Origin of the sequence: Kluyvera sp. STS39-E (assembly GCF_040932435.1) — a bacterium.
In the GTDB taxonomy this organism is placed as follows: Bacteria; Pseudomonadota; Gammaproteobacteria; order Enterobacterales; family Enterobacteriaceae; genus Kluyvera.
In genome coordinates this window covers 288358-519043 of sequence record NZ_JBFQGA010000002.1, presented here as the reverse complement: position 1 = coordinate 519043, position 230686 = coordinate 288358, and the positions used below count along the sequence as shown (strand labels likewise).

Sequence of the window (230686 nt, the reverse complement as noted above, 5' to 3'; positions counted from 1 at the left end):
GTAACTACAAAGTCCGTATCAACAACGCGACTGGCGCTGGCGATATCAATGACTACAAAGGTAAAGAACTTATCTATGTCAACGATGCGAACAGCGATGCGACCTTCAGTGCTGCCAACCGTGCTGACTTGGGTGCATACACCTATCAGGCCGAACAAAAAGGTAACACCGTTGTTCTGCAACAGATGGAGTTGACCGACTACGCCAACATGGCGCTGAGCATCCCATCTGCGAACACCAATATTTGGAACCTGCAGCAAGATACCCTGAACACCCGTCTGAACACCGCTCGTCACGGCTTTGACGATAACGGCGGCGCATGGGTGAGCTACTTTGGCGGTAGCTTCAATGGCGATAACGACACGATCAGCTACGATCAAGACGTTAACGGTATTATGGTCGGTCTCGATTCCAAAATTGATGGTAACAACGCGAAATGGATCGTCGGTGCTGCAGCGGCCTTTGCAAAAGGTGATATGAGCGACCGTACCGGTCAGGTTGATCAGGATAGCCAGTCTGCTTACGTTTATTCCTCTGCGCGCTTTGCCAACAATGTCTTCTTCGACAGCAACTTGAGCTACACGCGCTTCAACAACGATCTGTCAGCAAGCATGAGCGACGGTAGATATGTTGATGGCAACACGACTGCCGATGCATGGGGTTTTGGTCTGAAACTGGGCTATGATTGGAAAGTCAATAATGCCGGTTATGTTACACCGTACGGCAGCATTTCTGGCCTGTTCCAATCTGGCGATAACTATCGCCTGAGCAACGATATGAAAGTTGGCTCTCAGGATTATGACAGCCTGCGTTATGAATTGGGCTTTGATGCTGGTTACACCTTCAACTACGGTGACCAAGCTATGACGCCTTACTTCAAACTGGCTTACGTCTATGACGATTCCAACAATGATTCCGAACTCAATGGCGATAGCATTGATAACGGTGTTGAAGGGTCTGCTGTACGTGTAGGTGTAGGCAGCCAGTTCAGCTTCACCAAGAACTTCAGCGCTTACACCGGTGTGAACTACCTCGGTGGCGGCGATGTTGATCAAGATTGGGCGGCTAACGCTGGTGTGAAATACACCTGGTAATCACTCTGGATATAGGGAGGGATTCCTCCCTATGTTGTTTATTTCTCAATGCTCGTCATCATGACGAGCATTTTTTGCATGGATTGCATAAATGCCTCATTTGAGTAAACCGCTCAGCGAGTTTTTTACTCTTGATAAAAAACTATCCCAACAAGGAACGCGGTTTAGTCTGTTAGCCGGTGAAACGTTCCATATTCCTTACTGTGCACTTAATAATGCCACGATTATTTTTCAGCAGGGCTCAGTCACGCTTTACCGTAAAAATAGCCCCATTATGTACGGTATCGTGCAAAGCCCGGTGATTTTCGGCCTTGCAGCGGCAGTGAATAAAATTAATAACGAATACGTGTTGATTGCAGAAACTGACTGCATGGGGTATTTCCTACCAGCAAGAGAAACGTTGGTCTATATCGAACGCTATCAACTCTGGCGGGAGGCATTCTATTGGATGACCTGGCAGACCCGAATACTGGAGCAGCGTGACAATCAGTTGATTGGCACCAACCACTATCACCAAATTCGCGCAACGCTATTAATGATGATGTCTTGGGATAGTGACTTTCGGATGCGTATTGGTGTGTTGAATTATATTCAGCAAAGAACCAATATTTCACGCTCGGTCATTGCTGAAATTCTGTCCGCATTACGAAAAGGCGACTACATAAAGATGGAAAAAGGCAAACTCGTTGGCATCACGCGTTTGCCTAATGATTATTAGGAGGCTGGAATAACGGCGGCTTTATTGCCGCTGAGTTCCGTCACGAGATCGTTAATCCCGTCGCTCATGTTGACGAAGCGTGTGAGCGGTGAGCGGGTGATCACCACAAATGCGCCAACATTAGATTGTGGGATCATTGCCATATAGGTAATAAAGCCACCACCACCACCGGTTTTTTGAATAATTCCCGGGCGGCCATTTTTCGGCGCCATATACACCCAACCTAAACCTAGAGCATCCGCGCGGCCAGGGACATCCATACCGATAACGCGAGTCAGTTGGCTGCGCTTGTAGACCAGCGTTTGCATCCGGTCAGCTTGGGTGCTGCGATGGTAGAAGTCAGAAGAGAGATACTGCTGCATCCAGCGCATCATATCGCCGGGCGTGGAGTACACACCGCCGCTGCCCATCGCGGCCAGCGTATTATTACATGGGCTCGCGCCTTTCTCGGCTACCATCAAACGGCCACACTGATCCGGAGACGGTGTGAACGTGGTGTCTTTCATCCCCAACGGGCGGGCGATTTGTTCTTCAAACAGCTGTGGGTAGGGTTTGCCAGCAGCATTGCCCAACGCGTCTGCAAGCAGGTCGAACGCTAGGTTGGAGTAACTGGCCTGTGAACCTGGAGCGGCATGCAGCTTAGCTGTTGCCAGATAGCTCCAGCGCTGTGACTGCGTCGGCCAGACGAATACAGGACGATGCGCCGCACCGCCTGGCTGCTCGCGCGGCAGGGCGCTGGTATGGGTCGCCAGATTCACCAGTGTAATCGGTGTGCCGTTGTAAGACGGTACGCTCGAACCTGCCGGCGCATACTTACTCAGCGGATCGTTAAGCTTCACTACGCCCTGATCGAGCAATTTAACCAACATTTCACTGGTCATCAATTTGCTGAGTGAGGCGATACGGATAACCGAATCGAGCTGCGGGTGAACATTGTTGCCGGGACGGGTCTCGCCGAAGCTGCGGAAAACCCGCTGGTTACCATCGATGACCACAAGGGCCATGCCGGTTGCGCCGCTGCCGTAATAGATGTGGTTGGCATAGCGGTCAGCGATATCGGACGCAAACGCAGGGGTGGTAATAGGCTGTGCAGCCTGCACCGAGGTCAATGACGCCACGCAGAGCGCGGCAGAAAAAAGCAGACTACGTTTCAACGGAGGCATCCATGAATTGAAATGGGGAAGTAACGCGTATTTATACTAAAAATACAACGAATCGGCACCTAGTGCTGCGCCATTAAACGCTATGATAGCGAGAAAAACGTAACCGGGCGTAAATACGGGAATTATTCATCAGCCTGATGACACGCTTTTGTGATCCAGCGCGTATGATAGATACGGTGGCAGCAAAGCGAACTCTGCCATTTTTTCTCGGTCTCATTATCCAGAAACATTGCCTAATACCTCTTTACGGTAAAAATTCACCGTAGCGGTATTCTGTTGTCACAGCATAAAGCAAAACCATAAGAAGTTAGTTAGCAGGAGAGCACTATGTTTAAGTCTTTTTTCCCAAAGCCGGGGCCATTTTTTCTCTCGGTGTTTATTTGGGCGCTTGTCGCTGTCGTTTTCTGGCAGGCTGGAGGTGGAAGCTGGCTGTTGCGGGTCACCGGGGCAAGTCAGAATATTCCCATCAGTGCCGCCCGTTTTTGGTCGCTGAACTATCTGGTTTTTTATGCTTATTACTTGATATGCGTCGCGCTGTTTGCCGGGTATTGGTTTGTTCGCAGCCCGCATCGCTGGCAATACTGGTCAATTCTGGGCACCGCCCTTATCATCTTCGTGACCTGGTTTATGGTGGAAGTGGGCGTGGCGATTAACGCCTGGTATGCCCCGTTCTACGATCTGATCCAGACCGCACTCTCCTCGCCAAACAAAGTCTCGATAAATCAGTTCTATCAGGAAATCGGTATTTTCCTCGGCATTGCATTGATTGCCGTTGTCATTGGCGTGCTGAATAATTTCTTCGTCAGTCACTATGTCTTCCGCTGGCGTACGGCAATGAACGAACACTACACCGCAAACTGGCAGCATCTGCGCCATATCGAAGGTGCCGCACAGCGTGTGCAGGAAGACACCATGCGCTTTGCTTCCACTCTTGAAGATATGGGCACCAGCTTCATCAACGCCATCATGACCCTGATTGCCTTCTTGCCTGTACTGGTCACGCTCTCGGCACACGTGCCGAATCTGCCTATTATCGGGCATGTTCCATACGGTCTGGTGATTGCTGCTATCGTCTGGTCGCTGATGGGGACCGGGATGCTGGCGGTGGTGGGGATTAAACTACCTGGACTAAACTTCAAAAATCAACGCGTTGAAGCCGCTTATCGTAAAGAACTAGTTTATGGCGAAGACGACGCGAACCGCGCCACACCGCCGACGCTGCGTGAACTCTTCAGCGCGGTGCGCCAGAACTATTTCCGTCTGTACTTCCATTACATGTACTTCAATATTGCCCGTATTTTGTACCTGCAGGTGGATAACGTTTTCGGCTTGTTCCTGCTGTTCCCATCGATTGTTGCCGGTACTATTACGCTTGGTCTGATGACGCAAATAACCAACGTTTTCGGTCAGGTGCGCGGTTCATTCCAGTACTTAATTAGCTCCTGGACGACGCTGGTGGAACTGATGTCCATCTACAAACGTCTACGCAGTTTCGAGCGTGAACTGGATAATAAAGATCTGCAAGATGAGGTCGTGCAGCCGCAGAGCTAAGCGACAGGCATACATTTTCTATAAGGACACTTCATGGCGATTGCCGTAAGCCGTTACCGTGCTTTACCCCTAACATTGTTGGCTGGCGCATTGCTCAGCGCCTGTACCAGCCAACAGGCCCCGCAGATGAAAGCGGGGGAGAAGCCGGTGGATGTGGCAAGCGTGGTTCGGCAAAAGATGTCCGCCAGCGTGAAGGACAGGGATGCTTGGGCGCAATCGCTGGCGAAAACGTTTGAAAGCCAGAAGCTGGCGCCGACTGAGGACAATATCTGTTCGGTGCTGGCGGTGGCGCAGCAGGAGTCGAACTATCAGGCCGACCCGGCAGTACCGGGTTTAAATAAAATTGCCTGGCAAGAGATAGACCGTCGCGCCGAGAAGATGCACATCCCCGTTTTTTTGGTTCATACCGCGTTGAAAATCAATTCACCAAACGGCAAAAGCTACAGCGAGCGTTTGGATAGCGTGAAAACGGAGAAGCAGCTGAGTGCGATTTTTGATGACTTTATCGGCATGGTGCCGATGGGCCAGAAGCTGTTTGGTTCTCTTAATCCGGTACATACCGGTGGCCCGATGCAGGTCAGTATTGCCTTTGCCGAGCAGCATCAAAATAACTATCCGTGGAAAATGGACGGCACTGTGCGCCAAGAAGTGTTCACATTGCGTGGTGGGTTGTGGTTTGGTACGTATCATCTGCTGAACTATCCGGCCAACTATACTGCGCCGATTTATCGCTTCGCCGACTTTAACGCCGGCTGGTACGCCAGTCGCAACGCCGCGTTCCAATATGCGGTGAGCAAAGCGACCGGCGTGAAGCTGGCCTTGGATGGTGATGTTGTGCTCTACGGAAGTGATGAACCGGGCAGCACTGAACTGGCGGTCAGGAAGCTGGCGAACAAACTTTCGCTTAGCAACACTGAGATCCATAACCAGTTGCGCCAAGGCGACAGCCAGTCGTTTGAAACCACGGCGGTATATAAAGGGATTTATCAGATTGCTGAGCAGAAGGCGGGTAAACCGCTGGCCAAAGAGATGCTGCCAGGGATTATGTTAGAAAGCCCGAAAATCACCCGCAAACTCACCACGGCGTGGTTTGCTAAGCGGGTTGATGAACGCAGGGCTAAGTGTATGGCTATCAATTAATCATGGTGGCGCAGGCGGCGCACCAGCAATCCCACGCCAAGGATCGCGCAGCCTGCAACCACAGGGACGATACCAAATAGCGTACTCACGCCTAAGCCAATTTCAACACGCGGGCGACCGCTGTCCTGCATTTGCATTAAATGTTCATAAATCCCCGGTACATGTGCGACCAGAGATAACAACTGTGCACCTACCGAAAAGCACAGCAGGACGAAAAGTGCGTAAGCGAGGTTGCCAGAGGTGGAGGGTGCCCCCTTTTTCCCGCTGAATATGCGTTTTGAGAAAGTGAAATCTGTCATTGATACCCCCAGATGACGTTAATGCCGACGATTTCGTACTACACAGCGAGTGTGGCAGCAGAAGGGGATTGTCAATATCGGATTTATGGTAAATTTTGAGCAGGAATAATCCTAGTTTTACGCGTCTAATGGTCCAATCTGCACGCTAATCTGCAATCAACCCTGCGCTATCTAAGGCTTTTCTAATTGTTGTGCGCCCCACAGACGCCGTCGATGGTTTATGGCATCATCTTTTTTTTCTCCTGGAGTCGCTATGAACCTGCCTGCAAAAATTCGCCGCGATTGGCACTATTACGCGTTCGCGATTGGTCTGATTTTTATTCTTAATGGGATTGTCGGTCTGCTTGGGTTTGAAGCCAAAGGCTGGCAAACCTATGCGGTGGGGATGGTGACTTGGGTCATCAGCTTCTGGCTGGCGGGGTTTATTATTCGTCGTCGGGAAGAGTAAAACTTTGCACGATGTGCCCGGCGTCGTTATGTGACGCCGGGCCAAGGCAAACTTAATCGTTCATTGATGTTTTCAGCGCTTTATCAGCCTGATGGCGCTCCAGCGCCAGCTCAATCAGCCGGGTAATCAGCGAGGTATAATCCAGACCGCTGGCCTGCCACAGTTTTGGATACATGCTGATGTTGGTAAAACCAGGCAGCGTATTGATTTCATTAATCACGACTTCGTTATCGGCGGTTAGGAACACATCAACGCGCGCCATGCCGCTGCAGCCTAATGCCTGGTAAGCATCAATGGCGACTTGGCGGATCTTGTCGTTCACGTCGGCGGCAATCGCCGCAGGCACAACCACTTTTGCCCCATTGTTATCGATGTATTTGGTGTCGTAGGCGTAAAATTCGCTGTTCAGCACGATTTCGCCACAGGTGCTGGCCTGCGGGAAGTCATTGCCCAACACCGCACATTCAATTTCACGGCCTTTAATCCCTTGTTCTACCACGACTTTATGGTCAAATTCGAAGGCCAGGGCTACCGCTTTCTGGTATTGCGCGGCATCGTTCACTTTGCTGACGCCAACGGAAGAACCCTGATTGGCCGGTTTGACGAACAGCGGTACGCCGAGCTTGGCTTTGATCTCATCAAAGGTGAAGTTGTCGCGGTTGCGGCGTGTAAGGGTAACAAACGGCGCTATAGCAAGCCCGGCGTCACGCAGCAGGCGCTTGGTCACGTCTTTATCCATACAGGCGGCGGAGCCTAATACGTCAGAGCCGACGAACGGCAGATTCGCCATGCGCAGCATCCCCTGCAGGGAACCATCTTCACCAAGCGTGCCGTGGACAATCGGGAAAATAACGTCAATGGCGTCTAGCGGTTTGCCGCTTGCGGCATCGATCATCTGGTGGTCTTCTTTACCTGGAATGTGAGCCAATGTCGTATCTGAAGGACGCAAGGCGATATGAGCAGGGTCCTCGGCGTTTAACAGATAGTTCTGTGCATCGCTAATATGCCATTGCCCCTGCTTATCGATACCTAACAGCACCACGTCGAAGCGCGTTTTATCAATGGCTTCTACGATATTTTTCGCCGACTGTAAGGAGACTTCGTGCTCCGCTGATTTACCACCAAAAACAATGCCCACCCGCAACTTCGCCATCTCTCATTCCATCCGTTCTAAAACGCAAAACACATAACATACCACGGGCACTGTAGGGCATCTGCCTTTTCCATCCCGTAAGGCGCGAATAATCCATACAGTGTAAGTATAACTCACTGTGATACAGGTATTTTGTCGTGATATCTGTCACATAAATGGCTTAAGTGGACAATAAAATCCTGAAATAATCGATTAAGCATCTCTGACAATACTGCGCGAAGGGCAACTTGCTAACCTGTGTACTTGTCTTCGCAAACTGAATACGTGTATTGATGGAATCCTGGAAGGTTAACCTTATTTCCGTTTGGCTTGGCTGCTTCTTTACCGGCCTAGCGATTAGCCAAATTTTGCCGTTTTTACCGCTGTATGTCGCACAGTTGGGGGTGACGTCACATGAGTCGCTTTCCATGTGGTCCGGGCTAACCTTCAGCGTGACCTTCCTCGTGTCAGCCATTGTCTCACCGATGTGGGGCAGCCTTGCCGATCGTAAGGGCCGCAAGTTGATGCTGCTGCGCGCGTCACTTGGGATGGCGATTGCCATTTTGCTCCAGGCTTTTGCCACCAACGTCTGGCAGTTGTTTATTCTGCGCGCCGTGATGGGGTTAACGTCGGGTTATATTCCCAATGCGATGGCGCTGGTGGCTTCACAGGTGCCGCGTGAACGCAGCGGTTGGGCACTCAGCACGCTTTCCACGGCGCAAATTACCGGGGTAATTGGTGGGCCGCTGCTGGGCGGTTTTCTCGCCGACCACGTGGGTCTACGAATGGTCTTTTATATCACCGCGTTCCTGCTGCTGGTGAGCTTCTTAGTGACCCTCTTTTTGATCAAAGAAGGGCCTCGCCCGCAGTTCAATAAAGGCGAGAAATTAAGCGGAAAGGCGGTTTTTGCCTCGCTGCCGTACCCGGGGCTGGTGATAAGCCTGTTTGCCACCACGATGGTTATTCAGCTTTGTAATGGTTCCATCAGCCCGATTCTGGCGCTGTTTATTAAATCGATGTCCCCGGATAGCGGTAATATCGCGTTTCTAAGCGGCATGATAGCGGCCGTCCCAGGCGTATCGGCGCTCATTTCAGCACCGCGGTTGGGCAAACTGGGCGATCGTATTGGCACCGAGCGTATTTTATTAGCCACGTTGATTTTTGCCGTGGTGCTCTTTTTTGCCATGTCATTTGTCACCACGCCGCTACAGCTCGGCATTCTGCGCTTTATTCTCGGTTTTGCCGACGGCGCAATGCTGCCTGCGGTACAGACGCTGCTATTGAAATATATTAGCGAGCGCGTCACCGGACGCATTTTTGGCTATAACCAGTCATTTATGTACCTAGGGAATGTCGTAGGGCCGTTAATTGGCGCGTCGGTCTCGGCAATGGCTGGATTCCGTTGGGTCTTTATTGTCACCGCGGTGATTGTCTTGATTAATCTATGGCAATTAGCACTGATGCTGCGTCGGACCCAGCCGGTACGCCAGTAATATCCTCACCGTGAGGGAATAAACGCAGGCGCATTTTATTCCCTCATTGCCGGCATTATTATCCATAAGAAAAAGCTATATTATGTGAGCAAAACGTTTCGCTGGCTTTTCTTGCGATAATTCCATGATATCCATAAGGATTATATTTTTACCTGTTTCTCTTGCAGAATTGTCTGGATGTTGCAATTCTATTCTTCGTCGCTACAGGGGAATAGAACCGTATGTTTTAACGGTTTATTTATTTTTCAGGACCTATGTCCTGCCCATCACCGTCATAAAAGGAAAATGCGCGATGAAAAATTTCATTGCAGAACTGCTGGTGAAGCTGGCTGAAAAGGAAGATGAAGCCAACGCGTTACGCGTTCAGGTCGATGCGCTGGAAGTGGTGGTTACCACGCTTTTACAGCATATGCAGCAGGGCCATTCTTCGTCGCTAGATAGTGCAATAACGGCAACTTTGAATAAGCTGCAATCCTCAGAACAGATTGCCAGTGATAATAGCGAGTTATTATATAATCATGTGAAACGGTTATTTCTATCCCCCAAAATTTAGTAGGTATTACGTTTTGGGGCGCTGTCATTAAACTGTCACGCTCTTTTCTTACAGTCTCCGTGTTTCATCTTTTAAGTATTTGTACATGGAGAAATTAACGTGAAATACAGTGCAATCTTTGCCGCATTATTACCTCTGTTATGTTTACCTGCCGCATATGCAGATACTTCAACCACCGTTCTCGATAACCGTGCCGCGCAAGGGGATATCACCCAGCCGGGCGGTGCTCGCCGTTTATCTGCCGATCAAACGGATGCCATTCGCGCCTCGTTAAATAATAAAAAAGCAAAAAACGTAATTTTGCTGATTGGCGATGGGATGGGGGATTCGGAAATTACCGCCGCACGTAACTACGCCGAAGGCGCGGGCGGTTATTTCAAAGGCATTGATGCGCTGCCCCTGACCGGACAGTACACGCACTATGCGCTGAATAAAAAAACCGGCAAGCCTGACTATGTTACCGATTCAGCGGCATCGGCAACGGCCTGGAGCACCGGGGTGAAAACCTATAACGGCGCACTGGGCGTCGATATTCATGAAAAAGATCACCAAACTATTCTTGAACTGGCAAAATCCGCAGGGCTTGCCACCGGCAATGTCTCAACTGCCGAACTGCAGGACGCGACGCCAGCGGCTCTTATCTCCCACGTCACCTCACGTAAATGCTACGGCCCGAGTGTGACCGCCGAAAAATGTCCGACCAACGCCTTGGACAAAGGCGGCAAAGGTTCGATCACCGAACAGTTGCTCAATGCACGTGCTGACGTGACGCTGGGCGGTGGGGCTAAAACGTTTGCTGAAACCGCGACCGCCGGCGAATGGCAGGGCAAAACTCTGCGTGAGCAGGCGCAGGTGCGCGGCTATCAACTGGTAAGTGATGCGACGTCGCTTGCATCGATTACCCAGGCAAATCAGGATAAGCCGCTGCTGGGTCTGTTCTCTGATGGCAATATGCCAGTGCGCTGGGAAGGGCCGAAAGCCACTTATCACGGCAATATTGATAAAGAGGCCGTCACCTGTACGCCAAATCCAAAGCGTGATTCCAGTGTGCCGACGCTTGCGCAAATGACCGATAAAGCCATTTCGCTTTTGAGCAGCAATGAGAAGGGCTTCTTCCTGCAGGTGGAAGGGGCGTCTATTGATAAACAGGACCACGCGGCAAACCCATGCGGCCAGATTGGTGAGACGGTCGACCTCGATGAAGCCGTTCAAAAAGCGCTAGAGTTTGCTAAAAAAGATGGCAATACCTTGGTTATCGTCACTGCCGACCACGCGCACTCAAGCCAGATTATCCCGCCTGATACCAAGGCTCCAGGCCTGACACAGGCGCTGAACACCAAAGATGGTGCGGTGATGGCGATGAGCTATGGCAACTCGGAAGAAGAGTCTATGGAACACACCGGCACCCAGTTGCGCATTGCGGCCTATGGTCCGCACGCGGCGAACGTGGCGGGGTTGACTGACCAGACCGATCTTTACTACACCATGAAAGCGGCTCTCGGGCTGTAATCATCTGCCACCCGGCGGCAATTTTTTGCCGCCGGGCTGGTAAATTCCCTGCCAGCGACCAGACTTAGCGTGATCACTAACAAAAGGATGGTGTCATGAAAGCAACAATAATGGTGACTCTGCTGTGTAGTCTGTTTGCGGCAACAGCAGCTTCTGCAGCAACCACGACGGCCGCGGAGAAAACCCTCACTCCGCAACAACAGCGTATGAGCAGCTGTAATCAGCAGGCGACGGCAAAAACCCTGAAAGGGGATGAGCGCAAAACCTACATGAGTACCTGTCTGAAAGGCGCAGGTGCAGGGGCTGAAGGCAAAACGCTAACGCCTCAACAGCAGAAGATGAAGGACTGTAACGCACAGGCGGCGCAGAAGACCTTAAAGGGCGACGAGCGCAAAACCTTTATGAGTACCTGTTTGAAGAAAAGTTAACGTAACTTTTGTGGCAAGCGAGTCTGGCCCGACAACGATTGCCGGGCCATCACGTTTATGACTTACTCATTTTCTCTGATTTTTCCATGCATTTTGCCATCGCTTCGATGACGGCGGAACGGAAGCCTTTCTCTTCCAGAACCCGCACGGCTTCAATCGTGGTGCCGCCAGGCGAGCAGACCATATCTTTCAATTCCCCCGGATGTTTACCGGTTTCCAGCACCATTTTTGCTGAGCCCATGACCGCCTGTGCGGCAAATTTATAGGCCTGTGCGCGCGGCATTCCGCCCAGCACGGCGGCATCAGCCATGGCTTCGATAAACATGAAAACATAAGCCGGTGCAGAACCGCTGACGCCGACCACCGGATGGATCATCGGTTCGGCAATCTCTTCGGCGGCGCCAAAGCAGCGGAAAATATTCAACACATCGGCAATGTCTTCTGGTGTGACCAACGCGTTTGGCGTGACTGAGGTCATCCCCGCGTTGACCAGTGAAGGTGTGTTTGGCATGGCGCGTACAATTTTACGGTCGTGTCCCAGCGCGCGTGCCAGTTGCTCAAGGGTGACGCCAGCGGCAATGGAGACGACCAGTGAATCTTTATTGAGGCTGGAAGCGATTTCGCTCAGCACCTTCACCATAATGCCCGGCTTCACTGCGCCGAAGACGATATCGGAAATTTGGGCAACTTCCTGTGCGCTTTGCGAAGCGTTAATGCCAAACTCATCGCGCAATGCGGCGACTTTGTCCGGCGATGGGGTATAAACCCAAATCTGTCCTGGAAGTACCTGCCCGCTGGCAATCAGGCCGCCAAGGATGGCTTTTCCCATATTACCGCAGCCAATGAAGCCAATTTTCTTCTCCATCATGTTTCTCCCTCAGTCTGTTTTTTTTGTAGTGTACTGTTATAGGTTATTCCCGGCGATGGGTAACGTACTTTTACGACTTTATTACCTTACCGTATAATCGCCCGTTAATGTTGAGTAAGGCTGGAATCATTATGACCATATGGGTAGATGCAGACGCATGTCCTAACGTGATTAAAGAAGTGCTGTACCGCGCAGCAGAGCGCACGCAAATTGAGCTCGTGCTGGTGGCAAACCAGTATTTGCGCGTTCCGCCATCGCGCTTTATCCGCGCCACCATTGTGCCGCAGGGTTTTGACGTGGCAGATAATGAAATCGTCCGCCTTTGCCAGCCCGGCGATCTGGTGGTGACCGCGGATATTCCGCTGGCGGCAGAGGTACTGGAAAAGGGCGGTGCGGCGCTGAATCCCCGCGGTGAACGCTATAGCCATGCCACCATTCGCGAACGCTTAACTCTGCGTGACTTTATGGAAACCATGCGTTCCAGCGGTATTCAAACCGGTGGCCCGAGCGCGCTTTCTCAGCGCGATCGCCAGCAGTTTGCCGCTGAACTGGATAAATGGCTGCTGGCGGCAAAACGCGGCCGGTAGGATTTCTGTCATAAGAATGTGCTACCTTTGCCGCGTCATCCGGCTTGTCAAAACAAGCCACTTTCATGTACTGTTAGCGAAACATTACGTGGCATCTTTTTTTTACGCTCTAACATCCGATTTCATCTGCTTAAGATGGTAAATCACGGTTTAAAGTAACTCTCATTGTAATTATAAGTTTACACTTACTTGTGTACTAGTTTGGTGGTATTATTTACGCTTCATATGCACATCCCGCAAATTTGCGTCATCAAGGGGAATTCCAGGTTATGACACAGCCTATTTTTCTTATCGGAGCCAGGGGCTGCGGAAAAACAACAATAGGCCAAGCGCTGACCCATGCCTGCAATTTCCAGTTTGTTGATACCGACTTAGTTTTGCAGCAGCGTTCAGGTATGAGCGTGGCGGATATCGTTGCCGCAGAAGGCTGGCCGGGATTCCGTGCGCGTGAAACGCAGACCCTTATCTCGGTTACTCAGCCGGGTACAGTGGTGGCGACGGGTGGCGGGATTATCCTTGCTGCTGAAAACCGCGAGTTTATGCGCCAGCACGGCGTGGTGATTTATCTGAACGCGCCGGTGCCGGTTTTGGCGAGCCGTTTGGAAGCGTTTCCTGAAGCCGAACAGCGGCCAACGCTTACCGGCAAGCCTATCAGTGAAGAGGTTGCGGACGTACTGGCCCAGCGCGATGCGCTCTACCGCGAAACGGCGCACTACGTTGTTGATGCGTCCTCTTCGCCAGACCAGGTTGTGGCGCTGATCCTAGATGCCCTGCACTTGGTCGTGGCTAGCTAGTCAGTCTCACCTTTTTCGACACATCCCCCTCATCTTCTGTTTTCTACGGTCGATATAGCCATTTTTAATTTATGGTTATATCGGGCGCAAATCACATTTATCACTTATCATTAATGTTATAGAAAAGTTAAAATCAATCCAGATCAGGAGAGTACTGGAAATAACTGGAATCTTTACATTTCAGCATCGGGATCAACTGCTACGCTTCTGAGCGGTGTTTTTCATCCATCCAGGTGGCTATTGGTAAAGTGAGCAATTGTGAAGCAGAGGGCAGATAACATGAGTGCAACGATGGCGATTCTTACGATTGGGGTAGTGCCCATTAGTGAAGTGTTGCCGCTTTTGACCGAGCACATCAAGGAAGATCAAATCACCCATATTTCGCTACTGGGGAAGATGAGTCGCGCAGACGTTATGGAAGAGTATGGGCCTGAGGTCGGTGAAGAGCGCCTGCTAGTTTTATTAAACGACAATCAATTTGTCGAAATTTCTCGCCGCAAAGTCGAGCACAGTCTGCAGGCGGTGATTGAAGTACTGGATAATCAATCCTACGACGTCATTCTGTTACTGAACACATTTAAATTGCGCAGTATGACGGCGCGCAACGCGATACTGTTAGAGCCACAGCGCATTATTCCACCATTGCTCGCTTCTATCGTTGAGGGCCACCAGGTCGGCGTGCTGGTCCCGCTGGAAGCGATTCTCGATGCCCAGCAGGAAAAATGGCAGATGCTGCCGACCCTACCGTATTACGCGCTGGCTAATCCCGTCCGCGACAGTGACCAGCATCTGATTTCCGCAGGCAGTTCGCTGCTGGAAAGAGGCGCAGATGTGCTCGTTCTTGACTCGCTGAGCTACCACCAGCGTCATCGTGACCTGCTACAAAAGGCGCTAGATGTCCCGGTTCTTTTGTCGAACGTGTTGGTCGCCCAGTTGGCGGCAGAATTATTATGTTAAGCGTATGAATTTGCGTGACAGGCTTCTGTTCGCAACCCTATATTGTTTTTTTACGTTAAGACAATAAGGGCCTGTTTATGCTTCAAAGCAACGAGTACTTCGAAGGGAAAGTAAAATCCATTGGCTTTACCAGCAGCAGCACGGGTCGTGCTAGCGTGGGGGTGATGTTGGAAGGTGAATATACCTTTGGCACCGCACAGCCGGAAGAAATGACCATAATTAGCGGTGCACTAAACGTTCTGTTACCGGGCGCTCTCGAATGGAAAGTCTATAACGCAGGGGAAGTCTTCAACGTCCCAGGCCACAGCGAATTTAATCTTGAAGTTGCAGAGCCAACGTCGTATCTGTGCCGCTATCTGTAATTTTAACCCTTCCTGCTAAGGCAGGAAGGGTACTAGGCTTAGCGCTGAGCTTCGCCGCCTAACCCTTCGACCAGACTCTTAATCAACGCCGCCAGTTCGCCGGTCATCAAAATAAAGTCCGCGTCAAAACGCTGAGCATAATCGTCACGATCGATATCTTCGTTCTGATCGCGCAGTTCATCGCAGAACTTCAGGCGCTTGATGGAACCGTCATCGCACATTACGAACTGAATTCGCTGCTGCCAGTCGAGCGCTAGCTTGGTCACCAGCTTACCGGCTTCGATATGCACGGCAATCTCGTCGCACACCAGATCTTGTTTCTTGGCACGGATAACCCCGCCATCTTCGAGAATCGCCTTAAGCTCTGCTTCGTCGAGAAGCTGGAAGCTTTGCGCGGCCGTACCGGAACGCACCCACTCAGTGAGCGTCAGCTCGATCGGATTTTCCAACGTCAGCGGCACCACCGGCAAAGACCCGAGGCTTTTACGCAGCAGCGCCAGCGTATCTTCCGCTTTTTTGGCGCTAGCGCAGTCAACCATGATGAGTTCGTTGACGGTATCAATCCACATCATCGTCTGGCTGAAACGGCTGAATGCACGTGGCAGCAGGGAGTGCAGCACTTCATCCTTCAGGGAGTCTTTCTCTGTTTTCTTCAGCTTACGACCCTGATCGGCTTCCAGTTTTTGGATCTTCGCTTCCAGCGCCTGTTTAATCACCGGAGAGGGCAGGATCTTCTCTTCTTTACGCGCACAGATAATGATCTGTCCGTTGACGGAGTGCGTCAGCGCGTCGCTGTGTGAGCCCATCGGCGGTACCCAGCCGGTTTTTGCCATATCCTGACTGCCGCATGGGGTGAAGGTCATCTCAGCGAGCTGCTTTTCCATCTCTTCCGCGCGCAAAGAGATGTCGCGGCTAAGACGATAAACCATTAAATTTTTGAACCACAGCATGATAATTTCCACGGTGTTATCGTTATATCAGCGGGCAATGATAACGAATTGTCTACGGGCTTGCATTGTTTTAAACAGGAGCAATGAATGCGAATTGGGATCGATTTAGGTGGCACGAAAACGGAAGTTATTGCGTTAAGCGACCAGGGCGAACAGCTGTATCGTCATCGCCTACCAACGCCGCGCGACTACCAACAAACCATTGAGAATATTGCGCATCTTGTGGCTTTAGCAGAAGAAGCTACTGGGCAAATTGGCACGGTTGGTATGGGGATCCCCGGCTCGATTTCACCCTATACCGGGGTGGTTAAAAACGCCAATTCCACTTGGCTTAACGGCCAACCGTTCGATAAAGATCTGAGTCGACGCCTGAATCGAGAAGTTCGTCTGGCGAACGACGCGAACTGTCTGGCGGTCTCGGAAGCGATAGACGGCGCGGCGGCAGGGGCACAAACGGTGTTTGCGGTGATTATCGGTACCGGCTGCGGTTCGGGTATCGCGATTAACGGGCGCGCGCATATTGGCGGCAACGGTACGGCGGGCGAGTGGGGGCATAATCCGCTGCCGTGGATGAATGATGACGAACTGCGCTACCGGGCTGAAGTGCCGTGTTACTGCGGTAAACAAGGCTGCATTGAGACCTTTATCTCCGGTACTGGTTTTGCCACGGATTATCATCGACTCAGCGGTAACCCGCTGAAAGGCAGTGACATTATGCAACGGGTTGCCGAAGGCGATGTGCTGGCGGAGCAGGCGCTGGAGCGTTATGAGCAGCGGCTAGCGAAATCGCTGGCGCACGTTGTGAACATTCTGGACCCTGATGTCATCGTGATGGGCGGCGGAATGAGCAACGTTGAGCGTCTCTACCAGACGGTTCCTGCGCTGATAAAGCCTTGGGTGTTCGGCGGTGAGTGCGAGACGCCGATTCGTAAAGCGCTGCATGGCGACTCCAGCGGCGTACGCGGAGCTGCGTGGTTGTGGCCGCTTTAAATCTCTAGCGTCTCCCCCGCGAACCTGCGGGGGAATGCCGTTAAACCACTCGTACGCCTGCCGGCATCAAGCGTTCTGGGGTCAGCAGCACGCTTTCGCTGGCATCTTCGGTTTCCGCGCACAACAGCATACATTCCGATGTTTCACCACGCATTTTGGCCTTCGCCAAATTGCACAGTACGACCACCGTTTTCCCCAGAAGCTCATCTTCGCGATAATAGGGCACGAGGCTGGTGACCGTTTGCAACGTACGCTCACCCACGTCGACCTGCACAATGTACAGTTTATCGGCGTTTTCATGCCGCTTTACGCAAATGATCTTCCCTGTGCGCATTTCAAGCTTGGCGAAATCGCCATAGGCCACGGTATCCATTTTCTCACCCTCAAGTAAAAGTTTAGTAAAATATAGCGATATTTTATCAAAGAGCACGATAGCATTGATGAAATTGCTATCCCCATCACTGTTTTAGGCTTCGGCAAACGCGCGTGAAGGGGAGGGAGAGATCGCGAATATTTACTTAAAACAGATGCATGTCCCTTCGCTTGCTTTACAATGTCAGAGCAAACATAGGGCAGCGTCCGATAAGGGAAAAGATGGCTACATTAAAAGACATTGCGGTTGAGGCGGGCGTTTCGCTGGCGACGGTTTCACGCGTACTTAACGACGATCCCACCTTAAATGTGAAAGAAGAGACCAAGCGTCGAATTCTCGAAATTGCCGAAAAGCTGGAATATAAAAGCAGCAGCTCGCGCAAAGCGCTGGTCCATAACGTGGCGCAGCACCATATCTTGGCCCTTTACAGCTACCAGCAGGATCTGGAAATCAACGATCCTTACTACCTCGCCATCCGTCACGGTATTGAAATGCAGTGCGAGAAGCTGGGCGTCGAATTAACCAACTGCTACCTCAGCCACGCGCTGCCCGATGTGAAAAAAATCACTGGGGCGCTGATTATTGGGCAACCGTCTAGCGAGACGCGTGAAGCGGTCAGTGCCTTGACCGACAATATCTGTTTCATTGATTTCCATGAACCGGGTAGCCAGTACGACGCCGTTGATATCGATCTGGTGCGCATTGCCAAAGAGGTTATTGACTTCTTTATCGACCAAGGCGTTTCCCGTATTGGCTTTATAGGCGGCGAAGACCGGCCTGGTAAAGCGGATATCCGCGAAGTGGCTTTCGTTGAATATGGCCGCCTGAAAGGCGTGGTGTCTGGCGACGATATCTGGCGTGGCGGCTTCTCAAGCTCGTCTGGCTACGAACTGGCGAAGACGATGCTGGCGAAAGCGGACCATCCTTCTGCGCTCTTTGTGGCCTCTGACTCCATTGCTATCGGCGTGCTGCGTGCTATCCACGAACGTGGGTTGTCGATTCCGGGGGATATCTCGCTTATCAGCGTCAATGATATCCCGACCGCGCGATTTACCTTCCCGCCGCTTTCCACCGTCCGTATTCATTCGGAAATGATGGGCAGCCAAGGCGTTAACCTGTTGTTGGAAAAGGCCCGCGACGGTCGCGCGCTGCCGCTAAACGTCTTTGTCCCAAGCGTCCTCAAGCTGCGCGGCACCACCCGCTAGTCTCCTTCTTTTGCCGGATGCCCGAAAGGGCATCCGGCAAAAGAACCTCACCGTTCGCCATTTTCCCCTTACGCGCTCATTTTGTGATCGAGTTAAAGTAAATCACCCCTGCTCGTTTATTTTAGTAAAAGTTTTACTAAAATAAAATGCATTAACTTAGACCGTTCAGGGAGGCGATATGAATCGCTGGGAAAATCTTCAACTCACGCACGAAAACAGATTGCCGCCGAGAGCCTATTTTTTCTCTTATGACTCACAGGCGCAGGCTCGTTCGTTTGTTCGCGAAAACAGTAGCCGCTTTATGTCCCTCAGCGGGCAGTGGAATTTTCACTATTTCTCCAATCCGCTATTAGTACCAGAGTCCTTCACCTCTGAGTTTATCGACGGCTGGGGCTCCATCACCGTTCCCGCCATGTGGCAGATGGAAGGCCACGGTCAGTTGCAGTACACCGATGAAGGTTTCCCATTCCCGATTGATGTCCCTTTTGTCCCAACCGATAACCCAACCGGTGCATACCAGCGCTGCTTTACCCTCGGCGAAGGCTGGCAGGGCAAACAGACCTTGATCAAATTTGATGGCGTCGAAACCTACTTCGAGGTCTACGTTAACGGTCAGTACATTGGTTTTAGTAAAGGTAGCCGCTTGGCGGCTGAGTTTGATATCAGTGCCGCGGTGAAAACCGGTGAGAACCTGCTGTCGGTTCGCGTGATGCAGTGGGCTGACTCTACCTACATTGAAGATCAGGACATGTGGTGGACGGCGGGCATTTTCCGCGATGTGTATCTGGCGGGCAAAAATCTGCTGCATGTGCAGGACTTCACGCTGCGTACCGACTTCAACGATGACTATCGTGATGCGACGCTATCTTGCCAGGTTGAACTGGAAAACCTAGCAGCACAGGCGGCAGGCGGCACGCTGGAATACACTTTGTTTGATGGTGAAACCGTATTGCACCAGGGCAAGAGTGCGCACCTAACGGTTGGCACACGGCTGACGACCGACTTCGCCATCGACGTTAAAGCGCCTCAGCAGTGGTCGGCGGAAAATCCCTATCTGTATCATCTGCTGCTGACGTTGAAAAACGCCAACGGTGAAGTGGTCGAAATCATCCCGCATCGCGTGGGTTTCCGCGATATCAAAGTGCGCGACGGGCTGTTTTATATCAATAACCACTACGTCATGCTGCACGGCGTTAACCGCCACGACAACGATCATCTAAAAGGTCGTGCCGTTGGTATGGATCGGGTGGAAAAAGATCTGCAGTTGATGAAGCAGTACAACATCAACTCTGTGCGTACCGCCCACTATCCGAACGATCCGCGTTTTTATGAGCTGTGCGATATCTACGGTCTGTTTGTGATGGCTGAAACTGACGTGGAATCCCACGGTTTTGCCAACGTTGGCAACCTGAGCCGTATCACTGACGATCCGCTGTGGGAACATATTTACGTTGAGCGCATTGTGCGCCACGTTCACGCACAGAAAAACCATCCGTCGATTGTTATCTGGTCGCTGGGCAACGAGTCCGGCTACGGCTGCAATATTCGCGCGATGTACCACGCGACCAAGGCGCTGGACGATACCCGCCTCGTTCACTACGAAGAAGACCGCGACGCCGAGGTCGTGGATATTATTTCCACCATGTACACCCGTGTGCCGCTGATGAATGAGTTTGGCGAGTATCCTCATGCCAAGCCGCGCATCATCTGTGAGTATGCCCACGCGATGGGCAATGGTCCGGGCGGTTTGACCGAATACCAAAACGTTTTTTATCAGCATGACAGCATTCAGGGTCACTACGTCTGGGAATGGTGCGACCATGGTATTCAGGCCACCGATGAAAACGGCACGGTGTATTACAAATACGGCGGCGACTACGGCGACTATCCGAATAACTACAACTTCTGCCTCGATGGGCTGATCTTCTCCGATCAAACGCCGGGACCGGGCCTGCATGAGTACAAGCAGGTGATAGCACCAGTGAAAGTGCAGGCGCGAGATCTGACTCGCGGCCTGCTGCGCGTTGACAACAAACTGTGGTTCTCCAATCTCGACGACTATACCTTGTGCGTGGAAGTGCGCGCCGAAGGGGAGACACTCTCCACTCAGCGGCTGAAGGTTGAAGGGCTGGCCGCTAACAGCGGTCGTGACGTGGAGATTTCGCTGCCACAACTCGATGAGCGCGAAGCCTTCGTCAACATCACCATCACCAAAGATTCTCGCACGCTGTACAGCGAAGCCAACCACGCTATCGCGCTGTATCAGTTGCCGCTTAAAGGCAATACCGCCATTAAAACGCCGCGTCTGAACGACTGCGCAACGCCGCTCGATATTACCGATGAACGGCTGAGCTATACCGTCTGCGGGCATAATTTCCACGCGGTGTTCTCGAAGCTGAGCGGCAAGCTGACCGAATGGCAGGTCAACGGGGTGGAACAAGTAACCCGCGAACCGCGGATTAATTTCTTCAAGCCGATGATTGATAACCATAAACAGGAGTTTGAAGGGCTGTGGCAACCGGCGCATTTGCCAATCATGCAGGAACATCTGCGCGAATTTAGCGCGGAAATGCACGGCGATACCGTGGTTGTCACCACCCGAACCATTATTGCGCCGCCGGTATTCGATTTTGGCATGCGCTGCACCTATCGCTGGCAGGTGACCCCGCAGGGCCACATTAACGTTGAGCTACAGGGCGAACGATACGGCGACTATCCGCATATCGTGCCGTGTATTGGCTTTATGCTTGGTATCAACGGCCAGTTTGAGCAGGTGGACTACTACGGACGTGGGCCTGGCGAAAACTACGCCGATAGCCAGCAGAGCAACATCATCGACCAGTGGCACACCACCGTGGACGACATGTTTGTGAACTATCCGTTCCCGCAAAACAACGGCAACCGTCAACATGTGCGCTGGGCTTCGTTCACCGACCGCCACGGCAGCGGGCTGCTGGTGGTGCCGCATCAACCGCTTAACGTCAGCGCCTGGCACTACACGGCGGAAAATCTTCATGCCGCGCAGCACTGCCATGAGCTACAACGCAGCGAAGATATCACGCTGAATATCGACGCCCAATTGCTGGGTCTGGGCTCCAACTCATGGGGCAGCGAAGTGCTGGATAGCTGGCGCGTATGGCTCAATGCCTTCAACTACGGATTTACGCTTACGCCGTTGGACGGCGGGCGCAGCGCCTCGCAGACGCTGGCGAACCATGAATATGGCGCTGATTTCTTTTCTCCCGTTTCACACAGCGAGGCTGAACAATGAGAGTTCTCGAGAATTTAGAACAGTTTAAGCAGATTTATCACAGCGGGCGGAAATGGCAGCGCTGCGTGGAAGCTATCGACAATATCGACAACATCCTTCCGGGCGTCGCGCACTCGATTGGTGATTCGCTCTCTTATCGGCTGGCGACAGAGAGTTCAACCGATGCGCTGTTTGTCGGCAACCGCCGCTATTTTGAGGTGCATTACTACCTGCAAGGGCAGCAAAAGATTGAGTTTGCGCCAAAAGAGCAGCTGCAAACCGTGGCCTGCTATCGCGATGAAACGGACCGCGAATATCTCAAGGGAATAGGGGAAACCGTGGATGTCCACGAAGGGCAAATGGTGATTTGTGATACCGACGAAGCCTACCGTTTTATCTGCGATGAACGGGTAAAAAAAGTGGTGCTCAGAGTCACGATTGAGGATGGATATTTCCTCAATAAGTAATCACCAGCGGCATTTGCACCAGGCCCAGCGGCGTTGTCCGCTGGGCTAAACCTGTATCTACCCCTACCGGGGATGTGATTTTCGGAGGACGTATGTCCGATTCTATTCGTGCCAAAATTGGTAAGTTTGCCCTGCTGTCGATGGCGTTTACCGCCGTGTTTAACGTGCGAAATATTGTTAATAACAACATTGAGCTGGGCCTGAGTTCGGCACCCATCTTCTTGTTCGCGACGGTGGTTTACTTTATCCCGTTCGTTTTTATCATCGCGGAATTCGTCTCGGCGAATAAACATTCTGAGTCCGGCATGTATGCTTGGCTTAAGCAGCCTTTGGGAACCCGTGCGGCGTACCTGGGTTCGTTTTTATACTGGTTTGTGAACCTGTTCTTCTTCCTGTCACTGCTGCCAAACGTGGTGGCCTACGCTTCCTACGCCATCATGGGCTACGCGATCCCGTTCTCACCGATGGTGACGTCGATGATTTCTATCGTGCTGTTTGCGATGGCGACGCATATCTCCACCAAAGGCGCGACCTGGCTGGGGAAAATTTCAGAGTGCGTGGCCTATGGTGTTTTTGCGCTGTTTGCTATCTACGTGGTGGGGGCGCTGACTGCACTGGGCTCCGGGCACGTGCCGGCACAGCCGATAACGCTTTCGGCCATGGCACCGACCATCAACTGGGCAACGCTGGGGATTATGTGCTGGATCTTCCAGGCCGCGGGTGGTGCGGAAACGGTAGCGGCTTATCTCAATGATACAAAAGGCGGCCAAAAATCGTTTATTAAGGTCATCATCACCGCCGGTGTGCTGATTGGTGGGATGTACGCGCTCGGCTCGCTGCTGGTTAACGTTTTTGTTGCCCGTGAAAATCTCACCTACGCGGCAGGGATGGTGGAAATCTTTACCGGTCTTGGCGCGTATTTCCATATCTCTGAGGCCCTGATGGGGCGCTTCGTCGGCATTATTCTGTTTATCGCCATCTTCGGCAGCATGATGATGTGGACGGCGGCACCGGTCAAAATTCACTTCTCGGAAATTCCAGAAGGGATTTATGGCAAGAAAACGACCGAACTGAACGCCCACGGCGTGCCGGTTCGCGCGGCGTGGTGGCAGTTCGTCTTCGTCTTACTGATGCTTATCGTCAACGGATTTGGCTCAGCCAGCGTGCAGCAGATGATGAACACCGCCATCAACCTGACGGCGGGCACGGCGATGCTGCCGCCGCTGTTTATTATGGCCGCTTACTTTGTCTTCCGCTGGAAGCATGACGATACCCCGCGTGAATTCCGCATGGGCTCGCGAAAAGTGGGCATGAGCGTGGTGTCTATGCTGATTGTCATTTTCATGGTCAGCATGACGGCGTCAGCATTCCCGGCGGGAGTTGATTTGGTCAATGCCTTCTTTGTTAACGTCTTTATGACGGCCGTATTCTCTGGGCTTGCCTGGTGGTGGATCAGCCGCTTTGAGAAAAAGCAGCAAAAGCGTCGCCAACTGCCCGTGGACAGCGAGCCTAAAACCGTGAAGTAACCCTGAAAACCCGCAGGCATGATCCAGTCTGCGGGTTTTTTACACGTTGTCGATGACGTAGTTCTCAACCATTTTCGTGATCAAGTTAAAGCTAATCGATCTTCTTGCTTTGTTTTACTAAAAATTTTACTAAAATAAATACTGATAATTAACGACCTCTATCCTACAAACAACGCAGCCCTTTTTATCGTCAACGGAGGGACGCTGCGTGGAGATGTGTTATGTCTGATACTAAACGTAATACCATCGGTAAATTTGGCCTGCTGTCGCTGACGTTTGCCGCCGTTTACAGTTTTAATAATGTTATCAATAACAATATCGAACTTGGTTTGGCTTCGGCGCCCATGTTTTTTCTGGCCACGCTGCTGTATTTCATTCCTTTCTGCCTGATTATCGCTGAATTTGTTTCACTGAATAAAAACTCTGAGGCCGGGGTATACGCCTGGGTGAAAAGCTCGTTAGGTGGACGCTGGGCGTTCATTACTGCTTATACATATTGGTTCGTTAATCTTTTCTTTTTTACCTCTTTGCTGCCGCGCGTGATTGCCTATGCTTCGTACGCGTTCCTCGGCTATGAGTATATTCTGACACCGGTCGCCACCACGGTATTAAGCATGGCGCTTTTTGCTCTCTCAACGTGGGTATCAACCAATGGCGCAAAAATGCTGGGGCCAATCACCTCCGTGACCTCATCATTAATGCTGCTGCTGACGCTTTCGTATATTTTACTGTCGGGAAGTGCGCTGGTGGGCGGTATTCAACCGGCCGATCCAATTAGCGTTGATGCTATGATCCCAAACTTTAACTGGGCGTTCCTCGGTATTACTACGTGGATCTTTATGGCGGCAGGTGGCGCGGAGTCGGTGGCGGTGTACGTGAATGACGTCAAAGGCGGCTCTAAATCGTTTGTGAAGGTGATAATCCTAGCCGGTATTTTTATCGGCGTGTTGTACTCCATATCTTCGGTATTAATTAACGTCTTTGTCAGCAGCAAAGAGCTGAAATTTACCGGCGGTTCGGTGCAGGTGTTCCACGGCATGGCGGTCTACTTTGGCCTGCCGGAAATCCTGATTAACCGCTTTGTAGGCCTGGTCTCCTTTACCGCCATGTTCGGTTCTCTGCTTATGTGGACGGCGACGCCGGTTAAAATCTTTTTCTCGGAAATCCCGAGCGGAATTTTTGGTAAAAAGACCGTTGAACTGAACAAAAATGGCGTTCCCGCCCGTGCAGCGTGGATCCAATTCCTGATCGTGATCCCGTTGATGATTATTCCGATGCTGGGTTCTAGCACCGTTCAAGATTTAATGAATACCATTATTAATATGACTGCCGCAGCATCCATGCTGCCACCGCTGTTTATCATGCTGGCGTATCTGAATTTGCGCCGTAAATATGATCATTTGCCGCGAGATTTTAAAATGGGGTCGCAGCGAACGGGCATGGCGATTGTATCGATGTTGATTGTCATATTTACGATTGGATTTATTGCTTCAACTTTCCCAACCGGCGGTAATATTCTGACGATTATTTTTTATAACGTTGGTGGGATTGTTATATTACTTGGTTTTGCCTGGTGGAAATACAGCAAATATCTAAAAGGATTGACAGCGGAAGAAAAAATTATAGAAGCAACGCCGGTGGCTCATTCTTCATAAAACATTAATTAATCATTATCAATACCTCTGAAAATACAATGAAAAAAATAAATTACCTTTACGGGGCACTCGTTGTCCTAGCCTGTTGTCGCCCGGCATTTGCTGAAGAGGCGGCTAAACCGGCTCAGCACGATGATATGAAAACGCCGCCAATGGGTGCCACCTCATATCGCTTTTACGGCGAATTAGGCGTTGGCGGATATATGGATTTAGAAAATGAGGATAAGCACAAATACAGTGATGGCACCTATATTGAAGGCGGGCTTGAAATAAAACACGGGCAGTGGTTTGGCTTGATTTATGGCGAAGGGTGGACGGTGCAGGCCGATCATCAGGGCAACGCCTGGGTGCCGGATCATAGCTGGGGCGGTTTTGAGGGGGGGATCAATCGTCTGTACGGCGGTTACAAAACCGATGACAGCACGGAGGTGATGCTCAGCGTACGCCAGGATTCCTCGCTCGACGATCTGCAATGGTGGGGCGATTTCACGCCGGATCTCGGCTACGTCATCCCTAACACGCGTGATATTCAGTATGCGCTCAAGGTGCAAAACTTGGCCGGTCCTTTCCGCTATAGCGTCACCGCTACGCCGGCGGGGCACCACAACGAGAGCAAGGCGTGGCTGCACTTCGGTAAGTATGACCGTTATGACGACAAGTATACCTACCCGGCAATGGTCAACGGCTATGTGCAGTATGACATCGTCGAAAATGTCACCTGGATGAATGGGATGGAAGTGACCGACGGAACCGGCGAGCTTTTTTTAACCGGGGTCCTGATGCCTAACTTCGGTGCGCGCGCCTGGCACCACACCGGGCGGGCGAAAGGGCTGGATGAACCGGGAACCGAAACCGGCTTTATGGCCAGCGCGATGTATGAAGCCTTTAACGGATTTTATCTCTCAACCGCCTACAGTTACGCCAAACATCGCCCGGATCACGCCGCCGATGAAACCACCGCATTTATGCAGTTTGGTATCTGGTTTGAATATGGCGATGGGCGATTTGCCACGGCGGCAGACAGTCGTTTCTACATGAAAACCGCCTCCGGCGACCCGAGCGACAAAATTTTCCTGATGCAGTATTTCTATTGGTAAGAAGGGACATCAAACACATGAATATGACTTCCCCGCTGGCTCCGCTGGCCTGTGCGCTGCTGCTGAGTTTTTCTGCCCACGCCACGGTGACCGCCGACGCCTTTAAAAACGTGGTCAATCGTACCGGCGCGCCGCAGTACATGCACGATTATGACTATGACGATCATCAGCGCTTTAATCCCTTCTTCGACCTCGGCGCGTGGCATGGTCATCTGCTGCCTGATGGCCCGGAAACGATGGGCGGCTTTCCCGGTCCGGCGTTGTTGACCGAAGAATACATTAATTTTATGGCCACCAACTTTGACCGACTGACGGTATATCAAAACGGCAAAAAGCTGGCCTTTACCATGCAGGCTTATAGCCTGCCCGGTGCGCTGGTGCAAAAGCTGTCGGCCCCCGGCGTCGAAATTGAGATGACGCTGCGCTTTGCCAGCGCGCATACCTCGCTGGTGGAGACCAAAATCACCAGTAATACACCGCTGACGTTGAAATGGGACGGCGAACTGCTGGAAAAACTGGAGGCCAAAGAGGGCAAACCGCTGTCGACGAAAACCATCGATGCCGCCTATCCCGGCTACCAGCGACGTATCCACGCCACGCCGGATGGCCTAACGGTGACTTTTGGCAAAGTGCGTGACGACTCTGCACTGATGACCTCCGGTGAGTCGCAGTATCAGGTGCACCGTACGCTGAAGACGACGACTGAAATTGCAGGCCATCGTTTCACCAGCACCGCGCAGATCCCCGGCTCGACCACGCTTTACACCACCTATTCACACCTGCTGACCACCGAACAGGTGCGTCATGAGAAAGCGCAAATCCGAGATATTCTGGCGCGTCCCGCCTATTATCTGACCGCGTCGGCACAGCGCTGGAATGATTATCTGCAAAAAGGGCTGACCAACCCAGACGCCACGCCACAGCAGACCCGGGTGGCGGTCAAGGCTATTGAAACGCTAAACGGTAACTGGCGCGCGCCGGGCGGCGCGGTGCAGCACAATACGGTGACGCCGTCGGTCACCGGACGCTGGTTCTCTGGCAACCAGACTTGGCCGTGGGATACTTGGAAGCAGGCGTATGCGATGGCGCACTTTAACCCGGAGATCGCCAAAGAAAATATCCGCGCCGTTTTCTCCTGGCAGGTTAAAGCTGACGATAAGGTACGCCCACAGGATGCCGGATTTGTGCCGGATCTTATCGCTTGGAATCTCAGCCCTGAACGCGGCGGCGATGGTAGCAACTGGAACGAGCGCAACACCAAGCCGAGTCTGGCCGCTTGGTCGGTGATGGAAGTCTACCGTGTGACCAAGGATAAAGTCTGGCTGCAAGAGATGTATCCCAAACTGGTGGCCTACCACGACTGGTGGCTGCGCAATCGCGATCATAATGGCAACGGTGTGCCGGAATACGGTGCGACGCGTGATAAAGCGCATAACACCGCCAGCGGCGAGATGCTGTTTACGCTAAAGAAAGGGGACCAAGAGTCGCAGCTTTCGGGTCTTAAAACCTACGATAAAATCACCCATGATGGCGACTACGACAGCCTTGAGATTCCCGCGCAGGTAGCGGCTTCCTGGGAGTCCGGGCGTGATGATGCGGCGGTATTCGGTTTTATCGACAAAGAACAGTTGGATAAATATGTCGCCAACGGCGGCAAACGCAGCGACTGGACGGTGAAATTTGCCGAAAACCGCGACCCTGACGGGCAGCTGTTAGGCTACTCGCTGCTGCAAGAGTCGGTAGACCAGGCCAGCTATATGTACAGCGATAACCATTATCTGGCTGAAATGGCGGCGATTCTGGGTAAAGCGGACGAGGCAAAGCGTTATCAAGCGCTGGCACAGAAACTGGCGGACTACATCAATACCTGCATGTTTGATCCGCAAACTAAGTTCTATTACGACATCCGCATAGAGGATAAACCGCTGGCTAACGGCTGTGCCGGTAAACCTATCGTCGAACGCGGTAAGGGGCCAGAGGGCTGGTCGCCGCTGTTTAACGGTGCGGCGACCCAGGCGCATGCGGACGATGTGGTCTCAGTGATGCTGGATCCGAAGGAGTTTAATACCTTCGTGCCGCTGGGAACTGCCGCGTTAACCAACCCGGCATTCGGCGCGGATATTTACTGGCGCGGTCGCGTGTGGGTTGACCAGCTGTGGTTTGGTTTAAAAGGGATGGAGCGCTACGGCCATCGCGAAGAGGCGATGAAGTTGGCGGATGCATTCTTTAAACATGCCAAAGGATTAACCACCGATGGCCCGATTCAGGAGAACTACAACCCGCTGACCGGCGCGCAGCAGGGCGCACCAAACTTCTCTTGGAGTGCCGCGCATTTATATATGTTATACAACGAGTTTTTCCGTAAACCGTAGCAGAGTTGCCGGATGGGGCGAGGCCTCATCCGGCGTGCCGTTACTCAACGGCAAAGGCTTTATCCAGTCGGCTATAGCCCAGTCCGTTTATCTTCTTGACCTTAATCTGCACCGGAATGCGCTCTTTCATGGCCTCGACGTGGCTAATCACGCCGATGATTTTGCCGCTGGCGTTCAGGGTATCCAGCGCGTCGAGCGCCGTATCTAACGTTTCGCTATCCAGCGTGCCGAAACCTTCATCGAGGAACAGTGAATCGATGCGCGTTTTATGGCTCACCAGATCGGACAGCGCCAGCGCCAGCGAGAGGCTAACAAGGAAGCTTTCGCCGCCGGAAAGCGTGCGGGTATCTCGCACCGCATCGGCCTGCCAGGTGTCTACCACTTCCAGCTCTAGGGCGTCGCTGGCTTTACGTTGCAGCAGATAGCGACCGTGTAGGCGGCTAAGCTGCTCGTTAGCCAGCCATACCAGATTATCCAGCGTTAGCCCCTGGGCGAATTTACGGAATTTATCGCCCTCTTTCGAACCGATGAGCGCATTGAGGTGCGCCCAGTCTTCAAGCGTGGCGTTGGCCCTTTCAATATCGATAAACAGCGACTGCTGCTGCTGTCGATTATCCTCGTCCTGCTTCAGCTGTTGGCGAATCTCGCCCTGGCGTTGGCTATTTTCGCGTAGCTGCTGGGCGAGCAGCTGCAGCTGTGCCTGCACATCGACAAGTGTCAGCTCAGGCGTGAGCGTTTCCGGGCGCAGCGTTAGATGCTTTTGCATCGCTTCCTGCACCTGGGCGGCCAGCGTTTGGCGCTGCTGATGCTGCGTTTCCAACGTCTGTTTGAGCTGTTCCAGACGCTGGCGCTCGTCGGCATCCAGCAGTGCGGAGAGGAAATCTTCTCGGCTGTTGAAGTGAGAGTCGGCAAGCGCTTGGTCAAAGAGCTGCTCCGCCTGTTGCAAGCGTTGATTTTCTTGTGTTTCTTGCTGCTGCAGCGTGTGCAGCTGGCTTTCCAGCGACACGCAGTCGTGGTGTACCTGCTGCCAACCATCAAGGCTAGCGTTGCTGCCATCATCAGGATTTTGTGCCGGTGGCAGCGTCTCCAGTAGCGGCTGAATGTGTGCCAGCTGCTGCTGGGTTTCCTGACTCTCTTTTTGCTGCTGCTGCCAGGCTTGGGTTTGCGCTTCGCGCTCGGCAAGCCAAGCGGTTTCTTCTCCCGCGGCTGGCTGCGTCAAACCTAATGCCACAATAGCCTGGGTTAGCGCAGTCTCGCGCTGCTCCTGCTCTTCATCAAGGCGGGTATTCTGCGCTTGGAGCTCGCGGATTTGTCCTTCAAGAGCTAATCGCTGGCTGTGCTGGTAGCGCAGCTGTTCGGCGTCGTCCTGCTCGGCAAGCCAGCGGCTGATATCGTCGGCGGGTTGCAGCGAGATGGCTAAACGCTGGGTTACGTCCTGCCATTGCAATGTAAGTGCTTGCTCCTGCTCAGAAAGCGATATTAGCTCGCTATCCTCTTTCTGCTGCTGCTTTTGTAGCGCTTCCTGCTGACCGCGCAGGGTGGCGCCATCTTCCGCCAGCCGGGCCACTTCTTTTTCCAGTGCATCGCGACGGGATTTGTTGGCATCGGGAACCAGTGCCTGATATTCCGCGAGTGCCGGGTGGCTGGTGGAGCCGCACAGTGGGCACGGTGTGTCGGGCTGCAAACGCGCACGTTCCGCTTCTAGCCGGACGATGGTGGCTTCCAGCTCGCAAATCGCTTTCACATCGACAAACTGCTGTTTTTTATCTTTATAGACTTGGCGTAGCTGCGTTAGGTCAGCGGTGAGTTTCTCTAACTGCTGCTGGCGCTGTTGCTTGGCGTCAATGAGCTGCTGTCGACGGGTTTGCAGTGGCACAAAGCGGCTGTGCAGGCTATTAAGCAACTGGCGCTGCGGACGCGTTGCCGCGTGGTGAGCAATTTTCTCCGCGACTTCATCCGGGGTGAGCGTCAGCGTGGACGGCGGCAGTTGGGCAAGCTGCCTTTCCTGTTCATGCAGGCGCTGCAATTGTGTTTGCCGCTGGGCGCGATCGCGAGTTTGCTGGGCAAAGGCGCTGCGCCAGCCGGTCAGTTCACCTTGCCAACGCTGAATGTGCTCATGTTCCTGTAGCCATTGCTGGCGCTGAGCCTGCACCTGCAACAGCGACGTGGCTTGGCGCTCGGCGGTGAAGCGAATGCGGTCGCGCAGCGCGCAGGCATCATGTAAGCGAGTATTCACTTGCAAGATGAGCTGGTGCGTTTTGGTCACCGTCGCCGCCTGCTCCTGCATTTGCGTCCAGCGCGGACGCAGCGCTTCGGCAGGATGTGCGCGATTAAGCGCGGCCAATTGCGGCTGCGCGGCATCCAGCGCCTGTTTTGCTAGGGCCAGCGCCTGCTGGTTGGTTTGTGCATCCTGCGTCAGTTCTGCGTGACGTGCCAACCATTGCTGATGCGCAGCAGCGGTAGTTTGCTGCTGCTGCCACTGTTTTTCTTCAGAAGTAAGCGCCTGCAAACTTTGTGACAACGTCTGTTGCTGCTCTTCGCTCAATAGCACCACGCCGCTGGCTTTGGCTTGGAGCGTGTCTAATTCGCTGCGTGCCTGTTTATGTTTTTCAAATACCTGTGCGGAAATCTGGCCGTAAATCTCGGTGCCGGTTAACTCTTCTAGAAGCTCGGCGCGCTCTTTTGGCCTGGCGTTAAGAAAGGCGGCGAACTGCCCCTGCGAGAGCAGCATTGAGCGGGTGAAGCGGCCGTAGTCCAGCCCGCTAAGGGAGGCCGTCATCTCCAGTTTATCTTTCACTTTGTCGGCCAATATCTGCCCGTCAGCGCAGCGAGCTAGCTCAACGCGCGGTGCCTGTAGATTCCCGTCCGGCTGGTTGCGGGCGCGGTTCTGGCTCCAAAAGGCGCGATAAGCCACGCCCTGGACCTCGAACTCAACTTCCGCCAGACACTCGGCGGTGTCGCGGGTCATTAGATCGTTTTGCGACTGGGAGACGGTGTTGAGGCGCGGCGTTTCGTGGTACAGCGCCAAGCAAATCGCATCCAACAGCGTGGTTTTGCCCGCGCCGGTTGGGCCGGTGATGGCAAACAAGCCGTTGCTGACGAACGGCTCTTGGGTAAAGTCGATTTTCCACTCGCCTTTTAGCGAATTGAGATTTTTCAGGCGCAGGCTGAGAATTTTCATGGCTGTTGCTCCTCGCCAAGGCCGTTGAGCGTTTCATTAAATAGCGTTTGTAAGCGTTGCTGCTCTGGCTCTTCCAGCGTTTCCAGCGCTAGACGGCGGTGGAACACCTCCTCAACGCTCAGTTCGCTCAGGGTTTCGCGCGCTTGATTTGCCAGAATGCGCTGTCGCTGTTCCCGGCTGCGGCGAACCAGCAGCACCTCGACCGGCAGGTCGTCGGTAATGACTTGAATTTTGCGCTGGATATCGTGCAGGTACTCGTCGCTGGTTATCTCAATATCGACCCATGTCGCGGGCTGGGCATCGGCAAGCCGCCATTCGGCTAACTGCGCACTGATGCTGCCGAAATCACCTTTAATCACCGCCAGCGGCTGGGTTACCGGCACGACAAGCGGCGTTACCTCATTGAGCGCGCCGTTATTGAAGGTGACCAAATTAACGCTTTTGCTCTTGCCGGTTTCATCAAAACTTAAGGCGATTGGCGAGCCGCTGTAACGGATATGTTCGCTGCCGCCGATTTTCTGCGCCCGGTGAATGTGCCCCAGCGCGATGTAGTCGGCGGGCGGGAAGTTTTGCGCCGGAAACGCATCCAGTGTGCCAATATAGATGTCGCGTACCGCGTCACTTTTGCTGGCGCCGACGGTGGTCAGGTGGCCACTGGCGATAATCGGCAGCGCACGGTCGGCGCGCAGTTCACTCGCCTGCTGGTATTGTTGCTGATAGTAGTCGGTGATGCTTTCCAGCACCTGACGCTGTTTCTCGCTGCCGGAAAGCCCCGCTTGGCTGGTGATGATGTCGCGCGGACGTAAAAATGGCACCGGGCAGAATACCGCACCGGGCGTGCCGTCGCGCTGATTTAAGATAAAAGGCGCGTGGCCTGCGCTGGCAATGACCGTGGTATTGAGAAACGAGAGAATATCGCGTGACTCGTTAAGCGTCGCTACGGAGTCATGGTTGCCCGCCAGCACGACCAGATGGCAGCCGGTTTGCTGCAGATTCACCACAAATCGGTTGTACAGCTCGCGCGCATAGCTCGGCGGCGAGCCGGTATCGAAGATATCGCCCGCCACGATAATGGCGTCGACCTGTTCCGCTTCGGCGGTGGTCAACAACCATTGGAGAAAGGCGTCATGTTCGGCGGCCCGGCTTTTGCTGTAGAAATTCTGGCCAAGGTGCCAGTCCGACGTGTGGATAATGCGCATAGCGGTTCCGTGAAAGGTGGCGTAAAGTTGATTATAAACATCCACCTACGTGAAGGTCTATGTAGGCGTTTTCGTTGTGTCATAAAAGGTAAAGCACGATCATCAAACGGTCATGTTTATCATAAAACTGTAATAAATCTGACGCATAATGACGCCGTATATAATACTGATGTCTAAAAACAGGGCAAATAATGGCAAGACGTATTCTGGTCGTTGAAGATGAAGCGCCGATCCGCGAGATGGTGTGTTTTGTGCTGGAACAAAATGGTTTTCAGCCGGTGGAAGCGGAAGACTACGATAGCGCTATCAGTAAACTGAATGAACCTTGGCCCGATCTTATTTTGCTCGACTGGATGTTACCGGGTGGGTCTGGGCTGCAATTTATTAAGCATATCAAACGTGAAGCGCTTACGCGTGACATTCCGGTGATGATGCTTACGGCGCGTGGTGAAGAAGAAGATCGCGTGCGCGGCCTGGAAACAGGCGCAGATGATTACATTACCAAGCCGTTTTCGCCAAAAGAGCTGGTGGCGCGAATTAAAGCCGTAATGCGCCGTATTTCACCGATGGCGGTGGAAGAGGTGATTGAAATGCAGGGGTTGAGCCTTGACCCTACCTCACACCGGGTGATGACCGGTGAAAACCCGCTGGACATGGGGCCTACCGAATTTAAACTGCTGCACTTCTTCATGACGCACCCGGAGCGAGTCTACAGCCGCGAGCAGCTGCTGAACCACGTGTGGGGAACCAATGTTTATGTTGAAGATCGTACCGTTGACGTGCATATTCGTCGTCTACGCAAAGCGCTGGAACACAGTGGTCATGACCGCATGGTGCAAACCGTACGCGGGACGGGTTATCGTTTTTCCGCCCGTTTTTAATTTTTGACAGGAGTGTGACCCGTGCTGGAACGGCTGTCATGGAAAAGGCTGGCCCTGGAGCTGCTGTTATGCTGCCTCCCGGCCGTGGTACTGGGGCTGGTGTTTGGGTATCTGCCGTGGTTTTTACTGGCGGCAGTGACCGGGCTACTGGTCTGGCATTTCTGGAATTTACTGCGCCTTTCTTGGTGGCTGTGGGTCGACAGAAGTATGACTCCGCCGCCGGGGCGAGGTAGCTGGGAGCCCTTGCTGTATGGGCTAAACCAGATGCAGTTGCGTAATAAAAAACGCCGTCGCGAGCTGGGTAATTTGATTAAGCGCTTTCGCAGCGGCGCGGAATCTCTGCCGGATGCGGTGGTGCTGACCACGGAAGAAGGGGCCATTTTCTGGTGTAATGGCCTAGCCCAGCAGCTGCTGGGACTTCGCTGGCCCGATGATAGTGGGCAAAATATTTTAAACCTGCTGCGTTACCCCGAATTTACCCAACACCTTAAAAAACGTGATTTCCTAAAACCGCTGCACCTCGTGCTTAACAGCGGACGTCATCTTGAAATTCGTGTGATGCCCTATACCGATCGTCAGCTGCTGATGGTGGCGCGTGATGTGACGCAGATGCACCAGTTAGAAGGCGCGCGGCGTAACTTTTTCGCCAACGTCAGTCATGAGCTGCGCACGCCGTTGACCGTGTTGCAGGGATATCTGGAGATGATGCAGGAACAGGTGCTGGAAGGGGCGGTCCGCGAAAAAGCGCTGCATACGATGGGCGAGCAAACGCAGCGTATGGCCGGGCTGGTGAAACAGCTACTGACGCTGTCAAAAATTGAGGCGTCGCCGGTGCTGTTGCTGAACGAAAGAATTGATGTTCCGCTGATGCTGCGCGTCGTCGAACGTGAGGCGCAAACCCTGAGCCAGCATCAACATCAGTTGCGCTTTGAGGTGGATGAGTCGCTGAAGGTGCTGGGCAATGAAGAACAGTTGCGTAGCGCGATGTCGAACTTGGTTTACAACGCGGTGAATCATACGCCGGAGGGCACGCTGATTACCGTTCGTTGGCAGCGAGTGCCGCACGGTGCGTTATTTAGCGTCGAAGATAATGGACCGGGGGTTGCGCCTGAACATCTGCCAAGGCTGACCGAGCGTTTCTATCGCGTCGATAAGGCGCGTTCAAGGCAAACCGGGGGCAGTGGGCTGGGTCTGGCCATCGTCAAACATGCGGTGAGTCATCATGACAGCCGTCTGGATATCACCAGTACATTAGGCAAGGGATCGTGCTTTAGCTTCGTGTTGCCCGAGCGGTTAATCGCCAAAGATAACGGTTGAAAAATGCCCGGTGGCGCGGAGCTTATCGGGCCTACGGTATTTTGTAGGCCTTATCGCTCCGCGTCATCGGGCAGTGCAAACACCCCAACTTTTACCTCGGGCGCCGGTTTATCACTAGAGAATCGGAAGTTCCGATTTTGCCAGCATGCTATTAATATCAATATCGGCAGAAGAGCCGTTTTCAACGCTGATAGTCATCGTTGAGCCGCTGTTTTGTATCTGCCCATCGGTATTAATTTCAATCAGCCTATTGCCCGCTCCGTCGTCCGTGACCCGAATGTAAGATGCCAGGTCAGAGTCTGCAACGTCGCCCGGTAGATCGCTTGGATCGATGCGTTCGCCTTCGTCGGCGTGGAAGTCTTTAATGACATCGTTCCCATCATCGCTGGTCCGTTTACTTTACAGTCAACTTTTTGCTGCCTGATTAACGAACGTTTGGCTATTTTTTATTCGAATTATTAGCCGGGTGTCTTTCTTAAATCCAGTTAATAAGTCTGGTTGTTAATTAACAATCAATATAATCATCTGGTTTTGCGATCCCGTGTTGCTTTAAAACGTTATAAGCGTTTAAATTGGCCCCCATGCAGTCGTAAACAGACTGCTAATTCGCGGTAAATCAAAAAACTATTCTTCTCTATACCGCGATGGGAGCATATCCCGCTGAGTTTGTTGCCGGTTCCCCTGCTTCATTCCACAGGTATCGGCGCGATAAATTTATGTTTTACAACACCACATCCACAGGCAGTAGTTACATATGACCCATCAATTGAAATCGCGTGACATCATCGCTCTGGGCTTTATGACCTTTGCGTTGTTTGTTGGCGCAGGCAACATCATTTTCCCTCCTATGGTTGGCTTGCAGGCCGGTCCTCACGTCTGGACTGCGGCTATTGGCTTTTTGATTACCGCCGTGGGTCTGCCGGTGCTGACCGTAGTCGCGCTGGCGAAAGTTGGCGGTGGCGTTGACAGCTTGAGCACGCCGATTGGCAAAGTGGCTGGCGTGCTGCTGGCGACCGTCTGTTACCTTGCCGTGGGCCCGCTGTTTGCGACGCCGCGTACGGCGACCGTGTCGTTTGAAATCGGTATTGCACCGTTGACCGGTAACGGTGAACTGCCGCTGTTTATCTATAGCGTTATCTATTTTGCGCTGGTTATCTTGGTTTCTCTCTATCCGGGTAAACTGCTGGATACCGTCGGTAACTTCCTAGCTCCGCTGAAAATTCTGGCGCTGATTGTGCTGTCCGTTGCCGCGGTTATCTGGCCGGCAGGTCCTATCAGCCACGCGATGGAGGCCTATGAAACTGCCGCCTTCTCCAACGGATTCGTTAACGGCTATCTGACCATGGATACGCTGGGCGCGATGGTGTTCGGTATTGTTATCGTAAACGCTGCGCGTTCTCGTGGCGTAACCGAAGCGCGTTTGCTGACTCGCTACACGATTTGGGCCGGTCTGATGGCAGGCGTGGGCCTGACGCTGCTGTATCTGGCGCTGTTCCGTCTGGGTTCTGATAGTGCGACGCTGGTTGACCAAAACGCCAATGGTGCCGCGATTCTGCACGCTTACGTTCAGCACACCTTCGGCGGTGCAGGCAGCTTGATGCTGGCGGCGCTTATCTTCATCGCCTGTTTGGTGACCGCGGTTGGCCTGACCTGTGCTTGTGCCGAGTTTTTCGCGCAGTACCTGCCGTTCTCCTACCGCACGCTGGTCTTTGCCTTGGGTCTGTTCTCCATGGCGGTGTCGAATCTGGGGCTGAGCCACCTGATTCAAATCTCCATTCCGGTACTGACGGCCATCTACCCGCCGTGTATCGCACTGGTGGTGCTCAGTTTTACCCGCAACTGGTGGCATAATTCCAGCCGCGTTATTGCACCACCGATGTTTATCAGCCTTGTTTTTGGTATCCTTGACGGTATCAAGGCTTCTGCATTCGCCGATCTGCTGCCTAGTTGGACCGCTCGCTTGCCAATGGCGGAGCAGGGTCTAGCATGGTTGATGCCGACGGTTGTGATGACGGTTCTGGCAGTTGTCTGGGATCGCATGGCAGGACGCCAGGTAACATCAAGCGCACATTAATTCACGCTGCGCTTTAACGGTGTTTAACCACGGAATGTGATGTTCCGTGGTTTTTTATTTTGGGTACTTTAACCTAAGTCCTTCAGGCCGCGGGCGTTCGCGGGCGGGGACGATGGGTCTGACATGGCACTGGAAACGATGGAAAAAAACAAGCTAAAGCGTGGGCTAAGCGCCCGACACATTCGCTTTATGGCCCTAGGTTCGGCAATTGGTACTGGGCTATTTTACGGCTCTGCTGACGCAATCAAAATGGCCGGGCCAAGCGTCCTGCTGGCTTATATTATCGGTGGCGTTGCCGCTTATATCATTATGCGTGCGCTGGGCGAAATGTCCGTGCATAACCCGTCCGCAAGCTCCTTTTCTCGCTATGCTCAAGAAAACTTGGGGCCGTTGGCGGGCTATATCACCGGCTGGACCTACTGTTTTGAAATCCTGATTGTCGCCATCGCCGATGTGACCGCCTTCGGTATTTACATGGGCATTTGGTTCCCCACGGTGCCGCACTGGATATGGGTGCTGAGCGTCGTGCTGCTTATCTGCGCCATCAACCTGATGAGCGTCAAGGTGTTCGGTGAACTGGAATTCTGGTTCTCCTTTTTCAAAGTGGCCACCATTATCGTCATGATCGTTGCCGGTTTCGGCATCATTATTTGGGGGATAGGCAACGGCGGACAGCCTACCGGCATTCATAACCTGTGGACCAACGGCGGCTTCTTTAGCAACGGCTGGCTCGGGATGGTGATGTCGCTACAGATGGTGATGTTCGCCTACGGCGGGATTGAAATTATCGGCATTACCGCCGGTGAAGCCAAAAACCCGCAGGAGTCTATTCCACGCGCGATAAACTCCGTGCCGGTGCGTATTCTGGTGTTCTACGTCGGTACGCTGTTTGTCATTATGTCTATCTACCCGTGGAACCAGGTCGGGACCGATGGCAGCCCATTCGTGTTGACCTTCCAACATCTGGGAATCACCTTTGCGGCCAGCATCCTGAACTTCGTGGTGCTGACGGCCTCGCTTTCGGCAATTAATGCCGATGTGTTTGGCGTTGGTCGCATGCTGCACGGCATGGCCGAGCAGGGAAGTGCGCCGAAGTTCTTCGCCAAAACCTCGCGTCGCGGCATTCCATGGGTGACGGTTACGGTGATGACCGTTGCGCTGCTGTTCGCGGTGTACCTCAACTACATCATGCCAGAAAACGTGTTCTTGGTGATTGCTTCGCTGGCTACCTTCGCCACGGTGTGGGTATGGATTATGATCCTGCTCTCCCAGGTTGCATTCCGTCGCCGCCTGTCGGTCGATGAAGTGAAAGCGTTGAAATTTAAAGTCCCGGGCGGCGTGGCTACCACCATCGTTGGTTTGGTGTTCCTGGTGTTTATCATCGCCCTGATTGGCTACCACCCGGAAACTCGCATCTCTTTGTATGTGGGCTTCGCGTGGATACTGCTGCTGCTGGTGGGATGGATGTTTAAAAAGCGCTACAGCCGTTAATTTCCGATCTGTATCCTGAAAACCCGGCTTTAACGCCGGGTTTTTTTATGCCTAAAATCTGCGCCCCCATCCTCCTCCCTATAAAAAACGGTAAAAGATGAGTAGGGTAAAATCGGCGTATGGCAAGGTGGGCACATTTTGATGATGGGGAAAATGATGTTAAACGCCTGGCACCTGCCTGTTGCTCCCTTTATAAAACAGCAGCAGGATAAACTGATAATCACGCTTTGGCTGCGCGGCGATGACCTGCCGCGACGGGTCACCCTGCGTGCGGAAGTCGATAACGAAGAGATGGCGCTGCCGATGCGCCGGAGCAGCAAATCTCCGGCTCCCGACGTTGTGCAGTGGCGTGGGGAAATAACGCTGCATGAAGGACAACCGCGTCGGCGCTATGGCTTTAAGCTGCTGTGGGATGACCGCCAACTGTGGTTTGCGCCGAAGGGTTTTAGCGCCATTCCTCCGGCGAAACTTGCGCTTTTTGCCTACGACAGCCCGGACGCTGGCCCGCAGTGGGTCGCCGATCAGGTTTTCTATCAGATTTTCCCCGACCGTTTTGCCCGTAGCCCATCGCGTAGCGAGCAGCAGGATAAGATCTATCACCACCACGCGGCTGGTCACGATATTGTCCTGCGTGAATGGGATGAGCCGCTGACCGCCAACGCGGGCGGTTCAACCTTCTACGGCGGCGATCTTGACGGTATTAGTGCGAGACTGCCGTATCTCAAAACGCTGGGCGTCACGGCGCTGTACCTCAATCCGGTGTTCACGGCCCCGAGCGTGCACAAATACGATACCGAAGATTATCGACAGGTCGACCCGCAGTTTGGCGGCAATGACGCGCTGCTGCGCCTGCGCCACAATACCCAGCGAGAAGGGATGCGGCTGGTGCTGGACGGCGTGTTTAACCACAGCGGCGACACGCACGCTTGGTTTGACCGCCATAATCGCGGTCATGAAGGGGCTTGCCATTACCCGGACTCGCCGTGGCGCGATCGCTACAGTTTCTCCGAGGACGGAAAAGCGCTGGACTGGTTAGGCTATGCTAGCCTGCCAAAGCTCGACTTTCGCTCCGATGCGCTGGTGAATGAGATCTATGCCGGAGAGGACAGCATTGTCCGTCACTGGCTAAAAGCGCCGTGGAACATGGACGGCTGGCGGCTTGACGTGGTGCATATGCTGGGTGAAGCGGGTGGGGCGAAGAATAACCTCAAGCACGTCTCCGGTATCACCCAAGCCGCGAAAGAAACTCGTCCGGATGCCTATGTGCTGGGCGAACATTTTGGCGATGCCCGCCAGTGGCTACAACAGGATGCGGAAGACGCGGCGATGAATTATCGTGGCTTTACCTTCCCGCTGTGGGGTTTTCTCGCCAACACCGATATCTCTTACGATCCGCAGAAAATCGACGCGCAAACCTGCATTGCGTGGATGGAGGACTACCGCGCCGGCCTGTCGCACCAACAGCAGCTACGGATGTTTAACCAGCTTGATAGCCACGACACCGCGCGCTTTAAGTCTCTGCTGGGTAAAGATGTGGCGCGCCTGCCGCTGGCGGTTGTTTGGCTGTTTAGCTGGCCCGGTGTGCCGTGTATTTACTACGGTGATGAAGTGGGGCTCGATGGTGACAACGATCCTTTCTGCCGTAAGCCGTTCCCGTGGGACGAAAAACAGCAGGATGGCGAGCTACTGGCGCTTTATCAACGCCTCGCCGACTTGCGTAAAGCAACGCCTGCGCTGCGTCACGGAGGCTGTGAAGTGCTGTACGCGGAAGGTGATGTGGTGGTGTTCCTGCGCGTGCTTGGCGCAGAGCGTGTGATGGTGGCGATTAACCGTCGCGCCGCCTGTGAAGTGGTGTTGCCGGACTCGCCGTTGCTGAACGCGCAATGGCAGCGCAAAGAAGGCATGGGACAGATGGCGGACGATGTCCTCGCGCTGCCCGCGATTTCCGCCACGGTGTGGGTTGGTCACTGATAAAGATGGGCGATATCCGCGCTGGCAAGCAGCTTTTCCCGCCACCAGCGCTGTGCTAGCCCATCCTGACCGTTGCGCCAGGCCATGTAGGCGACATCTTTTTGACGAAATGAGATAACGTTTTTCTCCACCAGCTCGCCCGTGGCTAGCCACGGGCTGGCAATATGCCGGGGGAGAAAACCGCAGCCGATCCCTGCGCGCAGCAGCATGACCTTGCTTTGGAAATCATCCACCCGCATCTGCGGCTGCTCATCCATCAGGTTTGTCTGCAGCGGATGGCATAACTTGGCGCTGTCGCTAATCACCACCGCCCGATGTAGGCATAGCTGTTCGTTGGTCAGGTCTTCTTGCACGGCTGCCAACGGATGTTTGGGGGAAACGACAAAAACGTTTTCCAGTGTTCCCAGCATGCGGTATGACCAAGCGGCGGAAGTGGGTGGCTCGTTAATAGCCCCCAAAATGATGTCTGCGCCGTTGTGAGTCAATTCCTCCCACGAACCCGCCAGCGTGTGGTGGGTGAAGTTAAGGCGGGTTTGCATATTTAGCGCGTAAAACGCCTCAATGCATGGCAACAGCGCAGAAAAAGGGAAGGAGTCATCAAGCGCAATCGCCAACTCTTTTTCCCAACCTGAGCTCAGCTGCACCGCCTGTTTTTCCAGATCTTTTGCCGCATTTAACAGTAAACGCCCCTTTTCCAGCATCATTCGCCCGGTATCGGTGAATTTTGCCCGATGTCCCGAGCGGTCAAGCAGTTCGATATTGAGGTCATTTTCCAGCTTTTGAATCATGTAGCTGAGCGCTGCGGGGGTCTTAAACAGCGATTCGGCCGCTGCGGCAAAAGAGCCGTGTTTATCGAGTGCGTCGAGAATAAGTAGAACGTCCAAGTTGATGCGCATAGGCTTAAATATCCAGAAAAATTAACCCCCACGTTGTACCGAATGCCCAAAAACAATGCCAGTGAATAAATTAGATATAACCGATGCATTTTTTTGATGCTGTATGCGGTAAGTCCTACAAGGGGAATATTATTGTCACAGGATAGTAAGTTTTCTTTAATAACTCGTTAGAAATTTCCCGCTATACTCAATTGGCTTTCTGATTCAGGATCCTGCTGCTGACGGCAGTTTAAGACCGTTACCTTTTAACTTATTGATTAAGAAGGTGTGTTATGTCTATTCGGGAACTGATTGATCCTCAAAACTCTGCACTTATTTTTATTGACCATCAGCCACAGATGTCATTTGGCGTAGCAAATATTGATCGCCAGACCCTCAAAAATAATACCGTAGCCTTAGCTAAGGCTGGGAAAATATTTAATGTTCCGGTGATCTACACCTCTGTAGAAACCAAAAGTTTCAGTGGTTATATTTGGCCAGAATTATTAGCGGTTCACCCTGACGTGAAGCCGATTGAACGCACCTCAATGAACTCCTGGGAAGACGCTGCGTTTGTGAAAGCGGTAAAAGCGACCGGGCGTAAAAAACTGATTATCTCTGCCCTGTGGACCGAAGTTTGCCTGACCTTCCCAGCGCTGATGGCGTTGGAAGAAGGCTTTGAAGTTTACGTGGTGACTGACACTTCCGGCGGCACTTCTGTCGATGCTCACGAACGTTCTATTGACCGTATGGTACAAGCCGGTGCGGTTCCGGTGACCTGGCAGCAGGTTCTGTTGGAGTACCAGCGTGACTGGTCCCGCAAAGAGACCTACGACGCGGTTATGGATCTCGTACGTGAACACAGCGGCGCTTACGGTATGGGCGTGGATTACGCTTACACCATGGTGCACGGCGCCCCTGAACGTAAAGCCTAAGGCTAAGATGCTGGCGGGTTAGCCCGCCAGCTTGCGACAGCAAGGAACCCACCGCTATGACGCAAAAGCATGTCACGCTAGTCATTACCCACATCATCAAACCAGAACACATTGCGCTATATGAAGCTTGGCTAGGCGAGATTATGCCTGTAGCTGCCAGCTATCCCGGCCACCTAGGGGCGAACGTGATTCGCCCGGTTGATGGGCAGACGGCGTGGAACATTATTATCCGCTTCGACACCCTTGAGCATCTCTACGCCTGGACGCAGTCCGATGTGCGGCAAAAACTGGTGGATGAAATAGCGCCGCTGCTGGCGGAGGGCGACCATACCGAAGTGCGCACTGAAGCCGCCTTTTGGTTCACCCCTCCCGCAGCCAACGTGCGTCAGCCGAAGCGTTGGAAACAGTTCCTGATAACCCTGCTGGTAATTTTCCCCAGTACCAATCTGGTCCCCGCCATTACCGGTGCACTACTGCCGTCGATGAAGGGAACCCTGTCGCTGCATTTTATTAATGATGCCTGTGTGGTCGCGCTGGTGGTCTGGTTCTGGATGCCCATCGTGACCCGCCTGTTTGCCGGTTGGCTGAAAAAAGCCTAAACCGGCGCAAGGAGAATGTCATGTCACAAACAGCCACACTGATTTTAACCCAGGGGCAGGTCCATACGCTGGATGCTAAGCAGCCGCGCGCCGACGCGGTGGCTATCGCGAACGGCAAGATCTTAGCCGTCGGCACTGACGCGCAGATGATGTCCTACGCCGGTGAAGGCACGCAAATTATCGATCTGCACGGTCATACGGTGATCCCTGGGCTTAATGACTCACACCTGCACCTTATCCGTGGCGGGTTGAACTACAACTTAGAACTGCGCTGGGAAGGCGTGCCGTCGTTGGCCGATGCGCTGCGTATGCTCAAAGATCAGGCCGACAGAACGCCATCGCCACAGTGGGTTCGCGTCGTGGGCGGTTGGAGCGAGTTCCAGTTTGCCGAACGCCGTATGCCGACGCTGGAAGAACTGAATGAGGCAGCACCGGATACGCCTGTATTTGTTCTGCATCTCTACGATCGCGCATTGCTTAACCGCGCTGCGCTGAAAGCCGTGGGCTACACCAAAGAGACACCGGCACCGGCGGGCGGCGAAATCGTGCGTGACAACAACGGCAACCCTACCGGGATGCTGATTGCCAAACCGAATGCGATGATCCTCTACGCTACGCTGGCGAAGGGACCCAAACTGCCGTTGGAGATGCAGGTAAACTCCACCCGTCAGTTTATGCGCGAGCTAAACCGTCTGGGGCTGACTAGCGCCATCGACGCTGGCGGCGGCTTCCAAAACTATCCGGATGATTACGAAGTTATCGAACAGCTGCATGCCAAAAAACAGATGACGCTACGTATCGCGTATAACCTGTTTACTCAGCGTCCGAAGCAGGAACTGGATGATTTCGAACGCTGGACCGATATGCTTAAACCGGGGCAGGGGACTGATTTCTATCGCGCTAATGGCGCAGGTGAGATGCTGGTCTTTTCCGCCGCTGACTTCGAAGACTTCCTCCAGCCCCGTCCAGACCTGCCGCCAGGAATGGAAGACGAGCTGGAGCGCGTGGTGCGCCATCTGGTTGAGCATCGCTGGCCGTTCCGCCTGCACGCGACCTATGATGAGTCTATCAGCCGGATGCTGGACGTGTTCGAGAAGGTGAATCGCGACATTCCGTTTAACGGTCTGCATTGGTTCTTTGACCACGCGGAAACCATCACTGAGCGCAACATCGAACGCGTGAAGGCGCTGGGTGGCGGTATTGCGGTACAACACCGTATGGCCTTCCAAGGTGAATATTTTGTCGATCGCTACGGCAAAGATGCGGTGAAACACACGCCGCCGGTGGCAAAAATGCTGGAGCTGGATGTTCCGGTGGGCCTTGGCACCGATGCAACCCGCGTGGCGAGCTACAATCCGTGGACGGCGCTGTACTGGCTGGTTTCCGGGCGTACCGTTGGTGGGATGGCGATGTACGACGATGAAAATCGTCTACCCCGCGACGTGGCGCTCGAACTGTGGACTGCAGGCAGCGCTTGGTTCTCCAGCGAGCAGGGCAAAAAAGGGCGCATCGAAAAGGATCAGTTAGCTGACCTCGTGGTGCTGTCGAAAGACTACTTCAACGTGCCGGAAGAAGAGATTAAAGGTATTGAGTCGGTGATGACCATCGTCGATGGCAAAGTGGTATATGCGGCTGGGCACTTCACGCCGCTGGCACCGCCAGCCATTCCAGTCGTACCTGATTGGTCGCCGGTGGTGAAAGTCCCGGGCCATTATCGTTCTGCCCCTCCAGGCACGGAACATGTGGGAGCGATGGTGCAGATGCACCAGTGCTGTGGCAGCTGCGGGGTGCACGGACATCAGCACGATCTGGCACGCAAATCGGGCGTTCCGGTTTCTGACGATCGGGCATTCTGGGGCGCGCTGGGCTGTTCGTGCTTCTCGTTCTAGTGCGGCATTAAACGTTTTATCCGGCCTACATACGTCAGGTAGGCCTGATAAGCGCAGCGCCATCAGGCATCATGAGACATAGCCAAATAACGGCAACAAAAAAGGCTCGCATAATGCGAGCCTTTTTTTGACGAAACGTTAGCCGATTACAGGCTAGAAACGTTTTCGCTCAGGTACTTAGCAACGCCGTCTGGAGACGCGTTCATGCCTTCTTTCCCTTTTTCCCACTGCGCCGGGCACACTTCGCCGTGCTGCTCGTGGAACTGCAGCGCATCAACCATACGCAGCATTTCGTCGATGTTACGGCCCAGCGGCAGGTCGTTAACCACCTGGTGGCGAACAACGCCGTTAGCGTCGATCAGGAAGGAGCCGCGCAGGGCAACGCCTTCGTCTGGGTGTTCGATACCGTAAGCTTTCTGAATTTCACGCTTAACGTCAGCAACCATTGCGTATTTCACTGCACCGATGCCGCCTTTGTCGACAGGGGTGTTACGCCATGCGTTGTGGACGAATTCGGAGTCAAAAGATACGCCAACCACTTCAACACCGCGCTTCTGGAACTCTTCGTAACGTTTATCGAAGGCAATCAGTTCGGATGGGCAGACGAAGGTGAAGTCCATCGGCCAGAAGAACAGAACGGTGGCTTTACCCTGGGTGTGCTGTTTGAAATTAAATTTCTCAACGATTTCACCGTTGCCCAGTACCGCAGCAGCGGTGAAGTCAGGCGCTTGACGAGTAACCAGAACCATGGGGTTCTCCTTTGAATTTATAGGGTTAATGTAACGCAACGCGGGCAAGTATAGGTGGAGTTCGCGGATTACACAAAAAGACTTTGACGATTAATTAGAAAGGTTTTGACTATTAATATTTTGGATTTTCCAAAGGATCAAGCATAGCCGTTCCGTGGCGCGATGCAAGCGTTACAGCGTCTTGTTTTTCGCCCGCAGCATCATCTGCGGATAAAACTGCCAGAAGCGTGTCTCCAACTCGTCATAGTGCCTATCAAGGTCATACCAAGAATCCCGCAGGGCATCGAGCTTCGGACGGCGGCTGGCCATGCCGTTTAACACACGCTGGATAAAATCCATTTCGCGGTAGCGCTCCAGCCAGCGCTCTGACCACAGATGTTCGTTTAAGACAATAAAGCGCTCGGGAGCCAAGGGTAGAACGGTGCTCACCTGTGTACGGGCGTAGTGGACGAATTCCGGCAGCGCGATATCCGGGGAAATTTGCGCCCAGTGGCGGGATAAGAAATGGTCCCACATCACGTCCAGAGTAATGGGCGCGACCCGGCGGGTTTCAGGGCGAAACCACTCTCGTGCTTCTTTGACCTGCGGCAGGTTGTCGGTCATCACATCAATACGCCGGTGCATATGAATGCCGTCAACGACGGCTGCCGGATAGTCCTGCTGCGGATTGCCGCGAACAAAATCAGCCAGCAGGTTCCCTGACAGCGAGCTATCGGCAAGGTGTGCGAGGTGCAGGTGAGCGAGAAAATTCATCGTTTGTTCTTTATCCAGAGGGGTAAGGGTTGCAGGGAAGACGCCCCGGCACTAGACTACCCGCCTCATTATTAAGCCCAGAGTTACCGTCATGCGCGTTGCCGATTTTTCATTTGAACTACCCGAATCCCTGATTGCCCACTATCCGCAAGCCGAGCGCAGCAGCTGTCGTTTGCTGTCACTGGATGGGCCGACAGGCGCGCTGACGCACGGTACTTTCACCGATTTGCTCGATAAGCTCAACCCTGGTGATCTGCTGGTCTTTAACAATACCCGCGTGATCCCAGCGCGTCTGTTTGGCCGTAAAGCCAGCGGCGGCAAGATTGAAGTGCTGGTCGAGCGTATGCTGGATGATAAACGTATTTTGGCACATATTCGCGCTTCCAAAGCGCCGAAGCCAGGTGCCGAGCTGCTGCTGGGCGATGATGAAAGCATTAAAGCGACGATGGTTGCCCGCCATGATGCGTTGTTCGAAGTTGAGTTTGACGACGAACGCAGCGTGCTGGATATCCTTAACGCAATCGGCCACATGCCGCTGCCGCCGTATATTGACCGTCCGGACGAAGACGCTGACCGCGAGCTGTATCAGACCGTGTATAGCGAAAAACCGGGTGCCGTTGCTGCACCAACTGCTGGCCTGCACTTTGACGAGCCGCTGCTGGCCAAGCTTCGCGAAAAGGGCATCGAAATGGCGTTCGTCACGCTGCACGTAGGCGCAGGCACATTCCAACCGGTGCGCGTTGACAGTATTGAAGACCACATCATGCACTCTGAATATGCGGAAGTGCCGCAGGATGTGGTTGACGCGGTGCTGGCGGCGAAAGCGCGCGGTAATCGAGTGATTGCGGTAGGCACCACCTCCGTGCGTTCGCTGGAAAGTGCAGCACAGGCGGCAAAAGAGGAACTGATTGCGCCGTTCTTCGGCGACACGCAAATCTTTATTTTCCCAGGCTATCAATATCAGGTTATTGATGCGCTGGTGACCAACTTCCACCTGCCAGAATCGACGCTGATTATGCTGGTATCGGCGTTTGCTGGTTATAAAAACACCATGAACGCCTATCATGAAGCGGTAAAAGCGGAATATCGCTTTTTTAGTTACGGTGATGCCATGTTTATCACGTACAATCCGCAGGCTATTTCTGAGCGTGTCGGGGAATAAGTTTCCGGCATGAGTGTTTTAACGTCGGACTGTTTTTCTGACGCAGGAGTGAAAATGAAATTTGAACTGGACACCACAGACGGTCGCGCCCGCCGCGGCCGCCTGGTTTTTGATCGTGGCGTAGTAGAAACGCCGGCCTTTATGCCGGTGGGAACCTACGGCACCGTGAAAGGCATGACGCCGGAAGAAGTTGAAGCAACCGGCGCACAGATTATTCTCGGCAACACCTTCCACCTGTGGCTGCGCCCGGGCCAGGAAATAATGAAGCTGCACGGCGACCTGCATGATTTCATGCAGTGGAAAGGCCCAATCCTCACCGATTCCGGCGGTTTCCAAGTCTTCAGCTTGGGTGATATCCGTAAAATCACCGAACAGGGCGTGCACTTCCGTAACCCTATCAACGGCGACCCGATTTTCCTCGATCCAGAAAAATCAATGGAGATTCAATACGATCTCGGTTCTGACATCGTGATGATCTTCGATGAATGTACGCCGTACCCGGCGGACTGGGATTACGCCAAGCGCTCGATGGAGATGTCTTTGCGTTGGGCCAAGCGTAGCCGTGACCGTTTTGATGGTTTAGGCAACAAAAATGCGCTATTTGGCATCATCCAAGGCAGCGTTTACGAAGATTTACGTGATATCTCCGTGAAAGGTCTGGTGGACATTGGCTTTGATGGCTACGCTGTCGGCGGTTTGGCGGTAGGTGAGCCTAAGGAAGATATGCACCGTATTCTGGAGCATGTTTGCCCGCAAATCCCAGCCGACAAACCTCGCTACCTGATGGGCGTTGGTAAACCAGAGGACCTGGTTGAAGGCGTTCGTCGCGGTATCGATATGTTTGACTGCGTCATGCCGACGCGCAACGCCCGTAATGGTCATCTGTTTGTGACCGACGGCGTGGTAAAAATCCGCAATGCGAAACATAAAAGCGACACCAGCACGCTCGATGCAGAGTGTGATTGCTACACTTGTCGCAATTATTCACGTGCGTACTTGCATCATCTTGACCGTTGCAACGAAATACTGGGCGCGCGCCTCAATACCATTCATAACCTTCGTTATTATCAGCGTTTAATGGCTGGTTTACGCAAGGCTATTGAAGAGGGTAAATTAGAGAGCTTCGTGACCGATTTTTACCAACGCCAGGGGCGTACGGTTCCACCTTTGAACGTTGATTAATTTTAATAATGAGGGAATTTGAATGAGCTTTTTTATTTCTGATGCGGTAGCAGCAACCGGGGCTCCGTCACAGGGCAGCCCGATGTCTCTGATCCTGATGCTGGTTGTGTTTGGTCTGATCTTCTACTTCATGATCCTGCGCCCACAGCAAAAGCGTACCAAAGAACACAAAAACCTGATGAGCTCTATTGCTAAAGGCGATGAAGTTCTGACGAACGGTGGCCTGGTTGGTCGTGTGACTAAAGTAGCAGAAACTGGCTACATCTCTATCGCACTGAACGACACCACTGAAGTGGTTATCAAACGTGACTTCGTAGCTGCCGTTCTGCCGAAAGGCACCATGAAGGCGCTGTAATATTCCGTTTTCCCAAAGGGAACTGCCGTGTTAAACCGTTATCCTTTGTGGAAGTATGTCATGTTGATCGTCGTGATTGTCGGCGGTCTCCTGTATGCGCTTCCCAACCTGTATGGTGAGGATCCGGCTGTTCAAATCACTGGCGTGCGCGGCGTCGCCGCCAGTGAGCAAACGCTGATCCAGGTCCAGAAAACGTTACAAGAAGAAAAAATTACCGCTAAGTCTGTGGCACTGGAAGAGGGCGCTATTCTTGCGCGCTTCGACACCACCGACATCCAGCTGCGCGCGCGTGAAGCGTTGATGAGCGTGCTGGGTGACAAATATGTCGTGGCGCTTAACCTTGCTCCGGCAACTCCGCGCTGGTTGGCTGCGATTCACGCAGAGCCAATGAAGCTCGGTCTTGATCTGCGTGGTGGCGTTCACTTCCTGATGGAAGTGGACATGGATACCGCGCTTGGCAAGCTCCAGGAACAAAATATCGATAGCCTGCGCAGCGACTTGCGTGAAAAAGGCATTCCTTATACTACCGTTCGTAAAGAAGACAACTACGGTCTGAGCATCACTTTCCGTGATGGCAACGCCCGTGATGAAGCGATCTCCTATCTCAGCAAGCGTCACCAAGATCTGGTGATTTCAAGCCAAGGTAGCACCGGACTGCGTGCGGTGATGACCGATGCGCGTCTGAGCGAAGCTCGTGAGTATGCGGTACAGCAGAACATCAACATTCTGCGTAACCGTGTTAACCAACTGGGTGTGGCAGAACCGGTAGTTCAACGCCAGGGCGCTGACCGTATCGTGGTCGAACTGCCTGGTATTCAGGACACCGCGCGTGCTAAAGAAATTCTGGGCGCGACAGCGACGCTGGAATTCCGTCTGGTCAACAGCAACGTCGATCAGGCTGCTGCTGCGTCTGGCCGTGTTCCGGGCGATTCAGAAGTGAAGAATACGCGTGAAGGCCAGCCAGTTGTGCTGTACAAGCGTGTGATTCTGACCGGTGACCATATCACCGACTCCACTTCCAGCCAGGATGAATACAACCAACCGCAGGTTAACATCTCGCTGGATAGCGCAGGTGGCAACATTATGTCTAACTTCACCAAGGACAACATCGGTAAACCGATGGCGACCCTGTTCGTGGAGTATAAAGACAGCGGTAAGAAAGACGCTAACGGCCGTGCCGTGCTGGTGAAACAAGAAGAGGTGATTAACATCGCCAATATCCAGTCCCGACTGGGTAACAGCTTCCGTATCACCGGTATTGGCAACCCTAACGAAGCACGTCAGCTTTCGCTGCTGCTGCGTGCGGGTGCGCTGATTGCGCCAATTCAGATTGTTGAAGAACGTACCATCGGCCCAACGCTGGGTATGCAGAACATCAAGCAGGGCCTGGAAGCGTGTCTGGCCGGTCTGGTGGTCTCTATCCTGTTCATGCTCTTCTTCTATAAGAAGTTTGGTCTGATTGCGACAAGCGCACTGCTGGCGAACTTAGTACTGATCGTCGGTATCATGTCATTGCTGCCGGGCGCGACGTTGAGTATGCCGGGGATTGCGGGGATTGTGTTAACCCTTGCCGTCGCGGTCGATGCTAACGTGCTAATCAACGAACGTATCAAAGAAGAGTTGAGTAACGGGCGTTCAGTCCAGCAGGCGATCAACGAAGGCTATGCCGGCGCGTTCAGTTCCATCTTCGATGCGAACATTACTACGCTGATTAAAGTCCTGATCCTGTATGCCGTCGGCACCGGGGCAATTAAAGGGTTCGCGATTACTACCGGTATCGGTGTGGCGACGTCGATGTTTACCGCGATTGTCGGTACGCGTGCCATCGTAAACCTGCTGTATGGCGGCAAGCGCGTCAAAAAGCTGTCAATCTGAGGAGTGCGATGTGGCACAGGAATATACTGTTGAACAATTGAATCACGGCCGTAAAGTCTATGACTTTATGCGCTGGGACTACTGGGCTTTCGGCATCTCTGGTTTCCTGCTGATTGCGGCCATCATAGTGATGGGCGTACGCGGCTTTAACTGGGGTCTCGATTTCACCGGTGGTACCGTGATTGAGATTACGCTGGAAAAACCGGCGGATATGGATGTGATGCGTGATGCGCTGGAGAAAGCGGGCTTCGTTGAGCCGCTGCTGCAGAACTTCGGCAGCAGCCATGACATCATGGTGCGTATGCCGCCGACCGAAGGCGCAGATGGCGGCCAGGTGCTGGGTAGCAAGGTGCTGAGCGTCATTAACGAAGCCACCAACCAGAACGCCGCCGTGAAGCGTATTGAGTTCGTGGGGCCAAGTGTAGGTGCCGATCTGGCGCAGACTGGTGCGATGGCGCTGATGGTAGCGCTACTGTCCATCTTGGTGTACGTCGGTTTCCGCTTTGAGTGGCGACTGGCTGCGGGTGTCGTTATCTCGCTTGCGCACGACGTTATCATCACCGTGGGCATCTTGTCGTTGTTCCATATCGAGATTGACCTGACGATCGTTGCATCGTTGATGTCGGTCATCGGTTACTCGCTCAACGACAGCATCGTGGTATCTGACCGTATTCGTGAAAACTTCCGCAAAATCCGTCGCGGTTCGCCTTACGAAATCTTTAACGTGTCGTTGACCCAGACGCTGCACCGTACGTTGATTACGTCCGGTACGACGTTAGTGGTTATTCTGATGCTGTACCTCTTCGGTGGTCCAGTACTGGAAGGCTTCTCACTGACGATGCTTATCGGTGTTTCCATCGGTACGGCTTCATCTATCTACGTGGCATCGGCGCTGGCGCTGAAGCTGGGTATGAAACGTGAGCACATGCTGCAGCAGAAAGTTGAGAAAGAAGGGGCGGATCAGCCGTCTATTCTGCCTTAAGCGAGCGTTAATACGTTATTGAAAAAAGCCGTGACACCCAAACCGTGTTGCGGCTTTTTTATTGCATCTTATTATTCTAAATAAGTCTGATTATTGCTTTGTGAGGAGTCATTATGGCCATCATCCCCAAAAACTATGTACGGCTGGAAAGCGGCTATCGCGAAAAAGCGCTCAAATTATTCCCATGGGTATGCGGCCGCTGTTCGCGTGAATTCGTTTACTCCAACCTGCGTGAGTTGACGGTTCACCATATGGATCACGACCATACGAACAACCCGGAAGACGGCAGTAACTGGGAGCTTCTGTGTCTCTATTGCCACGATCATGAACACTCGAAGTACACCGAGGCGGATCAGTACGGCTCAACGGTGGTTGCGGGTGAAGATGCGCAAAAAGATGTTGGTGAAGCGACCTATAACCCGTTTGCCGATCTGAAGTCGATGCTGAATAAAAAGAAATAAGCTTAACGCTGTATCGATGTTGCATAAGCGCTGGAATCCCGATCGCAAGGTTGGGATTTTTTTGTTTTAACGTCATGTGGAAACAGGTTAGCCGAGTAGAATCAGCGGCAAGCCGGGATACCCCGGTGAGGCGCAGTGTTGCGGGGGCTTGATCCCCGGTGGCCTTGTTGCTGGAAAGAGAAAACCCCCGCTCATTGTTCGGTATTCACCGGCAACATAACGGGGGCAATCCTATCTCTAGACAAGTTGAGGATAGCCGCGAACCGTTGCCATTGCAACCAAGGCGGCGACATGACGTTCACTGAAGTTTGCATTTTTTTCTGGCACGATCTGGCCGCACCTACGCTGGTCGGTATTGCGACAGGTCTGTTTTTAGGCTGGTGGCATAGCAGGAAATAATGTGGGGGTGGGCGTGATGCGCTACCGCGTGGCAGCATGCGCCCGAAACGGGCCAGAGGGAAACCTCTGGCCTTTTTTGCGAGCAGAACTTAGAAGTTGTAACCCACAACCAAGTAACCACCCCAACCGGTCGATTTCGCGCTGAAATCACCTTCGCCCCAGTTCAGGGTATCGCCGCCTTTCCACTGGCCGCCGTTATGGAAGTAACGTGCGACAACGGAGTAGTGCCAGTGATCGTAGTTCAGCGCCAGGATGTGGCTGGAAGCGATGGAGTTGCTGGTACGGTTCGGTTCGTCGCCCAGATCTGAACCCCAGTCGAAGTTGGTGAAACCGATGTAGCTCAGTTTACCGCCCCACAGGTCGGAAATCGGTACAAAGTATTTCACTTTGAAGCGGTAGCCGTCCCACTCGTTTTCGTTTGCTGCACCGTAGTTCTGCCACTGGTACTTCGCGTACACGTTCATGGACAGGCTCATCGGCAGACCGGTATCGATATCGGTACCCAGACCCATGTACCAGGTGCTCTGGCGGCTGGCCTTGTTGTCGCCCATATCGTAGATATAGTTGTTAGCGATATACCATTCTTTGAATGGACCAAAGCTCAGGTCTGCACCTGTCAACTTGTCGATAGAGAAGCGCGGTTCGATTTCCATGAACATAGGGGAACCGTCAGACCAGATACCAGTATCGTTGCCGTTACCCCAGTCGAAGGTTTTAGGAATATCGATGTAGCCATAGAAATCTAACCAATCTTTCTTGGCAAATGCTTCATATTCCAGATAAACATCGTTGTTCAGTTTTGGAGAGAAACGTGTGTGGTAGCTGCCAACGACGTTGACGCTCTGGTGCCACCAGTCGGAAACGTACTGCGGCTGGGAGTCCCCAGCAGCATTAGCAGTGAAAGAAGCGGAAAGCGCCAGCGCCGCACCGGCTGCAAATAATGTTTTTTTCATGTTTATGCCACTAGTAAAGAAATTCGAAAGAAGGTGATTTTTATCACCGAAGTTTATCTAAATGTTTCGTGTTTCTAGGTGCCTATTATATGAATCCTTGCTCACGAAAATCAGTCGCACTTCACACATTTTTCAAATGCGTAATCGATTGCGTTCACGTTTGCGTAGATTAGACGCGGGGATTGTACTGATGGAGTGAATTATTGCAAATATTTACACACAGAAAATGACGGGATTAGAGGTGCAGGCGTCGACGCGCTCGATAGGTGCCGACGCCAAAAGAGGCTTACTGCGCGTTGGCGGGTTGAACGTCGTGAATGCGCACAAATCCCAACTGGTCTGGGGTGACACCATTAAGCTGCAGCGGAATATCCACATCGCTCGGCGCCAGAACGCTGGCTGGGGCGGAGAAGAGCTGATTCTGCACGTTCACCTCCTGATACTGTTCCGTGGTGCCCTGAATCTGCCCCCACTCAACGGTACCAGTAAAAGCCGGAAGCGGATCGTTAGACTCACCCTGAATACGCAAGGTCGCCACCGTGCCCTGTGCGTTGGCCGCCACGTTGTGCAGCGACATACGCAGCGTGCCAATCTGACTATTCAGGCGGGCGGCGGTGTTGGCACCAGGTAACAGATAAACGCCACGGGTTGATTTCGCGTTCAACGCATTTTGCTGAGTGATCTTCACGGTTTCTTTATTAAGCTGCGTCATCTCTGCGCTGAGCGTGCTGATGTTTTGGTGCATCTGCCGCACTTCCGACTGTTGGGCGCAGGCGGTCAGGCTGACGAAGCTTCCAAGTAGGGCGATTCTTAGGTAACGTCTTGTCATTATGTCTGTTTCCTTCTCTTCGGGATAACGCAATGGTAGCGTGCAATATGGCATCTGGCATCGATCCTTTGTCTCAAAAAGCGCTGTTCCTTTGTTGTCCCGGCAGTTCAGGGTAAAATAGATTCCACTAACCCTCACCGTCAGGACGTCGTATGCACTGCCCATTTTGTTTCGCCGTAGACACTAAAGTGATTGACTCCCGCCTTGTGGGAGAAGGTTCCTCCGTTCGCCGTCGTCGACAATGCCTCGTCTGTAATGAGCGTTTTACCACCTTCGAAGTGGCTGAACTGGTGATGCCGCGTATCGTAAAAAGCAACGACGTGCGTGAACCGTTCAATGAAGACAAGCTGCGCAGCGGAATGCTCAGAGCGCTGGAAAAGCGTCCAGTCAGTTCTGATGATGTCGAAATGGCCATTAATCACATCAAATCACACCTGCGCGCTACCGGTGAGCGCGAAGTGCCGAGCAAACTGCTGGGTAATTTGGTGATGGAACAGCTGAAAAAACTCGATAAAGTGGCCTACATCCGCTTTGCCTCGGTGTACCGCAGCTTTGAAGATATCAAAGAGTTTGGCGAAGAGATCGCCCGCCTACAGGACTAAGCTATGCACGATGAAATGTATATGGCGCGCGCCCTGAAACTGGCTGCGCGTGGACGATTCACCACTCATCCGAACCCTCGCGTTGGCTGCGTGATTGTCAATCAGGGTGAAATCGTTGGCGAAGGTTTTCACTACCGCGCTGGCGAACCGCATGCTGAAGTTCATGCGTTGCGCATGGCGGGTGATAAAGCCAAAGGTGCGACGGCCTACGTGACGCTCGAACCGTGCAGCCATCATGGGCGCACGCCGCCGTGCTGCGACGCGTTGATTGCCGCTGGTGTATCGCGCGTGGTTGCAGCGATGCAGGACCCTAATCCGCAGGTTGCGGGGCGTGGCCTGTACCGTTTGCAGCAGGCGGGAATTGAAGTCAGTCACGGGCTCATGATGAGCGAAGCGGAAGCCCTGAATAAAGGTTTCCTGAAACGGATGCGCACCGGTTTCCCCTACATCACCCTCAAAATGGGCGCGTCGTTAGATGGGCGCACCGCGATGGCGAGCGGAGAAAGCCAGTGGATTACCTCGCCGCAGGCGCGTCGTGACGTACAGCGTTTGCGCGCGGAAAACCATGCCATTTTAACCTCCAGTGCGACGGTGCTTGCTGACGATCCGGCGCTGACGGTGCGCTGGGAAGAGCTCAGCGCAGAGACCCAAGCGCTCTATCCGCAGGAAAATCTGCGTCAGCCGCTGCGTATTGTTATCGACAGCCATAATCGCGTGACGCCGGAGCACCGTATTGTGCAGCAGCCCGGTGAAACGCTGTTTGCGCGCACCAAAGACGATATCCGCGTTTGGCCGGAAGGCGTACAGACGCTGAAAGTGCCGGAGCACAACGGGCATCTCGATCTGGTGCTGCTGATGATGCAACTGGGCAAGCAGCAAATTAACAGCATCTGGGTCGAGGCGGGGCCAACGCTTGCAGGCGCGCTGATTCAGGCGGGACTGGTCGACGAGCTTATCGTTTACATCGCGCCTAAACTCTTGGGAAGCGAGGCACGTGGATTATGTGTGCTGCCGGGGCTTGAGAAACTGGCCGATGCCCCCCATTTCAAATTCAACGAGATACGTCAGGTAGGCACCGATGTGTGCCTGCATTTAACGACTGCGTGAGGCTTTCTGATTTATAGGAAGCAGCGCACAGAATATTATGATAAAATCCGCCCCCCTGCGGGGCAAATGAACCCAAAGGAAGAGTAGTATGAACATTATTGAAGCTAACGTTGCTACCCCGGACGCTCGCGTCGCCATCACCATCGCGCGTTTCAACAACTTTATCAATGACAGCCTGCTGGAAGGTGCTATCGACGCCCTGAAACGTATTGGTCAGGTTAAAGATGAAAACATCACCGTTGTTTGGGTTCCAGGCGCGTATGAACTGCCGCTGGCGGCGGACGCACTGGCAAAAACCGGTAAATACGATGCGGTGATTGCGCTGGGTACGGTTATCCGTGGCGGTACTGCTCACTTCGAATATGTTGCTGGCGGGGCAAGCAATGGCCTGGCGCACGTCGCTCAGGACAGCGGAATCCCGGTAGCCTTTGGTGTTCTGACCACCGAAAGTATTGAACAAGCCATCGAACGCGCTGGCACAAAAGCCGGTAACAAAGGTGCAGAAGCTGCACTGACCGCGCTTGAAATGATTAATGTATTGAAAGCCATCAAGGCCTGATTTTTGTAAGGGGAAATCCGTGAAACCTGCTGCTCGTCGCCGCGCCCGTGAGTGTGCCGTCCAGGCGCTCTATTCCTGGCAGTTGTCCCAGAACGACATCTCTGATGTTGAATACCAGTTCTTGGCTGAACAAGACGTTAAAGATGTTGACGTTCTGTACTTCCGTGAGCTGCTGTCCGGGGTGGCGACTAACAGCGCGTACCTCGATGGATTAATGAAGCCATACCTGTCCCGTCTGCTCGAAGAGCTGGGTCAGGTGGAGAAGGCCGTGCTGCGCATCGCGCTGTTCGAGCTGTCGAAGCGTGATGATGTGCCGTACAAAGTGGCCATCAACGAAGCTATCGAACTGGCAAAAACCTTCGGTGCTGAAGACAGCCACAAGTTTGTCAACGGTGTGTTGGATAAAGCCGCTCCTGCTATTCGTCCCCGCAAAAAGTAATCTGTAGGCCGGTGAGAGGGTGGTTGATACCGCTTTCCCCGGCCTTTTTTTATCCTTCTTCTGAGGCATAACGTATGGCATGCGGCGAATTTTCCCTGATTGCCCGTTATTTTGACCGGGTGCGAAACGCCCGTCTTGATGTCGAAACCGGAATCGGTGACGACTGCGCATTGCTCAATATTCCTGAAAAACAAACCTTGGCAATCAGCACCGACACGCTGGTCGCGGGTAATCATTTCCTTCCTGATATCGACCCGGCCGATTTGGCCTACAAGGCGCTGGCAGTTAACGTCAGCGATCTTGCAGCAATGGGTGCCGATCCTGCGTGGTTAACGCTGGCTCTAACCCTGCCTTCGGTTGATGAAAACTGGCTGGCGGCGTTCAGCGACAGTCTGTTTGAACAGCTAAACTACTACGATATGCAGCTGATTGGCGGCGACACCACCAAAGGTCCGTTGGCGATGACATTGAGTATCCATGGCTATGTTCCGATGGGGCGCGCGCTGAAGCGCTCAGGTGCGAAGCCGGGCGACTGGATCTACGTCACCGGTACGCCGGGTGACAGTGCCGCTGGGTTGGCCGTTCTGCTCAATCAACTCACCGTTGATGTGCCGGAAGATGTCGCTTATCTGCGCCAGCGTCATCTGCGCCCGACGCCGCGTATTTTGCAAGGGCAGGCGCTGCGTGACCTTGCGAGCTCGGCGATTGATATCTCAGACGGGCTGATTTCTGACCTTGGACATATCCTCAAGGCCAGCGGCGTTGGTGCACGTGTGGAACTGAATACGTTACCGTATTCCGACGTTATGCGGCGCCATGTGGCGCCAGAGCAAGCCTGTCGCTGGGCGCTTTCCGGCGGTGAAGATTATGAGCTCTGCTTTACCGTACCGGAGCTTAATCGCGGTGCGCTGGAAGTGGCATTAGGTCAGCTTGGTACGCCATTCACCTGCGTGGGGCAAATTAGCGCTGACGTAGAAGGACTGAATTTTACACAGGATGGAAAGGCGGTCACGCTGGACTGGAAGGGGTACGATCATTTTGGCTAAGAACGATATCGCAAAGAGCCGTCTGAATTTACGCAATCCTTGGCATTTGTTGGCGACGGGGTTCGGCAGCGGGTTAAGCCCCATTGTTCCTGGCACAATGGGGTCACTGGCCTCTATCCCATTCTGGTATCTGCTGACCTTTTTACCGCTCCAGCTTTATTCGCTGGTGGTGATGTTCGGTATCTGTATTGGCGTTTATATCTGCCGCCGCACGGCGCGTGACATGCAAACGCACGACCACGGCAGCATCGTGTGGGATGAGTTTATCGGCATGTGGATAACCCTGATGGCTATCCCGGTTATCAGCTGGCAGTGGGTGCTGGCTGGGTTTGTGGTGTTCCGCATTCTGGATATGTGGAAACCGTGGCCGATCCGTTGGTTTGACCGTAATATCCACGGCGGGATGGGGATTATGGTTGATGACATTGTCGCTGGGGTGATTTCAGCGGGGATATTGTACGTCGTAGGACATCATATTCTGTGAGGGTATAACCCTCATCCCGGCCCTCTCCCTAGAAGGGAGAGGGAGAAAACCAGCTCGGAACCATTTCTCCGACCATGGATGAGAAGAAGCAAACCAGCTCGGAACGGTTCCCTCGCCCCTTCGGGGAGAGGGCTAGGGTGAGGGGAAAACCGCACCCTACTTAAACCCCACCACCGGATGCGGCTGATACGGCGTTTCCAGTTCGGCTATCTGCTCCGGTTTCAGGGTAATATCGACCGCATTCAACAGCTCATCGAGCTGCTCCTCCCGCGACGTGCCAATAATCGGCGCAGCAATCCCAGGTTTACTCAGTAACCACGCCAGCGCCGTTTGCGCTCGCGTTGCGCCGATATCTTCCGCCACGTGGGTCAGCCGGTCGGCGATTTGTGCATCATTCTCTTCCGTTGACTGATACAGGGTGTTGCCAAATTCATCGGAAACCAGTCGGGCGGTGGTTTCGCCCCATGGGCGCGTCAGACGTCCACGCGCCAGCGGACTCCACGGGATCACCGCGACGCCTTCCTGCGCACACAGCGGCAGCATTTCACGCTCTTCTTCCCGATAAATAAGATTGTAGTGATCCTGCATGGTGACAAACGGCGCCCAGCCGTTGGCTTTTTGCAGCGCCAAGGCGTGAGCGAATTGGCGGGCATGCATTGAAGAGGCGCCGATGAAACGAGCCTTGCCCGATTTCACCACTTCATCAAGTGCGGCCAGCGTCTCTTCAATCGGCGTACGGTAGTCCCAGCGGTGGATTTGCAGCAGATCGACGTACTCCATTCCCAGGCGGCGCAGGCTGTCGTCAATGGAGCGGAGGATTTGCGTGCGGGAAAGGCCTTCTTCTAGGTCGCCAACCTGGTGGTAGACCTTAGTGGCGACGACGACGTCGTCACGGCGGGCGAAGTCACGCAGCGCGCGGCCGACAATCTCTTCGCTGCTGCCATCGGAGTAGCTGTTGGCGGTGTCGAAAAAGTTGATGCCGCCTTCCAGTGCCCGCTGAATAATGGGGCGACTGCTGTCTTCCGGCAGCGTCCAGGCGTGTTTACCCCGTTCCGGCTCGCCGAAGGTCATACAGCCCAGGCAAAGGCGGGAAACCCGGAGGTCGGTTTGTCCTAAGAGATGGTATTGCATGATTTAGCTCCTGCTAACGGGAAACGAGTTCCTTTAAGCATAGCAGGAGCGAGAGGAGGGTTATGCCAACCAGGCCGCGATCTTCGCCTCAATACCCGTCGCATTCAAACCGAGGTCGGCATAGGCTTCTTCCTGCGTCCCTTGTGGAATGAAGAAATCAGGCAGGCCAATGTTGAGTACCGGCACCGGTTTACGGTGTGCCATTAGCACTTCGTTCACGCCGCTGCCCGCGCCGCCCATAATGGCGTTTTCTTCCAGCGTCACCAGTGAGTCGTGGCGGGCCGCCAGCTCAAGGATCAGACTTTCATCCAGCGGTTTCACAAAGCGCATATCAACCAGCGTCGCGTTGAGTTTTTCGGCAACGATCTCAGCCTGTGCTAACAGCGTACCAAAGTTGAGGATGGCCAGCTTTTCGCCTTCACGCTTGACGAGACCTTTACCCAGCGGCAGTTTTTCCAGCGGTTTAAGCTCGGCACCTGTGCCGCTCCCGCGCGGATAGCGCACCGCGCTTGGACCTTCACCGTAGTGATAGCCGGTATATAGCATTTGGCGACATTCGTTCTCATCGCTTGGCGTCATGATAACCAGATCTGGAATACAGCGCAGATAGGAGAGATCGAACGCCCCTTGGTGCGTCTGCCCATCGGCACCCACGATACCTGCGCGGTCGATAGCAAACAGCACCGGCAGCTTCTGGATAGCCACGTCGTGGATCACCTGATCGTAAGCGCGCTGTAAGAAGGTGGAGTAGATAGCGACAATCGGCTTATAGCCGCCAATCGCCAGACCCGCAGCAAAGGTCACCGCATGCTGTTCGGCGATGGCCACGTCAAAATATTGGTCCGGGTATTTCTTTGAAAACTCGACCATGCCGGAGCCTTCGCGCATGGCGGGCGTAACCGCCATCAGCTTCGCATCTTTGGCGGCGGTTTCGCATAGCCAGTCGCCGAAGATTTTTGAGTACGACGGCAGGCCGCCGCTGCTTTTCGGCAGTTTCCCGCTGGTGTGATCAAACTTCGGCACCGCGTGGAAGGTGATGGGATCTTTCTCGGCGGGCTCATAGCCACGGCCTTTTTTGGTCATAATGTGCAGGAACTGCGGGCCTTTTAGGTCGCGCATATTCTTCAGCGTATTGACCAGCCCCAGCACGTCGTGACCGTCGACCGGCCCGATGTAGTTAAAGCCGAGTTCTTCGAACAGGGTGCCTGGCACCACCATTCCTTTAATATGTTCTTCGGTACGTTTGAGCAGCTCTTTAATCGGCGGCACGCCAGAGAAGACCTTCTTACCACCTTCGCGTAAAGAGGAGTACAGCTTGCCGGAAAGTAGCTGCGCCAGATGGTTATTCAGCGCGCCAACGTTCTCGGAAATCGACATTTCATTGTCGTTCAGCACCACCAGCATATCGGGCTTGATATCACCTGCGTGGTTCATCGCTTCAAACGCCATGCCTGCCGTGATTGCGCCATCGCCAATCACGCACACGGTACGACGCTGTTTGTTCTCTTTCCCGGCGGCAACCGCGATGCCGATCCCGGCGGAAATTGACGTCGAGGAGTGCCCGACGCTCAGCACATCGTATTCGCTTTCACCGCGCCACGGGAACGGATGTAAACCGCCTTTCTGCCGAATAGTGCCGATTTTATCGCGACGTCCGGTCAGAATTTTATGCGGATAGGCCTGATGGCCGACGTCCCAGATAAGCTGGTCGAACGGCGTGTTATAGACGTAGTGCAGCGCAACGGTCAGCTCCACCGTGCCAAGCCCGGAGGCGAAGTGTCCGCTGGAGCGGCTCACGCTGTCGAGCAGGTAACGGCGTAGCTCGTCGCACAGCTTCGGCAGGCTCTCTTTTGGCAGCAGGCGCAATTCCTGGGTGGAATCGACCAGCGCCAGGGTCGGGTATTTGGCAATATCAAAACTCATCGGAGACTCATTTATTGTTTATTTGTCGCGCAGGATGATGTAGTTCGCTAGCGCTTCCAGTGCTGTGGTATCCAGTGACTGCGCCGCCAGCTCGTTCAATGATTGGTGGGCATCGGCAATGAGGTCACTGGCTTTTTTCCGGGCTTGCTCAAGGCCCAGTAATGCAGGATAGGTGCTCTTACCGAGTTGCTGATCGGCACCCTGACGTTTTCCGAGGGTCGCAGTATCGCCGACCACATCCAGAATGTCATCCTGAACCTGGAAAGCCAGACCGATGCTTTCGGCGTACTTATCCAGCAACGGCAGCGCACGGCGGCCTTGTTCCCCGGCGCTAAGTGCGCCAAGACGCACGGCGGAGCGGATTAATGCACCGGTTTTATGACGGTGAATACGCTCCAGCATTTCCAGATTAACCTGTTGGCCTTCAGCCTCCAGATCCAGTGCCTGACCGCCGCACATCCCAGCAACGCCGCTGGCGCTTGCCAGTTCTGACAGCATCGCGAGGCGGTCGCGGTCAGAGACTTCCGTCATTGGCGCATCACTGAGTATAGAAAACGCCAGCGTTTGCAGCGCGTCACCAGCAAGAATTGCGCTCGCCTCGCCAAACTTAATGTGGCAGGTCGGCTGGCCGCGACGTAAATCATCATCGTCCATTGCCGGCAGATCGTCGTGCATCAGCGAATAGGCGTGGATACACTCGACGGCGGCGGCTGGGGCATCCAGCGTTACCGTGCTCACACCAAACATCTTTCCGGTGGCGTACACCAAGAACGGGCGCAGACGTTTACCGCCCAATAGTGCGCCGTACTGCATGGCGTTAACTAGCGGAGTGTTCTGAAACGGCAGCGGGGCGATAAAACGGCGCAGCGCGTCGTTTGCCTGTTCTACGCAGGCATTGAGCTGTTGCGGGAAATCCATTTAATCAGCGTCCGGAGTGAAAGGCGTTAATGGGGCATCTTCGTTATCGGCCAGCAGGATCTGCACGCGCTGTTCTGCCTGCTGCAGCTTGGTCTGCCCTTGACGTGCCAGCTGCACGCCGCGTTCGAATTCGTTCAGCGCTTCTTCCAGTGGAAGGGAGCCGCTTTCGAGACGGTTAACAATCTGCTCCAGCTCGGTTAAAGCGGTTTCAAAACTGGCCGGGGCTTCATTTTTCTTTGGCATAGTGAATGTTTGGCTCTTGTTATGTCGCGACTGCGTCTATGGTAACGGAGTCTGGGCGTGAAGCAAATAACACGCAATGGTCAACGCGATGGTGATATACTTGCGCGCCTGGATGCAGCCTTTGGTTAAAGGGGTTGCTGTATTTTTTCCATAACAAGCCATCAAGGCTTGCTCAAGAACCATTGCCGCCATGAAGTTTATCATTAAATTGTTCCCTGAAATCACCATCAAAAGCCAATCTGTGCGTTTGCGCTTTATTAAAATTCTCACCGGGAACATTCGTAACGTCCTAAAGAACTACGAAGAAACGCTCGCCATTGTACGCCACTGGGATCACATTGAAGTTCGCGCGAAAGACGAAAGCCAGCGCCTGGACATTCGCGATGCGCTGACGCGCATTCCTGGGATCCACCATATTCTGGACGTGGAAGACGTACCTTTCACCTCCCTGCATGACATCTTTGAAAAAGCGCTGGAGCAGTATCGCTCTGAAGTTGAAGGTAAAACCTTCTGCGTGCGCGTAAAGCGTCGTGGCAAGCATGAATTCACCTCGATTGAAGCCGAGCGCTATGTTGGCGGCGGGTTAAATCAACACATTGAATCTGCGCGCGTTAAGCTGACCAAGCCGGACGTGACCGTCAATCTGGAAATCGAAAACGATCGCCTGCTGCTGGTTAAAGGCCGCTATGAAGGCATCGGCGGTTATCCGATTGGTACCCAAGAAGATGTGCTGTCGCTCATTTCTGGCGGCTTCGACTCCGGCGTGTCTAGTTACATGCTGATGCGTCGCGGCTGTCGTGTGCACTACTGCTTCTTCAACCTTGGTGGTGCGGCGCACGAAATCGGTGTTCGTCAGGTGGCGCATTATCTGTGGAACCGCTTTGGCCGTTCGCATCGCGTACGCTTTGTGGCGATAAACTTCGAACCGGTGGTTGGTGAGATCCTGGAAAAAGTGGACGACGGTCAGATGGGTGTCGTGCTCAAGCGCATGATGGTCCGCGCGGCGTCGCAGGTTGCTGAACGCTACGGCGTACAGGCGTTGGTCACCGGCGAAGCGCTGGGCCAAGTTTCCAGTCAGACCCTGACCAACTTGCGCCTTATCGACAACGTCTCCGATACGCTGATCCTGCGCCCGCTTATCTCTCACGATAAAGAGCACATCATCGATATGGCGCGTGCCATCGGCACCGAAGATTTCGCCCGTACCATGCCGGAATACTGCGGCGTGATTTCAAAAAGCCCAACCGTGAAAGCGGTGAAGGCGAAGATTGAAGCGGAAGAAGCCAACTTCGATTTCAGCATCCTCGACAAAGTGGTGGCGGAAGCCAACAACGTGGATATTCGCGAGATTGCCCAGCAGACGTCGCAGGACGTGGTGGAAGTGGAAACTGTCACCGGTTTTAGCGAAAACGATGTGATCTTGGATATTCGTTCCGTTGACGAGCAGGAAGATAAGCCGCTGAAAGTGGAAGGCGTGGAGGTGGTTTCTCTGCCGTTCTACAAGTTGAGCACCAAGTTTGGTGACCTCGATCAGAGCAAAACCTGGCTGCTGTGGTGTGAACGTGGTGTGATGAGCCGTCTGCAGGCGCTGTATCTGCGCGAGCAGGGCTTTACAAACGTCAAGGTTTACCGCCCATAATAAACAGCAAAACCGGCTCAATGAGCCGGTTTTTAGTATTTTCGCCCTCTCCCAAAAGGGGCGAAGGTACTGTTCGGAGCTTTACTCGTAGTAATTATAAATCCCCGCCGCTATCACCAGCGACGACGCAACCTCATACGCCTTCTCACGGCCGACCAGTAAATCAATCAGCTTTAGCGCAAAATCAATCGACGTCCCTGGCCCTTGGCTGGTGAGCAGATTCACCCGCGGGTCCCAGACCACGCGTTTATCGACCCACTGTTCTTCGGGGATGGAATCCTTCAGCGCCGGGTAACCGGTCATATTACCCATTGGAAAAATATCGTGCGGCACCAGCACCGTTCCCGTTGCGGCGCAGATAGTCGCCACAATGCGTCCGGAAAGGTGAAACTGGCGTACGGTCTCGACCAACAGAGGGCTATCGCGGAAGCATTCCGCACCCTGTAAACCGCCCGGTAGAACAATCGCGTCGAAGTCGCCATCTGCGACTTGCACCAGCGGAGCGTCCGCCAGTAGCTTCACGCCGCGAGAGCAAACAATCACCAGTTCACCATCGCTGGCTACGCTGGCTGTGGTCACCTTAACTCCGCCACGGACCAGCAGGTCGATGGTTGTCACCGCTTCGGTTTCTTCACTCCCAGGGGCGAGACAAACCAGCGCCGTTGCGCTCATACGCGTTCTCCTTACGTTTAATCAGGTCGTACAGCCGGGCGTTTTCTGGAACATGGCTACCGTGTGCCCGCGCCCGCTTAAGTAAATAGCCGGTAATGTAATCAATTTCCGTGTGGCGCATCGCCCGTACGTCCTGCAGCATCGACGAGATATTGGCTGCCGTCATATCGACCACCTGCCAGACGTAATACAGCAAATCCTCCGGGCTTGAGTGGTGTCCTTCGCGCTGCATTACGCCCGCGACTTCGTTGCAGATAAGCTCAACTTCCTGGGCGTGGTCGCGAAGCCCGCCGTTGGGGCAGTCGTACAACGCGGTCAGCGGGTTGATAACGCAGTTTACCGCCAGCTTCTTCCAACTAGCAGAGCCCATATCGTTATGCCATGCCACATCTGGCAGCACGGTATGCAGCGTATCCGCAAGCCCGCTAAAGGTATGCGCTTGGGAATTACCGGGGCCGATACGGGTGGTGCCGTTGGCCACGTGGATAATCAGGTTCGCGTCGCGCCGTGCCGCCTGAGTAGTCATCCCTAGCAGCAGCGGCTGCTTAAGCGACGTCAGCTCTTCAGCAATCCCCATTCCGTTGTGGATTAACAAAATAGGTGTGGTTACGGGGAGATGTTCCGCCAGATGCTTTACCGCTGTGGAAATCTGCCAAGCTTTTAAGGTCACCAGCAGCAGGTCGCTTTGGGCTAAGAAATCCGGGTCGTTCGCGGTCAGCAGTTCGTTGAACACCTTCCCATCAAGCTCCTGGAGATTGACGTTGCACCACGGGGCTGGCACACGCAGCCAGCCCTGAACTTCGTGACCTTGCCGCAGCAGCGCGGTCATCCATAATTGTCCAAGGGCGCCGCATCCTAGCACAGTAATCTTCATGATTTCTCCTCACCTGCCGTGGATTGAGTGGAATGACACTAGTATAGCGTCGACCGGGTTCCGGCAGTCACTGGGATAACAGTTTGTGTTATCTGATGTTGCGGGTATTATGCATCGCATCAAAAAGAGAGGGAGAATAAAATATGCCATCTTTCGATATTGTTTCTGAAGTTGACCTTCAGGAAGCGAAGAATGCCGTAGACAATGCGACCCGTGAAGTCGAAACTCGCTTCGATTTCCGTGGCGTGGAAGCGACGATTACACTGAACGAAAAAGACTCGACCATCAAAGTGCTGAGCGAGTCAGATTTCCAGGTCAACCAACTGCTGGATATCCTGCGTGCCAAGCTTCTCAAGCGCGGTATTGAAGGTAACTCCATCGAAGTTCCAGAAGAGTTTGTCCACAGCGGCAAAACCTGGTTCGTTGAAGGGAAGCTGAAAACCGGCATTGAAAGCACGGTACAGAAGAAAATCGTCAAGCTGATTAAAGACAGCAAGCTGAAAGTGCAGGCGCAAATTCAGGGCGATGAAATCCGCGTAACCGGGAAATCTCGTGACGATCTGCAGGGCGTCATGGCACTGGTACGTGGCGGCGATTTAGGCCAGCCTTTCCAGTTCAAAAACTTCCGCGATTAAGCGAAAAGGCCCGGTAGCATAAGCTTACCGGGCCTTTTTTCAGGCGCTGACCGCCTGTTCAATTTCAAATCGGTTCGTCACTTTACTGTCGATTTTGACGTAGACGCTGCGCTCTGAAGCTACAATAAACACCTCACTCACCCCGTCTTTCGCTTCAAGTCGCTGTTTTAGCACATCGTTAATCTCAACCCCTTCTGGGATCTCAACGCGCAGGCTACTCACGTAGCGTGGCTCTTTCATGGTGCTGGCAACCAGCAGCCAGATCATCGCCAGTAACGCCCCTGCTAGGAACACGGTCTGGGAGTCAAACAACCCGTCGACCCAACCGCCCAGCGCGCCGCCAATGGCCACGCCGATAAATTGGCTGGTGGAGTAAATCCCCATGGCTGTACCTTTATAGCCCGCCGGAGACTCTTTGCTGATAAGCGATGGCAGCAGCGCTTCCATCAGGTTAAAGGCAAGGAAGAACAGCTGCACGCCGATAACCAGCTCCCAGAAGTGCGGGCCGGAACCCCACAACACGATTTCTGCAATCACCAGCAGCGCCACGCAGGTGATAAACACCCGCTTCATCCGACGCTTCACTTCGGCATAAATGATAAAAGGCAGCACGGAAATGAAAGATATCAGCATAGTGACCAGATAAATCTTCCAGTGCTCGGCGGCAGGGAAACCAGCGGCTTCAAGCTGGCCGGGCAGCGCGACGAAGGTGGACATCAGCAAAATATGCAGGCACATAATGCCGAAATTCAGCTTCAGCAGACGCGGCTCGACCAGAACTTTGCTAAAGCAGCCTTTCACCATCCCGGACTCACGGTTTAGGACGTGGTTTTTGCTATCCGGCACTACCCACAAGGTCAGAGCGATGCCGATGGTCGCAAGCCCAGCAATCATCCAGAACAGGGCGTGCAGACCCAGTTTATGGGTGATGATTGGGCCTAGCACCATGGCGATGGCAAAGGTGACGCCGAAGCTAACGCCGATAAACGCCATCGCTTTAGTGCGGTTTTGTTCGCGAGTGAGATCGGATAGCAGCGCCATCACCGCGGCTGCAATGGCGCCGGAGCCTTGCAGCGCGCGGCCAAGAATGATGCCCCAGATGGAATCAGAGAGTGCGGCAATAATGCTACCGATGACAAAGATAACGAGCCCACCCACGATAAGTGGCTTACGGCCGACGCGATCGGAAAGCAGGCCAAATGGGATCTGGAAAACGGCCTGGGCTAGGCCGTAGATGCCAATCGCCAAACCAATCAGCGCTTCGCTGGCCCCTTGTAAAGCCATACCGTACGTGGTCAGAACCGGTAGGACCATAAACATGCCAAGCATACGCAGCGAGAAAACAGTCCCTAAACCCCAGGTTGCGCGTAACTCGCCCGGCGTCATTTTAAAATCGTTCATTTCCACCTCAAAATAAAAGCTGGGAGTAGTGTAGTGCGAGGAAGGAGTAGGGTAAACAAACGCTTAATGAGCAAATATTACATTACTGAATCATTTGTGCGAAACAGACGCGTAATCCAATAATTTGGTGAATATATCCTGCTAGAGCCGCAATAAAAAACCCCGCCGAAGCAGGGTTTTATTATCACACCGTATGTCTTACCAGACGTAGGTCAGCAGGTTTTGCGAGTTCGGCACCATGAAGTCGACGGACATCATCACCGACAGCGCGGTAATGGCGATGATAGAGAAACCGAACAGCTTGCGCGCCCAGACTTTATCATCTTCCACTTTGTAACCACGCAGGGCCATGCCCAGCCACCAGACGCTTACCGCTGCGGCAACGATCAGGTATTTATACCCGGCGTAACCGCCTAGCGTTAGCATCAACGTGGCAATAGCAAAGGCCACGATGTACAGCGTGATGTGGTTTTTTGCCACCGAAATCCCTTTCACCACAGGCAAAACCGGGATGTTCGCTGCCTGATAATCCTTAAAGCGGAAAATCGCGATAGCGTAGGAGTGGGGCATCTGCCACAGGCTGAAGATCGCCAGCAGGATCAGTGCGCCGCTGTCAAAGGTACCCGCTACGGCACAGTAGCCAATCACCGGTGGCGCAGCACCGGAGAGAGAACCAATCAGCGTGCCGTAAACGGAGTGGCGCTTCATGTACAGGCTATAAACGCCAACATAAACCACAAACCCCATCACCCCAAGCCAGCAGGCGAGGGGATTGGCGCCGAACCACAGCAGCATGAAGCCAGCGAGACCCAGCAAAGTGGCGTAGACCAGTGACGTTTTTGGCGCAATCAGTCCCTTAACCAGCACTCGGTTCTTCGTTCGTTCCATCTTACGGTCGATGTCACGATCGATGTAGTTGTTGAAAACACAACCCGAGGCGACCACCAGAGACACACCGATGAGCGTCCAGGCGAACAGCGGGTAATCGATGTGGCCTTTGGAGGCCAGCAGGAAACCGCCGATCACGGAGATCAGGTTGCCAAAAATGATGCCAGGCTTCGTAACTTGCAGGTATCGCTTAAACATACTCGCCGCTCTTAGTGAACCATCATGTTGTAGTTCAGGTTCCACATAATCCAGATAGAACCGACTACGACGATGGCAATGATTATCACGGTAAAGACAAACGCGGTCAGGTTCCAGCCTTCGTCAGACTTACTGTTCATATGCAGGAAGTACACAAGGTGTACCAGAATCTGCACCACAGCTGTGACCAAGATAGTCCCCAGAATTACCGCATGCGACGCGCTGCCGGACATCACCATCCAGAACGGAATGACCGTCAGGATGATAGACAGGATAAATCCTGTCATGTAGGACTTCACGCTGCCGTGGGATGCGCCGCTGTGATCGTTAGAATGACTCATTACATTGCCCCCATCAGGTAAACAACGGAGAACACACAAATCCATACCACGTCCAGGAAGTGCCAGAATAGGCTCAGGCACAGGATACGAGTACGGTTAGTGCTGGTCAGGCCGCGACGGGATACCTGCACCATCAGCACTGCCATCCAGATAAGACCGGAAGTCACGTGCAGACCGTGGGTACCCACCAGTGCGAAGAACGCTGACAGGAAGCCGCTGCGATCAGGGCCCATACCTTCAACAATCAGGTGATGGAATTCATAGATTTCCATCGCGATGAACCCTGCCCCGAAGAGGAAGGTCAGCGCCAGCCAGGAAACAACCTGGTTCTTGTTGTTTTTGTACATGGCGATAGCCGCCATGCCATAGGTGATGGAGCTGAACAGCAGCAGTGCGGTTTCAACCATAACGAACGGCAGTTCGAAAATATCTTTGCCGGTTGGGCCGCCCGCCGTGCCGTTCACCAGAACAGCATAGGTGGCGAACAGCGTGGCGAAGATAATGCAGTCGCTCATCAGGTAGATCCAGAAGCCGAAGATCTTCATCGGCCCTGTATCGTGATGCCCATGTTCATGCGCGTGGGCGTTATGCGCCAGAGTATCAGTTGCCATTTTTCAGCCCTGCCTTAGAAATCTCATCGAAATGCTGATTTTCCAGTTTTTCGACTTCCGCCACCGGCACGTAGTAATCCACGTCCTCGTCAAAGCTTTTGATAATCCAGGTAATCACGATGCCTGCAAAGCTTGCAATCGCCAGCCACCAGATATGCCAGATCATGGCAAAACCAAAGATGGTTGCGAAGGCGGCAATCACGATGCCCGCGCCGCTGTTTTTCGGCATATGAATTTCTTCATACTGCGCTGGCTGTTTGTACGCTTCGCCTTTTTCTTTCATTTCCCAGAATGCATCGCGTTCGTGAATCTGCGGCACAATGGCAAAGTTATAGAACGGAGGTGGGGAAGAGGTTGCCCACTCCAGCGTACGGCCACCCCACGGGTCACCGGTCAGATCGCGGTTTTGCTCGCGGTCGCGGATAGACACGTAGAACTGAATCAGCTGGCACAGAATACCGCAGGCAATCAGCGCCGCACCGCATGCTGCAACAACCAGCATTGGGTGGAACTGCGGGTCAATCTGCTGGCTCAGACGACGGGTCATACCCATGAAGCCCAGCACGTACAGTGGCATAAATGCTACGAAGAAGCCGATGATCCACAGCCAGAATGCGCGTTTGCCCCAAGTTTCGTTCAGGGTGAAGCCAAAGGCTTTCGGCCACCAGTAGGTCAGACCTGCGAAGCAACCGAATACCACGCCGCCGATGATGACGTTATGGAAGTGTGCAATCAGGAACAGGCTGTTGTGCAGCACGAAGTCAGCACCTGGAACTGCCAGCAGAACGCCGGTCATACCGCCGACCGAGAAGGTCACGATAAAGCCGATGGTCCACAGCATCGCGGAGTTAAAGACGATGCGGCCTTGGTACATGGTGAACAGCCAGTTGAAGATCTTCACCCCGGTAGGGATGGCGATAATCATCGTGGTAATACCGAAGAAGGCGTTTACGTTCGCGCCTGCACCCATGGTGAAGAAGTGGTGCAGCCAAACGATGAACGACAGGATGGTAATACACACGGTTGCCCACACCAGCGAGGTGTAGCCAAACAGGCGTTTACGCGAGAAGGTTGCCGCCACTTCGGAGAACACGCCGAAGACAGGCAGTACCAGAATGTACACTTCCGGGTGACCCCAGGCCCAAATCAGGTTGATGTACATCATCATGTTGCCGCCCATATCGTTGGTAAAGAAATGGGTGCCCAGATAGCGATCCAGGGTCAGCAGCGCGACGGTAACAGTCAGAATTGGGAAGGAGGCGATAATCAGGATGTTGGCGCACAGAGATGCCCAGGTAAATACCGGCATCTTGAACATCGTCATACCTGGTGCACGCATCTTGATGATGGTCACGAAGAAGTTAATACCGGTCAAGGTCGTACCGATACCGGAGAGCTGCAATGCCCAAATCCAGTAATCGACGCCTACGCCCGGGCTGTACTCAATTCCCGACAGCGGCGGATAGGCCAGCCAACCGGTCTGCGCGAACTCACCAACGCCCAGCGACAGGTTGACCAGAATCACGCCCACAACGGTGAACCAGAAGCTCAGGTTGTTCAGGAATGGGAATGCCACGTCGCGCGCACCGATCTGCAACGGAACCACGAGGTTCATCAGACCGATAACGAACGGCATCGCCACGAAGAAGATCATGATAACGCCGTGGGCGGTAAAGATCTGGTCGTAGTGATGAGGTGGCAGGAAACCTGCTTCCCCGGCGGAGGCCAGCACCTGCTGGCTACGCATCATGACGGCATCGGCAAAGCCACGCAGCAGCATGACGATAGCAACGATGACATACATGATGCCAAGACGTTTGTGGTCAACCGAGGTCAGCCACTCATTCCATAGGTAGGACCACTTACCGAAGTAAGTGATCAAGGCGAGTAACGCCGCACCACCGATGATAATGGCAGCTACCGTAACCATGACAATAGGTTCATGGTACGGCACTGCATCCAGTGTCAATTTTCCGAACATCGTATTCTTCCTCGGCCCCTTAGTGAGCGGATTCCGCGTGGCTCATGTCCATGCCTTCCATTCCTTCGTGCGATGCGTGTTCGCCTTCCGGTTTAGCCATGTTCATGCTCTTGCCGTGATCCATGAATTTGCTCGTCACTTCTTTGAACAAATCAGGTTTCACGCTGGAGAAGTACTCCACCTTGTTGTATTCGCTTGGTGCAGCCACTTTCTCAAATGTCGCCATGTCATCCATGGTGTTCTGAGATTGTTTCGCTTTAGCGACCCAACTGTCGAATGCAGCTCTGTCCGGCGTAGCAATAGCTTTGAACTTCATACCTGAGAAGCCTGGGCCGCTGTAGCTTGCAGAGATGCCGTCGTAGGTACCCGCTTCATTCGCGATCAGATGCAGGTTGGTCTGCATACCGGCCATTGCGTAAATCTGGCTGCCCAGACGTGGGATGAAGAAGGAGTTCATCACGGAGTTCGAGGTCACTTTGAACTGCACCGGAACGTTCGCCGGGAAGGCGATTTCGTTAACGGTAGCAATGCCCTGTTCCGGATAAATGAAGAACCATTTCCAGTCCATCGAAACCACTTCGATAACGATAGGTTTCTCGTCATGAACCAGCGGTTTGCTCGGTTCTAAAGAGTGGGTAGTTTTCCAGGTGAGTACGGCGAGGAACACGATGATAAGAATTGGCACTGTCCAGACCACAGCTTCAACTTTGTTGGAGTGCGACCAGTTAGGGCTATACTTTGCATCTTTATTGCTTGCACGGTACTTCCAGGCAAAACCGACTGCCATTAAGACGGCGGGAATCACGACGATCATCATCAGGCCAAAAGCCGTCAGTATCAGCGAACGCTGCTCCAGTCCAATCTGTCCTTTGGGGTCAAGTAGCGCAGAATCGCAGCCGCTGAGTAATACAGTGCCGGCGATTAATGACAACCATCCCAAGTTTTTATTGTATTTCCTGAGTCTCATGTAACGACCTCAATTCCACGGGGTGTTGGTGGCGTTTAAAGTGTGGGGTCATTTTACGGGAAGGTTACATTACTGTAAACATCATTGGTGCTCTGTCAGTTATGTGTTACCGGGTTCTGCCGTGCCTGTCACAGATGTTGCCAAATATGTCTATTTTTCAGGCTAAAAGCCCGAATGGCGGGCGTTATAACGAAAGGGCGTGTGGCGAAGGGGTTAGGAGGGCAATTGGTATAACCATTGTCAAAAATATACAAATAATTAACAATTAATCATCAAATAATAGACAATTTAAAAACGAAAAATTAATTGCCATTGTGCTGAATCGGTTAATGAAATAAAGCATAGCCTAAGCGTTCCAATAATTTCCAGAATTCTAAAGCGCACAAAAGCACAAATATTTTTTTTAATATACGCAACGCGAGTTATTATTACGTATCGTGATTACAGCGTATTCGTCGTGCTTTTTACGTAATCAATGGAACTGGGTCTTACGCAGTGCCAGATAATCCAGTAAACAGCCAAACACGATCCCTGCAAAGGCTACCAAAACGCCTGCTTCCAGTACGAGTCCGGACCAGCTTAGCGCAACGAAATCGAGTGCGGAACCGATGAGCATCAGCAGCCAGATCCCCAACAGCACGACGCCCGCCAGCAGTAACCGCAGCGCAAAGCGATAGCCGCCGCTGTAAGTGCTACGCGGCATGAATTGCTCGGTTTGCTGGGTATATTCCAGTGTTCGACGACAGACCAAAAGCAGCAAAATACCGGGAACCGCCGCCACGACCGAGAACAGATAGAACGTTGGCCAGCCATGAGCTTCAACAAACCAGCCGGCAATAGGCCCAACGTACACACGGCCGACGGCAGAAAGCGCCGACAACAGGGCAAACTGGGTGGCGGAGAATGACTTGTTGCACAAGGTCATCAGCAGTGCGACAAACGCCGCCGTACCCATACCACCGCAAAGGTTTTCGAAGAAAACCGCCGTCGCCATCGAATAAATATGTTTATCGGTGACCGACAGCATCCAGTAACCAGCGTTTGATACGCCCTGTAAAATGCCGAAGATCAGCAGCGCGCGGAACAGCGTCAGGCGTTGCATCAGCACGCCACCATACAGCGCACCGAGAATGGTGGCGAAAAGGCCGAGAGTTTTATTGACCATCCCGACCTGGCCCGCGTCAAAACCGACGCCGCGAATCAAAAAGGTGGTGGTCAGGCTCATGGCGAACGCGTCGCCAAGCTTATACATCACAATCAGCAGCAGGATCAGCCACGCGTTATTGCGACCGAAGAAATCTTTCAGTGGGGCCACTACCGCCTGTTCGAGGCTTTTTGGCACCGGGATAACTTCGCTCGGTTCCGGCGCCAGCAGGGTGGCGATAATACACGGCACCAGCAGCGCGGCCATCAGCCAATACATGCCCTGCCAGCCGAGCCATTTATCAGCCAGCCACAGCGCTAAACCGCCGGAAACCAGCATCCCCAAGCGATAGCCCAGCACGCTGATCGCCGCGCCAGCGCCGCGCTCTTCGGTCGGCAGAACGTCGGTTTTCCAAGCATCAAACACGATATCCTGCGAAGCCGAGCAGAAGGCGATAACCACCGCCAGCGCCGCCATCCAGCGCAACTGCGAGGTCGGTTCGAGAAAGCCCATCGCCGCAATGGCAATCAGCAATAAACATTGGGTTGTCAGCAGCCAGCCGCGACGTCGCCCTAAAAACGGCGGCGTGTAGCGGTCCATAACCGGTGACCACAGAAACTTAAAGACGTAGGCCTGGCCGACAAGCGAGAAGAAACCGATAGTTTTGAGATCGATGTTTTCAACGGTCATCCACGCCTGCAGCGTCCCAGAGGTGAGGGCAAGCGGTAAACCAGAGGCAAAACCAAGAATCAGCAGAATGGCTGATTTTGGTTGCTGAAAAATTCGCAGATAGTGACTAGACATAGACATTAACGTTCAGACCCGGCCGAAGCCGGGTCTGAGACGAGATTTAGCGAGCGTTCTGCTTGATAAAGTCGTGGATAGTGGTGTCTTGTGCCATATCGGCAATGGTATCACCCAAGACGCTATCAACGGTGTCGGAGATATTCTTGTTGGAAGCTTGGAAAGCGCCTTCAACGGAATAGTTCGAACGGTAGTTTTTGGTCATCTTGTTACCGTTGGCGGCGGTCGCAATGATGGCGATGTCCGCTTTGGTAGAGATGTTGTAACGGACGTTACCTTGGGAAACGTCCGCGTACAGTTGGCTTACGATAATCTGCAGATTAGCCGCACCGTTAGGGCCAATCATGTAACCACGTGCAGCCATCTGTTTTTCCAACACTTCTTGCATCAGGAAGCGCAGGTCACGGGAAGCGGTAAGGGTAACCAGCTGATTATTGCGGGTCACTTTTGCCAGTGCTTGATCCTGACGCTGGTCGGCGCCGTTAATGCTGACGGTGACGCCCATCAGGCTTGGATCCTGCTGTGGCAGAGCAATTTTAGGCGACACGTCAACGGTGGTCGGGGGCGTTACGCATCCTGACAACATAAACAGTGCAACCAAAGGGAAGAGGATTTTTTTTAACATGTTAGGGGTCTCAAAACGCATTGTTTACTGAAAATCCCCGCCATCATAACATTGCCAACGGCGAGGGGAAGTAGGCAATGCATGTAATTTCATCGTGTTGATGTTTTTCTCACCATGCTTACAAAGAGCAGGGGTAATTCAGATGAAAACGGATTGTAAAAGACGTTAACTTCATCTACTTGACAAATAAAATGGCGCGAACGCTAATTTTTTGTTGCCTTTGTGTAATGGAGTCAGTAAAAGCGGCTAACATTTAAAGGGATAGGCGGCATCTTAACGTTGTCGGAGGAGTAATATCATGATGATGCGTGAACAAATCGAAGATAAATTAAGGGCAGCGTTTGACCCCGTTTTTCTGGAAGTCGTAGATGAAAGCTACCGCCACAACGTTCCGGCAGGCTCAGAGAGCCACTTTAAGGTTGTGCTGGTGAGCGACAAATTTACAGGGGAGCGTTTCCTAAACCGTCACCGGATGATCTACGGCACCCTCACAGAGGAGTTTGCGTCTACCGTACATGCCCTAGCGCTGCACACTTACACGCGAAAAGAGTGGGAAGGTTTGCAAGATACCGTCATTACCTCGCCGCCATGCCGCGGCGCGGGGACCATCGCGTAGAAAAGGCATTTGCAACGTGGAACTTTTCCAGTATGTTGCGTACAGATTATGAGAAAACGGCCTGCGGGCCGTTTTGTTTTGTCTGAATTTTGAGCGATAAAAACAGTATTCAGACCAAAATTAGCCGGGAATTGTGAAAAATGCCGCAGCAACGCGTGATAACCGTTCTCGACTCATAAAAGTGATGCCGCTATAATGCTGCGTCTTATTTTTCGGAATGTCTTCGGGATGATTCTGGCTACAGGGATTGTGTTTCTGATTTAAAGATAACGTCCCAGTACTGCAACGCATGATTCAGAGTTGACCGAGCACTGTGATTTTTTTGAGGTAACAAGATGCAAGTTTCAGTTGAAACCACTCAGGGCCTTGGCCGCCGTGTAACGATTACTATCGCTGCTGACAGCATCGAGACCGCTGTAAAAAGCGAGCTGGTCAACGTCGCGAAAAAAGTACGCATTGACGGTTTCCGTAAAGGTAAAGTACCGATGAATGTTGTTGCTCAGCGTTATGGCGCTTCCGTGCGTCAGGACGTGCTGGGCGACCTGATGAGCCGCAACTTCGTTGATGCGATCATCAAAGAGAAGATCAATCCAGCTGGCGCGCCGAACTACGTTCCGGGCGAATACAAGCAGGGTGAAGACTTCACCTACGCAGTAGAATTCGAAGTGTACCCAGAAGTTGAATTGAAAGGTCTGGACGCTATCGAAGTTGAAAAACCAGTTGTTGAAGTGACCGAAGCCGACGTTGACGGCATGCTGGACACCCTGCGTAAGCAGCAGGCAACTTGGAAAGACAAAGACGGCGCTGTTGACGCTGAAGACCGTGTTACCGTTGACTTCTCTGGCTCCGTAGACGGCGAAGAATTCGAAGGCGGCAAAGCGACTGATTTCGTACTGGCAATGGGTCAGGGTCGTATGATCCCAGGCTTTGAAGACGGTATCAAAGGTCACAAAGCAGGCGAAGAATTCACTATCGACGTGACCTTCCCAGAAGAATACCATGCTGAAAACCTGAAAGGTAAAGCGGCTAAATTCGTTATCAACCTGAAAAAAGTTGAAGAGCGTGAACTGCCTGAACTGACTGCTGAATTCATCAAACGTTTCGGCGTGGAAGATGGCTCCGTAGAAGGTCTGCGTGCTGAAGTACGTAAAAACATGGATCGCGAACTGAAAGGCGCGGTACGTAACCGTGTTAAAACTCAGGCAATCGAAGGTCTGGTTCAGGCTAACGAAATCGACGTTCCTGCTGCCCTGATTGACAGCGAAATCGACGTATTGCGCCGTCAGGCTGCACAGCGTTTCGGTGGCAACCAGCAGCAAGCGATGGAACTGCCACGCGAGCTGTTCGAAGAGCAGGCTAAACGCCGCGTTGTTGTTGGCCTGCTGCTGGGCGAAGTGATTCGTACCCACGAGCTGAAAGCTGACGAAGCACGCGTTGCTACCCTGATCGAAGAAATGGCTTCTGCCTACGAAGATCCGAAAGAAGTTATTGAATTCTACAGCAAAAACAAAGAGCTGATGGAAAACATGCGCAGTGTCGCTCTGGAAGAACAGGCTGTTGAAGCGGTTCTGGAAAAAGCGAAAGTGACTGAAAAAGCAACTTCCTTCAACGAACTGATGAACCAGCAGGCGTAATTTCGCTTTCCGGTCCACGGTTTTGAGAAAACCCGTTGCCTTCTGGTGACGGGTTTTTTTTTATCACAGCGATAACTGTAGCCTGCGTGATAAAAGCCCTTTTCAGTGTTAGCGTTACAACAAAATATTGTTATGCTTGAAATAGGGTAAGATCGTACCCATTACTGGGGGAACGAATCACTCGCCACATCTCTATAATCAGAATGCTGTGGCTATATTATTTTTTATCCAGGAGACGGAAATGTCATACAGTGGCGAACGAGATAACTTAGCACCCCACATGGCCCTGGTGCCGATGGTCATTGAGCAGACCTCACGTGGCGAACGTTCTTTTGATATCTACTCCCGTCTGCTGAAAGAGCGCGTTATCTTTCTGACCGGCCAAGTGGAAGACCACATGGCGAACCTGATTGTGGCGCAAATGCTGTTTCTGGAAGCAGAAAACCCGGAAAAAGATATTTACCTGTACATTAACTCGCCAGGCGGCGTGATTACTGCAGGGATGTCTATTTATGACACCATGCAGTTCATTAAGCCGAATGTTAGTACTATTTGTATGGGACAAGCGTGCTCAATGGGCGCGTTCCTGCTGACCGCAGGCGCAAAAGGCAAGCGCTTCTGCTTGCCGAACTCCCGCGTGATGATTCACCAGCCCCTGGGAGGCTATCAAGGTCAGGCGACGGATATCGAAATCCACGCGCGTGAAATCTTGAAAGTGAAAGGGCGCATGAATGAGCTTATGGCGCACCATACCGGCAAGTCTCTGGAACAGATTGAAACCGACACCGAGCGTGATCGTTTCCTGTCTGCCTCTGAAGCGGTTGAGTATGGTTTGGTTGACTCTATCCTGAGTCAGCGTAACTAATGTCATAACGGCACGTGCCGCAGCAGGGTATATACTCTAGAAGCGGCATTATGTTCGCGCTTAAGAATGGCATTTGCGTCGTCATCAGCGGCACAAAGAACTTAAAAAGAGGTTTTGACTCATGACAGATAAACGCAAAGATGGATCGGGCAAACTGTTGTACTGCTCTTTTTGCGGCAAAAGCCAGCACGAAGTGCGTAAGCTCATCGCCGGCCCATCCGTGTATATCTGCGACGAATGTGTCGACTTATGTAACGACATCATTCGCGAAGAGATTAAAGAGGTAGCGCCGCATCGTGAACGCAGCGCGCTGCCAACGCCACACGAAATTCGTCACCATCTTGATGATTATGTTATCGGTCAGGAACAGGCGAAAAAAGTGCTGGCGGTTGCGGTTTACAACCACTACAAACGTCTGCGTAACGGCGACACCAGCAACGGCGTCGAGCTTGGCAAAAGTAACATTCTGCTGATCGGCCCAACCGGTTCCGGTAAAACCCTGCTGGCAGAAACGCTGGCTCGCCTGCTGGACGTTCCGTTCACCATGGCGGATGCCACCACGCTGACCGAAGCTGGTTATGTGGGTGAAGACGTTGAAAACATTATTCAGAAACTGCTGCAGAAGTGCGACTACGACGTACAGAAAGCACAGCGCGGTATTGTTTACATCGATGAAATCGACAAAATCTCGCGTAAATCTGACAACCCGTCAATCACGCGTGACGTATCCGGTGAAGGCGTACAGCAGGCTCTGCTGAAGCTGATTGAAGGCACCGTGGCTGCCGTTCCGCCTCAGGGTGGACGTAAACATCCACAGCAGGAATTCCTGCAGGTTGATACTTCGAAGATCCTCTTTATCTGTGGCGGCGCATTTGCTGGTCTGGATAAAGTAATCGGCAACCGCGTTGAAACCGGTTCGGGTATTGGCTTTGCTGCGACGGTTAAATCCAAAACGGATAAAGCCAGCGAAGGTGAGTTACTGATGCAGGTAGAACCAGAAGATCTGATCAAATTTGGTCTGATCCCTGAGTTCATTGGCCGTCTGCCGGTTGTTGCTACGCTGACAGAGCTTAGTGAAGAAGCGTTGATTCAGATCCTCAAAGAGCCGAAAAACGCCCTGACCAAGCAGTATCAGGCGCTGTTTAACTTGGAAGGCGTTGATCTGGAATTCCGTGATGAAGCGTTGGATGCTATCGCTAAGAAAGCGATGAGCCGTAAAACCGGTGCTCGTGGCCTGCGTTCTATCGTTGAAGCAGCGCTGCTCGAAACCATGTACGATCTGCCTTCAATGGAAGACGTCGAAAAAGTGGTTATCGATGAGTCGGTCATTGCCGGTCAAAGCGAACCGCTGCTGATTTACGGCAAGCCGGAAGCGCAACAGGCATCTGGCGAATAATTCACCAGTTCATACAATCGGTTAATTAAAAAGGGGGGATTTTATCTCCCCTTTTATTTTTCCTGATTCATAGCGTTGAATGTGTGGAATACATCCCCATATACTGGTTACATGTTAATGGTTGTGTGAAGCACAGTCGCATGACCAGCTTACCTGGCGGACACTAAACTAAGAGAGAGCTCTATGAATCCTGAGCGTTCTGAACGCATTGAAATCCCCGTATTGCCGCTGCGCGATGTGGTGGTTTATCCGCACATGGTCATTCCCTTATTCGTAGGGCGGGAAAAATCTATTCGTTGTCTGGAAGCGGCCATGGATCATGATAAAAAAATCATGCTGGTCGCGCAGAAAGACGCATCAACGGATGAGCCGGGTGTAAACGATCTTTTCACCGTCGGGACCGTGGCCTCTATTTTACAAATGCTGAAACTGCCAGACGGTACGGTAAAAGTACTGGTTGAAGGTTTACAGCGTGCGCGCATCTCCACGCTTTCCGATAACGGTGAGCACTTCTCGGCGAAAGCGGAGTACTTGGAGTCGCCGGCGATTGAAGAGCGCGAGCAGGAAGTCCTGGTGCGCACGGCAATCGGTCAGTTTGAAGGCTATATCAAGCTGAACAAAAAAATCCCACCAGAAGTGCTGACGTCGCTTAACAGCATTGACGATCCTGCACGCCTGGCGGACACCATCGCCGCGCACATGCCGCTGAAGCTGGCAGATAAACAGTCCGTTCTCGAGATGTCTGACATCAACGAGCGCCTGGAATATCTGATGGCGATGATGGAATCTGAAATCGATCTGCTGCAGGTTGAGAAGCGCATTCGCAACCGTGTCAAAAAGCAGATGGAGAAATCTCAGCGTGAGTACTATCTGAACGAGCAAATGAAAGCGATTCAGAAAGAACTCGGCGAGATGGACGAAGTGCCGGACGAAAACGAAGCGTTGAAGCGTAAAATCGACGCGGCGAAAATGCCGAAAGAGGCAAAAGAGAAAACCGAAGCCGAACTGCAGAAGCTGAAAATGATGTCACCGATGTCAGCGGAAGCGACCGTGGTTCGTGGTTATATCGACTGGATGGTGCAGGTGCCGTGGAATACGCGCAGCAAGGTCAAAAAAGACCTTCGCCAAGCGCAAGAAATCCTCGATACCGACCACTACGGCCTCGAACGCGTCAAAGACCGCATCCTTGAGTATCTCGCGGTCCAAAGCCGTGTGAACAAGCTCAAAGGGCCAATTCTGTGCCTGGTAGGGCCTCCTGGTGTGGGTAAAACCTCTCTGGGGCAGTCCATCGCGCAGGCTACCGGACGCAAATATGTCCGTATGGCGTTGGGCGGCGTGCGTGATGAAGCGGAAATCCGTGGTCACCGTCGCACGTACATCGGCTCTATGCCGGGCAAACTGATCCAGAAAATGGCGAAAGTGGGCGTTAAAAACCCGCTGTTCCTGCTCGATGAGATCGACAAAATGTCTTCGGACATGCGTGGTGATCCGGCCTCTGCTCTGCTGGAAGTTCTTGATCCAGAACAGAACGTGGCGTTCAGCGATCACTATCTGGAAGTGGATTACGATCTCAGCGACGTGATGTTTGTTGCGACATCTAACTCCATGAACATTCCGGCACCATTGCTGGACCGTATGGAAGTGATTCGTCTGTCTGGTTACACCGAAGACGAAAAACTGAATATCGCCAAACGTCACCTGCTGCCAAAGCAGATTGAACGTAATGCCCTGAAAAAAGGTGAGCTGACGGTAGACGATAGTGCGATTGTCGGCATCATCCGTTATTACACCCGTGAAGCGGGTGTACGTAGCTTGGAACGTGAAATCTCGAAACTGTGCCGTAAAGCGGTTAAACAGCTGCTGCTGGATAAAGAGCTCAAGCACATTGATATTAACGGTGACAACCTGCACGACTATCTCGGCATTCAGCGCTTCGACTACGGTCGTGCGGATGAAGAAAACCGCGTAGGTCAGGTAACCGGCCTTGCGTGGACGGAAGTGGGTGGCGATCTGCTGACCATCGAAACCGCCTGCGTACCGGGTAAAGGTAAGCTGACCTATACCGGCTCTCTGGGTGAAGTCATGCAGGAATCCATTCAGGCTGCGCTGACCGTGGTGCGTGCGCGTGCGGAAAAACTGGGTATTAACCCGGACTTCTACGAAAAACGCGACATCCACGTTCACGTACCGGAAGGGGCAACGCCGAAAGACGGTCCAAGTGCCGGTATCGCAATGTGTACTGCGCTGGTTTCATGCCTGACCGGTAACCCGGTTCGTGCAGACGTGGCAATGACGGGTGAAATTACCCTGCGTGGTCTGGTTCTGCCAATCGGTGGTCTGAAGGAAAAACTGCTCGCGGCACACCGTGGCGGCATTAAGACTGTTCTGATTCCGGATGAAAACAAACGCGATCTGGAAGAGATTCCCGACAACGTTCTGGCCGATCTTGAGATCCATCCAGTGAAACGCATCGAGGAAGTTCTGGCTCTGGCGCTGCAAAATGAACCGTCTGGAATTCAGGTTGTAAGCGCAAAATAGTGACTTCGCGCAAAGAGCGTTAATAAAAACTAGGCTGGCAAGCGTAAACACACTTGCCAGCCTTTTTTTGTCTCGCTAATTTAGACGGCTGGCAGGTGTGTCGTCGACAACGGGTGTTGTAAGGGCATGGTAGTCCTGATATAACTGCTCCGCAATCGCGCCGCGAAGGATTCCGGTGCGATATAAATAATAAAGAGAGGAAGAGAACAGTGAACAAATCTCAACTGATTGACAAAATTGCTGCTGGCGCGGATATCTCCAAAGCTGCAGCTGGACGTGCGTTAGATGCTTTAATTGCTTCTGTTACTGAATCTCTGCAAGCTGGGGATGACGTTGCACTGGTAGGTTTTGGTACCTTTGCTGTCAAAGAGCGTGCTGCCCGTACTGGCCGCAACCCTCAGACCGGTAAAGAGATCACTATCGCTGCTGCTAAAGTTCCGGCATTCCGTGCAGGTAAAGCACTGAAAGACGCGGTAAACTGATCCCTTTCCCGCTACGGGAATGTGGCAAAGTACAAGGGCGCATCGACTGATGTGCCTTTTTTTATGTCTTTGTGTGACGTTTTAACAGTTTATATGCGGTGTTTGCTGACAACCGCCCTGGTTTCTTGTCAAAATACACCCTCACGCGCAGCAGCCATCACATGCTATGCTGCACGAGGTATTTGTCACCTACAGCGGAGTGTTGTTACACCATGATGGACAATTTACGCACGGCAGCCAACAGCGTCGTGATCAAAGTCATTTTCGGGCTCATTATCGTGTCGTTCATTTTGACCGGCGTGAGTGGTTACCTGATCGGCGGTAACAATAATTTTGCCGCAAAAGTGAATGGCCAAGAAATCGGCCGCGGACAGTTTGAAAATGCCGTTGCTAGCGAGCGTAACCGCATGCAGCAGCAGCTTGGTGACCAGTTCTCTGAACTGGCGGCCAATGAAAACTACATCAAAACAATGCGTCAGCAGGTCTTAAACCGCCTGATCGACGAAGCGCTGCTTGACCAGTATTCAAAAGACCTCGGTCTTGGCATTAGCGATGAGCAGGTGCGTAAAGCCATTTTCGCCACCCCTGCGTTCCAGGTTGACGGCAAATTTGATAATACCCGCTACACCGCGCTGGTGAATCAAATGGGCATGACGCCAGATCAGTACGCTGCAGCCCTGCGCAACCAGCTCACCACTCAACAGCTGATTAACGCAGTTGCCGGCACCGACTTTATGCTGCCAGGTGAAACCGAGCAGCTGGCGGAACTGGTTTCCCAGCAGCGTCTGGTTCGTGAAGCGACCATTGACGTTAACGCACTGGCGGCCAAGCAGCAGGTCAGCGACGCTGAAATCAACAGCTACTACGAGCAAAACAAAGGTCAGTTCGTGTCGCCTGAGCAGTTCCGCGTAAGCTACATCAAGCTGGATGCCGCATCGATGACGCAAAACGTCTCCGATGAAGAGATTCAGGCGTACTACGATCAGCATCAGGATCAGTTCACTCAGCCTCAGCGTAACCGTTACAGCGTTATCCAAACCAAAACGGAAGCCGAGGCCAAAGCGGTACTCGACGCGCTGAACAAAGGCGGCGACTTTGCGGCCCTGGCGAAAGAGAAATCGGCTGACATTATTTCTGCGCGCAACGGCGGCGACATGGGCTGGCTGGAAGAGGCCACAACCCCTGACGAATTGAAAAATGCGGGCCTGAAAGAAAAAGGCCAGCTGTCCGGCGTGATTAAATCCTCCGTTGGTTTCCTGGTTGCTCGTCTTGATGACGTGCAAGCGGCTCAGGTCAAACCGCTGGCTGACGTGCGTAACGATATCGCCAATAAAGTGAAGCAGGAAAAATCTCTCGACGCGTATTACGCGCTGCAGCAGAAAGTGAGCGACGCGGCGAGCAACGAGAACGACTCGTTGGCGGGCGCTGAGCAAGCGGCTGGCGTGAAAGCGGTAGAGACCGGCTGGTTTGACCACAGCAACCTGCCTGCTGAACTGAACTTTAAACCGGTATCCGACGCTATCTTTAACGGCGGCTTGGTTGGCGAAAACGGTATGCCGGGTAGCAACTCCGATATCATTACCGTTGATGGCGACCGTGCCTTCATCCTGCGCGTGAGCGAACACAAAGCCGAAGCGGTAAAACCATTGGCTGAAGTCAAAGCGCAGGTGACCGATATCGTAAAACACAACAAAGCAGAACAGCAGGCCAAACTGGATGCGGAAAAACTGCTGGTTGCGTTGAAAGATGGCAAAGGTGACGACGCGATGAAAGCAGCTGGCCTGAGCTTTAGCGCCAGCAAAACGTTGAGCCGTGCCGGTCAGGATCCACTGAGCCAGGCTGCGTTCTCACTGCCTCTGCCGCAGAAAGACAAACCAAGCTTCGGTATCGGCAACGATATGCAAGGCAACGTGGTTCTGCTGGCGCTGGACGAAGTGAAAGCAGGTGAAATGCCGGAAGCGCAGAAGAAAGCGATGGTGCAGGGTATTACCCAGAACAATGCGCAGATTTCTTTCGAAGCGATGATGAACAACCTGCGTAAGTCGGCGAAAATTAAGCTTGGCGATATCATCGACCAGCAGCAGTAATCGGAATCCGACTCGCATAATTTTGTAATGCGATGTACACCTCAAAGGCCGCTTTCGCGGCCTTTTCCACATTTAAAATCTGCCTTTTGAATGCCCTCTCGTCTGTCGTTATGGTTGCCTTGTTACCAACCAACAAGGAGAAGTCAGAATGAAATATGGGATAAAAATGTGCGCCGTAGCCGTTGTTATGGCTTGTGCTGGGATGAGTTTTAGCGTCCAGGCGGCGCCAGCTGCGGTAAAAAACCAGATAACCCAGACTAAAGCTAGTGATGCATCAGGCGAGCAGGCTAAGGCATCTGTGAACCACGACGCCCGCGCGGATGAAGTGACTCGGGTTAGCATCAATACGGCGTCGGCAGAGGCTCTGGCTAGGGCAATGAACGGTGTCGGGCTGAAAAAAGCGCAGGCGATTGTTAGCTATCGTGAAGAATATGGGCCTTTCAAAACGATCGACGATCTCGAACAGGTCCCAGGAATGGGGCATTCACTGGTTGAGAGAAATCTCGACCATCTCACGCTTTAATTCATCCAGAGTAGTTGCACTCGCCTGAAAATTTGCCAGACTAAAGAGGTCATACCAGTGGTATGACCTCTGACTCAACTCATAATACATACACAACATCATTCGAGCTGTATCAAGGCGGCAGATGAGCTATTACCCAAGAGCGTACATAAGAGCGTGACTGGGACGAGTGAATGCAGCCAACGCAGAGGCAGTTTGAAGGATAAAGTGGATAAAATAATAAGGCTATGGCGCTATGCAGACACAAATCAAAGTTCGTGGGTATCACCTGGATGTTTATCAACACGTCAATAACGCTCGCTATCTAGAGTTTCTCGAAGAGGCTCGTTGGGACGGGCTCGAGAGTAGTGCGGGCTTCCAGTGGATGAGTGCGAACCATATCGCCTTCGTGGTGGTGAATATCAACATTAACTATCGACGTCCGGCGGTGCTGGGCGACCTGCTGACCGTCACTAGCAAAGTAGAGCAACTTAATGGCAAAAGCGGTGTGCTAAGCCAAGTCGTGACGCTGGAACCAGAAGGTCAGGTGGTGGCGGATGCACAAATCACTTTCGTTTGTATCGACTTGAAGACGCAAAAAGCGTTGGCTCTGGAGGGGGAATTACGCGAGCACTTGGAGGCGATGGTCGAATAAACCAAATGTAGGCCGGATAAGGCAACGCCGCCATCCGGCACTGTGCCAGAAATTGCCTGATGGCACTGCGCTTATCAGGCCTACACGCTGGGCTGCTTGATGGCGCTGCGCCTATCAGGCCTACAAATACTTCCCCTGAATGCAGAGCTGCTCAAATTCACGGGCAACCACCCGTAGGACGGATAAGGCAACGCCGCCATCCGGCAATTCACTAGGCCTGTTGCTGAATTGACTACTTCAGCCCGGTTTTTTGCTTCATTGACGCCATCACACCGGGCTTATCTGCCAGATAATGGTTTAGCCCGTTTGCCCGCAGGCTACAGGCCGCACAATGACCACAACCGTCGCCTTTAATGCCGTTGTAACAGGTCAGCGTTTCGCTGCGCACCAGTTCTAGCTTTTCCCAGTAGTCCGCCAGCGCCCAAGTCTGCGCTTTATCCAACCACATCAGCGGCGTCTCAAAGCGAATATCCTTCGCCATCCCCAAGCTTACCGCATGATTTAGCGCCTTCACGAACTCATCGCGACAATCCGGGTAACCGGAGAAATCGGTTTCGCAAACGCCCGTGATCACCGCTTCGGCCTTCACCTGATAGGCGTAGATAGCCGTCAGCGTCAAAAACAGAATATTACGTCCCGGCACGAAGGTATTGGGGATCCCGTTGGCCTCTGGCTCATAATCGGGAACCGGGATGCTATCGCGGGTCAGGCTGCTGACCGCCAGTTCGTTTAATAAGGTAACATCCAGCACTTTATGGGCGCGCGCACCGAGGGAAATCGCCAGTTCGCGGGCAACGTCAATCTCTGCGCGATGGCGCTGGCCATAATCAAACGTGACGCAGTGAACTTCATCGTATTGATGCAGCGCCTGCACTAGGCATGTAGTGGAGTCTTGTCCACCGCTAAAGACGACAACGGCACGTTTCATGGCTTTTCCTGTCAGTGATTCTGAAAGCCGCTATGTTAACGCCTGTGCGCCACGGCGACCAGCTTCTTCACCGGGTATCCGGCGGCAGCCAGGCTTCAGAGAAATCAAACCATCCGCGGGCATTCAGACGAATGCCGTTCACGCCCGGCGGCGCGCTGACCTGATATTGATAGTTAAACAAAGGCGTCACGATGGCGTCGCGCATCAGACGAGTAAAAATGTGCTTTAGCGCAGCAATGCGCTGTGCATCGTCCGGCTGTGTTTGTGCTTCATCCAGCAAATGTTGAACGAGATACGCTTGTTCGTCGGTAAACAGGGCAGGCCATAGCGCATCACAGCGTAACCATTGTTCCAGAGCGTATTCAGGCATTTCACCAATCAGTCGGTCGCCCATAAACAAATCGGCCTGTGGCAGGTCGGTACAACCATTCCAGCTTTTGGCATCGTAAAAAATCACCGTCAGCTCGCAGCCTCGCTGAGCTAAGGCGGTTTTTAACTGCTCTGCCATGGTGTGTAACTCAACGGGAAGATGGTAGATCAGGGTCAACTGGGGTGGCAGGGCGACATCTGGGTCATCATGCGCAAGCGGAATGGCCCAGCCGGGCAGCATCTCTTCGCTAGGCGTTATCAGGTTTTCGCCTAAAGGCAGGCTTTGCAGCAATCCTGAACGATGGATAAGTGAAATCACCCGCTGTGCTTGCGCCATGCTAAGGCGCGGGCTTTGGCGTAGCGCCAGATAGCAAAACCCTAGGCTAATGCTATGACTCACCAGTCTTAATTTTCCGAGTTCTTCTGGCTTACCGATGGCTATCTGCACCGGGTGCTGACAGCTGGTGCCTAAACCCTGCTCAAAAAGCTGAGGCGTTATCCAATATTCGATAGCCTGGAGCAGCGGATGGCCCAGATGGTAGCGGGAGTGGCTTTCAATTCTTACCAATTCGGGCTCGAATATTTTGTACATAAAAGGGCCGGTGCCCTGCTGTGGTTCATCAGGGTGCGCCAGCACGCTACAGTAGCTGGCCAGCCGATGCGCCAGCCAATAATCTGGGCGATGTAGCCTGAAGGTCAGACACTGTGGATGGGTCTGCCGAATGTCTTTGACGCTGGAAAACAGTCTTGCCAGCTCTGGGAGATCCAGCAGCATCAACAGTCGTCTGCGCAGTTGGTCGGTCTCCACCGCGTCACCGCTGTGCCAATGAAGCGTTGAGCGAATATAAAACTGCCAGCACAGGCCATCTTCAGAAACCGACCAATGGTGCGCCAGATCGCCGCGCGGTTGTAGCGCATCATGATCAAAACGGGTCAGCCCGCAGTAAATCTGTCCGGCTAAATGCTGTTCGGCGCGCCCGGCAAGGAAACCCGGCTGTAGCGGTTCGAGAGGGCGGTAATAGGGGATACGTAGCGTTGGCGTATTGTTTTGCCACTGACCGCCAAGGAACGGATGCAGCAGCGCCCGCAGCTCCACCGGCGCAATCTGCGCAAGTTCCAGCGCGTTGTGCTGTTGGCCGCGTTCCAAGGCTGTTTCCATCATCTCGTTGCGCAGCGCTTCGGGCGTGGTGTGAAATGCCAAAATTCCACGCTTGCCTCGCCCGGACTGTGCCTTCCAACTCAGCCAGCCGGCTTCTTGTGCCTGGCGTAGTAGCGTACGCATATGTCGCTCGCTGCAAAAGCAGCGCGCCGCCAGTTCGGCGATAGCCACCTGCTGCATCTCTCCCTGTGAGGGCTGCCACAGGCGCTGAAACTGATTTAAACGATTTAACAGACGCATATAAACCCGGAACAATAAAAGTTAACTATTCAGTATTACTTCCGTATATCCCAGCAGATACTGGGTGGCAAGAGAGAGCGATCACAGGCGGGATAAATAATGGCAAGACTGGCAGCATTTGATATGGATGGCACCCTTTTGATGCCTGACCATCGATTGGGCGACAAGACTATCGCGGTACTGAAGCGGTTGCGCGAACGCGAAATCACGCTCACTTTTGCTACCGGCCGCCACGTGCTGGAGATGCGCCCGCTGATTGACACGCTGTCGCTGAACGCTTTTCTCATTACTGGCAACGGCACGCGTATTCACTCGCTGCAGGGCGAAATGATGCATCGCAGCGATCTGCCGCCGGATGTCGCCGAAGAGGTGCTGCACAGCCATTGGGATACCCAGGCCAGCATGCATGTCTTTAACGATAGCGGTTGGTTTACCGGCCGCGATATCCCCGAAATGCTCCAAGCTCATGTCTATAGCGGATTCCACTATCAGCTTCGCGATCTTCGCCGCATGCCGGCGCATCAGGTGACGAAAGTCTGTTTCTGCGGCGATCACGACGATCTCTGTCGTCTGCGCATCCAGTTGACCGAAGCCTTAGATAAACGTGCGCATATCTGTTTTTCGGCAGTGGACTGTCTAGAAGTATTGCCGGTCGGGAGCAATAAAGGCGCGGCGCTGACGGTTCTGGGCGAACATCTGGGCGTCGGCATGGACGAGTGCATGGCCTTTGGTGACGCGATGAACGACCGCGAAATGCTTGGGCTAGTAGGCCGTGGGGTGATTATGGGTAACGCTATGGGGCAACTCAAGGCCGCGCTGCCCCACCTGCCGGTTATCGGAAACTGCAATAACCAAGCTGTTTCCCACTATTTAACGCATTGGCTGGATACACCCAATCTTCCATATTCCCCCGAATAGAGAGACCTTCCAGCAAGCCAGGCATCCTATAATGCCTGGCTTTTTTTATTGTCCGAGCAATTGTTGAATCTGCTGATGCCACGGCATCACGTCGCCGATATTTTTCGCCACCCACTGTGGATTGTAATAGGTGTCGAGATAGCGCTCGCCGCTGTCGCACAGCAGCGTCACAATGGAGCCGCTTTTACCCTCGGCACGCATCTGTGATGCCAGTTGGAGCGCGCCCCACATATTGGTACCGGTAGACGCACCCACTTTACGGCCAAGCTGAGTTTCCAGCCACTGGGCGGTAGCGACGCTTGCGGCATCTGGGACACGCAGCATGCTATCGACTACATCCGGAATAAACGACGGTTCGACGCGCGGACGGCCAATCCCTTCTATTTTGCTGCCAACAGATCCACGCAGACTGGCATCGCGATGCTGCCAATAGTCCATAAATACCGAGTTCTCAGGATCGACGACCATCAGTTGAGTTTCATAGCCCTGACAGCGGATATAGCGGCCAATGGTCGCTGAAGTTCCGCCAGTACCGGCGCTCATCACCACCCATGCCGGAACCGGATGAGGTTCATGTGACATCTGGCGGAAAATACTGTCGGCGATATTGTTATTACCGCGCCAGTCGGTAGCGCGCTCGGCGTAGGTGAACTGATCCATATAGTGACCGTTCAGGTCTCGGGCCAGTTTTTCTGACGCGGCGTAAATCTCACAGGCGCTTTCCACGAAGTGGCAGCGTCCGCCGTAAAACTCAATTTGTTCAATCTTGCGTTTCGCGGTGCACGAAGGCATCACCGCGATAAACGGCAATCCCAGCAGGCGCGCGAAATACGCCTCGGAAACCGCCGTGGAGCCGGAGGAGGATTCAATAATGGTGGTGCCTTCTTTGATCCAACCGTTGCATAAGCCGTAGAGGAACAATGAACGGGCCAGACGGTGTTTCAGGCTACCGGTAGGATGGGTGCTTTCATCTTTCAGATACAGCTGAATGCCGGGAAAGGCAGGTAGCGCCAGACGAATCAAATGCGTATCGGCGCTACGTTGATAATCGGCGTTAATTTCGCTAATCGCGTGTTTGACCCAGGTGCTATTCATTGTGATTTTCCGTTTGTCATTTTGTGCCCAGCATAGCGAAAAGCACAGAAAAAATTGTTGCCATCTGACCTTTAAAATACAATGAGAGTAGAAAAGTTTTCTCCCGGTGACGCCCATGCTAGATAAAATTGACCGAAAGCTGCTCTCCCTGCTGCAAAATGACTGCACGCTCTCTTTGCAGGCGCTGGCCGATGCCGTTAATCTGACCACCACACCTTGCTGGAAACGGCTAAAGCGTCTTGAAGACGATGGTGTATTAATCGGGCGCGTCGCGCTGCTGGATGCAGAAAAACTGGGGCTGGGGCTGACGGCCTTTGTGCTGATTAAAACGCAGCACCACAGCAGCGACTGGTACAGTCTCTTTGTCAGCGAAGTGACGCAAATGCCGGAAGTTCTCGGGTTTTGGCGAATGGCCGGGGAATATGACTACCTGATGCGCGTTCAGGTTGCTGATATGAAACGCTACGATGATTTTTATAAAAGCTTGGTGAATCGCGTTCCTGGACTGTCGGACGTCACCTCAAGCTTTGCGATGGAACAGATTAAATCCACCACCGCTCTCCCCATCGGATAACACTTTATCTCTGGAATTTTACCGCGTGCGATTATTTGCTCAACTAAGCTGGTACTTCCGCCGGGAATGGCGTCGCTATCTCGGCGCAGTTTCCCTGCTCATTATTATTGCCATCCTGCAGCTTATCCCACCGAAAGTGGTGGGTATTGTTGTCGATGGCGTGTCGCAACACCACTTCACGGCCGGAAAGCTCATGATGTGGGTCGGAACCATGGTGTTGATTGCTATCGTGGTTTACCTGCTGCGCTACGTCTGGCGCGTGCTGCTGTTTGGTGCGTCCTATCAGTTGGCCGTTGAACTGCGGGAAGATTTCTACCGTCAGCTTAGCCGCCAACATCCTGAATTTTATCTCCGTCACCGTACCGGCGACCTGATGGCGCGCGCGACCAACGACGTCGATCGCGTGGTATTTGCCGCCGGTGAAGGGGTGCTGACGCTGGTGGATTCACTGGTCATGGGCTGTGCGGTGCTGATTGTCATGTCTACGCAGATTAGCTGGCAGCTTACGCTGCTGGCACTGGTGCCGATGCCGATCATGGCACTGGTCATTCATCGCTATGGCAACCTGCTGCATGAACGCTTTAAGCTGGCGCAGGCGGCGTTCTCCAGCCTAAACGACCGTACCCAAGAGAGTCTGACCAGCATTCGCATGATCAAAGCCTTTGGCCTTGAGGATCGGCAGTCCGCGCAGTTTGCTGCTGATGCCGCTGACACCGGGATCAAGAACATGCGCGTGGCGCGTATTGATGCCCGTTTCGATCCGACTATCTATATCGCGGTCGGCATGGCGAACCTGCTGGCGATTGCCGGCGGCAGTTGGATGGTGATGCAGGATGAATTAACGCTCGGTGAGTTAACCAGCTTTATGATGTATTTAGGGCTGATGATTTGGCCGATGCTGGCGCTGGCATGGATGTTTAACATCGTTGAACGCGGCAGCGCTGCCTATAGCCGTATTCGCACGCTGCTGGCGGAAGCACCGGTGGTTAATGACGGCACCGAAACGGTACCGGAAGGGCGCGGCACGCTTGAGCTGGCTATTCGCCGTTTTAGCTATCCGCAGACCGATAAACCAATGCTCAGCGACGTGGATGTCACTTTGAAACCCGGCCATATGCTCGGTATCTGTGGGCCAACCGGTTCGGGAAAATCAACCATCCTCTCGCTTATCCAGCGTCATTTTGACGTCGATGAGGGCGATATTCGCTTCCACAATATCCCGCTGCGCCAGCTGCAGCTGGATGCGTGGCGTAGCCGTCTGGCGGTGGTAAGCCAGACGCCGTTCCTGTTTTCTGACACGGTTGCCAGCAATATTGCGCTGGGCTGCCCGAGCGCAACGCAAGAAGAGATCGAGCAGGCGGCTCGTCTGGCCTGCGTTCACGACGACATTCTGCGCTTGCCGCAGGGATACGATACGGAAGTTGGCGAGCGCGGCGTGATGCTCTCCGGCGGGCAAAAACAACGTATCTCGATTGCTCGTGCGCTGCTGCTCAATGCGGAAATATTAATTCTCGACGATGCTCTGTCGGCGGTCGATGGTCGAACCGAGCATCAAATCCTGCACAACCTGCGCCAGTGGGGCGAAGGGCGTACGCTGATTATTAGTGCTCACCGTCTGTCGGCGTTGCTCGACGCGAGCGAAATTATTGTGATGCAGCATGGACACATCGCCCAACGTGGTCAGCATGAACAGTTATCCGCGCAGTCGGGCTGGTATCGCGATATGTACCGCTACCAGCAGCTTGAAGCCGCGCTAAATGATGCGCCGGAAGAAGAAAAAACGGAGGCGGCTAATGCGTAGTTTTGGGCAACTGTGGCCAACTTTAAAGCGCCTGCTGGCCTACGGTTCTCCGTGGCGCAAGCCGCTGTCGATCGCGGTATTGATGCTGTGGATAGCGGCGGCGGCGGAAGTGAGCGGGCCGCTACTGATAAGTTATTTCATTGACAATATGGTCGCGAAAGATGTGCTGCCGTGGGGCAAAGTCGCCGGTCTGGCGGCGGCCTATATCGGCCTACAGCTTTTGGCTGCCGGTTTGCACTACAGCCAATCACTACTGTTTAACCGTGCAGCGGTTGGCGTGGTGCAACAGTTGCGTATTGATGTGATGGATGCCGCCCTGCGTCAGCCGCTGTCTGAGTTTGATACCCAGCCGGTAGGGCAGTTGATTTCCCGGGTGACCAACGACACGGAAGTGATCCGCGATCTCTACGTCACGGTGGTGGCGACGGTGCTGCGCAGTGCGGCGCTGATTGGCGCGATGCTGGTGGCTATGTTTAGCCTCGATTGGCGGATGGCGCTAGTGGCGCTGGCTATCTTCCCGGCGGTGATGACGGTGATGATTATCTATCAGCGTTACAGCACGCCTATTGTGCGTCGTGTTCGCGCTTATCTGGCGGATATTAACGACGGTTTTAACGAAGTGATCAACGGCATGAGCGTTATCCAGCAGTTCCGTCAGCAGGTGCGCTTTGGTGAGCGCATCGGTGATGTGAGCCGTTCACACTATCTGGCGCGCATGCAGACGCTGCGTCTTGATGGCTTCCTGCTGCGTCCGCTACTGAGTTTGTTCTCTACGCTGGTGCTGTGCGGTCTGCTGATGCTGTTTGGTTTCAGCGCCACAGGTTCGATTGAAGTCGGCGTGCTGTATGCATTTATTAGTTACCTTGGCCGCCTCAACGAACCGCTGATTGAACTGACTACCCAACAGTCGATGCTGCAACAGGCTGTGGTCGCCGGTGAACGCGTGTTTGAGCTGATGGACCGACCGCGTCAACAGTATGGTCACGACATTAAACCGCTTGCCAGCGGCGATATCGATATCGACAACGTGTCGTTTGCCTACCGCGACGACAAACTGGTGCTGCAAAATATCTCGCTGTCGATTCCGGCGCGCAGCTTTGTGGCTCTGGTTGGGCATACCGGCAGCGGCAAAAGCACGCTGGCGAGCCTATTGATGGGCTACTACCCGCCAAATTCGGGCGAAATTCGTCTTGGCGGTCGTCCGTTGGCAACGCTTAGCCACCAGGTGCTGCGTGAGGGCATCGCCGTGGTGCAACAGGACCCCGTGGTGCTGGCCGACTCTTTCTTTGCCAACATCACCTTGGGGCGCGATATCAGCGAAGAACAGGTTTGGCAGGTGCTGGAAACGGTGCAACTGGCGGAGATGGTGCGGAGCATGAGCGATGGCCTGTACACCCATCTTGGCGAACAAGGTAACAATTTGTCCGTGGGGCAGAAGCAACTGCTGGCGCTGGCCCGCGTGCTGGTTGATACCCCGCAGGTGCTGATTCTGGACGAAGCGACGGCCAATATCGACTCCGGCACGGAGCGAGCCATTCAACACGCGCTGGCTGCCGTACGACAGCACACTACGCTGGTGGTTATCGCACACCGCCTGTCGACCATCGTTGAGGCAGATACCATTATGGTGCTTCATCGTGGACAAGCGGTAGAGCAGGGTTCTCACCAGCAACTGCTTGAAGCGAAAGGTCGTTACTGGCAGATGTATCAGCTGCAGCTGGCGGGCGAGGAACTTGCTGCCAGTGCTCAGGAAGATGCATTGACCGCCTAATGCACCAGCGTCAGGCATTTTTCTAACACAATGACGTCGTAATACGCATCATGCACTCGCATGGTGCGTTTTTCTTTTTTATCCCGCCATCCTACTGACGCAACCCCTGATTTTACCGCTAGACGCCGTGATTTTCATTTCTGGCACGCCCCTTGCTTTATCTCTTTCGTGTTCGCAGCCATTACCGAATTCTGACTGGAGGGGATCTATGAAGCTGGTTACCGTCGTAATCAAACCATTCAAACTTGAAGACGTTCGTGAAGCGTTGTCTTCAATTGGCATTCAGGGCTTAACGGTGACAGAAGTGAAAGGCTTCGGTCGTCAGAAAGGTCATGCTGAGCTGTACCGTGGCGCGGAATACAGCGTCAACTTCCTACCAAAAGTAAAAATTGATGTGGCGATCGCCGACGATCAACTCGATGAAGTTGTCGACGTGATCAGCAAAGCCGCTTACACCGGAAAAATTGGCGACGGTAAGATTTTTGTCGCTGAACTGCAGCGCGTTATCCGTATTCGTACCGGCGAAGCCGACGAAGCGGCGCTGTAATTCCCAGCCTGCACAGAGATAGGGTGAGAGATGATGAAAAAAACAATGGTAAAAACAGGGTTGAGCGCACTGGCGCTGTTGCCGGGTCTGGCGATGGCGGCACCGGCGGTGGTGGATAAAGCGGATAACGCTTTTATGATGCTGTGTACCGCACTGGTGCTGTTTATGACCATTCCGGGCATTGCGCTGTTCTACGGCGGCCTGATTCGCGGTAAAAACGTCCTGTCTATGCTGACGCAGGTGGCGGTGACGTTCGCGCTGGTTTGCGTGCTGTGGGTGGTTTATGGCTACTCGCTGGCCTTCGGTACCGGCGGCAGCTTCTTCGGCAGCTTCGACTGGCTGATGCTGAAAAATATTAAGATTACTGACCTGATGGGCTCCTTCTATCAGTACATCCATGTCGCGTTCCAAGGCTCCTTCGCCTGTATCACCGTGGGGCTGATTGTTGGTGCGCTGGCGGAGCGTATTCGCTTCTCTGCGGTGCTTATCTTCGTGGTGATTTGGCTGACACTTTCCTACGTGCCGATTGCGCACATGGTTTGGGGCGGCGGCCTGCTGGCGAGCCACGGTGCGCTCGACTTTGCCGGTGGTACGGTGGTGCATATCAACGCCGCAGTCGCGGGTCTGGTAGGCGCGTACCTGATTGGTAAACGCGTGGGCTTTGGTAAAGAAGCGTTCAAACCACACAATCTGCCAATGGTGTTTATCGGCACCGCCATCCTCTACTTCGGCTGGTTCGGCTTTAACGCCGGTTCCGCAAGCGCGGCGAACGAAATTGCCGGTCTGGCGTTTGTTAACACCGTGGTGGCGACGGCTGCGGCTATTCTCGGTTGGGTCTTCGGTGAGTGGGCGCTGCGTGGCAAACCTTCTTTACTGGGCGCATGTTCCGGGGCGATTGCGGGCCTCGTGGGCATCACTCCAGCCTGTGGTTATATTGGGGTTGGCGGCGCGCTGATCCTCGGCATCGTCGCGGGACTGGCTGGACTGTGGGGCGTGACTTCACTCAAACGCGTACTGCGTGTCGATGATCCGTGTGATGTCTTCGGTGTGCACGGCGTGTGCGGCATCGTCGGCTGTATCCTGACCGGTATCTTCGCTTCCACAACGCTTGGCGGCGTGGGCTACGCCGAAGGCGTGACCATGGGCCATCAGGTTCTGGTTCAGTTGGAAAGTATCGGTATTACTATCGTTTGGTCTGGCGTGGTGGCCTTCATTGGCTACAAAGTGGCAGATTTGACCGTTGGTCTGCGTGTTCCTGAAGATCAGGAACGTGAAGGTCTGGACGTCAACAGCCACGGCGAAAATGCCTATAACGCTTGATCTGCGTAGCCGGGGGACGGTGGTGACATCGACCCCGGGTTTTTCGAAAACGAAGTTTGCGCCTCGCCCGAAAGACCAAAAGGTAATCTCCAAAGCCAAAAAAGCCTCCCAATGGGAGGCTTTTTTGTGGGCTAAACCAAGGTTAACCTCGGTTACGCATGACCCCTTCTTGCACCGTCGAAGCAACCAGCACGCCATCTTGGGTATAGAATTCGCCGCGTACGAAGCCACGCGCGCTAGAGGCCGAGGTGCTTTCCACGCTATACAGGAGCCATTCGTTCAGGTTGAACGGACGGTGGAACCACATGGAATGGTCAATGGTCGCCACCTGCATACCCGGTTCGAGGAAGCCCACGCCGTGAGGCTGCAGCGCCACCGGCAGGAAATTAAAATCAGAGGCGTAGCCCAGCAGGTACTGATGGATATGCAGATTGTCCGGCACCGCGCCGTTGGCGCGCATCCACACCTGACGGCGCGGCTCTGCGGCGTGACCCTTCAGCGGGTTGTGGAATTCAACCGGGCGGATCTCAATGGGCTTATCGCACAGAAATTTCTCCGCAACCTGCGGTGGCAGCAGATGAGACAGCGAGCGGGCGATATCTGTTTCCGATGGCAGGCCGTCCGGGGAAGGGGCCACCGGCATGGTTTTCTGGTGCTCATAGCCCGGTTCCGGCGCTTGGAAGGATGCCGTCATGTAAAAAATCGGCTTGCCATTTTGGATGGCGGCGACGCGACGCGCGCTGAAGCTGTTGCCATCGCGCAGTACTTCGACATCGTAAATAATGGGCTTTTGGCTGTCGCCTGGTCGCAGAAAATAGCTGTGGAACGAGTGGACTAAACGATCGGCTGGAACGGTCTCTTTGGCGGCATACAGCGCTTGGCCAACAACCTGTCCGCCAAATACCTGGCGCAGACCCAAGTCTTCACTCTGACCACGGAACAGGCCTTCTTCAATTTTTTCCAGATTTAATAATGTCAGTAAATTTGATAGCGCCTGGCTCATTGGTACCCTCTAGAATTTTAGATTTTATTGCCATAGCGGCAGGTGAATACTTCCATTATAACGTAATTTCGCGAGTGGTCCGATGGGTTCAATTGTCTGAATAATGGGGTGTTTGCAGGTATTAATGTAAAATATGTGCCACACTTAAGCGGTTAAGTTTGTTAAAGCGTTGTCATCTGATTGAGAAAATTGGCTCAATTTGGGTGATCAAAAAGGAGAATGCTAATGAAACTTGTGCCGATCTTAAGCGGTCTGGCTATTGCACTTGCCGTTGCAGGCTGTGCGCAGACGCACCAGCAAAGTCAGAATCAGACACCAGCACCAGAAGCAGCGGCCGCCGCACAACCGATATCTGGGCCGAACGTCTCCGGTAATGTGATTATCCGCCAGAAAGTTGCCCTGCCGCCGGATGCGGTGTTGACGGTCACGCTGTCTGATGCGTCGCTGGCCGATGCACCATCGAAGGTGCTGTCGCAGAAAGTCACCCGGACGGAAGGCAAGCAGGCACCGTTTAGCTTTGTGCTGCCATACAACCCAGCGGATATCCAGCCGAATGCGCGTATCCTGTTAAGTGCTGCGGTAACCCTTAACGGTAAACTGCTGTTTATCACCGATACCATTCAGGAAGTGATAAACCGTGGCGGCACGAAAGCCGATCTGATGATGGTTCCGGTGCAGCAAACGCCGGTTCCGGTTCAGGACGCTGCGCCAGTGCAGATTCCGTAAAGACAAATGCCCTCCTGAGTGAGGGCATTTTTTTGCCGGATGTAATCACCCGTTGAATCACACAGAATAAAGCGTTAGTAGTGCCAGCGGTATTTCTGCATATCAATTTGCCCACTCCCGGAAACTTGCACCCCATCGGCCAACAGCGCCTGTCGTTGTCGCTGGAGATCGGGGCCCGTCAGCGAAATCGCGCCATGGCGATTAACCACCCGATGCCACGGTAACGTGGAGCCTTCCGGCAAACGTCTGAGAACGCCACCGACCTGTCTTGCCGCGCGAGGCGATCCGGCAAGTCTTGCAACATCACCGTAGGTGGTTACGTATCCTTGCGGGATTGCGGCGACGATTTGCCATACGCGGTGGGGAAACGAGTCTTGAGCGTCCATAGTCTATTCCTGAAAGCAGAAGTATCAGCATAATCAGACTGATGGTCAGTGGGAAGAGGGAATTGTGCAAGAATCCAGCAGGTAAAAGCGGATAGCTTGCAATTGGCTGGCTCAGCAGTGATAATGCGCCAGCGCGTTGGGAACAACGCTCTCAATGGGGGCTCTGTTGGTTCTCCCGCAACGCTACTCTGTTTACCAGGTCAGGTCCGGAAGGAAGCAGCCAAAGCAGATGACGCGTGTGCCGGGATGTAGCTGGCAGGGCCCCCACCCATTTGTGCCTCCCTAAATTTCTTATCTCCCCCAAATCCTTTATTCACATAGATATTTTGTGGTTATTTATCACGCCTCTCGCTTTCATTCATTTAAACTTCATTTACTTGTAACAATACTGTCATCTATGTGTCATAAATTGTATTTAAATTAACATTAGGTTTTAACATTACCGTGAATGTTATAAATATATTTGTGGAATGTACTATTGGTTTGATGTATTAGTTATTACAGAAATAATACAAAAACCATTTTAGCCGCGTGCAAACGCGTTGCTACGGAAGGAGTAAACATGACAGTCGCAGTGCTTAACGTAAAAATTGATGAGACGGTAAAAGAAGGACTTCGCCACTACGCAGAGGCTAATAGCCTAACGTTGAGTGCAGCGACGGAAAAGCTGTTACAGCTGGCATTTGGAACAGAAGTTGAGGCGGGTGTATGTGAAGACGACATTGACAGCCAGCATACGGAAGAAGATGTTGCCCCATTCACACCTAAAGAAATCAAGGCATTACGAAAAATCCTGAAGAAGAGAAAATGAAACAGCAACCTTCAATAGCGGCAAACTATGGTGAAGCCTGTGATTTGTTACGCTCGGGCTACGTAAAGCATGTTCTTCTAAACTGGAATGTAGGCAGCGATGAGTTCTTTCGAATTGCCTCAGACTGGTGCGATACCGGTGCTAAAATTAAAAAAGAGGGAGAATCTTTCGTTATTTCTCTAAAAGGCTTTCCGATCCCCCCTCAGCACTAATATATTATTTCGCGCAGCTAAACTACGCAAAATAATATAAACATCAGGCTGGCTACGCTATTGGGTTCATTTTCCCTTTTGCGCGCGGTTAAATTATTTTCCGCATTTTATTTGCGCCGTGCTGGCCTGCTAACGTCGCCCATATCGGCTGTAATGTGGTAAAGGCGCGGCGTAGCGTATCGTCATCCAGTGTGAAGGGGATCCGCAGATTTCGTTCTCCGCCACCCGCCAGCCCAAAACGCGTGCCAACACCCAGATGAATGCCGTAGCCTTCAGCGCGGGCCGCAAAGCGTGTCGCCATCATTTCCGGCAGTTCAACCCAAAATGACAATCCCCCTTCCGGTAGAATAAATTTCCACTGGGGGAAAAATTCTCGCATCAGGTCGGCACACATATCGCGGCGGGTTTTTAGCTGACGCCTTTTTTCGGGCAGCAGCGAGGCCTCATTTTCCAGCAACCAGCAGGTTGCCAATTGTTCAAGAAGCGGCGAGCCAAGATCAAGCGTATCGCGGGTTTGAATTAATGCCGCAACAGTCTGCGATGACGCGCGCACCCAACCCAATCGCAGGCCACCCCAAAAGCTTTTCCCAGTCGAGCCTACGGTAATGATCGGCGCGTCTGAATTAAATGCGGCCAGCGGCGGCGGTGGGGGAGCGTTGTACCATAAATCAACCATCGTTTCGTCGACCACCAGCGTCGTGCAGGTACGGGCGGCCATGTCGGCGACGATTTGCCGCGTCGCGCTATCCATACACTGCCCGGTTGGGTTTTGAAAATCGGGCATCAGATAAGCCAGGCGCGGGGCCGTCTGGGCAATAATGGCTGCGAGGCCATCGGTATCCCAACCTTTATCGGGCAGCGGTAGCGCCACCGGACGGCAAGATGCGCCTTCAATGGCGGCTATCGCTAGCGGATAGGTCGGTGTTTCCACCACTACGCGGTCTCCAGGCCCGGTGAGATAGCGCAGAATCAGCGCCAGCCCGCTGACTGCGCCGTTGACCAGCATAATTTCGTCGGCGGTGGTGGGCAGACCACGCTCACTGTAGCGCCGGGCGATAGCCTCTCGCAGAACGAGCAGTCCATGCTGATCGTAACCGGTATGGGCAAGATAACCGGGCAACATGCTGAGCGCGTGGCTGTAGGCTTGATGGATTTCGGCACCGGCTGCCAGCGCAGCGGTGGAGAGATCCAGCGTTGGTGAGGAGGAGATACGCGGCGCGCGCGGGTTGAGCTCAGCGCTGAGCGTGACCGTAGAACCGCTGCCTTGGCGGCTTTGCACATAGCCTTCATCACGCAACTGCGCCAACGCGCTGGCGATGGTGGTTCGGCTGACGCAAAGGGCGCTGGCAAATTCGCGCTCGCCCGGAAGTCTGGTTCCGAGCGGCAGGCGCCCATCCAGAATTAACAGCCGCAGTGCGTCCGTCAACTGCCGCCATATAGGCGTGGAAGAGGGTGTTTCTTGCCAGTGGCCTAACAGGCGAACGAGCGATTGGGTGGCGGAGCGTCGGATCATCAGTGCAGTCCACTTTTTAAAAACTGGTCATTAATCATAATGCCATTTTTGCCGATGATAAAACCCTCAAACGACTCCGCAGAGGTAATCATGCTACGCCGACTGATTCAGCTTTACTTTGGGTTAATGCTCTACGGGGTATCGACCGCCGTTTATGTCCGCGCCAATCTGGGCGCCGACCCGTGGAACGTCTTCCACCTTGGGGTCGCGGGCTTGACCTCTCTAAATATTGGCATGGTGATGATCTTAACCGGCGCAGTGGTATTGCTGCTGTGGATCCCATTGCGTCAGCGCCCTGGTCTTGGCACCATCAGCAATGTGATTGTGCTGGGACTGGCTGCGAACGCGACGTTGGCGCTGATGCCGCCGCTGGAATCGCTCTGGCTGCGTAGCGTGATGTTGGGGCTGGCAGTGATCCTGAACGCCTTGGCGACGGGCATGTATATTGGTGCCGGTTTTGGCGCAGGCCCGCGCGATGGGCTGATGACCGGTATTCATGCCCGTACCGGCTGGCCGGTGCGCTGGATCCGCATGGCGATTGAACTTTCGGTGCTGGTTATTGGTACGCTGCTTGGCGGCACGTTTGGCGTCGGAACCGTGCTGTATGCGCTGGCGATTGGCCCGTTGATTCAAATCTGCCTGCCGTGGTTCCAACTGCCGCGTGTGGCGCAACGCCGGGTGGAAAAAGTCGAGCATGCATGAATGACGCTCAAATAAGGGAATTAACGCGGTAGGCCGGATAAACGAAGCGCCATCCGGCACCGATTGCCGGATGGCGGCGTAAACGCCTTATCCGGCCTACCCTACTCGTTTAACTTTGATGCATCCGCAGGTTGTCCTCTGCCCAGAGAATAAAGGCCTCTTTCTTAAGGGCCTTGCTATACAGCCAGCCTTGCCCAAACTGTACGCCATGTTCGCGCAACCATGCTTCTTGGCTGGGCGTTTCAATGCCTTCTGCTACCACGTTCAGCCGCAGCGTTTTCGCCATCTCTATGATGTATGGCGTGACCTGTGCGTATTCCAACGTATCAACGAATGATTTATCGAGCTTTAGGGTATCGACTTCTAAATCCTGCAGATAACGCAGGCTCGAGTAGCCAGTGCCAAAATCATCGATATAGACCGCATGTCCAGCGCGGCGATAGGCGGCGATGGCCGGCAACGTCGTTTTTGGGTCGGCAAACCCGCGTTCGGTCAACTCAAGGGCAATTTGTTGCGGCTGCACCTGCCAGACTCTGAGCTGCTGGTGGAGGAGGGTTTGCAGCATCACCGACTGAAAATCGGCTACCGACAGGTTAATCGAAACGTGTAGCTCGGGGTGCATATGCAACCATTTGCCGAGATCGCGAAACACCATCTTCACTACATTTTCCGTCAACTGGGTAATCAGCCCGGTTTCTTCGGCAAGTGGGATAAAGATATCTGGCGACAGGTAGGTGCCATCGGACTGCTTCCAACGGGCGAGCGACTCGCAGCCCACGACCTTGCCGTCAGCAAGCGAGACGATGGGCTGATAGTTGACGCTAATCTCAGCGTTGTTCAGCGCATCCAGCACCTGCTGGCGCGGTGATTGCAGGCGGCGCAGCACGCGAATAATCAACCAGCTTGCCAACAGGCTCATCAGCACGCCGATGGGCATCCAGATGATCAGTTGATGACGCAGGCGTTCAGACAGCGGCAGGCTTGAGGACCAAGTCATGATCGCCACTTGCAGATCGGGATACTGGCGCACGGTATAGACGGTATTATTGTCGGTCAACGACTCCAGATTGCCCTGTCGAATGCGCGTCCAAGCCTGTTTATTAAGTTCAGCGCTGCTGGCGAGCACCCGGTTATTGTGGGTGCTGAGCAGTGCTACCTGCGTCGTGGCGTGGGTGAAGGGTATCACATCAATAAACGACATCGGGTCAATGATCACCATATGGTGATCGGAGGCAAAGGCCGCCATATAGCGACGAATACCGACATCGTTTTGTTGTGTATACCAAGCGCGATAACCTGAGGGAATGATCCTGTCGGGTTTGGGAAAGGTAAAGGGAATGCCGTTGCTTTCAAGCGATGAGCATTTTGCGGTGAGACCATCGAGATACAGCACTTCCTGAATATAACGCCAAGAGTAGGAGAGGCGGCGCATCTCCTGTAAATGCGCCGGGCTACAGCCGGGGGCAGCCAAGCCATCCATTTGTTTTAGCGCGCCTTTCGCTTGATTCATCACCTGCTCGGTGCGAATCAGTACCCTTGAGGCGTAGGTCTCTTGTTCTGCAATAAATTGCTTATGCGCTTCTCGTTGCGCCAGCCAGATGCTTAAAATAATGGGCAGAAGTATGGCCAGGATAAGCATGCCGGTTATTAGACCGACCTGATGTCGAGTAGTCACTGTCAGTCCTTATCCTGGGAGAGGTACGACAAGTATACCCGACATTCCATGCGCTTAGAGGGTGTAATCGATTTCCCAATGGATTTAGCGTCGATGCGCCAGCGCTCTGACCAACTTGTCGCCACCCATCTGTACGCCTTGTACCATCAGCACCAGAATAAGCACCGTGCCGACCATAATTTGATCGTTAAAACGCTGATAGCCATAGCGAATTGCCAAGTCGCCTAGCCCGCCACCGCCAATAACGCCGGCCATTGAGGAGAAGCCAATTAACATCACCACCGTTAACGTGGTTGCCGCCAATAGTGCCGGAAGCGCTTCTGGGAGTAGCGCTTTAGTGATGATGTGCCAGATGTTGCCGCCCATGGAGAGCACGGCTTCGATACGCCCGTAATCAACCTCATCTAGGGCGCTTTCCGTCAGGCGAGCAAAGAACGGAAATGCACCGATAGTGATTGGCACAATGGCGGCCGTACTGCCAAGCGTGGTGCCAACCAGCAGCCGGGTAAAGGGGATTAAGGCGATCAGCAGCACGATAAACGGCAGCGAGCGGCCGGTGTTGATAACGGTACCCAGCACGGCGTTAAGACGCGGCATCGGCATTAGCCCATGGCGGCGGGACAAAAACAGCAGCACGCCAATCGGCAGACCTATCAACACGGTGAACAGGGCCGCCAGCCCGACCATATAAACGGTATCCAGCGTACCGTCGACCAGTAAAGGCCATAAATCTTCCCAGCTCATGCGACTATGCATAGATGTCTCCTGTCCAAACCGTGGCGTGCGAGGAAGCGCCGTTCTTCTTCGCCATCGCTGAGTAAAATATCCCGTAGGCGTGACCAAGGTGCCGCCAGTAGATCGGCTATTTTGCCGCTCTCTTGCAGTTCGCCCGCTTCCAGAAGTGCCGCGTGATCGCAGAGATTTTTGACCACTTCAAGCTGGTGGGTAATCAAAACGATGGTCAGCCCGAGCTGGCGATTAATGGTCTCCAGCAGTGCCAGCACGCTGGCAGTGGTTTCGGCATCCAACGCGCTGGTAGCTTCATCGCACAGCAGCACGTCTGGGTCAGCCGCCAGCGCGCGGGCAATGCCGACGCGCTGTTTTTGTCCGCCGGAAAGCTGAGAAGGGAAGGCGTCGGCTTTGTCGCCGAGGCCAACCAGCGCCAGCAGTTCCGCCACTCTTTTTTGCCGCTGTGGTTTTGGTACGCCAGCGATTTCCAGCGGCACCGCCACGTTGTCGGCAACATTGCGGGCATGTAGCAGGTTGAAGTGCTGAAATATCATGCCGGTGCGCAGGCGATGGGCACGCAGGCGCGCCTTATCGTACTGCACGATATCTTCACCGTTGAACAGGATGCGGCCCGCGCTGGGCCGCTCCAGTAAATTCAGGCAGCGGATCAGGGTACTTTTTCCTGCGCCGCTGCGCCCAAGTATCCCGTAAATCGCCCCTTTCGGAACGGTGAACGAAACATCGTTGAGTGCCGGTTGGCCGCTCCCGGCATACTGTTTGCTCAGCCCTTCGATGACAATCATGATTTCGGCGCGTTAACCGGGATCACCGAGCCGTTGTAGTGCTGGCGAATAAATTCAGCCACCTGCGGCGAGGTCAGATCTTTTGCCAGCTCTTTAATTCGGGGATCGTTTGCCAGCTGCGGGTTGGTGACCAGAATATTGGCGTAAGGGTTGTTGGTGGCGCTCTCGATTCCCAGCGCGTCTTTTGCCGGTGACAGACCCGCCTCTAGGGCATAGTTGCCATTAATCACGCCCAGATCGACATCATCCAACGAGCGTGGGATCTGCGGAGATTCCACTTCGAGGATCTTCAGCTTGTGCGGGTTCTCAACGATATCTTTCGGCGTGGCGAGGGTGGTCGCCGGGTCGGTAAATTTTGCATCCAGTTTAATCAGTCCCTTACTTTGTAACAGGAACAATGCGCGGCTTAAGTTGGTGGTGTTATTCGGCACCGCGACGGTGGCGCCTTCCGGCAGCGATTGCAGATCTTTATGTTTGCGCGAGTAAATCCCCAGCGGTTCAATGTGCACGGTGGCGGCCACGGCAAAGGTTTTGCCCAGCGCTTTTTCCTGATCCTTTAAGTACGGCACATGTTGGAAATAGTTGGCATCAACGTCGCCATTGGCCAGCAGTTCGTTGGCGTTGACGCCGCTGGTCAGCTCGACGATTTTTAGGTCAAGCTTTGGATCCTGTTTTTTAATGAAGTTGAGGATCTCTGCGTGCGGCACTGGATCAGCGGCGATGCGCAGTGGCTCGGCGGAGGCGTTCCAAGCCAGAGAAAGAGACAGTGCAATTCCTGCCAGTTTAAATGCGGCATGTTTCATGTTGGGTATCCTTGTTTGAATAATGGGGTCAGGCGATAAGTTGTTCACTGCGCGCGCGCAGCACATCCCGGTAATAACGTTCAGCCACGTCCGGATGGGAGCGCAGGCGGCCTTTCAGGTAGTTCCAACCGACGTCCCGCAGCAGCGGATTTTGCGGGTCGCTTTGCGGCCCGGTGGCTTCCCGCGCCAGCGCTTCCGGCAGCGAGTACACCGGCACTACCGCATCGAGTTGTGCGCCAAGGAAGAAGGCGATGGACAGACGTTGCTGATTGGCCGGTGGTGAAACCACACGATGAACGGTTGCTCGCAAATAGCCGTTGGTCGCCAGTTCCAGCAATTCGCCAATATTGACCACAAAGCTGCCCGGCAGCGGTTTGGCGTCAATCCACTGGCCGTCACTGACCTCAACTTGTAAGCCTTTCTGCTCGTCTTGCAGGAGGAAGCTCAGAAAACCGGAGTCTTTGTGCGCGCCTACGCCCTGGGTGCTGCTGTGCGTTTCCTGCTGACCCGGATAGCGAATGAGCTTGATGTGTTCGTTTGGCTTCTCGCCGTACAGCGTATCGAAAGCTTCTGGCGGAAGCTGCAACGCCTCAGCAAAGGCGCGCAGCAGAGTCATCGCCATTTCAGTCATTGCACGCTGCCATTGCAGCAGTACCGGGCGCAGGGTAGGCAATGATTCCGGCCAGAGATTCGGTCCCTGAAGTTGAAGCCAGCGAGGGTCGTGTTCACGTAATGACACCGCCTGCCGTTCGGCGCCGATATCAAACTGTTCCCGCCAATCCGGCTGGCCGCGCGTGAGCTCGGCGGCACTGCGGTTATAGCCGCGAAAATGTGGGGAATGAATCATCGCCACCTGCTGTTTTTGTTCGTCGGACAGGGCGAAAAAACGGCGAGATTCAGATTGCAGCGACCGCTGCAAGGCAGCATCGATACCGTGATCGGTGAGATAGAAGAAGCCCACGTCGCGGGCCGCATGGCGAAGATGCGCGAGAAACGCGTCACGCTCAGACGGCTGGTGATACTGCGCGAGGCTTAAAATTGGCAACGTGGTCAGGCTCATTATTTTCTCCGTTTTGCAGATTTATGCTTGGTAATTCAGGCGGTGCGAAAGGGGGATGACAACAACAGCGCTGCATGGGATATCTCCTTTGGGTTGATAGTGACAGCCTGCCTGAATGCGAAAAACGGCTCCAATAACGTTAATTTCTAATTTATGTTCGCGCGGGGGTCTGAGCTTTTGCGAAAAATAGCAATAGCAAAACCATGCAAAGAGAAGGGTTGTAATGTGTAGGATGACGGCGTATCGTAATTGTTATGTTATAACGTAATGATCGAGGGTCAAATGAAAGCGAATATCCATCCCCATTATCGTCCTGTCGTGTTTCATGACACCAGTGCCAATGAGTTCTTTACCGTAGGGTCAACCATCAAAACCGACCGGGAAATTGAGCTGGAAGGGGTGACATATCCTTATGTCACGATTGATGTTTCGTCTAAATCGCATCCGTATTACACCGGTAAACAGCGTACGGCGTCTGCAGAAGGCAGCGTGGCGCGTTTCACTCAGCGATTTGGTCGCTTTGTTGACGTCAAAAGAGGTTCATGATGCAGGTTCTTAACTCATTGCGCAGTGCAAAGCAGCGCCATCCGGACTGCCAGATAGTCAAACGCAAAGGGCGTCTGTACGTTATCTGCAAATCTAACCCCCGTTTTAAGGCGGTGCAGGGGCGTAAGAAACGCCGTTAAGCGCTTGCTTTTCGTAATGTCTCCAAGGAGTGGATTTGCTTGCCGTCGGCACCAAAATTGTCGGCGGCAAGCCATTTCTGGAAGGCTTCATCCAGAGCGGGCCACTCACTATCGATGATTGAAAACCAGTCGGTGTCGCGGTTATGACCTTTAATCACCAGCGCTTGACGAAAACGTCCTTCAAATTGAAAACCTAAGCGCAGCGCGGCCTTGCGCGACGGTTCGTTAAAGCTATTACACTTCCATTCGTAGCGACGATATCCCAATGCTTCAAAGGCATAACGCATCAACAGCCACTGCGCTTCTGTTGACGCCGGGGTGCGGGACAACAGCGGCGAGAAGTGAACGTGGCCGACTTCCATCACGCCGTTTTTCGCGTCAATCCGCATCAGCGCCAGGGAGCCTACCGCGAGATCTGTTCGGGTGTCTATCACCGCAAACTGAATCGGATCTTGAAGGGTTTCGATGCTCGATATCCACTGGCGGTACTCTTCCAGCGAGCTTTCCGGTTCGCGTAGCAGCCACGTATAGCTGCGAGTGTCTGTTGCCTGCTGGTGGGCGGCAAACAGCGCGTCGGCATGTTTAAGGCTTAACGGTTCCAGACGACAATAACGGCCTTCTAGGGTTACACGTTGCGGGTGCTGGCGCGGTTGCCAATCTTGCAGGGCATCGCCAATTAACTGACCAAACTGATTAAGCTGACTCATAACCTCTCCTTGGGAAAAGAAACAATACGCTGAGCGTAGAGGTTTACTGGTTCCATAAAAAGTGCCATTGGCGTATCTTTTTATGGTGCCATGAGGAGGCGAGATGAATATTCCTGACGATCCCTTTTTCACTATGCTTGCGCGTTCACTGCGGTCACGCGACGGTGAAACGCTGCAACGCAGCCTGTACGTCACGCTGAAAGAGGCGATTATGCAGGGGCAACTGCAGGCGCAAAGCTGGCTTCCCGGATCTCGGGTGATGGCACAGCGGTTATCGATTTCACGTAACACGGTGAACGCGGCGCTGGAACAGCTGGCGATGGAGGGCTATTTACGTCGAGATCGCCGGGGTTCGCGAGTGACCGCGCTGCCTCAGTCGTACAGCCGTGATTGTTCAACGGTAAATGTGTCGGCGTCTTTATCACCGCGTTTGCAGGCCCTACCGCCAGTTTTGCCGCGCGATACGCCGCCGCTGCTATTCGCGCCTGGGACGCCAGCTATCAACTATTTTCCACTGCCGTTGTGGCGACGGCTGCTTGATAACGTCCTGCGGGAAGAGGGGAGCAGCGTGCTCGGCTACGGGGATTCGGCAGGGGAATGGCCGCTACGGGTGGCGATTGCCCGCCATTTGGCTCTCTCTCGCGGTATTAACTGCGATGCCCGGCAAATAGTGATTACGGAAGGGGCGCTGGAAGGGGTTAACCTGTGCACTCAGTTGCTCAGCGTTCCTGGACAAACCGCTTGGGTTGAAGAACCGGGTTATTTCGGCGCAAAGAGCGCGTTTATTTCCGCCGGGCTGAAGCTGGAAGGCGTACCGGTGGACGAGGAAGGGATGAAAATCAACCGCGACCTACCCGCTCCGACGCTCATTTTTACCTCTCCATCACATCAGTACCCTACCGGTAGCGTACTCAGCGCCGCGCGCCGCCTAGCGCTGTTGGAGTACGCCCGCCAAAATGGTGCTTGGATTGTCGAGGATGATTATGACAGTGAGTTTCGCTTTAGCGGCGAGCCCATTCCAGCAATGCGGGGCATGGTCGACAATGCCCCGGTGGTCTATTTAGGCACCTTCAGTAAAACGTTATTTCCGTCGCTGCGGATTGGATTTATGGTGCTGCCGCCTGCACTGGTGGAATCGGCACAGCCGGCAATTCGTGCGCTGCTTCGTGGAGGCCATCGTGCCGAGCAGCGTGCCTTGGCACGCTTTATTGAAGAAGGACACTATGCGCGTCATCTCGCCGCGATGCGCCGTTTATACCGAAAACGGCAAGCGCAGCTGCACGAGGCGTTGGAACAGGAGCTCACGGTTGAGCACAGCGTCATGGCGGGGGAAGGAGGGCTGCATTTAACCGTAGCCATTGAGGGGATTGATGATGTGGAGTTGGTGCGCCAAGCGCGCCAGCATCAGTTAGCGCCCAGTGCGTTGAGCACGTTTTATCTTAATCCCCAGCACGCCCTCTCGGGGTTGGTGCTGGGCTATGGCAATACGTCAGCGTCACAATTTGCAACGGCAATACGCGCGCTACAGCGCCTTATTGCGCAGCACCGCTGCGGGTAAGACTGAAAATATCGTAGAACGACAGCTCACCTTTGGTTGAGAGCATTTTCTGCAACTGCGTTTTCGACTGACCATCTACGCGGCTGGAGTTCAGGATGCGTTCAATAAGCTGCGGTGGGACAAAGCGGGTGTTATACCACTCGCCGTTGTAGCAGACGCGGAAATCCAGCACATCAATATCTTCGTATCGGTAGCGTGGATAAACGTCGAAGAAGAAGAAACCGTTAAGCAGCACAAACATCAGCCACAGTAGCCAGACCGAATCCGCCAGCGTATCAGAACGCATCATCACCACGAGGGTTGCAAAGAAGGCAAGGTACATGGCGATGAATAGGCCGGGATGATTGCGGATAAAACTGATACTAAAGCGTGGGCGGTTGTCACGCTTTTCAGCTAAATTCAGTTCATCAATAGTTTGCGTGAGTAATCGCTGGATCTCTGACATCTTATGCTCGGCAACGGAAGGCTCAATAGCCTATTGTATGTTGCATTAATCCATACTGAAAGTAACAGATCAGTTGCAAAAAAGCATAACAGTCCGTCAATCTTTCAGCTCACCATTTTGATGATTTTAGCGGGGTTGCCACCGACTACGGCATTCGCTGGGACATCCTTGACCACCACGGCGCCTGACGCAATTACCGCATTATCGCCGATTGTCACGCCGGGATTAATAATGGCGCGCCCGCCAATCCAAACATTATTGCCAATCGCGACCGGTTTGCCGTATTCCACGCCGCTATTGCGTTCATCGGCATTGAGCGGATGCGTTGCGGTATAAATATGTACGCCGGGGGCCAGCATACAGTTATCACCAATATGGATAGGGCACACATCTAGCATGACGCAATCAAAATTGGCGTAGAAATTGGTGCCAAGGAAAATGTTATAGCCATAGTCGCAGCGAAACGTCGGCTCAATATAGGCGTCATCGCCTTTGCCTAATAGTTCGCTGAGGAGTTGCGCACGGGTGGTTTTTTCATCAGGGGCCGTGTGGTTATAACGGTGGATAAGGTGCCTTGCGCGTACCCGGTCCATTCTTAGCGTGTCGTCTGCCGGGCGATAATGCTCGCCAGCAATCATTTTTTGCTTTTCAGTACTCATGGGAGCCTCCGTATACGGGAAGCCACTACCATAAAAGGCTATCGGCTTTTTGGGAACGTTCCCGAATTGTAGTTGTGATAATAATCACAGTTATAGGTCAAAACAGGAGAGATGAACCTTGTGCTCACAACAGAAGAAAGATTAGCGAATGAACTTCCATACGGTTGACGGGATTTTGTCGTACAGCTTATTCATGGTCAATTCAGCCAGACGATGATCGGCTGCTGAGTAAAATACCGCCAGTTCATTATCAGAAAGTTCATATTTATTTTTTTCAATGACGCGCTCTAGAGTATCAATTGACTGACAGCGGCGTAGTCGCATCAAATAATCAGTTTTAGTTAGTGGTTTATCAGACATAATTCACCTATTGATTGTAATAGTTTTAACAAGAGAGGCTAACGGGGTTAGCACGGCTAGCGTTGACAAAACAGCGGAAAAGCCTGTTCCCTGACTTGCGCCATTTAAGTAAATCATCGCTATTAATGCCGTAGTTGCCGAACAGCATGAAAGTATCATCCAGATATTCGTCAATCTGTGCAATCAGTTTATTATCTTCATCGTACTTAATCTTATAATTAAGTGCGAACGTTGCAATATGTTCTATCAGTTCATTTAGCTGTAGGTTGATTGCTGAAGTAGGGTCATTAACCCAGCCATGGTTGCTCTCTTCCAGCGTGGAAAGGCTGTCATGATACAGGGTTTCGCAAAGAAACTTAAGCTGTGCGATATCATGTCTTTTTGGTGAGTATTCGTCCATAACGCATCCCCCTGATAGCAGAACAAACAACGAATAACAAATACCGGTGCGGGATGGGTACTGCTGGTTAACCAGAAACATGTACATGTCCCCGATCTGCTGTAACTATAATCCACTCTGGAAAAGATTTCACCGAGCTATTACGAAAAATTACAATTTAGTCGCCGATGGTTATTCTTCTTTAGTGGTCAGGACAATGCTAAGCATTAAAGGCTAACATCTTGTTTCCACATAAGAAGCATCTATCGGATTATAGCGACTCAATAGCTTCGACCACAAATTTCTCACGAAGTTTCAGTACACGTCGTAGGAATATTCTTAATTAATTTAAGAAATGACAGCCATTCTGATTTACTCAAAATAAACTCAAGACAATTCTCAAATTGCGATTTTATAAGGGAGCGTTCTTTTAATATTAATCGCGAAAACAATATCAACCTTTTTTATGATTGATTAAAAAACAGACGAGACAGGTGTCATCTGCTTTTATCGGTAAGATGGATAAAAAAAGGGCCGCTTGCGCGGCCCTTTAGCTGTCAGAATTTTAGTGATGTTCTACGTTATGGCTATGCTCAATGTCTTCGCTCTTACGACTAAAGCGACGACGAACAACCACGAAGAACACCGGAACGAAGAAGATCGCCAGAACGGTCGCGGTGACCATCCCGCCCATTACGCCCGTACCAACGGCGTTCTGGGCACCAGAGCCTGCACCGGTACTGATAACCAGCGGCATAACACCGAGGATAAAGGCCAGCGAGGTCATCAGGATTGGACGCAGACGCATACGAACCGCTTCCAGCGTCGCTTCAATCAGACCTTTACCTTCTTTGTCCATCAGGTCTTTGGCGAATTCAACAATCAATATTGCGTTCTTCGCCGATAGCCCGATGGTGGTCAACAGACCTACCTGGAAGTAAACGTCGTTGGTCAAACCGCGGAATGTAGCCGCCAGCAGTGCGCCGACAACCCCAAGCGGAACAACCAGCATGACCGAGAACGGAATCGACCAGCTCTCATACAGCGCTGCCAGACACAAGAATACGACAATCAGTGAAATGGCATACAGGGCAGGGGCCTGGTTACCAGACAGACGTTCCTGGTAGGACATCCCCGTCCAGTCATAGCCGATACCTGCAGGCAGTTTACCCGCCAGCTCTTCCATCAGGTTCATCGCTTCACCGGTACTCTTACCCGGTGACGCCTGACCAAGAATTTCCATCGATGGCAGACCGTTGTAACGTTCCAGACGCGGTGAGCCGTATTCCCAACGTGAAGTTGAGAACGCTGAGAACGGAACCATCTGACCATTGCTGCCACGAACGTACCAGTTACCGATATCTTCCGGCAGCATACGGTATTTCGCTTCAGACATCAGATACACCTTCTTCACGCGACCACGGTCGATGAAGTCGTTGACGTAGCTACCACCCCAGGCCGTACCCAGCGTGGTGTTGATGTCGCTAATAGAAACGCCCAGCGCCTGTGCTTTTTCCTGATCGATATCGACCTTGAACTGAGGCGTATCTTCCAGACCGTTAGGACGGACGCCGGCCAGCATGTCAGGGTGCTGCGCAATCATGCCGAACAGCTGGTTACGCGCCTGGGTCAGTTTTTCGTGGCCCAAACCGGCCTGATCGATCAACTGGAAGTCGAAGCCGGTAGCGGTACCCAGTTCAACGATGGCTGGCAGGTTAAAGGCGAACACCATCGCATCTTTAATCTGTGAGAAGTAGCCCATCGCACGTCCGGTAATCGCTTCAACCTTATTCTCGTCACCTGGACGTTGGCTCCAGTCTTTCAAAGAAACGAAGGCGATACCGGTGTTCTGACCACGACCCGCAAAACCAAAGCCGTTAACAGCAAAGACGGATTCAACGTTGTCTTTTTCTTTGGTGAGATAGTAGTTGGTCATCTCATCAAGTACTTTCTGCGTACGCTCCTGGGTTGCACCAGCAGGCAGCTGCGCCATGCTCAGGAATACGCCCTGGTCTTCGTCCGGCAGGAACGAGCTTGGCAGACGAACGAACAGGAACGCCATTCCCACTACGATTATCAGATACAGCAGCAGATAACGACCGGTGCTACGCAGAATGTTGCCTACGCTGTCGGTGTAGTGATGCGTACTCTTATCGAACATCCGGTTAAACCAACCAAAGAATCCGGTGGTTGCCCCGTGGCTGCCTTTCTGGATAGGTTTCAACATGGTGGCGCACAGCGCCGGCGTCAGAATCAACGCTACCAGTACGGACAGCGCCATTGCAGAAACGATAGTGATGGAGAACTGACGGTAAATTGCACCGGTAGAACCACCGAAGAAGGCCATCGGGATAAATACGGCTGACAGCACCATCGCGATGCCGACCAGTGCGCCTTGAATCTGGCCCATGGACTTACGCGTTGCTTCTTTTGGCGGCAGGCCTTCCTCGGCCATAACACGCTCAACGTTCTCGACCACCACGATGGCGTCATCCACTAACAGCCCGATGGCGAGCACCATCCCGAACATCGTTAGCGTGTTTATAGAGAAGCCAAAGGCGGCAAGTACCGCAAAGGTACCGAGCAAGACGACCGGAACGGCGATAGTTGGGATAAGCGTCGCGCGGAAGTTCTGCAGGAACAGGTACATGACCAAGAACACCAAGATTATCGCTTCAACCAGCGTTTTCACAACTTCGTGAATCGAGATCTTAACGAACGGGGTGGTGTCGTATGGGTAAACGATTTTCAAGCCTGATGGGAAGAACGGTTCCATCTTCGCCAGTTCGGCGCGGATAGCGTTCGCGGTATCCAAGGCGTTAGCGCCAGTAGCCAGTTTAATCCCCAGACCGGAAGCCGGCTGGCCGTTAAACTTAGCGATAACGTCATAGTTTTCACCGCCCAGCTCTACCTTCGCGACATCACGCAGGCGAACCTGAGAGCCATCCTGATTCACTTTCAGCAGAATGTTGCTGAACTCATCGACGTTAGTCAGACGGGTCTGCGCCACGATGGAGGCGTTCAGCTGCTGGCCTTTCACCGGCGGTGTACCACCTAACTGGCCTGCGGCAACCTGGGCGTTCTGTGCTTTCAGCGCAGCAATTACGTCAACCGGCGTCAACTGGAAGTTGTTCAGTTTGTTCGGGTCCATCCAGATACGCATCGCGTACTGGGAACCAAACAGCTGAACGTCACCCACACCGCTGGTACGGCTGATGGCATCCTTCATGTTGGCAGCCACGTAGTCAGAAATATCATCCTGATTCATGGTGCCGTTGGTGTTGATAACGCCGACGACCATCAAGAAGCTGCTGGAGGCTTTTTCAACGCTGATACCCTGCTGCTGAACTTCCTGCGGCAGAAGTGGCGTCGCCAGAGCGAGCTTGTTCTGAACCTGAACCTGGGCGATATCTGGATCGGTACCTGATTCGAAGGTCAGAGTGATGGTGGCAGTACCGGTGGAGTCGCCGTTGGAGGACATGTACATCAGGTGATCGATACCGTTCATATTCTGTTCGATAACCTGAGTAACCGTGTTCTGCACAGTTTCGGCGTCAGCACCGGGGTACATGGCTGTGATCGAAATCGCAGGCGGCGCAATCGTTGGATATTGCGCTACCGGCAATTTGAGGATCGATAGCCCCCCAGCCAGCATGATAATAATGGCGATCACCCATGCAAATATGGGGCGATCGATAAAGAAATTAGGCATGTCTTAACGGCTCCTGTTTAAGTTAAGACTTGGTTTGTTCTGACTGAGCGCCGCCTGCTGCCGCAGACTGTTTAGCGTCAGAAGTGACTTCCTGGGCTTTAACCTGCGCGCCCGGCTTCACTTTTTGCAGACCGGTGATAATCACGCGATCGCCATCTTTCAAACCACTGGTCACCAGCCATTTATCGCCAATAGCCTGTGATGCTACGATCTGACGAGTTTCGACTTTATCGCCTTCGCCCACGACCAGTGCGGTTGCATCACCGCGTGGCGTACGGGTCACACCTTGCTGTGGCACCAGCAGCGCGGTCGGGTTGGTCCCTTCTTCCAAGCGAGCGCGGACAAACATGCCCGGCAGTAACGTATTATCTGGGTTAGGGAACACAGCGCGCAGGGTGATAGACCCGGTAGTCTGGTCAACGGTGACGTCAGAAAACTCTAGCGTTCCGCTCTGCGGGTATTTGATGCCGTCGTTGGTCACCAGATCCACTTTCGCTTTACCGTTTTCCTGCTTCAGCTTGCCGTCAGCCAGTTCCTGCTTCAGACGTAAGAAGTCGTTACTGGATTGGGTCACGTCAACGTAGATAGGATCTAACTGCTGAACGGTTGCCAGCGCGGTGGCCTGGCCGTTTTGCACCAGTGCGCCTTCGGTCACGGAAGATTTACCAATGCGTCCGCTGATAGGCGAGGTCACTTTGGTGTAGGCAAGGTTGATACGCGCGGTTTCAACAGCGGCTTTTGCCGCAACAACGGCAGCGTTAGCCTGTTGTGCATCGGCGACGGCGGTGTCGTAATCCTGACGGCTGATGTACTGCGTACCCAGCAGTTTGGAATAACGATTAACGGTGAGTTTGGCAATATTCGCGGCGGCCTGTGCTTTCGCTAAATCCCCTTTGGCGCTTTCATAAGATGCCTGATAGGTTGCCGGATCAATCTGATAAAGCGACTCACCTGCGGTGATATCACCACCTTCGGTAAAGTTGCGTTTCAGAATAATACCGCTGACCTGCGGACGAACTTCCGCCACGCGGAATGCATTCGTACGGCCGGGTAATTCTGTCGTGATTACAAGAGGTTCAGATTTGAGCGTCACAACGCCAACTTCTGGTGCCTGTTGTGCTCCTTGCTGAGCTGGTTTGTCGTCACATCCTGTTAGCGCTAAGCTGCCTGAGAGCATCAGAACGACCGCCAGAGGCGTTAACCCTCTGTTTTTGTTCATATGTAAACCTCGAGTGTCCGATTTCAAATTGATCAATGGAACAAGCGTCCACAAACCCATTGCTGCGTTTGTATTATCGTCATACTATGGTACATACATTCATAAATGTATGTAAATCTAACCTCTGTAAATTCACCGACCTATGGCACGAAAAACCAAAGAACAGGCGCAAATTACGCGTCAACACATCCTAGATGTTGCCCTGCGGTTATTCTCACAGCAGGGGGTATCATCTACTTCACTGGCCGAGATTGCAAAAGCGGCCGGGGTGACGCGCGGCGCGATTTACTGGCACTTTAAGGATAAGTCGGATCTCTTTAACGAAATCTGGGCGTTATCAGAATCCAGCATCAGCGATCTTGAGATTGAGTATCGGGTAAAATTCCCGGACGATCCACTATCAGTCTTAAGGGAAATCCTTGTTTACATCCTAGAAGCAACCGTGGTTGAAGAACGCCGACGCTTGATGATGGAGATTATCTTTCACAAGTGTGAGTTTGTCGGTGAAATGGCGGTTGTGCAACAGGCACAGCACAATTTATGTATTGAAAGTTACGATAGAATTGAACAAGCGTTAAATGACTGTATCGTCGCGAATGCTTTACCGGCTAATCTATTACGTCGCCGGGCGGCAATTTTAACCCGTAGCTATATTTCCGGGTTAATGGAGAACTGGCTGTCTATACCGTCGGCGTTCGATCTGCGAGCTGAGGCACGAGCCTATGTGGCTATTTTGATCGAAATGTACCAGTTTTGCCCGACGCTGCGTGGAGATATCGACGCCTAGCGCGCCCTTTCCACACCCGGAAGAATCCTAGAATCTCCAGCTATTCGGCCGTTCTCTAAAGTGCTATTCTGCGCCGGTATTTATCTCCGGCTCGCTACCGGCTTTAACCACTACACGTGTTCACATTATGCTGCATAACATCCGCCCACGGGCCACGATCTCTGCATTTCTCATTGTTGCTGTCTGCTTCTTCTTCTCTATGGCCGTGGCGCAAGCCCGTGCGCTAAGCAGCGCCGATATTCCTGACCGTGCAGATGTTCAGGATCAACTGACTACGCTTAATAATAAAAAAGACCTGACGCCTCAGGATAAATTGGTGCAGCAGGATCTTAACGAAACGCTCCAGTTGCTGGATAAAATCGCTCGCATTAAGGACGAGTCTGCGCAACTGCAGAAACAGATTGAACAGGCGCCAGCCAAGTTGCGTCAGGCAACGGATAACTTGAATGCGCTGAGCGACGTTGATAATGATGACGAGACGCGTAAAACGCTCGCTACGCTGTCGCTTCGCCAACTGGAAGCCCGCGTTTCGCAGTTAGTTGACGATCTGCAGAATGCTCAAAACGACCTTGCGACCTATAACAGCCAACTGGTCTCATTACAGACCCAGCCGGAGCGCGTGCAAAACGCGATGAACTCAGCTTCACAGCAGCTTTTGCAGGTGCGCAATAGCCTTAACGGCGCCACCGCAGGAGATGCGCTGCGACCGACTCAGCAAACCATGCTGCTGGTGCAAAAGTCTCTGCTCGATGCTGAGATTGAACTGCAGCGTAAAAGTCTGGCGGGCAACACCGTCTTGCAAGATACCCTGCAAAAGCAGCGCGACTACGTAACCGCCTACAGCACTCGACTTGAACATCAGCTTCAACTGCTGCAGGACGCGGTTAACAGCAAGCGTTTGACCCTATCGGAGAAAACCGTTGCCGAGTCGGCCTCGCCGGAAGAAGCTGCTCATATTCAGGGCAACCCGCTGGTGAAGCAGGAGCTGGAAGTTAACCACCAACTGAGCCAGAAATTGATCACCGCCACGGAAAGCGGCAACCAGCTGGTGCAGCAGAATATCAAGGTGAAAACTTGGCTCGACCGTGCGCTGCAATCAGAGCAAAACGTTAAAGAGCAGATTGCGGTATTAAAAGGCAGCCTGCTGTTGTCGCGTATTCTCTACCAGCAGCAACAGACACTGCCGTCGGCCGATGAGTTGGAGGACATGACCACCCGTATCGCCGACCTGCGTCTGGAACAATTTGAGATTAACCAGCAGCGTGATGCGTTATTCCAGGGCGATGAATTCGTTGCCAAAATGGAAGAGGGGCACAGCGGTGAAGTGGACGCGGAAGTTCACGATGCGTTGTTGCAGATTGTCGACTCCCGCCGCGAAATGCTTGATTTAATCAACAAGCAGTTAGGCAACCAACTGATGATGGCCATCAACCTGCAGATTAATCAGCAGCAGTTGATGAGCGTATCCAAAAGCCTGAAATCGATTCTGACCCAGCAAATTTTCTGGGTGAACAGCAACAGGCCGATGGACTGGGACTGGATCAAATCCTTCCCTGAAGCGCTAAAAAACCAGTTTAAATCGATGAAAATCACCGTGAACTGGGAAAAAGCGTGGCCGGCGGTGTTTATTGCCTTCTTAGCCGGACTGCCGCTGTTGCTCATTGCCGGGCTTATCCGCTGGCGTCTCCAGTGGTTGCGTGATTATCAGGATAAACTGGGCAGTCAGGTCGGCAATCTGCGTAACGACAGTCAATTGCATACGCCGAAAGCAATACTCATCGATCTCATCCGCGCCCTACCGGTGGTGCTGCTGATCCTCGCGGCTGGCCTCGTGCTGCTGACCATGCAGCTTAATATCAGCGCATTGCTGTGGGCGTTTAGTAAGAAGCTGGCGATATTCTGGCTGGTCTTTGGCCTGTGCTGGAAGGTGCTGGAAAAGAATGGCGTTGCCGTGCGCCACTTTAATATGCCGGAGCAACTGACCAGCCACTGGCGACGTCAGATTGTCCGCATTAGCCTAGCGCTGCTGCCGCTGCACTTTTGGTCGGTAGTGTCTGAGCTTTCGCCGCTCAATCTAATGGACGATGTGCTGGGGCAGTTCGTTATCCTGCTGAACCTGCTGGCCATCGCCATCCTGACGTGGCCGATGTGCCGTGAAAGCTGGCGTGATAAAGAGTCGCACAGCCTGCGTCTTCTGACGGTAACCGTGCTGTCTCTGGTTCCACTGGGTCTGATGGTGCTGACCGCCACGGGCTACTTCTATACCACGCTACGCCTTTCCGGGCGCTGGATTGAAACCGTCTATCTGGTCATTTTCTGGAACTTGCTCTATCAGACCGTACTGCGCGGTCTGAGCGTCGCGGCGCGTCGTATTGCCTACCGTCGTGCGGTTGCACGCCGGCAGAATATGGTCAAAGAGGGCGCTGAAGGGGCGGAGCCGCAGGAAGAACCGACCATCGCGCTTGAACAAATCAACCAGCAGACGCTGCGTATCACCATGCTAGTGATGGTGGCGCTGTTTGGCGTGATGTTCTGGGCTATCTGGTCAGATTTAATCACCGTCTTTAGCTATCTCGACAGCATTACGCTGTGGCATTACAACGGCACCGAAGCCGGAGCCAGCGTGGTGAAAAACGTCACCATGGGGAGCCTGCTGTTTGCGATTATTGCTTCGATGGTCGCGTGGGCGTTGATTCGCAACCTGCCGGGGCTGCTGGAAGTGCTGGTACTGTCGCGCTTGAACATGCGTCAGGGCGCATCCTACGCCATTACTACCATTCTGAACTACGTCATTCTGGTTGTCGGCGCGATGGCGGTGTTCGGTTCGCTAGGCGTCTCGTGGGATAAACTGCAATGGCTGGCTGCGGCGCTATCGGTTGGTTTAGGTTTTGGTTTACAGGAGATCTTCGGTAACTTCGTTTCTGGTCTGATTATTCTGTTCGAACGCCCGGTTCGTATTGGCGATACCGTGACCATCGGTACCTTCTCCGGGACGGTCAGCAAAATCCGTATTCGCGCTACCACCATCACCGATTTTGACCGTAAAGAGGTGATTATTCCGAACAAAGCCTTTGTGACCGAACGCCTTATCAACTGGTCGCTCAGCGATACCATTACCCGTGTCGTTATCCGGCTTGGCGTGGCGTATGGTTCAGATCTGGATAAAGTGAAGGCGGTGCTGCTGCAAGCGGCAACCAGCCACCCGAAGGTCATGCATGACCCGGAACCTTCTGTATTCTTCACCACATTCGGTGCCAGCACCTTGGATCACGAACTTCGTCTGTATGTACGTGAACTGCGCGACCGTAGCTATACCGTCGATGAGTTAAACCGTACTATCGATCGTTTGTGCCGCGAAAACGACATCAACATCGCCTTCAACCAACTGGAAGTGCATCTGCACAATGAAAAGGGGGATGAGGTGACGGAAGTGAAGCGTGACGGCAAAAATGACGGTACGCCGCTTATTGCTGATTAACGAGAAGGGCGACAGGATGTCGCCCTTTTTAATGGTGGCGTAACAGACTCACGAAGCGTCTTGTGATGCTTTCAGCTTGTTGACATAGTCCGAGCGCACCATTTCCAGTGCGCTCAGCACTATTTCCGGGGCGATGTTGTTGCTTTCTAGCAGTTCAATAAGATCGACCGCCAGCTTGACGTCATCCGGGGCGTTTTCCAGCGACATACTTTCTCCTTTTTAGCGCGTCATTCGCGCCAGTATTCGTTCTATTTCCTGTAGCGCCTGCTGACAGCGCGCAATACGGCCGTCGAATGCGGTAATTTCACGGGCCAGACGCTGCTGATCATCAAGGGTCGTTGCCTGTTGATATTGCTGCTGGCGCTGCTGCTTCATTTCTAACAGACGACGTTCAAAGTCTTGAGTTTCCAGCCGCTTACGCTGCCAACGGCGCAGGCCCGGCGACGCGCTATCCCACACCCGCAATGACCAAGCTTCGCTCTCCCGACTAATGGCCTCAATCTGTGCGGCCAGACGCTCGGCAAGCCAGGCGACCTGCGGCAGCTGCTGTTGCTCAACGGCGTTTTTAAGCTCTTGAAAATTAGCCTGCGCCTCGCCAAGATAGGCCTGCATCTGCGTGCTTCTGGTGCGAAATAGCTGGCGGTCAAAACGGGCGCTCAGCGTGGCATGCGTGGCCTGCGGCGCGATACGCGCCTGCAAACGAGCAAGCTGTTGTTCCAGCGTTTGTAAAAGCAGGGCCGTTTTCACCAGGTTCTCCGTATTCATCTTGTCGGCTATGCTACATTAGCAGACTCATTCGATAACGATTCGCATTATGCAGCGTACTATTTTAATCATTATTGGTTGGCTGGCGGTAGCCCTAGGCACGCTGGGTGTCGTTCTGCCCCTGCTGCCGACAACGCCGTTTATTCTGCTGGCTGCTTGGTGCTTCGCCCGCTCGTCGCCGCGATTCCATGATTGGCTACTCTATCGCTCATGGTTCGGCGGCTATTTACGCCACTGGCAGCGCTATAAGGCGATGCCGCCGGGGGCAAAACCACGGGCGATTGTACTGATTTTACTGACTTTTGGTATTTCGCTGTGGTTTATTAATCTGCTCTGGGTTCGCCTGCTGCTGCTGGTGATTCTCTGCGCGCTGCTGATTTTTATGTGGCGGATCCCGGTGGTTGATGCAGGACAACAAAAGTCATGAACCGCATTAATGGTGTTGCAATTCGACGTGCGAGCCAGTAAATTCTGGCGTTTTCGAGCACAGGCGCGCCTGGTTAAAAGTTAATCATTTGTGATTTTTAATCCATTTTGCTCGCCTTGAGTAACACTGTTTCAATTAGGCACAAACCTATGACCGCAACTGCACAGCAGCTTGAATATCTGAAGAACAGCATCCAGAGCATCGAGGATTATCCAAAACCTGGGATCCTTTTCCGCGATGTCACCAGCTTAATGGAAGACCCAAAAGCTTACGCACTCAGCATTGAACTGTTGGTTGAGAAGTTTAAAAACACCGGCATCACCAAAGTGGTGGGCACCGAAGCCCGTGGTTTCCTGTTCGGCGCACCGGTAGCGCTGGCGATGGGCGTAGGTTTTGTTCCGGTTCGTAAGCCGGGCAAACTGCCGCGTGAAACCATTGCCGAAAGCTACGAGCTTGAGTACGGCACCGATCGTCTGGAAATCCACGTTGATGCCATCAAACCTGGCGACAAAGTGCTGGTGGTGGACGATCTGCTGGCAACCGGCGGGACTATCGAAGCAACGGTGAAACTGATTCGTCGTCTGGGTGGTGAAGTGCAAGATGCGGCATTCATCATCAACCTGTTCGATCTCGGCGGCGAGCAGCGCCTGGAAAAACAGGGCATCACCAGCTACAGCCTGGTGAATTTCCCGGGTCACTAAGCATTTCCCGAGACATAGCCTCGCCGATACGGCGGGGCTGTGATAGCATTACCCCTTCCAGAATCCACCTTCCAGCGTTTCAGAGCCAGCCAATGAGTTATCAGGTCTTAGCCCGAAAATGGCGCCCACAAACCTTTGCTGACGTCGTCGGCCAGGAGCATGTGCTGACCGCACTGGCGAACGGCTTATCGCTTGGGCGCATTCATCACGCATATCTTTTTTCCGGCACCCGCGGTGTGGGGAAAACGTCCATCGCCCGCTTACTGGCGAAAGGACTAAATTGCGAAACCGGCATCACCGCCACGCCGTGCGGCGTCTGTGATAACTGCCGGGAAATCGAACAGGGGCGCTTTGTCGATCTGATTGAGATCGATGCGGCCTCACGTACTAAAGTCGAAGATACCCGTGATTTACTGGATAACGTCCAGTACGCGCCCGCGCGCGGACGCTTTAAGGTCTATCTGATCGACGAAGTTCACATGCTCTCCCGTCACAGCTTCAATGCCCTGCTGAAGACGCTGGAAGAGCCGCCAGCCCACGTAAAGTTCCTGCTGGCAACCACCGATCCGCAAAAGCTGCCGGTCACGATTTTGTCCCGCTGCCTACAGTTCCATCTGAAGGCGCTGGACGTTGAACAAATCCGCCACCAGCTTGAGCACATCCTTGACGAAGAGCACATCAGCCACGAACCTCGCGCCCTGCAATTACTGGCGCGTGCGGCGGACGGCAGCCTGCGTGATGCGCTAAGCCTAACCGATCATGCGATAGCCAGCGGAGACGGCCAGCTCACCACCGAATCGGTGAGCACGATGCTCGGCACCCTTGACGATTCGCAGGCGCTGTCGCTGATTGAAGCGCTGGTTGCTGCCAACGGCGAGCGGGTCATGGAGTTGGTCAACGATGCCGCACTGCGCGGTAGCGACTGGGAAGCGCTGTTGGTTGAAATGCAAAGTCTGCTGCACCGAATTGCGATGGTTCAGCTGTCACCTGCGGCGCTGGGCAGCGATATGGTGGCGATTGAACAGCGGATGCGCAATCTGGCGCGTACGGTGCCGCCGACCGATGTTCAGCTGTACTATCAGACGTTGCTGATTGGCCGCAAAGAGCTGCCCTATGCGCCGGACAGGCGTATGGGGATTGAAATGACGTTGCTACGCGCACTGGCATTCCATCCGAATGCGCCGTTACCCGAGCCGGAAACGCCGCCGCAGGCCTTTGCGCCAGTAAGCGCGCCGCTGACACAACAGCCGCCGTCGATGCAGCCTTCTGCACCCGCTGCGCCGGCCCCATCGGCTGCGCTGCCTGATGCAACCAATCAGGTACTGGCCGCACGTCGCCAGCTCCAGCAGGGCACTCAGGGAGCAACCCAACCAAAAAAGAGTGAACCGGCAGCCGCTTCCCGCGCGCGGCCGGTGAATAACGCTGCGCTGGAAAGATTGGCTTCGGTATCCGAACGCGTTCAGGCGCGCCCGGCCCCGTCTGCGCTGACCAAGCCTGCGGCAAAGAAAGAGGCTTACCGCTGGAAAGCGACGACGCCTGCTGCAGAAGTGAAGAAAGAAGAAGTCGCGACGCCGAAAGCGCTGAAGAAAGCGCTGGAGCATGAAAAGACGCCTGAACTGGCGTTGAAGCTGATGGCGGAGGCCATTGAGCGCGATGAATGGGCGGCGCAGGTCGCTCAGATGGCGCTGCCAAAACTGGTTGAACAGGTGGCGCTTAACGCGTGGAAAGAACAAAACGGCAATGCGGTGTGCTTGCATCTGCGTCCGACGCAGCGGCACCTGAATTCCCCCGGCGCGTTGCAAAAGCTCGCCGAGGCGATGAACACTTTATACGGTGCGCCTGTTGAATTGACCATCGTTGAAGATGATAATCCGGCGGTGCGTACGCCGCTGGAATGGCGACAGGCCATCTATGAAGAGAAACTCGCGCAGGCGCGTGAGTCGATTATCGCGGATAATAACATTCAGACTCTGCGTCGATTCTTCGATGCGGACTTGGATGAAGAGAGTATTCGCCCCATTTGATTGTGAGCCTAGCTTACGATTGTCATCCTTTAACGTGACTTATTGAGAGAGAAGCCTATGTTTGGTGGTAAAGGCGGTCTGGGTAACCTGATGAAACAGGCCCAGCAGATGCAAGACAAAATGCAGAAAATGCAGGAAGAAATCGCTCAGTTGGAAGTGACCGGTGAGTCTGGCGCAGGTCTGGTTAAAGTAACCATCAACGGCGCGCATAACTGCCGTCGCGTTGAAATTGATCCAAGCCTGTTGGAAGACGACAAAGACATGCTGGAAGATCTGGTCGCTGCGGCGTTCAACGATGCGGCACGCCGTATTGACGAAACCCAGAAAGAGAAAATGGCTTCCGTTTCCTCCGGGATGCAGTTGCCGCCAGGCTTTAAGATGCCGTTCTGATGCAAACCAGCCCGCTGTTAACTCAGCTGATGGAAGCGCTGCGCTGCTTGCCGGGCGTTGGCCCGAAGTCGGCACAGCGCATGGCGTTTACTCTGCTGCAGCGTGACCGCAGCGGTGGTATGCGTCTGGCGCAGGCGTTAACGCGTGCGATGTCGGAAATCGGCCACTGTGCCGATTGCCGCACCTTCACCGAGCAGGAAGTGTGCAACATCTGCTCGAACCCGCGTCGTCAGGAAAATGGCCAAATCTGCGTGGTGGAGAGTCCGGCGGACATCTACGCCATTGAGCAGACCGGGCAATTTTCTGGCCGCTACTTCGTGCTGATGGGCCACCTTTCGCCGCTGGACGGCATCGGTCCGGACGATATCGGACTGGACCGCCTTGAGCAGCGTCTGGAAACAGAGCGGCTCACCGAAGTCATCCTCGCTACCAATCCAACGGTAGAAGGGGAGGCCACCGCCAACTATATCGCTGAACTGTGCGCGCAGTCTGGCGTTGAAGCCAGCCGTATCGCTCACGGCGTACCGGTTGGTGGCGAGCTAGAAATGGTCGATGGCACCACGCTGTCGCACTCTCTGGCCGGGCGCCATAAGATTCGTTTTTAATCAATCGGGAGCAGGATCACCTGCTCTCGCTTGAAATTTTCTCCCCCCATCCCCATTTCCCTCTCAACGCTTTTGTTACCTTGTAAATGGCATTGAGGTATTTTCGAAATGAAAGGACAAGAAACTCGTGGCTTCCAGTCTGAAGTGAAACAACTTCTGCACCTGATGATCCACTCTTTGTATTCCAATAAAGAAATCTTCCTGCGTGAGCTTATCTCTAACGCCTCGGATGCGGCGGACAAGCTGCGTTTCCGTGCGCTGTCAAACCCAGACCTGTACGAAGGCGACGGTGAACTACGTGTGCGCGTCTCCTTCGATAAAGATAAGCGTACGTTGACCATTGCCGATAACGGCGTGGGGATGAACCGTGACGACGTTATTGACCACCTAGGTACCATTGCGAAGTCTGGTACTAAATCGTTCCTCGAGTCTATGGGCTCCGACCAAGCAAAAGACAGCCAACTGATTGGCCAGTTTGGTGTTGGGTTCTACTCGGCGTTTATCGTCGCCGATAAAGTTACCGTGCGCACCCGCGCGGCGGGCGATAAGCCAGAGAACGGCGTATTTTGGGAATCGGCGGGCGAGGGTGAATACACCGTTGCAGATATCACCAAAGACGACCGCGGCACCGAAATTACCCTGCACCTGCGTGAAGGGGAAGACGAGTTCCTTGATGACTGGCGTGTGCGCTCGGTTATCAGCAAATATTCTGACCATATCGCTCTGCCGGTAGAGATTGAAAAGCAGGAAGAGAAAGACGGCGAAACCGTGGTTTCTTGGGAGAAAATCAACAAGGCGCAGGCGCTGTGGACGCGTAACAAAGCCGAGCTTAGTGACGACGAATACAAAGAGTTCTACAAGCACATCGCCCATGATTTCACCGATCCGCTGACCTGGAGCCACAATCGCGTGGAAGGTAAGCAGGAGTACACTAGCCTGCTGTACATCCCGTCGCAGGCGCCGTGGGATATGTGGAATCGCGATCACAAGCATGGTCTGAAGCTGTATGTGCAGCGCGTCTTTATCATGGACGACGCCGAGCAGTTCATGCCGAACTACCTGCGTTTCGTGCGCGGGCTGATAGATTCCAACGATCTGCCGCTGAACGTCTCCCGCGAAATTTTGCAGGACAGCACCGTCACCCGCAATCTGCGTAGTGCGCTGACCAAACGCGTTCTGCAAATGCTGGAAAAACTAGCGAAAGATGACGCTGAAAAATACCAGACGTTCTGGAAACAGTTCGGTTTGGTACTGAAAGAAGGCCCAGCGGAAGACAACGGTAACCAAGAGGCGATCGCCAAACTGCTGCGTTTTGCTTCTACCCATACCGATTCTTCCGAGCAGACCGTGTCGCTGGCCGACTACGTGTCACGCATGAAAGAAGGGCAGGAGAAAATCTACTACATCACCGCTGACAGCTATGCGGCGGCGAAGAGCAGCCCGCACCTGGAGCTGCTGCGTAAGAAAGGCATCGAAGTACTGCTGCTTTCTGACCGCATCGATGAGTGGATGATGAACTACCTGACCGAGTTCGACGGTAAGTCGTTCCAGTCCGTCGCCAAAGCCGATGAGTCTATCGACAAGCTGGCAGATGAAGTGGATGAAAGCGCGAAAGAAGCAGAAAAAGCGCTGACGCCGTTCGTTGAACGCGTGAAAACCCTGCTGGGTGAGCGCGTGAAAGAAGTGCGTCTGACGCACCGTCTGACCGATACGCCAGCGATTGTCACCACCGATGCTGACGAAATGAGCACCCAGATGGCGAAGCTGTTTGCCGCTGCGGGCCAGGCGGCGCCGGAAGTGAAATACATCTTTGAACTGAACCCGGATCACGTGCTGGTGAAACGCACCGCCGACACCGAAGACGAAGGGCAGTTTAAGGAGTGGGTTGAGCTGCTGCTTGATCAGGCGCTGTTCGCTGAGCGCGGTACGCTGGAAGATCCAAACCAGTTTATCCGCCGCATGAACCAGCTGCTGATTTCCTAAGGGACGAGGACGTCATGCCGGATGGCGCTAACGCTTATCCGGCCTACGTTTGGCGCAGATAGAGTAGGCCGGATAAGGTGAATACACCGCTATCCGGCTTTTTTTCGCCTAAAGCTGCTATTTTCCCGCTATTCCCACCGTTAACCGTTTCAGCGCGGCCCCTCTTCCTTGAGCGAATTGCGTGATGGTGGTATCTTTTAGCGCTTTTTAAAAAAATATCGACAACCTTTGAGGGGATTTTCGCAATGCGTATCATTCTGCTTGGCGCACCTGGCGCAGGTAAAGGAACTCAGGCACAGTTCATCATGGAGAAATATGGCATTCCGCAAATTTCCACCGGTGATATGCTGCGCGCCGCCGTTAAATCTGGCAGCGAGCTGGGCAAACAGGCTAAAGACATCATGGACGCGGGTAAACTGGTGACCGACGAACTGGTTATCGCGCTGGTAAAAGAGCGTATTTCCCAAGAAGATTGCCGCAACGGTTTCCTGCTGGACGGCTTCCCGCGCACCATTCCGCAGGCTGACGCCATGAAAGAAGCGGGCATCAACGTTGACTACGTTCTGGAATTCGACGTTCCTGATGAGCTGATCGTTGACCGTATCATTGGTCGTCGCGTTCACGCGGCATCTGGCCGTGTTTACCACATCAAATTCAACCCGCCGAAGGTTGAAGGTAAAGACGATGTGACCGGCGAAGAGCTGACCACCCGTAAAGACGACCAGGAAGAAACCGTGCGTAAACGCCTGGTGGAATACCATCAGATGACCGCGCCGCTTATCGGTTACTACTCCAAAGAAGCGCAGGCGGGTAATACCAAGTACGCCAAAGTTGACGGTACTCAGGCCGTGGCTGACGTACGCGCTGAGCTGGCAAAAATCCTCGGCTAATACCGAGCGTGCCGGATGGCGGCATAAATGCCTTATCCGGCCTACGATTATTTTGTAGGCCTGATAAGCGCAGCGCCATCAGGCAAAAATTCTCACCTTACCTCTTACAGCAATTAGTTTTTCTTCCTCACTTTTCCGCTACAATTATCAACAATTTAAATCGATAAGAGGCGGTAATGCATTTTAAGAAACCCGGTATTCTGCTGGTTAACCTCGGCACCCCTGACGCGCCGACGCCGGGCGCGATAAAGCGTTACCTGCTGCAATTCTTAAGCGACCGTCGCGTGGTCGACACCAATCCGCTACTCTGGTGGCCGCTGCTGCGCGGCGTGATCCTGCCTATTCGTGCGCCCCGCGTAGCGAAGCTGTACCAGTCCGTGTGGATGGAGGAAGGTTCGCCACTGCTGGTATACAGCCGTCGGCAGCAACAGGCATTGGCCGCGCGTTTGCCGGATGTTCCGGTGGTATTGGGCATGAGCTACGGTACGCCGTCGCTGCAAAGCGCGGTGGATGAACTGTTGGCGCAGGGCGTTGACCAGCTTGTCGTATTGCCACTTTACCCGCAATATTCCTGCTCGACCGTCGCCGCCGTATGGGATGAGTTGGCGCGTATTTTGGCGAAAAAACGCGCCATTCCAAGCGTCTCTTTCATTCGTGACTACGCCACGGATCGTGATTATATTCAGGCGCTGGCCGCCAGCGCGCGCGAGGGGTTTGCACGCCACGGCGAGCCGGAGCTTTTGCTACTCTCCTACCACGGCATCCCGCAGCGCTATGCGCATGAAGGCGACGATTACCCGCAGCGCTGCCGCGATACCACTCGTGAGCTTGTTTCTGCGCTCGGCATTTCGCCTGACAAGGTGATGATGACTTTCCAGTCGCGCTTTGGCCGTGAGCCGTGGCTGACTCCCTACACCGATGAAACGCTGAAAATGCTGGCGGAGAAAGGCGTGAAGCACATTCAGGTGATGTGTCCGGGGTTCTCCGCTGACTGCCTAGAGACGCTGGAAGAAATTGCGGTACAGAACCGTGAGCTATTCCTTGAAGCCGGCGGGCAGAAATACGAGTACATTCCGGCACTCAACGATGATGCCGCGCATATCGACATGATGGTGAATTTGACCGCGTCGTATCGCTAATCGCAAGTGGGCGGGGGAGTGTGCTACTATTCCCCGCCTGTTAACTGCCATCCATAAATCACCATGAAATTTCCCGGTAAACGCAAATCTAAACATTACTTCCCGGTGGACGCGCGCGATCCGCTGCTCCAGCAGATTCAGCCCGAAAGTGAAACCAGTGCCTCCTGGGTTGTCGGTATCGACCAGACGCTGGTGGATATTGAGGCCAAAGTCGACGACGCGTTTATCGAGCGCTACGGTCTGAGCGCCGGGCATTCGCTGGTGATTGAAGACGATGTAGCGGAAGCGCTGTACCAGGAGCTGGTGCGCGAAAATTTAATTACCCATCAGTTTGCCGGCGGCACCATTGGCAACACCATGCACAACTACTCGGTGCTGGCGGACGACCGCTCGGTGCTGCTGGGCGTGATGTGTAGCAATATTGAAATTGGTGGTTACGCCTACCGTTATTTGTGCAATACCTCCAGCCGTACCGACCTCAACCATCTGCAGGGCGTTGATGGCCCGATTGGCCGCTGCTTTACGCTGATTGGCGATGCGGGAGAACGTACCTTTGCGATAAGCCCTGGGCACATGAACAAACTGCGCCCGGAGAGTATTCCAGAATCTGTCATCGCCGGGGCATCTGCGCTGGTGCTCACCTCCTACTTGGTGCGCTGCAAACCGGGCGAACCGATGCCGGACGCCACCATGCAAGCTATCGCCTACGCGAAAAAATATGACGTGCCGGTGGTGCTAACGCTGGGGACCAAGTTCGTTATCGCCGACAGCCCTGAGTGGTGGCAGAGCTTTATCAAAGAGCACGTGTCGATTCTGGCGATGAATGAAGAAGAGGCCGAAGCGTTAACGGGCCTCAGCGACCCGCTGCAGGCGTCAGATAAAGCGCTGGACTGGGTTGATCTGGTGTTATGTACCGCTGGGCCGACCGGGCTGTACATGGCGGGGTTCACCGAAAACGACGCCAAGCGTAAAACGCAGCACCCGCTGTTGCCAGGAACGATTGCCGAGTTTAATCAGTATGAATTTAGCCGCGCGGTGCGCTTTAAAGACTGTCAGGACCCGCTGCGTATTTACTCGCATATCGCGCCGTTTATGGGCGGACCTGAGAAAATCATGAACACCAACGGCGCAGGTGATGGCGCGCTGGCGGCGCTGCTGCACGATATTACCGCCAATGCCTACCACCGCAGCAACGTGCCCAATTCCAGCAAGCATCAGCATAGCTGGCTGACCTATTCGTCGCTGGCGCAGGTGTGTAAGTATGCCAACCGGGTGAGTTATCAGGTATTGAACCAGCATTCACCGCGCCTGACGCGCGGCCTGCCGGAAAAAGAAGATAGCCTCGAAGAGGCGTACTGGGAACGATAATCCGCTCAAGGCCTACAATGACCATCATTGTAGGCCTGATAAGCGTAGCGCCATCAGGCAATATCGGCGCACACTATTGCCGGATGGCCGCTTCGCCTTATCCGGCCTACGATTTATCCGCTAACCGCCTCTTTTAACGATGGTGAGCTCAGCAGTCCCAGCATGGTTTTAGCAATTTCCCGCTCGCCCATCACCACCTCATTCGCTCCACGCTCGCTGATATAAGCCACTTCATCGTCATAATGCGCACGCGCGATAATCTCAAGGTGTGGGCATTTCTCACGGGCGCTGGCAACAATTTCCCCCGCCTCGTAGCCGTTAGGAATGGTCAGCAGCAGCCAGCGCGCGCAGTCGAGGTGCGCCAGCGCCATGATTTCTTCATTGGCCGCGTTGCCCAGCACCGCGCGAATGCCGCGCTCGCGCAGCTCATCCACGCGGGTGCGTGAAGTTTCAATCACCACCAACGGGATCCCTTGCGCCATCAGCTTCTCGCCTAGCAGGCTGCCGACGCGCCCATAGCCGACCAGCAGCGCATGGTTGCAGATATCCACCGGGATCTGTTTTTCATCTTCCAGCGCCTCTTCCAGCGTTTGCTCCTCAAGAGTTTCCGTTTTCTCGAGGTATTTCTCCAGCACCGAGAACAGTATCGGGTTAAGCATAATGGAGAGGATAGCTCCTGCCAGCACCAGATTTTGCCCGGCCTGCGGCAGCAGATTCAGCGCCATGCCGAGGCCCGCCAGGATAAAGGCGAATTCACCAATTTGCGCGAGGCTGGTGGCAATCGTCAATGCGGTACGCTGAGAGTGACCGAACAGGCGCACGAGGCCGAATGCGGCGAGAGATTTGCCGAAGACGATGATAGCCAGCGTCGCCAGCACCGCCAGCGGCTGCTCAATCAGAATCAACGGGTCGAACAGCATGCCGACAGAGACAAAGAACAGCACCGCAAACGCATCGCGCAGCGGCAGCGTATCGTGCGCGGCACGATGGCTCAGCTCAGACTCATTGAGCACCATGCCGGCGAAGAACGCGCCCAGCGCGAAGGAGACGTCGAACAGCTCAACGGCACCAAAGGCAATACCCAGCGCCAGCGCCAGCACCGAGAGGGTAAACAGTTCGCGAGAACCGGTGGCAGCGCTGCGTGCCAGGATCCACGGCACCAAACGGCGGCCTACCAACATCATGATGGCGATAAACGCCACGACCTTACCGATGGTGATAGCCATATCGATTGCCAGAGAGGCAAAACCAATATTCTCTTTTTCCATCATCCCGGCAACGGCAGGCAGCAGAACCAGCGTCAGCACCATCACCAGATCTTCGACAATAAGCCAGCCGATGGCGATTTGCCCCCGCTGGCTATCAATAAGTTGGCGTTCTTCCAGCGCTCGCAGCAGCACCACGGTACTGGCGGTAGAAAGACACAGACCAAAAACGATACCGGTCATTATCGACCAGCCTAAGAAGTGGGAAAGCAGCATCCCCAGCAGTGTGGCAACCGCGATTTGGGCAATCGCGCCGGGAATGGCTATCGACTTTACCGCCATCAGGTCCTTAAGCGAAAAATGAAGACCCACGCCAAACATCAGCAAAATCACGCCTAGCTCTGCCAGCTCTGGTGCAAGCTGGGTATCAGCGACAAATCCTGGAGTAAACGGTCCGGCCAGTACGCCCGCTAACAAATAACCTACCAGTGGTGAAATTCGTAATTTATTGGCAATCATGCCAAGGAAAAAAGCGAGCACAAGGCCACCAACAATGGTGGTGATTAGCGGTGTGGCGTGATGCATTCCGTCTCCTTTCGTCGTGATGCGTGGTTCCATTTTTGGTGCAGAGTGTTCAAAACAACCTGAAAACCAAAAAGCCTGATAACAGTTTATGACAATTTTCACTATTATGTTTGTGAATAATTCTTGAATTTAGCTAAAAAGTTGAATTTTTGAGAGTAAATGGCACAAAAGTGAAAGCTGGGTACGGGAAGTCAGGCGGGAGGCGAGTTTGCGGAGAGATGACGGCAGCCAAAATAATACTTTGGCTGCCTATAACTTAGTGTTTTTGCCGGTTATCAGGTAAGAATATGGTCAACATCCCAATAAGTGGTAGGAAAGCACATATTTTGTAGACCAATTCAATGCTGGTATGGTCGGCAATCAGCCCCAACACCGCGGCACCCAAGCCTCCCATGCCGAAAGCGAAACCGAAGAATAGCCCGGAAACCATGCCGATACGGCCTGGTAAAAGCTCCTGTGCGTAAACCAAGATGGCAGAAAACGCGGATGCGAGGATAAATCCAATAATGACCGTCAAAATACCGGTCCACCACAGCGTGGCGTAGGGTAAAAGAAGCGTAAATGGCGCAACGCCGAGGATAGAGCCCCAAATAACATATTTACGACCGATTTTATCACCGACAGGCCCGCCAATCACCGTGCCTGCGGCAACGGCAAACAGGAAGGTGAATAAATGAATCTGGGCATTTTGTACCGATAATCCGAATTTTTGTATCAGATAAAAGGTGTAATAGCTGCTAATACTCGCCATATAGAAGTATTTCGAGAAAATCAGCATTAACAGGATAGAAACGGCGAGAATAACCTTGTTCTTCGGCAGCGGATTAACGATCGGCGCTTTAGGTTTCCCTTTGTTCATACGATGCTGCGCGGCATACCAACGGCTGACCTGCGCCAGAACCACAATCGCCAGCAGGGCGGCGAGCACAAACCAGGCAACGTTGCCTTTGCCATAAGGCGCGATGATGACTGCCGCCAGCAATGGCCCCAGCGAGCTACCGAAGTTACCGCCCACTTGGAAAATAGACTGTGCCAGACCGTGACGACCACCGGAGGCCATCCGCGCCACGCGAGAGGATTCGGGATGAAATACCGAAGAACCGGTGCCTACCAAAGCCGCGGCTAATAGCACCATCTCGAAACTGCCCGCCAGCGCCAATAGCACAAGGCCAGTTAAGGTAAAGCACATGCCCACCGGCAGCGACCACGGCATCGAGCGCTTATCGGTGATGTAGCCGATAACCGGCTGGAACAGCGACGAGGTGAGCTGGAAGGTTAGAGTGATCATACCGATCTGCACAAACGTCAGTGAAAACTCCGACTGCAGCAATGGGTAAATCGCCAAGATCAGCGACTGGATCATATCGTTTAACAGGTGGGAGAGGCTGATTGCTCCCAAGATGCGAAACGAGGTGCGGCCCTGTTGCGAAGACGCAGAAGGGCCAGGCCGGGTAGGGCTGGTTTCAGAAATTGCCATAGATTCCACTTGTATTTAATCGAGCGATGTTGGGGATATACGCTTTAATAATAATTATCAGACTAAGATACCTGCCTAAGACGTTTGAAGGAAGTCTCATTTCTGAAAAGAAATTCGACTATTATTTCATAGCGTCGTAATTTCTGCGGTTGTTATTCACTCAGGGAGAGAATTATGCGATTCGTCAAACGGGGCGTGGCGTTGGCGATGCTGGCGGCTTTATCGTTAACCAGCTTACCGGCACAGGCTTATCAACAAGATAAAACTTATAAAATCACCATTCTTCATACCAACGATCATCACGGGCACTTCTGGCGCAGTGAATACGGTGAATACGGTTTGGCCGCGCAAAAAACGCTGGTGGACGGTATTCGTAAAGAGGTTGCGGCGGAAGGTGGTAGCGTACTGTTACTCTCCGGCGGCGATATTAATACCGGGGTGCCAGAATCGGACCTGCAGGACGCCGAACCCGATTTTCGCGGTATGAACCTCGTGGGCTATGATGCGATGGCCGTCGGTAACCACGAATTCGATAACCCGATGAGCGTGCTTCGCCAACAGGAGAAATGGGCAAAATTCCCGTTTCTCTCGGCTAATATCTATCAAAAAAGCACCGGCGAACGCCTGTTTAAACCTTGGGCGCTGTTTAAGCGTCAGGACCTGAAAATTGCCGTCATCGGTTTAACCACCGACGACACGGCGAAAATCGGCAACCCGGAATATTTTACCGATATCGAATTCCGCAAACCGGCGGAAGAAGCGAAGCTGGTTATCCAAGAATTGCAGCAAACCGAGAAGCCTGATCTGATTCTGGCTACCACCCATATGGGGCACTACGATAACGGCGATCATGGCTCCAACGCGCCGGGTGACGTAGAGATGGCGCGCAGTCTGCCAGCAGGCTCACTGGCGATGATTGTGGGTGGTCACTCACAAGATCCGGTATGCATGGCTTCCGAGAATAAAAAGCAGGTCGACTATGTGCCGGGCACCCCGTGCGCGCCGGATAAACAAAACGGCATCTGGATTGTTCAGGCCCACGAGTGGGGCAAGTACGTCGGTCGCGCTGACTTTGAATTCCGCAATGGTGAGCTAAAGCTGGTTCACTATCAGCTGATCCCCGTTAACCTGAAGAAAAAAGTGACCTATGATAACGGGCAAAGTGAGCGCGTACTCTACACGCCACAAATCCCGGAAAACCCACAGATGCTGTCGCTGCTGACGCCGTTCCAGAGCAAAGGCAAGGCGCAGCTGGATGTTAAAGTCGGCAGCGTCAACGGGCACTTGGAAGGCGACCGCAGCAAGGTGCGCTTTGTGCAGACCAATATGGGGCATCTGATTCTGGCGGCGCAAATGGCGCGTACTAGCGCTGATTTCGGCGTGATGAGCGGCGGTGGCATTCGCGATTCAATTGAGGCTGGGAATATTACCTACAAGAGCGTGTTGAAGGTACAGCCGTTCGGTAACGTGGTGGTCTATGCCGACATGAGCGGGAAAGAGGTGGTTGAGTATTTGACCGCCGTGGCTCAGATGAAGCCGGATTCCGGCGCCTATCCGCAGTTTGCGAACGTCAGTTTTGTGGCAAAAGATGGGCAGCTTCAGGATCTGAAAATCAAAGGTGAAGCGGTTGATCCGGCGAAAACTTACCGTATGGCAACCCTAAGCTTTAACGCCACCGGTGGCGACGGCTATCCGAAGATCGATACCAAACCGGGATACGTGAATACCGGCTTTATTGATGCTGAGGTATTGAAGCAGTATATCGAGCAAAACTCACCGCTGGATGTGAATGCTTACGAACCGAAAGGGGAAGTGAGCTGGCAGTAGGTTCGGCGCTGCCGGATGGCGCACCTTGCCGGATGGCGGCGTAAACGCCTTATCCGGCCTACCGTATTGTAGGCCTGATAAGCGCAGCGCCATCAGGCAGTTAGGCGCACATTGTCGGATGGCGCGTGCGATGTCATCAGGGGTGTAACATGAAAATCGCGTTATCAATCCCGGCGCGCAATATCCGCAAAGGTTGCGCCGAGGATTTTGGCCAAATCGCCCGCGGCCAGTTCAATATCCAGCCCACGCTTCCCGCCCGAGACATAAATTGAGGTAAATTCCTGCGACGGCGCGTCAATCACCGTTGGCAGGCGTTTTTTCTGTCCCAGCGGGCTGATGCCCCCGACCAGATACCCGGTCACGCGCTGAGCCACCATCGGGTCGGCCATATCCACTTTTTTCGCGCCAAGCGCTTTGGCCACTTTTTTCAGATCCAACTGCCCGGCAACCGGCGTGACCGCCACGGCGAGCTGTTTCATATCGCCGTTGATGGCAACCAGTAGCGTTTTATAAACCTGATCGGCATTAAGCCCTAATTTGCGCACCACTTCGTCGCCAAAATTGGTTTCGTTTGGATCGTGATCGTAGGTGTGGATGCTGAATGGGATTTTGTTCTTTTCGAGTAACTTAACGGCGGGAGTCATAACCTTCCTTCTTACCACAAACGAGATATGCCCCCAGCATACGCCCTAAAATGGACTAAAAAATAGTATAATCTTGCGCATTAGATCTTGGCAGTTGCGGTAACTTTGAGCGACAATCGAAAGATCCGGAGTGAAAACTTCGGGATAATAATAATGATGAAATTCCTCTTTGACGGGCCAATAGAAATATTGGCCATTTTTTTATTTCAACATCTGCGGCAGATTCCCCTCTCCGTATAAATGCAGAGCGCCCACGGCGACAACGTAGCGCCCCGGCGGCAGCGCCAGCAGCGCGTCGCGCCAAGCTTCATTGCGTTTCACCATCAACACATCGTATAACGACTGGCTAAAAGTATTCGGCAGCGTACTCATGGAATTTGACGGCGGCTGCTGTAGCCACCAACCGATCATGACCTGCAGCAACCGCGCGTTGGTGTGCCAGTGGGTTAACGTATCGTCAAGCAGCGCCATCCCGCCATCAGGCAGTTGGCACAGTAGGTTAATCTGATTGTCTGCCCCTTCAAGCTCCTGCACCGGCAGCCCGTTTGCGCGTGCCGCTGTTAGCATCTGGTAATCAATGCCGTAGTCGGGACGCAGACCCAGCCGCTGCGCTTGAGTTGCCTGTAGCACCATCGCAATTTGCCATAGCGGCTGGCTGTCGAAACGAAAGAGCGATAATCCCTGCTCGTTGACGCGATTTTCCAACTCGGATAGCTGCGTCTCGCTCAGCCTTTCGGCCAGAGGAGGGCAGACGGGAAGGTCCGTAAACGGTGTTTCGCTGCCGGAAATATCGGCTTCGACGATCAGTGCGTCGGCCTGACGCAACTTCTTTATCAGTTTGGCGGGAAGCGGGGCCATATCGCGGGTCCCCATATGAATACTGCCGACCAGGTGTAGATGTCTGCCACCGGGCAATGTCACGTCGAGCGCAGGCCAGCTATAGGGTTCACCGCGCAGGGCGCGCCACAGGCGTTGAAGTTGATTTTGCAGGTTCATCCGCGCTCCCTGGAAGGAAAATCTCATGCTAGCGCGATGGGGGGAAAGGTGCAAACGCGTCCCTCCCGAAGGCGGGAGGGACGGCGGGGCTACTGTTTAGGTTTAAAGCGCAGCAGGCGGTTGGCGTTGCTCACCACCGTAATGGAGGAAAGAGCCATTGCCGCCCCGGCGACCACCGGGTTCAACAGCGTTCCGGTCAGCGGCCAGAGGATACCTGCGGCAATCGGAATGCCCAGCGAGTTATAGATAAAGGCACCCAGCAGGTTCTGCTTCATATTGCGCAGCGTGGCGCGCGAGATAGCCAGCGCATCGGCGACGCCTACGAGGCTGTGACGCATCAACGTGATGGCGGCCGTTTCAATCGCCACATCGCTACCACCGCCCATGGCGATCCCGACTTCTGCCTGTGCTAGCGCAGGCGCATCGTTGATGCCATCGCCGATCATCGCCACTTTCTGACCCTGGGCCTGCAAATCTTTAATCGCCTGCGCCTTACCGTCTGGCAGTACGCCCGCAATCACCTCATCAATACCGGCTTCTTTGGCAATCGCGTTTGCCGTGACGGGGTTATCGCCGGTCAGCATCACCAGACGATAGCCTTCCCGGTGCAAACGTTGCAGCGCGGCAACGCTGTCGCTGCGCAACGGATCGCGAATGGCGAACAGCGCGGCGATGCGACCATCAATCGCCAGCAGTACCGGGGTTGCGCCCAGTGCGGCTTGTTCCGCCATAGCGTTATCCAGATCGCGGGTATCAATCTGCTGCTCATGCATTAACGGCTGATTCCCCAGCAGCAACTGATGCCCCTCGGCCTCACCGCTGACGCCCAGACCGCGTAAGGTGCGAAACGCGTTGACCTGCGGCAGCGAACTGACAGCGGCTTTTTCTATGATCGCACGGGCCAGCGGGTGGCTGGAACCTTGCTCCAGCGCCGCCGCCAGACGCAGCGCTGTCGCTTCATCCATATCGCCGACGGTTTTCACTTCGACCACCTGCGGTTTACCTTCCGTCAGCGTACCGGTTTTATCAAACACCAGCGTGGTCAGTTCGCTGGCACGCTGCAGCGCATCGGCATCGCGGACCAGCACGCCGTATTCAGCCGCGCGGCCCACGCCGGAGATAATCGACATTGGCGTGGCCAAACCGAGCGCACAAGGGCAGGCGATAATCAGCACCGTGGTGGCAATCACCAAGGTATAAACGATTTGCGGTGCCGGGCCGAAGAAGTACCAGATAGCTGCGCTTAAAATCGCGATAGCAACGACCACGGGCACAAATACCGCCGAGATTTTGTCGGCCAGTTGTCCGATTTCCGGTTTGCTGCTTTGCGCTTGGCGCACCATCTTAATGATACGTGACAAGGTGGTGTGGCTGCCGACTGCGCTGGCGCGGAACAGCACGGAACCATCTTGCACCACGGTCCCGGCGTGAATGCTATCGCCGTCGCCTTTTTGCTGCGGAATAGGTTCGCCAGTGAGCATGGCTTCATCAAACCAGGCTTCGCCTTGGCTAATTTCGCCGTCAACCGGCACACGGTCGCCAGTTGCCAGGCGCAAAGTCATGCCCGGCTGTACTTCTGCCAGCGGCACGCTTTTTTCACCCTCATCGGTCACCACGCGGGCGGTGGGCGGCGTAAGGTCGAGTAATTTTTCCAGCGCTCGGGACGAACGCTGACGCGCCCGCGCTTCAAGCATATGGCCGAGGTTTATCAGGCCGATAATCATGGCGCTGGCCTCGTAATAGAGGTGACGTGCTTCCATCGGGAACCATTGCGGCCACAGGTTGACGCTCATCGAGTACAGCCACGCCACGCCGGTACCCAGGGCGACCAGCGTATCCATGGTGGCGGTGCGGTTCTTCAGGCTCTTCCAAGCACTGCTATAGAAGTGCCCACCGGCAAAAACCATCACGGCGAGAGTCGCCAAACCAATCACCAGCCACAGGGAACGGTTATCGTCGGTGACCATCATGTTGTCGCCGAACATCCCCCAGACCATCACCGGGATGCCCACCAGCAGAGCGACAATCGCCTGCCAGCGAAAACGCTTCATCGTCGCCAGCGCCGTTTCCTGCTGACGCTCACGTCGCTTGAGGTCATCCTCAATCGCTTCTGCACCGTAGCCGGCTTTCTCTACCGCCTGCACTAAATCACTGGCGGAAGCGCTGCCCATTACTAAGGCCGTACGCTCCGCCAGATTTACCCGTGCCTGTACGACGCCGGGGACAGTCAGCAAGGCTTTCTGCACCCGGGATACGCAACTGGCGCAGCTCATACCGCTTAACAGCAACTGTTGGCTGTCATCCGATTCCTGTGCTGCCGGAAGCTCAGGGGTGGCCGCTGTCAGCGCTTCCGACGGGGATGATGACTCTGCCAGCGGTTTAGCCTTTGGGTGGCTTAACTCCGCACCGTATCCAGCTTGTTTAATGGTGTCGATAAGTGCTTCGGCGCTGGCGCTGCCGGTGATGTGAGCCGCTTCGATTGTCACCTCTGCCTGCTCAACATCGGGACGTTGCTCTAGACTCTCTTTGACTCGTTTGACGCAATGACCGCAGGACAGACCGTCCAGAGTCAGATCGATGGTATGAGACATATCACTTTCCTCAATAATGAATGACCAGAATTACCTTTTGGTCTACAGTTATGAAGGTTAAACCTTCCAGCAAGGGGAAGGTCAAGGGGGAAACGTGAATATCAGTGATGTTGCCAAAAAAACCGGCCTGACAAGCAAAGCCATTCGCTTTTATGAAGAGAAAGGGTTGGTGACGCCGCCGCTGCGCAGCGAGAACGGCTACCGTAGTTACACGCAAAAGCACCTTGATGAGTTTACGCTACTGCGTCAGGCGCGCCAGGTGGGGTTTAACTTGGAAGAGTGCGGTGAACTGGTGAATTTGTTCAACGATCCCAAACGGCACAGCGCCGATGTGAAAGCCTACACGCTGCAAAAAGTAGCAGATATTGAACGCCATATTAGCGACTTGCAGGTGATGCGCGACCAGTTAATGTCGCTGGCCGCGTCCTGTCCGGGCGATGACAGCGCCGATTGCCCGATTATTGATAATCTGTCCGGCTGCTGCCACCGTAAAGCTCAGGCCTGATGCCTAGCGTGAAGGGGTTAACCTGATTCGCAGGACGATCCCTTCGACCGCCAGTACTTCAACTTTACTGCCCGCGGGCAGGTCGTCATCGGCAATGACCGGCCACGAACTGTCGCCCACGCGCATATGGCCGCGTCCGTTAACCAGTGCGTTATCGAGCGTAAATCGTTGCCCAAGTAGCTGTTGGCCGCGTTGGTTTAGCTGATTTTCAGCAGGACGCTGACGGCTCGCGCGTTGATTCAGCCACTTCCACCACAGCCAAGCTGCCAGCAGCGTAAGCACCGCAAACAGCGTTCCCTGCCACTCCCAGCCAAGCGGTAAGACCCACGTCAGTAGGCCAGTTACCGCCGCCGCCACGCCGCTCCACAGCAGGTAGCCGCTGCCGCCGAGCATCTCGGCGGCCAACAGCAGGCCGCCAAGACTCAGCCAGAAGAGATGCGGGTGCGTCAGCACCAGGGCTATCATGATGATTTCCGATCGCGGCTGCTGTCTTTAATCAGTTCGGCAACCCCAGCAATAGAGCCCATTAAGCTGCTGGCATCCAGCGGCATCATCACCACTTTGCTGTTATTGGCTGAGCCAATTTTCTGCAGCGCGTCGGTGTATTTCTGCGCGACAAAGTAGTTAATCGCCTGAATGTCCCCAGCCGAGATAGCTTCAGAAACCATTTTTGTGGCTCGCGCTTCCGCTTCGGCAGAACGTTCACGCGCTTCTGCCTGCAGGAACGCTGACTGGCGTTCACCTTCCGCGGTCAGGATTTGCGCCTGTTTTTCCCCTTCGGCTTTGACGATCTGCGCTTGGCGAATACCTTCCGCTTCGAGAATGTAGGCACGCTTGGTTCGTTCGGCCTTCATCTGCGCGTTCATCGCATCGATAAGTTCTGCCGGTGGACGCACATCGCGAATTTCAATACGGGTAATTTTGATGCCCCACGGGTTGGTGGCTTCATCGACGATATGCAGCAGGCGCGTGTTGATGTTATCGCGCTGGGAGAGCATTTCATCAAGCTCCATCGAGCCGAGGACGGTACGAATGTTGGTCATTGTCAGGTTGATAATCGCCAGCTCAAGGTTGCTGACCTCATACGCCGCTTTTGGCGCATCAATAACCTGAATAAAACAAACGGCATCAATAGAAACGTTGGCGTTATCTTTCGAAATCACTTCCTGAGAGGGGATATCGAGCACTTGTTCCATCATGTTGATCTTGCGACCAATTCTATCCATAAATGGGACGACCAAGCTTAAGCCCGGGTGCAGCGTTTTCGTGTAGCGGCCAAATCGTTCGACCGTCCATTGATAGCCCTGCGGCACGATTTTGACACCGGCGGCCACAACGACCAGCGCGACAAAGATAAGAATCGGGATAAATACCAGCATAAAACCTCCTGTTTAACTGTCCGTAACTCAATCAAGTATATCGGCTATAGCGGTGAAATTCGCCCCCTGAAATTAATTGGCGTTACACTAGAGACACAAAAAGTATGAATCAGGACATGGAAAGGCAATGACGGAAAATAACGCTATTTTGCAGCTCCAACAGGTGGGCTTTGATATTGGTGGCAATACCATTCTGGAAGGGATAAATCTCAGCGTCGCGCCCGGCGAATTTAAGCTGATTACCGGTCCTTCCGGCTGTGGAAAAAGTACTTTATTAAAAATTGTGGCCTCGCTGCTTTCACCGACCACGGGCCAGATCCTTTTTGAAGGCAAAGCCACCGACACACTCTCGCCGGAGACCTACCGTCAGCAGGTTTCCTACTGTGCGCAAACGCCAGCGCTATTTGGCGACACGGTCTATGACAACCTGATTTTCCCTTGGCAAATCCGCCAGCAGCAGCCGGAGCCAGAGAGCTTTCTCGCGCAATTAACGCGCTTTGGCCTTCCGGAAGAGACGCTGTCTAAATCGATAAACGAGCTTTCCGGCGGAGAAAAGCAGCGGGTGTCGTTAATCCGTAATCTGCAATTCTTGCCTAAGGTGTTGCTGCTGGATGAAATAACTAGCGCGCTCGACGAGCAAAATAAAAAGAACGTCAACGACATTATTCATCGCTACGTTCGCGATAAGCAGGTTGCGGTGCTGTGGGTGACGCACGATAAAGATGAAATTAGCCATGCGGATGAGGTGATCACGCTGCCATCCCATCGCGATAGCGTGCAGGAGGCCCATCATGAATGAACATACAATTACCAATGAATCATTAGCACTGTCGATGGTGTTGGTTCTGGTGGCGGTGCTGGTGAGCTACCGGGAAAAGTTGGCGCTGGAAAAAGACATTATCTGGAGCATTTGTCGGGCGGTTGTCCAACTGGTGATCGTCGGCTACGTGCTGAAGTATATCTTCAACGTGAACCACGCGGTGCTGACGCTGCTGATGGTGCTGTTTATCTGCTTTAACGCCGCTTATAACGCGCAAAAGCGCAGCAAATATATTGATAAAGCGTTTGTCTCATCATTTATCGCCATTACCACCGGTGCCGGATTGACGTTAGCAGTGCTGGTGTTTTCCGGTTCGATTGCATTCGTGCCGATGCAGGTGATCCCGATTTCCGGGATGATTGCCGGGAACGCGATGATTGCGGTGGGGCTGTGCTACAACAATCTGGGCCAACGCTTTAGCGCCGAGCAGCAGCAGATTCAGGAGAAATTGAGTCTTGGGGCCACGCCGAAAATGGCCTCAGCGCGGCTTATTCGCGAAAGCATACGCGCATCGCTTATCCCCACCGTCGATTCGGCGAAAACCGTTGGGCTGGTGAGCTTGCCGGGGATGATGTCCGGGCTGATTTTTGCCGGTATCGATCCGGTAAAAGCGATTAAGTATCAGATCATGGTGACGTTTATGCTGTTATCTACCGCCAGCCTGTCGACGATCATCGCCTGCTACCTGACCTACCGGAAGTTTTACAATGCCCGTCACCAGCTGGTGGTGACCCAGTTGAAAAACAAAGTTTGATGCCGTAGCCGTTGCCGGATGGCGGCGTAAACGCCTTATCCGGCCTACGAGGACTGGCTCTAAACAGGTAGGCCTGATAAGCGAAGCGCCATCAGGCATGGGGTGCAACGCCGTTGCCGGATGGCGACGTAACCGTCTTATCCGGCCTACGAGGACTGGCTCTAAACAGGTAGGCCTGATAAGCGAAGCGCCATCAGGCATGGTGTGCAACGCCGTTGCCGGATGGCGGCGTAACCGCCTTATCCGGCCTACGAGGACTGGCTCTGAACAGGTAGGCCTGATAAGCGAAGCGCCATCAGGCATGGTGTGCAACGCCGTTGCCGGATGGCGGCGTAACCGCCTTCTCCGGACTACGAGGACTGGCTCTAAACAGGTAGGCCTGATAAGCGAAGCGCCATCAGGCATGGTGTGCGCCGCCGAGAGGCTCGATCAGTACAGCAGTGAATAAAGCTGGCGGCGGTACTTAGACGCCAGCGCATCGCCGGTGCCGAGTGCGGCCAGAATCTCTTGCAGCATTTTGCGCGCCTGACCGTCCGCGGCGCCCAGATCTTTACGCAGATGGCTGAACAGCAGCTCCAGCGCCTCTTCGTTACGCCCTACCTGATGAAGCTGTAACGCAAGCTTGGTGGCAAGCTCTGCATCGTCGGGATTCTGTTCAACCTGCTGCTGTAACAGCTGGATTTCCGGCGTATCAGCCGCTTGTTTCAAGAGCTCAATTTGTGCCAGCAGCCCCTGATAACGGGTGTCCTGATCCTGTAACGGAATGGTTTTCAGCACCGCTTCCGCATCGTCTGAACGGTTGAGTGCAATTTGCGTCTCCGCCAGCAGCAGGCCAATCTGGCTGTCTTGGCCGGAGAGCTGCCAGGCGTCTTTCAGTAGAGGCAGCGCCTCGGCGTGATTGCCTTCCTGAATCAGCGCCAGCGCCTGCTGTGCCTTCAGCTCTTCTTCACGCGGCAGCACTTTATCCAGCAACGCGCGAATCGCCTCTTCCGGCTGCGGGCCTTGGAAGCCGTCTACCGGCTGGCCGTTTTGGAACAGATACACGGTAGGAATAGCGCGCAGGCCAAACTGGGAAGCGACCATCTGCTCGGCATCACAGTCAACTTTCGCCAGAATAAATTGACCGTGGTACTGTGCGGCCAAGCTTTCCAGAACCGGCGTCAGATCCAGACAATGCTGGCTGCGCTCAGACCAAAAATAGAATAACACCGGGATAGTCGCGGATTGTTCCAGCGTCTGGTGTAGGTTAGCCTCGGTAATATTTACGATACTCTGTACGGACATCAGTCATTCCCTATATTCGGTTTGTATTCGAGATGGGGGCAAAAGCGCATGCTTCAACTTAGCCCTGCAGAATTTTGTCCATCAACCGGCCCGGCAGCAGGCGTTTTAGCCAACCAACCGCGTGAGTGACCAGCGTGACTGGATAACGCAGCTTGGGTTTATCGCTAATAAACGCGTGACGCACTTTTTCCACCACCGCGTCTGGGCCAAGGGTAAAGCGCGCTGCAATGCCTGGGTTTTCCACGGCTTTGTCGCTGGTCTGGTTGACGTTGTCGGTAAAGCGGGTGCGAATCGGGCCAGGTTCAATCAGGCTGACTTTGACGCCGGTATGGCGAAGCTCCATACGCAGCGCATCAGACCAAGCTTCCAGCGCATATTTACTGGCAGCATACGCCCCACGACCCGGCGTGGAGATAAGCCCCATTACCGATGAGGTCATCACAATACGCCCCTCGCCGTGCGGCACAATTGCTGGCAGCAAACGCGTGGTTAACTGGTGGACGCCAAAAAAGTTGGCGGAAAACTGCTGCACCATTTGCGCGCGGCTTATGCTTTCCAACGGGCCATAAACACCGTATCCGGCGTTATTAAACAGGCCGAAAAGATGATTATTGGTCAGCGCAATCACCTGGTCTGCAGCATTATCCACGCTCTCCGGGCTGTCGAGATCAAGCAAAATCCCCGTCAGGCCCATGCCATCCATGCGTTTGACATCCTCGGGTTTGCGGCAGGCGGCCAGCACGTGAAACCCTTGGCGCTTAAGCTCAAGTGCGCTTTCCAAGCCAATTCCACTGGAACATCCTGTAATTAAGACCGATTTTTGCATAACTTTACCTGAAGACACCGCTTTACTTCCCGGCGTCGTGATTAACTAATGGAGCCAGACGTGTCGCCATCCAGTCGGCAATAAACGGCTGGGCGTCACGGTTGGGATGAATGCCATCATCCTGCATCCACTGCGGCTTGAGGTAGACCTCTTCCATAAAGAAGGGCAGCAGTGGCACGGTGAATTCACTGGCAAGCTTCGGATACACGGCGCTAAAGGCCTCATTATAGCGGCGTCCATAGTTTGCGGGCAGACGAATTTGCATTAATAGCGGTTGAACGTTGGCGGCTTTAAGTTGCTGCAAAATAACACGTAGGGTTTTCTCGACTTCCTGAGGCTGGAAACCGCGTAGGCCATCGTTACCGCCGAGCTCTACCAATACCCAGCGCGGCTGGTGCTGCTTGAGCAGTGCGGGGAGACGAGCCAGCCCCTGCTGGGCGGTGTCGCCGCTGATGCTGGCATTTATCACCGTGATTTTAGGCTGCCATTTCTCGTTTAGCAGGGCAGGCCAGGCGGTATTGGCCGCCATGCGATAGCCCGCGCTAAGGCTGTCGCCGAGAACCAATAGCGTGTCCGCCGCCGCGGCGCGAAAGCTCAACAGAATCAAAAACAGGACAGGCAAATGCCAGCGGAAAACGTACTTGAAGTTCATCATCTTAAGAAATCCGTCGGTCAGGGGGAGCATGAGCTTTCCATCCTTACCGGAGTTAACCTGATTGTCAAACCGGCGCAAACCCTTGCTTTAATTGGCGAGTCCGGCTCCGGCAAGTCAACGTTGCTGGCTATCCTAGCCGGTTTGGATGACGGGAGCAGCGGTCAGGTAAAGCTGCTGGGTCATTCGCTCGAGAATATGGACGAAGAGGCGCGCGCACGGCTGCGAGCTCAGCATATCGGTTTTGTTTTTCAATCATTTATGTTGATCCCCACGCTCAATGCACAAGAAAACGTGGAGCTGCCAGCGTTGCTGCGCGGTGAAAGTGATAATCAGAGCCGACATGGCGCGAAAGCGCTGCTGGAACAACTGGGGCTGGGCAAGCGTCTGCATCATCTTCCAGCACAGCTTTCCGGCGGTGAGCAGCAGCGCGTGGCGTTGGCGCGGGCCTTTAACGGCAAGCCCGATTTGCTGTTTGCTGATGAACCGACCGGCAACCTCGACCGTCAGACCGGTGACAAAATTGCCGACCTGCTATTTTCTTTAAACCGCGAACACGGCACCACGCTTATCCTTGTTACCCACGATGCCCAATTGGCAGCCCGCTGCGATCGCCGCCTGCGCCTGGTGGATGGGCAACTCCGGGAGGAAGCATGATCCTACGCTGGTTCTGGCGCGAATGGCGTTCGCCGTCGCTGTTAATTGTCTGGTTGGCGCTAAGCCTTGCGGTGGCCTGCGTGCTGGCGTTGGGCAGCATTAGCGACCGAATGGATAAAGGGCTCAACCAGCAAAGCCGCGACTATATGGCCGGCGACCGGGCGCTGCGCAGCTCGCGTGAAGTCCCGCCTGAATGGCTGGAAAAAGCACGGGCGCTGGGCCTCACGGTGGGCGAGCAGATTAACTTCTCCACCATGACGTGGGCGGGCGACACGCCGCAACTGGCGGACGTAAAAGCGGTGGATGACAGCTACCCGCTGTATGGCGAGCTACAAACGCTGCCAGCCAACATCAAACCGCAGGCGGGCACGGTGCTGATGGCGCCGCGTCTGATGGCGCTGCTGAACCTGAAAACCGGTGACAATATTGACGTCGGCGACGTCACGTTACGCATTGCCGGTGAAGTCGTGCAGGAGCCGGACAGCGGCTTTAACCCGTTCCAACTGGCCCCAAGATTGATGATGAACATGGCTGACGTGGCGAAAACCGGCGCGGTGCAGCCCGGCAGCCGGGTGAGTTGGCAGTATAAATTCGCGGGAACGGCACCTGCGCTGGCGAGCTACGAAAGCTGGCTGTTGCCGCAGCTGAAGCCTGAGCATCGTTGGCTGGGGCCGAACCAGGATGATGGCGCATTGGGTAAATCACTGCAGCGTTCACAGCAGTTCTTGCTGCTTTCGGCGCTGCTCACGCTGCTGCTGGCGGTGGCGGCCGTCGCCGTGGCGATGGGGCATTACTGCCGTAGCCGTTACGATTTGGTCGCCATCCTGAAAACTTTAGGCGCCGGGCGAGCGCAACTGCGTAAGCTGATTATCGGTCAATGGGTGCTGCTGCTAGCGCTGTCGGCGCTGGCGGGCGGCGCGATGGGGATGTTGTTTGAGTCTATCCTGCTCGCGCTGTTAAAACCGGTACTGCCCGCGGCGTTACCCGCCGCCAGCGGCTGGCCGTGGCTGTGGGCCGTGGGGTCGATGACAGTGATTTCGCTGCTGGTCGGTTTGCGTCCCTATCGTTTATTGCTGGCGACCCAGCCGTTACGCGTGCTGCGCCAAGATATGGTGGCTACCGTTTGGCCGCTGAAAATCTATCTGCCGCTGGTTTGTATGGTTACCGTGGCGCTGTTGGCGTGGCTGATGGGCGGAAGTCCGCTGTTATGGTCGGTATTGGCCGGGGCCGTGGTGCTGGCGGCGCTGTGCGGGCTGGTCGGCTGGCTGTTGCTGAAGGTACTTAAGCGTCTGACATTGCGCGCGCTGCCGCTGCGCCTGGCGGTCAACCGCCTGCTACGCCAGCCTTGGTCAACGCTGAGTCAGTTGGCGGCCTTCTCGCTGTCGTTTATGTTGCTGGCGTTATTGCTGGTGCTGCGTGGCGATCTGTTGGATCGCTGGCAGCAGCAGTTGCCGCCGGAAAGCCCGAACTATTTCCTCATCAATATCGCCCCGGAGCAGGTGAGTGAGGTGAAAACCTTCCTCGCCGATCATCAGGTGATCCCGGCGGCGTTCTATCCGATCGTAAGGGCCCGCCTGACGCAGATTGATGGCCACAGTACTGAGGGCAATAAAGATGAGTCGCTCAACCGTGAGTTGAACCTTACCTGGCAGGATCAACGACCGGAGCATAACCCGCTGGTGGCGGGCGTCTGGCCGCCGAAAACCGGGGAAGTCTCCATTGAAGAGGGACTGGCGCAGCGGCTAAATATTCGCCTTGGCGACAGCGTGACCTTTACCGGTGATACCCAGGACTTCAGCGCCAAGGTCAGCAGTATTCGTAAAGTGGACTGGGAGAGCTTGCGGCCAAACTTCTTCTTTATCTTCGCCGACGGTGCGTTGGACGGTCAGCCGCAGAGCTGGCTGACCAGCTTCCGCTGGGATCGCGATCCCTCCTTGCTTACTCAGCTAAACCGCGAGTTTCCGACGGTCAGCCTGCTGGATATTGGCGCTATTTTGAAACAGGTCGGCCAGGTGCTGGCGCAGGTGAGCCGCGCGCTGGAGGTGATGGTGGTGCTGGTGACCGCCTGCGGCGTACTGTTGCTGCTGGCTCAAGTGCAGGTGGGAATGCGTCAGCGGCATCAGGAGCTGGTGGTTTATCGCACGCTGGGCGCCGGGAAGTCGCTATTACGCGCCACGCTGTGGGCTGAGTTTGCGCTGCTTGGAGCCATTTCCGGCCTCGTGGCGGCGATGGGTGCTGAAACCGCACTGGCCATGCTGCAAACCAAAGTCTTTGATTTCCCATGGTCGCCGGACTGGCGTCTGTGGGTCGCACTGCCGCTGTGCGGGGCGCTTTTGCTGTCGCTGTGCGGCGCGGGCCTTGGTCTGCGGCTCCTGAAGGGGCGCGCGCTGTTCCGTCAGTTCTCTGGCTAGATCCAGGCGCGTTGCCGGATGGCGGCGTAAACACCTTATCCGGCCTACAAGGACGGGTTCAGTTCAGGTAGGCCTGATAAGCGTAGCGCCATCAGGCATTCAGGGCACGCTGCCGGATGGCGGCACGCCCTCATTCTGTCATCGCCATAAATTGTTCATCCTTTCATCATCTTGCCTTTTTTACGGCACCATTCGGTAAATCTGGAAACCTAAAGCGCACGTTTCATTAAAAATCAGCGAGGTGGAATTTATTAATAGACGATAATATTTGTCAGCCAGATAGTTGGCTCGCAATCTATCAAGGAAAAATAATGACTATAAAAATGAAAGCACTGGCGTTATCGATCGGTGCTGCAGTGGCTTTGACGTCTTTCGCATCCCAGGCTGAAATTACCCTGCTCAAGCAGGATACTCAGGCTGGTAATCCGCTGAGCCGTCTGAACTTCACCGTAGGCGGGAGTATCCGTCCACAGTTCAACATGATGACCGGTGACGGCGATAAAGGTTCTTACAAACGTAACGGCTTCGATGGCGGCACCCGTTTCCGCTTTGCTGCTGATTACTACCTGTTCGACGACATTAGCTGGGTCAGCTACTACGAACTGGGCGTGAACATTCCTGCAGTCTTCGACTGGGATAACCACCACGCTGAAGGCGCAAACGACACCACCCGTCGTATGCTCTACACCGGCCTGAAGAGCGATACCTGGGGTACGCTGACCTTCGGTCAACAAAACAGCATCTACTATGATGTGGTCGGCGCAAAAACCGATATCTGGGACTATGACATGATTGGTCAGGCACCAGGCAACGGTATCAACGGCGATTACGATGGTTCTTACCGTACTCGTAAATCTCTAAAATATAAGAAAACTGTAGGCGACGTTGATCTCTACGCTTCTTATCTGTTCAACGACGATCTGAACCTGAACAACGGCCTACTGTACAAACGTAAAGGCGGCGGTTCACTCGGCGTGGATTACCATATCACCGACGATCTCTCTTGGGGTACTGCATGGAACTATACCCGTGCGGATATGAATACCGTCAACAGCAACGACAGCAAAACCTACGATCAGAACATCCTCGGTACCGCATTGAGCTGGACGCCGGATAACTGGACGTTCTCTGTCGGCGGCGGCTGGTACCAGAACTTCATGACCACCAAGAAAGCGTCCGTTAACGACTACTTCGCGGGTGATGCATGGGGCGTGGAATACTTCGCGGGTTACAAAATCCCGGTTGGTCAGTATGCGCTTAAATCCGTTCAGCCATACTTCATGGGTGACCGTATTGAATACGTGAATGGTCGTAACTACCAGCGTATCGATAACGGCGTGGGTATTAGCTTCCAGCTGGATTATGGTTTCCGTGTTGATTACGAACACGTATTTACCTCCAGCACCGATGACTTGGGTGATATGAACCTGGTGCGTCTGCGTTACGATTTCTAATCGTTTAAAAGGGCGGCTTAGGCCGCCCTTTGTTTAGTTTATTTTCAACTTTAGATAGTGATAAAACGTCTAACTCCCGCCGCCATTCCCGCTTTTTTGTTACACATCAGTTGGTTATAATTTCGCTCCTCAACTACCCCCGATTTTTATTTAATGTTGTCGGCCGCAGAGCGTTATCTGCCTGTAAATTCAGACTTTTATCTTCGTTGATGAAGTGTGAAGCGGTTAACAACGTGAAGGGGAATCAATTGCTTACTCATTGATTAAGGCGCTTATATACCGGGTTAACAATAAAACCGGATATACGGTCAGTGCTGCGCCGTTGAAACTGATGTTTACCACCGGGTCTGTCGGTTTATTTCTTTGAAAGAAGAATAATTTTAAAGGGTAAGGAGTGAGTGAGGTATGCGTAAATTATTCATCCCCGCGGCATTTATTTCGCTGGCGTTGGGTCTCACCGGTTGTGACGATGCAAAAAATAAAGAAACCGCTAATGCTCCGGTCGCCAGCAGCGCGGCGAAAGAAGGCGGCTCGCTGATTATTGGCATTACCTCCGGCGACCCGCTGGCAGTGAACCCGATTTACGCCAGCGACCGTACCACGTTGACCATCATGCAGGCGCTCTATGCGCCGCTGTACAGCTATAACGACGGGAAGATCGAGTGGGGTCTGGCGGAAAGCCTGGAGCCTTCTGCGGATAATCTCAGCTATATCCTGAAGCTTAAACCGAATCTGAAGTGGCAGGACGGGCAGCCGATCACTGCCGCTGACGTGGTCTTCACCTTTGATAAGCTGCTGGATGAAAAACAACACAGCTTCTTCCGCAGCATGTTTATGTACGGCGGCAAGCCGGTACAGGTAAGCAAGGTGGACGATCTCACGGTGAAATTTACCCTGCCGCAGGTGAGCGCGGCGTTTGTTGGCACACTGGTGCAGATCTACCCGATCCCGCAGCACGTGTTCGCTAACGAAAGCGATCTGGAAAAGAGCGGCAAAAACGATGCGCCGGTAGGTTCCGGGCCATTCAAATTTAAAGAATATCGTGCGGGCCAGTACTACGCCCTAACGCGTTTTGACGACTACTGGAACGGCAAAGCGAAGCTGGATTCCGTCACCTATCGTTTTGCCAAAGACAGCAACTCGGCCAATCTTGCGCTGCAAAACGGCGAGATCAACCTCAAAATGGTTGACCCGCAGGACGTGTCGCGGCTGAAAAAAACCGATAAGTTTAACTTCGTGACCTACCCGGAAGGGCGTCTAGCCTACATGGTCTTTAACCAGAACGTCCCGGTGATGCAGAGCAAGGAACTGCGTCAGGCAATAGCCTATGCGCTGAACAAAAACGATCTGGTCACCACAGCTTTTACCTCTCTCGACTATGCCAAACCGGCGACCTCGTTCCTGACGCCGGATACGTTGTATCACTCCGATGATGTTGAGCAGTACGCCTACGATCTGCAAAAAGCCAAGGATCTGCTCAAAGCCTCCGGCGCGCCAAGCGACCTGAAGCTGCGGCTGGCCTACGTCAATACCAATAAAACCCAGGAAAGCATGGGGCTGTATATTCAGCAGCAGCTCAAAGCGCTGGGCGTTAACGTCGAGCTAATGCCGCTGGATGCCAACGCCATGTCGCAGCGCAGCCTCGATATGAAAAACACCGCTTACGAACTGAGCCTTGGCGGTTACATCATGGGGCCTGAGCCGGACGGCTATAAATCGTTGTTTATGAGCAACGAAGCCTATAACTACGCACACTATAAAAATCCGCAGTTTGATGCCCTGTGGGATAAAGGCGCGATTGAGACCGATAGCGCGAAACGCGCAGAAATCTACAAGCAACTTCAGCAGGTGGTTGCCACTGATATGACCTACTATCCGATTGCCTACGGTAATGCGGTGGTGGCGGTGGATAAGCGTTTTGGTGGTATTCAGGAAGCGGAGCCAAAACCGGTTTATATGTTCCAAGATTTATCCAAACTCTACCAACAATAAGCAAGATTAGCCCCCGATGTCGGGGGCTTTTTGTGAAGGGAATGTCGTGAACACAATGCTGACTCGTCGGCTGCTACAGCTGCTGCCGATGCTTTTCTTTATTTCGCTGGTGGCGTTTTTGCTGGTCAAGCTTGCCCCTGGTGACCCCATTCAGGCGTACATCACGCCGCGCATGTCGCCGGAGGATATTGAGCGTATCCGCCATAGCCTTGGGCTGGATAAGCCGCTGGTCAACCAATATCTGCTGTGGCTGAAAAATATCCTGCAAGGTGATCTCGGTTACTCGCTGATTTACCACCGTCCAGTACTGGAGATGATCCTCGAACGTATTCCCGCCACGCTGGGCTTGATGGGGGCCTCCTTGTTGCTGGCGATTGTACTGGCGGTACCGCTGGGTCTGTTGGCCGGGGCATTCAAACATCGTTGGCTCGACTACGTGCTAAACCTGTTTGCCTATGTCGGGATATCGGTGCCCATTTTCTGGTTTGGCATTCTGTTGATTACCGTCTTTTCGGTGCAGCTCAACTGGTTTCCGAGCATGGGAATGCGCACCATCGGCGTCGAGGACAGCTGGCTGGACGTGCTGCGTCACGGCATATTACCCTGCATCGCGCTGATGTTTTACAACCTCTCAACCTACGTGCGCTACGTGCGGTCTAACACCATTACCCAACTGTCGGCGGACTACGTGCAGACACAGCTGGCCTATGGCGCAACCTACCGCACCATCCTGTTTCGCCATGTGCTGAAAAACGTGCTGTTGCCGGTTATCACCCTGTTTGGTCTGTCGTTTGGCGAGCTGGTGGTGGGCGCTTACGTCACCGAAAGCGTGTTCTCCTGGCCGGGGATGGGATTGTTGGGGATACAGGCGATCACCTCGCTCGATTATCCGCTGATCATGGCGATCATCCTGCTGTCGTCGCTGATGCTGATCGTTGGCAATCTGCTGGCCGATCTGCTGTATCGCGTGGCCGATCCCCGCATTCGTACTTTGAGGTAACCGACGATGAATCGACGCTGGCAAAACGTTGGCCACCAGCTCCGCCGCAATCGTCCGGCGCAGTTTTCCTTGCTGGTGCTGTTTGTTTTTATTCTTGCGGCACTGTCTGCAGGTTTGAGTCCTTACGATCCGGACCAGATGTCGCTGGCCGCCCGCATGCTGCCACCTGATGCCGCGCATTGGTTTGGCACCGACGAATATGGCCGTGACTATTTCACCCGCGCGCTGTCCGGTGGGCGAATATCGCTGATGGTCGGCTTCTTGGCGATGCTGTTTTCCACTCTGATTGGCACCGTTGTCGGCACGGTTAGCGGCTATTTTGGCGGCTGGTTGGATAATCTGATGATGCGTGCCGTTGATATTCTGATGGCTATTCCAGCTTTCTTCTTATTGCTGGTTCTGAATGCTTACCTGAAGCCGGGTGTCGATAATATTATTATGATTATCAGCTTGTTAACCTGGATGAATATGTCGCGGCTGGTGCGTGCAGAGACGCTATCCATTAAGGAGCGTGAATACGTTCTGTATGCTCGTGCTTCCGGGGAAAATCCGCTGCGCATTATTGCCCGCCATATTATCCCCGGTGTGCTGCCGACAATTATCGTCGCCGCGACGCTGAATATCGCGTCGGCCATTTTGATGGAATCAACGCTTAGCTTCTTAGGTCTTGGCGTCCAGCAGCCCGCCGCCTCGTGGGGCAGCATGTTGAACAATGCGCAGTCTTATATTGGTGACGCCTCATGGTTAGCCATGTTCCCGGGCATATTGATCCTGCTTACCGTCTTTAGCTTCAACGTACTCGGCGACGTGTTCCGCACCGCCTTCGAACCGGGGGCCAACCGCGATGCATAACTTGCTTGAACTCGATAACCTGCAAACCTCATTTTTCACCCGCGATGGCGAAGTGCATGCGGTGCGCGGCGTCAGCTTTGCGCTCAACGCTGGGGAGCTGGTCGGTATCGTCGGCGAATCGGGATGCGGCAAAAGCGTCACCTGCAAATCGATTCTTCAACTGCTGGGCAATAACGGCAAAATTACCGGTGGTAGCGTGCGTTTTCGCGGTGACGATTTGGCGCAAAAAACGCCGCCGCAGATGCGACAGATCCGCGGCAATGATATTGCCATGATTTTCCAAGACCCGATGACTGCGCTAAATCCGGTGCTGACGATTGGCCATCAGATGGCGGAAATCCTGATGCGTAATAAAGGGTTAAGCCGAAAATCTGCTCGCGAGAAGGCGCTGGCGATGCTCGACAGCGTCGGTATTGCCGATGCGCCACGACGTTTTAACCAATATCCACATGAATTCAGCGGCGGCATGCGCCAGCGGGTGATGATTGCGATTGCGCTCTCCTGTGACCCGCAGGTGCTGATCGCCGATGAACCGACCACCGCGCTGGATGTCACTATTCAGGCGCAAATCCTGCGCTTGCTGAAATTGCTGCAACAGCAAACCCAAACGGCGATTTTACTGATCACCCACGACCTTGGCGTGGTGGCGCAAATGTGCAGCCGGGTGGTGGTGATGTACGGTGGGCTGGTGATGGAAGAGGGGAGCGTTGAAGATATTTTCCTCCGTCCGGCTCACCCGTATACCCAGGGGCTGCTTGCCTCTTTGCCGCGCGCCGACGATCCGGAGCACCGGCTGTCGCCTATTGAGGGTTCACCCCCGGGGCTGCTAAACCCGCCACCGGGTTGCCCGTTTGCCGAACGCTGTTCGCAGCGCATGCCGCAATGTAAAGGGCGCCCCGCATTAACTTCACGCGGCGAAGGGCACCGGGTTGCGTGTTGGCTATGGTCACAACAGGAGGTGTCAGCATGAGCGAGTCACCGTTAATTCGTCTGCGCGACGTGCGTAAACACTACGATCTCAGCGGCGGCCTGTTCAGCCAAAAGCGCGTGGTGAAAGCAGTCGACGGCGTCAGTTTTGATATTCAATCGGGAGAAACCTTCGGGCTGGTCGGGGAATCCGGCTGCGGCAAGTCGACGGTCGGGCGCGCCATTCTCCGGCTGTTTGATATCACCTCCGGCGAAATAGCTTTTGCCGGGCAGGATATTGCGCAGGCATCAGAAAAAAACCTCAAGCCACTGCGTCGTCGCATGCAGGCTATATTCCAAGACCCTTGGTCTTCGCTTAATCCTGGAATGACGGTGCAGCAGTTGGTGGCGGAGCCGATGAAAATTCACGGTTACGACGCGCAAACTCAACGCGAACGCGCTCAGGAGATGCTGTACAAAGTGGGACTTAAGCCTGAGCACCTGACACGTTTCCCACATGAATTCAGCGGCGGCCAGCGCCAGCGTATTAGCATTGCCCGGGCGCTATCGGTACGTCCGGAGTTCGTGCTGTGTGATGAACCGCTGTCGGCGCTAGATGTGTCGGTACAGGCGCAGGTGGTGAACATCCTCCAAGATCTCCAGCAGGAGCTGGGGCTAACCTATTTGTTTATCGCTCATGACCTGTCGATGGTGCGGCATATTTCCAGCCGCATTGGGGTGATGTATCTCGGCAAACTGGTGGAGGTTGCTCCTGCCGGTGATCTGTATCAACGCCCGGCGCATCCGTATACCCGAGCGCTGCTGGCCTCGGTACCGGTGCCGGACCCGCGTATTTCGCAGCTTGAACTGGATGGTTTAAAGGGGGAGATCCCCAGTCCGACGGCGGACATTAGCGGCTGCCGTTTTTGCAGCCGTTGTCCGCAGGTGATGCCGCAGTGTCAGCAGCAGGAGCCGCCGATGCAGGAAATTGCACCGCGTCATTTTGCTGCCTGCTGGCTTTTTAAAGCCTAAGCGTGGGTTGAAAGCCAGTGCACGACGTCTTCTGAGGTACCACGGAAGACGATTTTGTCGGCTTTCTTCTCCAACTGATAGCGGTACATCGGGTCGTAGTATTCGTTGAGCAGCGGCACCAGCCATGCGAAATGCACCTCGGTGGAACCGCTACGGCGCTGCTCGGCCAGCGACGCATCAAGCGTGGCGGTCAGTTCGGCAAAGCGCTGCAGCCCCAAACGGCGGCGAATGGCGTACAGGCCGTGGTGCAGATAAGCGCTGTACTCTTCCCAGCCTTGCTCTTCCCCGTAGGCGGCGAAAAAGTCGTGATGCATGCGGGTGAAATATTCTTCACGCAGACGTTCAATACGCAGCTCGAACGGGTCTTCCACCACCGCGATTGGTGATTGTGCCATTCTGTCACGCAGGCATTCTGGGAGATGGTTGGCGCCGATCATCCGGCCTTCATCTTCCAGCACCCAACGCACGCTTTCCTGCTCATGAGCGCCCTGTAACAGCGCCGTCGCCAGATGGTTTTCAAAGGTGGCTTGGGAAAATTGGGCGTTAAGCGTGCGGCCAAATGACGAACCGCGATGATGCGCCAGCCCTTCAAGGTCAATGCCCTGCGGCTGTTGACGAACCAGCGGCGTTTTGCCGTTGCCGGTACAGCCACCGATAAGGATTATTGGATGACGAACCAGTTCTTCGGTAGCCTTTATTGCTGCCTGGCGCAGCGCTTTGTAGCCGCCAACGATCAGCGGGTAGTTGACCCCATTGTCCTTAATCCAACTCTGGGTGATGTGCGAACGCTGCCCGCCGCGCGCGCAGCATAGGTATCCGTTCGGCGCTCGGCGGCAGGCGTCCAGCCAAGCTTCAATACGCTGCTGGCGGTTCTCCCCGGCGACCAGTTTGTGCCCCAACGCCAGCGCGGCTTCAGCTCCCTCGCGTTTGTAGCAGGTACCGACGGCGGCACGTTCTTCGTCAGTCATCAATGGCAGGTTGATGGCGGCGGGCATTGCGCCATGCGCGAACTCAATCGGCGCGCGAACGTCAATGATGGGCGTTTCCGCGCGCAGAATGGCGCAGTAATCCGTCCCATTATTCATGGGGAAATCCTTCTGTGAACAAAGTGGGGGTATTGCGGTTACGGCGGGATTTTACGCTTCAAGGTGGGGGCCGGGGAAGCGTAACTTGCGTTCCCCGGTGTTAAAGCTTTATTTCAAGCGAGCCTGTGCCCAGGCAATTCCACTGGCGTAGTCGGCTGGCAGCAGTGGAACCAGTGCTTCCAGCGTGGCGCTGAGGCGGCCCGCATCGCTGTCGTTAAGGTTCAGGTGACCAACTTTGCGACCCGCGCGAACAGCTTTATCGTACCAGTGCAGATGCACCAGCGGCAGCTTCAGCCAGTCATAGTTCAGGTCGCTACCAATGAGGTTGACCATCACTGAAGGGCTGTTGACTACCGGCGGCGGTAGCGGCAGGTCGGTGATTGCGCGCAGATGCAGTTCGAACTGGCTGATGGATGCGCCGTTCTGCGTCCAGTGGCCGCTGTTATGCACGCGCGGGGCCAGTTCATTAATCAACAGACCGGCAGGGGTGATGAAGCACTCCATCGCCATGACGCCAACGTAGTTCAGCTCTTGCATAATGGCGGAAAGCATTGCTTCCGCCTGCGCCTGCTGCTTGGCATCCGCCTGCGGGAAGGCCACGCTCATGCGCAGAATGCCATCCTGATGCAGGTTGTGTGTCAGCGGATAAAACACGGTGCTGCCGTCGTGGGCGCGGGCCCCTACCAGCGACACTTCACCGGAGAAGTTAATGCCCTGTTCGACGATGCATTCACCATAGCAATCATCCGGCAGCTGCGCGGTTTCATCTTTGCGCAGACGCCACTGACCGCGACCGTCGTAGCCACCCGTGCGGCGCTTAACGATCGCCAGCTCGCCCAAGCGGTCAAATACCCCAGGCCATTCACCGGCGCTAGCCAGCAGCTGCCACGGCGCGGTCGCCAGTTCGAGCTTATCGAACAGCTGCTTTTGCGTCAGACGATCGGCAATAATCGGAAAAACGTCGCGGTTGACGAAGGCTTTGTGCTCAGCCAGTTCGCGGGTCAGCGCGGTTTCCGGCCAGCGTTCAATCTCGGCGGTAATAACGCTTTGCTGAAACGGCACGGCGGCTGGATCGGCTTCTAAGCCTACCGGCCAGACGGTAATCCCTAGCGGTTCACCGGCCTGGCGTAGCATCCGGCCAAGCTGGCCGTTGCCCAGTACGCAAACCTGCTTCATGCCGCACCTCGCGGATCGGGATTATCCAGCACTTCATCGGTTTGCGCTTTACGCCAGTCGGCAAGGCGCTGATGCAGTTCGGTATCGTGCTGTGCCAGGATCTGCGCGGCGAGTAATGCTGCGTTGGCAGCACCCGCTTTACCAATAGCCAGCGTGCCCACTGGGATACCGCGCGGCATCTGTACGATGGAATACAGGCTATCGACGCCACTTAGTGCTGCGCTCTGTACTGGAACACCCAGCACGGGAACCAGGGTTTTTGCCGCAATCATACCGGGTAAATGCGCAGCACCACCGGCACCGGCAATAATCACCTGATAACCGTTGCTTTCGGCGTCTTCGGCAAAGCTGAATAGTTTATCGGGGGTGCGGTGGGCGGAAACCACTTCAACATGGTGAGGAACATTCAGAATATCGAGGATTTCTGCGGTGAACTGCATGGTAGCCCAGTCGCTTTTGGACCCCATCACGATGGCGATACGTACCGGATTATTGCGCGAAGACATGCGTCTGAAAACTCCTGTGGGTGTGCTGCACACGACTTAGAGGCCACAGAGAATAACACGGAAAATGGGCAAGGAAAACGGTTGCGTCGCCATTGAATAGGCGAATTAAGTGGAGAATTTAAAACGGGAAGGGGATTAGCTCCACGTCTTCTTCGCTGACTTTCACCATTGAGCCGTGGTCATGCCAAGCGCCTAGCACCACACGATGTGCCGTTTCGCCATTGGCGTCGAGGGTATGGATATCCGGGCGATGGGTATGGCCGTGAATCAGCCACTGCACCTGATGTTTTTCCATGACCGCACTGACTGCCTGCGGGTTTACGTCCATGATCTCCATCGACTTGCTGCGGTTTGCGGCCTTGCTGTCGTTACGCATTTTCTGCGCAATGCGGCGGCGGATACACAGCGGCAGGGCGAGGAACAGTTTTTGGATCCACGGCGTGTGGACTTTAGCGCGAAACGCTAAATAACCCGGGTCGTCGGTGCACAGGGTGTCGCCATGCATAATCAGCACGCGGCGGCCGTAGAGATTGAGCACCTTTTCTTCAGACAGAAGCTGCATGCCGCTGTCGCGCGCAAAGCGTCGGCCTATCAGGAAATCGCGGTTGCCATGAATGAAATAACAGGGTACCCCGGAATCCACTAACGATTTGATTGCAGAAGCGATTTCACGGTGCAGTGGGTTGGGATCGTCGTCGCCAATCCACGCTTCAAACAGGTCGCCTAAAATGTACAGCGCATCGGCCGTACGGGCTTCACCGGCTAAAAAACGCAGAAAACCGGCGGTAATCGCCGGTTCTTCTGTTTGCAGATGAAGGTCTGCAATAAAGAGTGTCGCCACCAATTACTCGCTGACGGTCACGCTTTGAATAATAACGTCTTCTTTTGGAACGTCTTGGTGCATACCGCTACGGCCGGTAGAAACGCCTTTGATCTTGTCGACAACGTCCATACCTTCAGCCACTTCAGCGAAGACACAGTAGCCCCAACCCTGCAGGCTTTCGCCGGAGAAGTTCAGGAAGTCGTTATCGGCGACGTTGATGAAGAACTGTGCAGTAGCGGAGTGAGGAGCCTGAGTACGCGCCATTGCCAGAGTGCCACGGGTGTTTTTCAGACCGTTGTTGGCTTCGTTTTTGATCGCTTCTTTGGTTTCTTTTTGATTCATGCCTGGCTCAAAGCCGCCGCCCTGAATCATAAAACCGTTGATGACACGGTGGAAGATGGTGTTGTTGTAGAAACCTTCGCGGCAGTAGTCCAGGAAGTTTTTGACTGTTTCCGGCGCTTTATCGTCGAAGGTTTTGATGACGATATCGCCGTGATTAGTGTGGAAAGTAACCATTTCTGCATCCTGTTCCGTTTAGAGTAGTGCTTTAGCCCGCAATTTAGCGGCATATAGGTGCCTGTTATAGCATAACCGGACGACGCGATCACCTTGCATTGTGTGCTGCTTCCGGGTTGAATTACGGGTAGAATATGCCGTTTCAGGCGAAAGCCCGGTTCACACACGTAAACATGGAATTCTCGATGCTAAAAATCTTCAACACAATGACGCGCCAAAAAGAGGAATTTAAGCCTATTCACGCCGGTGAAGTCGGCATGTACGTGTGTGGTATCACCGTTTACGATCTCTGTCATATTGGCCATGGCCGTACTTTTGTCTCTTTTGACGTGGTGGCGCGCTACCTGCGTTTCCTGGGCTATAAGCTTAAATATGTGCGTAACATCACCGATATTGACGACAAAATCATTAAACGCGCAAACGAAAACGGCGAGAGCTTTGTCGCGTTAGTTGACCGCATGATCGTTGAGATGCACAAAGATTTCGATGCGCTGAACATTCTGCGCCCGGACAACGAACCGCGCGCAACGCACCATATTGCGGAGATCATTGAGATCACCGAACAGCTGATTGCCAAAGGCCACGCTTACGTGGCGGATAACGGCGACGTCATGTTTGATGTCCCAACCGATGTGGATTACGGCAAGCTGTCGCGCCAGGACTTGGATCAGCTCCAAGCCGGTGCCCGCGTTGACGTAGTTGACGTTAAGCGTAACCCGATGGACTTCGTGCTGTGGAAAATGTCGAAAGAGGGCGAACCAAGCTGGCCGTCTCCGTGGGGCGCGGGTCGTCCAGGCTGGCACATTGAATGTTCTGCGATGAATTGCAAACAGCTGGGCAACCATTTCGATATTCACGGCGGCGGTTCGGATCTGATGTTCCCACACCATGAAAACGAAATCGCCCAGTCTACCTGCGCGCACGATGGTGAATACGTTAACTACTGGATGCACTCCGGTATGGTGATGGTTGACCGCGAGAAGATGTCGAAATCGCTGGGTAACTTCTTTACCGTGCGTGACGTGCTGAAGTATTACGATGCTGAAACCATCCGTTACTTCCTGATGTCCGGCCACTATCGCAGCCAGCTCAACTACAGCGAAGAGAACTTAAAACAGGCACGCTCGGCGCTGGAACGTCTGTACACCGCGCTGCGTGGTACCGACAAATCCGTGGCGGCTGCGGGCGGCGAAGCGTTTGAAGCGCGTTTCATTGAAGCGATGGACGATGATTTCAACACCCCGGAAGCCTATTCCGCGCTGTTTGACATGGCTCGTGAAGTGAACCGCCTGAAGACCGAAGATGCGAATGCGGCGAACGCGCTGGCTTCGCATATGCGTAAGCTTGCATCGGTACTGGGTCTGCTGGAACAGGAGCCTGAAACTTTCCTGCAAAGCGGCGCGCAGGCTGATGACGGCGAAGTAGCGGAAATCGAATCGCTGATCCAACAGCGTTTGGATGCGCGTAAAGCGAAAGATTGGGCTGCCGCTGACGCCGCGCGTGACCGTCTCAATGAGATGGGCATCGTGCTGGAAGATGGCGCACAGGGCACGACCTGGCGCCGTAAGTAACGCTCTATATTGCCGGATGGCGGCTTACGCCTTATCCGGCCTACGATGGAATGATCGGTAGGCCGAATAAGCGTAGCGCCATCAGGCAAGATTAATGACGTCTATACCACCACAGCACACCCATCATTACGGCTCCCGGTAGCCATACCCACATCAATTCCGAAATAATCACCTGATGCCCGTACGGCGTGGCGTAGCGAGAGAGCGCGAACGGCGCGACCTTAATCACCTGCCACGGCGCAAAGAACCGTTCATCTGACCATGGCCACAGCCAACCGACGCCCTTGCCGCCGGTGGTGATGGAGTCCAGCAGGCTGTGTGAAAGCAGCGAAACCGTCAAAAATAACCAGCAACGAATCAGCCCGGCTTTAAACCATCGTCGGCCAATCATTACGCACAGCAGTGGCACAACAAAGGCAAACAGCAGCGAGTGGGTAAAACCGCGATGGCCAAAGATATTGCCGTAGGCGATGCCGAATTTGAAGGCGAGCACATCGGCATCGGGTAGCATTGCGAGCACCACGCCTGCGAAGAGTAGGCGAGGGGGAATAACGCGCGTGCCGAGCCCTAAGCCAAGGCATAGTGGGACGGCAGCGTGGGTGATAATGGTTGGCATCGATGGTCCGTTAGCGAAAAATAAAAACAAAGTATCAGCGCAAAACGGTGGCAATGCAGCAGGGGGATATTCTGAATTTTCGGCAATAAAAACCCGGCGTTGCACTGCTTCGCCGGGTCATCGTACTGCTGCCGTGAGGCTTACGCTGTGACGGTTACGCTCTGACCTTCAAAGCTGACGGTCTGTCCGGCGACAATTTTGCAGCGTTTGCGGGTTTCTACCGCGCCGTCAACGTTGACCAGACCATCGGCAATGGCGATTTTCGCCTGCGCGCCGCTTTCGCTCCAGCCTTCCAGTTTCAGTAAGTCACAGAGTTCCACATGCGGATGCTTACCCAAAGAAAATGTTGCCATCTTATGCCTTCTCCACGTCGTGATACTCTTCACAAGCCTGTAGGGTGTTTTCAATCAGGGTTGCGACGGTCATTGGACCTACGCCGCCCGGTACCGGCGTGATGTAAGATGCGCGAGCCGCGGCTTCTTCAAACACCACATCGCCGACTACTTTACCGCTTTCGAGACGATTAATCCCGACATCAATCACGATGGCACCTTCTTTGATCCACTCACCCGGAATAAAACCAGGCTTGCCGACCGCGACGATCAGCAGATCGGCGTTTTCAACGTGGTGGCGTAGGTTCTTGGTGAAACGGTGGGTGACGGTGGTGGTGCAGCCAGCCAGCAGCAGCTCCATGCTCATCGGGCGGCCAACGATGTTAGAGGCGCCAATGACCACGGCGTTCAGACCGTAGGTATCGATGTTGTAGCGCTCAAGCAGCGTAACGATGCCGCGCGGTGTGCACGGACGCAGGCGCGGCGCACGCTGGCACAGACGACCTACGTTGTACGGATGGAATCCGTCTACGTCTTTGTCTGGATCGATACGTTCCAATACCTTCACGTTATCGATGCCCGCAGGCAGCGGGAGCTGCACCAGAATGCCGTCGATAGTGGCATCGGCATTCAGGGTATCAATCAGCGTCAGCAGTTCAGCTTCGCTGGTGGTTTCCGGCAGATCGTAGGAGCGGGAGATGAAACCCACCTCTTCGCAGGCTTTACGCTTGCTGCCGACATAAATTTGCGATGCGGGGTTGCTACCAACCAACACAACGGCCAGCCCAGGGGCGCGTTTTCCGGCCGCAACTCGCGCCTTCACTTTTTCCGCAACCTCAGAGCGCACCTGCTGCGCAATCGTTTTACCGTCAATAATCTTTGCTGCCATCAGGGGAAATATTCCATCTGTCATTAACGAAGGGGGGATGTATATATTTTGTCAGATGCGAGGCTCGCTGTCAGTTATCGTTTGCGTGTTTTCAGCGGAAAGTGATTTTGCCCAACTGTTGAGCGATTGTTGGTGGCACTTTATCCACTGCTGCGTTCAACGCAGGTTTCATGCGGAAATGGATTGACTCACCTGCTAGTGACCGTATAATTCCACGCGCTTCACCCTATCAAGAAGTTTTGACTTCCCCAGTGCGCCCTTAGCTCAGTTGGATAGAGCAACGACCTTCTAAGTCGTGGGCCGCAGGTTCGAATCCTGCAGGGCGCACCATTTTCTCCGCCAATCTCAATATTGCTGCCCTCACTACGCTCTGAATAAGAGTGCGAATCTGCTCACATATTGCCCACGCTCCGTTTGTCTTAATGGCAAAATGTGAATTACACTGTATGTAATTACAGTATGTTAACGGAGGCAGTATGGACTACGAGGTTAAGCAGGTTAAGTCGCGCAAAATAGCCGGTTTTCATATGGTTGGGCCGTGGGAACAGACGGTAAAACAAGGTTTTGAGCAGCTTATGATGTGGGTGGATGGCCAGCAAATTCCCGCTCAGGAGTGGCTCGCCGTTTATTACGACAATCCTGATGAAGTGCCGGCGGAAAAGCTGCGCTGCGATACGGTGGTGTCGGTGGCAGATGATTTTGTTGTGCCGCCGAACAGCGAAGGTGTGATGACCTCGGAAGTGGCAGGCGGCTTATATGCTGTCGCATTGGCACGCGTTGAGAATCATGATTTCGCCACGCCTTGGTATCAATTCTTTGACAGCCTGCTGAAGGACGAAAGTCACCAGATTGCCCCGAAGCCCTGTTTCGAAATTTACCGTAATAACGGTGCCGAAGACGGCTACTGGGATATTGAGATGTACGTGGCGGTAGAAGCGAAAGCGTAACGCCAGACGCAAAACGGCGTCATCAGGGTCTCCATCCCTGATGACGCTGGCTGTGTTTAGCGCAGTGCGTTGGCGATGGCACTAAACATCAGTGATGCTTCAAGCGGTTGAGCGCTGAAAGATGGCTCTGCCTGTGGCCATGTTGACCATTGCACTATCACCAAATTTTCCGCACGGTTAACCATGATCATCTGTCCAAAAATACCCAGTGCCCACATAGAGCCTTTGAGCGTGTCTTTTTGTTCAGGGATGACGTTTTTTGCGTTAACCGGCACTTCGTTGTTCCACCACTGATAGCCGTAAATGCCCTTAGGGTGCGCGGCAGAAACCGATTTTTTTGCCGTATTCCAGTTTGCCGATTGGCTAACCCAATCCTTTGGAAGTATCTGGGTGCCATCCGCGAGACGACCTTCGTGCATCACGAACTCACCAAAGCGTCCCCAGTCTTCTAGCGTGGCGTTAAAACCGTGTGCGCCAACGTCATGTTGATCTTTAGCGTACGCATGCCATACGCCGTCATTCGCCATGCCGTACGGTTGCCAGATAGTCTTTTCGAGGTAGTGAGCTAACGTCATGCCCGTTGCGCGCTCCAAAACGTCGCCTAACAGCCATGCACCACCGGAGGAATAAGACCAAACCTCACCGGCTGGATGTGTGCGTTTCAGGCCGGAAACGAGCGCGCGGACGCAGTCATAAGTGCCGGGATGCGCCTCGCACTGGGTCAGTTTGGCGAAGTCTGACTGCGGATTGGTGTAGTCTTCGCTCCACGCCACGCCGGAGGTGTGTTGGATGAGCTGCTTTAAGGTCACGCCGTCCCAGGCCGTGCCTTTGAGATCCGGTTCATACTGGGTGACGAGGTCGTCTAAGGAATGAATCTTGCCTTCTTGGATTGCGGCACCAACCAGCACAGAGACCACTGATTTTCCAACTGAACGGGAAGTCCACAGCGTGGTATCGGTATTGCCTTCGCCGAGGTATTTCCATGCCACTTTACCGTTTTTTAGCACCAGCATGCCGCTGACATTCTGTCGCTTGATGTAATCCTGCAAATTCCACCGCTGGCCGTTAACCTGATAGCTCGCCTGGCGAAGGGGTTTATCGGCAGCCTCCAGCGGCGTTGCCTTGCCGTGGTGGAAAACATCGCCCTGATAGTTACGATAATCATTACGAAAACCAATCACCCGCTCGGCTTGGCTCCAGGTCAACATTTTTTGGGTATTCGGCAATGTGTTATCAAAAGGCGCGGGACAGGAGGTCAACTCGGTGCCTTTACAGGCGGCAATGGCCGGGGAAGAAAGCAGAGCGCTAGCCATCAAACTCGCCACAAGACAATACTTCGCAGATGATATTTTTTGGTTATTATTCATAGTGTTCTCGATTTAAATGTAAACTCACTGGTTCGTTACCCTGAAGGTTCGGGATACAGGCAGTATAAAAATCGACGACCTATAATAAAAAACGCTTAATGGGGGAAAAACCCCCGCATATTGGCTGGAGATCGTTTTGCCATCATTGTCCTATTCACTTGCGCAATTAGAAGCTTTTACCGCCGTGGCCGAGTGCACCAGTCTCGTGAAGGCCGCCGCTAAATTAGGCAAAGATCGCACTACGCTGCGCGATCTTATCGATCTGCTGGAAGACGGCTTGGGCTATGCGCTGTTTGTCCGCGAAGGACGATCGCTTCAGCTGACGGTGGAGGGGGAACTGCTGCACCGTCAGGCACATTTATTGATACGGCAGGCGCGGGCATTTGAGCAGTTTGCCCATCAGGTACCGGCGAATGAGGTCCAAGAACTGAGCGTTGTCTACGACACCTTTACCCCGCGTGGATTTATTTATGGCTTGATTGCCTTTATGGCACAGCGGCGTATTCGTCTCAGTATGACCTGTATGCCGCGTGAACAGGGGGAGCTTGCGCTGGCGCAAGGGCAGGCCGATCTCGGTTTTTACCAGGCGAACAACCGCAGTATCGGTAACGAAATGGAGTGGCGGGCGTTAGGGACGATTGAAATGGATTTTTATGCCGCTCGCACGCTTTTTACCGATGTCTCCATGCCATGCTCGCTGCTCTCGCTTTCCCTGACTCCGCAGATTGTTATGCATGCGGTATCCGATGTGCCGGTATCGCGACGTCTGCAAATTGCTGGCAACATCATCTTTACCAATGAGCGAGAGATGCTGCGCAGTTTGATGGAAGCGGGCTGTGGATGGGGCTTTTTGCCCACCCATTTTCAGGCGGAAAGCTGGCACAATGTCGTCGCTATCCCAACGGTGGTGGGCAATAGCGGAATTAGCCAGACCATGGTGACCATCTGGCAGCCGGGAAATGACAAACGCAGGATTATTGACGCGACGCTTGCCGAACTGCCTGCGCTTTGGCGCAGCGCGTGCCCCTGATGAAAGGGGCCGGCGAGATCACTTTCTTGTACGACGTTGATAATCCGCCGCAATCACTAGCCCTATCCCGGTAAGCGTTATTACAATCGCCAGCAGCATTCTGCCGTCAATCGCTTCCCCCATAAACAGCAGGCCACCTAAAGCCGCTAGGCAAGGCACGCTTAGCTGCAGGGTGCTGGCGGTGGTTGGGCTGAGATGGGGTAGCAGGGCGTACCAGAGCAAATAGGCCGCGCCGGACATCAGTGCGCCGGAAGTGACCGCCAGCGCAACACCAAACGCATCGGCCTGAATGTGCATACCGCTGACGGCTAAAACCAGCAGCGCCAGTGGGACCGCGAGAATAAAATTCCCAGCCGTCGCAGCGGCGGCATTTTGGACTTTTTTCCCGGTAATACAGTACATCGCCCATGCGAAACCAGAAATCATCATCAGCAGCGCCGCGCCGCCGGAAGGATGCCCCGCACCGGGTAACAGCAGTAGCGCCAATCCACCCATTGCCATCAACATGCCAAGACTCTTAAGCCACGTGAGCCGCTCGCCGTGCGCCAATCCCCAAACCGTCATCACCACCTGTACGGTGCCAAACAGCAGCAGTGCGCCCGCTGCGGTGGTAAGCGACAGATAGGCCAGTGAAAAGGCGAAAACGTACAGCGCCAGCAGCATCGCGTTAAGGAGATTAAATTCCGGCTTTTTTCTTATGCCCGGCAGCTGTAGCAATAAAAACAGCGCCACAGCCCCGCTTAAAAGACGCAGGCTGCTAAAAGAGATGGCGTCCATATGCAGCCCTTTCAGCGCCAGCCGACACAGGAGTGAATTGGCCGCAAAAGCGACCATCGTGAGAATAATTTTGAGCAGCACACGCGCCCCTTAATTTTACCGGTTAGGGGAATTATGCGTCAGGCAGCCACGCGCAGCGCCATTTTTTATGCAAACAAGCAAAATAACGCCATGTAATTAATAAGGTTATCCGCTTATGTTTCATTCATTTTGCCTTGATCGCGCAACGATAATGAGTATAGTTCTCAGTCTCTTTTTTATTCACTAGTTTGATACGGCAGACTCAGCAATCGGTGAGCATTTATCACAGGGGGTTCTGAGGCGTGAGGTCACGATAACCTGCTGACAGCACTGGTGAATTTTTTTATTGATACCAGGGATCTTCTCATGAATGCAAAACTCTCCGCGCTGGCATTGGCGATAAGCGCCGTTGTTCCTGCCGCGAACGCTGCCACAACCAATACTGTTACCGCGAGCCCAAATCAGCCTGAAACCATGGTAGTACAGGGCGTTGGCAGTAGCTTTACCCCCGGTGGTGAAGAGCTGGTTCCAGCCTATCTCGATGGGCAGATTGCTCACGGTGGACGGCTCGGGATGCTGGGCGAACAAAAGGCGATGGACGTGCCGTTCAACGTCATCGGTTACACCTCACAGCTGGTGCAGGACCAGCAGGCCAAAACAATAGCCGATGTGGTTAAAAACGATGCTGGTGTGCAGGCGGTACAGGGCTACGGTAACTTCGCCGAAACCTACCGCATCCGTGGCTTTAAACTCGATGGCGATGATATGACCATGGGCGGGCTCTCGGGCGTTGTGCCGCGCCAGGTGGTCGATACCCAGATGCTAGAACGTGTTGAAGTCTTTAAAGGCGCAAACGCGCTGGTGAACGGTGCGGCCAGTTCCGGCGTGGGCGGAATGATAAACCTTGAGCCGAAACGCGCGGAAGATATCCCGACGACGCGTATTGGCGTGGACTACACCGGTGACTCGCAGGTTGGTGGTTCGCTGGATGTGGGGCGTCGTTTTGGTGATGACAACCAGTGGGGCGCCCGCGTGAATGTGCTACACCGCGAAGGGGAAACACGCATTGAAAATGACAAGCGTCGCACCACGCTGGCTTCATTGGGCCTCGACTACCGTGGCGATCGTTTCCGTTCCTCATTCGATTTTGGCTACCAGAAAAAAACCTTCCACGGCGGCGAGATGGGCGTGGGATTCGCGGCGATTAGCGAAGTCCCTGACGTACCGAGCAACACCAAAAGCACTGGCCAAAAATGGGGCTACAGCAATATTGAGAACGAATTCGGCATGGTAAAAGCGGAATACGATCTGACCGATAGCTGGACCACTTATGCCGGACTCGGTGCGCAGCACGCACACGAAGAGGGGATCTATGCCACGCCTAAGCTGACGAATATCAACGGTGATGCCACCGTAGGGCGTTTGGATACCAACCGTATTATCGATAGCTTCAGCGGCATGGGCGGTATTCGTGGCAACTTTGCTACCGGCGTTGTTTCCCATAAGGTAAACATTGGCTATTCGGCGCAGGTCCGCAGCGATGCGACCGCTTGGCGCATGTCTAATAGCAAGACAAACCCAACCACCAATATCTACAATAATAACGGCGTTACCATGCCGAATTACGCCTCTACGGGCGGCAACTACCACGACCCGCTGACCACCGCGCGTAACCGTACTCAGGGCTGGCTGTTCAGCGACACCTTAGGCTTCTTTGATGACTCGCTGCTGTTCACCGCCGCTGCCCGCAATCAAAAAGTGGTTATCCGTAACTACAGCAATAGCACCGGTCTGGAAACCACGACCTCAAGCTTTACCGAAAGCCGCTGGATGCCAACCTTTGGCCTAGTCTACAAGCCGTGGGAAACGCTTTCACTGTACGCTAACCATACCGAAGCGCTGCAGCCTGCGAGCAACGCGCCGAGTACGGCGAAAAACTTTGGTCAGAGCATCGGGATTGCCCACTCTAAGCAGGATGAAGTGGGGGTGAAAATTGACTATCAGCGCGTGGGCGGCTCACTGTCGCTGTTCCAGATTACCAAGCCCTCCGGCGTGCTGGATAGCGACCAGTACTATCGGATGGACGGCGAACAGCGCAACCGCGGCGTAGAGTTGAACGTCTTTGGCGAGCCGGTATTAGGCCTGCGCCTGAACGGCAGCACGCTGTGGATCGATCCTGAGATGACCAAAACCAAAGGCGGTCTGAACGACGGTAACGATGCCATTGGCGTATCTCGTTTCTATGCGGTGCTGGGCGCGGAGTACGATATCAAACCGGTCGATGGCCTGACGGCCACCGCGCGCGTGAATCATACCGGCTCTCAGTATGCCGATTCTGCCAATACCAAGAAGCTAGATAGCTACACCACGCTGGATCTGGGCATGCGCTACCGTATGCACCTGAACCAAGAACAAAACGATCTGGTGTGGCGCGTAGGGATCACCAACGTGACCAACGAAAAATACTGGTCTGGCGTCGATGACCTCGGGGTCTATCTGTACCAGGGCGAGCCACGTACGTTGAAAGTGTCGGTGAGCTACGACTTCTAATCCATTGCTATAATAGGGATATCGCCCCGGGAGTGACGGCTTTCGGGGTTTTTTGTTATTGGGGGCGGGGTACTGATTGCCTTGCGACAAGCTGCGCTAAGTGTTAAAAGGTGCCCCTTCATATTTATGCAACAGGGGTTAGACGTGAGAAACGCGTCATCAGCATCCAGCCAGAATCAACCGGATGCCTCGTCGGACAATATCCCGACGCTTCACCGCGGGTTACAAAACCGCCATATTCAATTAATCGCCCTCGGCGGTGCTATCGGCACCGGACTGTTCCTCGGTATCGGCCCAGCTATTCAAATGGCAGGCCCGGCTGTGGTTCTCGGTTACGCGATTGCCGGTGTTATCGCTTTTATGATCATGCGTCTGCTCGGCGAGATGGTTGTGGAAGAGCCGGTATCAGGGTCATTTGCTCATTTTGCTTATAAATATTGGGGGCCGTTCGCCGGATTTCTTTCTGGTTGGAACTACTGGGTAATGTTCGTGCTGGTAGGCATGGCCGAACTGACCGCCGCCGGGATCTATATGCAATATTGGCTGCCGGACATTCCAACGTGGGTATGGGCCGCAGGCTTCTTTATCCTCATTAACGCCGTCAACCTCGTTAACGTGCGTCTGTATGGGGAAACTGAATTCTGGTTTGCGCTGATCAAAGTGCTGGCGATTATCGGCATGATTGGCTTTGGTATCTGGATGCTGATGTCTGGCAAAGGCGGGGACCACGCTGGTATCGATAACCTCTGGCGTTTTGATGGCTTCTTTGCCACCGGCTGGCAGGGGTTGATTCTGTCGCTGGCGGTGATCATGTTCTCCTTCGGCGGACTGGAGCTTATCGGCATCACGGCGGCGGAAGCGCGCGACCCGGAAAAGTCGATCCCGAAAGCCGTAAACCAGGTGGTTTACCGTATTCTGCTGTTTTATATCGGTTCGCTGATTGTATTGCTGGCGCTGTATCCGTGGGTTGAGATCAAATCTGATAGCAGCCCATTTGTGATGATTTTCCACAATCTCGACAGCAACCTGGTAGCATCGGCGCTGAATTTCGTCATTTTGGTCGCATCACTATCGGTCTATAACAGCGGCGTCTATTCCAACAGCCGTATGCTGTTCGGCCTCTCCGTGCAGGGCAACGCGCCGCGCTTTTTAACCAAAGTCAGCCGTCGTGGCGTGCCGGTGAACTCGTTGATCCTCTCCGGGACCATCACCTCGCTGGTGGTATTGGTGAACTATCTGCTGCCGCAGAAAGCGTTCGGCCTGCTGATGGCGCTGGTGGTAGCGACGCTGCTGCTGAACTGGATAATGATCTGCATGGCGCACCTCAAATTCCGCGCCGCGTTGCGCCGTAAGGGACGCGAAGCGAAATTTAAAGCGCTGTGGGCACCTGCCAGCAACTATATTTGCATTGCCTTCCTGCTGATGGTGTTTGTGCTGATGTGCACCATGGACGGCATGCGCTTGTCGGCGATCCTGCTGCCGGTATGGGTGCTGTTCCTGTACGTGGCATTTAAGATGTTATGCCGTAAAGCCTGATTACGCCGACCGTAGGCCGGAAAAGGCAACGCCGCCATCCGGCAATGGCCGCCATCTCGTTTGAGAGGCGGCCTGACTTTCACTCTCCTACCCAATAATCACGGCATTATTTTAATCGTGACTCCCCTCCCAAATTCACCACAACTCACGGGATCTTTATTTTGTAATCGATTACTTTTCACTTGAACTGTTTTTGTAATCGATTACTTTGAGGGTGAAAACATGGTCTCTACAACGCAAAATTCAGAAAATAGCGGCGTACAGCACCGGCTGCTGGTGCCGCGGCTATCATTGATGATGTTTATGCAGTTCTTTATCTGGGGGAGTTGGTCGGTCACGCTTGGTCTGGTGATGAGTCAGCATAATATGTCCTTACTTATCGGCGACGCCTTCTCGGCGGGGCCGATTGCCTCGATCCTCTCACCGTTCGTGCTGGGGATGCTGGTCGATAGATTCTTCCCGTCGCAAAAGGTGATGGCGGTGATGCACCTGATGGGCGCGGCTATCTTATGGTTTGTCCCGCAGGCGCTGGTCGCGGAAAACGGTGCGCTGCTGATTGGGCTGCTGTTTGGCTACACGCTTTGCTATATGCCAACGTTGGCGCTGACCAACAATATTGCTTTCCACAGCCTGAATAACATCGACAAAACCTTCCCGGTAGTGCGCGTGTTCGGCACCATCGGCTGGATTATCGCCGGGATCTTTATCGGCGTGACGGGCATTTCCGATACCACCGGTATCTTCACCTTGGCAGCACTTTGCTCGGTGATACTTGCGGTCTACAGTCTCACGCTGCCGCACACGCCAGCACCGGCTAAAGGCCAGCCGCTCAAACTGCGCGATCTGTTCTGCGCCGACGCTTTCGCGCTGCTGAAAACCCGGCACTTTCTGGTATTTGCTATTTGCGCCACGCTAATTTCCGTCCCGCTGGGTACCTATTACGCCTATACCGCATCGTTCCTTGCGGATGCGGGCGTTGCGGATGTCAGCACGGCGATGTCGTTTGGTCAGATGTCGGAAATCGTCTTTATGCTGATAATCCCGCTGCTGTTCCGCAGACTGGGGGTTAAGTACATGCTGCTCATTGGCATGCTGGCGTGGTTCGTGCGCTACATGTTCTTTGCGCTGGGCATCAACGAAGAGACGCGCTTCCTGCTGTACCTCGGCATTCTGCTGCACGGCGTGTGCTATGACTTCTTCTTCGTGGTGGGCTTTATCTATACCGACCGCATTGCCGGGGAAAAGGTGAAAGGGCAGGCGCAGAGCATGGTGGTGATGTTCACCTACGGGATTGGCATGCTGCTGGGCTCGCAGATTTCCGGCGCGCTGTACAACCAGTTGGTGGCAGGGCAGACCGTGCCGCAGGCGTGGGTGAACTTCTGGTGGATCCCAGCGGTCGCTGCGGTGGTTATCGCGTTTATTTTCCTGGTCTCGTTTAAATACGATGAAAAAGAGCAGGCGTAATTTTATTAAGGAGGGAGTATGAAAACCATTAAGGGGCCGGGCATTTTTCTGGCCCAGTTTATCGGCAACGAAGCGCCGTTTAATACGCTTGATGGGCTGGCCGAATGGGCGGCAGGGCTTGGATTCAAAGCCCTGCAGCTGCCGTGTAATCATCCGAAGATATTTAATCTTGAGCAGGCGGCGGCAAGCCAAACCTACTGCGATGAAATAGCCGGGCGTCTGGCGGTTCATGGGCTGGTTATTAGCGAACTCTCCACTCACCTTGAAGGCCAACTGATTGCCGTCAATCCGGCCTATGATCAGGCATTTGACGCCTTTGCGCCCGCAGCGGTCAAGGGCAACCCGGATGCACGGCAGCGCTGGGCGGCTGCGAGCGTGAAACAGGCCGCGCAGGCGTCGGCACGGCTAGGACTTAAGGCTCATGCGACATTTTCCGGTTCGCTGGCTTGGCCGTTCTTCTACCCTTGGCCGCCGCACAACGCCGCGCTGCTTGATGAGGCGTTTGATGAACTGGCTAAGCGCTGGCGGCCAATCCTCGATTGCTTTGACGAACACGGCATCGATCTGTGCTACGAAATTCATCCTGGTGAAGATCTCCATGACGGCGTGACCTTCGAGCGTTTTCTCGACAAGGTCGATAACCACCCGCGCTGCCAGATGCTGTACGACCCAAGCCATCTGCATTTGCAGAATATTGATTATCTGGCTTGGCTTGATATCTATCACTCGCGCATTCGGGCGTTCCACGTTAAGGACGCTGAGTTCCAGCGCAACGGACGCAGCGGCGTCTACGGCGGCTATCAAAACTGGCAAAACCGCGCCGGACGTTTCCGATCGCTTGGCGACGGCGATATCGATTTCAAAAAGATCTTCAGCAAGCTTACCCAGTACGATTTCGACGGTTGGGCGGTGATGGAGTGGGAATGTTGCTTGAAGGATGCGCAGACCGGCGCACGAGAGGGCAGCGAATTTATTAAGCGGCATATCATTCCCGTCTCCGCACGGGCATTTGATGACTTTGCCGCAGGCAGCGAGGTGCGGGGATGATTAAGGTCGGTATCGTCGGCTCCGGGTTTATTGGCCCGGCGCACATTGAAGCGCTGAGGCGTCTGGGCTTTGTTGAGGTGGTGGCGCTGTGCGACGCGTCGCTGGAGCAAGCTCAGGAAAAGGCGCGCCAGCTCAATATTCCCCACGCCTACGCGGATGTTGACGCGCTGCTGGCGCACCCGGGGCTTCAGGTGGTGCACAACTGCACGCCGAATTTCCTGCATGCGCAGGTGAATCGGCAGATTTTACGCGCCGGTAAACACGTCTTTTCTGAGAAACCGCTGTGTATGACTGTGGAAGAGGCACGTGAACTGGAGCAGCTAGCGCAGGAGGCCGGCGTGGTACACGGCGTGAGCTTTGTCTACCGTCAGTTTGCGATGGTGCAGCAGGCGGCGAGCATGGTACGTGACGGCAGCGCCGGGCGGCTTTTTTCTGCCTATGGCGGCTATCATCAAGATTGGATGCTGTTAGAAACGGATTTTAACTGGCGCGTCGATGCCCAGCAGGGCGGCGTCTCCCGGGCGGTGGCGGATATTGGCTCCCACTGGTGCGATACCGTGCAGTTTGTTACCGGTCGACGTATTGTCGAGGTGATGGCTGATTTGGCTATCGTTTGGCCGACGCGTAAAGCCAGCATCGCCGGCGGAGCAACCTTCAGCGAGCATCACCCCGACGCGCAGTATCAGGATGTGCCGGTCACGACCGAAGATGCCGGCTCGGTTCTGTTCCGCTTTGATGATGGCAGCAAAGGCTGCTTTAGCGTTTCACAGGTCAGCGCCGGGCGCAAAAATCGCCTCCATTTTGATATCAACGCCAGCCACTGCTCGCTGTCGTGGGACCAAGAAACGCCACAGCAGCTTTGGATAGGCCAGCGCCAGCAGGCGAACCAACAGCTTAGCGACGATCCTAGCTTGTTAAACTCCGATATTGCTGGGCTGGCACATTTTCCTGGCGGTCACAGCGAAGGTTGGCCGGATGCCTTTAAAAATATGATGCTCGGTTTTTATCAGGCCGTTTGCGAGGGCAAAATGCCTGATGAGCGCGCACGCCGTTTTGCCTCATTTAGCGAGGGCGCGAATGTGATGTATATCATTGATGCAATAGTAAAAAGCCATCAACAGCGGCGCTGGGTCAGCGTTGAACAATAACCCTGTGCCCGGTACGCCGGGCACGATTTTTATGATAGCCTGCACGCAAAGCATTAACTGCAGGGAATAGCGTAGCTATGTCAATTCAGAAAATCGCCCAGCTGGCGGGGGTCTCCGTGGCAACCGTATCACGCGTGCTAAATAACAGCGATACGGTGAAGGCGAAAAACCGCGAGCGGGTATTGCAGGCGATAAAAGAGAGTAACTATCAGCCTAACCTGCTGGCGCGCCAGCTGCGCACGGCGCGTAGCTCAATGATCCTCGTGATGGTGTCGAACATCGCCAACCCGTTTTGCGCCGAAGTGGTGAAGGGAATAGAAGAGGCGGCAGAGAAAAACGGCTACCGCATTCTGCTGTGTAATTCCGGCGCCGATATTGAACGTTCCAAATCTGGCCTGCGTTTACTGACGGGGAAAATGGTTGACGGCATTATTACCATGGACGCCTTTAGCAAACTGCCCGAACTGACCACCGTTATCGGCGATGCACCCTGGGTGCAGTGCGCGGAGTACGCCGATGCGGGCGCGGTCTCCTGCGTCGGTATTAACGACGTCGATGCTGCTGAACATGCGGTGGGTTATCTGGCAGCGCAGGGGCGACAACGTATTGCTCTGATTAATCATGATTTAAGTTACAAATATGCCCGTCTGCGCGAGCAGGGCTATCACGCGGTGCTCACGCAGCGTGGGCTTGTGCGTCACGCCGTGGAGTATGCCAACGATCTCAGCGCGGCGGCTGGCAAGGCGGCGATGCAAAATCTCCTGGCGATGAATCCGCGTCCGGATGCGGTGTTTGCCGTTTCCGACACGCTGGCGGCAGGCGCGATGCGCGCCATTGAACAGGCTGGCTTGCAGGTGCCCGAGGATATTGCGGTGATTGGTTTTGATGGCACCGAACTGGCGGAAATGGTGTCGCCGCAGCTCACCACCGTTGAGCAGCCTTCAAGGGAAATTGGCGCTAAAGCGGTAGAGCTGCTGCTGAACAAAATTGAAAACCCGGACGTGCCAACCGAACGGGTGATGCTGGACTGGCGCTTTATTTCACGCGCCAGCGCCTGATTACGACTGCCCGAACGCGCCCGACAGGGCGCGAATATCATTGCCGGTCGGCGATTGATGAATGCGTAAACCAAACTCTTCCACCACCGCAAAAATATGGTCAAAGATATCGGCCTGAATGCTCTCATATTCTGCCCATACCACGGTGTTGGTAAAGGCATATATTTCAATCGGCAGACCATTATTATCCGGTGCCAACTGACGCACCATCAGCGTCATATCTTTGCGAATATTTGGGTGATTACGTAGATACTCATTCAGATAGGCGCGGAAGGTGCCGATATTGGTCATCTTACGCAGGTTAAGCACCGACTCACCGCTACCGTGCTGCTGGTTCCATAGCGTAATTTCCTCATGCCTAGAGTCCATATACGGTTTTAACAGCCTAGCCTGAATTAAGCGTTGCTGTTCCTGCTCGTCGAGAAAATGGACGCTGGTAGTGTCAATATTGATACTGCGCTTAATTCTCCGCCCGCCGGAAGCCGACATCCCGCTCCAGTTTTTAAACGAGTCAGAGACCAACGACCAGGTAGGGATCGTGGTAATGGTGTTATCCCAGTTGCGCACTTTGACGGTGGTTAAGCCAATATCGGTCACCGCGCCGTCCGCACCATATTTCGGCATTTCCAGCCAATCACCGAGCTTGAGCATATCGTTGGCGGAAAGCTGAATACCCGCCACCAGACCGAGAATGGGGTCTTTAAATACCAGCATCAATACCGCTGCCATCGCCCCGAGGCCGCTAATCAAAATCGCCGGTGATTGTCCCAGCAGCAAGGAGATTATCAAGATGCCAACTAGAATCGCACTGACCAGCTTAACGCCTTGGAATATCCCCTTTATCGGTAGCTGAGATGCCACCGAAAACTTCTGTGACAGATTAAAAATAACGTCGAGCAGGGAGAAAAATGACAGCAGGGCGTATAGCATGACCCACAGTTGGGCCACGGTGGTTAATATTTGCGCCGCATCACTGCCTTTTTGCAGCCACAGCACCGCCTGCACGTTGACAATTATCCCTTGCAGCGTAAAGGCCAGACGGTGAAAAAGTTTGTTCTGCGTGATGATTTGCAGCCATAAACGACTGCTGGCCTGGGCGCGTTTTTCAAAGGTACGAAGTACCAACCGATGCAGTATCAGATGGACAATGATGGCAGTGAGAAAAATAATACCAAAGATAATCACAAGCGAATTGGTATGGTTTATTTCAATGCCCATTTCTTCGATTTGGGTGATCAGTTCCTGCATAACGTCTCCTATATAACCAGCCCTTTATAATGGACAGGCTGGATATATTATGCAAATCGCTATACAGGAACTTAACTTTAAGTGGTAGAAAGTACCGGGCTGCGGTTTAAATGATGACGCAGGCCGACGGCGATCATCGCCAGCAACATCATCATCACCGCCTCCACGCCAAGAAAACCAATCATGGCCTGCGGATAGCTACCGTGGTGGTTGCGTACCAGCGCTAGCAGCAGCGAGCCAAATACCGCCGGGCCAAGTCCCATTGTCGCCTGTTGTATCGTACTGAGCAGCGCGCTGCCCGCGCCGGCGTCATTGGCGGTAATATCGCGCATCCCCACCCGGTAGAAACAGTTCACAATTAGCGCCTGACCGTAGCCAATCAGTACCGTCGATGGCACCAGCGTTAAGGCGCTGGTGGTCTGTCCATAGCGGTGGAACGTTTCCATCAGCAGCAGCAAACCGCCTACTTGCACCGCTAGACCGGCCAGCAGAATGCGTCCCATGCTGTAGCGCGCAATCAGTTTCGGTGCGTATAGCGCCGAGAGGAAATAGGCGACGCCAAGAGCGACAAAACTGTTGCCCGATTGCCACGGTGCCATGCCCAAGCCAGATTGCATGGTGAGCGCCATGCAGAACATAAAACCGGACCAGACGCTAAAAAACAGCAGCGCAATCAGCATACCAAAGCGAATGCTGGTCAGTTTTAGCAGTCTTGGCGGTAGCAGCGGATGCCCGCCATTGCGTTCTTTATGCAGAGCGCTGGCGCGCATCCACAGCAGCAGAGGAATAATGGCCAGCAGCATCAAACGCATTGACCACGGCCAGTGCAGTTCGGGCCCCAGCGCCATGGGGAATAGCAGGCAGCAAAGTATAAGCCCCAAACTCAGCGTCCCTTGCCAGTCGATGCTGGTGTGTTCGTCGCGACGGGTTTCCGGTATGTGGCGACGGCTAAAGGCCAGCACCAGCAGACCAATCGGCACATTGATGAAAAACGCGTTTCGCCAGCCGAGACCGGCGATGTCTGCCGATACCAGCCATCCGCCAAACATCTGACCGACGATAAACGAGATCCCGCCGATGCCGCCGTACAGGCTGATGGCGCGGGCATGCGCGGTGCCTTTTAGCGTGACATGCAAGGTGGCGAGAATTTGCGGCACAATCAGCGCCGCACCTGCGCCCTGCAGCGTGCGGGCGGCCAGCAGCGCGGTAATGGACTGGGCGAGGCCGCACCAGAGCGAGGCGAGACTGAACATCGCCACGCCCCACATAAACAGGCGACGACGGCCGTAGTTGTCGCCAAGCTTACTGCCCATCGCTAGGCACACGGCAAATGCTACACCGTACAGCGCCACGATAAGCTCAAGCTGGGTGGCGCTCGCGTGCAACGATGCGGTAATGGCGTCGAGGGCGACGTTAGTGATTGAGGCGTCGATTTGCGGCAACATCAGGCCGGTAAGCAGCAGGAAAAGCCCTGCGCGGCCGGGGGAAACAGCAGACGTTTTCATGGTAACTCCATTGCGTCATTCAGCGATTGGCCGTAGCATCGCTGATAAGATAAACGGGTACCAGTTCCTGGTTATACTGGTACTGGCGCTACTATGCTGGAGATATCATGAGCCTCATCAGCCACAGTGAAACCGACGTATTGTCCGCACGACGTGACGACAGCCGTAAGCAGCTCGGTGCATTTCTTCGGGCGCGGCGGGAAAGTCTTGAGCCGCAACGGCTGGGCTTGCCACGCAGCGGACGTCGGCGCACGCCGGGGTTGCGCCGGGAAGAGGTCGCCATGCTGGCGGACGTCGGTGTGACTTGGTATACGTGGCTTGAGCAGGGGCGAGAGGTGAATCCATCGACGGCGGTGATGCAGGCTATTGCTGAAGCCCTCCAGTGCAGCCCGCTAGAAACACGCCATCTGTTTGTGCTGGCAGGCTTAACGCCCCTTGAATCAACCAACGCCCCCCAGTGCGAAGGCATCAGTCCCGGCGCGCGGCGCATGCTGGACGGTTTGCTGCCGCATCCGGCCAGCGTCCAGAAGCCCAATTTTGATATTGTGGCGTGGAATGATGCTTTTTGTCAGCTGATGGGCGTCGATTTCACCACGATTCCTGAAGATGAACGGAATTGTATCTACCTGTACCTGACCCACCCCGGTTGGCGCAGCAGGCTGGCAAATCGCGATGTGCTGGCGACTTTTGTTGCCTATTTCCGCGCCGCTATGGCTGAACATCGGGGAGAACCTGAGTGGGAAAACAAACTGGCACGTTTCTTCGCGGCTTCCGCCGAATTTGAGGCGCTATGGCATCAACGCTATGAGGTGCGCGGTGTCGAAAACCAGATTAAAACCTTCCATCATCCTGAGTTTGGCGATTTCCAGCTACAGCAGATGTACTGGTACTCTGCGCCGCGAAATGGCTCGCGTCTGCTGGTCTATTTACCGGTAGATGAGGCTGGGGAAGCGGTGCTGGCGAAGCTGGCGCGTTGATTTGTTCCACACCGTTTTGCCTGATGGCGCTGCGCTTATCAGGCCTACCTGACGAAAGCCCGCCCTTGTAGGCCGGATAAGGCGTTTGCGCCGCCATCCGGCAACGTGCTCGAAATGCCTGATGGCGCTGCGCTTATCAGGCCTACTGGCGAAAGCCCGCCCTTGTAGGCCGGATAAGGCGTAACGCCGCTATCCGGCAATTGGCACAGATGTACCTGATGGATAGCGGTATACGATTAAATCTCAGTCATCACCGTCGCTTCAGGCAAGCGGGACTTCGGCAGCGCTTTGTTGAAGTCTTCCACGCTGTGGTGTCCTACCGGCACAACCACCAGGCTGGTGAAGCCTTTCTCTTTCAGGCCAAATTCGGCGTCCAGTATCTCTGCATCAAAGCCTTCAATTGGCACGGCGTCCAGACCCATAGCCCCCATCGCGAGCAGGAAGTTACCGACGTTCAGATAGGTCTGGCGAGCGGCCCATTGGTCATCATCGTGATGGACTTTACGGTGCAGGTCTGCAAAGAAGGTGCGGCCTTTGTGGTTAGCGGCTTTGGCTTCGGCGGTGGCGAAACGACCGTCAGCTTCTTCCTGATCCACCACTTTTTCCAGCCATGCATCGTCAATGGCGGTTTTGGCGCAGAACACCACCACGTGAGAGGCGTCGAGCATTTTACGTTCGTTGAACACGTAACCACCCGCCGCGGATTTTGCCACGCGTGCTTTGCCTTCGTCGGTGCTGGCAACGATAAAGTGCCACGGTTGGGAGTTGGTGCTGGATGGGCTATAGCGCAACAGCGTTTTGAGATTGGCTGCCTGCTCAGCGGTCAGTTTTTTGCTGGCGTCGAAAGCCTTGGTGGAATAGCGCGCTAAAGCAACGGATACGATATCCATAAACACTCCTGAATGATAAAGACACCGCCAATCGGTGCGTTGAATCACAAGAGGGTAACGCGCTGATTCGCAAATGAGAAGGGTGTTTAATGCGATAACACTTATCGCATTAAACGCATAATCTAAACAGGACGCACCCGTTGCTGGACGCGTTTAGGCAGCTTATTGACCACCAGATTCCACGAATCTTCAATCAGGCTGTTCAGCAGTGGGACAGTGATTTCCTCGCCCGGATAAACCGAAATCCAGTGCTTTTTGTTCATGTGGTAACCCGGTTTGATATGCGGGTAGATAGCTTGATGCAGCAGCGACATTTCAGGGTCAGCCTTCAGGTTGATGATAGGCTCGCCGCGCAGAGTGGATTTGAGCATAAACATTTTGCCTTCGACCGTGAAAACGTCGTATTCCGGTCCGAATGGCCAGTAAATATCGGAGAAGGGAAGGGTGAGCGCAAACTCGTGTGCGCACTCATGCAGCGTTTTACCGTCCATTAGTCATCCTCTGCAAGCGCCAGCCACATCGCTTCAAAGCCGAGCGCTTTCAGTTTATCGGCTCGCTCGGGCTCGCGGCTGGCAAATACAATAGTTGCTTCAGCAAGTGATAAAAACAGCGCGTCGCCAAAGGCACGAAAGTCATCGGACATAAATACCGGGCGCACCGAGCGCTGGCAAAGCTTTTGCAGCTCCGGGAACATGGCCCGCACCTGCTCGATGGTTTCGTCGGTGATTTTTTCGCTCACTGCCATGCGGCGGATGGCCTGGTGCCCAGTGGGATTGCGGACGCCCCAGTCAATGTAGCTGTTCCAGATACTGTGGGTAAAATCTTTTGGCGAGGCGTTATCGATAAGGCCGTTGAGCATGGCTTGGCACAAGTCACTTTTCAGATGCAGATAAAGCGCATTCAGCAGGTCGTCTTTGGTGGCGAAATAGCGAAACAGTGTGCCTTCAGCTACCCCCGCGCTGCGCGCGATTGTCGCAGTTGATGCGGCAATACCCGACTGGGCAATAGCGCTGGTGGCAGCTTCCAGTAACGCTTGTTTTTTATCTTCACTCTTCGGACGAGCCACTACACTTTACCTCTCTGACTGTAAAAAAAAACTGATTGAACCATGTTGAGGCCAGTGACTTCAACGCCGATTGTCAAATTTTGAAAATTGCTTGACGATTTTTTCCGCCTCTTTCTATAATGAGTGCCTACTCACTCATAATCAACTTTTTTCGTGTGGCTTCTCGGATGAGGCCGGTCTCGGGTCAGGACATGAAACGTTTCATCATCAGTGTGGTTGCCATCATGCTTATCGCCAGTGCAGCAAGTTTACCTTTCGTCCTGAATGCCGGTTTCGGCCAGGCTCCGCAGGGTGCGGAGAAGAGCCAAATTGAGCGCTCGCCGAACTACCGTGACGGAGCGTTCCATAACACCCTGCCGACCCCAGGATTTACTGGCGATCAAAACATGGTCATGGCGTGGTGGGAGTTTTTAACCGCGAAGCGCGAGAACGCGCGTCCGCAGCAACCGTTGCCGCTGGTGCCGACCGATCTCAGCACGCTGCCGCTGCAGCAAGACACCATGATTTGGTTGGGCCACTCGTCGTGGTATTTGCAGCTGTCCGGTAAGCGCATCCTGATCGACCCGGTATTTAGCAGCTACGCTGCACCGTTCTCGTTTTTGAATAAAGCATTCGACGGTAACTATCCGTGGCACGCCGCCAATATGCCGGAAATCGATCTACTGATTATTTCACACGACCACTATGACCACCTCGACTACGCCACCATCAAGGGGCTGATGCCGAAGGTTAAGCGTGCCGTGGTGCCGCTGGGCGTTGGCTCACACCTGCGCTACTGGGGGATGAAAGATGAAGTTATTACCGAGGCCGACTGGCAGCAAAGCGTCACCATTAGCGATGCTTTAACCGTTCACCTGCTGCCAGCGCGTCACTTTTCCGGGCGAGGTTTGAAACGTAACCAAACGCTATGGGCCAGCTTTATGTTCGTGACGCCGACGCAGAAGATTTACTACAGCGGCGATAGCGGCTACGGCCCGCACTTCAAGGCCATTGGTGAACAGTTTGGCAAGGTGGATGTCGCCATCTTGGAAGATGGTCAGTACGACCAGGATTGGCGCTATATCCATATGATGCCGGAACAAACCGCGCAGGCGGCGGTTGACCTTAACGCTCAGCGCATATTGCCGGGCCATGCTGGCCGCTTCGTGCTGGCAAAACACAGCTGGGACGATCCGTACAAACGGCTCGCTCAGGCTTCTAAAGATAAGGCGTATCGGCTGTTGACGCCGATGCAAGGTGAGCCGGTATGGCTTGCCGACACAACGCAAACATTTCGTGCCTGGTGGGAATAACCACCGATTGTAGATAAACGAGGGGAGAGGGGTATGACTGAATTAGCCACTCAGGTGATCGATACACTGGTCGAATGGATTGACAATAATCTGCATCAACCACTGCGTATTGATGAAATTGCCCGCCGGGCGGGATATTCAAAATGGCATCTACAGCGCATTTTCTTAGAACATAAAGGGGAGAGCCTGGGCCGCTACATTCGGCAGCGTAAGCTGAATTTGGCGGCGGATGAGCTATGTACGACCAATCAAAAGGTTTATGACATCTGCCTCAAGTACGGTTTTGATTCCCAGCAGACGTTTACGCGGATTTTTACCCGTACGTTTAATCAGTCGCCTGGAGCTTACCGGAAGGTGAACCACCGACCACGTGCACATTAACTACCTGATGGCGCTACGCTTATCCGGTCTACCAGGCTACCGCTGCTTTGTAGGCCGGATAAGGCGTTTACGCCGCCATCCGGCAGATGCCCCCTCAATCCGCCAGCGAAAACCAGCGTCGCCACACATAGCGCATCAGCAGATACTCAACGGTACCCAGCGCCAAAAACCACGCGCAAAAAAGCACGGTATAGAATTGGCTCAGATCCATAAAATGGAAGGTCTCAACCAGCTTTTGCGCCAGCGTCAGCCCCAGCGAAGGTGCCGGCAGCAGCAGGCAGGAGAGAAACGCCATCAATAAAATACCAGCGGCGGTCATCAGAGATTCAAGCGGATGCTTCATGCAATGTTAATCTTTAGTTAAAAATATTATTGTCCGGTAATTTTTAATGGAACGCAATGTTTCTAATATAATAAGTATTCCCATGTGTAAATAATAATAAATAACAAACTCTACGAACATATTCGTAGAGGAGGAGTTAAATAATATTCATGGTTAAATTAATTTATTATTCCGTAAATAAACGTCATGCTCCTGATAATAATTTTACAAAAGTATAGGTGCCGTATCCAACCAGCGTGGCAATCACGATGGCCAGTGCGATGTACAGCGCCAGGCGGCGTCCTTGGTAGATTCCGAACATAAGCAACCTCGTTTAGATAGGGTTTAGGGATATTCTGTAATATTGATATTAGTAAATCAACTTAATGTCGTTTTGAAATTTAATCAACCCATGGTCTTGTGCAGAAATACAAAATCTTGGGCTGAAGAATATATTTAACTACGTCGCCTTGGCCAGAAAGTGAATTCAGGCTTTCCGTTAGCAGGAATTTAAAAGGAACCGCAATTTTGTCGAAAATGATGAATGTTCAGAATGTGCCGCACGCAGACAACGCTGCGCAAGAGCACGCCTATCAGCTCTCTGCGCAGAAAGTTTTGTCGCAGATGAACAGCCAGCCCGAGGGGCTTAACGCGACCGACGCCGAAAAGCGTCAGCACGTCTATGGCCCGAATGCGCTACCTGAAAAGAAAGGAAAGCCGGCCTGGCTGCGTTTCCTCGCGCATTTCAACGATGTTCTTATCTACGTCCTGCTGGCCGCTGCTGCGTTGACCGCAGTGATGGGCCATTGGGTCGATACCGCCGTGATCCTCGGCGTAACGGTAGTTAATGCCCTGATTGGTCATATTCAGGAAAGCAACGCGGAAAAATCGCTGAAAAGCATTCGCAACATGCTGTCTAGCGATGCGCAGGTGATCCGCGACGGCAACCACATGACGGTGCCAACCACCGAACTGGTGCCGGGCGATATCGTTGTGCTGCGCGCCGGCGACCGTATTCCTGCAGACATGCGCCTGATTGAAGCGCACAACCTGCGCGTGGAAGAGGCGATCCTGACCGGTGAGTCTACCGTCGTCGACAAACACACCGACTCCCTACAGGGCGAGTTACCGCTGGGCGATCGTACCAACATGCTTTTCTCTGGCACCACGGTAAGCGCTGGTGGCGGAAAAGGTGTGGTGGTCGCGACCGGTCAGGAGACTGAGCTGGGTCATATCAACCAGATGATGGCGGGCATCGAAAAACACCGTACGCCGCTGCTGGTACAGATGGACAAGCTGGGCAAAGCGATCTTCGCCATTATTCTGGCGATGATGGTCGCACTCTTCGTCTTCAGCATGCTGCTACGCGATATCCCGCTGGGTGAACTACTGCTGTCGCTGATTAGCCTCGCGGTTGCCGCCGTGCCGGAAGGTCTGCCAGCCATTATCTCTATTATTCTCTCCCTGGGCGTTCAGGCAATGGCGCGCAAGCGGGCGATTATTCGCAAGCTGCCGACCGTGGAAACCTTAGGGGCGATGACGGTGGTCTGCTCGGATAAAACCGGCACCCTGACCATGAATGAAATGACCGTCAAAGCGATTATCACCGCCGATGCCTGCTACCGCGTGGACGGCAACAGCTACGAGCCGCACGGCAGCATCTATCTGGAAGGCTGCGACACGGCGGTTAAAGTCCAGCCGTACACCGTGCTGGAAAAATACCTCCGCACTATCGATCTGTGCAACGACAGCCAGCTGGTTCAGGATGCCGATGGGCATTGGGGGATCACCGGCGGCCCAACAGAGGGCGCATTGAAGGTGTTGGCGGCGAAGGCTGGCCTCGAATCGCTGCGTAGCCAGCTGATTGCGAAAATCCCGTTTGATTCACAGTACAAATATATGTCCACCCACTTCAACCTCGACGGTGAAGAGACGGTGATGGTCACCGGCGCGCCAGATGTCCTGTTCGCCCTGTGTCAGTCGCAGCAGACCGCCCGCGGCACGATGCCGTTCGACCGTGGCTACTGGGAGTCTGAAATGGCGCGCTTTGCCAGCCAGGGGCTGCGTATGGTGGCGGCTGCGACCAAACCGGCGACTGCTGGACAGACAACACTCGACCATAGCGACCTGCAGGAAGGTCTGGTATTCCTCGGCATTGCCGGGATGATGGACCCGCCGCGCCCGGAAGCGGTTGACGCTATCCACACCTGCCAGAATGCAGGGATCCGCGTGAAAATGATCACCGGCGACCACCCGCAGACGGCGATGAGCATTGGTCAGATGTTGGGTATTCGTAACAGCAGTGAAGCTATGACCGGCTACCAGCTGGAGCACATGGACGACGCCGAGCTTGCCAAAGCGGCGGTTGAGTACGACATCTTTGCCCGTACCAGCCCAGAGCATAAGCTGCGTTTGGTGAAAGCCTTGCAGGAGAACGGTGAAATCGTCGGTATGACCGGTGATGGCGTCAACGATGCGCCGGCGCTGCGCCAGGCTGATGTCGGCATCGCCATGGGTATCAAAGGCACCGAGGTGACCAAAGAGGCCGCCGATATGGTCCTGACCGATGACAACTTTGCCACCATCGCCAGCTCGGTTAAAGAAGGTCGTCGCGTTTACGACAACCTGAAAAAGACCATTTTGTTCATCATGCCGACGAACCTGGCGCAGGGGCTGTTGATTATTATCGCGCTGCTGGCGGGTAACATTATTCCGCTGACGCCGGTACTGATCCTGTGGATGAACATGGCAACTTCCGCCACGCTCTCCTTCGGTCTGGCCTTTGAGGCGGCCGAGCGTAACGTGATGAATCGCCCGCCGCGTAAAACCGGCCAGCACGTGATGGATGCCTATGCCGTATGGCGTGTGGCCTTCGTCGGCTCGATGATTGCCATCGCCGCGTTTATCCTCGAAGCTTGGCTGGCTCCACGGGGCCATAGCGCTGAGTTTATCCGCACCGTGCTGTTGCAGATGCTGGTGACCGCGCAGTGGGTTTACATGATTAACTGCCGCAGCAGCGACCGCTTCTCCTTAAACAGCGGCCTGCTGAAAAACAAAGGCATCTGGCTGGTGACCGGCGTCCTGCTTCTCCTCCAGTTGGCGATTATCTACCTGCCGCTGATGCAGACGCTGTTTGGTACCGAAGCGCTGCCACTGCGCTACTGGGGCATCACCCTCGTCATCGGTGTAGCGATGTTCTTGGTTGTTGAAGTCGAAAAACGCCTGACCCGCCGCTTCCGTAAAACCGCATAGTAAAAAGCCGTCCCTCTGCCCGCGCAGAGGGACGCTGACCTGCAAGGACTCCCGATGAAAACAACACTTCGTTTTGCCTTAATGGCATGCGGGCTGGCTTACTGCACGCTTGCATCAGCCTCGGTTCCGGTGCGTATCGCCACCGCCGAACGTGCGCCGCATGCGGCAGAGCGCCAACTGCCTGGCCGCGTAGAAGCCATCCACGCCGTTGATATCCGCGCCCGTACCGAAGGCACCATCGTCCAGCGTCACTTCCAAGACGGTCAGGAGATCAAAAAAGGCGATCCGCTGTTTACCCTCGATGATGCCCAGCCGCGTGCGGCGATGGCGTTAGCGCAGGCTGAGCTCAAAAGCGCGCAGGCATCGCTTCGTCAGGCGCAGCAGCTGCTGACCCGCTACCAGAGTCTGAAGTCCAATCAATCGATCAGTCGTAACGATGTGGATACGGCACAGATGCAGCGCGACGTGGCTGCCGCCGCCGTCGAGCAGGCGAAAGCGCGGGTCAACGCACAGCAAATTATCCTCGATTACACCCGCATCACCTCCCCGGTGAGTGGGCGCGTGGGGCACAGCGCCTTTCACGTCGGTGGCCTTGTCAATCCCGCCAGCGGCGTATTGGTAGAGATAGTCCAGCTCGATCCGGTGCGCGTGAGCTTTGCGCTTGATGAGTCGGCGTTTTACAGCAAAGCCGGAGAGCACACCGATATCCGCGCGCTGAAGGCCGCTTGGCTTGCGCAGATTACCCTCGACGGCAAGCGTGAAGATGGCGTGCTGACCTCGGTCGATAACCGTATCGATGCGCGTACTGCAAGCGTTGCCGTGCGCGCCGAGTTTGCTAATCCGCAGCATCGACTGCTGCCGGGCGGTAACGTCAACGTGACGCTGCGTCCGCGGACGTTAAATGACAGCGTGATGATCCCCGCATCGGCGGTACAACAGGATGCACAGGGCTACTTTAGCTGGGTGTTAAAGGCGGACAACACCGCCTACCAGCGCCGTCTTGAACTGGGCGGCCAGCAGGGACAGTCCTTTGCGGTTGCGAAGGGACTCGATGCCGGCGAGCGCGTGGTGGTCGAAGGCGCACAGCGTCTTAGTAACGGCGCTGCCGTTCAGTTACTGAACTAATTAAGGAGACAGGATGCTGACGTTTTTTATCCGTCGTCCACGTTTTGCCATGGTGATTGCGCTGCTGATGACGTTTGTCGGTGCCGTGGCGCTGAAGCTTATTCCGGTCGAGCAATATCCGCAAATCACGCCGCCGGTGGTTAACGTCAGCGCCAGCTGGCCGGGCGCCAGCGCGCAGGACGTGGCGCAGGCCATCGCTGCGCCGCTGGAAACGCAGCTCAACGGCGTTGACCAGATGTTGTATATGGAATCGACCAGCTCTGATGATGGCGGCTACAGCCTGAATCTCACTTTTGCGGCGGGCACTGACCCGGATATGGCGGCGATTGATGTGCAAAACCGCGTCGCCCAAGCGGTGGCACAGTTGCCGTCTGCGGTGCAGCAAAACGGTGTGCAGGTGCGTAAACGCGCCAGCAATCTGCTGATGGGCGTGAGCCTCTATTCTCCTAATAGCACCATGACGCCGCTGCAGGTCAGTAACTATGCCAGCACGCAGATCCGCGAAGCGCTGGCGCGTTTGCCGGGCGTGGGTCAGGTGCAGATGTTTGGTGCGCGCGATTACAGCATGCGTATTTGGCTGCGTCCGGATCGGATGAACGCGCTCAACATCACCAGCGACGATATCGCCAACGCGCTAAACGAGCAGCATGTGCAGGGCGCGGCTGGGCAAATCGGCACGCCGCCGGTGTTTAACGGCCAGCAACAAACCCTAACCATCAACGGCTTAGGACGACTCACCGAAGCCGATGAGTTCGGCCAGATTGTAGTGCGCAGCGGTGGGCTGGGGCAGTTAGTGCGTTTGTCCGATGTCGCCAATATTGAGCTGGGGGCGCGTAGCTACAGCTCAAGTGCGCAGCTAAACGGCGTAGACTCCGCCTATATGGGCATTTATCCCACGCCGACGGCCAACGCGCTGCAGGTGGCGAGCGTGGTGCGAAATGAACTGACACGTCTACAAACCCGTTTCCCAGCGGATCTGAAATGGGAGGTCAAGTTTGACACCACCCGTTTTGTGTCGGCGACCATTAAAGAGATTGGTACTTCGCTCGCACTGACGCTGCTGGCGGTGGTGGCAGTTGTTTCCCTCTTTCTGCAAAGCCTGCGCGCCACGCTTATCGTCGCGCTGGCGATTCCCGTGTCGTTGGTCGGCACCTTTGCGGTGCTCTACCTGCTGGGCTACAGCGCCAATACCCTGAGTTTGTTCGCCATTATTCTGGCGCTGACCATGGTGGTGGATGACGCCATCGTGGTGGTGGAAAGCGTTGAAGGCCATATGGCGGAAGGGCTAAGCCGCACCGAGGCCACCGCGCTGGCGTTGAAACAAATTGCTGGCCCGGTGATTGCCACCACGCTGGTGCTGCTGGCGGTATTTGTGCCCGTCGCCATGCTGCCGGGGATCGTCGGTGAGCTGTATCGTCAGTTTGCGGTGACCTTATCGACGGCGGTGACGCTTTCAAGCATCGTGGCGCTGACGTTAACCCCGGCGCTTTGCGCGCTGTTGTTGCGTCCGCGTCCGGAAAAACCGGCGCGTTTTTTCCAGGCCTTCAACCGTGGGCTTGACGTTACGCGCGATGGTTACGGTCGGCTGGTGGCATGGGTGAACCATCGCCCGCTGGTGGCGGTAGCCGCAACGTTAACCGCCGCGCTGCTGGTGGCATTTAGCTTCTCGACTATGCCGAAGGGCTTCCTGCCGGCTGAAGATCAGGGCTACGTTTTTGCTAACGTACAGCTGCCAGAATCGGCGTCTTTAGAACGCACCGAGGCGGTCATGGCAAAGGCTAGGCTGCTTCTCGGGGCGCATCCGGCGGTTGAGGATGTGATTCAGGTTTCGGGTTTTAGTATTCTCAGCGGCACGAGTGCTTCCAACAGCGGCTTTATCTCGCTGATGCTCAAAGACTGGTCGCAGCGTGAGCCGCTGGACGCGGTAATGGCGGAGCTGCAGCGCCAGCTTCACACGCTGCCAGAGGCAACCATCATGCTGTTTGCGCCGCCAACATTACCAGGACTTGGCAGCGCGGCGGGCTTCGACTTGCGTATTCTGGCGCAGGCCGGACAATCCTCCGCCGAACTTGAGCAGGTGACTCGAGCGATATTAATGAAAGCCAACCAGCATCCGCAGCTGAGCCGGGTATTCACCACCTGGAGCAGCAATGTTCCGCAGCTGACGCTCACCGTCGATCGTGACCAAGCCGCCCGTCTTGACGTCCCGGTATCACGTATATTTAACAGCCTGCAAACGGCATTCGGCGGCGCGCGCGCCGGAGACTTTAGCATTAACAATCGCGTCTACCACGTGGTGATGCAAAACGAGATGCAGTGGCGCGAGCGAGCAGAGCAAATCAGCGAGCTGTTTGTGCGTAGCAACCACGATGAGCGGGTTCGCCTAAGCAATCTGGTTACCATCACGCCAACCGTCGGTGCCCCGTTTATCCAGCAGTACAACCAGTTCCCGTCGGTTTCGGTGAGCGGTTCGGCGGCGGAAGGGGTCAGCAGCCGTACGGCGATGACGCAGATGGAAGCGCTGCTGGCTGAACATTTGCCGCAAGGCTACGACTACGCTTGGAGCGGCCTGTCTTGGCAGGAGCAGCAGACCGGCAACCAGGCGATCTGGATTGTGCTAGCGGCGGTGGCGATGGCGTGGCTGTTCCTTGTTGCCCAGTACGAAAGCTGGACGCTACCAGCAAGCGTAATGCTGTCGGTGTTGTTCGCCATCGGCGGCGCGCTGTTGTGGCTGTGGATTAGCGGCTATGCCAACGACGTTTATGTCCAAATAGGATTGGTGCTACTGATAGCGCTGGCGGCGAAAAACGCGATTCTTATTGTCGAGTTCGCCCGCGAACGGCGTCAGTCAGGAATGTCGATTACCGAGGCTGCGCGTGAAGGGGCAACCCGCCGCTTCCGGGCGGTGATGATGACGGCGGTGTCGTTTATTATCGGCATCATGCCGATGATGTTCTCCACCGGCGCGGGGGCGATGAGCCGCCGAATCATCGGTACCACGGTGTTTAGCGGTATGTTGGTGGCCACGGTGATTGGCATTCTGTTTATCCCGTCGTTGTATGTTCTGTTCCAGCGGCTGCGCGAGTGGGCGCACCGCCGGGCAGGCTAACCCATCTGCGCCAGCTGATGGCGCAGCATATCGACCCCCGGCGCGATGGCGTCGGGGTTGATAGCGTGAAACCCCATACGGAAAAAGTTATCCGGCGGTGCGGCATCGAGAAAGTGCCGCGCACCGGGTTCAATCAATACGCCGGTATGCGCCGCGCGCCAAGTGAGCTGCTGCGTGCTGATATGCGCAGGCGTGCGCAGCCAGAAAGCATTGGCGTGCTCGCTGCCGGGCAGCGGCTGGCACTCTGGCAGCAGCGTTGAGAGCGCGTGGTTGAGCCTCTCCCAACGACGAGCAGAGTCGTCACGATAGCGCCGCAGATGCGTTTCGTAATGCCCCTGTGCCAGAAAATGCGCCATCTGATACTGAATATTGGTCGGCGGATGACGATAGACCAAACGGCGCAGGGCGCGGGCCTCATCAATCAAATCCGGATCGGCCACCATAAACCCCAGTCGTAGCCCCGGCGACAGCGCTTTTGACAGGCTGCTGACATAAACCACGCGTCCGCTGCGATCGCTGGCCTTCAGCGCCGGTAGCGGATTGGCCTGGAAGTTACTCTCCGAATCGTAATCATCTTCAATAATCACCGCATCGTGCTGCGCCGCATAGCTCAACAGCTGGCTGCGGCGGGCTTTGCTCATGGTGACGCCGGTCGGTACCTGGTGTCCCGGCGTGACATAGTAGTAATCGCACGGCGCATCGTTTAGCACGATGCCCTGTTCATCGACCGGGTGCGGCACAATCTGAGTGTCGCCGAGCATAAAGGTATTTATCGCCTCACGAAAACCGGGGTTCTCAACGCCGACGCGGGTCTCGCGGGACATCAGCAGGCGGGTCAGCAGGTACAGCGCGTTTTGTGATCCCAGCGTTATCAAGATTTCATCAGGTGCGGCGACGATCCCGCGTTTGGGCAGGACGCGGGTGCGGATCTGCTCGATAAGCATCGGCACATCCTGATCGATATGATCAACCACCCAGGACGGCGAGCGTGTACCGCCGTGCAGCCAGTTGGCGGCAGCGCGCCAGCTCGCCAGCGGAAATTGGCCGGTATCCGGCTGGCCGTAGATAAATGGGTAGCGATAGTTCATCCAGCCTGCCGGTTTTAAAATCGACTCCTGCTGACTGGGGGTGATGTTGAGCCGTTTGCCCCATGATGGTGCACTCTCTGAGTCGATAGGTGCAGGCGCGGCGCTGCTAAGGCGCGGGGTGCAGTAGTCTGGATGCAGGTAGTATCCGCTGCGTGGACGGCTTAGGAGGTAGCCCTCGTTGACGAGACTTTCAAACACCAGCGCGGTGGTATTGCGCGAGACCTGAAGCTGGCTTGCCAGCTGTCGGCACGAGGGTAGCGGCGTGTCGGCGGGGAAAATTCCGCCTAAAATCGCGTTCACCAGCGACTCGCGAACCTGCTCTTGTAAACCGCGCTGCTGGTCAAAATCCACGTGCAGTAAGTGCCGAATCATCGTCTGCTCCTTCCGGTATCCGCTTTCTTAATCCTCAGCAATTTTTGTACCAGCCTGAATTCGTCTGACACAACGACGTGCAAAAACTGGCTCTATTCAGAATGCAAAAAGTCTCCCTACAGTAAAAACGTCACCAGCGAACAGAAAACTTTGCCGCTGTCGGCACATATCTTGCAACGCTTCCAACGCTGCGGGAATTCACGTATCGGGCATTTAAACAGGGGTCACACGATGAAAAGAAAGATGGGTTCGTATTATCTGGCCGCCGTTATGGCGATGACCTTTTCTTTGCAGGTGGCTGCGGCCGATTTGCCGGAAATTGAAAAGTCCGGGACCTTAAAAGTGGCGACCGAGGATGATTACGCGCCGTTTAACTTTATGAATAACGGCAATGCCGATGGTTTTAACAAAGATATGCTGGCGGCCCTTCGTGAATACGCCAAATTCAACGTCACGCAAAGCATTTTGCCGTGGACGGGATTATTAGCGGCGGTGTCGACAGGGCAATACGATATGGCCTTAACCGGCGCGGTGGTGACCGATGAACGTCTTAACGTGTTTAATTTCACCCCGCCGTGGGCCTCGGCGCAGCACTATTTTGTTAAGCGCGCTGGCGACACCTCGTTAAATACCATTGCTGATTTAAGCGGTAAAAAAGTGGGCCTCCAGGCGGGTAGTGCTTTACTTGCGCGTTTACCGGAACTGAAAGCGATGATCGAAAAAACCGGCGGCAAGTTGGGGCCGGTGGTGGAATATCCATCCTATCCGGAAGCCTACGCCGATTTAGCCAATAAGCGCCTCGATTACGTGATTAACGTGGTGATTTCAGTCAACGACCTAGTGAAAGCTAAACCAAAAGTCTTTGCCAAAGGATTGCCGGTTTCTGGCCCGGGCTATATGGCTTGGCCGATGCCAAAAAGTTCGCCGGAGCTGTTGGCGTATATGACCAAATTTACCCAGCACATGCGTGAAACGGGCAAGCTTGCCGAACTGCAGAAAAAATGGTTTGGCGAAACCTACGATGACCTGCCAACCGAGCCGATTACCAGCGCCGCGCAGTTCCATAAGCTCGCTGGGCAGTAATGAATGCGGCGGGAAACCGCCGCCCGTTTGAAACGAGGAGGGCCACATGGACTCAATCGCATGGCAGTTACTGTTTGAAGGCGCATGGACAACCCTGTGGATCTCGGCAATCGCCATCGCCTTCGGCGTGGTTATCGGGCTGATTATCGCCTTTGTCCGGATGATGAAAATCCCCATTATCGACCAGATTTTGGTGGTCTATATCAGCCTTGCCCGCGCCACGCCGCTGGTGACGCTGGTGCTGTTTCTATTTTTATCGCTGCCGACGGTTGGCATTAACCTCGATAAAACCCTGGCGGCGATTGTTGCGCTGACGCTCAACACCTCCGCTTTTAACGCCGAAATCTGGCGCAACGCCTTTCGTACTTTTCCGCGTGAGCAGCGCGAAGCCGCGGAGTCGGTGGGGATGCGCCGCTGGCCCTATTTTCGCTACATCATGCTGCCACAAATGTGGCTGGAGAGCTTACCGGCGCTGGTGAACGAGATGTCTTTCTTAATCAAAGGCAGCCCGGCAATTGCGGTTATTGGCGTGGTGGATCTCACCCGCGTCACCAACCGAATCTCCTCCGTCACCTACGAACCGCTTTCCCCCATCCTGGCCGCTGGGCTGCTGTATGTGGTGATTATTGGTCTGCTGCTGAAGCTGCAAAGCATGGCGGAACGTAAAGCAAAACGACTGGCGCGCTAAGTCCCGGGAGGAACGATGAATCAATGGGCAATTATCTGGGCTGAGCACGACAACTTTATCGCCGGACTGCTGGCGACCTTGCAGCTATTTATTATCGCCGCCGTCTGTGGGCTATTGATAGGCACACTGCTGTGTTATTTCACCGAATACCAAAAACGCGTCTTGAATAATGTGATTATGGGCTTCGTGAATCTGATGCGCGCGGTGCCGTTTCTGATTCTGGCCTATTTACTGTATTACGGCCTACCGGAGCTGGGCATTAGCCTTGATGCCTGGACCGCCGGTTTACTGGCGCTGATTATTTATCATGGCGCTTATTTCTTTGAGATTTTACGTAGCCAGCGTCGGGTATTTTCCCACGGCTATATTGAGGCTGCGGTGGTGCAGGGCTTTTCCCGCTACATGATTTTTCGCCGCATTGTCCTACCGAATATTTTCTCCTCCGCGCTGCCTCTGTTAGGCAATCAGTTGATTATTTGTCTGAAGGATACCGCGTTTCTGAGCATCATCACCGTGCAGGAAATCACCGCCGCCGCGAACAGCGTGCAGGCGACCTATTTCATTCCGTTTAACGCCTTTATTGTCGCCATTGCGCTGTATTGGGCTATCAGCATTTTGCTTGAGCTGCTGGTGAAGCGGTTGACTGTTTATAGCGCCAAAAGAGGAATGAGCCATGTCTAATATCACGGCCGTGAGTGTCAAAAATGTCTCCAAGCAGTTCGATAATGTCGAGGTGCTACGAGATATTAATTTGACGGTGGAGAAGGGGACGGTGGTCAGCATTCTGGGCTCCTCGGGGTCGGGGAAATCGACGCTGCTGCGCTGTATGAATTGGCTGGAACAGCCCGACCGGGGCGAGATTCATATCGGCGGTCAGCGTATTGGCGTGGACGACCGGTCTGGTAAAGCGATGTCGCATCGTGATTTGTCCAAAATCCGCGAGCGCGTGGGTATGGTTTTCCAGAGCTTCAACCTGTGGCCGCACCTGACTGTTGCACAAAACGTGATGGAGGCGCTGCTGCACGTGAAGGGCATGAAGCGCGATGAGGCGCGGGAGATGGCCCATCAGCAGCTCACGAAAGTGGGAATGGACAATAAGGCTGACGCCTATCCGATAACCCTCTCCGGCGGGCAGAAACAGCGGGTGGCAATCGCCCGCTCGCTGGCGATGTCTCCGGAGGTACTGTTGTTTGATGAACCGACGTCGGCGCTCGATCCTGAGCGCGTAAATGAAGTGCTGAGCGTGATGAAATCGCTGGCGGCGGAGGGCTATACCATGGTGGTGGTCACCCATGAGATGGAGTTTGCTCGTCAGGTATCAAACGAAGTGGTGTTTTTGGAGAAAGGGATTTTGATTGAGAAAGCGCCGCCGGAGATGTTCTTTACGCAGCCGAAGTCGGAGAGGGTGAGGCAGTTTTTGCAGAGCAGTCGTTAGGGGATTGTGCGCGCAATACCCTCACCCCGACCCTCTCCCTAGAAGGGAGAGGGAGAAAATCAGCACCATTCTTTACCAACGACCCTAAACGGTCCCCTCGCCCCTGTGGGGAGAGGGCTAGGGTGAGGGGGAAAAACTGCGCCGTTCTCTACCAACGACACCGAACGATCCCTTCGCCCCTTTGGGGAGAGGGCTAGGGTGAGGGACCTTCTCCACACTCAATCCCTATCAATCGCAAACGGCTGCCACGCCTGACGCACCGGCATCACCTCGACGCGGTTAATATTCATATGGTCCGGTAAACTGGCAATGTAAAACATCTGCTCGGCGATATCCCGCGCCGACAGCGGCGTCGTGCCGCGATAAAGCGCATCGGACGCTGCAAGATCTCCCTTGGTGCGCACCAGCGTAAACTCGGTTTCGGCAATCCCCGGCGCGAGGTCGGTCACGCGCACGCCGGTGCCCAGCAGGTCGCAGCGTAAGTTATAGCTAAACTGCTGCACAAACGCCTTGCTGGCACCATACACATGGCTTCCCGGATACGGCCACTGCCCGGCAATCGAACCGATATTAATAATGCTGGCGCCTGCACCGTGAGCAATCAGCGTCGGCAGCAGGGCGTGGGTGACGTTAACCAGCCCGGTGACGTTGGTATCAATCATGGTGTGCCAGTCGGTCAAATCGACCTTCTGCGCCGGCTGCGGTGCCAGCGCCAGCCCTGCATTGTTGATAAGCGCAGTGACATCGGCAAACTCAGCGGGCAGGGCAGTGACGGCGGCCTGCACCGCGTCGCTGTCCCGGACGTCCAACTCAATCACATGGACCGGCACCAATGATGCTAGTTCGGCCTGTAAAGCCTGAAGACGCGATAGCCGACGACCGCCCAATACCAGCGCCCAGCCCGCGTGGGCAAAGACATGCGCCGCCGCTTCCCCAAAGCCGGAAGTTGCTCCGGTAATAAACACCACTTTACGATTTTGCATTGTGCTCTCCTGTGCCAGTTGTTTAGACCACTATAAAAACCATGGAGCAACTTGCCGAGGGACAGTCTGAGCGTGGCGTTGTGACACCGTTGTCACAGCCGTGCGTCTACACTGGCTCTATCACTTTCTTTTTCGCCGACGACATGATGAGTCACAGCCAACGGTATGCGAGGAACGACGATGACAGAGTTGAACAATAAAGCGGTACGCCAGCTGGACCGCGAGTATGTTTTTCATTCCTGGACGGCGCAGGGCAACCTTAACCCACTGGTGATTGCAGGCGCGAAAGGTTGTGAGCTTTGGGATTACGACGGCAAAACGTATCTGGATTTCAGTAGTCAGTTGGTGAACGTCAATTTGGGGTATCAGCATCCCCGCGTTCTGGCAGCGATGAAAGCACAGCTGGAATCGCTGGTCACCATTGCACCTGCGACGGCAAACCTAGCGCGTGGCGAAGCGGCAAAACGGATTATCGATCTCTCGCCGGAGGGGTTCAGCAAGGTGTTCTTCACCAACGCCGGGGCTGATGCCAACGAGAACGCCATTCGCATGGCGCGACTGTATACCGGTCGCGATAAAGTGCTATCGGCCTATCGCTCCTATCACGGCAACACCGGCAGCGCCATTGCCGCCACCGGCGACTGGCGCCGCGTGCCGAATGAATATTCCCGTGGCCATGTGCATTTCTTTAACCCGTACCTTTATCGCAGCGAGTTTAATGCCACCAGTGAACAAGAAGAGTGCAGCCGCGCACTGGCTCACCTGCGGCGGATGATTGAGTGTGAAGGCCCGGCCTCAATTGCGGCAATTCTGCTGGAGTCGATACCGGGAACCGCCGGGATTCTGGTGCCGCCGGAAGGCTATATGAAAGGCGTACGGGCGCTGGCGGACGAGTTTGGCATTGTGCTGATTCTCGATGAAGTGATGGCGGGCTTTGGCCGCACCGGCAGCTGGTTTGCTTTCGAACAAGATGGGATCGTGCCGGATCTGATTACCTTTGCCAAAGGCGTCAACGCTGGTTACGTTCCTGCGGGCGGGGTGATCATCAGCGACAAGATCGCTCACTATTTTGACGATCACTTCTTTGCCGGTGGATTGACCTACTCCGGTCACCCGTTGGCGATGGCGGCGATTATTGCCACTCTCGACACCATGAAGGACGAGGGCATTGTGGAGAATGCGGCGACCATCGGCAACGGCGTGCTGCGTCAGGGGCTGGAAGCGTTGGCATCTGCATCGCCGTTAGTGGGCGAAGTGCGCGGGCGCGGGGTCTTCCAGGCATTAGAATTAGTCAGCGATCGGACGAAGAAAACGCCGCTGGCGGCGGGTGATATGGCGGAGATTAAAGGTTCGCTAACCGAAGCCGGTCTGCTGAGTTTTGTGGTGGAAAACCGCATTCACGTGGTGCCACCGTGCACCATTAGCGCCGAACAGGTGCAGCAAGGATTGGCGATTTTGCACAATGTATTAGGCAAATTCGCCCATTTAGCCAAATAACCCCGGCAATGTCCGGATTCAGCTAGATTCTCAATCACCACTCCGCACGGTTCCCTCTCCCCTTTGGGGAGAGGGTTAGGGTGAGGGGGCAGTTTAATACCCGAGACTTAACCCGCGCTCCAAGTATACGGAGCCGCGACGCCCAGCGGCATCCCGATACCCCACCACACCAGCAGCAGAATGCTCCACGCCACGAAGAAAGCAATGGAATACGGCATCATCATTGACACCAGCGTTCCCACGCCCGCGCCCTTCACGTAACGCTGGCAGTAGATAACGATCAGCGGGAAGAAGACCATCAGCGGGGTGATGATATTGGTGCAGGAGTCACCGATACGGAACGCTGCCTGGGTGAGCTCTGGCGAGATGCCAACTGCCATCAGCATTGGCACCATAATCGGTGACAGCAGCGCCCATTTTGCGGATGCGGAGCCAATCAGCAGGTTCACTACCGCCGTCAGAACGATCATGCCGATAATGGTGGCCTGACCCGGCAGCTCCAGCGCTTTCAGGCCGTCTGCGCCCATCAGGGCAAACAGAGTACCGATGTTCGAATCGCTAAACGCTTTGATAAACATGGCGCAGAAGAAGGCCATTACCATGTACGACCCCATCTTGCTCATGGAATCATTCATTGAGCCAATTACGTCTTTCCCGCTTTTAAAGGTGCCGGACACGAAGCCGAAGACGATGCCTGGCAGAATAAAGATCAGGAAAATCAGCGGCACGATGGATTTCATGATCGGCGCGCTGTAGGAAGTCAGCGAACCGTCAGTGCCACGCAGCATGGAGCTTTCCGGCCACGCCGCTGCCGCTAACGCCACCAGGCCCAGCAGCATCACCAGCGAAGCGCGGTTAAAGGCGCGGCTTTCTTGCGGGGTGACGTTTGACATATCTTCATCGTGCTTAAAGTCGCCGTCGATGGTCATTTTGCTGACGCGTGGCTCGACGATGCGCTCGGTCACCCACCAGCCAACCAGCGTGATAACGATAGAAGAAACAATGCCGAAGAACAGATTACACAGAGTATTGACGGTATAGCTGCTGTCCAGCAACTGGGCGGCGGCTTGGGTAAAACCTTGCAGCAGCGCATCGTTACCGGTTGGCACCATGTTGGCGGCGAACCCACCGGAAACACCGGAGAACGCGGCGGCAATCCCCACCAGCGGATGGCGTCCGGCCGACATAAAGATAATCGCACCCAGTGGGATAACCAGCACGTAGCCCGCATCAGCGGCCACGTGGCTGAACATGGCGACAAAAATTAGCATTGGTGTCAGCAGTTTTTTCGGCGTCACGCGCAGCATTTTTTTCAGCGCTACGTTAATAAAGCCGGAGCTTTCAGCCACGCCCACACCCAGCATCGCCACCAGCACGATCCCAAGCGGGGCAAAACTGGTGAAGGTGGTGACCATATTCGCCAGCGTATTGGTTAACGCTTCGGCGGAAAGCAGGTTGTTAACTTTGACGGCTTCTTGGGTCATCGGGTTGATGACGTCAAAGGTCATCATCGACAACACCGCCGACAGCCCCATTACCGCCAGTAAAAAGTAGAAAAAGATCAGCGCCGGTTCGGGCAGGCGGTTACCCGCTTTTTCGATGGCATTCAGGAAGCCGCTCATCAGGCGGCTTTCGCTCACTTCATTCCGTGTCCGTGTTTGCGTGCTCATACTATTCCTTAATTCAAAACAATTGTTTCATTGTTTGTATGAATGTTTCTTAGGAATAATAGGGGGAATGGCCGAGGGAAACACTATTTTTATGGCGAATAAAACTGATTAAGTCCGCATTTATTAATTTTTTATTCCGGCAATCAGTTTAAGTCTGGTTGTTGGCTCGGTATTTCCGATTACTGGTCATATTTATGCCTGATGGTAGATCGTGAGGACCTTTTGCGGCTCGAGAGCAAACCAGCGCAAACTCACTGTGCGTGAGAGAACCGGGATTGCCAGCGTCATTGTGTGGTCGTTCAAGTGGACAACCGATGCGTCGTGAAAGTGTCCCAGCGTAGGATGGGGTCCGCTTAAGGCTTTATAGAGGCTCTCTTTGGCCGAGAAGGCCAGAGTTAGCGCCAGTGGGAAAGGCAAAGGGCCGGCGTGAAGTAAAGACAGTTCATCCTCCGTTGCGACCTGGTGACCTAATGTTTGTGCCAGCGGCAGCGGGAAGATTGCTTCAATATCGATACCGACCGGCGTTGACGACACCATCGCAACCGCCGTATGCCCACAATGACTGATGCTGCCAAATAGCCCGTTGGGCCACAGTGGTTGCCGGTTCTCGCCGATACCGGGCACGTTTTTTTCACCAAAAGCCCGCAGCGCGTGAACGGCGGCAATGCGTCCGGCCAGATGTTCGGTCTGTCGCTTTTTTCCGCAATGGGCCAGCTGCGCATGATGCGGCAGCCACAACAAATCGCTCGGGGTGAAAGTGTCAGGCGCAAAATCGATGCGCTCAATGGCGTTGAAAGTCGTGTGATGGGTCAGCATGCGGCTCCTGAAAAACCCTCTCCCGGGCGGGAGAGGGGATAGGTTATCAGAAGTGAGTGTTAACGCTCATGTACCAAGTACGGCCTGGTTCGTTATAGGTGTACGCGCCAGCGCCCGCCATATACGCACCGGTTTTGGTATCGCTTACCGTCTGGGCATTACCTTCGCGCCACAGGCGTTTATCGAAGACGTTATCCACGCCGCCGGTCAGGCTGAGGTTTTTGTTCACGTCCCACGTCGCGCTCAGGCCGAGGATGCTATACGGGCTAGCAACCGTTGCTGACGTGCCGGTAACCGGTTTGCCTTGGTAATCGTATTTCTTCGGCTCTTGCTTGCCGTACCAAGTGAAGGTGGATTGCAGAGAAACGTCCTGACGTACCTGCCAGCTCAGCGTGGAGTTCAGCGTGTATTCAGGAATAATCGACAGGCGCTCGCCGGTCTCTTTGTTTTTGCTCTGCAGCATGTAGGTGATGTTGTTGGTCCAGTTAACGGTTTCGCTTACCGGAATGTTCAACGTTCCTTCCAGACCTTCAACCACTGCTTTAGGGATGTTTTCCCACTGGTAGATATCGGTATAGGTCGTCTTCGTGCCGTTTTTGATCGAGGTGCGGCTCAGCGGCGTGGTGCCTGCTTCAATCTTGTTGCGGTAATCGTTGCGGAACCAGGTTACGCCTGCCAGCCAGCCTTCACGTTTGAATTCCAGACCAATCTCTTTATTGATACTGGTTTCGGCTTTCAGGTCGTCGTTACCCAACATGTAGCAACCAATGCCGGTTGCGGCGCCGGTGGCGTAGCAGCCCTGGCCTTTGCTGTACAGGATGTAGTTCGGGTTGGTCTGGTACAGGCTTGGTGCCTTGTAAGCCCGCGCGATACCCATTTTCAGCGTGAAGTCATCGCCAAGCCCCTGTGACAGGTTCAGTGATGGGCTCCAGTTATCGCCAACGATGCTGTGGTGATCAAAGCGCAGCGCTGGTGTCAGCATGGTGCTATCGGTGAGCTCCATGTTGTTCTCAGCGAACAGCGAGAAAATTTCTGCCTGAGAATAAGGGCTGCGATCGGTGCTGTTGAAACCTGGAATATTGCCGCCGAGGAAGGTTTGGGTATTCGAGCTAGAGTCCTTCATGCGCTGCTGGTTCCACTCGGTGCCCAGCGTCAGGTTCTGGTTAACCAGCAGATCGAACGGAATGCTGATTTCGCTGTGCAGCATCACGTCATCGAGGTCGGTATCGCTGAACTGATTGCTGTTGAACAACCCTTCCAGACCACCGGCCAGACCTTCGCCCAACCGCGAGTTGCGGGTGTGTTCGTACTGCGCCCAGTTGCTGGTGGTGATGCCGTTGTCCCAACCGCCGTTCCACGTCAGCGCGTAGTTCTGGCGGTACATACGGTTAGTTTCTTTACCGTAGTATTTTTTCACCAGACCATTGGTTTTGTTATCGTTGTTGGTGTTCTGGGTATCACCAGCATACAGGTTGCCCTGACGGCTGTAGCCAGCTTCGAATTCCAACGATTGCATCGGCGCGAAGTCCCAGCGGACCTGACCGTTGATATCTTTGTTCTCAACGCCTTCACGCCCAGCAGGCATGGTGTCGGAGTAAGCTCCGGTACGGTCGGACTGATGACCCTGGTTAATATCCCACGCATCGGCCTGGGTTTTATCAAGGTTGCCATACAGACGGAAGCTGAAATCTCCGCCCAGCGGGCCGTTCAAGCTAAAATTGGTACGCTTGGTGGAGCCTTCTTCTTTGTGCTCCGGCGCGTTCATGTAGGTATTCCACGAACCGTGCCACTCATCGCCACCTTTTTTGGTGATGATGTTGACCACGCCGCCCGCCGCACCGTTACCATAACGGGCAGCCGCAGGGCCACGCAGAACTTCAATACGTTCAATCATTTCCGGCGGCACCCAGCCGGTGTCACCGCGGGTATCACGCTCACCACGCCAGCCCTGACGGACGGAGTTGCGGCTGGTTACCGGCTTGCCGTCGATCAGAATCAGGGTGTTTTCCGGGCCCATACCGCGAATATCGATCTGGCGGTTGTTACCGCGCTGGCCGCTGGTGGAGTTACCGGTTAGGTTAACGCCCGGCATGGTACGAATGATTTCTGAAACGTCGCGTGCCGGTGGGCGTTTGCGAATTTCATCGGCGGTGATAGTCGAAACGCCCGGTGCCTGCAGGTTCTGCTCGGCGGCGGTAACGACCATGGTTTCCCCGTCAGTGGCTTTGTCGCTGGTAGTCTCAGCAGCAAAAGCGGATGTTGCTATGCCATAAATCCCTAAGTTGACCAGTAAGGCCAGGGATTTGAATTTATTATTCATTGTAAGTCCTGCTTTTCGTCGCCGTATGCTGTTTGTATCCGTTCCCAAAAGGGAAGCTACGACGTGGTTATATGCGTAAAGCATGAGAAAGTAGCGCGCCAATACGCTATTGCAAATGCAAATAGTTATCAATAATATTATCAATAAATTTTTAGATGTAACAAGAAATTCCACAATAAACATGGGGTTAACGTGGTGGGGAAGTTAGTGACAGGAAGTGACGCATGGTGGGCGACGGTAAAAGGTCCGCAATATGAACAGGTTAGTGATGATTTTCAGGTCACTTTCTGGTGGCGAGATCCGGCTGGAAACGAAACCACATCGCCGGTAAAACGGGTCTGGATTTACATTACCGGCGTCACCGACCATCATCACAACAGCGTCCCGCAAACGCTCCAACGTATTCCTCACACTGATGCTTGGTGTTGGACGACCCTGCTGCCGTCGACTTGGCGCGGTAGCTACTGCTTCGTTCCCTCGATGCGCGAAGACGACTTTTCCCCTGATATTTTCGCCGCCGGCGAACCAGACCGTATGCTGTTGCGTGAGGGCTGGCGCAAGCTGCTGCCCAAAGCGATTGCCGATCCCTTGAATGCGCAAAGCTGGCGGGGCGGGCGTGGGCATGCCGTTTCGGCATTTGAGCTGCCTCTTGCCCCAGAACAACCGGGCTGGTCAACGGCGGCCAGCAGCTGGCCTGAACCGCAGTGCCTCACCTGGCGTAGCGAACGACTGGGGAATCAGCGTCGGGTATGGGTATTCACCACCGGCGAGTCAATCGACCATGACCGGCCGCTGGCAATACTGCTTGATGGCCAGTTCTGGGCCGAAAGCATGCCGGTTTGGCCTGCCTTAGCCGCCCTGACCAATACGCAAAAGCTCCCACCGGCGGTCTACCTGCTGATTGACGTTATCGACAACACCCATCGCAGCCAGGAGCTGCCCTGTAACCCGGATTTTTGGCAGGCGATACAGCACGAGCTGTTGCCGCAAGTGCAGGCGATGGCGCCGTTTAGCGATCGTGCCGATCGTACGGTGGTGGCAGGGCAGAGTTTTGGCGGCCTGTCGGCAATGTACGCCGGGCTGCACTGGCCGGAACGCTTTGGCTGCGTGCTGAGCCAATCGGGATCGTACTGGTGGCCGCACCGCGGTGGGCGGCAAATAGGTGAGATTCAAGAGCAGCTCCAGCGCGGCGAACTCAATCCGAAGGGGCTTAAGATCGTGCTGGAAGCCGGCATCCGGGAGCCGATTATTTTTCGCGCCAATCAGGCGCTTTTAGCACAACTACAGCACATGCAGCAGCCCGTTTTCTGGCGTCAGGTTGACGGCGGACATGATGCGCTTTGCTGGCGAGGCGGGTTGACCGCCGGGCTGATGACGCTCTGGGACACCCAGACCGAAAAGCGCGATTAACGACCAATGCCGCTCAGATAAGGGAATTCACACGGTAGGCCGGATAAGCGAAGCGCCATCCGGCACCGATTGCCGGATGACGGCGTAAACGCCTTATCCGGCCTACCGCTCCCCAGCGCCCTTAACTGACCAGCATTGCGATTAACGACAGGAGTTTGGTATGCAAGTCAGTAACCCCTTCGATATGGTGCAAGGGCAGTTTTATCTTCTGCAAAATCCGCAACAGCAATTCAGTCTCTGGCCGCAGCAGTGCACGCTGCCGGCTGGCTGGACGATAGTCTGTGAGCCGCAACCGCTTGTTGCGTGCAACGCCTGGCTGTCGGCCAACTGGAACACCCTCGTACCTAACCATTTTGCGAGCCCAGGAGAGATGGCATGAGCGCACGTTTACCGCTTACCGCCGCACAGCCGGGGATCTGGATGGCAGAAGCCCTGTCAACACTGCCTAACGCTTGGAGCGTGGCGCACTATGTTGAACTCAATGGTGATATTGACGGCGACCTGCTGGCACGGGCTATCGCTGCAGGCATGATGCAGGCCGACACGCTGCGAATGCGTTTTGCCGAGGATAACGGTGATGTCTGGCAGTGGGTGGACGAAAGCGCTGTGATTGCCGAACCACCGCGTTATGATTTACGTCACCACGCCGACCCGCAGCAGGCGGCGCTGACACAGATGCAGGCCGACTTAGCGCAAAACAGCCGCGTAGACAGCGGTAACCCACTGTTCTGTCATCAGCTTTTCCGCATCGACGACAACCGCTGGTTCTGGTATCAGCGTTATCATCACCTGCTGGTTGATGGCTTTAGCTTCCCGGCAATTACCCGCCAGATAAGCCTGATTTATCAAGCTTGGCGACGCGGTGAAGCTACCCCGGAATCGGCATTTACGCCGTTTGCCGAGGTGGTTCAGGAATATCAGCGTTATCGCGAAAGCGAAGCCTGCCTGCGGGACAAAGCCTTCTGGGCCGAACAACGTAAAGCGTTGCCATCCCCGGCCTCGTTGTCACCCTTGCCGCTACCGGCACGGGCTGAAAGTACCGCTATCTGGCGGCTAAAACTCACCGCCGATGCTCGAGCATTCTCTCGCCTTTGCGCTGCAGCACCGCAGTGTCAGCCCGCCGATTTGGCGCTGGCATTGAGCGCGCTGTGGCTAGGACGACTATGCGGACGCAGCGATTACGCCGCTGGATTTATCTTTATGCGTCGCATGGGATCGTGCGCGCTGACTGCCACCGGGCCGGTGTTAAACGTGCTGCCGCTGGCGGTGACGCTGAACGGCCAAGAGACGCTGGCAGCGCTGGCGACACGGCTCTCGGGACAGCTTAAAAAAATGCGCCGTCACCAGCGTTATGACGCCGAGCAAATCGTCCGTGATGCCGGAAAAGCCGCGGGTGATGAAGCGCTGTTCGGCCCGGTATTCAATGTGAAAATGTTTGATTATCGTCTGGGCTTTGACGACGTGCGCTTTACCACCCATACGCTGGCAACCGGGCCGGTAAACGATCTGGAACTGGCGCTGTTCCCGCAGGAAGACGGCGGGCTGTCGCTGGAAATTTTGGCTAACCAGCAGCGTTATGATAAAGCGACGTTACAGCAACATATCGACCGGTTGTCCGCGCTTTTACGGCAATTCGCCGATAATCCCGCACTTTGTTGTGCCGATGCCGAACTGCTCTCTAGCGACGAATATCAACGTCTGGCGCAGATCAACGCCACCGGTAGAACCTTGCCACAGGCAACTTTAAGTTCGTTAGTGGCGGCGCAAGCGCTGAAAACGCCGGACGCCGTGGCGCTGGTTGATAAGCACTATCGCTTTACCTACCGTGAAATGCGCCAGCAGGTGATTGCGCTGGCAAACGTGCTGCGTCAACGCGGGGTCAAACCCGGCGATAGCGTTGCCGTTGCGCTGCCGCGTTCGGTGTTTTTAACGCTGTCGCTCCACGCCATTGTTGAAGCCGGGGCCGCCTGGCTGCCGCTGGATACCGGCTATCCTGACGACCGTTTACAGATGATGCTGGAAGATGCGCGGCCTTCGCTGCTGATTACCGCCGATGACCAGTTGCATCGCTTCCCGAACATCGCCAGTCTGTGCCTGAATGCGCCGTTACCGGCAGAGGGCGACCAGCCGCTGGATCTCGCGACGCCGCAGCAGACGGCCTACATCATTTTCACCTCTGGCTCCACCGGTCGCCCGAAAGGGGTGATGGTGGGTCATGAGGCTATCGTCAACCGTCTACTGTGGATGCAGGATAGCTATCCGCTCACCGCCGAAGATGTGGTCGCGCAAAAAACGCCGTGCAGCTTTGATGTGTCGGTGTGGGAGTTTTGGTGGCCGTTTATCACTGGCGCAAGCCTTGTGATGGCAGAGCCGGAGGCGCATCGTGACCCGCTGGCGATGCAGCGCTTCTTTGCTGAATACAACGTGACCACGACCCATTTTGTGCCATCAATGCTGGCGGCATTTGTCGCCTCACTGAGCCCGGAAGCCGCGGATTGCTGCCGGTCGCTAAAACAGGTGTTCTGTAGCGGTGAAGCGCTGCCCGCGGCGCTGTGCCGCGAATGGGAACAGCTCACCCACGTCCCTCTGCATAACCTGTACGGGCCGACCGAGGCTGCGGTCGACGTGAGCTGGTATCCCGCCTATGGCGAGGCACTGGCGGCGGTGACCGGCAACAGTGTGCCGATTGGCTTCCCGGTGTGGAACACCGGGCTGCGCATTCTGGATGCGATGATGCGTCCGGTGCCGTTTGGCGTGGCGGGCGACCTCTATCTCACCGGCATTCAGCTCGCACAAGGTTATCTGGGACGTCCGGATTTGACGGCCAGCCGCTTTATTGCCGACCCGTTTGCGCCAGGCGCGCGGATGTATCGTACCGGTGACGTCGCGCGCTGGCTGGATAACGGTGCGGTGGAATATTTAGGCCGCAGCGATGACCAACTCAAAATTCGCGGCCAGCGCATTGAGCTGGGCGAAATCGACCGCGTGATGCAAACCCTGCCGGACGTGGAGCAAGCGGTGACTCATGCTTGCGTGATTAACCAAGCGGCGGCGACCGGCGGCGATGCGCGCCAACTGGTGGGCTACGTGGTGTCGGCATCGGGGCTACCTCTGGAGACGGAAACGCTGTTGGCGCAGCTGCGCGAACGTCTGCCGCCACACATGGTGCCGGTGGTGCTTTTACAGCTCAGCGCGCTGCCGCTCAGCGCCAACGGCAAGCTCGACCGTAAAGCATTACCATTGCCATCCCTGACGCAGAAAACAGCGGGCCGTGCACCCACAACGGACGTGGAAATTCAGGTGGCTGCCGCGTTCAGTGAGCTACTGGGTTGCGATATCACCGATATTGACGCCGACTTCTTTGCGCTGGGCGGTCACTCGCTGCTGGCGATGCGTTTAGCGGCGATGCTGAGCCGGAGCGCTGGTCGTCAAGTGACGCCGGGGCAGGTGATGGTGTCATCCACTGTCGGCAAGCTCAGCGCGTTGCTGGATGCTAACGACGATGAACGTGCACAGCGTCTGGGCTATGAGTCGCTGCTGCCGCTGCGCACCGGCAGCGGGCCGACGCTGTTTTGCTTCCATCCCGCATCCGGTTTTGCTTGGCAGTTCAGCGTATTGTCGCGCTATCTGTCGCCACGCTGGTCGATAACCGGCATTCAGTCTCCGCGTCCGCAGGGGCCGATGCAAACCGCCGCTACGTTGGACGAGGTGTGCGAACAGCATCTGGAGACATTGCGCGCACAGCAGCCGCACGGGCCATATTACCTGCTCGGCTATTCGCTTGGCGGCACGTTGGCGCAGGGGATTGCTGCCCGTTTACGCCAGCATGGGGAAACGGTGGCCTTCTTAGGGCTGCTGGATACCTGGCCGCCAGAAACGCAAAATTGGGCGGAAAAAGAGGCCAACGGTCTCGATCCGGCGGTATTAGCCGAAATTGACCGTGAGCGTGAGGCGTTCCTCGCAGCCCAGCAGGGACAGGCATCCAGCGAGTTGTTTACGGCGATTGAAGGAAACTATGCCGACGCGGTGCGTCTGCTGACCACTGCGCACAGCGCGAAGTTTGACGGCAAGGCGACGTTGTTTGTTGCCGAGAAAACCCGTCAGGCAGACCCGCAGGTGGCGTGGGGACCGTGGGTTGGCGAATTGGAGGTTTACAGCCAAGATTGCGCGCACGTCGATATCATCACGCCAGCGGCATTTGGCGCGATTGGGCCGGTGATCCGGGAGATCTTGGGGTAAAGAGGAATGCGCGCGGTTGTCCTCGCTCCGGCCCTCTTCCTAGAAGGGAGGGGGAGAAAACCCGCGCAGCCCTTCATCACCACGCCGATCGGTCCCCTCGCCCCTGTGGGGAGAGGGCTAGGGTGAGGGGAATACCTCAGCGTCGTCCAAGCGGTACCACCAGCGGCGTATGCGCCACCGGGTCGTCGATTATCATGCAGCGCAGCCCGTACACCGCTTCAATGAGCTCTGGCGTCACAATCTCTTTCGGCGCCCCTTGCGCCACGATTTTCCCCTCCCGCAGAGCAATCAAGTGAGTCGCATAGCGGCAGGCCTGATTTAAGTCATGCAGGACGGCGGCTAGCGTAAAGCCTCGCTCACGGTTTAGCTCGCTCAACAGTTCCAGCAGATCTATCTGATGGCTGATATCCAACCACGTAGTCGGTTCGTCGAGCAGCATAATTGAGGTATCCTGCGCCAGCACCATCGCAATCCACGCTCGTTGGCGCTGACCGCCGGAGAGGGTATCCACGCTCTGGCTTGCCAGATCCACAATCCCAGTGGCTAGCATCGCGTTCTGCACTGCATCTTCATCTTCCTGACGCCAGCGGCTAAACAGCGGCTGGTGCGGGTAGCGTCCGCGCGCAACCAGCTCCTGCACTGAAATATCGCCCGGCGTGGTGGCGTTTTGCGCCAGCAAACCAATACGCCGCGCCACTTCTTTGCTGGCATAACGTTGGATCTCTTCACCGTCGAGATAAACGTGTCCTTGCGTCGGCATCATCAGGCGGCTGAGCGTGCGCAGCAGCGTCGATTTACCGCAGCCGTTGGGGCCGATAATGGCGGTGAAATGGCCATCCGGAATGGTGACGTTCAGCGACTCGGCAATCGTTTTTTTACCGTAGGCGAGGGTTAACTGGTCGCCGCGCAAACGGGCTACGGTGTCGGTCATTTTTTGCGAGACTCCTGAATAAGCAACACGATGAGGTAGATACCGCCAAGGCTGACGGTAACCACGCCCACCGGAAGTTGGTAAGGCAAGAACAGCTGCTGGGCGCAGAAATCGGCGGCAGCCAGCAGCACCGCGCCGCACAGCGCGGCCTGGGTCAGACCCCAGCGGGCGGTGCCGCTAAGGCGATGGGCGATATGTGGGGCAACCAACGCGATAAACGAAATTGGCCCGGCGAGGGCGGTGGCGGCAGCGGTTAACACCACGGCAAGCAGCATCAGCAGCAGGCGGGAAGATTCTACCCGCACCCCCAGCGCGCAGGCGCTGTCGTCGCCCATTTCCAGCAGGCGCAGGCGGCGTACCAGCAGCGCCGAACAGCCTAGTGCAATGACCATCAGCGGTGCGGCAGGCCAGATTTTCGCCCAAGTTAAACCGTTAAGCGACCCGGAGAACCACAGCCCGGCGGATACCGCCGTTTCCAGCGACGCCTTCAGCAGCAGCCAAGTGTTGAAGGCCATCAGCATCGCACGGATACCGATACCGATAATAATCAGCCGGAAGGTGTCGATGCCGTTGCGCCACGCCAGCGCCCATACCACTAGCGAGGTCACAATTCCGCCCGCCATCGCCGCCAGCGTAATGGTGGTGAGATTCTGGCCGAAGAAGACCATCGCCACCAGCACGCCGCTCCAGGCACCGGTGTTGAAGCCCATCACGTCCGGGCTACCGAGCGGGTTGCGCATTAGCGACTGAAAAATAGCGCCGCTAACGCCAAGCGCAGCGCCGATAAGCAGCGCCATCATGACGCGCGGTAAGCGCCATTCGGTGACAACCATGGTGATGGCGCGGGGCGCATCGCCAACCAGAGCCGCATAAACTTGCGCGAATGGCAGCGTAACCGCACCGCTGCGTAAGCTCATCAGCGTGAGCAGCAGACAAGCGGCGACAAGCAGCAGACAGGTGGCGAGCAGACGGCGAGAAGGTGAGTTCATCGGCCACCTCCGCGCGCTTGGCGACGAACAAGCACAATCAGCACCGGTGCGCCAATAAAGGCGCTCACCACCGAGACGCGCAGCTCTCCGGGCACCAGCAGACGGCCAATAATATCGGCAAACAGCAACAACGACGGCGTGGCCAGCAGCGTAACCGGCAGCGACCAGCGATGGTCGGCACCGACCAGCCAGCGGGAAATATGCGGCATCATTAGGCCGATAAAGGCAATCGGCCCCACCACCGAGGTGGCGCTGGCGCATAAAATGGTGATTACCAGCAGTCCGGTAATCTGCGTGCGCGCCACTTTGCTGCCCAGCGCGGTGGCGGTATCGGCGCCTAGGCTCAGGCTATTGAGCGAACGGCTCATCATCAGCGCCACGGCTCCGGCGATAAGCACCGGAATAAGCACCGTTTTTAAGGTTTGCAGAGTGCGAATATCCAGCGAACCGGCCTGCCAGAAACGCAGCTGATCGTATACATCTGGGTTGAGCAGGGCGATGCCGTTGGAGAAGCCTTCGAGCACCGCAGCGAGCGCAACACCCGCCAGCGTTAAGCGCACAGGGCTTAACTGACCGCCGCCCTGACTGCCGGTGAAAGCCACGATAAGTGAGGCAATTAATGCGCCGCAAAAGGCCATTGCCAGCTGTTCCTGCGGCGACGAAATACCAAGCAGCGCAGCGCCAAGCACGATAGCAAAACTGGCTCCGGCGTTAACGCCGAGAATGCCGGGGTCGGCAAGCGGGTTGCGAGTGAGGGTTTGCATCAGCGCCCCGGCAAGACCGAGCGCGCCGCCAGCGAGTAGACCGGCTAAGGTTCGGGGCAGACGGGCATCGAGCACGATAGTGCAGTCAACGCTGCGACAACTGCCGCTTAGCGCATCAACGACGACGGAGAGAGGTAACGGTTTGGCGCCGATTAATAAACTGAGTGTGACGGCGAGAAACAGCAGTATCAGTAAACCGGGCAGCGCAAAGGCACGCAGCACGGGGGTGGAAAACGACATGGTGACATCCCTGATGTGATAATGATAGTGATTATCGTTATCTATCTTATTCGTTTATGTTAGCATGAGCGCCCTCATAAAGGGTATAAACAAAATCATTCAAACTGCATCAAGGCGGTAAGAGAGTGAATCCCCTAGAGCGTGTATTACTACGTGACTGGGATGAGCGAACGCAGCCAACGCAGAGGCAGCTTGAAGGATGACGTGTATACGAAAAAAATGCTCAAGGTCTTGTAATGAACCGACAATCCTGGCTGCTAAATCTGAGCCTGCTAAAAACGCATCCGGCCTTCCGCGCCGTCTTTATTGCCCGTTTCATATCTATTCTTTCCCTTGGCCTACTGGGCGTTGCCGTTCCGGTGCAGATCCAGATGATGACCCATTCTACCTGGCAGGTCGGTCTGGCGGTGACGTTGACCGGCGGGGCAATGTTTGTGGGCCTGATGGTGGGCGGTGTGCTGGCCGACCGCTACGAGCGCCGTAAGCTGATTTTGTTGGCGCGCGGCACCTGTGGAGTGGGCTTTATCGGCCTGTGGCTCAATGCGCTGCTGCCGGAACCGTCGCTGGTGGCTATCTATTTGCTTGGACTCTGGGACGGCTTCTTTGCCTCGTTAGGGGTGACCGCGCTGTTGGCGGCAACGCCTGCGCTGGTCGGTCGCGAAAACCTGATGCAGGCAGGTGCCATCACCATGCTGACGGTGCGTCTGGGCTCGGTGATTTCGCCGATGGTCGGCGGTCTATTGCTAGCCTCCGGTGGCGTCTCGTGGAACTACCTGCTGGCCGCGCTGGGGACGTTTATTACCACCCTGACGCTGCTGCGCTTACCGCAGTTGCCGCCACCACCGCAGCCCCGTGAACACCCGTTAACTTCATTGGTCGCCGGTTTTCGTTTCCTACTGAGTAGCCCGCTGATTGGCGGTATTGCGCTGCTCGGTGCGCTGGTCACTATGGCCAGCGCCGTGCGTGTGCTCTACCCGGCGCTGGCACAGGGTTGGCAAATGTCGGCGTCGCAAATTGGGCTGCTGTATGCAGCTATCCCGCTGGGGGCCGCTTTAGGTGCGTTGACCAGCGGGCGCTTGGCGCAGAACGAACGTCCGGGCTGGATCATGCTGCTGGCGACCGTCGGCGGGTTTGTGGCCATTGGGCTGTTTGCGGTGATGCCGCACTGGGCGCTGGGAATGGTGTGTCTGGCGCTGTTCGGCTGGCTTAGCGCTATCAGTTCACTGTTGCAGTACACCTTGATCCAAACTCAGACGCCAGAGGCGATGCTGGGGCGCATTAACGGTTTATGGACCGCGCAGAACGTGACCGGCGATGCCATTGGCGCGGCGCTGTTGGGCGGGCTAGGGGTGATGTTAACGCCGGTGGCGTCAGCCAGCGTCAGCGGTTGGGGATTGGCGATTGTCGGCGGGATTTTGCTGTTGGTGCTGGGTGAACTGCGTCGGTTCCGCCGCGAGATCCCAGAGTCGGCGTAATGCCGGGTGGCGACTTCGCCTTACCCGGCCTACATAAATAGCGCGATCGGTAGGCCGGATAAGCGCATGCGCCATCCGGCAATCGATGCGCTTAGCCAAACAGCGCCGACAGGCGCGTTAATACGCGGGTAGCGCTGTAGTAATCCAGACGGAATGTCTCGGTGCCTAGCGCGTAGACATGCTTGTTTTTCACCGCAGGAAGATGCGCCAACAGCGGGTTCGCGTAAATGGCATCAACGTCTTTTTGGTCACCGGCAAACAGGAACAGGCTCTCGCCGTTTAAGCCGGTTGCCAGATTTTCGCCGCCAAGTTGGATGATGTCGTGACGTTTCCCCTGGCTTTGACTGGCATGCAGGCCAGCAGGTAACTCGGCTTGGGCAAAGCCAAGCTGCTGAAGAAACTGTCCCTGCGCGGACTCACTGGTCCACAGATTGGCGCTGTGCGCGGCGGCAGTGTAAACCAGCGCGCTGACCGGCTGCGGCGGCAATTTAATCTGCTGCTTCACTGTCGCCAGTTGCTTATCGAATTCGGCAATACGTGCGGCAGCCTGTTTTTCCTGTCCGGTCATTTGTCCGAGTTGGGTGAGCAGCGCCTGCCAGCTTTTATCGTCGTAGTTGACGATAAGCGTCGGTGCAATGGTGGAGAGCTGATCGTACAGCGCCAGCGCGGAGTCACCGCCGGTGGCGCTAATCAAAATCAGATCCGGCATCTGCGCAGCGACGGCTTCGGCGCTTGGCTCGCCGATGTACAGGCGGGTGAGCTTACGCGCCTTTGCCACTTCGCCCCATTGGCGCAAGAAGCCCTGATCATCGGCAACGCGGTTATTGGGCGTGGTCGCGCCGCTGGCGATAACCGGCGCGTCAATGGCCAGCAATGAGCCGGTGAGGGTCACACTGGTAGAGACGATGCGAGTGGGTTTGTGTTCCAGCGTATGTACGCCGTGGCTGTCGGTAATTTGTCGCGGCCAGTCGGCGGCGTGGGCTGAGGATAATCCCAAAAGGCTAAAACCTGCGAGGAGCGCGGCGGTACGCCACAGAGTGCTTAAGTTCACGAAGACAATCCTGCTTTGTGGTTGGTTAATGCTTCTCATTTTCAACTATTGTTCCGCTCCGATGCAAGCGTTATGCCCGTGGCGGCGAAGAACAACATCGGGCATACGACGAAGCTATTAAGCACAAGATGCTGCTTCGTCCTGTTGACATAGGACGCGTTTACTTTTAGGTTACCGAACCAAAATACAAATGATAATTATTCGTAATACATTTATCGTTTTTGGAGGATGATATGGAAACGTCACTGGCCGCGGATGCCCGACAACAGCAGCACCTGGCCACAATCGCAGCCGATAGCTTTTTCTTTATGTCGCCGTTTCGCAGTTTTACGACCTCTGGCTGCTTTACGCGTTTGACCTGTCCGGCAGAAGGGGGCGATTTGCCCGACAGTGCCTTCCAGCAAGAATTAGCCTCGGCATTTGCTGCCGCGAAAGCCGCCGGGATTGCCAATCCGGTAATGGTCGGGGCGATTCCCTTCGACACCCGCCAGCCTTCTGCGCTGTTTATTCCCGAGCACAGCGAGCCGTTTTCACGTACCGCGAAGCAGAAGTCGTCGCGCTACCACGCTTCACGCGAGCCGATGGTGGTGACTGCGCGTCAGGAAATCCCCAAGCACCCCGTATTTCTCGATATGGTCGCCCAGGCGGCGGCGATGACCGCGACGCCACAGGTCGACAAAGTGGTGCTCTCACGTCTAATTGATATTACCGCCGAGCAGACGCTCGACAGCGCCGCGCTGCTGGAACGTCTGGTGGCGCAAAACCCGGCGAGCTTTAACTTCCACGTTCCACTGCCCGATGGCGGAGTTCTGCTGGGCGCAAGCCCGGAGCTGCTGCTGCGTAAAGACGGCTCTCATTTTAGTTCTCTGCCGCTTGCCGGTTCTGCCCGTCGTCAACCGGATGACGTACTGGATCGCGAAGCCGGTAATCGCCTGCTGGCATCAGAAAAAGACCGTCATGAGCATGAACTGGTGACGCAGTCGATGAAACAGACTCTGACGCCGCGCAGCCTACAGCTGTCGCTGCCGGAGACCCCGCAGTTGGTTAACACACCGACCCTATGGCACCTCGCCACCCCGATTGAGGGCCAGGCTAAGCCTGAGGAAAACGCGCTGTCGCTGGCCTGTCTGCTGCATCCGACGCCTGCGCTGAGCGGCTTCCCGCATCAGGTGGCAAAACAGGTGATTGCACAACTGGAACCATTTGAGCGCGACCTGTTCGGCGGCATCGTGGGCTGGTGCGATAGCGAAGGGAACGGTGAGTGGGTGGTGACAATTCGCTGTGCGCGCGTCAAGGAGAATAGCGTGCGCCTGTTTGCTGGCGCCGGCATTGTACCGGCTTCGTCCCCTGAATCCGAATGGCGTGAAACCGGCGTCAAACTTTCTACCATGCTGAACGTATTTGGCCTGCACCAGGAGCCTCACTCATTATGACCGTGGAATTTACCCGCTGGCCGGACGCGCTGGCGGCACGCTATCGCGAAAAAGGCTACTGGCAGGATCTGCCGTTGACTGAAATGTTGACCCGACATGTGGACAGCGACGCGATTGCGGTGATTGATGGCGAACGCCAGATTAGCTACCGCCAGTTAAACCAGTCTGTTGATAACCTTGCCGCTGCTCTGCAGCGTCAGGGATTAAAGCGCGGGGAAACTGCGCTGGTGCAGCTTGGCAATATCGCGGAGTTTTATACCACGCTGTTTGCGCTGCTGAAAATTGGCGTTGCGCCGGTGAATGCGCTGTTTAGCCACCAGCGTAGCGAGCTGAATGCCTACGCCGAACAGATTGCTCCAGCCGCACTGATTGCCGACCGCGCGCATGCGCTGTTTGGCGATGACCAGTACCTGAATGCCTTTTGTGAACAGTATCGGTCAGTACGCGTAGTGATGCTGAGAAACGGCACGGGTGAACATTCGCTGGAAGAGGCGATAGCGCACACGGTAGCGGATTTCATCGCGACGCCGACTGCGGCGGACGAAGTGGCCTTTTTTCAGCTTTCGGGCGGCAGTACCGGCACGCCAAAGCTTATTCCTCGGACTCACAACGACTATTACTACAGCATTCGTCGCAGTAACGAAATTTGCCGCTTTGATGCACAAACTCGCTACCTGTGTGCGATCCCGTCGGCGCACAACTACGCGATGAGTTCGCCGGGCGCACTGGGCGTGTTCCTTGCGGGCGGCACCGTGGTACTGGCAGCGGACCCTAGCCCGACGCAGTGTTTTTCAGTGATTGAACAGCATCAGGTTAACGTTGCGGCGCTGGTGCCTCCGGCGGTCAGCCTGTGGTTACAGGCGATTGCCGAATGGGGCAGTAACGCCGAACTTCGCTCGTTGACCCTGTTGCAGGTCGGCGGTGCTCGCCTGTCGGCAACGCTGGCTGCGCGTATTCCAGCGGAAATTGGCTGCCAGCTACAGCAGGTGTTCGGCATGGCGGAGGGGCTGGTGAACTACACGCGCCTTGATGACAGCGAAGAAAAAATTCTTAACACCCAGGGCTACCCGATGTGCCCTGACGACGAGGTTTGGGTGGCGGATGCGGACGGCAATCCGCTGCCGCGCGGCAAGGTTGGCCGGCTGATGACCCGTGGCCCATACACCTTCCGCGGCTACTACAAAAGTCCACAGCATAACGCCAGCGCCTTTGATGCCGACGGTTTTTACTGCTCCGGCGATCTTATCTCCATCGACGAAGACGGTTACATCACCGTGGAAGGGCGCGAGAAAGATCAGATAAACCGCGGTGGCGAGAAAATTGCTGCCGAAGAAATTGAAAACCTGCTGTTGCGCCACGAGTCGGTGGTTTACGCGGCGCTGGTCAGCATGGAAGACACCCTGCTGGGCGAAAAAAGCTGTGCCTATTTGGTGGTGAAAGAGCCGCTGCGCGCAGTTCAGGTGCGTCGCTTCCTGCGTGAGCAGGGCGTGGCCGAGTTTAAGCTGCCGGACCGCGTGGAGTGTGTAGATGAACTGCCGCTGACCCACGTCGGTAAAGTCGATAAAAAACAATTACGTCAGTGGCTGGCGAGCCGCTCGCAGGGCTGAAGGAGAAAACAAGATGGCGATTCCAAAATTACAAGGCTACGCGCTGCCAACCGCGCTGGATCTTCCTGAGAACAAAGTGAACTGGGCGTTTGAACCGGCGCGTGCGGCGCTGCTCATTCACGATATGCAGGAGTATTTCCTCAACTTCTGGGGCGAAGATAGCGAGATGATGGAGACGGTGGTGGCTAACATCACCGCACTGCGTGATTTCTGTAAAAAGAACGGTATTCCGGTGTACTACACGGCGCAGCCAAAAGAGCAAAGCGATGAAGATCGCGCGCTGCTAAACGATATGTGGGGGCCGGGTCTGACTCGCTCTCCTGAGCAGCAACGCGTGGTTGCTGCACTCGCCCCGGATGATGAGGATACCGTGCTGGTGAAATGGCGCTACAGCGCGTTTCATCGCTCGCCGCTGGAGCAGATGCTTAAAGAGAGCGGTCGCAACCAGCTTATTATCACCGGCGTGTATGCGCACATTGGCTGTATGACTACCGCCACCGACGCCTTTATGCGTGACATTAAACCGTTCTTCGTCGCCGACGCGCTGGCAGATTTCACGCGCGATGAGCATCTGATGTCGCTGAAATATGTGGCTGGGCGCAGCGGTCGCGTGGTGATGACCGACGAACTGCTACCGTCAATTCCTGCTAACAAAGAGGCGCTGCGGGCGCTGGTGTTGCCTCTGCTGGACGAGTCTGACGAGCCGCTGGACGACGATAATCTGATTGATTACGGTCTTGATTCGGTACGGATGATGGCGCTGGCTGCCAGCTGGCGCAAAGTGCACGGCGATATCGACTTCGTGATGTTGGCGAAAAACCCGAGTATTGACGCGTGGTGGTCGCTGCTGTCCCGCGAGGTGAAATAATGGCCGGGTTTGATTTTAGTGGTCAAAATGTCTGGGTGACGGGGGCAGGAAAAGGGATTGGCTACGCCACCGCGCTGGCATTTGTTGAGGCAGGTGCGACGGTGACCGGCTTTGATCTGGCGTTTAGCGGCGAGGATTATCCGTTTGCGACCGAAACGCTGGACGTGGCGGATGCTCAGCAGGTTGCACAGGTATGTGAGCGCCTGCTAGCACAGACCGAACGCCTTGACGTGTTGGTCAACGCGGCGGGCATTTTGCGCATGGGGGCGACGGATGCGCTGAGTCTTACCGATTGGCAGCAGACTTTTGCGGTGAACGTCGGCGGGGCGTTTAACCTGTTCCAGCAGACGATGCCGCAGTTCCGTCGCCAACAGGGCGGGGCGATTGTTACCGTTGCTTCTGATGCCGCGCACACGCCACGCATCGGCATGAGCGCCTATGGCGCGTCGAAGGCGGCGCTGAAAAGCCTCGCGCTGACCGTGGGCCTTGAGCTATCGACTTCCGGCGTGCGTTGTAATCTGGTCTCTCCTGGTTCTACCGATACCGATATGCAGCGTGTGCTGTGGGTTAGCGATGACGCGGAACAGCAGCGTATTCGCGGCTTTTCCGAGCAGTTTAAGCTCGGTATTCCACTGGGCAAAATTGCTCGTCCGCAGGAAATTGCCAATACCATTTTGTTCTTGGCTTCTGACAGCGCCAGCCACATCACGTTGCAGGATATCGTGGTCGACGGCGGCTCAACGCTTGGGGCATAACATGATTTGGAAACGTCATTTAAGCCTTGATGAACTCAATGCGACCAGCGACAACACCATGGTGGCGCATTTGGGGATTGTTTATACCCACATCGGCGATGACAGCCTAGAAGCCGTGATGCCGGTCGATAGCCGCACTCACCAGCCGTTTGGCCTGCTGCACGGTGGCGCGTCGGCGGCGCTGGCGGAAACGCTGGGCTCGATGGCCGGTTTTCTGATGACCCGCGACGGGCAGTGCGTCGTGGGGACCGAGCTGAATGCTTCACACCATCGCCCGGTATCGCAGGGTCAGGTGCGTGCGGTATGTCAGCCTCTGCATCTTGGGCGTCAGAGCCAGAGTTGGGAAATTGTGGTATTTGATGAGCAGGGGCGGCGCTGTTGCACCTGCCGTTTAGGCACCGCAGTACTCGGCTAGTCAATATATCGTAGGCCGGATAAGCGCAGCGCCATCCGGCAATGTACCGCACCATGCCGGATGGCGCTGCGCTTATCCGGCCTACTCATCTCACCCTTTTCCCCTTTATCTCTCATCCGTTTTTCTGACTTAAGTGATCTCGCTAACAATGTGATGTAAATGTCAGGTGCCGTTCCTGTTCATATCAGTTTCAAAGATGTTAAATCATAGATGTTTCTATGGACACAAAATGTAACATCCTCTGCTACTGATACGGACAATAACTATGAACAATTCAGGGAAATACCTTATATGGGCATTGCTCTCCATTGTCGGAGCGTTTGCCCTGGGCTATATCGCCCTCAACCGTGGTGAACAGATAAACGCGCTGTGGATCGTCGTGGCGGCGGTTTGCGTATATCTGATTGCCTATCGTTTTTACGGTCTTTTTATTGCCAAAAGAGTGCTGCAGGTTGATCCAACGCGTATGACGCCCGCGGTGCGTCATAACGATGGTCTCGACTATGTGCCGACTGACAAAAAGGTACTGTTTGGTCACCACTTTGCGGCGATTGCCGGGGCAGGTCCGCTGGTGGGACCGGTGCTGGCGGCGCAGATGGGCTATCTGCCGGGCATGATCTGGCTGCTGGCCGGGGTGGTGCTTGCCGGGGCCGTACAGGACTTTATGGTGCTGTTCGTGTCGACTCGTCGCGACGGTCGCTCTTTGGGCGAACTGGTCAAAGAGGAGATGGGGCCAACCGCAGGGGTGATTGCGCTGATTGCGACCTTTATGATCATGGTTATCATTCTGGCGGTTCTGGCGATGATCGTGGTGAAAGCGCTGACCCACAGTCCGTGGGGAACCTACACCGTCGCCTTTACCATTCCGCTGGCGCTGTTTATGGGGATCTACATTCGCTACCTGCGTCCAGGACGCATCGGCGAAGTGTCGGTGATTGGCCTCGTGCTGCTGGTGTTTGCCATTATTTCCGGCGGCTGGGTGGCAGCGAGCGAAACCTGGGCTCCATGGTTTGACTATACCGGCGTACAGTTAACCTGGATGCTGGTGGGCTATGGTTTTGTGGCCTCTGTTCTGCCAGTTTGGCTGCTGTTGGCGCCGCGTGACTACCTTTCTACCTTCCTCAAAATTGGCACCATCGTCGGGCTGGCTATCGGCATTCTGATTATGCGCCCAACGTTGACCATGCCTGCGCTGACCAAGTTTATCGATGGAACCGGCCCGGTATGGACCGGCGATCTGTTCCCGTTCCTGTTCATCACCATCGCCTGTGGCGCGGTGTCTGGCTTCCATGCGCTGATCTCTTCCGGCACCACGCCGAAGATGCTGGCGAACGAAGGTCAGGCCTGCTTTATCGGCTATGGCGGCATGTTGATGGAATCTTTCGTTGCCATCATGGCGCTGGTTTCCGCCTGTATTATCGATCCGGGCGTTTACTTTGCGATGAACAGCCCAATGGCGATGCTGGCACCGGCGGGCACCGTTGATGTGGTGGCTTCTGCCGCTCAGGTTGTCAGTAGCTGGGGCTTCTCGGTAACGCCAGATCTGCTGCATCAGATTGCTAATGAAGTCGGCGAACAGTCGATTATCTCCCGTGCGGGCGGTGCCCCTACGCTTGCGGTGGGGATGGCCTACATCCTGCACGGCGCGCTGGGTGGTCTGATGGATGTATCGTTCTGGTACCACTTCGCGATTTTGTTTGAAGCGCTGTTTATTCTGACGGCGGTTGACGCCGGGACGCGCGCAGCCCGTTTTATGCTGCAAGACCTGCTGGGCGTGATTAATCCAGGCCTGAAACGCACCGATTCACTGCCGGCGAACCTGCTGGCGACGGCGCTTTGTGTGCTGGCTTGGGGCTACTTCCTGCATCAAGGGGTAGTTGATCCGTTGGGTGGCATTAACACCCTGTGGCCGCTGTTCGGTATTGCGAACCAGATGCTGGCAGGGATGGCGCTGATGCTTTGCGCAGTGGTATTGTTCAAGATGAAACGTCAGCGTTATGCGTGGGTGGCCTTGGTGCCAACGGCATGGCTGCTGGTATGTACGCTGGTGGCGGGCTGGCAGAAATCGTTCAGTGCCGATACGAAAGTGGGCTTCCTGGCGATTGCCAATAAATTCCAAGCGATGATCGACAGCGGCAATATTCCTCCGCAGTACACTGAATCGCAGCTGGCGCAGTTGGTCTTTAACAACCGTCTTGATGCGGGCCTGACCATCTTCTTTATGGTGGTGGTTGTGGTGCTGGCGGTGTTCTCAATCAAAACGGCTTTAGCCGCGCTGAAAGAGGACAAACCGACGTCGAAAGAGACCCCGTATGAGCCGATGCCGGCAAATGCGGAGAATTTAGTTTCGATGGCGAAACGCGCACATTAATGTCATCTATCACCCGGCCTCGTGATGCGAGGTCGGGTTGATTCAAAAGGATATAGCAATGTTTGATACTCTTTCTAAAGCAGGGAAATACTTAGGCCAGGCGGCAAAGATGATGATTGGCGTGCCGGACTATGACAACTATGTCGAACATATGCGCATTAATCATCCCGACCAAGAGCCGATGACCTATGAAGCCTTCTTCCGTGACCGCCAAGATGCGCGCTATGGTGGGAAGGGTGGTGCGAAGTGCTGTTGATTTTTTTAGACATCTAAACGTCTTGATTGCTAAACCCGCTCGCCGTGTTATATTGCTGTTAACAATGGCTTAACGAGCGGCAGATAACCAATGACAACAAAGCAACTCATCCCTCAAAGCAAGCTCCCCAATCTCGGCACCACGATTTTTACTCAGATGAGCGCGCTAGCCCAACAGCATCAGGCGATTAACCTTTCGCAGGGTTTCCCTGATTTTGACGGCCCGAGCTATCTTCAAACGCGGCTGGCACATCATGTCGCGAGCGGCGCGAATCAATATGCACCGATGACCGGCGCGCTGGCGCTGCGTGAAGCCATTGCGGAGAAAACGGCGGCGCTGTATGGCTATACGCCAGACGTGAATAACGATATCACGGTAACCGCTGGTGCAACCGAAGCGCTGTACGCCGCGATTACCGCGCTGGTGCGTGAAGGCGATGAAGTTATCTGTTTTGATCCAAGCTATGACAGCTATGCTCCGGCGGTCGAACTTTCCGGCGGCATCGTGAAACGCATTGCACTCCAGCCGCCGCATTTTCGCGTCGATTGGCAGGCGTTTGCCGCGCAGATAAGCGATAAAACCCGCTTAGTCATCCTCAATACGCCGCACAACCCGTCGGCGACGGTGTGGCAGGCCGCCGATTTTGCGGCGCTATGGCAGGCGATTGCCGAGCGCGAAATCTACGTGCTGAGTGATGAAGTGTACGAGCACATCTGCTTTGCATCAGCGGGCCATGCCAGCGTACTGGCGCACCCCGAGCTTCGCCAACGGGCCGTGGCGGTATCGTCGTTTGGTAAAACCTATCACATGACCGGCTGGAAGGTGGGTTACTGCGTCGCGCCTGCCGCGATCAGCGCTGAGCTTCGCAAGGTACACCAGTATCTGACTTTTGCCGTCAACACCCCGGCGCAGCTGGCGCTGGCGGATATGCTTCGTGCCGAGCCTGAGCACTATCGTGAACTGCCGGCGTTTTATCGCGCACGACGCGACCTGTTTATTGATGCCTTGAACCAGAGCCGCTTGAAGCTGCTGCCCTGTGAAGGCACCTATTTTTTACTTGCCGATTACAGCGAGATTTCTGCCTTAGATGATGTGAGTTTCTGCCAGTGGCTAACCGCAGAGGTTGGCGTGGCGGCGATCCCACTATCGGTATTTTGTGCAGACCCCTTCCCGCATAAGCTGATTCGACTGTGCTTCGCCAAGCAGGAATCGACCCTGTTGGCTGCCGCTGAGCGCTTGTGTCGTCTGTAGTTACTTCACCGTCCAGGCCTGTGAGAACTGGCGATTGCTAAACATTTCGCACAGGCCGTTAATTTGTTTGAGCCTCAGGATTTCGTCGGCGTCCATTCCCAGTTCCTGACCCATCTTTTCGTCGCTCCAACCAAGCTGGCTGAGTTCACGAACGATTTCCGACATGGCGCTAATTTGGTGTCGTCCTCGGGCACGGTTGTGGCGAATGGTTGCGGCCATCCTCGACGGCAGTGAGCTGTCCTTCTTCTCAAGCTGGGTGACGGGCAGGTAGCCATGATAACGGTTTTTTAGCGTCGATTTTGATTGAGACAGTAGGTAGCGATGGAAGCCATCTACAATTTCGAAGTGATGATCTTTATTCTCAACCACGACGATAGGTTGGGTAAAACCATCAGTTTCCAGCGATTTGGTAAGCAGCCTTTTTTCCTGTGGGGCCATATTGTTAGGGTTGTAGTCGTTGGGCAGTATGTCTTCTTCTTTAACCCAAAGCACACAGTCGATGGGCTGATTGTGAAATGGACTTTCTTCATGCAGTGCTTGGCGAAACTGGTTAAGGGCTTCTATTTTTTCTTCAAGCGCGAGCGTTTGCAGGTAGAGGTGCATCTGTTCTATTAGTCGTTGTTGCATAATATCCCCCATTGCTGACGTTTTTGTTCCATGCGTGTTTTATAGCGTTGGTAGTGGCTGGATTTGGTTGGGCTAAATGAGAGCGTTCTGCACCAGTAATCATTATTTAACAGCGTCTTACAGACTCGGCGCCACGAAGGAATATCTTTTGAGCTGAGATCATTTTCTTGGCAATCTGGAATGTCTTCCCAGCCCTTTTTTTGATACCAGTGTAGATAGACGGCAATTTTATTGCGGTAGTGGTCAGCGGTATTGGCTGGCATGCTGTTTAGCAGAAAATGGGCGTAGCTGCGCCAAGTATGATGTTGCGGTTTCTCGATTTTTCGGTGGCCGTAGAACTGATTGTCTTGTCCTGCATACATTCCGCCGCTATGCACGCCGCTCACACGCTGGCACATGTCCGCCCAACGTTCCGGCTCTAGAACGTGATAAAGCCATAGCCCCTGGCGTTGCTCTGGCCCAAAGGGCTCGCAGATACGCATATAGCGCAGCGGTACGCCAGCTTGGAACATTAAATTGTAGAGTGGATTATAGGCTTGCTGGGTTTTGGCAAACCAGGTCCAGATATCGGCGGTTTTCCAGTCGTAGATGGGATAGATGTACCAGGTGTGATTGCCGGGGGAAATGGTCGTCCACGGTTTATCATCGGCAAAACGGCGCTTGCGTTGCGAAGAGATGGTCAAAAACCGATTATAGGATTCGTCGGCGCGGATGCCTACCATGACCGCAGCTGGACGCTGCTGGGAAAACCAATCAGCGAACTTTTGCACAAACACTTCGAAGGTCATTCCCGCTTGGTAAAAGGGGAAAAAGTCGGGATCGGTAATCGCCCCAGCAGGGGGTTGTCTGACCCATTTTATGCCGGGCTCCCAGCACTGCCATTCAGGCGCGAACTGGGTGAGTGAATTTTGGCTGGTTAGCGGCAGCGCGACCCAATAAAAATCCTCAATGATATCCTGATATTGCTCGCGTAATTTTTCACAGTGTTTAATGGTATAAGAAAATTGCACTTCCCAATCGATAAACAAAACACTGATTTTCTTTCCTAACGTTCGCGCATGCTGCGCGGTTAAATGCAGCATGACCGTAGAATCTTTACCGCCGGAAAATGAAACGCAGACGCGGGAGAAATTTTCCAGTGTCCACATAATACGGTCCTGAGTAGCGTCTAAGACCGATTGAGGGAGCGGGAGTTTGATCATTGACATACATCGGCCATCCTTGAGAACCAGTTATTACGCATAAAGTTTATTGGATCATACAATAACTCTATATCAATTCGCGATATTACAAAATTATCGTATTAATAATTGGCGTGAGTTATTTAATTGATGGTTAATATTTAGAGTATGTATGTTTAAATCGTTCTTATTATTCGCTCAAACAGCTCTGCACTAAGCGAGGTACGGTTGTAGACGAGATACAGCGTCATTGAGGGTAAAGGTTTTGGAATAGTAATAGCTTTAAGCTGTAGTGAATCCTTAAATGCGTCGAAATAAGACGTTGGGAGGATGCCGATTAAATCAGTTTGATGAATGGCATTTATGATGGCAGTTAATGAGGACGAGCGGAACGCGCATTTGCGATTAGCAAAAATGCCTTCATAGCTGTATTGAGCCTGCTTCACTCCCTGATTCGGAACATTATAAAAGGTAAACCTTTCATTAAGTACATCTTGCACAGTGGCATGGTTTTTAAGCCGTGGATGGTCTTTCCGACACACCAGAGTGACTGGGAACTCAAGAAACGGCAGGCATATCAGTGCGCGGTTTTGTACTTTCGTTGTGGTGAAAACAATATCCGCTTTGCGGTATTGCAGCAGGTTTTCGGCGGTGTCAGGTGCGCATGCGAAGTCATGGTATTCAATTTGCAGGTTGGGTTCGGTTAAAATTGTATTCATAAACCCGGCGATCTTAGCCGTGAAATATAACTGTGGTCCATAGATTATGAATTTTTTATCAAGATGGGTATTCCCCATCATGTTAATGGTTTGCTCAAGCTGATTAAGGTTTTTAGACAAGTGCTGGTGCAGATTAATCGCAACGGTCGTGGGGGAATTGCCTTTCCCATTCCGGATAAATAGCGGGTCGTTAAATTGAGCACGCAGTCGCTGAAGCGATTGGCTTACCGCAGAAGGGGTGATAAATAGCATCTCAGCGGCTTTGCTGATACTAAGGTGCTGGTATATACATTCGAAAATAACCAATAGGTTGAGATCGAATCGCTTAAGATCATAGAGATTTGCCATGAAAGTCCTTATTCATAGTATGAGTGAAGAGCCTATTAGTTGCTCTTGCTTCTACCGTCCGTGGGTGAAAAAACGAAATATATAAGTCAAGAAGATAAATATAGAGCATTACTTCAGCTATATCTACCGTTAAGTTATGACAGGTAGCTGCATCTTATTTAATTTAATTGATTTTGTGAATGATTATATTGTGATCCCTGTTGGTATTTGCCATTTCGGCTGGCGCTGGCCTTGCGCTTTGTAAACTTAGCGGCGGTTGTATCAGCATGCCGAGGCAGGCTATCGGTTAGACCTTGGGATGGGCCAAGGATGAGTGCGTGGTGTCGGGCTCTGTCTATGGGTTCACATCGTTGTCTTGTTGTGGGTGTTAGATATCACTTATTGATTTGATAATGTAAACGCATTGGTCCAATCGACAGAATTTGGTTAACTTAGTCCTCAACGACAACACGGAGGAAGTATAGATGTCCTTAATTAATACCAAAATCAAACCTTTCAAAAACCAGGCGTTCAAAAACGGTGAGTTCATCGAAGTAACCGAGAAAGATACCGAAGGTCGCTGGAGCGTCTTCTTCTTCTACCCGGCTGACTTCACCTTCGTATGCCCAACCGAACTGGGCGACGTGGCAGACCATTACGAAGAACTGCAGAAATTGGGCGTAGACGTGTACTCTGTTTCTACCGATACCCACTTCACCCATAAAGCATGGCATGGCAGCTCCGACACCATCGCAAAAATCAAATATGCGATGATCGGTGACCCGACTGGCGCCCTGACCCGTAACTTTGAAAACATGCGTGAAGATGAAGGTCTGGCTGACCGCGCAACTTTCGTTGTTGACCCACAGGGTATCATCCAAGCAATCGAAGTTACCGCTGAAGGTATCGGCCGTGACGCATCTGACCTGCTGCGTAAAATCAAAGCAGCTCAGTATGTGGCTTCCCACCCAGGCGAAGTTTGCCCGGCGAAATGGAAAGAAGGCGAAGCGACTCTGGCTCCATCTCTGGACCTGGTCGGCAAAATCTAAAATTTCCATGTCTTTCACGCCATGGCGGCGTTGGTGTCACCTGCTCACCCCGGTCACTTACATAAGTAAGCTTCCGGGGATTCTCAGGCTAGCCGCCTTGCCCTGACGTGAAATCCAAAGGAAATTGACGACGATAAACGGGGGCGGTTTCGCGCCCGTTTTCTTTCCAAAAACCATCATTCAAGCCGCATTTAGGTTGCTCGTAAGGCAGCTTGCATGATGATGTTTTAAGCCCAGGAGACAAAAATGCTCGACACCAACATGAAAACCCAGCTCAAAGCCTATCTTGAGAAGCTGACCAAACCTGTTGAGCTGGTTGCCACGCTGGATGACAGCGCCAAATCGGTAGAAATCAAGGAACTGCTGGCTGAAATCGCTGAACTGTCAGACAAAGTCACCTTTAAACAAGACGACACTCTGGCGGTGCGCAAGCCGTCATTCCTGATTACGAATCCAGGTTCTCACCAGGGGCCGCGTTTTGCGGGTTCCCCGCTGGGCCACGAGTTCACCTCGCTGGTGCTGGCACTGCTGTGGACCGGCGGTCATCCATCCAAAGAAACGCAGTCTTTGCTTGAGCAAATTCGCGATATCGACGGTGACTTTGAGTTTGAAACCTATTATTCGCTCTCCTGTCATAACTGCCCGGACGTGGTGCAGGCGCTGAACCTGATGGCGATCCTGAACCCGCGTATCAAGCACACGGCGATTGACGGTGGGGTTTACCAGAACGAAATCACCGAACGTAACGTGATGGGCGTTCCGGCGGTATATCTG

The 230686-nt window shown here is 54.3% G+C and carries 209 protein-coding genes, 1 tRNA gene, 1 other RNA gene and 1 other annotated feature (2 of these 212 running past the window's edge); of the genes, 125 read left to right on the top strand and 86 right to left on the bottom strand.

Features of this window, described 5'->3' with window-relative positions:
- Together AB4K05_RS06010 and AB4K05_RS06005 are read left to right on the top strand one after the other, a co-directional pair.
- On the top strand, nucleotides 1-1094 hold the 3' portion of the coding sequence (locus tag AB4K05_RS06010; protein WP_368479069.1) for an autotransporter outer membrane beta-barrel domain-containing protein. Its footprint begins 1759 nt before the window's first position; the window shows 1094 of its 2853 coding nt (coding positions 1760-2853); its start codon lies off the left edge, out of view; it ends in the stop codon at nucleotides 1092-1094.
- Nucleotides 1095-1185: 91 nt separating this feature from the next.
- Nucleotides 1186-1812: a helix-turn-helix domain-containing protein gene (locus AB4K05_RS06005; protein WP_368479068.1), complete on the top strand. Its 627-nt coding sequence runs from the start codon at nucleotides 1186-1188 to the stop codon at nucleotides 1810-1812.
- Here AB4K05_RS06005 and ampH read toward each other — a convergent pair.
- On the bottom strand, nucleotides 1809-2966 hold the full coding sequence (gene ampH / locus AB4K05_RS06000) for a D-alanyl-D-alanine-carboxypeptidase/endopeptidase AmpH (protein ID WP_368479067.1): 1158 nt from the start codon (nucleotides 2964-2966) through the stop codon (nucleotides 1809-1811). The genes AB4K05_RS06005 and ampH overlap by 4 nt on opposite strands.
- A gap of 336 nt (nucleotides 2967-3302) precedes the next feature.
- On the opposite strand from ampH, the gene sbmA reads away from it, so the two are divergent.
- Both sbmA and AB4K05_RS05990 read left to right on the top strand, forming a co-directional pair.
- Nucleotides 3303-4526 carry a peptide antibiotic transporter SbmA gene (gene sbmA, locus AB4K05_RS05995; RefSeq protein WP_368479066.1) on the top strand — a complete coding sequence of 408 codons (1224 nt, stop codon included), beginning with the start codon at nucleotides 3303-3305 and terminating at the stop codon, nucleotides 4524-4526.
- A 33-nt stretch (nucleotides 4527-4559) separates the two neighbouring features.
- Nucleotides 4560-5666 carry a DUF1615 domain-containing protein gene (locus AB4K05_RS05990; protein WP_368479065.1) on the top strand — a complete coding sequence of 369 codons (1107 nt, stop codon included), beginning with the start codon at nucleotides 4560-4562 and terminating at the stop codon, nucleotides 5664-5666.
- On the opposite strand, the gene AB4K05_RS05985 is transcribed toward AB4K05_RS05990, so the two are convergent.
- Nucleotides 5663-5965, bottom strand: coding sequence for a DUF2755 family protein (locus AB4K05_RS05985; protein WP_368479064.1), 303 nt, complete (start codon nucleotides 5963-5965; stop codon nucleotides 5663-5665). The two genes, AB4K05_RS05990 and AB4K05_RS05985, sit on opposite strands and share 4 nt — an antisense overlap.
- Nucleotides 5966-6218: 253 nt before the next feature.
- Between AB4K05_RS05985 and AB4K05_RS05980 the strand changes: the two genes are divergently transcribed.
- Nucleotides 6219-6413, top strand: a complete 195-nt coding sequence (locus AB4K05_RS05980; RefSeq protein ID WP_185667204.1) for a DUF2754 family protein — start codon at nucleotides 6219-6221, stop codon at nucleotides 6411-6413.
- A gap of 52 nt (nucleotides 6414-6465) precedes the next feature.
- On the opposite strand, the gene ddlA is transcribed toward AB4K05_RS05980, so the two are convergent.
- Nucleotides 6466-7566 carry a D-alanine--D-alanine ligase gene (gene ddlA, locus AB4K05_RS05975; RefSeq protein WP_368479063.1) on the bottom strand — a complete coding sequence of 367 codons (1101 nt, stop codon included), beginning with the start codon at nucleotides 7564-7566 and terminating at the stop codon, nucleotides 6466-6468.
- Between the two features lie 272 nt (nucleotides 7567-7838).
- On the opposite strand from ddlA, the gene AB4K05_RS05970 reads away from it, so the two are divergent.
- The 4 genes from AB4K05_RS05970 (at nucleotide 7839) to AB4K05_RS05955 (ending at nucleotide 11528) form a co-directional block, all read left to right on the top strand.
- Nucleotides 7839-9038, top strand: a complete 1200-nt coding sequence (locus AB4K05_RS05970; protein ID WP_368479062.1) for a multidrug efflux MFS transporter — start codon at nucleotides 7839-7841, stop codon at nucleotides 9036-9038.
- A gap of 292 nt (nucleotides 9039-9330) precedes the next feature.
- On the top strand, nucleotides 9331-9591 hold the full coding sequence (locus AB4K05_RS05965; RefSeq protein WP_368479061.1) for a sigma-S stabilization anti-adapter protein IraP: 261 nt from the start codon (nucleotides 9331-9333) through the stop codon (nucleotides 9589-9591).
- 99 nt (nucleotides 9592-9690) lie between these two features.
- Entirely contained in the window at nucleotides 9691-11100 is a 1410-nt protein-coding gene (gene phoA, locus AB4K05_RS05960) for an alkaline phosphatase (RefSeq protein WP_368479060.1), read from the top strand.
- Between the two features lie 95 nt (nucleotides 11101-11195).
- Complete coding sequence (locus AB4K05_RS05955; protein ID WP_368479059.1) at nucleotides 11196-11528, top strand: PsiF family protein; 333 nt, start codon at nucleotides 11196-11198, stop codon at nucleotides 11526-11528.
- A 55-nt stretch (nucleotides 11529-11583) separates the two neighbouring features.
- Here AB4K05_RS05955 and proC read toward each other — a convergent pair whose 3' ends face one another.
- Nucleotides 11584-12393, bottom strand: a complete 810-nt coding sequence (gene proC / locus AB4K05_RS05950) for a pyrroline-5-carboxylate reductase (RefSeq protein ID WP_368479175.1) — start codon at nucleotides 12391-12393, stop codon at nucleotides 11584-11586.
- Nucleotides 12394-12527: 134 nt separating this feature from the next.
- Here proC and AB4K05_RS05945 point away from each other — a divergent pair, with 134 nt between their 5' ends.
- The 4 genes from AB4K05_RS05945 (at nucleotide 12528) to ppnP (ending at nucleotide 15096) form a co-directional block, all read left to right on the top strand.
- Nucleotides 12528-12983, top strand: a complete 456-nt coding sequence (locus tag AB4K05_RS05945; protein WP_368479058.1) for a YaiI/YqxD family protein — start codon at nucleotides 12528-12530, stop codon at nucleotides 12981-12983.
- A 269-nt stretch (nucleotides 12984-13252) separates the two neighbouring features.
- Nucleotides 13253-13777 carry a shikimate kinase AroL gene (gene aroL, locus AB4K05_RS05940; protein ID WP_368479057.1) on the top strand — a complete coding sequence of 175 codons (525 nt, stop codon included), beginning with the start codon at nucleotides 13253-13255 and terminating at the stop codon, nucleotides 13775-13777.
- A gap of 279 nt (nucleotides 13778-14056) precedes the next feature.
- A complete protein-coding gene (locus tag AB4K05_RS05935) occupies nucleotides 14057-14734 on the top strand; it encodes an AroM family protein (protein WP_368479056.1) in 678 nt (225 codons plus the stop codon).
- A gap of 77 nt (nucleotides 14735-14811) precedes the next feature.
- The gene (gene ppnP, locus AB4K05_RS05930) at nucleotides 14812-15096 is read left to right on the top strand and encodes a pyrimidine/purine nucleoside phosphorylase (RefSeq protein WP_368479055.1); all 285 of its coding nucleotides are present in this window, start codon (nucleotides 14812-14814) and stop codon (nucleotides 15094-15096) included.
- Nucleotides 15097-15134: 38 nt separating this feature from the next.
- Here the strand turns inward: ppnP and rdgC are convergent, their stop codons facing one another.
- A complete protein-coding gene (gene rdgC / locus AB4K05_RS05925) occupies nucleotides 15135-16046 on the bottom strand; it encodes a recombination-associated protein RdgC (RefSeq protein ID WP_234508824.1) in 912 nt (303 codons plus the stop codon).
- Between the two features lie 87 nt (nucleotides 16047-16133).
- On the opposite strand from rdgC, the gene mak reads away from it, so the two are divergent.
- The gene (gene mak, locus AB4K05_RS05920; RefSeq protein WP_368479054.1) at nucleotides 16134-17036 is read left to right on the top strand and encodes a fructokinase; all 903 of its coding nucleotides are present in this window, start codon (nucleotides 16134-16136) and stop codon (nucleotides 17034-17036) included.
- A gap of 40 nt (nucleotides 17037-17076) precedes the next feature.
- On the opposite strand, the gene AB4K05_RS05915 is transcribed toward mak, so the two are convergent.
- Nucleotides 17077-17409 carry a tRNA-binding protein gene (locus AB4K05_RS05915; RefSeq protein WP_368479053.1) on the bottom strand — a complete coding sequence of 111 codons (333 nt, stop codon included), beginning with the start codon at nucleotides 17407-17409 and terminating at the stop codon, nucleotides 17077-17079.
- Nucleotides 17410-17630: 221 nt separating this feature from the next.
- On the opposite strand from AB4K05_RS05915, the gene ebgR reads away from it, so the two are divergent.
- From ebgR to ygjK, 7 genes are all read left to right on the top strand, one after another.
- Nucleotides 17631-18614 carry a transcriptional regulator EbgR gene (gene ebgR / locus AB4K05_RS05910; RefSeq protein WP_368479052.1) on the top strand — a complete coding sequence of 328 codons (984 nt, stop codon included), beginning with the start codon at nucleotides 17631-17633 and terminating at the stop codon, nucleotides 18612-18614.
- Nucleotides 18615-18792: 178 nt separating this feature from the next.
- A complete protein-coding gene (gene ebgA / locus AB4K05_RS05905) occupies nucleotides 18793-21885 on the top strand; it encodes a beta-galactosidase subunit alpha (protein ID WP_368479051.1) in 3093 nt (1030 codons plus the stop codon).
- Complete coding sequence (locus AB4K05_RS05900) at nucleotides 21882-22331, top strand: beta-galactosidase subunit beta (protein ID WP_368479050.1); 450 nt, start codon at nucleotides 21882-21884, stop codon at nucleotides 22329-22331. The genes ebgA and AB4K05_RS05900 overlap by 4 nt, the downstream gene beginning before the upstream one ends.
- Before the next feature lie 92 nt (nucleotides 22332-22423).
- Entirely contained in the window at nucleotides 22424-23857 is a 1434-nt protein-coding gene (locus tag AB4K05_RS05895) for an amino acid permease (protein ID WP_368479049.1), read from the top strand.
- Nucleotides 23858-24078: 221 nt separating this feature from the next.
- Complete coding sequence (locus AB4K05_RS05890; protein WP_368479048.1) at nucleotides 24079-25512, top strand: amino acid permease; 1434 nt, start codon at nucleotides 24079-24081, stop codon at nucleotides 25510-25512.
- Between the two features lie 38 nt (nucleotides 25513-25550).
- The gene (gene ygjJ / locus AB4K05_RS05885) at nucleotides 25551-26609 is read left to right on the top strand and encodes a protein YgjJ (protein ID WP_368479047.1); all 1059 of its coding nucleotides are present in this window, start codon (nucleotides 25551-25553) and stop codon (nucleotides 26607-26609) included.
- A 17-nt stretch (nucleotides 26610-26626) separates the two neighbouring features.
- Complete coding sequence (ygjK, locus tag AB4K05_RS05880; protein ID WP_368479046.1) at nucleotides 26627-28981, top strand: alpha-glucosidase; 2355 nt, start codon at nucleotides 26627-26629, stop codon at nucleotides 28979-28981.
- A gap of 40 nt (nucleotides 28982-29021) precedes the next feature.
- Here ygjK and sbcC read toward each other — a convergent pair whose 3' ends face one another.
- Together sbcC and sbcD are read right to left on the bottom strand one after the other, a co-directional pair.
- Entirely contained in the window at nucleotides 29022-32162 is a 3141-nt protein-coding gene (gene sbcC, locus AB4K05_RS05875; RefSeq protein ID WP_368479045.1) for an exonuclease subunit SbcC, read from the bottom strand.
- Nucleotides 32159-33361: an exonuclease subunit SbcD gene (gene sbcD / locus AB4K05_RS05870; RefSeq protein ID WP_368479044.1), complete on the bottom strand. Its 1203-nt coding sequence runs from the start codon at nucleotides 33359-33361 to the stop codon at nucleotides 32159-32161. The genes sbcC and sbcD overlap by 4 nt, the downstream gene beginning before the upstream one ends.
- 191 nt (nucleotides 33362-33552) lie before the next feature.
- Here sbcD and phoB point away from each other — a divergent pair, with 191 nt between their 5' ends.
- Nucleotides 33553-34242, top strand: coding sequence for a phosphate response regulator transcription factor PhoB (gene phoB / locus AB4K05_RS05865; protein ID WP_052283908.1), 690 nt, complete (start codon nucleotides 33553-33555; stop codon nucleotides 34240-34242).
- A gap of 21 nt (nucleotides 34243-34263) precedes the next feature.
- On the top strand, nucleotides 34264-35559 hold the full coding sequence (phoR, locus tag AB4K05_RS05860) for a phosphate regulon sensor histidine kinase PhoR (RefSeq protein WP_368479043.1): 1296 nt from the start codon (nucleotides 34264-34266) through the stop codon (nucleotides 35557-35559).
- 114 nt (nucleotides 35560-35673) lie between these two features.
- Here phoR and AB4K05_RS05855 read toward each other — a convergent pair whose 3' ends face one another.
- On the bottom strand, nucleotides 35674-35925 hold the full coding sequence (locus tag AB4K05_RS05855) for a type I secretion C-terminal target domain-containing protein (RefSeq protein WP_368479174.1): 252 nt from the start codon (nucleotides 35923-35925) through the stop codon (nucleotides 35674-35676).
- A 388-nt stretch (nucleotides 35926-36313) separates the two neighbouring features.
- Here AB4K05_RS05855 and brnQ point away from each other — a divergent pair, with 388 nt between their 5' ends.
- The 3 genes from brnQ to malZ all read left to right on the top strand — a co-directional run bounded on the left by brnQ (nucleotide 36314) and on the right by malZ (nucleotide 41095).
- Complete coding sequence (brnQ, locus tag AB4K05_RS05850; RefSeq protein ID WP_368479042.1) at nucleotides 36314-37633, top strand: branched-chain amino acid transporter carrier protein BrnQ; 1320 nt, start codon at nucleotides 36314-36316, stop codon at nucleotides 37631-37633.
- A gap of 138 nt (nucleotides 37634-37771) precedes the next feature.
- Nucleotides 37772-39124, top strand: a complete 1353-nt coding sequence (proY, locus tag AB4K05_RS05845) for a proline-specific permease ProY (protein WP_368479173.1) — start codon at nucleotides 37772-37774, stop codon at nucleotides 39122-39124.
- Nucleotides 39125-39277: 153 nt separating this feature from the next.
- Complete coding sequence (gene malZ / locus AB4K05_RS05840; protein ID WP_368479041.1) at nucleotides 39278-41095, top strand: maltodextrin glucosidase; 1818 nt, start codon at nucleotides 39278-39280, stop codon at nucleotides 41093-41095.
- On the opposite strand, the gene AB4K05_RS05835 is transcribed toward malZ, so the two are convergent.
- Complete coding sequence (locus AB4K05_RS05835; RefSeq protein WP_368479040.1) at nucleotides 41089-41991, bottom strand: LysR family transcriptional regulator; 903 nt, start codon at nucleotides 41989-41991, stop codon at nucleotides 41089-41091. The genes malZ and AB4K05_RS05835 overlap by 7 nt on opposite strands.
- A 272-nt stretch (nucleotides 41992-42263) precedes the next feature.
- Here AB4K05_RS05835 and AB4K05_RS05830 point away from each other — a divergent pair, with 272 nt between their 5' ends.
- The 3 genes from AB4K05_RS05830 to AB4K05_RS05820 are packed head-to-tail and all read left to right on the top strand — an operon-like array spanning nucleotide 42264 to nucleotide 45393.
- On the top strand, nucleotides 42264-42905 hold the full coding sequence (locus AB4K05_RS05830) for a hydrolase (protein WP_052283902.1): 642 nt from the start codon (nucleotides 42264-42266) through the stop codon (nucleotides 42903-42905).
- 56 nt (nucleotides 42906-42961) lie between these two features.
- Entirely contained in the window at nucleotides 42962-43504 is a 543-nt protein-coding gene (locus tag AB4K05_RS05825; RefSeq protein WP_368479039.1) for an antibiotic biosynthesis monooxygenase, read from the top strand.
- Nucleotides 43505-43524: 20 nt separating this feature from the next.
- Nucleotides 43525-45393, top strand: coding sequence for an amidohydrolase (locus AB4K05_RS05820; RefSeq protein WP_368479038.1), 1869 nt, complete (start codon nucleotides 43525-43527; stop codon nucleotides 45391-45393).
- A gap of 146 nt (nucleotides 45394-45539) precedes the next feature.
- Here the strand turns inward: AB4K05_RS05820 and AB4K05_RS05815 are convergent, their stop codons facing one another.
- On the bottom strand, nucleotides 45540-46142 hold the full coding sequence (locus tag AB4K05_RS05815) for a peroxiredoxin (RefSeq protein WP_064547849.1): 603 nt from the start codon (nucleotides 46140-46142) through the stop codon (nucleotides 45540-45542).
- Nucleotides 46143-46313: 171 nt separating this feature from the next.
- Complete coding sequence (gene acpH, locus AB4K05_RS05810; protein ID WP_368479037.1) at nucleotides 46314-46895, bottom strand: ACP phosphodiesterase; 582 nt, start codon at nucleotides 46893-46895, stop codon at nucleotides 46314-46316.
- Between the two features lie 91 nt (nucleotides 46896-46986).
- Here acpH and queA point away from each other — a divergent pair, with 91 nt between their 5' ends.
- From queA to AB4K05_RS05775, 7 genes are all read left to right on the top strand, one after another.
- Nucleotides 46987-48057: a tRNA preQ1(34) S-adenosylmethionine ribosyltransferase-isomerase QueA gene (gene queA, locus AB4K05_RS05805; protein ID WP_368479036.1), complete on the top strand. Its 1071-nt coding sequence runs from the start codon at nucleotides 46987-46989 to the stop codon at nucleotides 48055-48057.
- A gap of 54 nt (nucleotides 48058-48111) precedes the next feature.
- Nucleotides 48112-49239, top strand: coding sequence for a tRNA guanosine(34) transglycosylase Tgt (gene tgt, locus AB4K05_RS05800; protein ID WP_052283895.1), 1128 nt, complete (start codon nucleotides 48112-48114; stop codon nucleotides 49237-49239).
- Nucleotides 49240-49261: 22 nt separating this feature from the next.
- Complete coding sequence (yajC, locus tag AB4K05_RS05795) at nucleotides 49262-49594, top strand: preprotein translocase subunit YajC (RefSeq protein ID WP_062773927.1); 333 nt, start codon at nucleotides 49262-49264, stop codon at nucleotides 49592-49594.
- Between the two features lie 27 nt (nucleotides 49595-49621).
- Nucleotides 49622-51469 (top strand): protein translocase subunit SecD, encoded by a 1848-nt coding sequence (gene secD, locus AB4K05_RS05790; RefSeq protein ID WP_368479035.1) that lies wholly within the window; start codon nucleotides 49622-49624, stop codon nucleotides 51467-51469.
- A gap of 10 nt (nucleotides 51470-51479) precedes the next feature.
- A complete protein-coding gene (secF, locus tag AB4K05_RS05785) occupies nucleotides 51480-52451 on the top strand; it encodes a protein translocase subunit SecF (protein ID WP_368479034.1) in 972 nt (323 codons plus the stop codon).
- A gap of 113 nt (nucleotides 52452-52564) precedes the next feature.
- Nucleotides 52565-52912 (top strand): HNH nuclease YajD, encoded by a 348-nt coding sequence (gene yajD / locus AB4K05_RS05780; RefSeq protein WP_368479033.1) that lies wholly within the window; start codon nucleotides 52565-52567, stop codon nucleotides 52910-52912.
- 291 nt (nucleotides 52913-53203) lie between these two features.
- Nucleotides 53204-53311, top strand: coding sequence for a type I toxin-antitoxin system toxin Ldr family protein (locus tag AB4K05_RS05775; RefSeq protein WP_368479032.1), 108 nt, complete (start codon nucleotides 53204-53206; stop codon nucleotides 53309-53311).
- A gap of 89 nt (nucleotides 53312-53400) precedes the next feature.
- Here the strand turns inward: AB4K05_RS05775 and AB4K05_RS05770 are convergent, their stop codons facing one another.
- Entirely contained in the window at nucleotides 53401-54264 is an 864-nt protein-coding gene (locus AB4K05_RS05770) for a nucleoside-specific channel-forming protein Tsx (RefSeq protein WP_368479031.1), read from the bottom strand.
- A 286-nt stretch (nucleotides 54265-54550) separates the two neighbouring features.
- Complete coding sequence (locus AB4K05_RS05765) at nucleotides 54551-55093, bottom strand: DUF3251 domain-containing protein (protein WP_368479030.1); 543 nt, start codon at nucleotides 55091-55093, stop codon at nucleotides 54551-54553.
- Between the two features lie 152 nt (nucleotides 55094-55245).
- Here AB4K05_RS05765 and nrdR point away from each other — a divergent pair, with 152 nt between their 5' ends.
- The 6 genes from nrdR (at nucleotide 55246) to pgpA (ending at nucleotide 59330) form a co-directional block, all read left to right on the top strand.
- Nucleotides 55246-55695 carry a transcriptional regulator NrdR gene (gene nrdR / locus AB4K05_RS05760; RefSeq protein WP_368479029.1) on the top strand — a complete coding sequence of 150 codons (450 nt, stop codon included), beginning with the start codon at nucleotides 55246-55248 and terminating at the stop codon, nucleotides 55693-55695.
- A 3-nt stretch (nucleotides 55696-55698) separates the two neighbouring features.
- Entirely contained in the window at nucleotides 55699-56802 is a 1104-nt protein-coding gene (ribD, locus tag AB4K05_RS05755; protein ID WP_368479028.1) for a bifunctional diaminohydroxyphosphoribosylaminopyrimidine deaminase/5-amino-6-(5-phosphoribosylamino)uracil reductase RibD, read from the top strand.
- 88 nt (nucleotides 56803-56890) lie between these two features.
- A complete protein-coding gene (gene ribE / locus AB4K05_RS05750; RefSeq protein WP_003021575.1) occupies nucleotides 56891-57361 on the top strand; it encodes a 6,7-dimethyl-8-ribityllumazine synthase in 471 nt (156 codons plus the stop codon).
- Nucleotides 57362-57380: 19 nt separating this feature from the next.
- Nucleotides 57381-57800, top strand: coding sequence for a transcription antitermination factor NusB (nusB, locus tag AB4K05_RS05745; protein WP_368479027.1), 420 nt, complete (start codon nucleotides 57381-57383; stop codon nucleotides 57798-57800).
- A gap of 74 nt (nucleotides 57801-57874) precedes the next feature.
- Entirely contained in the window at nucleotides 57875-58846 is a 972-nt protein-coding gene (gene thiL / locus AB4K05_RS05740; RefSeq protein ID WP_368479026.1) for a thiamine-phosphate kinase, read from the top strand.
- Nucleotides 58797-59330 carry a phosphatidylglycerophosphatase A gene (pgpA, locus tag AB4K05_RS05735; protein WP_368479025.1) on the top strand — a complete coding sequence of 178 codons (534 nt, stop codon included), beginning with the start codon at nucleotides 58797-58799 and terminating at the stop codon, nucleotides 59328-59330. The genes thiL and pgpA overlap by 50 nt, the downstream gene beginning before the upstream one ends.
- A 156-nt stretch (nucleotides 59331-59486) precedes the next feature.
- On the opposite strand, the gene AB4K05_RS05730 is transcribed toward pgpA, so the two are convergent.
- The 4 genes from AB4K05_RS05730 to xseB are packed head-to-tail and all read right to left on the bottom strand — an operon-like array spanning nucleotide 59487 to nucleotide 63545.
- A complete protein-coding gene (locus AB4K05_RS05730; protein ID WP_368479024.1) occupies nucleotides 59487-60461 on the bottom strand; it encodes an aldo/keto reductase in 975 nt (324 codons plus the stop codon).
- A gap of 60 nt (nucleotides 60462-60521) precedes the next feature.
- Nucleotides 60522-62384 carry a 1-deoxy-D-xylulose-5-phosphate synthase gene (gene dxs, locus AB4K05_RS05725; protein ID WP_368479023.1) on the bottom strand — a complete coding sequence of 621 codons (1863 nt, stop codon included), beginning with the start codon at nucleotides 62382-62384 and terminating at the stop codon, nucleotides 60522-60524.
- Between the two features lie 18 nt (nucleotides 62385-62402).
- Entirely contained in the window at nucleotides 62403-63302 is a 900-nt protein-coding gene (gene ispA / locus AB4K05_RS05720; RefSeq protein ID WP_368479022.1) for a (2E,6E)-farnesyl diphosphate synthase, read from the bottom strand.
- Nucleotides 63303-63545: an exodeoxyribonuclease VII small subunit gene (xseB, locus tag AB4K05_RS05715; RefSeq protein WP_368479021.1), complete on the bottom strand. Its 243-nt coding sequence runs from the start codon at nucleotides 63543-63545 to the stop codon at nucleotides 63303-63305.
- A gap of 190 nt (nucleotides 63546-63735) precedes the next feature.
- Between xseB and thiI the strand changes: the two genes are divergently transcribed.
- Entirely contained in the window at nucleotides 63736-65184 is a 1449-nt protein-coding gene (gene thiI, locus AB4K05_RS05710; protein ID WP_368479020.1) for a tRNA uracil 4-sulfurtransferase ThiI, read from the top strand.
- 81 nt (nucleotides 65185-65265) lie between these two features.
- Here thiI and yajL read toward each other — a convergent pair whose 3' ends face one another.
- On the bottom strand, nucleotides 65266-65856 hold the full coding sequence (gene yajL, locus AB4K05_RS05705) for a protein deglycase YajL (RefSeq protein ID WP_368479019.1): 591 nt from the start codon (nucleotides 65854-65856) through the stop codon (nucleotides 65266-65268).
- The gene (panE, locus tag AB4K05_RS05700) at nucleotides 65816-66730 is read right to left on the bottom strand and encodes a 2-dehydropantoate 2-reductase (RefSeq protein ID WP_368479018.1); all 915 of its coding nucleotides are present in this window, start codon (nucleotides 66728-66730) and stop codon (nucleotides 65816-65818) included. The genes yajL and panE overlap by 41 nt, the downstream gene beginning before the upstream one ends.
- A gap of 143 nt (nucleotides 66731-66873) precedes the next feature.
- Between panE and AB4K05_RS05695 the strand changes: the two genes are divergently transcribed.
- Nucleotides 66874-67365, top strand: coding sequence for a YajQ family cyclic di-GMP-binding protein (locus AB4K05_RS05695; protein WP_368479017.1), 492 nt, complete (start codon nucleotides 66874-66876; stop codon nucleotides 67363-67365).
- Between the two features lie 39 nt (nucleotides 67366-67404).
- Here the strand turns inward: AB4K05_RS05695 and AB4K05_RS05690 are convergent, their stop codons facing one another.
- The 8 genes from AB4K05_RS05690 to AB4K05_RS05655 all read right to left on the bottom strand — a co-directional run bounded on the left by AB4K05_RS05690 (nucleotide 67405) and on the right by AB4K05_RS05655 (nucleotide 76325).
- Complete coding sequence (locus tag AB4K05_RS05690) at nucleotides 67405-68766, bottom strand: MFS transporter (protein ID WP_368479016.1); 1362 nt, start codon at nucleotides 68764-68766, stop codon at nucleotides 67405-67407.
- A gap of 198 nt (nucleotides 68767-68964) precedes the next feature.
- Nucleotides 68965-69852, bottom strand: a complete 888-nt coding sequence (cyoE, locus tag AB4K05_RS05685) for a heme o synthase (RefSeq protein ID WP_368479015.1) — start codon at nucleotides 69850-69852, stop codon at nucleotides 68965-68967.
- Between the two features lie 11 nt (nucleotides 69853-69863).
- Entirely contained in the window at nucleotides 69864-70193 is a 330-nt protein-coding gene (locus tag AB4K05_RS05680; protein WP_368479014.1) for a cytochrome o ubiquinol oxidase subunit IV, read from the bottom strand.
- Complete coding sequence (locus tag AB4K05_RS05675) at nucleotides 70193-70804, bottom strand: cytochrome o ubiquinol oxidase subunit III (protein ID WP_368479013.1); 612 nt, start codon at nucleotides 70802-70804, stop codon at nucleotides 70193-70195. The genes AB4K05_RS05680 and AB4K05_RS05675 overlap by 1 nt, the downstream gene beginning before the upstream one ends.
- Nucleotides 70794-72785, bottom strand: coding sequence for a cytochrome o ubiquinol oxidase subunit I (gene cyoB, locus AB4K05_RS05670; RefSeq protein WP_368479012.1), 1992 nt, complete (start codon nucleotides 72783-72785; stop codon nucleotides 70794-70796). Before cyoB ends, AB4K05_RS05675 begins: the two co-directional genes overlap by 11 nt.
- Nucleotides 72786-72804: 19 nt before the next feature.
- Entirely contained in the window at nucleotides 72805-73752 is a 948-nt protein-coding gene (cyoA, locus tag AB4K05_RS05665; RefSeq protein WP_368479011.1) for a cytochrome o ubiquinol oxidase subunit II, read from the bottom strand.
- 472 nt (nucleotides 73753-74224) lie between these two features.
- Nucleotides 74225-75700: a muropeptide MFS transporter AmpG gene (gene ampG, locus AB4K05_RS05660; protein WP_368479172.1), complete on the bottom strand. Its 1476-nt coding sequence runs from the start codon at nucleotides 75698-75700 to the stop codon at nucleotides 74225-74227.
- A gap of 46 nt (nucleotides 75701-75746) precedes the next feature.
- On the bottom strand, nucleotides 75747-76325 hold the full coding sequence (locus AB4K05_RS05655; RefSeq protein ID WP_368479010.1) for a lipoprotein: 579 nt from the start codon (nucleotides 76323-76325) through the stop codon (nucleotides 75747-75749).
- A 298-nt stretch (nucleotides 76326-76623) separates the two neighbouring features.
- Here AB4K05_RS05655 and bolA point away from each other — a divergent pair, with 298 nt between their 5' ends.
- The 9 genes from bolA to AB4K05_RS05610 all read left to right on the top strand — a co-directional run bounded on the left by bolA (nucleotide 76624) and on the right by AB4K05_RS05610 (nucleotide 87100).
- Nucleotides 76624-76941: a transcriptional regulator BolA gene (bolA, locus tag AB4K05_RS05650; protein ID WP_368479009.1), complete on the top strand. Its 318-nt coding sequence runs from the start codon at nucleotides 76624-76626 to the stop codon at nucleotides 76939-76941.
- Between the two features lie 335 nt (nucleotides 76942-77276).
- Nucleotides 77277-78575: a trigger factor gene (tig, locus tag AB4K05_RS05645; RefSeq protein WP_368479008.1), complete on the top strand. Its 1299-nt coding sequence runs from the start codon at nucleotides 77277-77279 to the stop codon at nucleotides 78573-78575.
- Nucleotides 78576-78816: 241 nt separating this feature from the next.
- Nucleotides 78817-79440, top strand: coding sequence for an ATP-dependent Clp endopeptidase proteolytic subunit ClpP (gene clpP / locus AB4K05_RS05640; protein WP_368479007.1), 624 nt, complete (start codon nucleotides 78817-78819; stop codon nucleotides 79438-79440).
- A gap of 121 nt (nucleotides 79441-79561) precedes the next feature.
- Entirely contained in the window at nucleotides 79562-80836 is a 1275-nt protein-coding gene (gene clpX / locus AB4K05_RS05635; protein WP_368479006.1) for an ATP-dependent protease ATP-binding subunit ClpX, read from the top strand.
- Nucleotides 80837-81019: 183 nt separating this feature from the next.
- Complete coding sequence (lon, locus tag AB4K05_RS05630) at nucleotides 81020-83374, top strand: endopeptidase La (protein ID WP_368479005.1); 2355 nt, start codon at nucleotides 81020-81022, stop codon at nucleotides 83372-83374.
- A 209-nt stretch (nucleotides 83375-83583) separates the two neighbouring features.
- Entirely contained in the window at nucleotides 83584-83856 is a 273-nt protein-coding gene (gene hupB, locus AB4K05_RS05625; protein WP_035895161.1) for a nucleoid-associated protein HU-beta, read from the top strand.
- A 212-nt stretch (nucleotides 83857-84068) separates the two neighbouring features.
- The gene (ppiD, locus tag AB4K05_RS05620; RefSeq protein WP_368479004.1) at nucleotides 84069-85943 is read left to right on the top strand and encodes a peptidylprolyl isomerase; all 1875 of its coding nucleotides are present in this window, start codon (nucleotides 84069-84071) and stop codon (nucleotides 85941-85943) included.
- A 148-nt stretch (nucleotides 85944-86091) separates the two neighbouring features.
- Nucleotides 86092-86466, top strand: coding sequence for a helix-hairpin-helix domain-containing protein (locus AB4K05_RS05615; protein WP_368479003.1), 375 nt, complete (start codon nucleotides 86092-86094; stop codon nucleotides 86464-86466).
- A 235-nt stretch (nucleotides 86467-86701) separates the two neighbouring features.
- Nucleotides 86702-87100, top strand: coding sequence for a YbgC/FadM family acyl-CoA thioesterase (locus tag AB4K05_RS05610; protein ID WP_368479002.1), 399 nt, complete (start codon nucleotides 86702-86704; stop codon nucleotides 87098-87100).
- A 232-nt stretch (nucleotides 87101-87332) separates the two neighbouring features.
- Here AB4K05_RS05610 and queC read toward each other — a convergent pair whose 3' ends face one another.
- Nucleotides 87333-88028, bottom strand: coding sequence for a 7-cyano-7-deazaguanine synthase QueC (gene queC / locus AB4K05_RS05605; protein ID WP_368479001.1), 696 nt, complete (start codon nucleotides 88026-88028; stop codon nucleotides 87333-87335).
- Nucleotides 88029-88095: 67 nt separating this feature from the next.
- Entirely contained in the window at nucleotides 88096-89796 is a 1701-nt protein-coding gene (locus tag AB4K05_RS05600; RefSeq protein ID WP_368479000.1) for an SgrR family transcriptional regulator, read from the bottom strand.
- Nucleotides 89797-89895: 99 nt separating this feature from the next.
- On the opposite strand from AB4K05_RS05600, the gene cof reads away from it, so the two are divergent.
- Nucleotides 89896-90714 (top strand): HMP-PP phosphatase, encoded by an 819-nt coding sequence (gene cof, locus AB4K05_RS05595; RefSeq protein ID WP_368478999.1) that lies wholly within the window; start codon nucleotides 89896-89898, stop codon nucleotides 90712-90714.
- 45 nt (nucleotides 90715-90759) lie between these two features.
- On the opposite strand, the gene AB4K05_RS05590 is transcribed toward cof, so the two are convergent.
- Nucleotides 90760-91809, bottom strand: a complete 1050-nt coding sequence (locus AB4K05_RS05590; protein ID WP_368478998.1) for a PLP-dependent cysteine synthase family protein — start codon at nucleotides 91807-91809, stop codon at nucleotides 90760-90762.
- A 115-nt stretch (nucleotides 91810-91924) separates the two neighbouring features.
- Here AB4K05_RS05590 and AB4K05_RS05585 point away from each other — a divergent pair, with 115 nt between their 5' ends.
- The 5 genes from AB4K05_RS05585 (at nucleotide 91925) to amtB (ending at nucleotide 97822) form a co-directional block, all read left to right on the top strand.
- Nucleotides 91925-92383 (top strand): Lrp/AsnC family transcriptional regulator, encoded by a 459-nt coding sequence (locus AB4K05_RS05585; RefSeq protein WP_368478997.1) that lies wholly within the window; start codon nucleotides 91925-91927, stop codon nucleotides 92381-92383.
- Nucleotides 92384-92408: 25 nt separating this feature from the next.
- Nucleotides 92409-94184, top strand: a complete 1776-nt coding sequence (locus AB4K05_RS05580; RefSeq protein WP_368478996.1) for a SmdA family multidrug ABC transporter permease/ATP-binding protein — start codon at nucleotides 92409-92411, stop codon at nucleotides 94182-94184.
- The gene (locus AB4K05_RS05575; RefSeq protein ID WP_368478995.1) at nucleotides 94177-95955 is read left to right on the top strand and encodes a SmdB family multidrug efflux ABC transporter permease/ATP-binding protein; all 1779 of its coding nucleotides are present in this window, start codon (nucleotides 94177-94179) and stop codon (nucleotides 95953-95955) included. Before AB4K05_RS05580 ends, AB4K05_RS05575 begins: the two co-directional genes overlap by 8 nt.
- A gap of 208 nt (nucleotides 95956-96163) precedes the next feature.
- Nucleotides 96164-96502: a P-II family nitrogen regulator gene (gene glnK / locus AB4K05_RS05570; protein ID WP_004858743.1), complete on the top strand. Its 339-nt coding sequence runs from the start codon at nucleotides 96164-96166 to the stop codon at nucleotides 96500-96502.
- A 33-nt stretch (nucleotides 96503-96535) separates the two neighbouring features.
- Entirely contained in the window at nucleotides 96536-97822 is a 1287-nt protein-coding gene (gene amtB / locus AB4K05_RS05565; protein ID WP_368479171.1) for an ammonium transporter AmtB, read from the top strand.
- Between the two features lie 142 nt (nucleotides 97823-97964).
- On the opposite strand, the gene tesB is transcribed toward amtB, so the two are convergent.
- On the bottom strand, nucleotides 97965-98825 hold the full coding sequence (gene tesB / locus AB4K05_RS05560) for an acyl-CoA thioesterase II (protein WP_368478994.1): 861 nt from the start codon (nucleotides 98823-98825) through the stop codon (nucleotides 97965-97967).
- 225 nt (nucleotides 98826-99050) lie between these two features.
- Here tesB and AB4K05_RS05555 point away from each other — a divergent pair, with 225 nt between their 5' ends.
- Entirely contained in the window at nucleotides 99051-99551 is a 501-nt protein-coding gene (locus tag AB4K05_RS05555) for a YbaY family lipoprotein (protein WP_368478993.1), read from the top strand.
- A 74-nt stretch (nucleotides 99552-99625) separates the two neighbouring features.
- On the opposite strand, the gene AB4K05_RS05550 is transcribed toward AB4K05_RS05555, so the two are convergent.
- On the bottom strand, nucleotides 99626-99937 hold the full coding sequence (locus AB4K05_RS05550) for an MGMT family protein (protein ID WP_368478992.1): 312 nt from the start codon (nucleotides 99935-99937) through the stop codon (nucleotides 99626-99628).
- A 164-nt stretch (nucleotides 99938-100101) separates the two neighbouring features.
- Here AB4K05_RS05550 and ffs point away from each other — a divergent pair.
- The 3 genes from ffs to AB4K05_RS05535 all read left to right on the top strand — a co-directional run bounded on the left by ffs (nucleotide 100102) and on the right by AB4K05_RS05535 (nucleotide 100960).
- An RNA gene (ffs, locus tag AB4K05_RS05545) (signal recognition particle sRNA small type) lies at nucleotides 100102-100198 on the top strand.
- Nucleotides 100199-100499: 301 nt separating this feature from the next.
- Nucleotides 100500-100748, top strand: a complete 249-nt coding sequence (locus tag AB4K05_RS05540) for a hypothetical protein (protein WP_368478991.1) — start codon at nucleotides 100500-100502, stop codon at nucleotides 100746-100748.
- On the top strand, nucleotides 100745-100960 hold the full coding sequence (locus AB4K05_RS05535) for a hypothetical protein (RefSeq protein ID WP_368478990.1): 216 nt from the start codon (nucleotides 100745-100747) through the stop codon (nucleotides 100958-100960). Before AB4K05_RS05540 ends, AB4K05_RS05535 begins: the two co-directional genes overlap by 4 nt.
- An 88-nt stretch (nucleotides 100961-101048) precedes the next feature.
- On the opposite strand, the gene AB4K05_RS05530 is transcribed toward AB4K05_RS05535, so the two are convergent.
- Nucleotides 101049-102476 carry a PLP-dependent aminotransferase family protein gene (locus AB4K05_RS05530; protein WP_368479170.1) on the bottom strand — a complete coding sequence of 476 codons (1428 nt, stop codon included), beginning with the start codon at nucleotides 102474-102476 and terminating at the stop codon, nucleotides 101049-101051.
- 87 nt (nucleotides 102477-102563) lie between these two features.
- Here AB4K05_RS05530 and AB4K05_RS05525 point away from each other — a divergent pair, with 87 nt between their 5' ends.
- The gene (locus AB4K05_RS05525) at nucleotides 102564-103175 is read left to right on the top strand and encodes a YitT family protein (RefSeq protein ID WP_368478989.1); all 612 of its coding nucleotides are present in this window, start codon (nucleotides 102564-102566) and stop codon (nucleotides 103173-103175) included.
- A 109-nt stretch (nucleotides 103176-103284) separates the two neighbouring features.
- On the opposite strand, the gene AB4K05_RS05520 is transcribed toward AB4K05_RS05525, so the two are convergent.
- The 5 genes from AB4K05_RS05520 to AB4K05_RS05500 form a co-directional block, all read right to left on the bottom strand.
- Complete coding sequence (locus AB4K05_RS05520; protein ID WP_368478988.1) at nucleotides 103285-104850, bottom strand: EAL domain-containing protein; 1566 nt, start codon at nucleotides 104848-104850, stop codon at nucleotides 103285-103287.
- 84 nt (nucleotides 104851-104934) lie between these two features.
- Nucleotides 104935-105594, bottom strand: coding sequence for a methionine ABC transporter permease (locus AB4K05_RS05515; RefSeq protein WP_368479169.1), 660 nt, complete (start codon nucleotides 105592-105594; stop codon nucleotides 104935-104937).
- Entirely contained in the window at nucleotides 105591-106382 is a 792-nt protein-coding gene (locus AB4K05_RS05510) for a methionine ABC transporter ATP-binding protein (protein ID WP_368478987.1), read from the bottom strand. Before AB4K05_RS05510 ends, AB4K05_RS05515 begins: the two co-directional genes overlap by 4 nt.
- A complete protein-coding gene (locus tag AB4K05_RS05505) occupies nucleotides 106379-107185 on the bottom strand; it encodes a MetQ/NlpA family ABC transporter substrate-binding protein (RefSeq protein ID WP_368478986.1) in 807 nt (268 codons plus the stop codon). The genes AB4K05_RS05510 and AB4K05_RS05505 overlap by 4 nt, the downstream gene beginning before the upstream one ends.
- Nucleotides 107186-107213: 28 nt before the next feature.
- The gene (locus AB4K05_RS05500) at nucleotides 107214-108245 is read right to left on the bottom strand and encodes an isopenicillin N synthase family dioxygenase (RefSeq protein ID WP_368478985.1); all 1032 of its coding nucleotides are present in this window, start codon (nucleotides 108243-108245) and stop codon (nucleotides 107214-107216) included.
- Between the two features lie 282 nt (nucleotides 108246-108527).
- On the opposite strand from AB4K05_RS05500, the gene AB4K05_RS05495 reads away from it, so the two are divergent.
- Nucleotides 108528-108791 (top strand): type B 50S ribosomal protein L31, encoded by a 264-nt coding sequence (locus AB4K05_RS05495; protein ID WP_368478984.1) that lies wholly within the window; start codon nucleotides 108528-108530, stop codon nucleotides 108789-108791.
- Nucleotides 108791-108931, top strand: a complete 141-nt coding sequence (ykgO, locus tag AB4K05_RS05490; protein ID WP_003859006.1) for a type B 50S ribosomal protein L36 — start codon at nucleotides 108791-108793, stop codon at nucleotides 108929-108931. The genes AB4K05_RS05495 and ykgO overlap by 1 nt, the downstream gene beginning before the upstream one ends.
- Here ykgO and AB4K05_RS05485 read toward each other — a convergent pair.
- A complete protein-coding gene (locus AB4K05_RS05485) occupies nucleotides 108928-109638 on the bottom strand; it encodes a GNAT family N-acetyltransferase (RefSeq protein WP_368478983.1) in 711 nt (236 codons plus the stop codon). The genes ykgO and AB4K05_RS05485 overlap by 4 nt on opposite strands.
- 103 nt (nucleotides 109639-109741) lie before the next feature.
- On the opposite strand from AB4K05_RS05485, the gene AB4K05_RS05480 reads away from it, so the two are divergent.
- Nucleotides 109742-111196 carry a PLP-dependent aminotransferase family protein gene (locus AB4K05_RS05480; protein ID WP_368478982.1) on the top strand — a complete coding sequence of 485 codons (1455 nt, stop codon included), beginning with the start codon at nucleotides 109742-109744 and terminating at the stop codon, nucleotides 111194-111196.
- On the opposite strand, the gene AB4K05_RS05475 is transcribed toward AB4K05_RS05480, so the two are convergent.
- The 6 genes from AB4K05_RS05475 to acrA form a co-directional block, all read right to left on the bottom strand.
- Nucleotides 111171-111641 carry a YlaC family protein gene (locus AB4K05_RS05475; RefSeq protein ID WP_368478981.1) on the bottom strand — a complete coding sequence of 157 codons (471 nt, stop codon included), beginning with the start codon at nucleotides 111639-111641 and terminating at the stop codon, nucleotides 111171-111173. The genes AB4K05_RS05480 and AB4K05_RS05475 overlap by 26 nt on opposite strands.
- Nucleotides 111642-111745: 104 nt before the next feature.
- Nucleotides 111746-112300 carry a maltose O-acetyltransferase gene (gene maa / locus AB4K05_RS05470; protein ID WP_368478980.1) on the bottom strand — a complete coding sequence of 185 codons (555 nt, stop codon included), beginning with the start codon at nucleotides 112298-112300 and terminating at the stop codon, nucleotides 111746-111748.
- A 141-nt stretch (nucleotides 112301-112441) separates the two neighbouring features.
- Nucleotides 112442-112660, bottom strand: a complete 219-nt coding sequence (locus AB4K05_RS05465) for an HHA domain-containing protein (RefSeq protein ID WP_035891858.1) — start codon at nucleotides 112658-112660, stop codon at nucleotides 112442-112444.
- A gap of 25 nt (nucleotides 112661-112685) precedes the next feature.
- Nucleotides 112686-113060 (bottom strand): Hha toxicity modulator TomB, encoded by a 375-nt coding sequence (tomB, locus tag AB4K05_RS05460; protein ID WP_368479168.1) that lies wholly within the window; start codon nucleotides 113058-113060, stop codon nucleotides 112686-112688.
- A gap of 544 nt (nucleotides 113061-113604) precedes the next feature.
- On the bottom strand, nucleotides 113605-116751 hold the full coding sequence (gene acrB / locus AB4K05_RS05455; protein WP_368478979.1) for a multidrug efflux RND transporter permease subunit AcrB: 3147 nt from the start codon (nucleotides 116749-116751) through the stop codon (nucleotides 113605-113607).
- Between the two features lie 22 nt (nucleotides 116752-116773).
- Nucleotides 116774-117970: a multidrug efflux RND transporter periplasmic adaptor subunit AcrA gene (gene acrA, locus AB4K05_RS05450; protein ID WP_368478978.1), complete on the bottom strand. Its 1197-nt coding sequence runs from the start codon at nucleotides 117968-117970 to the stop codon at nucleotides 116774-116776.
- 142 nt (nucleotides 117971-118112) lie between these two features.
- Between acrA and acrR the strand changes: the two genes are divergently transcribed.
- Complete coding sequence (acrR, locus tag AB4K05_RS05445; RefSeq protein WP_368478977.1) at nucleotides 118113-118757, top strand: multidrug efflux transporter transcriptional repressor AcrR; 645 nt, start codon at nucleotides 118113-118115, stop codon at nucleotides 118755-118757.
- A gap of 127 nt (nucleotides 118758-118884) precedes the next feature.
- Entirely contained in the window at nucleotides 118885-122235 is a 3351-nt protein-coding gene (gene mscK, locus AB4K05_RS05440; protein ID WP_368478976.1) for a mechanosensitive channel MscK, read from the top strand.
- Nucleotides 122236-122283: 48 nt separating this feature from the next.
- Here mscK and rsmS read toward each other — a convergent pair whose 3' ends face one another.
- On the bottom strand, nucleotides 122284-122442 hold the full coding sequence (gene rsmS, locus AB4K05_RS05435; protein ID WP_368478975.1) for a pleiotropic regulatory protein RsmS: 159 nt from the start codon (nucleotides 122440-122442) through the stop codon (nucleotides 122284-122286).
- A 12-nt stretch (nucleotides 122443-122454) separates the two neighbouring features.
- Nucleotides 122455-122982 (bottom strand): primosomal replication protein N'', encoded by a 528-nt coding sequence (gene priC / locus AB4K05_RS05430; RefSeq protein WP_368478974.1) that lies wholly within the window; start codon nucleotides 122980-122982, stop codon nucleotides 122455-122457.
- 67 nt (nucleotides 122983-123049) lie between these two features.
- On the opposite strand from priC, the gene AB4K05_RS05425 reads away from it, so the two are divergent.
- The 9 genes from AB4K05_RS05425 to AB4K05_RS05385 all read left to right on the top strand — a co-directional run bounded on the left by AB4K05_RS05425 (nucleotide 123050) and on the right by AB4K05_RS05385 (nucleotide 132527).
- Complete coding sequence (locus AB4K05_RS05425) at nucleotides 123050-123427, top strand: DUF454 family protein (RefSeq protein WP_368478973.1); 378 nt, start codon at nucleotides 123050-123052, stop codon at nucleotides 123425-123427.
- Nucleotides 123428-123576: 149 nt separating this feature from the next.
- The gene (gene apt / locus AB4K05_RS05420) at nucleotides 123577-124128 is read left to right on the top strand and encodes an adenine phosphoribosyltransferase (RefSeq protein ID WP_368478972.1); all 552 of its coding nucleotides are present in this window, start codon (nucleotides 123577-123579) and stop codon (nucleotides 124126-124128) included.
- A 92-nt stretch (nucleotides 124129-124220) separates the two neighbouring features.
- Nucleotides 124221-126152: a DNA polymerase III subunit gamma/tau gene (gene dnaX / locus AB4K05_RS05415; protein ID WP_368478971.1), complete on the top strand. Its 1932-nt coding sequence runs from the start codon at nucleotides 124221-124223 to the stop codon at nucleotides 126150-126152.
- Nucleotides 125482-125546, top strand: a sequence feature (DnaX frameshifting element). Its footprint overlaps the gene before it by 65 nt.
- A 57-nt stretch (nucleotides 126153-126209) precedes the next feature.
- Nucleotides 126210-126542 carry a YbaB/EbfC family nucleoid-associated protein gene (locus AB4K05_RS05410; RefSeq protein WP_052283815.1) on the top strand — a complete coding sequence of 111 codons (333 nt, stop codon included), beginning with the start codon at nucleotides 126210-126212 and terminating at the stop codon, nucleotides 126540-126542.
- Nucleotides 126542-127147: a recombination mediator RecR gene (recR, locus tag AB4K05_RS05405; RefSeq protein WP_368478970.1), complete on the top strand. Its 606-nt coding sequence runs from the start codon at nucleotides 126542-126544 to the stop codon at nucleotides 127145-127147. The genes AB4K05_RS05410 and recR overlap by 1 nt, the downstream gene beginning before the upstream one ends.
- 108 nt (nucleotides 127148-127255) lie before the next feature.
- Nucleotides 127256-129130: a molecular chaperone HtpG gene (gene htpG, locus AB4K05_RS05400; protein ID WP_368478969.1), complete on the top strand. Its 1875-nt coding sequence runs from the start codon at nucleotides 127256-127258 to the stop codon at nucleotides 129128-129130.
- A 245-nt stretch (nucleotides 129131-129375) separates the two neighbouring features.
- The gene (gene adk, locus AB4K05_RS05395) at nucleotides 129376-130020 is read left to right on the top strand and encodes an adenylate kinase (protein WP_368478968.1); all 645 of its coding nucleotides are present in this window, start codon (nucleotides 129376-129378) and stop codon (nucleotides 130018-130020) included.
- A gap of 176 nt (nucleotides 130021-130196) precedes the next feature.
- A complete protein-coding gene (gene hemH, locus AB4K05_RS05390) occupies nucleotides 130197-131159 on the top strand; it encodes a ferrochelatase (RefSeq protein WP_368478967.1) in 963 nt (320 codons plus the stop codon).
- Nucleotides 131160-131222: 63 nt separating this feature from the next.
- A complete protein-coding gene (locus AB4K05_RS05385) occupies nucleotides 131223-132527 on the top strand; it encodes an inosine/guanosine kinase (RefSeq protein ID WP_368478966.1) in 1305 nt (434 codons plus the stop codon).
- Nucleotides 132528-132640: 113 nt separating this feature from the next.
- On the opposite strand, the gene ybaL is transcribed toward AB4K05_RS05385, so the two are convergent.
- Complete coding sequence (gene ybaL / locus AB4K05_RS05380; protein ID WP_368478965.1) at nucleotides 132641-134317, bottom strand: YbaL family putative K(+) efflux transporter; 1677 nt, start codon at nucleotides 134315-134317, stop codon at nucleotides 132641-132643.
- Nucleotides 134318-134573: 256 nt separating this feature from the next.
- Complete coding sequence (locus AB4K05_RS05375; protein WP_368478964.1) at nucleotides 134574-135794, bottom strand: MFS transporter; 1221 nt, start codon at nucleotides 135792-135794, stop codon at nucleotides 134574-134576.
- A 174-nt stretch (nucleotides 135795-135968) separates the two neighbouring features.
- Between AB4K05_RS05375 and ushA the strand changes: the two genes are divergently transcribed.
- On the top strand, nucleotides 135969-137621 hold the full coding sequence (gene ushA / locus AB4K05_RS05370) for a bifunctional UDP-sugar hydrolase/5'-nucleotidase UshA (protein ID WP_368478963.1): 1653 nt from the start codon (nucleotides 135969-135971) through the stop codon (nucleotides 137619-137621).
- A gap of 164 nt (nucleotides 137622-137785) precedes the next feature.
- On the opposite strand, the gene ybaK is transcribed toward ushA, so the two are convergent.
- The 3 genes from ybaK to copA all read right to left on the bottom strand — a co-directional run bounded on the left by ybaK (nucleotide 137786) and on the right by copA (nucleotide 141852).
- Nucleotides 137786-138265, bottom strand: a complete 480-nt coding sequence (ybaK, locus tag AB4K05_RS05365; RefSeq protein WP_368478962.1) for a Cys-tRNA(Pro)/Cys-tRNA(Cys) deacylase YbaK — start codon at nucleotides 138263-138265, stop codon at nucleotides 137786-137788.
- 201 nt (nucleotides 138266-138466) lie between these two features.
- A complete protein-coding gene (locus tag AB4K05_RS05360) occupies nucleotides 138467-139261 on the bottom strand; it encodes a TraB/GumN family protein (protein WP_368478961.1) in 795 nt (264 codons plus the stop codon).
- 89 nt (nucleotides 139262-139350) lie between these two features.
- Nucleotides 139351-141852, bottom strand: a complete 2502-nt coding sequence (gene copA, locus AB4K05_RS05355; RefSeq protein WP_368478960.1) for a copper-exporting P-type ATPase CopA — start codon at nucleotides 141850-141852, stop codon at nucleotides 139351-139353.
- 94 nt (nucleotides 141853-141946) lie between these two features.
- Between copA and cueR the strand changes: the two genes are divergently transcribed.
- Nucleotides 141947-142357, top strand: coding sequence for a Cu(I)-responsive transcriptional regulator (cueR, locus tag AB4K05_RS05350; RefSeq protein ID WP_368478959.1), 411 nt, complete (start codon nucleotides 141947-141949; stop codon nucleotides 142355-142357).
- Between the two features lie 3 nt (nucleotides 142358-142360).
- Here the strand turns inward: cueR and AB4K05_RS05345 are convergent, their stop codons facing one another.
- Both AB4K05_RS05345 and AB4K05_RS05340 read right to left on the bottom strand, forming a co-directional pair.
- The gene (locus AB4K05_RS05345) at nucleotides 142361-142822 is read right to left on the bottom strand and encodes an NfeD family protein (RefSeq protein WP_368478958.1); all 462 of its coding nucleotides are present in this window, start codon (nucleotides 142820-142822) and stop codon (nucleotides 142361-142363) included.
- Nucleotides 142819-143736, bottom strand: coding sequence for an SPFH domain-containing protein (locus tag AB4K05_RS05340; protein ID WP_368478957.1), 918 nt, complete (start codon nucleotides 143734-143736; stop codon nucleotides 142819-142821). The genes AB4K05_RS05345 and AB4K05_RS05340 overlap by 4 nt, the downstream gene beginning before the upstream one ends.
- Nucleotides 143737-143863: 127 nt before the next feature.
- On the opposite strand from AB4K05_RS05340, the gene fetA reads away from it, so the two are divergent.
- Both fetA and fetB read left to right on the top strand, forming a co-directional pair.
- Nucleotides 143864-144535, top strand: coding sequence for an iron ABC transporter ATP-binding protein FetA (gene fetA, locus AB4K05_RS05335; RefSeq protein WP_368478956.1), 672 nt, complete (start codon nucleotides 143864-143866; stop codon nucleotides 144533-144535).
- Nucleotides 144528-145310 carry an iron export ABC transporter permease subunit FetB gene (gene fetB / locus AB4K05_RS05330; protein WP_368478955.1) on the top strand — a complete coding sequence of 261 codons (783 nt, stop codon included), beginning with the start codon at nucleotides 144528-144530 and terminating at the stop codon, nucleotides 145308-145310. The genes fetA and fetB overlap by 8 nt, the downstream gene beginning before the upstream one ends.
- 429 nt (nucleotides 145311-145739) lie before the next feature.
- Here fetB and AB4K05_RS05325 read toward each other — a convergent pair whose 3' ends face one another.
- From AB4K05_RS05325 to tesA, 3 genes are read right to left on the bottom strand one after another with little or no spacing between them, the layout of a single operon-like run.
- Nucleotides 145740-146594 (bottom strand): co-chaperone YbbN, encoded by an 855-nt coding sequence (locus AB4K05_RS05325; protein ID WP_368478954.1) that lies wholly within the window; start codon nucleotides 146592-146594, stop codon nucleotides 145740-145742.
- Nucleotides 146595-146652: 58 nt separating this feature from the next.
- The gene (locus AB4K05_RS05320; RefSeq protein WP_368478953.1) at nucleotides 146653-147420 is read right to left on the bottom strand and encodes an SDR family oxidoreductase; all 768 of its coding nucleotides are present in this window, start codon (nucleotides 147418-147420) and stop codon (nucleotides 146653-146655) included.
- 22 nt (nucleotides 147421-147442) lie between these two features.
- Nucleotides 147443-148075: a multifunctional acyl-CoA thioesterase I/protease I/lysophospholipase L1 gene (gene tesA / locus AB4K05_RS05315; protein WP_368478952.1), complete on the bottom strand. Its 633-nt coding sequence runs from the start codon at nucleotides 148073-148075 to the stop codon at nucleotides 147443-147445.
- On the opposite strand from tesA, the gene ybbA reads away from it, so the two are divergent.
- The 8 genes from ybbA to AB4K05_RS05275 all read left to right on the top strand — a co-directional run bounded on the left by ybbA (nucleotide 148043) and on the right by AB4K05_RS05275 (nucleotide 158376).
- Entirely contained in the window at nucleotides 148043-148729 is a 687-nt protein-coding gene (gene ybbA / locus AB4K05_RS05310; RefSeq protein ID WP_368478951.1) for a putative ABC transporter ATP-binding protein YbbA, read from the top strand. The genes tesA and ybbA overlap by 33 nt on opposite strands.
- The gene (ybbP, locus tag AB4K05_RS05305; RefSeq protein WP_368478950.1) at nucleotides 148726-151140 is read left to right on the top strand and encodes a putative ABC transporter permease subunit YbbP; all 2415 of its coding nucleotides are present in this window, start codon (nucleotides 148726-148728) and stop codon (nucleotides 151138-151140) included. Before ybbA ends, ybbP begins: the two co-directional genes overlap by 4 nt.
- 311 nt (nucleotides 151141-151451) lie before the next feature.
- Complete coding sequence (locus AB4K05_RS05300; RefSeq protein WP_368478949.1) at nucleotides 151452-152594, top strand: porin; 1143 nt, start codon at nucleotides 151452-151454, stop codon at nucleotides 152592-152594.
- Between the two features lie 405 nt (nucleotides 152595-152999).
- A complete protein-coding gene (locus AB4K05_RS05295) occupies nucleotides 153000-154586 on the top strand; it encodes an ABC transporter substrate-binding protein (protein WP_368478948.1) in 1587 nt (528 codons plus the stop codon).
- Nucleotides 154587-154641: 55 nt separating this feature from the next.
- Entirely contained in the window at nucleotides 154642-155586 is a 945-nt protein-coding gene (locus tag AB4K05_RS05290) for an ABC transporter permease (protein WP_368479167.1), read from the top strand.
- Between the two features lie 6 nt (nucleotides 155587-155592).
- A complete protein-coding gene (locus tag AB4K05_RS05285; protein WP_368478947.1) occupies nucleotides 155593-156438 on the top strand; it encodes an ABC transporter permease in 846 nt (281 codons plus the stop codon).
- Nucleotides 156431-157408 (top strand): ABC transporter ATP-binding protein, encoded by a 978-nt coding sequence (locus tag AB4K05_RS05280; protein WP_368478946.1) that lies wholly within the window; start codon nucleotides 156431-156433, stop codon nucleotides 157406-157408. Before AB4K05_RS05285 ends, AB4K05_RS05280 begins: the two co-directional genes overlap by 8 nt.
- Nucleotides 157405-158376: an ABC transporter ATP-binding protein gene (locus AB4K05_RS05275; RefSeq protein WP_368478945.1), complete on the top strand. Its 972-nt coding sequence runs from the start codon at nucleotides 157405-157407 to the stop codon at nucleotides 158374-158376. Before AB4K05_RS05280 ends, AB4K05_RS05275 begins: the two co-directional genes overlap by 4 nt.
- On the opposite strand, the gene mnmH is transcribed toward AB4K05_RS05275, so the two are convergent.
- The 5 genes from mnmH to ppiB all read right to left on the bottom strand — a co-directional run bounded on the left by mnmH (nucleotide 158373) and on the right by ppiB (nucleotide 162482).
- Nucleotides 158373-159461 (bottom strand): tRNA 2-selenouridine(34) synthase MnmH, encoded by a 1089-nt coding sequence (gene mnmH, locus AB4K05_RS05270; RefSeq protein ID WP_368478944.1) that lies wholly within the window; start codon nucleotides 159459-159461, stop codon nucleotides 158373-158375. The two genes, AB4K05_RS05275 and mnmH, sit on opposite strands and share 4 nt — an antisense overlap.
- Before the next feature lie 108 nt (nucleotides 159462-159569).
- Entirely contained in the window at nucleotides 159570-160637 is a 1068-nt protein-coding gene (gene purK / locus AB4K05_RS05265) for a 5-(carboxyamino)imidazole ribonucleotide synthase (protein WP_368478943.1), read from the bottom strand.
- A complete protein-coding gene (purE, locus tag AB4K05_RS05260) occupies nucleotides 160634-161143 on the bottom strand; it encodes a 5-(carboxyamino)imidazole ribonucleotide mutase (RefSeq protein ID WP_368478942.1) in 510 nt (169 codons plus the stop codon). The genes purK and purE overlap by 4 nt, the downstream gene beginning before the upstream one ends.
- Before the next feature lie 118 nt (nucleotides 161144-161261).
- Nucleotides 161262-161984 (bottom strand): UDP-2,3-diacylglucosamine diphosphatase, encoded by a 723-nt coding sequence (lpxH, locus tag AB4K05_RS05255; RefSeq protein ID WP_368478941.1) that lies wholly within the window; start codon nucleotides 161982-161984, stop codon nucleotides 161262-161264.
- 3 nt (nucleotides 161985-161987) lie between these two features.
- Nucleotides 161988-162482, bottom strand: coding sequence for a peptidylprolyl isomerase B (ppiB, locus tag AB4K05_RS05250; RefSeq protein WP_368478940.1), 495 nt, complete (start codon nucleotides 162480-162482; stop codon nucleotides 161988-161990).
- A 185-nt stretch (nucleotides 162483-162667) separates the two neighbouring features.
- Here ppiB and cysS point away from each other — a divergent pair, with 185 nt between their 5' ends.
- Nucleotides 162668-164053 (top strand): cysteine--tRNA ligase, encoded by a 1386-nt coding sequence (gene cysS, locus AB4K05_RS05245; RefSeq protein WP_368478939.1) that lies wholly within the window; start codon nucleotides 162668-162670, stop codon nucleotides 164051-164053.
- A gap of 91 nt (nucleotides 164054-164144) precedes the next feature.
- Here the strand turns inward: cysS and AB4K05_RS05240 are convergent, their stop codons facing one another.
- The 3 genes from AB4K05_RS05240 to folD form a co-directional block, all read right to left on the bottom strand.
- Complete coding sequence (locus tag AB4K05_RS05240) at nucleotides 164145-164669, bottom strand: metal-dependent hydrolase (protein ID WP_368478938.1); 525 nt, start codon at nucleotides 164667-164669, stop codon at nucleotides 164145-164147.
- Nucleotides 164670-164809: 140 nt separating this feature from the next.
- The gene (gene ybcJ, locus AB4K05_RS05235; RefSeq protein ID WP_185667069.1) at nucleotides 164810-165022 is read right to left on the bottom strand and encodes a ribosome-associated protein YbcJ; all 213 of its coding nucleotides are present in this window, start codon (nucleotides 165020-165022) and stop codon (nucleotides 164810-164812) included.
- Between the two features lies 1 nt (nucleotide 165023).
- Nucleotides 165024-165890 carry a bifunctional methylenetetrahydrofolate dehydrogenase/methenyltetrahydrofolate cyclohydrolase FolD gene (folD, locus tag AB4K05_RS05230; protein WP_368478937.1) on the bottom strand — a complete coding sequence of 289 codons (867 nt, stop codon included), beginning with the start codon at nucleotides 165888-165890 and terminating at the stop codon, nucleotides 165024-165026.
- A gap of 253 nt (nucleotides 165891-166143) precedes the next feature.
- Between folD and AB4K05_RS05225 the strand changes: the two genes are divergently transcribed.
- Nucleotides 166144-166220 (top strand) — tRNA-Arg (locus AB4K05_RS05225).
- A gap of 146 nt (nucleotides 166221-166366) precedes the next feature.
- On the top strand, nucleotides 166367-166837 hold the full coding sequence (gene sbmC, locus AB4K05_RS05220; protein ID WP_368478936.1) for a DNA gyrase inhibitor SbmC: 471 nt from the start codon (nucleotides 166367-166369) through the stop codon (nucleotides 166835-166837).
- A 56-nt stretch (nucleotides 166838-166893) separates the two neighbouring features.
- Here sbmC and AB4K05_RS05215 read toward each other — a convergent pair whose 3' ends face one another.
- Nucleotides 166894-168150: a serine hydrolase domain-containing protein gene (locus AB4K05_RS05215; protein ID WP_368478935.1), complete on the bottom strand. Its 1257-nt coding sequence runs from the start codon at nucleotides 168148-168150 to the stop codon at nucleotides 166894-166896.
- 190 nt (nucleotides 168151-168340) lie between these two features.
- Here AB4K05_RS05215 and AB4K05_RS05210 point away from each other — a divergent pair, with 190 nt between their 5' ends.
- The gene (locus AB4K05_RS05210; protein ID WP_368478934.1) at nucleotides 168341-169234 is read left to right on the top strand and encodes a LysR family transcriptional regulator; all 894 of its coding nucleotides are present in this window, start codon (nucleotides 168341-168343) and stop codon (nucleotides 169232-169234) included.
- Between the two features lie 18 nt (nucleotides 169235-169252).
- Here the strand turns inward: AB4K05_RS05210 and AB4K05_RS05205 are convergent, their stop codons facing one another.
- The gene (locus tag AB4K05_RS05205; protein ID WP_368478933.1) at nucleotides 169253-170092 is read right to left on the bottom strand and encodes a DMT family transporter; all 840 of its coding nucleotides are present in this window, start codon (nucleotides 170090-170092) and stop codon (nucleotides 169253-169255) included.
- A 306-nt stretch (nucleotides 170093-170398) separates the two neighbouring features.
- Here AB4K05_RS05205 and AB4K05_RS05200 point away from each other — a divergent pair, with 306 nt between their 5' ends.
- From AB4K05_RS05200 to AB4K05_RS05175, 6 genes are all read left to right on the top strand, one after another.
- Nucleotides 170399-172582, top strand: a complete 2184-nt coding sequence (locus AB4K05_RS05200) for a TonB-dependent receptor (RefSeq protein ID WP_368478932.1) — start codon at nucleotides 170399-170401, stop codon at nucleotides 172580-172582.
- A 144-nt stretch (nucleotides 172583-172726) separates the two neighbouring features.
- Nucleotides 172727-174118 carry a phenylalanine transporter gene (gene pheP, locus AB4K05_RS05195; protein ID WP_368478931.1) on the top strand — a complete coding sequence of 464 codons (1392 nt, stop codon included), beginning with the start codon at nucleotides 172727-172729 and terminating at the stop codon, nucleotides 174116-174118.
- Nucleotides 174119-174340: 222 nt separating this feature from the next.
- A complete protein-coding gene (locus AB4K05_RS05190) occupies nucleotides 174341-175582 on the top strand; it encodes an MFS transporter (RefSeq protein WP_368478930.1) in 1242 nt (413 codons plus the stop codon).
- A gap of 18 nt (nucleotides 175583-175600) precedes the next feature.
- Nucleotides 175601-176629 carry a sugar phosphate isomerase/epimerase family protein gene (locus tag AB4K05_RS05185; protein WP_368478929.1) on the top strand — a complete coding sequence of 343 codons (1029 nt, stop codon included), beginning with the start codon at nucleotides 175601-175603 and terminating at the stop codon, nucleotides 176627-176629.
- Entirely contained in the window at nucleotides 176626-177777 is a 1152-nt protein-coding gene (locus AB4K05_RS05180) for a Gfo/Idh/MocA family protein (protein WP_368478928.1), read from the top strand. The genes AB4K05_RS05185 and AB4K05_RS05180 overlap by 4 nt, the downstream gene beginning before the upstream one ends.
- A gap of 77 nt (nucleotides 177778-177854) precedes the next feature.
- Nucleotides 177855-178835, top strand: coding sequence for a LacI family DNA-binding transcriptional regulator (locus AB4K05_RS05175; protein ID WP_368478927.1), 981 nt, complete (start codon nucleotides 177855-177857; stop codon nucleotides 178833-178835).
- On the opposite strand, the gene AB4K05_RS05170 is transcribed toward AB4K05_RS05175, so the two are convergent.
- Both AB4K05_RS05170 and AB4K05_RS05165 read right to left on the bottom strand, forming a co-directional pair.
- Nucleotides 178836-180083 (bottom strand): mechanosensitive ion channel family protein, encoded by a 1248-nt coding sequence (locus tag AB4K05_RS05170; protein WP_368478926.1) that lies wholly within the window; start codon nucleotides 180081-180083, stop codon nucleotides 178836-178838.
- A 77-nt stretch (nucleotides 180084-180160) separates the two neighbouring features.
- A complete protein-coding gene (locus tag AB4K05_RS05165; RefSeq protein WP_368478925.1) occupies nucleotides 180161-181588 on the bottom strand; it encodes an MFS transporter in 1428 nt (475 codons plus the stop codon).
- 107 nt (nucleotides 181589-181695) lie between these two features.
- Between AB4K05_RS05165 and AB4K05_RS05160 the strand changes: the two genes are divergently transcribed.
- Entirely contained in the window at nucleotides 181696-182565 is an 870-nt protein-coding gene (locus AB4K05_RS05160) for a helix-turn-helix transcriptional regulator (protein WP_368478924.1), read from the top strand.
- 236 nt (nucleotides 182566-182801) lie between these two features.
- On the opposite strand, the gene nfsB is transcribed toward AB4K05_RS05160, so the two are convergent.
- From nfsB to AB4K05_RS05145, 3 genes are all read right to left on the bottom strand, one after another.
- Nucleotides 182802-183455: an oxygen-insensitive NAD(P)H nitroreductase gene (nfsB, locus tag AB4K05_RS05155; protein WP_368478923.1), complete on the bottom strand. Its 654-nt coding sequence runs from the start codon at nucleotides 183453-183455 to the stop codon at nucleotides 182802-182804.
- Between the two features lie 122 nt (nucleotides 183456-183577).
- Nucleotides 183578-183946 carry an MmcQ/YjbR family DNA-binding protein gene (locus tag AB4K05_RS05150; RefSeq protein ID WP_368478922.1) on the bottom strand — a complete coding sequence of 123 codons (369 nt, stop codon included), beginning with the start codon at nucleotides 183944-183946 and terminating at the stop codon, nucleotides 183578-183580.
- On the bottom strand, nucleotides 183946-184521 hold the full coding sequence (locus AB4K05_RS05145) for a TetR/AcrR family transcriptional regulator (protein ID WP_368478921.1): 576 nt from the start codon (nucleotides 184519-184521) through the stop codon (nucleotides 183946-183948). Before AB4K05_RS05145 ends, AB4K05_RS05150 begins: the two co-directional genes overlap by 1 nt.
- A 167-nt stretch (nucleotides 184522-184688) precedes the next feature.
- On the opposite strand from AB4K05_RS05145, the gene AB4K05_RS05140 reads away from it, so the two are divergent.
- Both AB4K05_RS05140 and AB4K05_RS05135 read left to right on the top strand, forming a co-directional pair.
- Nucleotides 184689-185813, top strand: a complete 1125-nt coding sequence (locus AB4K05_RS05140; protein ID WP_368478920.1) for an MBL fold metallo-hydrolase — start codon at nucleotides 184689-184691, stop codon at nucleotides 185811-185813.
- A gap of 33 nt (nucleotides 185814-185846) precedes the next feature.
- Entirely contained in the window at nucleotides 185847-186194 is a 348-nt protein-coding gene (locus AB4K05_RS05135) for a RamA family antibiotic efflux transcriptional regulator (RefSeq protein WP_368478919.1), read from the top strand.
- A 94-nt stretch (nucleotides 186195-186288) separates the two neighbouring features.
- Here AB4K05_RS05135 and AB4K05_RS05130 read toward each other — a convergent pair whose 3' ends face one another.
- Entirely contained in the window at nucleotides 186289-186537 is a 249-nt protein-coding gene (locus AB4K05_RS05130) for a DUF1158 domain-containing protein (RefSeq protein ID WP_368478918.1), read from the bottom strand.
- A 516-nt stretch (nucleotides 186538-187053) separates the two neighbouring features.
- On the opposite strand from AB4K05_RS05130, the gene AB4K05_RS05125 reads away from it, so the two are divergent.
- Genes AB4K05_RS05125 through AB4K05_RS05115 form a run of 3 tightly spaced genes read left to right on the top strand, consistent with a single transcriptional unit; the run spans nucleotide 187054 to nucleotide 194002 of the window.
- On the top strand, nucleotides 187054-189768 hold the full coding sequence (locus AB4K05_RS05125; protein ID WP_368479166.1) for a cation-transporting P-type ATPase: 2715 nt from the start codon (nucleotides 187054-187056) through the stop codon (nucleotides 189766-189768).
- A 54-nt stretch (nucleotides 189769-189822) separates the two neighbouring features.
- On the top strand, nucleotides 189823-190893 hold the full coding sequence (locus AB4K05_RS05120; protein ID WP_368478917.1) for an efflux RND transporter periplasmic adaptor subunit: 1071 nt from the start codon (nucleotides 189823-189825) through the stop codon (nucleotides 190891-190893).
- Nucleotides 190894-190906: 13 nt separating this feature from the next.
- Nucleotides 190907-194002 carry an efflux RND transporter permease subunit gene (locus AB4K05_RS05115; protein ID WP_368478916.1) on the top strand — a complete coding sequence of 1032 codons (3096 nt, stop codon included), beginning with the start codon at nucleotides 190907-190909 and terminating at the stop codon, nucleotides 194000-194002.
- Here AB4K05_RS05115 and AB4K05_RS05110 read toward each other — a convergent pair.
- Nucleotides 193999-195462 carry a PLP-dependent aminotransferase family protein gene (locus AB4K05_RS05110; RefSeq protein ID WP_368478915.1) on the bottom strand — a complete coding sequence of 488 codons (1464 nt, stop codon included), beginning with the start codon at nucleotides 195460-195462 and terminating at the stop codon, nucleotides 193999-194001. The two genes, AB4K05_RS05115 and AB4K05_RS05110, sit on opposite strands and share 4 nt — an antisense overlap.
- 231 nt (nucleotides 195463-195693) lie before the next feature.
- On the opposite strand from AB4K05_RS05110, the gene AB4K05_RS05105 reads away from it, so the two are divergent.
- The 4 genes from AB4K05_RS05105 to AB4K05_RS05090 are packed head-to-tail and all read left to right on the top strand — an operon-like array spanning nucleotide 195694 to nucleotide 198668.
- Nucleotides 195694-196545: a transporter substrate-binding domain-containing protein gene (locus AB4K05_RS05105; RefSeq protein WP_368478914.1), complete on the top strand. Its 852-nt coding sequence runs from the start codon at nucleotides 195694-195696 to the stop codon at nucleotides 196543-196545.
- Nucleotides 196546-196591: 46 nt separating this feature from the next.
- Nucleotides 196592-197233: an amino acid ABC transporter permease gene (locus AB4K05_RS05100; protein WP_368478913.1), complete on the top strand. Its 642-nt coding sequence runs from the start codon at nucleotides 196592-196594 to the stop codon at nucleotides 197231-197233.
- A 15-nt stretch (nucleotides 197234-197248) separates the two neighbouring features.
- Nucleotides 197249-197914 carry an amino acid ABC transporter permease gene (locus tag AB4K05_RS05095; protein WP_368478912.1) on the top strand — a complete coding sequence of 222 codons (666 nt, stop codon included), beginning with the start codon at nucleotides 197249-197251 and terminating at the stop codon, nucleotides 197912-197914.
- A complete protein-coding gene (locus AB4K05_RS05090) occupies nucleotides 197907-198668 on the top strand; it encodes an amino acid ABC transporter ATP-binding protein (protein WP_368478911.1) in 762 nt (253 codons plus the stop codon). Before AB4K05_RS05095 ends, AB4K05_RS05090 begins: the two co-directional genes overlap by 8 nt.
- A gap of 218 nt (nucleotides 198669-198886) precedes the next feature.
- Here the strand turns inward: AB4K05_RS05090 and AB4K05_RS05085 are convergent, their stop codons facing one another.
- Entirely contained in the window at nucleotides 198887-199651 is a 765-nt protein-coding gene (locus AB4K05_RS05085; RefSeq protein WP_368478910.1) for an SDR family NAD(P)-dependent oxidoreductase, read from the bottom strand.
- Between the two features lie 165 nt (nucleotides 199652-199816).
- Here AB4K05_RS05085 and AB4K05_RS05080 point away from each other — a divergent pair, with 165 nt between their 5' ends.
- Nucleotides 199817-201148, top strand: coding sequence for an aspartate aminotransferase family protein (locus tag AB4K05_RS05080; RefSeq protein WP_368478909.1), 1332 nt, complete (start codon nucleotides 199817-199819; stop codon nucleotides 201146-201148).
- Between the two features lie 107 nt (nucleotides 201149-201255).
- Here AB4K05_RS05080 and AB4K05_RS05075 read toward each other — a convergent pair whose 3' ends face one another.
- The 3 genes from AB4K05_RS05075 to AB4K05_RS05065 all read right to left on the bottom strand — a co-directional run bounded on the left by AB4K05_RS05075 (nucleotide 201256) and on the right by AB4K05_RS05065 (nucleotide 205954).
- On the bottom strand, nucleotides 201256-202818 hold the full coding sequence (locus AB4K05_RS05075; RefSeq protein WP_368478908.1) for an AbgT family transporter: 1563 nt from the start codon (nucleotides 202816-202818) through the stop codon (nucleotides 201256-201258).
- Nucleotides 202819-203010: 192 nt separating this feature from the next.
- Nucleotides 203011-203634 (bottom strand): enterobactin synthase subunit EntD, encoded by a 624-nt coding sequence (entD, locus tag AB4K05_RS05070; protein WP_368478907.1) that lies wholly within the window; start codon nucleotides 203632-203634, stop codon nucleotides 203011-203013.
- 46 nt (nucleotides 203635-203680) lie between these two features.
- Nucleotides 203681-205954 carry a TonB-dependent siderophore receptor gene (locus AB4K05_RS05065; RefSeq protein ID WP_368478906.1) on the bottom strand — a complete coding sequence of 758 codons (2274 nt, stop codon included), beginning with the start codon at nucleotides 205952-205954 and terminating at the stop codon, nucleotides 203681-203683.
- Between the two features lie 207 nt (nucleotides 205955-206161).
- On the opposite strand from AB4K05_RS05065, the gene fes reads away from it, so the two are divergent.
- The 3 genes from fes (at nucleotide 206162) to entF (ending at nucleotide 211603) form a co-directional block, all read left to right on the top strand.
- Complete coding sequence (gene fes, locus AB4K05_RS05060; protein ID WP_368478905.1) at nucleotides 206162-207364, top strand: enterochelin esterase; 1203 nt, start codon at nucleotides 206162-206164, stop codon at nucleotides 207362-207364.
- 160 nt (nucleotides 207365-207524) lie between these two features.
- Complete coding sequence (locus tag AB4K05_RS05055; RefSeq protein ID WP_368478904.1) at nucleotides 207525-207743, top strand: MbtH family protein; 219 nt, start codon at nucleotides 207525-207527, stop codon at nucleotides 207741-207743.
- Nucleotides 207740-211603: an enterobactin non-ribosomal peptide synthetase EntF gene (entF, locus tag AB4K05_RS05050; protein WP_368478903.1), complete on the top strand. Its 3864-nt coding sequence runs from the start codon at nucleotides 207740-207742 to the stop codon at nucleotides 211601-211603. The genes AB4K05_RS05055 and entF overlap by 4 nt, the downstream gene beginning before the upstream one ends.
- Before the next feature lie 136 nt (nucleotides 211604-211739).
- Here entF and fepC read toward each other — a convergent pair whose 3' ends face one another.
- Genes fepC through fepD form a run of 3 tightly spaced genes read right to left on the bottom strand, consistent with a single transcriptional unit; the run spans nucleotide 211740 to nucleotide 214527 of the window.
- Nucleotides 211740-212534 (bottom strand): iron-enterobactin ABC transporter ATP-binding protein, encoded by a 795-nt coding sequence (gene fepC / locus AB4K05_RS05045; protein ID WP_368478902.1) that lies wholly within the window; start codon nucleotides 212532-212534, stop codon nucleotides 211740-211742.
- Nucleotides 212531-213523 (bottom strand): iron-enterobactin ABC transporter permease, encoded by a 993-nt coding sequence (gene fepG / locus AB4K05_RS05040; protein ID WP_368478901.1) that lies wholly within the window; start codon nucleotides 213521-213523, stop codon nucleotides 212531-212533. The genes fepC and fepG overlap by 4 nt, the downstream gene beginning before the upstream one ends.
- Nucleotides 213520-214527, bottom strand: coding sequence for a Fe(3+)-siderophore ABC transporter permease (gene fepD / locus AB4K05_RS05035; protein WP_368478900.1), 1008 nt, complete (start codon nucleotides 214525-214527; stop codon nucleotides 213520-213522). The genes fepG and fepD overlap by 4 nt, the downstream gene beginning before the upstream one ends.
- Before the next feature lie 236 nt (nucleotides 214528-214763).
- Here fepD and entS point away from each other — a divergent pair, with 236 nt between their 5' ends.
- Complete coding sequence (gene entS, locus AB4K05_RS05030; protein WP_368478899.1) at nucleotides 214764-216002, top strand: enterobactin transporter EntS; 1239 nt, start codon at nucleotides 214764-214766, stop codon at nucleotides 216000-216002.
- A 91-nt stretch (nucleotides 216003-216093) separates the two neighbouring features.
- On the opposite strand, the gene fepB is transcribed toward entS, so the two are convergent.
- Nucleotides 216094-217053: a Fe2+-enterobactin ABC transporter substrate-binding protein gene (gene fepB, locus AB4K05_RS05025; protein WP_368478898.1), complete on the bottom strand. Its 960-nt coding sequence runs from the start codon at nucleotides 217051-217053 to the stop codon at nucleotides 216094-216096.
- 233 nt (nucleotides 217054-217286) lie between these two features.
- Here fepB and entC point away from each other — a divergent pair, with 233 nt between their 5' ends.
- The 8 genes from entC to AB4K05_RS04985 all read left to right on the top strand — a co-directional run bounded on the left by entC (nucleotide 217287) and on the right by AB4K05_RS04985 (nucleotide 226009).
- Nucleotides 217287-218486 carry an isochorismate synthase EntC gene (gene entC / locus AB4K05_RS05020; protein ID WP_368478897.1) on the top strand — a complete coding sequence of 400 codons (1200 nt, stop codon included), beginning with the start codon at nucleotides 217287-217289 and terminating at the stop codon, nucleotides 218484-218486.
- The gene (entE, locus tag AB4K05_RS05015; RefSeq protein ID WP_368478896.1) at nucleotides 218483-220093 is read left to right on the top strand and encodes a (2,3-dihydroxybenzoyl)adenylate synthase EntE; all 1611 of its coding nucleotides are present in this window, start codon (nucleotides 218483-218485) and stop codon (nucleotides 220091-220093) included. Before entC ends, entE begins: the two co-directional genes overlap by 4 nt.
- Before the next feature lie 13 nt (nucleotides 220094-220106).
- Entirely contained in the window at nucleotides 220107-220961 is an 855-nt protein-coding gene (locus AB4K05_RS05010; RefSeq protein WP_368478895.1) for an isochorismatase family protein, read from the top strand.
- A complete protein-coding gene (gene entA / locus AB4K05_RS05005; protein ID WP_368478894.1) occupies nucleotides 220961-221716 on the top strand; it encodes a 2,3-dihydro-2,3-dihydroxybenzoate dehydrogenase EntA in 756 nt (251 codons plus the stop codon). Before AB4K05_RS05010 ends, entA begins: the two co-directional genes overlap by 1 nt.
- Before the next feature lies 1 nt (nucleotide 221717).
- A complete protein-coding gene (entH, locus tag AB4K05_RS05000) occupies nucleotides 221718-222131 on the top strand; it encodes a proofreading thioesterase EntH (RefSeq protein ID WP_368478893.1) in 414 nt (137 codons plus the stop codon).
- A 265-nt stretch (nucleotides 222132-222396) separates the two neighbouring features.
- Entirely contained in the window at nucleotides 222397-224502 is a 2106-nt protein-coding gene (gene cstA / locus AB4K05_RS04995; RefSeq protein ID WP_368478892.1) for a pyruvate/proton symporter CstA, read from the top strand.
- Between the two features lie 58 nt (nucleotides 224503-224560).
- Nucleotides 224561-224758 carry a YbdD/YjiX family protein gene (locus AB4K05_RS04990; RefSeq protein ID WP_062775277.1) on the top strand — a complete coding sequence of 66 codons (198 nt, stop codon included), beginning with the start codon at nucleotides 224561-224563 and terminating at the stop codon, nucleotides 224756-224758.
- 90 nt (nucleotides 224759-224848) lie between these two features.
- Nucleotides 224849-226009 (top strand): pyridoxal phosphate-dependent aminotransferase, encoded by a 1161-nt coding sequence (locus AB4K05_RS04985; RefSeq protein ID WP_368478891.1) that lies wholly within the window; start codon nucleotides 224849-224851, stop codon nucleotides 226007-226009.
- On the opposite strand, the gene AB4K05_RS04980 is transcribed toward AB4K05_RS04985, so the two are convergent.
- The 3 genes from AB4K05_RS04980 to AB4K05_RS04970 form a co-directional block, all read right to left on the bottom strand.
- Entirely contained in the window at nucleotides 226010-226636 is a 627-nt protein-coding gene (locus AB4K05_RS04980) for an IbrB-like domain-containing protein (protein ID WP_368478890.1), read from the bottom strand.
- Nucleotides 226621-227844 carry a phosphoadenosine phosphosulfate reductase gene (locus AB4K05_RS04975; protein WP_368478889.1) on the bottom strand — a complete coding sequence of 408 codons (1224 nt, stop codon included), beginning with the start codon at nucleotides 227842-227844 and terminating at the stop codon, nucleotides 226621-226623. The genes AB4K05_RS04980 and AB4K05_RS04975 overlap by 16 nt, the downstream gene beginning before the upstream one ends.
- 149 nt (nucleotides 227845-227993) lie before the next feature.
- A complete protein-coding gene (locus tag AB4K05_RS04970) occupies nucleotides 227994-228884 on the bottom strand; it encodes a LysR family transcriptional regulator (RefSeq protein WP_368478888.1) in 891 nt (296 codons plus the stop codon).
- Nucleotides 228885-229348: 464 nt separating this feature from the next.
- On the opposite strand from AB4K05_RS04970, the gene ahpC reads away from it, so the two are divergent.
- Complete coding sequence (gene ahpC / locus AB4K05_RS04965; protein ID WP_052284784.1) at nucleotides 229349-229912, top strand: alkyl hydroperoxide reductase subunit C; 564 nt, start codon at nucleotides 229349-229351, stop codon at nucleotides 229910-229912.
- Between the two features lie 246 nt (nucleotides 229913-230158).
- A protein-coding gene (gene ahpF / locus AB4K05_RS04960; protein ID WP_368478887.1) for an alkyl hydroperoxide reductase subunit F crosses the window boundary here: on the top strand, nucleotides 230159-230686 show its 5' portion. It continues 1038 nt past the right edge of the window; 528 of the gene's 1566 nt are visible here — the first part of the coding sequence; it begins with the start codon at nucleotides 230159-230161; the stop codon falls past the right edge of the window.

Excerpts from the sequence above, each read along its gene's own strand:
- AB4K05_RS06005 (WP_368479068.1), top strand. The coding sequence starts at position 1,186 with ATGCCTCATTTGAGTAAACCGCTCAGCGAGTTTTTTACTCTTGATAAA.
- sbmA (WP_368479066.1), top strand. The coding sequence starts at position 3,303 with ATGTTTAAGTCTTTTTTCCCAAAGCCGGGGCCATTTTTTCTCTCGGTG.
- AB4K05_RS05990 (WP_368479065.1), top strand. The coding sequence starts at position 4,560 with ATGGCGATTGCCGTAAGCCGTTACCGTGCTTTACCCCTAACATTGTTG.
- AB4K05_RS05985 (WP_368479064.1), bottom strand. The coding sequence starts at position 5,965 with ATGACAGATTTCACTTTCTCAAAACGCATATTCAGCGGGAAAAAGGGG.
- AB4K05_RS05980 (WP_185667204.1), top strand. The coding sequence starts at position 6,219 with ATGAACCTGCCTGCAAAAATTCGCCGCGATTGGCACTATTACGCGTTC.
- ddlA (WP_368479063.1), bottom strand. The coding sequence starts at position 7,566 with ATGGCGAAGTTGCGGGTGGGCATTGTTTTTGGTGGTAAATCAGCGGAG.
- AB4K05_RS05970 (WP_368479062.1), top strand. The coding sequence starts at position 7,839 with ATGGAATCCTGGAAGGTTAACCTTATTTCCGTTTGGCTTGGCTGCTTC.
- AB4K05_RS05965 (WP_368479061.1), top strand. The coding sequence starts at position 9,331 with ATGAAAAATTTCATTGCAGAACTGCTGGTGAAGCTGGCTGAAAAGGAA.
- AB4K05_RS05955 (WP_368479059.1), top strand. The coding sequence starts at position 11,196 with ATGAAAGCAACAATAATGGTGACTCTGCTGTGTAGTCTGTTTGCGGCA.
- proC (WP_368479175.1), bottom strand. The coding sequence starts at position 12,393 with ATGGAGAAGAAAATTGGCTTCATTGGCTGCGGTAATATGGGAAAAGCC.
- AB4K05_RS05945 (WP_368479058.1), top strand. The coding sequence starts at position 12,528 with ATGACCATATGGGTAGATGCAGACGCATGTCCTAACGTGATTAAAGAA.
- aroL (WP_368479057.1), top strand. The coding sequence starts at position 13,253 with ATGACACAGCCTATTTTTCTTATCGGAGCCAGGGGCTGCGGAAAAACA.
- AB4K05_RS05935 (WP_368479056.1), top strand. The coding sequence starts at position 14,057 with ATGAGTGCAACGATGGCGATTCTTACGATTGGGGTAGTGCCCATTAGT.
- ppnP (WP_368479055.1), top strand. The coding sequence starts at position 14,812 with ATGCTTCAAAGCAACGAGTACTTCGAAGGGAAAGTAAAATCCATTGGC.
- rdgC (WP_234508824.1), bottom strand. The coding sequence starts at position 16,046 with ATGCTGTGGTTCAAAAATTTAATGGTTTATCGTCTTAGCCGCGACATC.
- mak (WP_368479054.1), top strand. The coding sequence starts at position 16,134 with ATGCGAATTGGGATCGATTTAGGTGGCACGAAAACGGAAGTTATTGCG.
- AB4K05_RS05915 (WP_368479053.1), bottom strand. The coding sequence starts at position 17,409 with ATGGATACCGTGGCCTATGGCGATTTCGCCAAGCTTGAAATGCGCACA.
- ebgR (WP_368479052.1), top strand. The coding sequence starts at position 17,631 with ATGGCTACATTAAAAGACATTGCGGTTGAGGCGGGCGTTTCGCTGGCG.
- ebgA (WP_368479051.1), top strand. The coding sequence starts at position 18,793 with ATGAATCGCTGGGAAAATCTTCAACTCACGCACGAAAACAGATTGCCG.
- AB4K05_RS05900 (WP_368479050.1), top strand. The coding sequence starts at position 21,882 with ATGAGAGTTCTCGAGAATTTAGAACAGTTTAAGCAGATTTATCACAGC.
- AB4K05_RS05895 (WP_368479049.1), top strand. The coding sequence starts at position 22,424 with ATGTCCGATTCTATTCGTGCCAAAATTGGTAAGTTTGCCCTGCTGTCG.
- AB4K05_RS05890 (WP_368479048.1), top strand. The coding sequence starts at position 24,079 with ATGTCTGATACTAAACGTAATACCATCGGTAAATTTGGCCTGCTGTCG.
- ygjJ (WP_368479047.1), top strand. The coding sequence starts at position 25,551 with ATGAAAAAAATAAATTACCTTTACGGGGCACTCGTTGTCCTAGCCTGT.
- ygjK (WP_368479046.1), top strand. The coding sequence starts at position 26,627 with ATGAATATGACTTCCCCGCTGGCTCCGCTGGCCTGTGCGCTGCTGCTG.
- sbcC (WP_368479045.1), bottom strand. The coding sequence starts at position 32,162 with ATGAAAATTCTCAGCCTGCGCCTGAAAAATCTCAATTCGCTAAAAGGC.
- sbcD (WP_368479044.1), bottom strand. The coding sequence starts at position 33,361 with ATGCGCATTATCCACACGTCGGACTGGCACCTTGGCCAGAATTTCTAC.
- phoB (WP_052283908.1), top strand. The coding sequence starts at position 33,553 with ATGGCAAGACGTATTCTGGTCGTTGAAGATGAAGCGCCGATCCGCGAG.
- brnQ (WP_368479042.1), top strand. The coding sequence starts at position 36,314 with ATGACCCATCAATTGAAATCGCGTGACATCATCGCTCTGGGCTTTATG.
- proY (WP_368479173.1), top strand. The coding sequence starts at position 37,772 with ATGGAAAAAAACAAGCTAAAGCGTGGGCTAAGCGCCCGACACATTCGC.
- malZ (WP_368479041.1), top strand. The coding sequence starts at position 39,278 with ATGATGTTAAACGCCTGGCACCTGCCTGTTGCTCCCTTTATAAAACAG.
- AB4K05_RS05835 (WP_368479040.1), bottom strand. The coding sequence starts at position 41,991 with ATGCGCATCAACTTGGACGTTCTACTTATTCTCGACGCACTCGATAAA.
- AB4K05_RS05830 (WP_052283902.1), top strand. The coding sequence starts at position 42,264 with ATGTCTATTCGGGAACTGATTGATCCTCAAAACTCTGCACTTATTTTT.
- AB4K05_RS05825 (WP_368479039.1), top strand. The coding sequence starts at position 42,962 with ATGACGCAAAAGCATGTCACGCTAGTCATTACCCACATCATCAAACCA.
- AB4K05_RS05820 (WP_368479038.1), top strand. The coding sequence starts at position 43,525 with ATGTCACAAACAGCCACACTGATTTTAACCCAGGGGCAGGTCCATACG.
- AB4K05_RS05815 (WP_064547849.1), bottom strand. The coding sequence starts at position 46,142 with ATGGTTCTGGTTACTCGTCAAGCGCCTGACTTCACCGCTGCTGCGGTA.
- acpH (WP_368479037.1), bottom strand. The coding sequence starts at position 46,895 with ATGAATTTTCTCGCTCACCTGCACCTCGCACACCTTGCCGATAGCTCG.
- queA (WP_368479036.1), top strand. The coding sequence starts at position 46,987 with ATGCGCGTTGCCGATTTTTCATTTGAACTACCCGAATCCCTGATTGCC.
- tgt (WP_052283895.1), top strand. The coding sequence starts at position 48,112 with ATGAAATTTGAACTGGACACCACAGACGGTCGCGCCCGCCGCGGCCGC.
- yajC (WP_062773927.1), top strand. The coding sequence starts at position 49,262 with ATGAGCTTTTTTATTTCTGATGCGGTAGCAGCAACCGGGGCTCCGTCA.
- yajD (WP_368479033.1), top strand. The coding sequence starts at position 52,565 with ATGGCCATCATCCCCAAAAACTATGTACGGCTGGAAAGCGGCTATCGC.
- AB4K05_RS05775 (WP_368479032.1), top strand. The coding sequence starts at position 53,204 with ATGACGTTCACTGAAGTTTGCATTTTTTTCTGGCACGATCTGGCCGCA.
- AB4K05_RS05770 (WP_368479031.1), bottom strand. The coding sequence starts at position 54,264 with ATGAAAAAAACATTATTTGCAGCCGGTGCGGCGCTGGCGCTTTCCGCT.
- AB4K05_RS05765 (WP_368479030.1), bottom strand. The coding sequence starts at position 55,093 with ATGACAAGACGTTACCTAAGAATCGCCCTACTTGGAAGCTTCGTCAGC.
- nrdR (WP_368479029.1), top strand. The coding sequence starts at position 55,246 with ATGCACTGCCCATTTTGTTTCGCCGTAGACACTAAAGTGATTGACTCC.
- ribD (WP_368479028.1), top strand. The coding sequence starts at position 55,699 with ATGCACGATGAAATGTATATGGCGCGCGCCCTGAAACTGGCTGCGCGT.
- ribE (WP_003021575.1), top strand. The coding sequence starts at position 56,891 with ATGAACATTATTGAAGCTAACGTTGCTACCCCGGACGCTCGCGTCGCC.
- thiL (WP_368479026.1), top strand. The coding sequence starts at position 57,875 with ATGGCATGCGGCGAATTTTCCCTGATTGCCCGTTATTTTGACCGGGTG.
- pgpA (WP_368479025.1), top strand. The coding sequence starts at position 58,797 with ATGGAAAGGCGGTCACGCTGGACTGGAAGGGGTACGATCATTTTGGCT.
- AB4K05_RS05730 (WP_368479024.1), bottom strand. The coding sequence starts at position 60,461 with ATGCAATACCATCTCTTAGGACAAACCGACCTCCGGGTTTCCCGCCTT.
- dxs (WP_368479023.1), bottom strand. The coding sequence starts at position 62,384 with ATGAGTTTTGATATTGCCAAATACCCGACCCTGGCGCTGGTCGATTCC.
- ispA (WP_368479022.1), bottom strand. The coding sequence starts at position 63,302 with ATGGATTTCCCGCAACAGCTCAATGCCTGCGTAGAACAGGCAAACGAC.
- xseB (WP_368479021.1), bottom strand. The coding sequence starts at position 63,545 with ATGCCAAAGAAAAATGAAGCCCCGGCCAGTTTTGAAACCGCTTTAACC.
- thiI (WP_368479020.1), top strand. The coding sequence starts at position 63,736 with ATGAAGTTTATCATTAAATTGTTCCCTGAAATCACCATCAAAAGCCAA.
- yajL (WP_368479019.1), bottom strand. The coding sequence starts at position 65,856 with ATGAGCGCAACGGCGCTGGTTTGTCTCGCCCCTGGGAGTGAAGAAACC.
- panE (WP_368479018.1), bottom strand. The coding sequence starts at position 66,730 with ATGAAGATTACTGTGCTAGGATGCGGCGCCCTTGGACAATTATGGATG.
- AB4K05_RS05695 (WP_368479017.1), top strand. The coding sequence starts at position 66,874 with ATGCCATCTTTCGATATTGTTTCTGAAGTTGACCTTCAGGAAGCGAAG.
- AB4K05_RS05690 (WP_368479016.1), bottom strand. The coding sequence starts at position 68,766 with ATGAACGATTTTAAAATGACGCCGGGCGAGTTACGCGCAACCTGGGGT.
- cyoE (WP_368479015.1), bottom strand. The coding sequence starts at position 69,852 with ATGTTTAAGCGATACCTGCAAGTTACGAAGCCTGGCATCATTTTTGGC.
- AB4K05_RS05680 (WP_368479014.1), bottom strand. The coding sequence starts at position 70,193 with ATGAGTCATTCTAACGATCACAGCGGCGCATCCCACGGCAGCGTGAAG.
- AB4K05_RS05675 (WP_368479013.1), bottom strand. The coding sequence starts at position 70,804 with ATGGCAACTGATACTCTGGCGCATAACGCCCACGCGCATGAACATGGG.
- cyoB (WP_368479012.1), bottom strand. The coding sequence starts at position 72,785 with ATGTTCGGAAAATTGACACTGGATGCAGTGCCGTACCATGAACCTATT.
- cyoA (WP_368479011.1), bottom strand. The coding sequence starts at position 73,752 with ATGAGACTCAGGAAATACAATAAAAACTTGGGATGGTTGTCATTAATC.
- ampG (WP_368479172.1), bottom strand. The coding sequence starts at position 75,700 with ATGTCTAGTCACTATCTGCGAATTTTTCAGCAACCAAAATCAGCCATT.
- AB4K05_RS05655 (WP_368479010.1), bottom strand. The coding sequence starts at position 76,325 with ATGTTAAAAAAAATCCTCTTCCCTTTGGTTGCACTGTTTATGTTGTCA.
- bolA (WP_368479009.1), top strand. The coding sequence starts at position 76,624 with ATGATGATGCGTGAACAAATCGAAGATAAATTAAGGGCAGCGTTTGAC.
- tig (WP_368479008.1), top strand. The coding sequence starts at position 77,277 with ATGCAAGTTTCAGTTGAAACCACTCAGGGCCTTGGCCGCCGTGTAACG.
- clpP (WP_368479007.1), top strand. The coding sequence starts at position 78,817 with ATGTCATACAGTGGCGAACGAGATAACTTAGCACCCCACATGGCCCTG.
- clpX (WP_368479006.1), top strand. The coding sequence starts at position 79,562 with ATGACAGATAAACGCAAAGATGGATCGGGCAAACTGTTGTACTGCTCT.
- lon (WP_368479005.1), top strand. The coding sequence starts at position 81,020 with ATGAATCCTGAGCGTTCTGAACGCATTGAAATCCCCGTATTGCCGCTG.
- ppiD (WP_368479004.1), top strand. The coding sequence starts at position 84,069 with ATGATGGACAATTTACGCACGGCAGCCAACAGCGTCGTGATCAAAGTC.
- AB4K05_RS05615 (WP_368479003.1), top strand. The coding sequence starts at position 86,092 with ATGAAATATGGGATAAAAATGTGCGCCGTAGCCGTTGTTATGGCTTGT.
- AB4K05_RS05610 (WP_368479002.1), top strand. The coding sequence starts at position 86,702 with ATGCAGACACAAATCAAAGTTCGTGGGTATCACCTGGATGTTTATCAA.
- queC (WP_368479001.1), bottom strand. The coding sequence starts at position 88,028 with ATGAAACGTGCCGTTGTCGTCTTTAGCGGTGGACAAGACTCCACTACA.
- AB4K05_RS05600 (WP_368479000.1), bottom strand. The coding sequence starts at position 89,796 with ATGCGTCTGTTAAATCGTTTAAATCAGTTTCAGCGCCTGTGGCAGCCC.
- cof (WP_368478999.1), top strand. The coding sequence starts at position 89,896 with ATGGCAAGACTGGCAGCATTTGATATGGATGGCACCCTTTTGATGCCT.
- AB4K05_RS05590 (WP_368478998.1), bottom strand. The coding sequence starts at position 91,809 with ATGAATAGCACCTGGGTCAAACACGCGATTAGCGAAATTAACGCCGAT.
- AB4K05_RS05585 (WP_368478997.1), top strand. The coding sequence starts at position 91,925 with ATGCTAGATAAAATTGACCGAAAGCTGCTCTCCCTGCTGCAAAATGAC.
- AB4K05_RS05575 (WP_368478995.1), top strand. The coding sequence starts at position 94,177 with ATGCGTAGTTTTGGGCAACTGTGGCCAACTTTAAAGCGCCTGCTGGCC.
- glnK (WP_004858743.1), top strand. The coding sequence starts at position 96,164 with ATGAAGCTGGTTACCGTCGTAATCAAACCATTCAAACTTGAAGACGTT.
- amtB (WP_368479171.1), top strand. The coding sequence starts at position 96,536 with ATGAAAAAAACAATGGTAAAAACAGGGTTGAGCGCACTGGCGCTGTTG.
- tesB (WP_368478994.1), bottom strand. The coding sequence starts at position 98,825 with ATGAGCCAGGCGCTATCAAATTTACTGACATTATTAAATCTGGAAAAA.
- AB4K05_RS05555 (WP_368478993.1), top strand. The coding sequence starts at position 99,051 with ATGAAACTTGTGCCGATCTTAAGCGGTCTGGCTATTGCACTTGCCGTT.
- AB4K05_RS05550 (WP_368478992.1), bottom strand. The coding sequence starts at position 99,937 with ATGGACGCTCAAGACTCGTTTCCCCACCGCGTATGGCAAATCGTCGCC.
- AB4K05_RS05540 (WP_368478991.1), top strand. The coding sequence starts at position 100,500 with ATGACAGTCGCAGTGCTTAACGTAAAAATTGATGAGACGGTAAAAGAA.
- AB4K05_RS05535 (WP_368478990.1), top strand. The coding sequence starts at position 100,745 with ATGAAACAGCAACCTTCAATAGCGGCAAACTATGGTGAAGCCTGTGAT.
- AB4K05_RS05525 (WP_368478989.1), top strand. The coding sequence starts at position 102,564 with ATGCTACGCCGACTGATTCAGCTTTACTTTGGGTTAATGCTCTACGGG.
- AB4K05_RS05515 (WP_368479169.1), bottom strand. The coding sequence starts at position 105,594 with ATGAGCTGGGAAGATTTATGGCCTTTACTGGTCGACGGTACGCTGGAT.
- AB4K05_RS05510 (WP_368478987.1), bottom strand. The coding sequence starts at position 106,382 with ATGATTGTCATCGAAGGGCTGAGCAAACAGTATGCCGGGAGCGGCCAA.
- AB4K05_RS05505 (WP_368478986.1), bottom strand. The coding sequence starts at position 107,185 with ATGAAACATGCCGCATTTAAACTGGCAGGAATTGCACTGTCTCTTTCT.
- AB4K05_RS05500 (WP_368478985.1), bottom strand. The coding sequence starts at position 108,245 with ATGAGCCTGACCACGTTGCCAATTTTAAGCCTCGCGCAGTATCACCAG.
- AB4K05_RS05495 (WP_368478984.1), top strand. The coding sequence starts at position 108,528 with ATGAAAGCGAATATCCATCCCCATTATCGTCCTGTCGTGTTTCATGAC.
- ykgO (WP_003859006.1), top strand. The coding sequence starts at position 108,791 with ATGCAGGTTCTTAACTCATTGCGCAGTGCAAAGCAGCGCCATCCGGAC.
- AB4K05_RS05485 (WP_368478983.1), bottom strand. The coding sequence starts at position 109,638 with ATGAGTCAGCTTAATCAGTTTGGTCAGTTAATTGGCGATGCCCTGCAA.
- AB4K05_RS05480 (WP_368478982.1), top strand. The coding sequence starts at position 109,742 with ATGAATATTCCTGACGATCCCTTTTTCACTATGCTTGCGCGTTCACTG.
- AB4K05_RS05475 (WP_368478981.1), bottom strand. The coding sequence starts at position 111,641 with ATGTCAGAGATCCAGCGATTACTCACGCAAACTATTGATGAACTGAAT.
- maa (WP_368478980.1), bottom strand. The coding sequence starts at position 112,300 with ATGAGTACTGAAAAGCAAAAAATGATTGCTGGCGAGCATTATCGCCCG.
- AB4K05_RS05465 (WP_035891858.1), bottom strand. The coding sequence starts at position 112,660 with ATGTCTGATAAACCACTAACTAAAACTGATTATTTGATGCGACTACGC.
- tomB (WP_368479168.1), bottom strand. The coding sequence starts at position 113,060 with ATGGACGAATACTCACCAAAAAGACATGATATCGCACAGCTTAAGTTT.
- acrB (WP_368478979.1), bottom strand. The coding sequence starts at position 116,751 with ATGCCTAATTTCTTTATCGATCGCCCCATATTTGCATGGGTGATCGCC.
- acrA (WP_368478978.1), bottom strand. The coding sequence starts at position 117,970 with ATGAACAAAAACAGAGGGTTAACGCCTCTGGCGGTCGTTCTGATGCTC.
- acrR (WP_368478977.1), top strand. The coding sequence starts at position 118,113 with ATGGCACGAAAAACCAAAGAACAGGCGCAAATTACGCGTCAACACATC.
- mscK (WP_368478976.1), top strand. The coding sequence starts at position 118,885 with ATGCTGCATAACATCCGCCCACGGGCCACGATCTCTGCATTTCTCATT.
- rsmS (WP_368478975.1), bottom strand. The coding sequence starts at position 122,442 with ATGTCGCTGGAAAACGCCCCGGATGACGTCAAGCTGGCGGTCGATCTT.
- AB4K05_RS05425 (WP_368478973.1), top strand. The coding sequence starts at position 123,050 with ATGCAGCGTACTATTTTAATCATTATTGGTTGGCTGGCGGTAGCCCTA.
- apt (WP_368478972.1), top strand. The coding sequence starts at position 123,577 with ATGACCGCAACTGCACAGCAGCTTGAATATCTGAAGAACAGCATCCAG.
- dnaX (WP_368478971.1), top strand. The coding sequence starts at position 124,221 with ATGAGTTATCAGGTCTTAGCCCGAAAATGGCGCCCACAAACCTTTGCT.
- AB4K05_RS05410 (WP_052283815.1), top strand. The coding sequence starts at position 126,210 with ATGTTTGGTGGTAAAGGCGGTCTGGGTAACCTGATGAAACAGGCCCAG.
- recR (WP_368478970.1), top strand. The coding sequence starts at position 126,542 with ATGCAAACCAGCCCGCTGTTAACTCAGCTGATGGAAGCGCTGCGCTGC.
- htpG (WP_368478969.1), top strand. The coding sequence starts at position 127,256 with ATGAAAGGACAAGAAACTCGTGGCTTCCAGTCTGAAGTGAAACAACTT.
- adk (WP_368478968.1), top strand. The coding sequence starts at position 129,376 with ATGCGTATCATTCTGCTTGGCGCACCTGGCGCAGGTAAAGGAACTCAG.
- hemH (WP_368478967.1), top strand. The coding sequence starts at position 130,197 with ATGCATTTTAAGAAACCCGGTATTCTGCTGGTTAACCTCGGCACCCCT.
- AB4K05_RS05385 (WP_368478966.1), top strand. The coding sequence starts at position 131,223 with ATGAAATTTCCCGGTAAACGCAAATCTAAACATTACTTCCCGGTGGAC.
- ybaL (WP_368478965.1), bottom strand. The coding sequence starts at position 134,317 with ATGCATCACGCCACACCGCTAATCACCACCATTGTTGGTGGCCTTGTG.
- AB4K05_RS05375 (WP_368478964.1), bottom strand. The coding sequence starts at position 135,794 with ATGGCAATTTCTGAAACCAGCCCTACCCGGCCTGGCCCTTCTGCGTCT.
- ushA (WP_368478963.1), top strand. The coding sequence starts at position 135,969 with ATGCGATTCGTCAAACGGGGCGTGGCGTTGGCGATGCTGGCGGCTTTA.
- ybaK (WP_368478962.1), bottom strand. The coding sequence starts at position 138,265 with ATGACTCCCGCCGTTAAGTTACTCGAAAAGAACAAAATCCCATTCAGC.
- AB4K05_RS05360 (WP_368478961.1), bottom strand. The coding sequence starts at position 139,261 with ATGAACCTGCAAAATCAACTTCAACGCCTGTGGCGCGCCCTGCGCGGT.
- copA (WP_368478960.1), bottom strand. The coding sequence starts at position 141,852 with ATGTCTCATACCATCGATCTGACTCTGGACGGTCTGTCCTGCGGTCAT.
- AB4K05_RS05345 (WP_368478958.1), bottom strand. The coding sequence starts at position 142,822 with ATGATAGCCCTGGTGCTGACGCACCCGCATCTCTTCTGGCTGAGTCTT.
- AB4K05_RS05340 (WP_368478957.1), bottom strand. The coding sequence starts at position 143,736 with ATGCTGGTATTTATCCCGATTCTTATCTTTGTCGCGCTGGTCGTTGTG.
- fetA (WP_368478956.1), top strand. The coding sequence starts at position 143,864 with ATGACGGAAAATAACGCTATTTTGCAGCTCCAACAGGTGGGCTTTGAT.
- fetB (WP_368478955.1), top strand. The coding sequence starts at position 144,528 with ATGAATGAACATACAATTACCAATGAATCATTAGCACTGTCGATGGTG.
- AB4K05_RS05325 (WP_368478954.1), bottom strand. The coding sequence starts at position 146,594 with ATGTCCGTACAGAGTATCGTAAATATTACCGAGGCTAACCTACACCAG.
- AB4K05_RS05320 (WP_368478953.1), bottom strand. The coding sequence starts at position 147,420 with ATGCAAAAATCGGTCTTAATTACAGGATGTTCCAGTGGAATTGGCTTG.
- ybbA (WP_368478951.1), top strand. The coding sequence starts at position 148,043 with ATGCCAGCGGAAAACGTACTTGAAGTTCATCATCTTAAGAAATCCGTC.
- tesA (WP_368478952.1), bottom strand. The coding sequence starts at position 148,075 with ATGATGAACTTCAAGTACGTTTTCCGCTGGCATTTGCCTGTCCTGTTT.
- ybbP (WP_368478950.1), top strand. The coding sequence starts at position 148,726 with ATGATCCTACGCTGGTTCTGGCGCGAATGGCGTTCGCCGTCGCTGTTA.
- AB4K05_RS05300 (WP_368478949.1), top strand. The coding sequence starts at position 151,452 with ATGACTATAAAAATGAAAGCACTGGCGTTATCGATCGGTGCTGCAGTG.
- AB4K05_RS05295 (WP_368478948.1), top strand. The coding sequence starts at position 153,000 with ATGCGTAAATTATTCATCCCCGCGGCATTTATTTCGCTGGCGTTGGGT.
- AB4K05_RS05290 (WP_368479167.1), top strand. The coding sequence starts at position 154,642 with ATGCTGACTCGTCGGCTGCTACAGCTGCTGCCGATGCTTTTCTTTATT.
- AB4K05_RS05285 (WP_368478947.1), top strand. The coding sequence starts at position 155,593 with ATGAATCGACGCTGGCAAAACGTTGGCCACCAGCTCCGCCGCAATCGT.
- AB4K05_RS05280 (WP_368478946.1), top strand. The coding sequence starts at position 156,431 with ATGCATAACTTGCTTGAACTCGATAACCTGCAAACCTCATTTTTCACC.
- AB4K05_RS05275 (WP_368478945.1), top strand. The coding sequence starts at position 157,405 with ATGAGCGAGTCACCGTTAATTCGTCTGCGCGACGTGCGTAAACACTAC.
- mnmH (WP_368478944.1), bottom strand. The coding sequence starts at position 159,461 with ATGAATAATGGGACGGATTACTGCGCCATTCTGCGCGCGGAAACGCCC.
- purK (WP_368478943.1), bottom strand. The coding sequence starts at position 160,637 with ATGAAGCAGGTTTGCGTACTGGGCAACGGCCAGCTTGGCCGGATGCTA.
- purE (WP_368478942.1), bottom strand. The coding sequence starts at position 161,143 with ATGTCTTCGCGCAATAATCCGGTACGTATCGCCATCGTGATGGGGTCC.
- ppiB (WP_368478940.1), bottom strand. The coding sequence starts at position 162,482 with ATGGTTACTTTCCACACTAATCACGGCGATATCGTCATCAAAACCTTC.
- cysS (WP_368478939.1), top strand. The coding sequence starts at position 162,668 with ATGCTAAAAATCTTCAACACAATGACGCGCCAAAAAGAGGAATTTAAG.
- AB4K05_RS05240 (WP_368478938.1), bottom strand. The coding sequence starts at position 164,669 with ATGCCAACCATTATCACCCACGCTGCCGTCCCACTATGCCTTGGCTTA.
- ybcJ (WP_185667069.1), bottom strand. The coding sequence starts at position 165,022 with ATGGCAACATTTTCTTTGGGTAAGCATCCGCATGTGGAACTCTGTGAC.
- folD (WP_368478937.1), bottom strand. The coding sequence starts at position 165,890 with ATGGCAGCAAAGATTATTGACGGTAAAACGATTGCGCAGCAGGTGCGC.
- sbmC (WP_368478936.1), top strand. The coding sequence starts at position 166,367 with ATGGACTACGAGGTTAAGCAGGTTAAGTCGCGCAAAATAGCCGGTTTT.
- AB4K05_RS05215 (WP_368478935.1), bottom strand. The coding sequence starts at position 168,150 with ATGGCTAGCGCTCTGCTTTCTTCCCCGGCCATTGCCGCCTGTAAAGGC.
- AB4K05_RS05200 (WP_368478932.1), top strand. The coding sequence starts at position 170,399 with ATGAATGCAAAACTCTCCGCGCTGGCATTGGCGATAAGCGCCGTTGTT.
- AB4K05_RS05190 (WP_368478930.1), top strand. The coding sequence starts at position 174,341 with ATGGTCTCTACAACGCAAAATTCAGAAAATAGCGGCGTACAGCACCGG.
- AB4K05_RS05185 (WP_368478929.1), top strand. The coding sequence starts at position 175,601 with ATGAAAACCATTAAGGGGCCGGGCATTTTTCTGGCCCAGTTTATCGGC.
- AB4K05_RS05180 (WP_368478928.1), top strand. The coding sequence starts at position 176,626 with ATGATTAAGGTCGGTATCGTCGGCTCCGGGTTTATTGGCCCGGCGCAC.
- AB4K05_RS05175 (WP_368478927.1), top strand. The coding sequence starts at position 177,855 with ATGTCAATTCAGAAAATCGCCCAGCTGGCGGGGGTCTCCGTGGCAACC.
- AB4K05_RS05170 (WP_368478926.1), bottom strand. The coding sequence starts at position 180,083 with ATGCAGGAACTGATCACCCAAATCGAAGAAATGGGCATTGAAATAAAC.
- AB4K05_RS05165 (WP_368478925.1), bottom strand. The coding sequence starts at position 181,588 with ATGAAAACGTCTGCTGTTTCCCCCGGCCGCGCAGGGCTTTTCCTGCTG.
- AB4K05_RS05160 (WP_368478924.1), top strand. The coding sequence starts at position 181,696 with ATGAGCCTCATCAGCCACAGTGAAACCGACGTATTGTCCGCACGACGT.
- nfsB (WP_368478923.1), bottom strand. The coding sequence starts at position 183,455 with ATGGATATCGTATCCGTTGCTTTAGCGCGCTATTCCACCAAGGCTTTC.
- AB4K05_RS05150 (WP_368478922.1), bottom strand. The coding sequence starts at position 183,946 with ATGGACGGTAAAACGCTGCATGAGTGCGCACACGAGTTTGCGCTCACC.
- AB4K05_RS05140 (WP_368478920.1), top strand. The coding sequence starts at position 184,689 with ATGAGGCCGGTCTCGGGTCAGGACATGAAACGTTTCATCATCAGTGTG.
- AB4K05_RS05135 (WP_368478919.1), top strand. The coding sequence starts at position 185,847 with ATGACTGAATTAGCCACTCAGGTGATCGATACACTGGTCGAATGGATT.
- AB4K05_RS05130 (WP_368478918.1), bottom strand. The coding sequence starts at position 186,537 with ATGAAGCATCCGCTTGAATCTCTGATGACCGCCGCTGGTATTTTATTG.
- AB4K05_RS05125 (WP_368479166.1), top strand. The coding sequence starts at position 187,054 with ATGATGAATGTTCAGAATGTGCCGCACGCAGACAACGCTGCGCAAGAG.
- AB4K05_RS05120 (WP_368478917.1), top strand. The coding sequence starts at position 189,823 with ATGAAAACAACACTTCGTTTTGCCTTAATGGCATGCGGGCTGGCTTAC.
- AB4K05_RS05115 (WP_368478916.1), top strand. The coding sequence starts at position 190,907 with ATGCTGACGTTTTTTATCCGTCGTCCACGTTTTGCCATGGTGATTGCG.
- AB4K05_RS05110 (WP_368478915.1), bottom strand. The coding sequence starts at position 195,462 with ATGATTCGGCACTTACTGCACGTGGATTTTGACCAGCAGCGCGGTTTA.
- AB4K05_RS05105 (WP_368478914.1), top strand. The coding sequence starts at position 195,694 with ATGAAAAGAAAGATGGGTTCGTATTATCTGGCCGCCGTTATGGCGATG.
- AB4K05_RS05100 (WP_368478913.1), top strand. The coding sequence starts at position 196,592 with ATGGACTCAATCGCATGGCAGTTACTGTTTGAAGGCGCATGGACAACC.
- AB4K05_RS05095 (WP_368478912.1), top strand. The coding sequence starts at position 197,249 with ATGAATCAATGGGCAATTATCTGGGCTGAGCACGACAACTTTATCGCC.
- AB4K05_RS05090 (WP_368478911.1), top strand. The coding sequence starts at position 197,907 with ATGTCTAATATCACGGCCGTGAGTGTCAAAAATGTCTCCAAGCAGTTC.
- AB4K05_RS05085 (WP_368478910.1), bottom strand. The coding sequence starts at position 199,651 with ATGCAAAATCGTAAAGTGGTGTTTATTACCGGAGCAACTTCCGGCTTT.
- AB4K05_RS05080 (WP_368478909.1), top strand. The coding sequence starts at position 199,817 with ATGCGAGGAACGACGATGACAGAGTTGAACAATAAAGCGGTACGCCAG.
- AB4K05_RS05075 (WP_368478908.1), bottom strand. The coding sequence starts at position 202,818 with ATGAGCACGCAAACACGGACACGGAATGAAGTGAGCGAAAGCCGCCTG.
- entD (WP_368478907.1), bottom strand. The coding sequence starts at position 203,634 with ATGCTGACCCATCACACGACTTTCAACGCCATTGAGCGCATCGATTTT.
- AB4K05_RS05065 (WP_368478906.1), bottom strand. The coding sequence starts at position 205,954 with ATGAATAATAAATTCAAATCCCTGGCCTTACTGGTCAACTTAGGGATT.
- AB4K05_RS05055 (WP_368478904.1), top strand. The coding sequence starts at position 207,525 with ATGCAAGTCAGTAACCCCTTCGATATGGTGCAAGGGCAGTTTTATCTT.
- entF (WP_368478903.1), top strand. The coding sequence starts at position 207,740 with ATGAGCGCACGTTTACCGCTTACCGCCGCACAGCCGGGGATCTGGATG.
- fepC (WP_368478902.1), bottom strand. The coding sequence starts at position 212,534 with ATGACCGACACCGTAGCCCGTTTGCGCGGCGACCAGTTAACCCTCGCC.
- fepG (WP_368478901.1), bottom strand. The coding sequence starts at position 213,523 with ATGAACTCACCTTCTCGCCGTCTGCTCGCCACCTGTCTGCTGCTTGTC.
- fepD (WP_368478900.1), bottom strand. The coding sequence starts at position 214,527 with ATGTCGTTTTCCACCCCCGTGCTGCGTGCCTTTGCGCTGCCCGGTTTA.
- entS (WP_368478899.1), top strand. The coding sequence starts at position 214,764 with ATGAACCGACAATCCTGGCTGCTAAATCTGAGCCTGCTAAAAACGCAT.
- entC (WP_368478897.1), top strand. The coding sequence starts at position 217,287 with ATGGAAACGTCACTGGCCGCGGATGCCCGACAACAGCAGCACCTGGCC.
- entE (WP_368478896.1), top strand. The coding sequence starts at position 218,483 with ATGACCGTGGAATTTACCCGCTGGCCGGACGCGCTGGCGGCACGCTAT.
- AB4K05_RS05010 (WP_368478895.1), top strand. The coding sequence starts at position 220,107 with ATGGCGATTCCAAAATTACAAGGCTACGCGCTGCCAACCGCGCTGGAT.
- entA (WP_368478894.1), top strand. The coding sequence starts at position 220,961 with ATGGCCGGGTTTGATTTTAGTGGTCAAAATGTCTGGGTGACGGGGGCA.
- entH (WP_368478893.1), top strand. The coding sequence starts at position 221,718 with ATGATTTGGAAACGTCATTTAAGCCTTGATGAACTCAATGCGACCAGC.
- cstA (WP_368478892.1), top strand. The coding sequence starts at position 222,397 with ATGAACAATTCAGGGAAATACCTTATATGGGCATTGCTCTCCATTGTC.
- AB4K05_RS04990 (WP_062775277.1), top strand. The coding sequence starts at position 224,561 with ATGTTTGATACTCTTTCTAAAGCAGGGAAATACTTAGGCCAGGCGGCA.
- AB4K05_RS04985 (WP_368478891.1), top strand. The coding sequence starts at position 224,849 with ATGACAACAAAGCAACTCATCCCTCAAAGCAAGCTCCCCAATCTCGGC.
- AB4K05_RS04980 (WP_368478890.1), bottom strand. The coding sequence starts at position 226,636 with ATGCAACAACGACTAATAGAACAGATGCACCTCTACCTGCAAACGCTC.
- AB4K05_RS04975 (WP_368478889.1), bottom strand. The coding sequence starts at position 227,844 with ATGTCAATGATCAAACTCCCGCTCCCTCAATCGGTCTTAGACGCTACT.
- AB4K05_RS04970 (WP_368478888.1), bottom strand. The coding sequence starts at position 228,884 with ATGGCAAATCTCTATGATCTTAAGCGATTCGATCTCAACCTATTGGTT.
- ahpC (WP_052284784.1), top strand. The coding sequence starts at position 229,349 with ATGTCCTTAATTAATACCAAAATCAAACCTTTCAAAAACCAGGCGTTC.